A 226,659-nucleotide genomic window follows, 5' to 3' on the forward strand; every position below is an offset into this window, starting at 1 on the left:
GATCAGAATATCCAGCCAAAGAGAGAAGTGCTTTATGTAATAAAAATCGTGCTCGATCTTCACGCTGGTATCGTCCGCATCTGCCGCATAACCATGCACCACCTGGGCCCATCCGGTAATACCGGGCTTCACCACGTGGCGATACGAGTAGAACGGAATTTCCTCATCAAAGCGCTCCACAAAGGCCCGCTGCTCGGGTCGGGGTCCTATGAGGCTCATCTCGCCTTTGAGAACATTGATAAACTGGGGAATCTCATCCAGACGGGTCTTGCGGATAAAACGCCCTACCTTGGTGATGCGCATGTCATTGGCCTGAGCAAACTGCGCTCCATCCTTCTCTGAGTCTCTGGTCATGCTGCGCAGCTTATACACCTTGAAGCTCTTATTACCCTGCCCCACCCGCTCCTGAATAAAAAACATCGGCCCTTCGCTGTCCAGCTTAATGACCAGACCCGTAATCAGCATCACAGGCACCCATAAAGGGGCAAACAGCAGCACGGTAAAGACATCAATCAGACGTTTGAAAGCCAGATAAAACCCAGAGGGCAGCAAGGCACCAAAGATGTTCTCCGAGAGATGATCAACCCTAACCCTGCCGGTGACCGATTCGATAATCTGCTGAGTATGAAACACAGGAATACGGGCCAGGGTACATTTCGCAAGAAAACGCGCCCACTCATTCGGCAGAGCCTTGGAATGCAGATCCGCCACAATGCCGTCATACCGACGACCGCGCAGATCAGGCTTATCCAACATGGTAATGATTGCATGCGGGTTGCCAGCCAACTCCACACCTCGCCCAAAGGGCACCACCGCAAGCTTGGGCTGCTGAAAACGCCCGCCAAGGAAGAAACCCGCAAACGCCCATAGGTTAGCCAGCAAAAATGAGTAGGTTAGGACCTGCCTCGCATATGACTCTTCACGGAGGAACAGAATAATAGCGAAGACAATAAGCCAGGACATCAGCAGCGTTGGGATGATAAAAGATAGCGTGCTGGTGCCCGGAAACCGTTTGAATTTGTGCAAAATGAAAAAGGAAGCGGTGTAGGCCAAGCTGTTGGCAATCAGCGTATTCAGCTGGGTCTCGTTCATGGGCCAACGCATGAGCGCCTCGCCCCACCTGATCCAGTTTGGCACCAGAACAACAACCACATAACCAAGCAAAAACAGGAAAAACTGGTTGAATAGTAGCACTTCATACCAGCGCGAATGACGACGTTTGAAACTGTTGGGCACAACATACTCCCGCAGGCAGTCAGAAGGTCAGAAAATCACTGATAAATCATGGCCCCGAGCATAGGTGGCGCGCCATTCTAACCGACAAAAGAGAGCGCTGGTGCAAGAACGGCTGCAAGACACCTTGCGGAGTTATAGTCAAATCTGGTGGATGGCAGTCAGGCGGCAGTCCTGTCTGATTGATCGCTTACCTGCTACCCATCCTGAAACCGGACGTTGTTCACGACCTGCTCCAGCTTACTGAACCCCTTAATGCGCTTCCAGCGCTTCTCGGCGCTCTGGAGCAGCTTGAAGATCACCGTACCGTCCTCAGTGGCCCTCCCGTGGCTTTACCTCGCTGGATGGACCCGCTGCCCCTCAAGTGAAGGCTTCTGCAGGGCTTTCACACGCACATTCACCTGCTTCAACAGCACCTTGGCCCGGCCAAAAGGCACCAGCGCAAAGGTTGGCGACCGCAGTTTCTGCTTACCGTAGAAGCTGGAGATGATCCAACCTATATTCAGCACCAGCGAGGAAAACAAAACCGGCCATGAATAATCCTCACGGGAGAATGACAGAACCAACAGGCCGGATGCCCAAATAAGAACAGGCAAGGTAAGCAGATACCCCAGAGTCTGGGCTCCCGGGTAGCGCTGAATGCGTCTGGTTGCGACAAAAGCGATGGCAAAGGAGATAAAGGTAACGGCCAGGGTATTGAGCTGCGCCTCGGTAAACCTTGGCCAGCGTATCCCAAGCACACCCCATTCCCACAAAAAGCCCACTGAACCATACCCGCTCATACCAGCTCGAATGACGGCGGAAGGATGCGTAACCCATATAAACCCCAAAAGAAAAGCGAGCCGGCGCTGGAGCCAGCTACAAAGGACCTGCGAGCTTACCTAGAGAGCAGGACCACACTCAATCACTACCGAATAAGTCCCGCGTGTAGACCTTTTGCGCCACATCCTTGAGTTCATCAGATAGCCTGTTAGCCACGATCACGTCGCATTCGTTCTTGAAAGCGTCCAGGTCATGGGATACCCGAGAACCAAAAAAAGTTTCCTCATCCAGAACCGGCTCGTACACCACCACCTCAATACCCTTGGCCTTGATACGCTTCATCACACCCTGGATGGCCGAGGCGCGGAAGTTATCCGAGCCAGACTTCATCACCAAACGGTAAATGCCCACCACCCTGGGATTCTTCGCAATAATGGAATCTGCAATAAAATCCTTGCGCGTACGGTTGGCATCCACGATCGCTTTGATCAGATTGTTCGGCACTTGGTCATAGTTGGCCAGCAGCTGCTTGGTATCCTTGGGCAAGCAGTACCCGCCGTAACCGAATGAAGGGTTGTTGTAATGATGGCCAATACGCGGATCAAGCCCCACCCCTTCGATGATCTGCCGGGTATCCAACCCATGCACCTGGGCGTAGCTGTCCAGCTCATTGAAATACGCAACACGCATGGCCAGATAGGTATTGGAAAACAGCTTGATCGCCTCGGCCTCGGTCGAGCCGGTAAACAGCACAGGCACGTCCTTCTTGACGGCGCCCTGCCTCAGCAGCTCAGCGAACACCTCGGCTCGTTCACTGCGCTCACCAACGATAATGCGCGAGGGGTAAAGGTTGTCATACAACGCACGCCCTTCTCGCAAAAACTCCGGCGAAAAAATGATGTTGTCGGTGTTGAACCTTTCCCTGATCGCCCTGGTGTAACCCACCGGCACCGTTGACTTGATCACCATCACCGCAGCGGGGTTGATCGCAATAACGTCCGCAATCACCGCCTCAACGGTGCTGGTGTTGAAGTAATTGGACTGCGGGTCGTAATCCGTCGGGGTAGCAATCACCACAAACTCGGCACCGCCCAGAGCCTCATGCTTGTCCAGCGTTGCACGAAAGTTCAGGGGTTTGTTCTTCAGAAAGTCTGAAATCTCGGCATCCTCAATGGGCGAGACTCGGTCATTCAGCAGCGCAACCTTTTCCTTGTCGATGTCCAGCGCCACCACTTCATTGTGCTGGCTCAGCAGCACGCCATTGGACAGGCCAACGTATCCTGTTCCTACTACCGCAATTTTCATGATTGATAACATTCCTTACAAAGCGGCTTGCCAAGTGTACTGTAGCCAAGCCTCATAAAAATTACCTGCCAGTGGATACAAAGTCCTCGTACCAACTGACAAACCTGGCAATACCTTCTTCTATTTCCATTTTCGGCTTATAGCCCACCACAGACTCCAGACGGTCGGTATCGGCGTAGGTCCTGACAACGTCACCCGGCTGCATTTCCAGGTAAACCTTTTCTGCTTCACGACCGCACGCCGCCTCGATCGCCCGGATAAATCTGGACAACTCAATGGGCTGGTTGTTACCGATATTGAAAAGGCTATAGGGCACCTCGCCGGTAGGTATCACATCCTGAATGCGCAACACACCTTCGACAATATCGTCGATATAAGTGAAATCGCGCTGCATTCTCCCATGGTTGAACACCTTGATCGACTCGCCCTTCAGAATTGCCTCAGTAAATAACCAGGGCGCCATATCAGGCCGGCCCGCGGGACCGTACACGGTGAAAAAGCGCAACCCTGTAACCGGGATGCCATACAGTTTGGCATAGCTATGTGCCATCAGCTCATTAGACTTTTTGGTGGCAGCATATAGAGATACGGGGTTATCCACCATGTCGGACTCGCTGAACGGCACCTTCTCATTCATGCCATACACCGAGCTGGAACTGGCGTACACCAAGTGCTCCACCCCATTGTGGCGGCAGCCCTCCAGCACTGTCATCGTCCCAACCAGGTTGCTGTCCACATAGGCAAAAGGATTCTCCAGCGAATAGCGCACACCGGCCTGAGCGCCAAGGTGGATAACCCGCTGGAAATTCTCCGTAGCAAAGAGCGCAGCCATGCCGTCCCGATCGGCCAGATCCAGTTGAGCGAAGTGGAAGTTACGATGAAGTGTGAGACGTGATAGCCGGTAGCTTTTTAGGGCCGGCAGATAATAGTCGTTAAGGTTGTCCAACCCGACCACCTCATGGCCCTGCTCCAGCAAACGCTCAGCAACATACATACCGATAAAACCGGCAGCGCCGGTGACAAGATATTTCATAACGGTATTTAACCTTTAACGTGCGAACCTGTACGCCCAGCGCTTGACAAAATCAGGGGCCACGCGCAAGCCGCCCTTAAGTAGTACATTTACAATAAAACCTGAGTAAGATAGAAAACCGATCTCTCTCTGATACTTCAACAATCGGTATTCTTGTTTAAAGTAATCCCAGCCACGCCTGCCAAGCATCTCGTTTCCTGTACGCATTTTCAGCAACACATCCGGCAAGTTAGCCAACTTATGCCCCTTGCTTAACAGCAGAGACCATAAGGCATAATCCTGAGATTTTCTTAAGGGAGGATAACCGCCATAATCAAGAACGATTTTCTTTCGAAAAATAGCCACCGGGTGGCTTAGAGGGCTACGGCGCTTGGCAAATTTCAAGACAGCATCGGGCTCCAAAGGCAAGTGTCTTACCCCCTGCTTCTTTTGCAAGCCTGAATCCCATTCTTCCAGAATGGCGCTTGAGGCTACAATATCCGGGCTGGCCTGCATAAACTCAACTTGCTTTGCAAAGCGATCCGGCAAAGCAACATCATCTGTGTCCATACGAGCTACCAGCTCGTGTTTGCAGTACTTCAACCCCTCATTAAGAGCAACTCCCAAGCCCACATTTTGTCTTAAGGCCACAACAGCCAGCACATCACCGATTTTTTCTTGCCAGGCAGTTACTACCGACTCAAGCTCAGGAGTTAAAATCCCATCCTTAACCAAAACGATTTGGTCAGGTTTCAATTGTTGGTCGTCATAAATACTAGTCAGTGCATGGTCAAGGAACTCAGGGCGCTCGTTTTTATAAACCGACAAGAGAACGGAAAGCATCAGACAGGCAAATCCATTTTATAAAGTTGGCGCTGGCCAGAAAAAACAGAATCGAAATAAACTGATTTACCATCTGGCGATAAGCGTGGATGAAGATCACAACGCGACTCACCGTTAAACTCAAATCCATGAAAAAATTCACCAACATGCTTTACTTCTCCGGTTTTCCAATTACACCAGAGCAAATGTTGCATGCGTGCCTTATCAGGATAGGTGTCCGTAATAAACCAATCACCATGAACATGAGGGTGTCCATCACCATATTTTTCTAGTTCTGAACAAGGCAACTCTTTAAATTCACCACTGTTTACATTTAACAGCCAATATCCATCCTTGCCATTAGGGCCACGCAAATAACCCAAAACAGTTTCGTTATCTGCCCAAAAACAATGGCTAACCATGCCGTAATCAGCAAGCAAACGCATTTCTGCTGTTTCAGAGTTGGCTACTATCAATCGGTCAAAACGCTGACCATCGACTAAAAATCGATGCATAAAAATAAATTGAGAACCGTCTGGCGAAATAATAACGTGATTAAGTTTATGCACGGCGCTACCAAAAGCATCATCATGCTTTAACCGACAAGCATCTGCAATACTTATAAGCAGTCTTGCCTCACCAGTTGCAAAGTCGATCTTCCATAGGCCATCAATCTTTAAATCAGCTAACGTTGCAGCATCTAGATTTGGCAGGTTACGATATCCATAATCCGGTCTTAATGTCATCAGTCGCTGGTAATTAAGCGATATAAAGTAATCTCTCTTAAAACTATCCTGCACTGGATAACTGAACGTTCTCACCTCTCGCCTATCAGATACAGAGAAAACTCTACTGATATAAGCTTTCGCATCCTCATTGAAGTCATTATAAATAAAAAAATCGTCATCCAACCATTGTGCACGGCAGCCTTGTTGCCAGTTATGAGCATTTACAGGCACTTGGACAAGCACATCACCTTGCTGGTTAAAAACACACAATTTAATCTCTTGGTTCAAAGCTGGTAGTTTTGAAGTATTTGCATCCGTACTACAGGATAAAACCAAACCTTTAGAGTTTTCAGGAGACTTATCGTAATAACCAAAAAAACTAGAACCCGATGAACTAGCAATAATATTTGGCGAGCTGACAGCCTGGCTTTTGTACGGCTTTTTATTTCGAACATACATCAGCCGTGAATAAGCAGACTTAGCCAATTGTTTTATAAAAGGAAATCGACTAAGCGTGCGAGCAATGGCGCGCTCCAGGGGGTTATAGTTGCTCATCAGCCTAATTTTTCCCTTAATTTGATCAATAATGTGGGTGAGATCACACTCACAGACAAGCCAATTAAAGACTTAATGCTTGGCCTAACCGTTATTGATTTAAAATAATACTGAACAGCCTCTTTTCTCAATCCAATAGAAACTGCTTGAGCAGCTATAAAGTCGAACTGCTTTCTTTTACGCAACCTCTTTTGTTCGGCACTCAAACGTCTATCTACCAAGCCCTGATGCTTGCAGTTTAACATTTCAATGGCATTTATATAATTATCAACATTTAGCGAAATACGATTACGCTTAGTTAATGACCTGAAAGCAATAGCCAAAGGCTCTTCAACCACCCCAACCTTAGCATCCGCATGAATTAACCTTATCCATAGATCGTATTCCTCCCGGGCGCCAAACGACTCATCAAAGCCATCAACTGCTAGAAAAAGCTCTCTACGAATGATAGCTGAGATGGTTCCGCCAATATAATTCTCAACGAGTATTTCAGTTTTTGGGTTAGGCAGATTGTTTGAGCGGGTCACATAATTAATTTTTGTACCTTCATATTGAATTAGAATCTGAGAAAAACATACATCCAGGTCTTTTTTTTCTATCAACTCACATTGCTTCGCCAGCTTCTCAGGCAGCCATATATCATCATCATCAAGGAACGCTATAAACTCCGACATCGCACTAATTGCGCCCAAGTTCCTTGAAGAAGAGGCTCCTCTGCCTTCAAGATTAGGAACATAGCGAACAAGATTGCTATTCAAACTAAAACACATCTCTTTTGTTGCAGCATCATTCAAGTCATCAACAACTATTATCTCATCAGGCAACACTGTTTGATCAAGAACACTTTGAACAGCCCTTCTCAGCAACTCTGGACGATTATGCGTTGGAATGACAACGGCTATAGTGTTTTTTTTCATAGAGAAACCCTTCCCAAAAATAGCGCTCATAAAGCACAGCTATCAAAGACATACTTATTAAAACCAACTGCCATTGCCATTGGCCCACGCAAACAATCCAAAACAGTGGGAAACCAGATCTGCGATCAGCTCCCAAGCGGCATCCGGGAGCTCGTAACGCTTTGCCATGCGAGCCTCCAGCCTGTCATGGCGTCAACTCTACCCGTTCGGACTTTTCGTACAGAACCTAGCCTTCCTTATGGATCAGGCGTCCAAAAGTCAGCATAAAAAACAACACCAGCAAAGCCCCTGGAGCAAAAACAGGGTAAGTAAACAAACTAAAGTAGATTAATATAGAAACAAGAATAAAATATTTAATACGAAGATGCTTTGACCTCAAAAACATGCCAACATTAAAAATAAAAATCAAAAAAACAAAAACAAACAACGGGGCAGCAACCCCCGTTTCAGAATAAACAAAAGGGAAGAAAGTAACAAAAGCGTTATAGTACTTATCTCCATTATATGAATAAAGCGTAAACTCATTAAAAACATTGTCGTACATGCCGTATATTATGTCAGAAAAACCAATCCCAAAGAAAATCTTATAAAATGGAAAAAGAAAACTCTCTACCACCGTCTGCAAAGGATATGAGCTAAGGGAAAGTTCATTGCCATCTATCTTTTGAGAAAAAAGAAAGGGCTGTACTATATGGTACTCAAGAATACGGTACATATCTTCCAAAGAGGTGGAAAGACCATCCCTATCCAAACGCATGCTTACAATAGCCGCAGAAAATAAAAACAACACTGAAATAAGAAAAACATTCTTTCGTAGAAACGCAATTATAGAGTTATCTAATAATATCGTTCGATAGAACAATATCAGAATCATATAATATATGTAAAACCGGCCAGCCGACGCAACCCCAAAAACCACAAGGGAAAAAAGAAAATAATAAAAAGCAATCCTTTGAAATCGATCCTTTGCATCTATCAACATAACTATAAAAAAAATAACTATATATACTATATAAAACCTTGCCAACCCCCAAACAAACACACTACCGAACATTGCAGACTTAAAGTCATCATTCGAAAAATAATTCTGCCTGACCATATCAAACCCAAACGTCACGCCATATACCACCATATTAAACGATGGTATATTCATAGTAAAAAATACAACAAAAAAAATAAAAATCAAGAGACCTTTATTAACACTAAAGACGGATGACAACCTACTATCTTCGCCCACATTATATATTAATGAAATTGCAAATATAGCAAGAATGCTACAAACATAACATCCAACAACGATCAGCGAAGCGTAAAATGTCGGAGAAAGATGAAATCCTGAGTATAAAAAGTAACCCACCAGCTGAACACATAACAAAATCAGAATAGGAGAAACTATCCTCAACTTAAAGGCGAAGCCTTGCTTATTTAATTTAAGTAACATTAACTAGACCCTCTCTGCACCCTTACCCAACAACAGTGCCAGTCGCTCAACAGCCGAAACAATACGCAAAAGATATCTCACAGAAAACGCAACCACCTTCTCACTGACTCTCAACTCATTATTGAGCATCAGCCTACTTAAAGACCGAGCCGGAGGTAACACTCCGGCTAAAATCGTTACCAACGTTGCTATCACTCCTTTCCTCTTAGTGATATTAAAGTGCCCACCAGCTTCACGACGCGTTTTCTGTATCAACTCAGAAAGTCGGCTACGCGTTGGGTGCCACACAACGCAGTGATTAACATATTTTATTTTAAAACCTGCAGAATCAGCTCTTTTACCCCATTCCGCATCACCGCCAGACATCAAGCTGCAATCAAAATGGCCTATTTCGTCAAAACACTGTTTTTTTGCTATCATATTCGCGGTAGCGGCCATACCCTGATTCTCAACAAACTCTTTCTGAGAAAAAGCAAAGGCTTTCTCATAAACTTCGGATACCGTTGGCCTATCACCTTTGGTAATAAGACTTATACGCCCACCCACTCTTGCGTAGTTAGGGTCACTTCTAATAACCTCTACCGCAACCTCTAGCCAGTCTTCTTGAGGTTGGCAGTCTGAATCAGTAAACGCATACACTTCACCTTTCGCGACTTTCAACGCTGCATTCCTAGCCGCATACGAACCTGGCTTACGCTCCTCCAGGAGCTGGCAGTTTTCGGGTAATAGAAGTGACTCAGGAGGCTTATCTTCTGGATCGTTATTAACAACGATAATTTCAAAAAACTGTTTTGGGTAAGTCTGCTTACTCAACGCGTTCAAACATAGTTGCAGCCTGTCCCAGTCATGGTAAGTAGGGATTATCACACTCACAAAACATTTTTCTTCTTTACTCATCATACTGTGAACTCTTTCAGGTCATTCGCCCCATCCTACCTTTACAAGCAGTGCAAACTTACACGGTGCGGAAGGCGGATGAGACCAAAATGCGGGCTACTCGGCGATGAGCAAACGGCGCATTAATTACGTTTAGAAGGTCGATAGTGGCAAGGCGGCAACGCGATGCCGCTGATGCTTGAACAACACAGAATTCGCGCACTCAAGAAGCGAAGGCCATGTTCTTTGTCAGGTTCCTGGCCATCCGTACAAGATGAGCATACTGAAATGCCGACTCATTTAAATCGATATTTTTACGTCGAAGTGGGTCTTCGAGTTTAACGTGACGACCTAACGTTTTTTAACTGACAACCTCCGGGATAATGCCCGACGAAGCGACTCTCCAATGTTCGAAGAGCTAGCAGGTGCCAACTTATGGATATCACTCTGTTTTTTCAAGACATACGTCAACAACCTACTGTTTATATACAATCAGCTGCGTCCACCACCTTCCAGGACAAGCATCTCGCCTAATAAATTTAGACCATATTCGTTATAATAACTTGCCATATTTGCTGCCGGGGTAAATGTCATCTCGCCAAATATAGGAACACCATCCTTATCATAGAAATCTACGCGAACAAATTTGAATGGCTTGGCAAGAGCTTCTGCATGACGCACCATTTCATCGAAGCATTTTGGCCTATCAATTTCCTTGGAACTCTCATCTTTCTCATGGCCTATCGCCATTCGATTCCAATCCAGATCAAAGAAATTCAGCTTCAAACCATCCTCACGCTCCGAGCATACTAGAACCAGCTTAGCCACACCATTAAAACAATAAATTTTATAGTCAAGCGGGAGTAATCCAGCTTGATTTTCAATGTATTCCTCTACGATTATCTTTGGCTTTATTAAATCATAGTGGTACTCTAAATGCTTTCTCCCAAACTTCTCACCCATCCACTTATTTAACTTAATATAGACATCCTCGAAATTGAGCTCCCGCTTATTCTTGGTTACAATATTGTAGCCGCACCCATGGGTGCATTTAAGGGCAAACTTATCCGGCAAATCATCCCAAATTATCTCAGAAGGCTTATTATAAACAGCGATCAAATTATTCAATATTGAGCTGTCATGGTTTTTTTCGATATAGCTGTATACAGCATATTTGTCTGCACACACTGATTTTAATCCTGGGTCCTCGTTAAACTTCAGCCACTGCAGCTTTTCATTGAAGTCCCTTGGGCTAGCTAAATCAAGCCATCTTCCGGTAGTCTTCAAATGCAAAAGCTTTGTAGCCAAAGCAGGTGAGCACACGTTTATAGCAAGAACGAAAAAATGAAATACTTTATGCATTCCCTTTTTTAAAAAATCAGGAAGAGCTTTTTTACCATACTTTGCCATTAGCTTTTTCCACTTGAAGTTCGAATATCAAGCCACATTGAGATATGCTTCGTTACACATACAATGAGGCTCCATCGACGATTTATTTATATTCTTTCTGTGTCCCGGCCACGTTACCAACAATTCCTCCAACGCCGCCGTTAACATTTGTCTCGACCGGTCACCTTAATAATAAAGCCAGAGGCCGTCAGGATTCGTTATACAGAGGGTCGCGCGTCGATGTACATATCAATTACTATGTTGCCGAACCTGGCGGCTCTAATAATAAGCAAGGATTCGCTCATTTCTTTGCCTTTCCACGCGCTTCTAACTCGAGTGCATTCCTTGTGACATAGTAATAAGCTTCGTTTCGAATTAGATGCAAAGACAATATTTTTTTGTCTATGTGCTTACGCCGCCCTAGCAAGCTCGCAACAAGCTCTTTAATAGTAGACTTAAGTCCATGTCCTCGGGGTATAACTGAAAAGCCACGTAAAAAATTTGTTTTTACTTTCTCATAAGCGGACAAAACCATCATTTCATGTAGTTTTTCGTATCCATTTTTTAAACTTTCGGACAAAGCCTTGATATCAACCCTCTCATTGTAATTCGCGACATCTACGACTCTTTGCTCAATTCTGGTTATATGAAAGACAGGCGTAACCTTAATTCTAGAGGCTTTATCAAACTCCAGCATAACCGCATAGGACTTATCGTCATTCGCTGCATGCCCTCCCCAGTCGAAATAGAAATTTCCCAGGCTGTAGAAAATCAATGAAGCTTTGTATTCCTCGAAGCCTTGCGGTACATGGGGGTGCGCACCTACAACAACATCCGCACCCAGATCGCAAAAATGCTGATAACGCTCGCGCCATTCTCTTTGCGGAATGCTGTAATTCTCTAGCCCAGCGTGAGAAAGTACCAGCACAAAATCGCATTGCTTTTTCAGGTCTATAATATTTTTATCGATTTGGTTATGATTGATCCAAGCATAGCCCGCAGTATTCTTATCCTGAAAATAGTCTAAAACTCCAAACTGCGCCTCGCATGCATTGATGATCCCAAAAACAACACCATTTATCTCTTTAATTAACGGCTTATAAGCGCTGTTAAAATCAGCTCCAGCACCTATGACGTCAAGTTTTGCCAAGTGCGCCTGCTTGATTGTTTCCATCAAGCCTGACGAACCAAAATCCATTATATGATTATTGGCAAGCTGAATTAAATCGAAGCCTTGTTTTTTTAATCCGTAGAGAGTAGTCGCTTTTTGTTGAATATGAGGACCACTTTTAGCTATTGGAGAACCCGCACCTTCAACCGGCGCCTCAAAGTTGCAGATAGCGTAGTCCGCTCCAAGAACAATCTGCTCTAAGCTTGGCGACAGTATTTCCCCGGACTGCTTTTCTGTATTTACAACGTCGCCACAAATGAATATTTTAGCCATCCGAAGACCTCTTGCTATCAAACTTTTTAGCCATTAGCAAAACAATAGCAATTATTACAACATTTATGACTGCCCCAGAAACACCGAATATGGCAATAGCTACCAGGTCGCTGGAGAACACAAAGTAGCCCACCCCCAGGCCAACTAGCCTGATCAGAATTGTAAAAACGGTAAAAAACAGATAAAAACCCTGAATTTTTAACACAGGTATCGTTTTATTGCTGGGACTGTTCATAAACATGAAATACATCCACAGCGCGATCCAGCGGGCGTACTCCCCAGCGTCAACCCACTCGGCACCAAATACGAACGAAAACAGCCATGGGCCTGTAGCGATCACAACAAAAAACGGAACAAAGCCAACAGCAGCTAGTGCACCTGTTGCCTTCAGAACCAAGTTGAACAGTTTTTCTTTATTATTCGCTGCTTCCGCGATCCGTGGATAAAAAACGTCCCCAACTGCCCCACCGATCAGTGTGGATGGCACACCCATTACTGTTCTGCCGAGAGTGTAAAACCCCGCTGCAGCCGGACCGAAAAAGCTGGCCAGCATGAGAATAGGCAGACTCTGAGAAAGAGCATTCAGAGCAACCTGGGGGGCTCTGTATAGTGGGAAGTCTTTGTGGCGGTTTGCCAGCTCCCGAAGCGTGCCGGCGCTCTCGTCATTATCTGGCAGTGCCGCCTCTTTGCTACGGGTGCCAGCCCATAGGAGAAGCGCGTGGAGAGCCTGACCGCCCACCGCAATCACTATCAGTACTGCGCCTACCGGGTGAAACCAACCCGCTCCGGCTTTTGCGGAGTTCATTATGAAAGCTTGCAGAACGGCTACTTTGGCAGTGATCCTGAACTGTTTTTTTCTGATGAGCCATTGAGTAAATATCTGCTGAAAAGCCGCGAACAGCATGGCGAGCGGGATAAGTAGAAGAAACCCAGCAACGGCTCCCAAGCTTAATGCGTCAGCAATCCAGTCCCCTGCTGTCAACAGTACAGCTGCAGCAATAGACGTAACAATCAGCGCTACTAATGCACTGAGTTTTGCGAGTTTTTTTGCGTCTGTGTCTGATTTCGGCAGCACGATTGCAATCGGGTAGGTAAGTGCGGCAATGGGCGTTAGTACCCCCAGTATTGCCATGAAGGTACCCAGCAGGCCGAAGGCTTCCGGGCCATAGAGTCGCGTGATGACCGGTGCAAAGGCCATGGTAATGGCTTGGGCACCGGCAGTGCCGGTGGCAACTATGGCTACGTTGCGGACGAATTTGCTTTGACCAAGCTGTTTGATACGGGTTAGCAAGTGCATGCTTCCAAAGCTAGGGCGGATCAGTTAAAGGGAGTTGGTTGCTAATAAGTGCCTTCATCGAGCTGGTGCTCGACGTTCTCAGGAAACGCTCCCAGGCAAGATGCATTATTCTACGGTGACGGATTTGGCCAGGTTCCTAGGCTTATCCACATCAGTGCCTTTTACCAGCGCCACATGATAACTCAGCAATTGCAACGGAACCGTGTAAACGATGGGCGATACAGCTTCATATACCCAGGGCAACTTGAGATAGGTGATGCCCTCACCTTCATCCATATCTACTCGTTCACAGGCGAAGGTAATCAGTTGGCCACCACGGGCGCCGACTTCCTGCAGGTTGGATTTGAGTTTTTCCAGCAGGCTGTCGCTGGGTGCTACGCTTACCACCGGCATGTTTTCATCTACCAGCGCCAGCGGGCCGTGTTTCAGCTCGCCGGCGGCGTATGCTTCGGCGTGGATGTAGGAGATTTCTTTAAGCTTGAGTACCCCTTCCATCGCAATGGGGTAATGGGGGCCACGACCCAGAAACAGCGCATGGTGCTTGTTGGCAAAGGTGGTGGCCAGCTCTTCGATGTGCTGATCCAGGTGCAGTACTTTCTCGACCAGACGGGGCAGCCCCTTCAAAGCACGGACGTTAGCACTGATCATTTCCGGGGCGCGATCCTTTACCTGTGCCAGAGCGGTGGTCAACCATAACAACGCGACCAGTTGGGTAGTGAACGCTTTGGTAGATGCAACCCCTATTTCCGGACCAGCTTTGGTCAACAGCCGCCAGTCGGCTTCACGGACCAGGGAGCTGCCGGCGACGTTGCAGATGGCAAGGCTGGCCAGGTAGCCCTGCTGTTTGGCGTAGCGCAGGGCTGCAAGGGTATCTGCAGTCTCGCCGGACTGGGAGATAGCAATGAGAAGGGTATTGGCTGGTACCGCCACCTGGCGGTAGCGATACTCACTGGCAACTTCTACCTGACACGGCAGCCCTGCCTGATCCTCTATCCAGTACCGAGCCACAAGACCGGCGTGACAGCTGGTGCCACAGGCGACGATGTGGATGTTCTGGAGGTCTTTAAGACGAGTTTCCGCCTCCAGGCCGAGGATCGCGGTCAGCACGTGATCCTCGCCCTGGGTGCCTTCCAGCGTGTTGGCAATGGCTGCCGGCTGCTCGTGGATTTCCTTGAGCATGAAGTGGCGGTACTCGCCCTTCTCCTGACTGTGAGCGGCGTGCTCGTAGCGCAGTACCGGGTAGTCCACCATAGCCGCCGGTGCCGGCTACGGTGATGTTGAGATTTCTCATTGATTATGTTTTCTGTTTCGCACTGCAATTCGAATAAGAGCCAGCATGCCACCCAGCATGCCCCCAACAACCAACCCCAGCACAACAATCAACGCTTTCTTCGGTTTGATTGGGGTGTCCGGTACTTCTGCAGGGCTATCCAGCCTGTAAAGCTGTACGTTCTCCGGGCGGCTGTTTACCGTCGTCAGAAGCCCCCGGTCAATCTGCAAGTCACGTAGTGCACCAATGAACGGATCGTCGTTTTCACGCTCGCTGAGCAATTTGAGCTCAGAACGAATCGCCTTGGCGCCACGCATATACATCAGGCTGCCATCAATCATCTGGAGCAGTTCACTCTCGCCTGAGGTTCGCCCAGCCACGACCTGTGGACTCTCATATCCCACAGCTTCGGCGACGACCAGCGCTTCCTGAAGACGTGCTATGCGGTCCTCCCGCCGAATCCTGGCCGCTTCGCGCAGGTCGGCAATATTTCGGTCAATAGCAGCAATGCGGTTGGCGACTTCTTTCTCGGTATTCGCGGCGATATCTGACATAGTGCGCTCTGTCACCAGCTCCAGATATCGGGTCGCCCAGTCGGCCGCCAACTCTGGCTCCCCCGGCAAAGTGATAGAGACGGTATAAATACTGGGATTATTGCGCTGGTCTGGCTGGCTGACCTGCATCAGGTTATCCAGTGATTTCAACATGGCGTCCCTTGGAGCCAGGGTGCCTTGCTCCTCACGATAGGGGCGGTAGTAATCTCGGAAGAACCACAGATAGCTGCTACGGGATGTCAGGTTTCGCTTGAAAAGCGCATACACCTCGTCAACGGTGAGAGCAGGTAGCTTCGCCTGGATACGGCTTTCATTCAAAGGAGCAATATCTGCACTCAGTGGGGGGCTGACGGTCGCTGTGGCCTGATAGACCGGTGTGCTTAACAGCGCGTAGGCAACGGCAAGCAGGATGCAGAAAGCGGTAACCCCAGCGATCAGCCATTTCTGCTCCCAGAGTTTGCCAGCCAGTTCAATCAGATCGATTTCATCGCTGGCTGGGTATTGTTGAGGATTCTGTTCGAGAGTCACTGCACTCATATTCCTTTGTTGTATTCACTCATGTGACTAGATTGAGCACGCTACCGCCCCAGGATCTGAAGTCATTTTCCTGAGGACTCGTCGGCAATTGCGTACGGCACCTGCTCTGCAGGCATGGATGACTGGCCATTATTGCACGCCATGTCGGTTCTATCCCTGTCGTGCCGGGAGCATACATCGCTTTGACACAATCCGGTGCCAAAAATGGTCGGAATGTTACACATCCGTACCGGCTGCTACAACCTCCATTCCTCTGCTGAGCGGCAACACCTTACCCAGCGCTCGTGCTCAGCCATCAGGCCCGCTTTCAGATGGTGATGGGCCGTTTGTCGGAGCAGTGCAGCGACACCGGAATAGCCAACCAGCTCAAAGTCGCGATTACCCTAGCGTAGCTTGATCTGATCCAGCGCCTGCCCAAGGCTGCTGACCACATCTTCGGAGAGTCGATGACTGGTCCACAGGCGCGGATGGCACCCCGCTGTCTTTATATGCTGACAGGGTCGTGCGAGGTAGATGCCTGGCGTGGGGTCTTCGAAGGCCAGGCGTGCTATCAGTGGTTTTTTCGGGGAGGGGTCCAGACTCGGACGTGAACGGGTCGCCCAGGCATGACCGTCCGGATTTCCCGAGATAGTCATAACCCAGTCCAAAGGAGAGCTGGCCGACCTGGCAGGTACCACTGAGCAATCAAGGCGAACCTCGTCCGAAAGAGGGATGCTGTCAGTTCGCGGGAAGTAGGGAATCAGACGACTTCAGGGGGCCCCGGGCAAGCTCAGAGGGGTAGTACCATCTTCGCTTTCCAGCGCGGCCCTTCTTCAAGGTAAATGAATTGGTTTGTGATCTGCAGCAGGCCGCAGCGATTCAGTTAGATGCTTTGAGTGCCTTGAGAGGAACCTTAAGCTCCTGTTGCCGGTGCAGAAGACTCAGCAGGACTATCGCCCGTTCTTCACCGTCTGCCTTGCAGAAAACGGCGTCCAGCCCCCGGAATGGCTCTTCGGTAAAGGTCACCGGCTGCCCTTCACGAAACAGCGGCCTGCCTTCTGCAATCGCCAGTCTGGCGCGAAGCTCATTGATGATTTCATCAGGCACGGGCAGAGGCTGGCCTGCAAAGGTCACCATACGCAGCACACCCCGCGTGGAGCGGATGCTGTGCCAGTTGTCGTTGATTCTGCATAGGTTGATGAACAGATACCCGGGAAACAGCGGCTGCTGTATGACAGTCCGCTTGCCGTAGCGCATCTTTTCAACCAGATGCCGGGGGCAGTAGCAGGAGAAATGCTGGTTTCGGAGGTTCTCTTCAGCCCGATCTTCCTGACGTGACTTGCATTGAACCAGGTACCAGCGCGCTAACGCAGGGGCCTTTGTCAGAGTCTTCACCTTCACCCCTTATCATCGCTCAACGGAGCGCTGCAATATTACTTGACCATCATCCGGATCTACAAGCGCGAAAGGGCTTCGGCCCACGGGGCGAGTGCGAACCATACATTCAGTCACCCTGAGTGACAATTTACATTGGGTACAAAAAAAAGCCTCATGGAATAAGCACATCTATGTGGCGCCCCTTTTGTCGCGCTTTTTCACGCAACACGCTGGCCAGTCGTTGCTTGGCATTGGGTTCACCGTGCACCAGACGGACCTGCTGCGGCCAGTGCCTCATGCCGGTGACGAACTTGACCAGCCCTGCCTGGTCAGCATGCGCCGAGTAGCCGCCCAGGGTGGTGATACCGGCGCGAATATCAAACCGCTCGCCCTCCAGCTCCACATACCCGCCCTGCGGCCCGTATTTCTGGATGGCCCGGCCTGGCGTTCCCTGGGCCTGGAAGCCGGTAAAGATCACGTTATGCCGAGGATCACCCAGCATGGCCTTGAGATAGTTGACCACCCGCCCTGCACTGCACATGCCGTTGCCGGTGATGACTATGGCCGGTTGCCGGGTCTGGGCCAATCGGTTGACCATGGCCAGGTGCTGGCCGTGGGTATTGACCGTAAGCAACTGCTCGAACCCCAGAGGTTTGTGCCCTGCCGCCACCCGCCGCAGCGCTTCCTTATCCCAGTACGGCTTCAGTTGTCGGTACAACTGAGTAAAGCGTGTGGCCAGCGGGGCATCCAGGATGACCGGCATCTGCAGCCAATCACCTTTCTGGCCACTGATGATCGCTTCCAGTTCGTAGAGCAGCTCCTGGGTGCGACCGATGCTGAACGCCGGAATAAGCACAGTGCCACCGTCCGACAGGGCCTGCTCCAGCGCGCACTGAAAACGTTGCCGCCGGGTGCGCCTGTCCTCATGCAGCCGGTCGCCATAGGTACTCTCGAGGACGACGACGTCGGCGTTGTACGGGATATCCGGTGCGGGCAGGATAGGCGCGTGTGGCGCTCCCAGATCGCCCGAGAATATGATTCTTCGCCGGCGCTTCTCTCGCGGGTAGTTGACGTCACACTCAACCCAGGCTGATCCGAGGATATGCCCAGCCCGCTGAAAGCGTATGCGCAGCACCAGATCATCTCGATTGATGACGGTCATCCATTGGCGGTAGGCCGCCGGCTGCAACATGGGCTCGACCTGTTTTATGAAGCGCTCGGCCAGTTGGGCATCCCGTCGAATGCCGAGCAGAAAGGCATCTTCCAGCACTGTTGGCAGCAGCATGGCGGAGGGCTCGGTGCAGTACACCGGCCCCTTGAACCCGGCGGCGATAAGCCAGGGCAGCCGCCCGACATGGTCGATATGCACATGGGTCGCAATCAGCGCCTGGATGCCCGCAAGGGGAAACTCTATGGCCATATTCCCTGCCTGAGTGCCGCTCCGGGAGATCTCGGCGCCCTGGAAAAGCCCGCAGTCGATCAGGACGCTGGTATTGGGAGTCAGATGCAGCTGATGGCAGCTGCCCGTTACGCCGTTCACGGCACCGTGGTGTTCTATGCGGGGGTAGGTCATGGCGGCTCCTTGCCTGGCTTTTAGCCGATTGTTCTATGAAACAGTGGGGCTGAGAAGAGAGGAGTTGGCAGTCTGCCCCAACGGTCACAAATAGCCGCACTGACCAGCAGCCGGAATGGCAAAAAGCCGGAACTAATCAGCCCACCAAACGACAGAAATAGAGATACCCCGCCACGGACAGGCCGTTTTTCACCTGACTGGAGTCCGTAATGCCGTACTGGGATCTCTTTACCGACCGCGCACTCTGGATGCAGCTGAGTATTCTGGTGGTCGTCACCCTCGGAACCTATCTGCTGCTGAGCGTTGCCCTCCGGGTGCTCAGTCGCCAGCTGATGCAGCGCAACGAGAAGTCTCACTCCCGTGTGTTCTATTTCGGTTCCGCACTGCTGCTCAAGACCAGCAAGCTGCTGCTGTTCGCCTTTGCCCTGATGATCGGCCTCAAGACCGTGGAGCTGTCGCCCCGCTGGGAGGCAGCCCTGGCCCACGGCTGGTTTATAGCGCTGGCCTTCCAGATCGCGCTCTGGGCCGACCATGCGGTGCAGTTGTGGACCACCAGCCTGCATCGCGATGGCAAGGCACGCAACCCGGTGACCACCACCCTGATCGGAATCATGGTGCGACTGGTGATCTGGACCGTGATGCTGCTGTCGATCCTGTCCAATCTGGGTGTCGATATCACCGCGATGATTGCCAGTCTCGGGGTGGGCGGCATCGCCATTGCCCTGGCGGTACAGACCCTGCTGAGCGACATGTTCGCGTCCATGTCGATCGGTATCGACAAACCCTTCGAGATCGGTGATTTCGTGGTGTTCGGCGAGGTGGCGGGCACCATTGAGCATATCGGTCTCAAGACCACCCGCATCCGCGCCCTGAGTGGCGAGCAGATTGTGGTGGCCAACGCCGATCTGCTGTCGCAGATAGTGCATAACTACAAGCGCATGAACACCCGGCGGATCGTGTTCACCTTCGGTATCAGCCCGAATACGCCGGTGGAAAAGGTACGTCAGGTCAGCGGCGAGGTGCGCCGCATCATCGAGGGCATGGACGAGACCAACTTCGACCGGGCCCACTTCTTCGCCTTCAACGAGAGCCAGTTGACCTTCGAGGTTGTCCACATCGTGCAGACGGCGGATTACAACAGGTACATGGACATCCAGCAGGAGATCAATCTGCAGCTGCTGCAGGCACTGCGTGACATCGACGTGAAGCTGGCCTTCCCGATCCGCAAACTGGAATTCATTGGCGGCGATCTGCCGCAGGTACAGGTGGCCGGCGTGCCGCAGGACAAGGGTTCAGCCAATGACGCGCCCTACCGCGGACAACCCGATGGCGCTTGAATACTCGACGAAGCGACCCATTGTGCGGCAGCATAGGCGTTCGATTGACGGCTCGATTTTGGGAGAACCCATGAGCAACAGCTTTTTCCGCCGGCTGCTGCCGGCATCCCTGATGCTGGCCATGATGGCTGGCTGCAGCAGTACCCCCGATGTTTCCCCCAGCCTGCTTACTCAGCACGACTGGACACTGGTAGACGCTACCGATGCCGACGGCCACCTGGATGCCTCCCTGCAGGGTGGCGAGAAACCGCCGGTTCTGCTGACATTTCAGGAGCAGCGCCTGGGTGTGCGCAATGCCTGTAACAACATGGGAGGTGATTACAAGCTCTCCTCCGACAAGCTGGAAGTGGGCAATCTGATGCAGACCATGATGGCTTGCGAATCCGAACTGATGGCGCGGGAATCGGCCATCAAGACCCGGCTGCAGGAGCCCCTGCAGGTGCAGTACGACGCAGCCACCTCGCGGCTGACGCTGATCAATGACGCCGGCGTCATGGTGTTTGAGCCGGTGGATAAGTAGCCGCCTCCTGTAGGAGCACCGCCTCGGTGCGAACTGTAGCAGCACCGCCGGATCGCCCCGGTGCGAACCGATCCAGCACGCATTCGCTACAACCACGGCACGACCTCCCCTGTAGGAGCACCGCCCTCGGTGCGAACCGGTCCGGCACATATTCGCACCCGGGGCGGGTGCTCCTACAACCACGGCACGACCTCCCCGGTAGGAGCACCGCCGGATCGCCGGACCGCTCGGTGCGAACCGGTCTGGCGCGCATTCGCACCCGGCGCGGGTGCTCCTACAACTACGGCACGACCTCCCCTGTAGGAGCACCGCCTTCGGTGCGAACCGGTATCGCACGCATTCGCATGCGGAGCGGGTGCTCCTACAACCACGGCACGACCTCCCCCTGTAGGAGCACCGCCCTCGGTGCGAACTCCGCAGCGCCCGAATCCGCTGCTCAACCTCAAGCCCGACGGACCGTTGCCAGCAACCCCGCCGCGAGCACGAACATGGCAGCGAAGCTGCGATTGACCAGGCGCTGCTGGCGTGGCGAGTCGAGCAGCCGTATGACTCGGGAGGCCAATCCGGTGTACCCGGCCATGACGATAAGATCCACAATCACCATGGTCAGCGCCATCACCAGATACTGAGGGACGAGCGGCCGCGCCGGATCGAGAAACTGCGGCAATACGGCAAGGATGAATACGATGGCCTTAGGGTTGCTGGCGTTGACGATGAAGCCGCGCAGGACCAGACTCAGTGGCCGGCCAATGGGGCGGTGCTGCAGGCGCATCTCCTGCACCGGCGCGTGCCACTGGCGGTAACCGAGATACAGCAGGTAACCGACACCGAACCATTTGATCAGCGCAAAGCCGAGCGCCGAGGCGGCCAGCAAAGCCCCGACCCCTGCAGCGACGATGGCAATCTGCATCAGCAGGGCCAGCTGCAGCCCAATGGCGTTCCAGTAACCCCGGGCAAAACCGTAGTTCAGCCCACTGGCCATGGAGGCGACGGCGCCCGCACCGGGGCTCAGGCTGATGATCCAGCAGGCCAGCAGAAATGCCAGCCAGGTGTCGAGACTCATGGTGTCCTCCGGCGCGGTGCCGTAAAGCAGGAAACGCAATGATACCAGCCCGTCGGCCCGCGACTGACCCGTATTTCAGGGCTGGGTAAAGACAGGTAAAGTCGTCTTTACAAACGCCCCTTCCCCCACCGAGTGGCATATCCTGTGATCAGGGTCGACAGGGAATTTTGCCCCAGCGGGTCAGTCCAAACGGGAAAGTACGAGGGTACCACCATGAAACTCACACGCCCGGCCACAGCGCTCCTTGCAGCTCTGGCTCTATTCGCTACCGCCGCGTCGGCTGGCCCTGCCGCCCCCGGCAAGCCGCACGATCATCGCAAGTCTCACCCCCATCAGCAGCACCGGCCGATGCACCATGCACCGCCGCAACACCGCGCTCCGCCGCGCCAGCAGAGCCAGTGGTTGTGGGAACGTCAGCGCGATGATCGTATCTACAACAGCCAGCCCCGTCGGCCGCCGCAGCACAACCAGCATCACCGCCCGCCGCACCGTGACCAGCTGCGCCGGGAGATCCACCGTCACAGCCACTACCTGCGGCCGGCACCGCCGCTACCGCGGCATGTGCACCTGGTAGTAGGCCGCCCCCTGCCCCATGGCTGGAGCCACAAGGTCCCGCCTGGTCATGTACGCCACCTGCCACACTACCCCGGCTATGAGTGGCACAGCGCAGGCCGAGACCTGGTGCTGGTAGCCGTCGCCACCGGTGTGGTGTACACCATATTGGATAATGTGTTGAATTGAGGTCCGCGGCTCTTGTGCCGTCCTCACTTGTAGGAGCACCCGCGCCGGGTGCGAATGTGTGCTTGCCCGGTTCGCACCGGGGGCGGTGCTCCTACGACAAGCCTCCCACCACCCCGTATCGTAGGAGCACCCGCACCGGGTGCGAATATGTGCTTGACCGGTTCGCACCGGGGGCGGTGCTCCTACAACAAGCCTGCCACCACCTCGTATCGTAGGAGCACCCGCCTCGGGTGCGAATGTGTGCTTGACCGGTTCGCACCGGGGGCGGTGCTCCTACAAATGAACCTGCCAGCACCTCGTATCGTAGGAGCACCCGCCTCGGGTGCGAATGAACTGTTCCCCTGCGGCGGGCTGCGCTAGCATTCGGCTTTCCATGGCGTTTCTGGATGCCCCATGAGCAAACCGCGCACTCGCCCTGCTTTTACCCTGTTCTTTCCCCTGGCGGCGCTGCTGGCCGCTGTAGCGGTGCCGTTGTCTATGTTCGCCATGCTGTCCGGCACCGGCTGGCCTGCGGGTCTGGTGGGCGTTGGCCATGGTTTTGAACTGATCTTCGGCTTTGCCCTGGCGCTGATCGCCGGTTACACCCTGGGGCCGCAGCCGGCGCGGGTGCTCTATCCGCTGATTGCCCTGTGGCTGGCGGCACGGCTGCTGCGTATCCCCTTCCCTGATCACCCACTGGCCCTGCCGCTGGCGGCGGCTTTTGCTCTGTTGCTGGCCTGGCAGGTGGTGCCGCGCTTTCGCGCAGCCCGGCAGTGGCGCAACAAATCCACCGGTCCACTGATCCTGACCCTGTGCCTGCTGCCGCTCTGCTGGTTGCTGTTGATGCTGATCTGGCATCGCTGGCCGGAGCTGGCGGCATCCATTGATCTGAACCTCAGTCGTCTGATGCACGCTGGGGTGCTCTGTTTGCTGTTGCTGATGAGCTTTATCGGGGGGCGGCTGATCGCGCCTGCTGCGGCCATTACCCTGGAGCAACAAGGGATCGAGCCCCGGGCACGGCTGCAGCCGCGGCTGGAAGGGGCGCTGATCATTCTGCTGGGTCTGGCCATTCTCGCGCTGCTGGTGCCGATACTGCCCGACAGCTACAGCTATCCCCTGGCAGGCGGCGCGCTGCTGGCTGCCGGCATGGTCCTGCTGGTAAGGAATATTCGCTGGCAGCTGTGGCGTTGCGGCAGCCGGCCGGATCTGCTGGGCTTCGGAATGGGGTATCTGTGGCTGGCACTGGGCAGCCTGGCCACGGGGCTGGCCTTTGTCGGGCAACGGCCTGCGGTCTCGGCGCTGCACCTGATTACCGTGGGCGGTCTGGGGACGCTGTCCACCAGTGTGATGCTGCGATTGTATTTCCAGCGCGGCTTCAAGACACCGCCGGTAACCGGGTGGGTGCTCTGGACGGTTGGGTTGATTGCCGTGGCGGTGGTGTGCCGATTCATGGCGGGAGATACGCCGTTGGCCAGGCCGGTGTTGTTGAGTTTGTCGGCGGGGAGTTGGGCGGCGGCGTATTTGAGTTTGGCGGTGTTGATGGTGCGGTTGGGGTGGCGGTTGAAGTAGCGCCTGCCGTGGGAGAGGTTTGTGCTTGCCCGTTCGCACCGAGGCGGTGCTCCTACAGATAAACCTGATCCGCCTCGTATCGTAGGAGCACCCGCCCCGGGTGCGAATGTGTGACCGCCCGGTTCGCACCGGGGCGGTGCTCCTACAAACAAACCGTGCCGTAGGGGGTTATTTGGCGCGGGTCCAGGTGGAGGTGCGGCCGAACATGGGGGTGCCGACGAAGCCGCGGAGTTTGAGTACGTTGTCTCCTTCCAGCGTGATGCGGCCCTGGTAGGTCTTGCCGCTTTCCGGGTCGTAGACGCGACCGTCCTGCCAGGTTTTGCCATCGCCGCTGGGCTGCATGTCCCAGAGGATGCGCAGGCCTTCCAGCGGGCGGTCGCGCAGGGATTCGTCCGGATTTTTTTCGTCGCGCTTGGGCTGGCCTTCAGCATCCAGTGCGTCGGCGATCCACACCAGGTCGCCGCAGAGCTTGTCGCCGCAGGGGCTTATCTGAACACGGCCCTCCTTGTCTTCGGTGTCCCAAAGTCCTGTCGGATCGGCCAGTGCATTGCCGGCCTGCAGCAGGCCAAAGGTGAGTATCGACAGGCTGGTCAGGCGAAGGAGTCTGCTCATGTGTTGTTATTCCTCGTTGTGGCGGATTCTGTTGCGCATATTACGGCAGCCATGGCGCCGTTTCGGTATGGGTTGTGTATCACTCGGATGACCGGCCGGTCGGCGTGACTACCCATTCCGGGTCTTCGAATTCACCCAGCGGTCGGATCTCGCAGAAGGGCGCGGCGCTGCGGATGATGGCGGCGACATCCGGGTTGTGCTGGCCCTCCATGGCATCACGCTGCTCCTTGCTGTCCCAGCTGGCGATGGCAATCAGGGTGCGCGGGTCGCCGATCTTGCGGTGCAGCTCGGTACCGCGGGCGCCCGGTGCACGCTGGATGATCTCGCTGGCCCGGACCCAGGCGTCAGCGTATTCCTCGGCGGTGTGGCCGTCCTTGATGTGGACTTCGAATATGTACTTCATTGCACCTTTCGCTTTGTCTGCCCATGGAATTGACCAGTATAGGAAGTCCTTCACAGGCAGACTGGCGGATCTGCTGCTTTACTGGTCAGTACATTTCGTCACAACGAGAGGTAGGACCATGGGTTGGATAATGACTCTGATCATCGGCGGTATTGTCGGCTGGCTGGCCAGCATCATCATGAAGACCAATGAGCAGATGGGGCTGATTGCCAACATCATCGTCGGGATCATCGGCTCGGTACTCGGCTTCTGGATTGCCGGGCTGCTGGGCTTTGAGGAAGGTGGCGCCATCATCCGCTTCATCATCGCCATCGGCGGTGCCGTATTGCTGATCCTCATCCTGCGAGCGATCGGGGTGTTCAAGAAGGCCTGAGGCTCTGAGTAGAGGGGGGTGTTCCCCCCTCGACAGATGACCCGCACTCCCCAAAAGGGTACAATTGCCGGCTTTGATCCGTTTATCCAACTGAAGCCGAGTGCCCATGTCCAGCAACCAGCCCAAACGTCAGATTCTCGTTACCAGCGCCCTGCCCTATGCCAACGGTTCGATCCATCTGGGGCATATGCTGGAATACATCCAGACCGACATCTGGGTCCGCTTCCAGAAGCTGCGCGGCCATCAGTGCATCTACGTCTGCGCCGATGACGCCCATGGCTCGGCCATCATGCTGCGCGCGGAGAAGGAAGGCATCACGCCCGAGCAGCTGATCGACGCGGTCAAGGCCGAGCACACCGCCGACTTTGCCGACTTTCTGGTGGATTTCGACAACTACTACTCCACCCATTCCGAAGAGAACCGCCAGCTGTCCGAGCTGATCTACGAGAAGCTCAAGGCCAACGGTCACATCAGCACCCGTTCGGTGACGCAGTACTTCGACCCGGAAAAGGGCATGTTCCTGGCCGACCGCTTCATCAAGGGCACCTGCCCGCGGTGCGCCGCCGAAGACCAGTACGGTGACAACTGCGAGAAGTGCGGTGCCACCTACGAGCCGACCGAACTGAAAGACCCGCGCTCGGCCATCTCCGGCGCGACCCCGGTGCTGAAGGATTCCAAGCACTTCTTCTTCACCCTGCCCGACTTCCAGGACATGCTGAAGGAATGGACCCGCAGCGGCACCCTGCAGGATGCCGTGGCCAACAAGATCGCCGAATGGCTGGATTCCGGGCTGCAGGAGTGGGATATCAGTCGTGATGCGCCCTACTTCGGCTTCGAAATCCCCGGCGAGCCGGGCAAGTATTTCTACGTCTGGCTGGACGCGCCGGTCGGCTACATGGCCAGCTTCAAGAATCTCTGCGCCCGTCGCCCGGAGCTGGACTTCGATACCTTCTGGAGCAAGGACTCCACCGCCGAGCTGTACCACTTCATCGGCAAGGACATCATCAACTTCCACACCCTGTTCTGGCCGGCCATGCTGGAAGGCGCCGGCTTCCGCAAGCCCACCGGGGTGAACGTGCACGGCTACCTGACCGTCAACGGGCAGAAGATGTCCAAGTCCCGCGGCACCTTCATCAAGGCCCGCACCTATCTGGAACACCTGGCACCGGAATACCTGCGCTACTACTACGCCTGCAAGCTGGGCCGTGGCGTGGATGATCTGGACCTGAACCTGGAAGACTTCATCCAGAAGGTCAACTCCGACCTGGTGGGCAAGGTGGTGAACATCGCCAGCCGCTGCGCCGGATTCATCCACAAGGGCAACGGCGGCGTGCTGACTGACGCCAACCCGGCACCGGAGCTGAGCGACGCCTTTACCGCCGCCTTCCCGTCGATTGCCGACGCCTACGAAAAACGCGACTTCTCCCGCGCCATGCGCGAGATCATGGCCCTGGCCGACAAGGCCAACGCCTGGATCGCCGACAAGGCTCCCTGGGCGCTGAACAAGCAGGAAGGCAAGCAGGACGAAGTGCAGGCCATCTGTTCGCTGGGCATCAACCTGTTCCGTCAGCTGATCATCCTGCTCAAGCCGGTCCTGCCGACCCTGGCCGCCGACGCCGAGGCTTTCCTCAACCTGCCGTCGCAGCAGTGGAGCGATCTGGACAGCCACCTGGGCGCCCATCAGCTCAATGCCTTCAAACCGCTGCTGACCCGTATCGAGCCGGCCAGGGTTGAAGCCATGGTCGAGGCCTCCAAGGAAGACCTGGAAGCCACCAGTACCAATGCTCCGGCGGGCAACGGCGAGCTGGTCAAGGAGCCCCTGGCCCCGCAGATCGACTTCAATGCCTTCGCCGCGGTGGATCTGCGTATTGCCCTGATCGAGAAAGCCGAGTTCGTGGAGGGTGCGGACAAGCTGCTGCGCCTGACGCTGAACATCGGCGATGAGACGCGTAACGTGTTCTCCGGCATCAAGAGCGCCTATCCCGACCCGAGCAAGCTGGAAGGCCGGCTGACGCTCTATGTGGCCAACCTGGCGCCGCGCAAGATGAAGTTTGGGGTGTCCGAGGGGATGGTGTTGGCGGCCGGCCCTGGTGGTGAGGAGATTTATCTGCTGAGCCCGGATCAGGGGGCCAAGCCGGGGCAGCGAGTGATGTGATTCGGCTGTGTGTCCTCCCGGCCAAAGTAATGGACAACACAAATGACTGAATTCGTTCTCATACTGCTCAGCACCATCCTGGTGAACAACTTCGTGTTGGTTCAGTTCCTCGGGCTTTGCCCGTTCATGGGGGTGTCCGGGAAGCTGGAAACGGCGCTGGGCATGTCCATGGCGACAACCTTTGTGCTGACCCTGGCGTCCATCCTCAGCTATCTGACCTACCAGTACATCCTGCTGCCGCTGGACCTGGAGTTTCTGCGGACCATTTCCTTCATTCTGGTGATTGCCGTGGTGGTGCAGTTCACCGAGATGGTGGTGCACAAGACCAGTCCCCTGCTGTACCGGGTGCTGGGGATTTTTCTGCCGCTGATTACCACCAACTGCGCGGTGCTGGGGGTGGCTTTGCTGATCACCAACCGCGAGGGGCAGACCTTCATGACGGCGGCGACCTACGGTTTCGGCGCGGCGCTGGGCTTTTCCATGGTGCTGGTGCTCTTTGCCGGGTTGCGTGAGCGGATTGCCATTGCCGATGTACCCGTGCCCTTCCGGGGCGCGGCGATCGGCATGATCACCGCCGGGCTGATGTCGCTGGCGTTCATGGGCTTTACCGGACTGATCAGGATCTGAGCATGGGCATGGTACTCACCGCCGTTGCGGTCCTTCTGCTGCTGGCATTGGTATTCGGTGCGCTGCTCGGCTATGCCGCGGTGCGGTTCCGCGTTGAGGGTGATCCCATTGTCGATCAGATCAACGCGCTGCTGCCGCAGACCCAGTGCGGTCAGTGTGGCTTTCCCGGGTGCAAGCCCTATGCCGAGGCGATTGCCAATGGCGAGGCGATCAACAAGTGTCCGCCGGGTGGCGAAACGACCATTCAAGCGCTGGCTGATCTGCTGGATGTGGAGGCATTGCCGCTGGATGGGGAGCACGGCGAGGAGAAGCCGCCGATGGTGGCCTATATCCGTGAGGCCGAGTGCATCGGCTGCACCAAGTGCATCCAGGCCTGCCCGGTGGATGCCATTCTGGGGGCGGCCAAGCAGATGCATACGGTGATCGTGGATGAATGCACCGGATGCGACCTGTGTGTGGAGCCCTGCCCGGTCGATTGCATCGACATGGTGCCGCTGCCGGTGACCACCCGCAACTGGCGCTGGGATATGCCACCGGCACCACCGCTGGCCGCTGCCGAGCGGGGAGCCGCCTGATGACCGCGCAGATCCGTATTCATGATATTCCCGGTGGCATTCACCCACCGGAGAACAAGGCCCAGTCCACCACCCGTGGTGTGGAACAGCCGCCGCTGCCTGCGCGCTTGATCCTGCCCCTGCTGCAACATATCGGGGTGCCGGCGGAACCCGTGGTCAAGGTCGGTGATCATGTGCTCAAGGGGCAGCTGCTGGCCACGGCCCAGGGCCGCTTCAGCTGCGCGCTGCATGCACCGACCTCCGGCACCATAGCCGAGATCGGACCGGCACCCTACCCCCATGTGTCGGGGCTGCACGAGCCGGCCATTGTGCTGGATAGCGATGGTGAAGACCGCTGGGTCGAGCTGGAGCCGATTGCCGACTATCGCGCTCTGGATCATGTGACCCTGGTGGAGAAACTGGCTGCAGCAGGCATCAGCGGCATGGGCGGTGCGGGTTTTCCGACTGCAACCAAACTGCTGTCGCGTCCCGACCACCGCATCGAGACGCTGATCATCAACGGTGCCGAATGCGAGCCCTACATCACCGCCGATGACATGACCATGCGTCATTACCCGGCGCAGGTGGTGACGGGCATTGAAATCCTCATGCATGTGCTGACCCCGGAGCAGGTACTGATCGGCATCGAGGACAACAAGCCCGAGGCAATCGCCGCGATGCGCGAGGCGGCGCAGCACAATCCGACCATCCGCGTGGTGCCGATACCGACCAAATACCCCTCCGGCGGCGAGAAGCAGCTGATCCAGATTCTGACCGGCAGGGAAGTACCCAGTGGCGGGCTGCCGGCAGATATCGGTGTGCTCTGTCAGAACACAGGTACTGCACTGGCGGTACACGATGCGGTAATGCTGGGCCGCCCGCTGATCAGCCGCGTGGTGACCCTCACCGGAGGCGCACTGGAGCGGCCGACCAACGTGCAGGCGCTGATCGGCACCCCCATCAGCGAGCTGCTGGCCTTTGCCGGATTGCAGCGCGAGCGTCTGCATCGACTGGTGCTCGGCGGCCCCATGATGGGCTTCACCGTGGACCCGCAGGCACCCATCATCAAGACCAGCAACTGCCTGCTGGCGGCGACCGAGCAGGAACTGCCGACACCACCCCCGGCACTGCCCTGCATCCGCTGCGGCCTGTGCGCCGAGGCCTGCCCGGCCCAGCTGCTGCCCCAGCAGCTGCACTGGTTTGCCCTGGGCAAGGACTATCCGCAACTGCAACGCTACAACCTGTTCGATTGCATCGAGTGCGGTGCCTGCGCCTATGTGTGTCCGAGCAGCATTCCGCTGGTGCAGTACTTCCGTGCAGGCAAAGGCGAGATCCGCGCCATCGAGCAGCAGCACACCAAGGCCGAGCAGTCCCGCGTGCGTTACGAGCAGCGCCTGGAGCGCCTGCAGCGCGAGGCCGAACAGCGTGAGCGGGATCGTCAGGCGCGCGCCGAGAAGGCAGCTCGGGCCAAGGCTGCCCGGGAAGCGCGGGAGGCGCAGGAGCAGCAGACCGGCGCAGCGACGGAACCGGATCTGGCTCGGGTCAAGGCCAGGATTCCGACCCTGAGCCCGGAGCAGAAGCAGCTCAAGATCGCCGCCGCCACCGCCCGCATGGCGTTGCAGAAGGCACAGAAACAGTTGAACGCGAACCCGGACAACAGCGACCTGCAGGCGCAGGTGGTCCAGCTGGAACAGGCCCACGCCGAGGCCCAGCAGGCGTTCGAACAGGCAACCAGTCAGGAGGACACCTGATGGCCATGGCTCCCATCAGCCCGCCCCATGCCATGGGCAGCAACCGTACCCGCACCATCATGCTGCAGGTGCTGGGCGCGACCCTGCCGGGGGTGGCGTTGCTCACCTGGTTCTTCGGCTGGGGCACGCTGATCAACATCCTCCTGGCAAGCTGCTTTGCCCTGGTCATCGAGGCGCTGATCCTGCATCTGCGCAAGCGCCCGGTGATGTTCTTTCTCAACGATGGCAGCGCCCTGGTGACCGCCTGGCTGCTGGCTCTGGCCTTGCCGCCCTACTCGCCCTGGTGGCTGGTGCTGGTAGCTACGGGCTTTGCCATGGTCTTCGGCAAGCATCTGTACGGCGGCCTGGGGCAGAACCCCTTCAACCCGGCGATGCTCGGCTATGCGGTGGTGCTGGTGTCCTTCCCGGTGGAGATGACCAGCTGGCCGGTGTGGCGTGGCATTGAGGAACTGCAGCCGGCCCTGACGCCCACCCTGGGACTGCTGGAGGGTCTGCAGCGGGTGTTCATCCCGGGCAGCCTGCCCGCCGATGGCTGGGCTACGGCCACCGCACTGGACGTAGTGCGCAACAACAGCGCTTTGACAATGGCCGAGCTGCGTGCCACCGAGCCTGCGCTGGGCGGGATGGCCGGCCGTGCCTGGGAATGGGTCTCGCTCGCCTGGCTCGCCGGCGGGCTTTTCCTGCTCTACAAGCGTATCTACAGCTGGCATGCGCCTGTGGGCATGCTCGGGGCACTGGCACTGATGAGCCTGTTGTTCTGGAATGGCGATGGTTCGGCCAGCAACGGCTCGCCGCTGTTTCATTTGCTCGGTGGTGCGACCATGCTGGGCGCATTCTTCATCGTCACCGACCCCGTCAGCTCCGCTACCAGCCCCCGTGGGCGCCTGGTATTCGGCGCGGGCGTGGGCGTGCTGGTGTATGTGATCCGGGTCTGGGGCAACTATCCGGATGCGGTGGCCTTTGCCGTGCTGCTGATGAACCTGTGCGCACCGACCATCGATTACTACACCGCACCACGGACCTACGGTCATGCCCGGGCCACCCGTGGTATGGGCAAGGGCCAGAGCGAGAGACACTGATATGCAAGAGACTCTGACTCCCAGCCGCTCGGTGCTGCGCAACAGCCTGATTCTCGGCGTGTTCGCCATCTGTACCGTGGGTGTGATCGCCTTTATCCAGCAGGCCACCAGCGAGCGCATCGCCATGGAGCAGCAGCGCATGCAGATGCGCGCGCTGAACGAGATCCTGCCCGATGATCAGCACGACAACGACCTGCTGGAGGATGGCTTCAGCATTGCCGATCGCAGCCTGCTGCGTCTGCCGGAGCCGGCGACTGCCTGGCGTGCCCGCCAGCAGGGCCAGGTGGTCGCCGTCATACTGCCGGCAGTGACCATGGACGGCTACAGCGGGCGTATTGATCTGCTGGTCGGCATCCGTGCCAATGGCGAGCTGGCCGGCGTGCGCATCACCAACCACCGGGAAACCCCGGGCCTGGGCGACAAGTTCGAGGTCGGCAAGGGTCAGTGGATCTTCAGTTTCGAGGGCAAGAGCCTGAGCATGCCGGCCCCTGAAGGCTGGGCGGTGCGCAAGGACGGCGGCGAATTCGACCAGTTTGTCGGCGCCACTATTACCCCCCGGGCCGTGGTGCGGGCCGTGCGCAATGCCCTGCTGTACTTCCAGCAGAACCGTGACGAGCTGCTGCAACTGAGCGGACAGGAGGCCAACCATGGCTGACAAGCGCTATTCCGAGCTGGCGGCCGATGGTCTCTGGCACAACAACGCCGGCCTGGTGCAGCTGCTGGGACTCTGCCCGCTGCTGGGTGTCAGCAGCAGCACGGTGAACGCCCTGGGGCTCGGCATCGCTACCATTCTGGTGCTGGTATGCTCGAACGTCTCAGTATCGCTGATCCGCAGCGCGGTGACCGATGCGATACGCCTGCCCGCCTTCGTGATGATCATCGCCGCCGTGACCACCTGCATCGAGCTGCTGATGCAGGCCTACACCTATGAGCTGTTCCTGATCCTGGGCATCTTCATCCCGCTGATCGTGACCAACTGCATCATCCTCGGTCGGGCCGATGCCTTTGCCGCGAAGAACCCGGTCCTGCCCTCGGCGGTAGACGGCTTCATGATGGGCGCAGGCTTTGCCCTGGTGCTGCTGGTTCTGGGCATGCTGCGTGAGCTGGTCGGCCAGGGCACCCTGTTCGCCAACATGCACCTGCTGCTCGGCCCCATCGCGGCGAACTGGACCTGGGTGGTATTTCCCGATTACAAGGAAGTGCTCTTCGTCATTCTGCCGCCCGGCGCCTTCCTGTTCATGGGCCTGCTGATTGCGCTGAAAAATGTAATCGACAATCAGATCAAGGCCCGCCAGGCCCAGCGCCTGGAAGCCCCCGCTGCCGCTGGCAGCAAGCGAGTACGCGTGACCGGAACCATCAGCTGATAATGAACAAAGCCAAGCGTTATGAGATTTTCAGCCGGCTGCGGGATGACAACCCGCACCCGACCACCGAGCTGAACTACAGCACCCCCTTCGAACTGCTGATCGCGGTAATCCTTTCCGCCCAGGCTACCGACGTGGGGGTCAACAAGGCCACCGACAAGCTGTTCCCGGTGGCCAACACCCCCGAGGCCATCCATGCCCTGGGCGTTGAGGGGCTGTCCGAGTACATCAAGACCATCGGCCTGTTCAACAGCAAGGCGAAGAACGTCATCGAAACCTGCCGCATCCTCATCGAGAAGCACGGCAGCCAGGTGCCGGAAACCCGCGAAGAACTGGAAGCTCTGCCCGGCGTGGGCCGCAAGACCGCCAACGTGGTACTCAACACCGCTTTCGGCCATCCGGTGATGGCAGTGGACACCCATATCTTCCGGGTCAGCAACCGTACCGGGATAGCACCGGGCAAGACGGTGCTGGAGGTCGAGAAGAAACTCATGCGCCATGTGCCTCGGGAATTCCTGCAGGATGCGCATCACTGGCTGATCCTGCACGGGCGTTATGTATGCAAGGCGAGGACACCGCAGTGCGGCAGTTGCCGGATCGAGGATCTGTGCGAATACAAGCACAAGACTTCGGATTGAAACAGTATCGGTAAAATCTGGATTTTCGATACAAAAAATCTATTTCCGCTTCCATTCGACTCCCGTTATAAGGTGCGCAAACGCCAACCTTCAATAGTGGAGTGGAGATATGGCCAACGCAGAAACCGATATCGAACTGGATGATGAGGATTTCCTGGAAGAGGAAGAAGCGCCCGAAACCGAGGCGCTGACCACCAAATCCAGCCTGACTCGTCGGCGTCAGATCGACGATTATCTGGAGCAACGGCGCCTGGAGAAGGAACTCGCCGATTACGACTTCGACCTGGATTGAGGGCGCCGATAGCGCTCATTGAGAAATACTCTTTCCCGTTCCGGGAGCGGGCCCCCAGAATAGCTGAAACAGGAATTATTCCTATCTTCGCTTTCTGGGGGACCCGATGCTCAAGACCATTACCTTCGCAATAATGCATTTCACCATCGCCTTCGGTGTGGTCTATGCCATGACCGGAAGCGTTCTGCTGGGCGGCGCGGTAGCCCTGATCGAGCCATCGCTCAATACCGTGGCCTTCTATTTTCATGAGCGGGTCTGGCGCCGGCTGGAGCGTCGCCGTAGCGCGTCCCAGGGCCTCGGCCTGCCGGTATTTCGTGCCTGAAACCCGGTCATCACTGGCGTGGAACCGTTGCGCTTAACGGAACTAATCCCATAATTGCGGGTATAGTTCATGAAGCCAAACGGAAATCCCGATGAACCGATACCTACAGTACCTGGGCCTGTGCCTGGCAGGCCTGCTGTGCCTGCCCGCGCTCGCCGACGAGCCGGGCTACCCGGTCACCAATCCCTTCCTCGCAACCATAGTCGGCACGCCGCCGCAGCTGGTATGGCCGGTGCCGGAAGAGCCGCAAGTGCGTCAGGCCGACCTGTCGGTACGGGTGCTGCCGGAACGGTATCTGCCCCCGGTACTGTCACAGTACCGTGACCTGCATTACCGGCTGGCCTGGCACAACAAGCCGGCGCCCCTGGTGTTTCTCATTGCCGGTACCGGATCAGGCTATGACAGCCCGCGTCTGGATTACCTGAAGCGCGCCTTCTGGAATGCCGGCATGCATGTGATCATCATGTCGTCACCAACCAACCATGACTTCATCGCTGCGGCATCGCGCAGCGGCCTGCCGGGCCTGGGCAAGGATGACGCGCGGGACCTGCACAGTGCGATGTCTCTGGCGGTAGAGCACGCACGCAGTGAGAAGGAGCTGGAGATCACCGATTACCGCCTGGCTGGCTTCAGTCTAGGTGCGCTGAATGCGGCCTTTGTCGCCCACCTGGATCAGGACCTGCAACAGTTCAACTTTTCCCGCACCCTGCTGCTCAACCCGCCAGTGGATCTGTACGCCTCCATCCACCGCCTGGATGCCCTGGCGCGGACCCAGATCGATGGTGTCAGCAGCGCTGACAGTTTCTACGAGCATATCTTCCAGAAGCTGGCGAGGTACTTCGAGGCCAGCGGGGGAACCGATATCGAGTCCGGCCTGTTCTATGGCATCCAGAGTTCCGACGAAGCCCTGACTGATGCCGAAATGGCGACCCTGATCGGCGCGGTGTTCCGCTTTGCCGCAGCAGACCTGAACTTCATGGCCGACCTGATCACCGAGGGCGGCCGCTACGCCCCTGCAGGTGAAACGCTCAAGGTCAGCACCTCGCTCACCCCCTACCTGCGCCGGGCGCTGTTCTGCGACTTCAGCTGTTATCTGGAAACCCAGCTGTGGCCGAACTGGAGCAGCCGCAACGTCGGCAAGAGCATGGAGGACATGGCCTGGGAGACAAGCCTGCAGAGCATAGAGTCCTTCCTGCGTAACAATCCGGATATCGCAGCCCTGACCAACGCGGACGACTTCATTCTGACTGCCGACAACTACCGCTTCATCGCCGAGACCTTCGGTGAACGCGCCTTCCTCTACCCCCACGGCGGGCACGGCGGCAATCTCCAGTATCTGGACGTGATGAAGCAGATTCTGGCCTTCATGGAAGGAGAACAGCCATGATCAGCAGGATATTCAAGGGCATGGCGGTGGTTTGTGTGCTGCTGGCGAGTACCGCTGCCCTGGCGCTGGATCAGATCCCCGAATACCGGGACCCGCTGGCGGAGCTGACCATCGACTCCGAGGGCAACAACTACCAGTTCGAGCATTCCAGCCTCAGGGCGCTGAAGATCCATGATCCCATCGAAGGCTTCAACCGACGCATGTACCGGTTCAACGGGCAGTTCGATCGGTATGTATACCTGCCGGCGGTCAACGCCTATGTGAAGGTGACACCCAAGTTCGTGCGCTCGGGGGTATCCAACGTTTTTGCCAACCTGGCAGATGTGCCCAACCTGGCCAACAGCCTGGCCCAGGGCAAGATGCAGAAGAGCGGCCGGACCACGGCGCGTCTGCTGTTGAATACCACCATAGGGGTGCTGGGCATCTTCGACGTGGCCAAGGCCTTCGGGCTGCCTCAGGAGCCGGAAGACTTCGGCCAGACCCTCGGTTACTACGGCGTGCCCGAAGGCCCCTACCTGGTCCTGCCCCTGCTCGGCCCCTCTACCCTGCGCGACACCACCGGCCGCGCCGTGGACTGGTCGATTGAAGACGCCGCCGCCTTCCTCGACAACCGCAGCTACATGAACGACAACCCCTGGTCCTATGGGCTCTACGCACTCAACCTGCGCTACATCAACAACTTCCGCTACGGCTCCCTCGACAGCCCCTTCGAGTATGACCAGGTGCGGTATCTGTATATCAAGCTGAGGGAGCTGCAGATCAAACGGTGACCGGGGTGTAGCGCACCCGCGCTACGCCAACCCGAGCCAGTGCAATCCCGGGAAGGACGAGCACCAGCTCGTCCGCGGTGCAGCAGGAGAACTCACCCATCGAGCCAGCAGGCGCGCTACGCTGTTCGCACCCGGGGCGGGTGCTCCTACAAAGAATATAACGCCCGGGAGAGGCGAGCTTAAGCCGGTGCCGCCTGGGAAGGACGAGCACCAGCTCGTCCGCGATGCAGCAGGAGAACTTCGAGCCCCCCGCACTACGCTGTTCGCACCCGAGGCGGGTGCTCCTACAAAGACTATAACGCCCGGGAGAGGCGAGCTTAAGCCGGTGCCGCCTGGGAGGGACGAGCACCAGCTCGTCCGCGATGCAGCAGGAGAACTTCGAGCCCCCCCGCACTACGCTGTTCGCACCCGGGGCGGGTGCTCCTACAAGGCTACGATACCCAGAAGGAAGGCTACGATGCCCAGAAGGGGCGAGCTTATCGCCACCCTACACCCGAAAGATGATGTGATCTTCCCAATCCTCATCCGCCACGCTGCCTTCCGCCAGCATCCGCCCGGCCTGGGAGATGCCGGTCTTGTGCACGGCCTGAGGATCTCCGCAGACCAGGGGGTGCCACGGCGGCAGATCTTCCCCTTCGGCCACCAGGCGGTAGGCGCAGGTCGGGGGAAGCCAGGCGAACTCCGCGGCGCTGGCCGGGGTCAGCTGCACGCAGTCGGGCACATGCTTGCGCCGGTTGGGATAGTCACTGCAGCGGCAGGTCTTGAGGTCCAGCAGCTTGCAGGCGATGCGCGTGTAGTAGACAGTGTTGGGGTCGTCCTCGTCCTCGAGCTTCTGCAGGCAGCACAGACCGCAGCCGTCACACAGGGACTCCCACTCCTGGCGGTCCATCTGTTCCAGGGTCTTGCGCTTCCAGAAGGCGGTCACTACCTGTGCCATATCAAGCTTCCTCCCTCAGCCGGTCTGCAAGCCACTCAAGCAGCTCCCCCAGCCCGAAGGGCCAGTCCAGCTCGGCCCCGGTATCGTCCCGGCGCAGGACCGGAATGCGCAGTTCGTACTGCGCCATGAGCGCCGGGTCCTCGGTGATATCCACCTGTCTGACCACAACGCCGTTGCCTTCCAGCGGACGGGTGAGCTGCAGGCATTCCTCGCACAAATGGCAGGCGGTGGTTCCGAACAGGGTCAGTGATATGGTCATGCAATGTTCCAGTACAGGCAGAATCAGATCGATCGGCGGCCATTCTACCCTGTTGCCCCCGGGGCCACACCCTTGGCAGCCCGACGGCATTGCCACATACTCGATGGCTTCTGATCGGAGGACATAATGGATTGGGAAACACTGCTGTGCCGTGAGCGTCTCGGCAAACCCGTCGCCAGTTCCGAGGAGCTGGGCCGCACACCCTTCCACAAGGACCATGACCGCGTCATCTTCTCCGGCGCCTTCCGCCGCCTCGGCAAGAAGACCCAGGTTCACCCCGTTTCCAGCAACGACCATATCCACACCCGCCTGACCCACAGCCTGGAAGTGAGCTGCGTTGGCCGCTCGCTGGGCATGCGGGTGGGCGAGATGCTGCGCGGGGTACTGCCGAGCTGGTGCGAGCCGGCGGACCTGGGGGTGATCATCCAGGCGGCCTGTCTGGCCCACGACATCGGCAACCCGCCCTATGGCCATTCCGGCGAGGATGCCATCCGCCACTGGTTCCACAAGGCCGATGCCCAGGGCTGGCTGGAGGACATGACCGAGGCGCAGCGGCTTGATTTCCTGAACTTCGAGGGCAATGCCCAGGGTTTCCGTGTGCTGACCCAGCTGGAGTATCACCAGTTCGACGGCGGCATGCGCCTGACCTACGCAACCCTGGGCGCCTATCTGAAATACCCCTGGACCTCCGGGCACGCGGACATCGCAGGCTACAAGAAGCACAAGTTCGGCTGCTACCAGGCAGAGTATCCGGCGCTGTTGCAGATCACCGAGAAGCTAGGCCTGCCGCCGCTGGGGGACCAGTGCTGGGCGCGCAGTCCTCTGGTCTATCTGGTCGAGGCTGCCGATGACATCTGCTATGCGCTGATCGATCTGGAAGATGGTCTGGAAATGGAGCTGCTGCGCTACAGCGAAGTGGAGGACCTGCTGCTGGGCCTGGTGGGTGATGACCTGCCGGAAACCTATCGCCTGCTCGGCCCGCAGGACTCCACTCGGCGCAAGCTGGCGATTCTGCGTGGCAAGGCCATCGAACATCTGGTCAATGCGGCGGCGGAAACCTTCATCGCTCAGCAAAAGCCCCTGCTGGCCGGGACCTTGGAGGGTGATCTGGTCAGCCATATGCCCGAAGCCGCCCGCCGCTGCGTGCAGGACGCCAAGCGCATGGCCCGGGAGCGGATCTTTCAGGACAAGCGCAAGACGCTGCACGAGATCGGCGCCTACAGCACCCTGGAGACGCTGTTGGAAGCCTTCTGCGGCGCGGTGAATGAGCAGCAATCGGGGCACAGCCTGAGCTTCAAGCACCGCCGTATTCTCGACCTGCTGGGCAACAATGCCCCCAAACCGGATTGGGACAGGTACTCAAGCTATATGCGGGTGATTGATTTCATTGCCGGGATGACGGATCTGTATGCCGCTGACATGGCGGCGCAGATACGGGGCATACATCCGGCGAGGTGATTCGGTGGGTGGTTCAGGGTGGCGTAGCGCGGGTGTGTCGTGGCAATGTAGGAGCACCCGCCCCGGGTGCGAACAGCCTGGCACCCCTGCTGGCTCGATGAACGAGTGCTCCTGCTGCACCGCGGACGAGCTGGTGCTCGTCCCTTCCGGGGGGGCGCCGGGTCGGGTGGCGAGCACCGCTCGCCGACATATGCACGCAGACAATGCAGGCGTAAAGCGGCTGAACTACACCCGGGAATCAGTCTCCGCGGCTGGGGGACAGCAGTTCGATCTTGTAGCCGTCGGGGTCTTCGACGAAGGCGAGGATGCTGGAGCCGTGCATCATGGGACCGGCTTCGCGCACGACCTTGCCGCCGGCGGCCTTGATCTGTTCGCAGGCCTTGTAGACATCATTCACTTCGATGGCGATGTGACCGTAGCCGGTACCCAGGTCGTAGCTGGGAGTGTCCCAGTTGTGGGTCAGCTCCAGCACGGAGTTCTCGGCTTCGTTACCGTAGCCGACGAAGGCCAGGGTAAAACGCCCTTCGGGGTAATCCTTGCGGCGCAGCAGGGTCATGCCCAGTACTTCGGTATAGAAGGCGATGGATTTTTCCAGGTCGCCCACGCGGAGCATGGTGTGCAGAATGCGCATGGTGTTTCTCCTCAGGTTGGTTCTCGACAGCAGATCGCCCGGCACTCCTTCCAGAGTAGACCGGGCGATCTCAATGGTGCCGGTTCAGCTGATCAGATCAGCTTGCGGCCCTTGTTGGCGGCGATGCGCAGGCGCAGCGCGTTCAGCTTGATGAAGCCCGCTGCGTCGGCCTGATCGTAGGCACCGGCGTCGTCTTCGAAGGTGGCGATGTTCTGGTCGAACAGCGAGTCGTCGGACTTGCGGCCCACGACGATGACGTTGCCCTTGTACAGCTTCAGGCGTACCACGCCGTTCACGTTGACCTGGGAGGCGTCGATCATCTGCTGCAGCATGACGCGCTCGGGGCTCCACCAGAAGCCGTTGTAGATCAGCTCGGCATACTTGGGCATCAGGCTGTCCTTCAGGTGCGCCACTTCACGGTCCAGGGTGATGGACTCGATGGCACGGTGCGCCTTGAGCATGATGGTGCCGCCGGGGGTTTCGTAGCAGCCGCGGGACTTCATGCCGACGAAGCGGTTCTCGACGATGTCGGTACGGCCGATGCCGTTTTCGCCGCCGACCTTGTTCAGGTAGGTCAGCACTTCGGCGGGGGTCATTTCCTTGCCGTCGATGGCGACGATGTCACCGTTGCGGTAGCTCAGCTCGATGTAGGTGGGCTTGTCCGGTGCAGCTTCCGGGGACTTGGTCCAGCGCCACATGTCTTCTTCGTGCTCGGTCCAGGTGTCTTCCAGCACGCCGCCCTCGTAGGAGATGTGCAGCAGGTTGGCGTCCATGGAGTAAGGGGACTTCTTCTTGCCGTGGCGCTCGATCGGAATACCGTGCTTCTCGGCGTAGTCCATCAGCTTCTCGCGGGACAGCAGGTCCCACTCGCGCCAGGGAGCAATCACCTTCACGCCCGGCTTGAGTGCGTAGGCACCCAGCTCGAAGCGCACCTGGTCGTTGCCCTTGCCGGTGGCGCCGTGGGAGATGGCGTCAGCGCCGGTTTCGTTGGCGATCTCGATCAAGCGCTTGGCGATCAGCGGACGGGCGATGGAGGTGCCCAGCAGGTATTCGCCTTCGTAGACGGTGTTGGCGCGGAACATCGGGAACACGAAGTCGCGGACGAATTCTTCACGCAGGTCGTCGATGTAGATTTCCTTCACGCCCATGGCCTGCGCCTTGGCACGTGCGGGCTCAACCTCTTCGCCCTGCCCCAGATCCGCAGTGAAGGTGACCACCTCGCAACCGTAGGTGTCTTCCAGCCACTTGAGGATTACCGAGGTATCCAGGCCGCCGGAATAGGCCAGGACGACTTTCTTAACATCAGTCATTACGTGCTCCCTAGATGAGTGTTACCGGCGCAGCGAGAGGCACCAGCCAAAGGCGCCTATTCTACCGCTGCGGAGCGAGCATTTACAGGGGGCGCGGCAGGCTTGGGGCAGTTCGTTCGGTTTGCCGGACCGCTGGCCTTGGTGTGGGCCGGGCGGGCCTTTGTTCGCACCCGGGGCGGGTGCTCCTACGGGGTGGGGTGGCGCGTTCGATTGTAGGAGCACCGCCTCGGTGCGAAGCGAAGGCAAACCAATACACCGAGCCTGCCTTATTCGCACCCGGGGCGGGTGCTCCTACAGGGTGGAGGGGACGCGTTCGATTGTAGGAGCACCGCCTCGGTGCGAAGCGAAGGCAAACCAATACACCGAGCCTGCCTTATTCGCACCCGGGGCGGGTGCTCCTACAGGGTGGGGGTGACGCGTTCGATTGTAGGAGCACCGCCTCGGTGCGAAGCGAAGTCAGATCAATACACCGAGCCTGCCCCGTTCGCACCCGGGGCGGGTGCTCCTACCGGTGTTGCCCGGAAATGAAAAAGCCCCCGCATCTTTCGATGCGAGGGCTTTTGATATGGCGCAGCGGACGGGACTCGAACCCGCGACCCCCGGCGTGACAGGCCGGTATTCTAACCGACTGAACTACCGCTGCGCGTCGGTTTGACAAACGTGTTGTCGAAACAGGCGCGCATTGTAATCGTTCAGTGGCTTAAGTCAAGCAGCGGCGTTGAACCCCTGTCTTTTCCAGCGAATTGCCATACCGCCCGCTATCGCCCATGCTTGGACTCTGCCTATCAATCGGGAGTTGGATAATGCCCACAATCGGCTGGATATTTGTACTCATCATCATTGCTACCGTCATCGGCGGTCTGTACATGCTGCGCAAGACGGCGAACAAGATGCCGATCGGCGAGGAGCAGATGAAAAAGATCAAGGAACGTCAGGCGGAACTCGAGGCCCAGGAGCGCGGCGAGGATCGCTGATCGGGTCCAATGCCCCTGCGGCTTGTTCCTGTAACCTGGAAACACCTAGAATGCGCCTTCTGTTAACTGCTGTCACAGGTGCCACCCCGCATGCTCAATTCACTGCAAGCCCAGCTGCTGAAGGCTGGCCTGGTCGATGAGAAGAAAATCAAGCAGGCCCAGCGCGCCAAGAAGAAGGCCGCCAAGAATGCCCCTGAGAAGGTGCAGGATACCGCTGCGGCCGTAGAGCGTGCCCGTGCGGAGAAGGCCGAGCGCGACCGTCAGCTGAATCTGCAGCGTCAGGAGGAGGCCGCGCGCAAGGAGCGTGAGGCCCAGGCCAAACAGATCATCGAGCAGGCCGTGATCGACCGCAGCGCCGGCGATGTGCCCTATCAGTTCGTCGTGAAGAACAAGATCAAGAAGATCCATGTGACCCAGGAGCAGTTCGATCGGCTCAGTCGTGGCCGGCTCGCCATTGTCCGCCTGTCGGGCCAGTTCCAGATCATTCCGCTGGAGGCCGCCGAGAAAGTGGCCGAGCGCGCGCCGCACTGGCCGGTCATCATTGCCAAGGTGGAAGAGCAGCCGGCAGATGAGGACGACCCTTACGCCGCCTACAAGATTCCCGATGACCTGATGTGGTAACTCGGGCGTCTCCGTGAAACAGCCGCCTGCCCCCCTGCCCCGTGACGATCGCAGTCCCTGGGCAGTCTTTCTGGTTTTCCTGCGTCTGGGGCTGACCTCCTTCGGTGGCCCCATTGCCCATCTGGGCTACTTCCGTGATGAGTTTGTGCTGCGCCGGCAATGGCTGTCGGAGCGGGCCTATGCCGATCTGATCGGGCTTTGCCAGTTTCTGCCGGGTCCGGCGAGCAGCCAGATAGGTATCGCCCTGGGCCTTGGCCGGGCGGGTTATGGCGGTGCGCTGGCGGCCTGGCTGGGTTTTACCCTGCCCTCGGCCATTGCGCTGATCCTGTTCGCCAGCCTGCTGGCGAGTCATGGCAATCTGGCGGCTGGGGCCCTGATGGGGCTGAAGGTGGTGGCCGTGGCAGTGGTGGCCCAGGCGGTCTGGGGCATGGCACGCACCCTGTGCCCGGATCGCCTGCGGGTGACCATGATGGCGGTGGCGACCGCGGCGGTGCTGCTGATGTCCAGTTACTGGGGCCAGTTGCTGGTGCTGCTGGGCGCGGGCGTGGTCGGCATGCTGCTGATTCGCCCCGAACAGATCGCCGAGTCGGATTCCGCCACTGCCCCGGTAAGCCGCACGGCAGGCATGCTGGCACTGACGCTGTTCTTTTCCCTGCTGCTGTTGCTGCCCCTGCTGGCAGCACTGCAACAAGAACCGCTGCTGGTAGTGGCGGACACTTTCTACCGTGTCGGTTCGCTGGTGTTCGGTGGCGGCCATGTGGTCCTGCCGCTGCTGCAGGCCGAGACGGTGGATACCGGCTGGGTGGATGTGGAGGTGTTTCTGGCCGGTTACGGGGCAACCCAGGCAGTACCTGGCCCACTGTTCACCTTCAGCGCCTTTCTGGGTGCGGCTATGGATACCGGCCTGCCGGGCTGGCTGAACGGCCTGTTCTGCCTGGTCGTGGTGTTTCTGCCGTCGTTTCTGCTGGTGATCGGGGTGATGCCATTCTGGGATCAGTTGCGGCGGCGGCAGCGCATCAGGTCGGCGCTGGCAGGGGTGAACGCAGCTGTGGTGGGACTCTTGCTGGCGGCGCTGTATCAGCCGATGTGGACCACCGCCATTCGCGGGCCGGCGGATTTCGTTCTTGCGCTGGCGGCGCTGGTAGCACTGGTGTTCTGGAAGCGGCCGCCGTGGCTGGTGGTCCTGGCCACGGCGGCGGGTGGTTGGGCGTTATCCCTTTGAGCTTTCCTGCTCGCCACCTTCCTGCTCGTCATCCTCTTCCTCCGGATCGGAGGGCTGATCGATCTGGCTCTCGTCGATCAGGCTGGGATCTTCCTTGAGCTTCTGCTGACGCTGGCGCTCCTCCTCGCTGGCCTGCTCGGGGCATTCCAGGGGCAGCAGGAAGGTGCTGGACACGTCGATCAGTCCGATATGCTCGATGGTACGGCGGCCCAGCAGTACGGGGTAGGTCATGTCGCTGCGGTCACGCAGGGAGAACTGCTCTTCGTAGATGCGGTTGCCGATGCACATGCGCATCTTGACCACCGGGCGGTAGTCCTCCCCACCGGCACCGCGCACGGTGATCTGACGGTAGACCGGCCGCTCGAAATGCAGGGTGGTCATCTCGCCGGTATCGGCATCCTTGACCTCGACGTCGTAGCGCACCCAGCGCTTGCCGTCGCGACGGAACCGCTCGAGGTTGATGGCGTGCATGGAGGAGGTCAGTGCACCGGAGTCGACCTTGACCTTGACCGCGGTCTGCTCCGGCAGGATCAGGCCCTTCTCAACCCAGCCGACAATGACCTTGCCTTCCACATCCTCGCTCATGACCGCATCAGCCGGCGGTTCTACCGCAGCTGTTTCGGCAAGCAATGCAGTGGAGATGGCGGACAGCCCGAACAGGGTGGCGAAGGATAGGCTTTTGATAGATAGCTGCATATGAGATCCCATGAGAAACAAACGGGTAGACCCGGCCAGCAGCGGAAAGTGCCCGCCAGCACTCGGAGCGGCGGCAATGTATCACGCTCCCTGCGGCAGCGGAAGGCGCCCCCTGCGCGCTTTTCTACCGTCTATCAGCCGGTGCGCGCAATGGCGATTCAGCAGATCAATGATGCCCTATGCGTAATTGCCCCAAGGAATTAAAAATGCTCCAGTAACCGCCCCTCCGGCCGATAAGGTTCGGTAGATCGCCCCAGAGCTGATCGTGGAAATCAAACAATGTACAAGCACGGAGATCAAAATGGAGTTCTTACGCCGTGTCAGGATCAACCAACGGTTGTGGATCATCCTCGTGGTGGCCCTGATCAGCCTGCTGTTGCTGACCTACATATCCCTGGATCACCTACGCAAGGAAATCCACGCTGCGGAGATCACCAAGGCAACCCACCTGGTAGAAACCGCCCACAGTCTGCTGGCTGGATACCACAAGCGCGAGCTCAGCGGGGAGCTGACTGGCGAGGAGGCGCGCCGGCAAGCCCTGGAAACCCTGCGCCAGCTGCGCTACGACGGCAATGAGTATTTCTGGGTCAACGACATGAACTACGTCATGCTCATGCACCCCATGTCACCGGAAACCGAGGGCGTGGACCTGAGCACTCTGGGACGCCCGGGCTCGGTGAATGTGATCAAGGAGATGGTCGACCTGGCCCGCGCGCGGGGCACCGGCCACTATGAGTACAACTGGGTCAAACCCGGCGGACAGATCGACGTGGATGACCCGGTTCGTCGGCTGGCAGCCTTCACCCACTTCAAACCCTGGGACTACATGATCGGCAGCGGTATCTACCTCGACGAGATGGAGGCACGCTTCCACAGTCAGCTGGTGTGGGCCCTGTCAGTAGTGGCCTTGATCGTGCTGTTCATGGTCGCCACCATCTACGTGATCGGCCGCAGCATCACCCATCCGCTGAACCTGGTAGTCCAGGCCATGGGCAATATCGCCCAGGGCGAAGCGGACCTGACCCGCACCCTGGACAGCAACGGGCGGGACGAGCTGTCGCTGCTGGCTTATCACTTCAACACCTTTACCGGCAACCTGCGCAATCTGGTGACCCAGCTGGGCGATGGCGCCAATCAGATGATCAGCGCCAGTCAGCAGCTGGACCAGATCAGCAATGCGGCGCTGAACGGCATGAACCGGCAGTCCGAGCGCATGGAGCTGATGGCCACCGCGATCAACGAGATCACCTATGGCGTGCAGGACGTGGCACAGAACGCCAATGCGGCCGCCCGGGAAGTGGAGAACGCCAGCGAGGGCGCCGAATTCGGCCGTGCTCAGGTGGAGAAGACCATCGAGCATATCGATCGGCTTTCCGCCAGCGTGAATACTGCCGTGGGTCATATGGAGACGCTGTCCACCGACGCGGACGAAATCGCCACCGTACTGGATGTGATCCGCGCCATCGCCGAGCAGACCAACCTGCTGGCTCTGAATGCGGCAATCGAGGCCGCGCGGGCCGGGGAAATGGGTCGCGGCTTTGCCGTGGTGGCCGACGAGGTACGCAATCTGGCGCAGCGCACGCAGAAGTCCACCGAAGAGATCCACAACATGATCACCCGCCTGCAGAACAACACCCAGTCGGCGGTGCAGGTGATCAACGAGAGCAGCCAGTACTCGGAGCAGAGTGTCGAGCAGGTGAATGCGGCGGGCCGGGCGCTGGAGCAGATCAGCCAGGCCATGCAGCAACTGGTGGCACTCAATGCCTCCATTGCCAGCGCCACCACGCAGCAGTCAACCGTCGTGGAAGATGTGAACCGCAACGTGACCGAGGCCGCCGGTCTGGCGCAGGAAACCACCGAAGGCGCCCAGCAGACAGCCGAGGCAAGTCAGCATCTGGCACGTATCGGCGAGCAGATCAGCGCCCTGCTCGCTCGTTTCCGCATCTGATCTCACCGGGGTTGCCGGCACCGGGCCGGCGACCCTTCATTCCTCCGCAGCGTTCTGCAGCTTGCGCAACTGCTCGACATCGATATCCACCAGCAGCAGGTGGCGCCCCTCGTCAATGAACAATCCGGAAGTCATGCACTGGCGGTTGCTGCTGGCGTCCCGGTAGCGACCGGACAGCAATACCCGGCTGTCCTCCCCCGCGGCCGCCAGAATGCGGTAGAAATAGGGGCGCCAGGACCAGTTGTGGTCCAGATAGCGCGGGTCCTGCCGCCAGCGCTGGCCGGTCCATTCGTAGTTGGGTGAGATCTGGGTACCGTAGGCATCACAGAGGAAGAAACGCAGCAGCCAGGGGTACTCTGTCGGCGGGCGCAGGGCTTCGGGCTTGCCGCCCTGCTCCAGCCAGATGCGCAGTTCGGCAAACAGCTGAGCGAGGGATTTGCGCAGATCGAGAAAGCGACCGCGCTCGGCGAGCTTGGCCTGCACGTACTGATCGCGCAGGTGGGAGAACAGCGGCTGCAGGGCATCGGGCTGAAGGAAATTGTCCTCAGCCGCACCAAAAAGGAATCCCTGCACATAGCGCGCGCCACAATCCAGTGCAAAGTGCAGGTGCTCCTCGGTCTCGACGCCCTCGGCGATGATCCAGCAACCGCTCTTCTCTGCTACCAGCGCCAGCGACTTGACGAAGTCCGAGCTGTTGCTGTTTTCCCGCGTGGCCTGGTGCAGCAGCTGGATATCCAGCTTGAGGAAGTCCGGCTGCAGTGCAATCACCTGATCCAGCATGGAATAGCCGGTACCGAAGTCGTCCACGGCGACGCGGATGCCGGCACTCTTGTAGCGGGTAACGACCTGCCGCAGGCGATCCGGATCACCCTCCAGCCCCGAGATCTCGAAGACTACCCGCTCCGGTGGCAGGCCGAGTTCCTCAAGCAGCATGAGGCTCGGCAGCGGCGCTTCGAGACTGATCTGGGTCAGCCACTTGGGCGAGATGTTGAGGGCAATGAAGCCGGTGGGCGTGGCCTGAAAATGCTCCAGCGCCATGCGCCGCACGTCCCGATCAAGGTGCAACAGCTCGGTCTGATCAACCTCGGGGTCGCTGAACAGCGGCCCGGCACTGACTACCTCGCCGTCGTCCCGACGCAGGCGGGCCAGGGCTTCGTAGCCGGCGACCCGTCCGGTGGCGGTGTCGATCAGCGGTTGGTAGTACGGCAGCGGTTGTCCTTCGATCACAACAAAATCTCCAGGTCGGTGGGCTGTACATGATTATGCAAGATTGTCGCCAGAAAGATACCGATCTGCGTCAGCCTTCCATCATCCATGGCTAGGCCCTGCCCGCTTCGGGTATCCTTGGCTGTTTTTCGAGCCCCTGACAGGAAGCTACCCATGAATGCGGTTGTTCTAGCAGTAGGTGTGATGCTGGCGCTGAGTCTGTGTCGCGTACACGTTGTTGTTGCACTGATTGTAGGTGCTGTGGCCGGTGGTCTGGCCGGTGGTCTGAGCCTGGATGACACTTTGCAGGCCTTTCAGGCTGGTCTGGGCAAGGGTGCGACAGTCGCCCTGAGCTATGCCCTGCTCGGCGCCTTCGCGGTGGCAATTGCCAAATCCGGCACCGCCCATGCGCTGGCCGATCGCGCTCTGGGCATGATCAACGGCGGCAGCGAGGCCGGTTCCGGCAAGCTGCGCCTGGTACTGCTGGTCCTGCTGCTCGGCGCGGCGATCGCCTCACAGAACATTCTGCCGATCCACATTGCCTTCATTCCGCTGCTGATCCCGCCGCTGCTGTTCGTCATGAACAAGCTGCGTCTGGATCGTCGGCTGGTGGCCTGTGTGCTTACCTTCGGTCTGATCACCCCATACATGTTCCTGCCGGTGGGTTTCGGTGCCATCTTCCTCAACGACATTCTGCTGGCCAACGTACGTGACGGCGGCCTGGATACCACGGGCGTGAGCGTGATGCACGCGATGGCCCTGCCAGCGCTGGGCATGGTGTTCGGTCTGGTGGTGGCCTTCTTCAGCTACCGCCGTAAACGGGACTATGCCCCGGCAGCAACCAGCGGCGGCAGCGAGCCGGCCGACAAGGTGAGCTACACCCCCAAGACCCTGCTGGTGGCACTGGTAGCCGTGGTTACGGCATTCGGTGTACAGCTGTGGCTGGATTCGATGATCATGGGCGCGCTGGCCGGCTTCATCGTGTTTTCCCTGTCGGGCGTGGTGCGCTGGCGCGAGGCGGACGACCTCTTCACCGAGGGCATGAAGATGATGGCCATGATCGGCTTCATCATGATCGCCGCCAACGGTTTTGCCTCGGTGATGCAGGCCACCGGTCATATCGAGAGCATGGTAACAACCTCGGCCGATTATATCGGTGACAACAAGGCGCTGGCTGCCCTGCTGATGCTGGTGGTGGGTCTGCTGATCACCCTGGGCATCGGCTCGTCCTTCTCCACCGTGCCGATCATTGCTGCCATCTATGTACCCCTGGCCATGCACATGGGCTTCAGCCCGCTGGCGATCGTTTCCCTGGTGGGCACCGCCGCCGCACTGGGTGACGCCGGCTCCCCGGCTTCCGACTCCACCCTCGGGCCGACCGCAGGCCTGAACGTGGATGGGCAGCACAACCATATCTGGGACACTGTGGTACCCACCTTCCTGCACTACAACCTGCCGCTGATCGCCTTTGGCTGGGCCGCGGCGATGGTGCTCTGAGCCGGATCACCGCCCGGAGTTACCGATTGTAGGAGCATTCGCCCCGGGTGCGATTGGGGCGGGCTCGGGGTTCTGGCTGGGCTCCGCTTCGCACCGGGGGCGGTGCTCCTACAGGAAATGCCCGTAGCGGCGTGTCGGCGGCGACACGCTCTGAACCGTAGGAGCACCCGCCTCGGGTGCGATTGGGGTTGGCTCGGGGTTCTGGCTGGGGTCCGCTTTCGCACCGGGGGCGGTGCTCCTACACAGAGTCCCGTGGCGGCGTGTTAGCCAGGGCACGTTCTGAGCCGTAGGAGCACCCGCCCCGGGTGCGATTGGGGGTGGGTCGGGGTTCTGGCTGGGGTCCGCTTTCGCACCGGGGGCGGTGCTCCTACATGAAATACCCGCAGCGGCGTGTCGGCGGGGCGGTGCTCCTACAGGAAACCAGCGCACGGCGGGCGGCGGTGCTTGTCAGGGTTGGTGGGGGAATGGGAGGTGGACCTGGACGGCGAGGCCGCCAAGGGGGCTTTTCTGGAGCTGGAGGTCGCCGTTGTATACCTCGACCAGGTCGCCGACGATATCCAGCCCGAGGCCGTGCCCGGTGACTGCCTCATCCAGGCGGACCCCGCGCTGCAGTACCCGCTGCCGATCGGCTTCGCTGATTCCCGGGCCATCATCTTCGACACTCAGCAATAACCCCTGCTCGGTCACCTGCCACTCCAGCCGGACCCGGCTGCGGGCCCATTTGCAGGCGTTGTCCAGCAGGTTGCCGAGCAGCTCGAGCATGTCCTCGCGCTCGAATGGCCAGGGCGTCTCACCCTGCAGATCAGGGTGCTCGATACGCACCCGTTCGCCATGGGCCTGCTGCACCGAGGTACACAGCCAGGGCAGGTCCTCCGCTGCGCTGAAACGCCGGGTCAGCTGTCGCTCCGGCGCCAGCCGTGCGCGCTGCAGGGCGCGCTCGAGCTGACGGCGGATCTGCTCGATCTGCTGGTGCAGGACCTCCCGGTCGCCGGCGTCCAGCACCTCTTTGATGAGCAGCCTTTCCACCACCGCCAGCGGGGTCTTCAAACCGTGGCTGAGATCGCCGACACCCTTGCGCGCGCGCTGGATGATGCGCTCCAGCTGCGCTCCGAGATGGTTGACTTCCTGTACCAGCGGCAGCAGTTCCTGCGGAACCTGATCGGACAACTGCAGACGCTGCCCGGCCTGCCACTCGGCCAGTTCCTGCCGGGCTTGGCGCAGCGGCCGTAGTGCCTTGCGCAGCAGCAATTGCTGCACCGCGAGGCTGATCAGCACCGCCAGCCCGCCCAGCCCCCAGAGCCAGACACGGGCACGCGCAAAGGCCTCGAGCAGTGGCTGATAATCCAGCGCCACACTGATCTCCACTGACTGCCCCAGCTTGTTGAATTGCTCGGAGCGCACCAGCAGCTGCTGTCCGGAGGGGCCGGGTTGCAGGGTATGGTCAGCGCTGTCCAGCGGCATGGGCAGACGCTGGTCCCATAATGAACGCGAGCGCCAGCGATGCGGGCCCGCCTCGACAATGAAGTAGCGCCCGGAATACAGCCGCATGTAATCCGGACTGACGCGCCCGGTATCCAGGTAGAGCCCCTGCGGCCCGCTGGTGACCGCGGCCAACAGCGCATCAGCTTCGCGCTGCAGGTCGCTGCTCAGGTAATCGCGCAGCGCCCGGTCAAAGACCCACACCGCCCCCTGCCCGACCAGGGTAACCGTCAGCAGCAGTACCAGCAGCAGTCCGCCACCCAGGCGGCGGCTGATGGAATTCACGTCTGCCGCCCGACCAGCACGTAGCCCTGACCACGGCGGGTCTCGATGGCGTCGCGGCCGATCTTGCGGCGCAGATGATTGATCTGCACCTCGATGACGTTGGATTCCCGCTCGGCTTCGTTATCGTACAGGTGCTCCATGAGCCGGGACTTGGACACCAGCTTGCCCGCGTGCAGCATCAGGCAGCGCAGCAGGCGAAACTCACTGGCCGACAGATCCACCGCCTCCAGTCCGGGCCCGGAGACCTGCTGGGTGCTTTCATCCAGCGTCAGGCCGGCGGCCTGCAGGGTCGGTCTGGGCTCATGCCCATGGCTGCGACGCAGCAGACCCTGAACCCGCAACAGTAATTCCTCGGGATGAAAGGGTTTGGTGAGATAGTCATCGGCGCCGGCGCGCAGGCCATCGATCCGCTCGGCCCAGCTGTCGCGTGCGGTGAGGATCAGCACCGGAAGATTCATGCCCCGGGCACGCCAGGCCTGCAGGACCTCCAGTCCACTTCTGCCGGGCAGACCCAAGTCCAGAATGCACAGGTCATAGGGCTCGATCTCGGCCAGCTGCTGCACATCACGCCCGTCGGCACGCCAGTCGACGACATACCCCGCCTGCCGCAGATCCTGCATCAGCCCTTCCGCCAGGGCCACGTTATCCTCGGCAAGCAACAGCCGCATCAGTCATCCTCGTCGATATCCACATCCAGCAGTCTGCCAGTGACCGCATCATACTCCAGCTCGACAACCCGGCGATCCCGGGTGACCAGTTCCAGCTCATAGATGTACCGACCATCATCGCGTTCCAGCTCGGCGCCGAGAAAGCGCCCGGGATAGCGCTGCAGCGCATCTTCGATCAGCACGTGCAATGGCAGGATATGCCCCTGCTCGGTCAGACGCAGGGCTTCATCCTGATCAATGTCATGGGCGAACGCGGGGCCCGCCCATAGCCCAAAAAGCAACCAGCCGCACAGGGCGGCTGGTTTCAGGCGACGGTGAAGATCAGTCATCCTGCTCGGTCTTGATGACGTCGCCGGTGGCTGCATCCAGGGTGATATCCCAATCGGTACCATCCTCGCTGCGAATATCCAGCTTGTACTCGTAGCGACCGTCGTCCAGCTCCAGATCACGGTCGGTGATCTGGCCGGCCTTGATCGACAGGGCCTTTTGCTCCAGGCTTTCCAGCGACTGGATAGTGCCCTGCTCGACCAGACGGGCCGCTTCCTCGCGACTGATATCATCATCAGCCATGGCAGCAGCGGAACCCAGACCCAGCAGTACGGCGCAGGAAATTGCAATGCAGTTTTTCATATCAGGTAACTCCGTTGTTTGAACACAAGGATAGCCTAGAAGACCAAGCTGAATTCAGGCTTAAAACAACCTGAAGCCAAGCTTAAGACAATCGGCTTGTCCGCTTCGTTCTACCTGTCTGGCCTGCCGGCCGCGCCACCCCGCCCAGCCACAACCCCGAAAATGACCCGGTCAGGTGATGGGTTGCCGGGTGCGTCTGTGGTTAACTCGAAAAAAAACAACATCTGCCGAACGGGTGCGCTCATGTCCGCACGGGAACAGACCCTACCCCTGCCGCAGCAGACTGTCCATGTCATTGACTGTCGCTGGTTACTGGCCCTGTATCTGGTGATTCCACTGTCGCTGCTGGTGGTCTTCACGGATGCCTGGCTGTTCGAGGGCGGGATGGTCTATCAGCGAATTCCCACACAACCCGAGGATTGGCCATTCTGGACGGTCATCTTTGGGCTACCACATATCATCGCCAGCCTGATTACCATGGCCGATCGGGAGTACCTCAACCATTACCGGCGCAGCCTGCTGTGGCCGATGCTGTTGTTCGCCGGCATCGCCAGCGCGGGATATCTGGGCCCGCAACCTGTCAGCTACAACCTGCTGTTCGTCTTCCTCGGCTTCTACACCATCTATCACGTGCTGGCCCAGCAGCTGGGACTGACTCTGATGATGATGGGCGTACCGCCGTGCCGCAGTTACCGCCTGTGGAAATGGCTGTCGATCATTGCCGGCATGGCGATTTACATGAATGTGTATGGCGAGCGCTTTCTGGGCAACATCTGGCTGGGAGACATCAGTCTGTACACCCTGCTGACCTACAGCGCCGCGCTGGTCGGCGCTGCTCTGGTGGTGCTGGCGATCCGCCTGACACCCCGCTCCAGACACCGGATCGGCGTCTGGTATCTGTGGGGCAATGTGGCGTTGATTCTTTCCACCCTGCTGATTCAGGAAGTCGGTTACGCCCTGTTCGTGATCCTGATCCCCCGCATCATCCACGATGTCACCGCTTACATGGTGTATGTCACCCATGACCGCAACCGCAACGGCGAAGCACCGGTCAACGGCCTCTATCAGCTGGCCAGTTTCACCCGGCTGTCACCGGTGATACTGCTACCGCTCATGTCAGTGGGCATTGCCTACCTGCTGACCTCCTACCAGCATTACGTTCTGGTCAGTATCCTGGTACTGACGGTGAGTTTCCTGCATTACTACTTCGAGGGCTTCATCTGGCGCGGCGGGAATCCCCATCGTCGCTACGTCACCTTCAGACGTTGAGCGTCCTCGCTGACAAGCGCCATTGATCCTGAGACAATATGACGACTTGTTTCGCACTGATGGATGTTTCATGGTCGCCATTCATGTTCCCGAACCCGCTCTGACGCTCCGCGCCGGCGCCCGCGCCCTCGCCCGCATTCGTGAATCGGGCCTGCAACCAGCCGATATCCACGTCATACCCGGCGCTGCCGGAGGCCCCAAGGCACTGGGTATCCAGGGTCTGGACATGGCCATCTTCGGTCAGTGGCTCCCCCAGGCGCCGCAACCGCGCAGTCTGGTGGGCGCCTCGATCGGCAGTTGGCGCTTCGCCAGCGTGTGCAAGCCGGACCCGGTGGCCGGCCTGCAGCGTCTGGGTGAACTCTATACCACCCAGCGCTTCCCCAAGGGCATCACCGTGGCGGAGATCAGCCGGCGCTGCGCGACCATGCTGGATGAACTGCTGGAAGGTCAGGATGAAGCCATCCTGTCCAATCCGCTCTACCATCTCAACATCATGGTGGTGAAGTCCCTGCGTCTGCTGCAGCTGGACCACCCCAGAGCACTGGGGCTGGGGCTGGGCGGCGTGATTGGCAGCAACCTGCTGGGACGGCGCCACCTCAAGCGGTGGTTCGAACGGGTCATCATCCACGATACCCGGCTGGCTCCGCCCCTCGGTGATCTTGACGACTTCGTCACCAGCTACGTGAGCCTGAGCACGGACAACCTGCGACCGGCACTGCTGGCCTCGGGCTCCATTCCCATGGTGATGGAGGCGGTGCGGGATATTCCCGGCGCCAGCGAGGGCGTGTACCGTGATGGCGGCTTGCTCGACTACCACCTGGATCTGCCATGGAAGGCTCCCGGCGTGGTGCTCTACCCGCACTTCATCGACCGGGTGGTGCCGGGCTGGTTCGACAAGGCGATGCCCTGGCGCCGGGCCTGCGCTGATCGCGCGGGGGATGTGCTGCTGGTGGCGCCCTCGCCGGCCTATCTGGCGCGCCTGCCCTACGGCAAGCTGCCGGATCGCCGGGACTATCGCCGGTTCGGCGCCGACGATGCGGGTCGAGAGCAGTACTGGCGTCAGGCCATGGCGGAAAGTCAGCGACTGGGCGACGAGTTCATGGAGCTGGTGAGCGAAGGACGCCTGGAAGCGAGGCTGCAACCCCTGCGCTGAGCGCAGTTGCTGCTGCAGAACTGCAGAGAATCAGTGATCGAGCACCCGCCGGGCGCTGATGTAACTGCGCTGCCAGTAACTGGCCTGGAGATCGTCGAGGCGCACTCGTCCACCACTGCTGGGCGCATGCAGGAAGCGCCCATCCCCGACATAGATGCCGGCATGGTCCACCCGCTTGCCACGGGTCGAGAACAGCACCAGGTCACCGGGTTGCAGGGCATCCGTCGCGGCCTTGCGCGGCAGTTCGCTGAGGCCGGCGGTGGTTCTGGGCAGAGTGACCCCAGCCGTCTCTCGGAACACGTAGTTGATCAATCCGCTGCAGTCGAAGCCGGTTTCCGGAGAGCTGCCGCCCCAGCGGTAGGGTGTACCGACCAGGCTGAAGGCGTGGAACAGGATCTCGTCATGGAAAGCGGGCTTGGTGGGCGCTTCGACTGCAACAGGGGGCGGCGGTGGCAAAGGCTGTGGCGCATTGGCACAGCCAGCCAGAACGGCCAGCGCGGTCAGCAGCGGCAACAGGAACAGGCGCATACCTAACCCCTCGGATGGGAAATGCGATTACCTTGCCAAGACAATGGGTTGAGGTCAAGTTCTGAGATACCGCCTGAGCGCTGAAACGTAACTCAATGATTCACCGTGAAGGCCAGCATGACTGACAACTGACACAGTGGCCGACCGCTCTGCTCGACCAGCTGATTGAATGCCTGCTGCACCGTGGCCAGGTCCCGCTGACTGGTGGCCACCGCCCTGTCCAATACACCCATTGCCACCAGCGCTGCCAGCACATCCGCAGTGGTGACGAAGGTGTCCTTGCCGATCATGCGCAGAAAGCGCGGTACCGAGAGCCCGCCCAGCTGGTTGCCCCGGCGGGCCAGCAGACGCCAGAGGCCGACGATATCCTCGGTGGGCCAGTCGGCTATCAGCGCGCCCATGCTGCCGTACTCGCGACTCAGATCCAGCACCATCTGGGCATTGCGCGGCACACTGCGCATCTTGGCCAGGTGCCGGATGAGCCGCTTGTCGCCCATGAGCCGTTCGATGTGCTCGGCACTCATCAGCACCACCTTCTCGGGGTCGAAGCCGAAGAATACTTCCTCGAAGGCCGGCCAGCGGGCATCCACCACGCTGTGCTTGAGTCCCGCCCGGAACACTCTCAGGGCAATGTGCGACAGGTAGCGGTCATCGGGCATGGCCCTGAGCTGCTCCGGATCACGGGGAATCGGCAGACGGGACTCGAGCGCCTGACGGGAGCCGAAGCGGTTAAGGCAATACTCTTCCAGCCACTGGTAGTTGCGCATGACCGCTCCTTGCCGGGGTCAGAGATTCATGATGTTGACGAAGCGCGGCGTGGCGCTGTCATCCACCCTGAGGCTGGCGAAGTCGAACAGCGCGGTATCGGCCAGCTGAGACGGCTGGACGTTGCGCAGGGCGCGGAAAATGTTCTCCACCCGGCCGGGGGTTTCCCGCTCCCAGCTGCGCAGCATCTCCTTGACCACCTGGCGCTGCAGGTTCTCCTGGGAGCCGCAGAGGTTGCAGGGAATGATGGGAAACTCCTTGAGTACCGAATAGGCTTCGATGTCCTTCTCGTTGCAGTAGGCCAACGGGCGGATCACCACGTTGCGACCGTCATCGGAGCGCAGCTTGGGCGGCATGGCCTTGAGGTTGCCGCCATAGAACATGTTGAGGAAGAAGGTCTCGACGATGTCGTCCCGGTGGTGCCCCAGCGCCATCTTGGTGGCGCCGATCTCGTCGGCAAAGGTGTAGAGATTGCCACGACGCAGGCGCGAACACAGGGAACAGGTGGTCTTGCCCTCGGGCACCTTCTCCTTGACGATGGAATAGGTGTCGCGTTCGAGGATGTGGTACGGAATGCCCAGGCCATCAAGGTAGGCCGGAAGCACATGCTCGGGGAAGCCGGGCTGCTTCTGGTCCATGTTTACCGCTACGATCTCGAAGCGGATGGGCGCGACCTTCTGCAGGTACAGCAGCATGTCCAGCATGGTGTAGCTGTCCTTGCCACCGGACAGGCAGACCATGACCTTGTCGCCGTCCTCGATCATGTTGTAATCGGTAACCGCTTCTGCCGTCAGACGACGCAGACGTTTCTGCAATTTGTTCTGGTTCACGCTAAGGCTGGACATGGTGGGGAACCCGGGTGTACTCAAAACCGGGCATTCTACCGGGAATCGACCACCAGAAAAACAGCGGAGCACGCGGAGGGCGCCGGACGGCACCCTCCGCGTTCAGGGATGTCAGCGCAGGTAGACGGGACCGACACCCAGCCCCCAGAAGATGACCGCGGTGGCCATCATGCCGACAAGAACCACCAGTCCCACCGCCAGAATGGAGCTGGCAAACAGGAAGCCTTCCTCCTCCGGGATGCCCATGAAGATGGGGATACCCTGGTACAGGAGGTAGGTGGTGTAGCAGATGGCAACTGTGCCTGCGATCATGGCCAGCCAGAGGTCCGGATACAGGGCCGCCAATCCGGCGATGAACAGGGGCGTGGCGGTGTAGGCGGCGAAGATGACGCATTCGCTGATGGTCGGGTTGGCATCATAGGTCCGCGACATCCAGTGGATGAAAGCACCCATGACCGCTACACCTGCCAGCATCGCAAGCCAGGTGAGCGCCGTCATCTGCAGCGCACTGGCCTGGGTCAGCTTGACCGGTTCCAGGGTACCTATGGTCCAGCCTACCTGGGTTGTGCCTATATAGGCAGATACCGCAGGAATAGCCGCCAGAACCAGTACGTGCACCAGGTAAATCGGCCCGAGAGTCATTTCACCGGCCTTGATGCTTCTCCACGCCTTGTCCGGGTTGGTGAACAGCCCCACAACATTCTGGATCATGGTCTGACCTCCTGATTTATTCTTGTACCAACGCCTATGGCGGCGCCGGGGGGCGGCTGCGACATCGTGTCGCCCACCTGCCTTGACTATAGTCAAATTCGAATAAAGTGGGTCCGCCCCTTTTAGAGAGTTTTGCGGTTACCGCGCGCGCACTGATAGCGAAACCGCATTAGCCTCTCTGCTTCTTCCTGCCGTCTTCATTTCGCAGCAATTTCGTCACCACTCCGTAACCGGCCAGCGTTATCAAGTAGGCGCCCATTTCAATTAACGGAAGCCCTTGATGAAAAGATGGATGATGAGTGCAACTGCCCTGGCGGTTGCGGCCGGTTTGAGCGGTTGTCTTGGTGACAGCGGCGGGAGCAGCAGCGACGGCGTTGTAACGCCCCCCGCTGCTGCACCGCAGGATATCGAGCTGAGTCTGCTGGGCCGCTATTCCACCGGCGCCTATGAGGTCAGCGCGGCGGAGATTCCGGCCTTCGACCCGGTGAACCAGCGCATTTTCATGGTCAACGCCCGGTCCGGGGCGGTGGACGTACTGGATGCCAGCAACCCCGCCACCCCGACGCTGGTCGACTCCCTGGCCACCGATATCCCGGGAGCGACCATCAACAGCGTGGCCTGGCGTGACGGTCTGCTGGCGGTAGCCGTGGAAGCCTCGCCCAAGACCAGCCCTGGCAGTGTGGAGTTGTATGACGCCACTACCCTGACGCTGATCGACCGCGTGCAGGTAGGCGCCCTGCCGGACATGGTCACCTTCACTCCTGACGGCCGCTATGTCCTGGTCGCGAACGAAGGCGAGCCCAGCAATGACTATTCCGTCGACCCTGAAGGCTCAGTCAGCGTGGTGGAAGTACTGGCCGATGGCAGCGGCTTCGGTACAGCTCGGGTTGCGGGCTTCGGTCAATTCGAAGCGCAGAAGCAACAGCTCATCAAGCGCGGCGTACGGATTTATGGTCCGGGGGACAACCGCGTGGCCTACGGCCCCGACAACCTCGCCAGCGTGGCCCGGGACATGGAGCCGGAGTACATCACCGTCTCCCCCGACTCCGGCACTGCGTGGGTTTCCCTGCAGGAAAACAACGCACTGGCACGACTGGACGTCGCCAGCGCGACCATCACCGACATCCTGCCCCTGGGCTACAAGGATTACGGTCAGCCTGGCAACCAGCTCGACGCCAGCGACGAAGACGGCCCTGCTGGAGCTCCGGCACTCAACTTCCAGAGCTGGCCGGGGGTCGTAGGCATGTACCACCCCGATGCCATCGCCAGTTACAGCGTCGAGGATCGCACCTATATCGTCTCGGCCAACGAGGGCGATGCCCGGGCCTGGGGCGAGGATGATGATGCCTACTGGGGCTCGGACGACTCCCTGCCAGGCGATCGCAGCAAGGGCTTTGTCGAGGAGATACGCCTGAAGCATCTGGTTCACCATAATGGCTTCAGCCGCCGTTACGCTGACGACATGCCGCCGCAGCTGGCTGAGCTGGCCAGGGGTGCCCTGCTCGATCCGGCCGTGTTCTCCTATTGCGGTGCCGGTCTGGATCCGAGCAGGCCTTCGGGGTCCTGCCGCGAGGACGAGGCCGATCCGGTGAGCGGTGGCGGTCTGGGCCGGCTGAACGTCAGCTGGGTGCAGGGCTACAAGACCCAGGCCGATAGCAGCCCGGTCTACCACGATGCAGCAGGCAATCCCGACCCGACAGCGGATGCCAGCAACGGCTATCTGATGTACCACACCCTGCATTCCTATGGTGCCCGCTCCTTCTCTATCTGGGATGAGGACGGTGAGCTGGTGTGGGATTCCGGGGATTTCTTCGAGAAGTTTCTCGCCGGTCAGACCGATTACGAGTGCCTGTTGGGTGAGGATCGCAGCATTCCCTGCCTGGAGTACTTCAACTCGGGTCATGACGAAGCCAATGGCTTTGACAGCCGCAGCGACGCCAAGGGGCCCGAGCCGGAAGGCATCGCTCTGGGCCGTATCGGAGAGCAGACCTTTGCCTTCATCGGGCTGGAGCGCATGGGCGGCATCATGGTGTTCGACATCACTGACCCCAGCCAGCCGCTGTTCCAGGATTACCTGAACACCCGGAACAATTGGGTGGACGAGCCGGAGGAGTTGGCCGCTGCTGGGCGCCTGGACGAGGCCGGCGATCTGGGCCCCGAAGGCCTGGCCTTCGTCAGTGCCGAAGACTCCCCTTCCGGCGAGCCGCTGCTGATCGTCGGCAACGAGGTCAGCGGCACCACCGCCATTTTCCAGATCCACCCAAGCGAGCGTCAGTAACCGCTCAGCGGGCGACCTCCGGGTCGCCCGCTTCCTCATCCGGCTTCTGCTCGTCCACCACCATCTCCAGGGCTTCGGCCGACACCGTATGTGCCATGCTGACCTGACGCGCTGCAGCCGCGACGATGCGGTCACGGGTGTGGTACCAGCTCCACAGGCTGTACAGGCCACAGGCACTGAACATGGCCAGGAAATACAGGGGCAGCAGGGTTGCCGAGCCGGCCATCAGCCAACCGGCAATGGCCGGCCCGACTGCCGAACCCACGCCATGCAGCATCAGCATGCCGGCACTGCCGGATAGCACGTCTTCCTTGCGCAGGTGATCGATGAGGTGAGCCACCACCGTGGGATACACCGAAAAGGAGCCTGCACCGAAGAGAGCGGCGCCAATCAGCAACCCTGCCCTCACGCTGCCGAACATGGCCATCACCAGCCCACCCAGCGCCGCCAGACCAGCCACCACCATCAGCGCCATGCGCCGGTCGATGCGGTCGGAGACCATTGCCATCGGCCACTGGGACAGGGCCCCGGCTACCACTACCAGGGACATGAAGCTGGCGATCTCCCCGGTCTCCAATCCCATGCGCCCGGCAAAGAGCGCGCCCAGGCCCCAGAATCCACCCATGGCCAGGCCCGACAGAACCGCGCCGGCGCAGGCGACGGGGGCCGCCCGCCACAAGGCTGTGAGCCGCAGCCCGGGGACGTCGGCTATCTCCGGCTGGGGCAAGCGCGTGGCCACCACCGGCATGATGGCCACGATGACGAAGAAGGCCGAGACGCCGAACATCAGGTTGGCCAGCGGATTGTTTACCTGCAGCAGCTGCTGTGACAGCGCCAGTGCGCCAAGGTTGACCGCCATGTAGACCGAGAACACCCGGGCACGGCGCTCTTTGGGCGCTCCGGAGTTGAGCCAGCTCTCGATGGACGCGGATACCCCCACCAGCATGGTCCCGGCCACCAGCCGCAGGAGCAGCCAGAAGAGCATGTTGACGAACATCACATGGAGAATGATGCAGCCCGCCGCGGCTGAGGCGAAAAAGGCAAAGGCGCGGATATGCCCCATACGACGGATCAGCCGGGGGCACAGCCAGGTGCCGAGCATGAACCCGGCAAAGTAGGCGGATCCGAACAGACCCAGAACCTGATCGGAAAAGCCTTCAGCGTCACCGCGCAGTGGCACCAGTGTATTGAGCAGCCCTGTCCCCATGAGCATGAGGGCTACGCCGGTCAACAGGGCACTGATGGTGGTCACTATGCGTAGCATGCAAGGCCTCTGGCAGAATGATTCAGAAGGTATGGCACCCCATCCAAGCTAAGACAGGATCGGCGATCCCGCCACCGCGCCGAGTAAAACCGCTACACTGGCCGCAAGCCCCTGAACCCGCACCGGAGGGAATGTGCATGCCCGAACGGCATCTGTTGATCGTCGCCCACGCCCCGTCTGAAAACACCCGTCTGCTGCGCGATGCCGCCGTACGTGGGGCCAGCGCGGACACCATCGAGAACGTGCAGGTGCGCTGGGTGGCACCGCTGGAAGCCACCCCGGAGGATGTGCTGCAGGCCGACGGCATCCTTCTCGGCACCACGGAAAACCTGGGCTACATGAGCGGGGCGCTGAAGGATTTCTTTGATCGCTGCTACTACCCGGTGCTGGAGAAGAAGCAGGGCCTGCCCTGCGCCCTCTATATCCGGGCCGGGCATGACGGGACAGGCACCCGCCGGGCGGTGGAGACCATAGTCACCGGCCTGCGCTGGACCTGGGTGCAGGATCCACTGGTACTGCGCGGCGAATGGCAGCCGGGGTTTGTCGGCAGCGTGGAAGAACTCGCACTGTATATGGCTGCCGGGCTGGATGCCGGCATCTTCTGAGCGCTGGGCGCCTCAGACCAGCAGCAGCGCCGCACCACCGGCCAGCAGGGCCAGCAGCAATATGGAGCTGGCCCAGCGCGCCAGAGGCAGTCCGCCGACCACCAACACCATGACCGCCTTGACCGCTGTATTGGTCAGCGCCGCCAGCAGTATGCCGCGCACCGCCACGGTCTCGTCCAGACCATCGCGCGCCTGCTGCGCCAGGGCAATGGTGACCGCGTCCACATCGGCAACGCCTGCCAGCACCGACAGCACATAGACCCCCTGGCTGCCGAACCAGTGCTCGGCACCGCTGGAAAGCATGAAGATCAGGGTCAGCAGCCCGGCCATGACCAGCGCCTGCTGCAGATCCAGCGGGTTGTGCATCGGCGGGGCGTGCCGCACCGGCTGCTCGCCACGGTGGCGCCAGATGATCCAGCCCAGCGCCAGCAGGGGTATCAACGCCAGTGCCATCACGCCCGGCAGCAGAGGCATGACCAAAGCACGGTTGACCACTGCCACCTCGATCAGCAGACGTACCGCCATGGTGCCACAGGCCAGGGCAATCCCGGCGCCAAGCAATGCACTGCGGCTGCTATCTACACGGGCCATCCGCGAGAAGGCCAGGGTCAATGCGGTACTGGAAGCCAGGCCGCCGAGCAACGCGGTCAGCACCAGACCGACCCGATCCCCCAGCAGCCGGACCGCGAAATAGCCGGCGAAGCTGATGCCGGCAATGAGAATGACCAGCCAGCCGATGACCTGGGGATTGATGCTGTCCCAGGGGCCCATGGACTGATTGGGCAGCAATGGCAGCACCACCAGCACTATCACCAGCAGCTGCAGGGAAGCATTGAGCTCCAGCCGCGACAGATTGCGCAGCAGCGCGTGAAGACGCTCCTTGGAGCCGAGCAGCACGGCGGTGACCACGGCCGCCGTGGCCGCCTCCAGATACAGGCCGTGTACTGCCAGGGCCCCCAGCAGGAAGGCCAGCAGGGCTGCCACTTCGGTGGTCGCACCGAGATCGCCGGTTGCCCGGCTGGTGTGGATGTAGCCGGCGATAAGCAGAGCGGTAACGCCGGGCAAGGCCGCCGCCAGCACCCAGTGGCTGCTGAGGATACCCAACTGGGCCACTACCCCGCCGGCCAGTCCCAGCAGACCGAAGGTGCGGATACCGGTCACCGTCTGGTCATCTATCTCTTCGTGGCGGGCGCCGTCCAGATTCTGCGACTGCCAGCCCCTTTCGAAGCCGATGATCAGCCCGACCGCCATAGCGATCAGCAGGCCCGTCAGCTCGATGTCATAACCCAGTCCATTCATTCCTTGTCCGCTTCCTTTTCCCGTCCGGCCCACCGGCCCGTATAATGCGCGCCATGGAACTCATAATGCACCGACTCGAAGAGTGCTACCAGCTCGCCGAGCGCCATTTCAACCGCCCCTTTCCCCGCCCGCAGGTAACCCTGGACCTTCGCGGACAGAAGGCCGGCGTGGCCTATCTGTATCGCAATCTGCTGCGTTTCAATGGGCAATTGTATCGGGAGAACGCCGAGGATTTCCTGCGGCAGACCGTGCCCCATGAGGCAGCCCATCTGCTGGCCCATGCCCTCTATGGCGAGCGCATCCGGCCCCACGGGAAGGAATGGAAGGGGCTGATGACCGGCCTGTTCGGGCTGCCGGCGCTGCGCTGTCATGACTATCAGGTACCCCGGAGGCGCAGTACCCGCTATCTGTACCGCTGCGCCTGCCCCGAGCACATACCCTTCACTCCGCAGCGCCATGCTCTGGTGGCCCGGGGGCGACGCTATTCCTGCCTGCGCTGCGGGAGCATGCTGCGTTTTACCGGCCAGCAGCAGTCGGTCTAGTCGGCCGGGGCGACGACATCCGCCGCCCGGTGCAGATTGTTGATGTAGAGCTGCAGCGAGTAACCCAGCCGCTGTTGCAGACCGGCAGCCCAGTCATGCATCGCCGGGCGGTCCAGGTTCAGGGGTGGCTGACCGGCGGCGGGGATGAACAGCAGTATGTTGCCCTCCTCCACCTGTACCTGCAGATACTGGTCACCGAAGAGCTCGTTGAGCAGGCTGGCACCATAGGGCAGCCCACTTTCGCCCATCTGCCACTGGTTGATCACCAGCACGCCACCGGGGCGCAGGGCCTGCTGGCATTTGTGGAAGAAACCGGACTGCAGTTGCAGCCGCGACAGCCCGCCTTCCATGTACAGATCGACAAACAGCAGGTCGCAGCTGGCAGCAGCGGAGTCGATGTAACGCTCGGCACAACCGATCCTGACCTGAAGACGGGGATCCTCACTCAGGCCGAGCCATTCCCGCGCCAGGGTCACCACCTCGCGGCGCAACTCCACGGCGGTCACCTGCTGCGGATCGAAATGCCGCAGCAGACTGTTGGCCAGGGCGCCGCCGCCCAGCCCCAGCAGGGTCATCTGCGCCGGCGCCGGGACCCAGAAGTTGGCCAGCTGCATGGCGCGGGTGTAGTCGTACTCGAGCCATGCCGGGTCCGGCATGAACACGCAGCTCTGCTCGGTCAGCGAGCCGAAATAGAGAAACCGGTAACCCTCACTGTTCTCGGTGATGCGCAGTGCGCCGTAGTCATCCCGCCGCTGTACCACCAGCGCTTCGCGTCCCGTCATCAAGAATCTGCATACCCTTGTCCACCACAGCCAAAACCAGGTCATGGATCACCCGTACCTGAATCGATGCCTGCCATTGTGGAGCAATTCGGCGCCCACGTCATGGTCGGCACCTCCGGCATCCGGCCGCTTCACTTGAGCCGGACGCGGATCAGCGCGCATAATGCCCAGCCTTCGCTGTTGCCATAGGCCTGCCCATGTTCCGCTGGTTCGAACGACGTCTGGATCCCTTTCCCACCGAGGACCCTGCCCAGCCACCCCGCGGGTTGCTGGCGTTCTGCGTGCATTACACCCGGGGCGCCTGGCCATTCCTGGTCATCTCCGCCCTGCTGACCGCCTCGGTTGCCATCACCGAGGTCTGGCTGTTCAGTTTCCTCGGCAACATAGTCGACTGGCTGTCCCATCAGGACCGCAGCACCTTCGTGCAGAACGAGGGCTGGAAGCTGGCCGGGATGTTCCTGGTGGTCATGGCCCTGCTGCCGCTGCTGGTGCTGACCAGCTCGCTGTTCAACTTCCAGACACTGATGGGCAACTACCCGATGCGCATCCGCTGGCTGGTGCACCGTTATCTGCTGCGCCAGTCGATGAGCTTCTTCCAGGATGAGTTCGCCGGTCGCATCGCTACCAAGGTGATGCAGACGGCGCTGGCGGTGCGCGAATGCGTGATCAAGCTGATCGACGTGCTCAACTATGTTGCGGTGTACTTTCTGGGTACCGTGCTGGTGGTGGGGCTGGCCGACTGGCGCCTGATGATACCGCTGCTGGGCTGGGCGCTGGGTTATACGCTGATGATGCGCCATTTCATTCCCCGACTGGGCAAGGTGGCCGAGGAGCAGGCCGATGCCCGCTCGGTGATGACCGGCGGTATTGTCGATGCCTACACCAATATCCAGACGGTCAAGCTCTTTTCCCATGCCCAGCGCGAGGCGCGGCATGCCCGAGAGGGCATGACCGAATTCATGACCACAGTCTACCGGCAGATGCGTCTGGTGACCCTGGTCAACGTATCGCTCTACCTGCTCAACGGTATGCTGCTGGCCAGCGTGACCGGACTGGCCCTGTGGCTGTGGCTGCAGGCCAGCATAGGCGTGGGTGCGGTGGCGGTGGCCGTCGGTCTGGTGTTGCGCCTGTGGAGCATGTCCCAGTGGATCATGTGGGAGATCTCTGCGCTGTTCGAGAACATCGGCACAGTGCAGGACGGGGTGCAGACCATTGCCCGACCGCAGACGGTAACCGATCATGAGGATGCGAAGGAGCTGGTGGTCAGCCAGGGAGAAATTCGCTTCGATCAGGTCAGCTTCCACTACGGCAAGGGCAGCGGCGTGCTCGAGGATCTCAACCTGCATATCCGCCCGGGTGAGCGCATCGGTCTGGTCGGCCGTTCGGGAGCAGGCAAGTCCACCCTGGTCAATCTGCTGCTGCGTTTCCATGACGTGGAGCGGGGCCGGATCCTGATCGACGGGCAGGATATTGCCGAGGTCAGTCAGGACTCCCTGCGCCGACATATCGGCATGGTCACCCAGGACACCTCGCTGCTGCACCGCTCGGTACGGGACAACATCCTTTACGGGCGCCCTGATGCAACCGAGGAGATGATGCTGGAGGCGGCGCGCAGCGCCCACGCCGATGGTTTCATCCCGGGGCTGAGCGATGCCCGCGGGCGCCGTGGCTATGATGCCCATGTGGGCGAGCGCGGGGTCAAGCTGTCGGGCGGACAGCGCCAGCGCATCGCCATCGCCCGGGTAATGCTCAAGGATGCTCCCATCCTGATTCTGGATGAAGCCACCTCGGCGCTGGACTCGGAGGTCGAAGCGGCCATTCAGGAAAACCTCAATCTGCTGATGCGCGGCAAGACGGTGATCGCCATTGCCCACCGCCTGTCCACCATCGCCGAAATGGACAGGCTCATCGTCATGGACCAGGGCCGCATCGTCGAGGATGGCAGCCACGCCGAACTGATCAGCCGTGGCGGCCTCTATGCCCAACTGTGGGCCCGGCAGTCAGGCGGCTTCCTCGGCGAATAGCCCTCCGCCGCCCTGCCCTACCGAGGCTCCAGCATCTGCCGCAACACGTAGTGCAGGATGCCGCCGGCCTTGAAGTAGTCCACCTCGTTGCGCGTGTCGATACGGCAGAGCACCTTGAATTCGAGCGGCTCGCCGGTCTCGCGCCGCGCGACCACGCGCAGCTGCTGACCGGGCCTGATATTGTCGTCGATGCCGGGGATATCCAGCACCTCATGGCCGGTCAGCTGCAGGGTGGCGGCGTTCTGCCCGTCGACAAACTGCAGTGGCAGCACACCCATGCCCACCAGGTTGGATCTGTGGATACGCTCGAAGCTCTCGGCGATCACCGCCTTGACGCCCAGCAGGTTGGTCCCCTTGGCCGCCCAGTCACGACTCGATCCCGTGCCGTACTCCTTGCCTGCCAGCACGACCAGGGGCGTGCCCTCGGCCTGATAACGCATGGCCGCATCGTAGATGGACATGCGTTCTCCGCTGGGCACATGGATGGTCACCCCGCCCTCCTCACCGCCGAGCATGCGGTTGCGGATACGGATATTGGCGAAGGTGCCGCGCATCATCACCTCGTGGTTGCCGCGCCGTGAGCCGTAGGAGTTGAAGTCTTCTGGGCTGACGCCCAGGGACTGCAGATACTCACCGGCCGGCGAGCTGGCCTTGATGTTGCCCGCCGGTGAGATGTGGTCGGTGGTGATGGAGTCACCGAACACCGCCAGCACCCGGGCGTCCTCAATGGGCCGCAGCGGCTGCAGGGGCTTGTCGATACCGTTGAAATACGGCGGATTCTGCACGTAGGTCGACTGGCTGTCCCAGGCATAGGTGTCGCCACCGCTGGTGGCGATGGCCTGCCAGTGCTCGTCGCCGGTGAAAACATCGGCGTAGCGGTTGCGGAACATGCTGTCCTCGACCAGGGCAACGGCGGCGGCGATCTCCGCATTGCTCGGCCAGATATCCCGGAGAAATACCGGCTTGTTGTCCCGGTCCAGACCCAGCGGCTCGCTCATCATGTCGATACGGATGTCCCCCGCCAGGGCATAGGCCACCACCAGCGGCGGTGAGGCCAACCAGTTCGCCTTGACCTGCGGATGGATGCGGCCCTCGAAGTTGCGGTTGCCCGACAGCACTGCGGAGACCGCCAGATCATGTTCGGCAATGGCGCGACTGACCTCATCGGGCAACGGACCGGAGTTGCCGATACAGGTGGTACAACCATAGCCCACCAGGTTGAACCCCAGCTGATCCAGGTAGGTGGTCAGCCCGGCGCGCTCCAGATAGTCGGTGACCACCTTGGATCCGGGTGCCAGGGACGACTTGACCCAGGGGCGCCGCTGCAGACCCTTTTCGATGGCCTTGCGGGCCAGCAGTCCGGCAGCCATCATCACGCTGGGGTTGGAGGTATTGGTGCAGGAGGTGATGGCCGCAATGACCACCGAGCCATTGCGCAGCACATGGGACTGGCCACCCAGGGTGACTCTGGCCTCACTGACACTGCCTCCGACTGCGGTTCCACCGCCCCCTTCGCTTTCCAGCCGGGCCACCTCTCCGGCGGGGTTCAGCTGCATTGCCAGCAGCTCTTCGAAAGCGGCAGGAACGCCAGGCAGGGGCACCCGGTCCTGGGGCCGGCGCGGGCCGGCGAGACTGGGTTCCACATCGCCCAGGTCCAGATGCAGGGTATCGGAGAACAGCGGCTCATGGCCGGGTTCACGCCACAGCCCCTGGGCCTTGCTGTACGCCTCAACCCGGGCCACCACCTCGGCTGGCCGGCCGGTCAGGCGCAGATAGTCCAGTGTCACCTCATCCACCGGGAAGAAGCCGCAGGTGGCACCGTATTCCGGCGCCATGTTGGCGATGGTGGCCCGGTCAGCCAGAGGCAGATCGGCCAGGCCATCACCGTAGAACTCGACGAACTTGCCGACCACACCGCGCTGACGCAGCATCTGGGTCACCGTCAGCACCAGGTCGGTGGCAGTCATCCCTTCGCGCAGCTTGCCGGTCAGTTTGAATCCCACCACCTCGGGGATCAGCATGGACACCGGCTGACCGAGCATGGCCGCTTCCGCCTCGATACCGCCAACCCCCCAGCCCAGCACACCCAGTCCGTTGACCATGGTGGTATGGGAGTCGGTGCCGACCAGGGTGTCGGGGAATGCCCACTGCTCGCCGTCGCTCTCAGCCGCCCAGACACTCTGGGCCAGATACTCGAGGTTGACCTGGTGACAGATGCCGGTGCCCGGCGGCACTACCCGGAAGTTGTTGAAAGCGTGCTGCCCCCAGCGCAGGAAGGCATAGCGCTCGCCATTGCGGCGGATCTCCATCGCCACGTTGTCCTGGAAGGAAACCTCATCGCCGAAGCGATCCACCATCACCGAGTGGTCGATCACCAGGTCGACCGGTGACAGCGGGTTGATACGCTGGGGGTCGCCGCCGGCGCGGGCCACCGCATCCCGCATGGCGGCCAGGTCCACCACCGCCGGCACGCCAGTGAAGTCCTGCATCAGAACCCGGGCGGGCCGGAACTGGATCTCCCTGTCCGAGCGACGTTCGCGCAGCCAGTCCGCCATGGCCTGAATGTCGTCGCGGGTGACGGTTTCCCCATCCTCATGACGCAGCAAATTCTCCAGAAGGACCTTGAGAGATACCGGCAGTTGCTGTATATCACCGAGGCTCGCGGCCGCGCGGGGCAAGGAGTGGTAGCGGTAGGTGGTGTTACCTACCTGCAGCTGGCTGGCCGTCTGCAACGAATCGAGCGATGACATCAGTAACCTCCTGAGAAAACAGTCCAGAATGCGGGTAAAGCAAGATCACCCGCAGCCGATAGCTATCAGCATAGTTCAGGTACCACCCAAGTTCAGGTAAGCCATGCGCAAGAATCTGCCCGTTACACAAAAAGAAATACAACTTCGGGACGACCAGCGTCTCATCACCGCCACCGATCTGAAGGGGGTGATTACCTACTGCAACGACACCTTTGCCGAGGTATCCGGCTTCACCCGGGAGGAGCTGCTGGGCCAGGCGCATAACCTGATCCGCCATCCGGACGTCCCCCCGGCGGTATTTGCCCACCTCTGGAGCTATCTGAAGCAGGGCCGCAGCTGGATGGGCATAGTGAAGAACCGCGCCAGGAACGGGGACCACTACTGGGTGAATGCCTTCATCACGCCCATCCGCGAGGGGGATCAGGTGGTGGGCTTCGAGTCGGTGCGGGTCAGGGCCACCCCCGAAGAAATCGCGCGTACCACTGCCTTCTATGCGCGCCTGCACAGCGGCCGTGGCATGCCGATCAACTGGCATCGCCAGCTGCTTGCCATGGCGCCGGCCACACTGTGCAGTGTCATCGGTGGCGCAGGCGTCTATCTGGCCGGTCCGCTGGGCCTGATCCCGGCGCTCCTGCTGGCTGCGCCCATAGGACTGCTGTTGCAGCAGCACCGTGACCGCCGGTTGATCGGCCTGTTCGGCAGTGCCGAAAGCAACATTGCCGACCCCTTGCTGGCGCCGATGTATAGCGATCAGGAAGGTCCGCTGGGGCGCCTGGAAATGGCTCTGTACAGCCATGAGGCCCGGCTGCGCACCTGCATCAGCCGGGTCGATGACTTCACTGAGCAGCTGCGTCAGCAGGCGACCCGGAGCAGGGAACTGTCACACCAGTCCAGCGAGCAGCTGGAGCGTCAGCGGGCGGAAACCGACATGGTCGCCGCCGCCATCAACGAGATGGCCGCGGCCAGCCAGGAGGTAGCCGGCAACGTCGTCCGCACCGCCGAAGCGACCCAGATGGCCAACCAGCAGGCCGATCAGGGCAAGCAGGTCGCCTCGCTGGCCAGGGACGCCATTGAAAGCCTGTCCGAGGCGGTAAGCTCAGCTGCCACTGCGGCCTCGCGTCTGGCCAGTGATGCCCAGGAGATCGGCACCGTGGTCGATGTGATCCGGGGCATCGCCGAGCAGACCAACCTGCTGGCACTGAACGCGGCCATCGAGGCAGCCCGGGCCGGCGAACAGGGTCGCGGTTTTGCGGTAGTGGCCGATGAGGTGCGCGCCCTGGCCAAGCGGACTGCCGACTCCACCGAACAGATCCACCGCATGATCGACAACCTGCAGCAGGCCACCGGACGCACCATGGACACCATGCGCACCGGCAAGGACCAGGCCGATCGGGGTGTGGCCCATGTCATCGAGGCCGACGAGGCGCTGGACAGGATCCGCGAAGCCATCTCCCGCGTAAGTGCCATGGGCGAGCAGATCGCCAGCGCCGCCGAGGAGCAGAGCGCCGTTGCGGAGGAGATCAACCGCAGCATAAGCAACATCGCCCTGCTCTCCGACCAGACCGCCACCCAGGCCCGGCAGAACGCCCGTCTCAGCGACGAGCTGGCCGGCACCGCCAACAGCCAGAGCGAACTGGTGGCACGCTTCAGAATCTGAGCTGCGGCGCAGCCCCGGATCCTGAAGCGCAAGATAAATCCTGTGCTGCGCGACGGCCGGTGATAAAATGCCGACCTCGCATCCCACAACAGGACTCTACACATGTGCGGAATCGTCGGTGCCATCGCTCAGCGCAATATCACCCCCATCCTGCTTGAAGGTCTTCGCCGCCTGGAGTATCGCGGTTATGACTCCGCCGGCGTCGCAGTGATGAGTGCCACCGAACAGATCCAGCGGGTGCGGGCCGCCGGCAAGGTCGCAGAGCTGGAGGAAGCCCTGAAGAACGCGCCGGCCACCGGCACTCTGGGCATTGCCCATACCCGCTGGGCAACCCATGGCAAACCGGCGGAACACAATGCCCACCCCCATGTCTCGGACAAGCTGGCGATAGTGCACAACGGCATCATCGAGAACCATGCAGTCCTGCGCAGCCGGCTCAGTGACATGGGTTATGTGTTCACCTCGGAAACCGATACCGAGGTGGTGGCGCACCTGATCGCCGCACATTACCGCCAGAGCGGATCACTCCTGGCTGCCTTCCGCGCTGCGTTGAAGGAGCTGCACGGCGCTTATGCCCTGGCGCTGATCCACGAGGATGAACCCGAGACCCTGTACTGCGCGCGGATGGGCAGTCCGCTGGTTATCGGCGTGGGCAGCGAAGAACATTATCTGGCATCCGATCCGCTGGCCCTGCTACAGGTCACCGACCGTTTCCGCTATCTGGAGGAAGGCGATCACGCCCAGCTGACCAGCAACGGCTGCAGCATCTGGGACGCCGCTGAACAGCCGGTCGAGCGTCCTGTCCAGCAGTACGAACATGCGGCCCTGAGCATGGACAAGGGCGAGTACCGCCACTACATGCTCAAGGAAATCTTCGAGCAGCCGCAGGCCATTGCCGATACCCTGACCGGCACCTTGGGCGACAACCACGTGCTGACTGCCATCCTCGGTCCTGATGCCGAATCGCGTCTGGCCGACGTCCGTCACATTCACATTGTCGCCTGCGGCACCAGCTTCCACGCCGGGCTGGTGGCCCGTTACTGGATCGAGTCCCAGGTCGGGCTGCCCTGCCAGGTGGAGGTGGCCAGCGAGTACCGCTACCGCACCGTGGTAGTGCCGGACAACACCCTGCTGATCACCATCTCCCAGTCCGGAGAGACCGCGGACACCCTGGCCGCGCTGCGTTTTGCCAGGAACGAGGGTTACCTCGCCACTCTGGCCATCTGCAACGTCGCCGGCAGCTCTCTGGTGCGCGAGGCCGACTGGCGTCTGCTGACCCATGCAGGACCGGAGATAGGCGTAGCCTCCACCAAGGCCTTCACCACCCAGCTGGTGGCACTGCTGTGGCTTACCACAGCGCTGCTGCAGGTCAGGGGCAAGGCCCCGGAACAGGTTGCGCGAAACGTGTCGGCCCTGCGCAGCCTGCCGGGGGTGATCGGCGAGGCGCTGACACTGGAACCGGCCATTACCCGACTCGCCGAACGCTTCGCCAACAAGCATCACGCGCTGTTCCTGGGTCGCGGGCCGCACTACCCGATCGCCATGGAGGGCGCGCTGAAGCTGAAGGAGATTTCCTATATCCACGCCGAGGCCTATGCCGCCGGCGAACTCAAGCACGGCCCGCTGGCGCTGGTGGATGAGGATATGCCGGTGGTCAGTGTGGCGCCCAGCGACAGCCTGCTGGAGAAACTGAAATCCAATCTGGAGGAAGTGCGCGCGCGGGGCGGCCAACTGATCACCTTCGCCTGCGAGAGCATCCAACAGGACGGCGATCAGCAGGACACCATTGCCCTGCCCCAGGTGGACGAGGTGATCTCGCCCGTTCTCTACACCATTCCCCTGCAGCTGCTCAGTTACCATGTGGCGCTGGTCAAGGGTACCGACGTGGACAAGCCGCGCAATCTGGCCAAGTCGGTAACCGTGGAGTAGATCCCCTTGTCACTCCCGCGCCGGTACTCCGGGCGGGAGTGGAGCCGCATTAACGGGCGAGCTCGGCCAGCCCGCGGTCGAGGTAGGCCTGCATCTCGTTCTCCGGTACCATGCTGCCCCCGGTAGCCCAGACCAGATGGGTTGCCCTCGCCAGTTTCTCGGGCGTCAGTCGCAGGCGCTGGTGATATTCCTGCTGTCCCTCAAGCACCCGGGCAATGCCCGGCATGCCGGCCAGTGCCGAGGGTTCCAGACGCAGCTGTTCCTGCTGCTCCAGCAGGGCAAGCAGCGCATAGAGTTCCTCATCAGTGACTGTGTAGTAGCCGTCGATGAGCCGCTGCATGGCCTTGCCGACGAAGCCCGACGGACGCCCCACGGCCAGGCCGTCGGCGGCGGTGATGTTGTCGATGCCGAAATCCTGCACTGATATCCGGTCATGCAGGCCGGTGTAGACGCCCAGCAGCATACAGGGCGAATGCACGGGTTCGGCAAAGATGCACCGCACCGCGTCTCCGTATACCAGCTTCAGACCAAAGGCCACACCACCGGGGCCGCCACCCACACCGCAGGGCAGATAGACGAACAGCGGGTGCTCGGCATCGACGGTAACACCGGCAGCCGCCAACTGAGGCCGCAATCGCTCGGCGGCGACGGCGTAACCCAGAAACAGGCTGGTGGAATTCTCATCATCGATGAAGTGGCAATCCGGGTCCTGTTCGGCCTCCTGTCTGCCCTCCTCCACGGCGACACTGTAATCCGATGCATGCTCGACCACGGTCACACCATGGGAGCGCAATCTGTCTTTCTTCCACTGACGGGCGTCGGCGGACATGTGCACCGTCACCTGAAAACCGAGGGTGGCACTCATGATGCCGATCGACATGCCCAGATTGCCGGTGGAGCCCACCGCAATCCGGTAACGCCGGAAAAAGGCCCTGGCCTCATCGCTGTCCAGCCGGGAGTAGTCGTCCTCCAGGCTCAGCCACCCTGCCTCCAGCGCCAGCTTCTCCGCATGCTGGAGAACCTCGTGGATACCGCCGCGAGCCTTGATCGAACCGGATATGGGCAGATGGCTGTCGAGTTTCACCCAGAGATGACCCGGCAGGCCCAGGGCGTAACGCTCACCCAGCGCCTGCTGCATCCGCGGGATGGCGCGCACCGGCGACTCGATGATGCCGGCATTGTCGCTGGTCTGGGGAAATACACGGGCGATATAGGGTGCGAAGCGTGCCAGGCGATCGCTGGCCCCGCGCACATCCTCAAGGGTAAGACCAACGTCTTCCAGCGCCAGAGTGGCGGGAGCAATGGCCGGATTGAACCAGGCCACTTCCCGCAGAGCCACCAGCTCCTGAATCAGCGGATGATCCTGTATCCACTGCGCTGTTGATATCTCTGCGACCATGGGCGACTCCTGTTGCTCTGAGCAAAAGCTGAGCATAGTAGCTCGGAACGGCAACCAGGATCGACCCGACAAAAAAAGGGGCATCCGAAGATGCCCCTTAAACCCAAACGGAAGGTCTGCGACCTGTCAGCGCACCCCAGCAGCCCGCAGAGCGGCCGGCGTGAACTGGTTGTAGGTCGGAGGAGTAGTGACGAACTGCGGTGCAGAAGCCTCCTCGGTGTACATGCCCAGAGCGATGTAGCGGCCTGCCAGCAGGTCGTACAGGGTCTCCAGAGCGTAACCCGGGATCTTCTGCTTGTAGTTGAAGGACAGGTGACCCTCACCTACACGCCACAGGGTGCCACGGCCGTCATAGTGGTCGGCCAGGGTGATCATCCAGGAGTCCTCGTCCACGAAGAAGTTACGCTGGGCGTAGATGTGGCGCTGACCCTGCTTGACGTTGCCCTGTACTTCCCAGGCGCGGTGCAGCTCGAAGCGGGTGTGTTCCGGGTTGACGTGACCGGCTTTCAGCACGTCGGCGTACTTCAGGCCCGGCTCGGTCAGCTTGCCCGAGTTGTAGGGCAGGAAGACTTCCTTCTTGCCGACCAGTTTCCAGTCGTAACGGTCCGGAGCACCGTTGTACATGGAGAAGTTGTCGGAGGTACGCATACCGTCGGAGGCGGTACCCGGACCGTCATAGGCTACCTGCGGAGCACGGCGTACACGACGCTGACCGGCGTTGTATACCCAAGCCATGCGAGGCTCCTTCAGCTGGTCGAGGGAATCGTGTACCAGCAGAACGTTACCTGCCAGACGGGCCGGGGCGTTCACCCGCTGTTTGAAGAACAGCAGGGTGTTGGGCATGCTGGCCGGATCGATGTCAGGCATCAGGTTCGGATAACCGACTTCCTCTTCCATCTTGATCAGGGTGTAGGAACCGTTGGTCTGCGGCATGGCCTGCATGTACCAGCGATGCACGTTCAGACGATAGCGGGTCATGTGGTTCCAGATCACCTCGGCCCCGCTTTTCGGAATCGGGAAGATGAAGGAGGAACCCGGCTCGACGTTCTCCACACCGTCACCACCATTGACCAGTCGGGCCTGGCCAGCGGTGCGCTTGACCTGGTCATAGACTGATTGCGGGAAGCCAACTGTCCGACGGCTCTGGTATACCGGCATGCGGAAGGTTTCCGGATAGCGTTCGAACAGAGCGATCTGACCGGGGGTCAGGTTGTCGCGATACTGCTGGTAGTTCTGGGCAGTGATCACGAATTCCGGCTGATCATTCTTGAACGGGTTTTCCAGGAAGTTGTTGGCCAGGCTCTGACCGGCATCGGTCGGCAGACCGCCGGTCCACTCGGGGATGGTACCCGCGGCGTTACCGGCCTTCTCCGCGCCGATCGGCGTCAGGGTGGTGCCCAGCTGATTGATCTCGGACTGGGACAGGCTCTGCGCCGCAACGGCACTGGCCAGCAGGCTCAGCGCCAGACCGCAGGCACCTACAAAGACTTTCTGCATCTGCATATTGTTATTCTCCAAAACCTGATTAGAAGCTTACGCCGAAGCTGACAGCGGCGAAGTCGCGATCAACCAGAGTGTTGTACTTGCCATCAAAGAAGTTGGTGTAACTGATGCTGGCGTTGTACTTGTTGGCGTAATCGGCGTTCAGGCCGATGCTGATCGACTTGGCATTTTCCACAAAGTTGGGGCTGTAACCCTCAACGTCATGGGACCAGGCGATGTTCGGGCTCAGGTTGATACCGGCAATCACGTTGCTGTAATCCAGTGCCGCGCGCAGACGGTAACCCCAGGAGAAGTCGGTGAAGTAGCCATCGTTCTCACACCAGCTGTCCGCTTTGGGAGTAGTGCCCTGAGAGGAACAGGTGCCATCAGCAAAGGGGCTCTGACCGAACAGGGAGTCACGACCGAACTTGGTCTCGCCGTTACCGGAACCGATACCACTGATGTAGTTGAAACCTACCTCGCCGATCAGAGACAGACGGCTGGCACCCAGGATACGGTCGATGAAGTGCACGGCACTGACCGAGCCCTGCCAGAACTCCTTGCGCTCGTAACCCGGGATGTAGTCACCGGCCGCAATCTCACCGGGCCCAAAACGGTGGGTGTTGTCCGGCTGTCCCGCCGCCAGCAGCAGCGCGGCACGGCTCATGTCGCCGGTGTTGATCTGCAGCGGCATGTTCGGACGGTAGCTCAGCTCGCCCGCCACCGAGGTACCCCCGATGTCGGTACCGAAGCTGACGCCGTACAGACGGATGTCCTCAGGATGCTCGAAGAAGTAACCGGCACCACCAGCAGTAACGCCATCGTAGCCGGGGGTCAGCGGACCGCCCACAGCACCCAGGCCTGCCTCGTTAGAATATACAGGCCCCCGGCTGTGGTAATTCAGCGCATAGAAACCGAACTCGGTGTTGTTCAGCGCCGGCACGAACCAGCGGAAGGCCACACCGAACTGACCGCTGTCACTGGCATCCTTGTCCTTGTGGACCCGGGCGATATAGGTACCCGGGGGCTGCTCGCCATGGGGCAGATCCACGCCAGCAAAGACCAGACGATCATTACAGTTGCGGCCTACCACATCAGAAGTGGAGAAGAAGGTGCCGCAGTTATCAGCAATGGTGCCGCGCCATTTCAGCTGGTAAAAAGCTTCCACGGTGAGGTTTTCGGTGAGGCCCTGAGAGAGATACAGCATCTCGACAGGCAGCAGACCTTCCTTCAGCTCGGCGCCCGGGCGGCGGAAAGCGGAAGCATCGATCGGGTTGATGGAGTTGATGCCGTTCTGGATGAAGACACCCTCACCCCAGCTGACCACCTGGCGACCCAGACGGACGTTACCCGGGTTCTGACCGATGAAGTAGTTGTGATAGACGAAGGCGTCAAGCAGCTGGACACCGGCCCCTTTCTGGAGCGGATGACGTCCCGAGTCGTCGATATCATAGAAACGCTGACTTCCGTCCTTGGTCTCGAAGTCATACCAGTAGTTGCCACGCAGGAAGGCACCGGAGTTACCGTAGCGCAGTTCAAGGTCATGGGAACCCTTGAAGATCTTGGAGAAGAAATCGCCTTTCTCGTAGTTCAGACGACCATCATCCGATGTCCGGGCTGTTGCCTGCCCCCCCTGATTCACCCCGTCAATCGCTGTATCCACGTGGATGAAGCGCTTGTCCGGGTTCGCCATAGACATGCTGGCCCCGATGGACATCTGGGAATCGAGCTGCCCTTCGATTGCACCGATATTGAAGTTTACTGCGTGTGCCGTGCCACTGAAGCTGGCCAGCCCGACTGCGAGAGGCAGTGCGGCCAGCGCCCAAGCATGCTTTGTTTTTGTCATTGTGCTGCTCCATTAGGTTGGATCCAAACCCCCGGCTGTCTTGGGAGCCAGACGGTCGCAATTAGTGTGTCATGGAGCATTTGCCCGGTTTGTCTTCATCGGACCGATCACTTGGCCGGGCCGGACATTCAGGGATTGAATGTGATGGATTTATCGCCGCTATATTCCTGCAATTGTCTGTTGTGAATTTTTGCATAATGGCCGGCATTCATCTATCTTGGCCTGAACAGAAAACTGCCGTTACAAAAATAATAAATAAGGACGACTGGCATGCCCGCTACCCATCCTCCACTGCCGTGTCACCGCCTGAAGGAAAGAGCCCTCTGGGCCAAAGGCATCATCGAAGCCCTGCGTGGTTATGGCAGGAATCTGGTTGAGCAGCTGCCCGAAGATCTGCTCAGCTATGCAAGCCCGAGCGATTTCAGCCTGGGCCACATCAGCCAGACCGACATGAACCGGCTCTGGTATTGCGCGGTCACGCTCAGCGGGGATGAGTGCTTCGGTCTGCGCATGGGTGTCAACTTCTCCACTCCCACCATGCAATTGCTCAACCTGGCTGCCCATTCCAGCCCGACCGCCGGGGATGCCATCCAGCGCGTCATGCGCTTCATTCAGGTATTCAGCACCCAGATACAGCTGTACTCGGTGGAAGACGAGCATTACCTCACCGCCTACTTCGAGCCCAAGGGAGCCGCCCACCCGCTGCAGATCGAGGCGCTGGTGGCGCGTTGCGTCGCGTCCTGGCGGGAGCTGGGCAACGACACCCTGCCCCTGATTACCGAAGTCCGTCTGAACCGGGAAAACGACACCCGCCTGCAGTGCGAAGACATCCTGGGTACCCGGGTGCGCCTGGGCAGCAAGCGGGTATCCATACGCATGAGTCGCCTGGCCCTGCAGTCGCGCCTGCCGGACAGCGATGCCTTTCTGCTCAAGCGACTGGACGCCTCCCTCGAGGACATGCTTGAGGATCTGCCCAATGTGGACTTTGCCGAACAGGTCAAGCAACGCATTCGCGTGCTGCTGTCGGAGAAGGACATTTCCGAAGAACTGGTCGCCCAGCCGTTCAACGTCAGTCCGCGTCACCTGCGACGCAAGCTGAGCGAAGCCTGTACCACCTACGAGAAGCTGCTGGACGAGGTGCGCATGGAGCTGGCAATCAAGCTGATTCAGGAGAACCGCCTGAATCTCGGGCGCATCGCTTTCGAACTCGGCTTTCTCGATCCGAGCAGCTTCACCCGCGCCTTTCGCCGCTGGACCAACATGAGTCCGACGGCGTTTCGCGAGCATTCATTGCGGCTGCAGGACCCGGTTTCCGGTTGACACCGGGCGTGTCCCTCAGAGGAAACGTTGCACCGCGAACGGCGCCATGTCGATGGCCGGCGTCTCCCCATCCATCATCTGCGCCAGCAGCTCGCCGGTAGCCGGTCCCAGGGTAAAGCCCTGGTGCCCATGTCCGAATGCCAGCCACAGGCCCTTCTGGGGCGCCGGCCCGATCACGGGCTTCATGTCCGGCAGGCAGGGACGCGCGCCTTTCCATGGACTGGGGTCCAGTCGCTCGCCCAGTGCCGGGAAGAGTGCCCGCGCCGCCTTCTCCGCCGCGGCCAGCTGCCCGTATTTCGGCGGCGCATCCAGGTCCGCCAGCTCGGCGCCGGTGGTCAGGCGGATGCCGGCACGCATGGGCTCCATCATGAAACCCCGTTCCGCATCCATCAGCCAGTGATTCAGTTCGGCGCCTTCACCCGTGCTGTAGTGCATGTGGTAACCGCGCTTGACGAACAGGGGCACGCGGATGCCGACACGGGCCAGCAGCCGACTGGACCACGGCCCCATGGCCACGACCACCTGATCTGCCTGCAGCTCGCCTTCCGAGGTCAGGATTCGCCAGCGGCCGCCCTCCTCCAGGACATCCTCGACGCTGGCCTGCATCAACTCTCCCCCCTGCTCGACGAAGGTCCGGGCATAGGCCTGCACCAGCGCACCCGGATCGCTGACCATCCAGGGCTGGGTCCAGTGGATGGCACCGATCAGGTCCTTCGCCAACCATGGCTCGCGGGCACGCAACCGTGGTGCGTCGAGCACGTCGAACTCGATACCGAAACGGCCTCGGTCCTCATTGGCCTCGGCAACGCGCTCTTCCAGCGCCTTTCGCGTCCGGTACAGCTCCAGCCAGCCGCCCTTGCGTACCAGATCCCAGGCACCGGCGGCCTCGATCATGGGGCCATGGGCGTGCTGGCAGCGCTGGATCAGCGATGCCCATTCCCGCACGATACGCTGGTAGCGCTGGCCACCGGAATTGAGCCAGTACTGGAACAGCGGAACCGCGGCATTCAGCATGCCCGTCGGCCGGTAGCGGATATCCACCTGGCGATTGGGCAGAACCCGCAGCAGGGTGCCTATGTCCCGGGGAAACCCGTAAGGGCGAACAGCCTCGCGCTGGATGACCCCGGCATTGCCGAACGAGGTTTCCCGTCCCGGTTCGCGACGGTCCACCAGCGTGACCCCGTGCCCTCTGCGGATCAGGTGCCAGGCAACGGACACGCCGACCATACCAGCACCCAGAACGACTATATTGCGCGACATCGATTTTCCCCGTGCAGTCCAACGAAACAGATCTTCTTCCGTGTTTGAGGTGCGTCCCTGAGCCGGCCGGTTGACCAGAAAAAACACGCGCAGTATAGAGGGCGAGACATTCGCGTAACAGGCCGACCGGACTGATCCGGGCAAATTCGATGGACCGCCACGGCGTGTAAAGCGACGCGCTTTCCGGTAGCATGGCAGCATCGAAACATTCTGGAATCATCCCCCCATGACCGATCGCATCACCCTGCTCCGGCCGGACGACTGGCATATCCACCTGCGCGATGGAGCAGTCCTGCAGCACACCGTGCCCGATGCCGCCCGTCACTTCGGCCGTGCCATCATCATGCCCAATCTGGTCCCGCCGGTGCGCAATGGCGAACAGGCCGGGGAGTATCGGGAGCGGATCCTGGCGGCTCGCCCGGCGGGCAGGCCCTTCGAACCGCTGATGGTGCTCTATCTGACCGACCAGACCACCCCGGAGCTGATCCGTCAGGCCCACGGACAGGGGCAGGCCATTGCCGCCAAACTGTACCCGGCCGGCGCCACCACCAACTCCGATTCCGGGGTGACCGCGCTGGAGAAGATCTGGCCGGCGCTGGAGGCCATGGCCGAGGTGGGCATGCCCCTGCTGGTGCATGGTGAGGTGACCCACGCCGAGGTGGATATCTTCGATCGGGAGAAGGCGTTCATCGACCAGCAGCTGGTGGCTCTGACCGAACGCTTCCCCACGCTCAAGGTGGTGTTCGAGCACATCACTACCGCTGATGCCGTGGACTTCGTGCGCAGCGCGCCCGGCAATATCGCCGCGACCATTACTGCCCATCATCTGCTGTACAACCGCAACCACATGCTGGTGGGTGGCATTCGTCCGCATTTCTATTGCCTGCCCATTCTCAAGCGTCAGCGTCACCAGCAGGCGCTGGGCGATGCGGTGGTCTCCGGCTCGAACAAGTTCTTCCTCGGTACCGATTCCGCGCCCCACGCCCGCCATGCCAAGGAAGCCGCCTGCGGCTGTGCCGGCTGCTATAGTGCCCATGCAGCCATTGAGCTGTACGCCGAAGCCTTCGAACAGCTGGGCGTGCTCGACAAGCTGGAGGCCTTTGCCAGCATGCATGGTCCGGATTTCTACGGTCTGCCGCGCAACACCGACACCATCACTCTGGTGCGCGAGCCCTGGACGGTTCCGGAGACGCTGCAGTTCGGAGACCAGCAACTGGTACCCCTGCGGGCCGGTGAAAGCATTCAATGGCGGGTCCTGTGACCCTTTCGATTTAAGGACGCTGTGTGAGCGAGTTCGACTACGACAACGATGCAATTGAAGGGGCGGGTGCCGGTGGTGGCCACAGGTCGCCGATGGCCTATCGCTTCCGGGGCTTCTTGCCCGTGGTGGTGGATGTGGAAACCGGCGGGTTCAACGCCGCCACCGATGCCCTGCTGGAAATTGCCGCCACGCCGATCCTGATGGATGACGACGGGCAGGTCTACCCGGATCAGACCTCCTTCTTCCGCGTCGAGCCCTTCGAGGGAGCCAATATCGAGCCGGCGGCGCTGGAGTTCACCGGCATCAAGCTCGATCATCCCCTGCGCATGGCGGTGAGTGAATCCCATGCCCTGACCGAGATCTTCAAGCATGTACGCAAGGCGGTGAAGTCGGCCGGCTGCAAGCGTGCGGTACTGGTGGGACACAACGCCTTCTTCGACCTGGGTTTCCTGAACGCGGCGGTGGAGCGCAACGACATCAAGCGCAATCCCTTCCACCCGTTCTCCTGTTTCGACACGGCCACCCTGGGTGGCCTGGCCTACGGCCAGACGGTACTGGCCAAGGCCTGTGCCGCAGCAGATATCGAGTTCGACGGGCGCGAGGCCCATTCGGCACGTTATGACACCGAAAAGACCGCCGAACTCTTCTGCACCATAGTCAACCGCTGGCGGGAAATGGGCGGCTGGCCGCCGGTCTGAGCCGCTCCGGGCATTCAGGGGCGTGCTGGGCTACACTTGGGCTGGATGGACCGCAGCGGCGCTGCGGTCAGAACAAGAACAAGGAGCTACCGCATGCGCTTGAAAGCACTTACCTACCTTTTTTCCGCCGCTCTGTGTTACGCCGCTACCGCCTCGACACCCGCCGTTGCCCAGCAGAACTTCATCACCATAGGCACCGGTGGCCAGACCGGGGTCTACTACGTGGTGGGTCAGTCCATCTGTCGCCTGGTCAACCGGGGCACCGACAGCCATGGCCTGCGCTGCAATGCCCCCTCCAGCGGCGGCTCGGTGGCCAACGTGAACGCGATCCGCGGCGGCGAGATGGATATGGGCGTGGTGCAGTCGGATATCCAGTACAAGGCCTACGAGGGGCTGGAGAACTTTGCTGAGGCCGGTGCCTTCACCGACATGCGTGCCATGTTCGCCCTGCACGGCGAGCCCCTGACCATAGTCGCCCGCCGCGATGCCAATATCACCCACCTCAAGGACCTCAAGGGCAAGCGCTTCAACATCGGTAACCCCGGCTCGGGCCAGCGCGACACCATGGATGTGGTGATGAACGCACTGGGCTGGACCATCAAGGACTTTGCCCTGGCCTCGCAACTGTCAGCCGCCGAGCAGGCTGCCGCTCTGGGCGACAACAACGTTGACGCCATGGTTTACGTCGCCGGCCATCCGAACGGCTCGATTCAGGAAGCCACCACCACCGTTGATTCGGTGATAGTGGCGGTCAATGGCGAGGAAATCGACGGTATCATTGCCGAGCATCCCTATTATGCCAAGGCCATCATCCCCGGCGGCATGTACCGGGGTAACGACAGCGATGTGGAAACCTTCGGTGTACGCGCCACCATGGTGACCTCGGCCAAGGTATCCGAGGAAGCGGTGTACCAGACGGTCAAGGCAGTGTTCGACAACTTTGATCGCTTCAAGCGTCTGCACCCCGCCTTTGCCGAACTCAAGGAAGAGGAAATGATCAAGGAGGGCCTGTCCATTCCCCTGCACGACGGAGCCGTGCGCTACTACCGGGAACGTGGCTGGATGTAATACGGCCTGCGCCGGGCCGCGATTTGGGCGGCCCGGTACTCTCTGTGTAGATAACGGGACGACCTGATGAAAAGATCGGACACGGACGACAGTCTGGCTACCCAGCTTGATGAGCTGGCAAGCGCGGATATCGGCGGGCGTCGCCCTACCGGGGTGACCGGAAAGCTGCTGTTGGGCATAGCCGGCTTCTGGTCGCTGTTTCAGCTATGGATAGCGTCACCCCTGCCCTACATGGCGGGTTTCGGCGTATTCAACAGCACCGAGGCCCGATCCATCCACCTGGCTCTGGCGGTGTTTCTCGCCTTCATGGCGTTCCCGGCCTTCCGTCGCTCCCCGCGGGACAGGATCCCGCTGACGGATTGGCTGCTGGCACTCCTGGCTGCCTTCTGTGCCGGCTATATCTATCTGTTCTACGACCAGCTGGCCACACGTCCCGGCAGTCCGACCACCCTGGATGTGGCGGTCGCTCTGGCAGGTCTGGCCCTGCTGCTGGAGGCCACACGGCGCGCCCTGGGACCGCCGTTGATGATAGTGGCGCTGGTGTTCATGTTGTACTCCCTGGCAGGCCCCTATATGCCAGGCATGCTGGCACACCGGGGAGTGAGCTGGGTGTCCCTGGGCAATCACCAGTGGCTCAGCACCCAGGGAGTATTCGGCATCGCCCTCGGTGTATCCACCAGCTTCGTTTTCCTGTTCGTCCTGTTCGGCTCCCTGCTGGAGAAGGCAGGCGCTGGCAACTATTTCATCAAGCTGGCCTTCTCGGTGCTCGGGCATTACCGCGGTGGTCCGGCCAAGGCCGCCGTGGTCGGCTCGGGCATGACCGGGCTTATTTCCGGCTCCTCGATCGCCAATACGGTGACCACCGGTACCTTCACCATTCCCATGATGAAGCGCGTGGGCTTCAGCAAGGAGCAGGCCGGCGCAGTGGAAGTCGCCGCCTCAGTGGATGGCCAGCTGATGCCGCCGGTCATGGGTGCGGCTGCCTTTCTGATGGTTGAATATGTCGGCATTCCCTATACCGACGTGATACGCCACGCCTTCCTGCCGGCGATGATCTCCTACATCTCGCTGTTCTATATCGTCCACCTCACCGCAGTGAAGGCCGGCATGCAGGGACTGCAGAGTGCCAACCCTGAGCGGCCACTGCTCCGCAAGCTGCTCGGTTTTCTCACCGGCCTGCTGCTGATCATGGGCCTGTCGATGGCGGTCTACCACGGCCTGGGCTGGCTCAAGCCCCTGCTTGGCGCCTCGGCGGGCTGGGTCATTGCCGCGGGACTCGGAGTGATCTACGTTGCCCTGCTCGGCGTGGGGTCACGCTATCCGGACCTGGAGATGGACGACCCGGGCGCCCCGACCATGGTGATGCCCGAAACCCGCTCCACTCTGATGACGGGCCTGCATTACATACTGCCGGTGGTGGTACTGGTCTGGTGTCTTATGGTCGAGCGGCTGTCACCCGGCCTGTCCGCCTTCTGGGCCACGCTGTTCATGATGGTCATCATCGTCACTCAGAAGCCGCTGCTGGCCCTGTTCCGACATCAGGACGATATTCTGGCCAGCGCCCGTCGCGGCCTGACTGACCTGGGAGAGGGCCTGGTAACAGGTGCGCGCAACATGACCGGCATCGGGGTGGCGACAGCGGCTGCCGGCATCATCGTCGGCGCCGTGTCCCAGACCGGTGTCGGCCTGGTGTTCGCCGACCTTATCGAGATGTTGTCGCTGGGCAATCTGATGCTGATGCTGATCTGGACTGCGGTGCTGTGCGTGATCCTCGGCATGGGTCTGCCGACCACCGCCAACTACATAGTAGTGTCCACATTGCTCGCGCCCGTACTGGTGACCCTCGGCCAGCAGAACGGGCTGATAGTCCCGCTGATTGCCATCCACATGTTCGTGTTCTATTTCGGCCTCATGGCCGATGCCACCCCTCCGGTAGGTCTGGCGGCCTTTGCTGCGGCGGCCATTTCCCGTGGCGACCCGATACGCACCGGGGTTCAGGCGTTCTATTTCGGTATTCGCACCGCCGTCCTGCCATTCCTGTTCATCTTCAACACCGATCTGCTGCTGATCGATGTCTCCCTGTGGCACGGGGTGGTCATCTTTCTGATTGCCACGGTTGCCATGCTGATCTTCGCCTCGGCCACCCAGGGCTGGCTGATCGTACGCAGCCGTTGGTATGAGAATCTGATACTGGTGCTGGTCGCCTTCATCCTGTTCCGCCCCGGCTTCTGGATGGATCTGTTCTTCGATCCCTATCGCACCGTACCGCCGGCGGAGCTGGCCCAGGCGCTCGAGCAGTCGGCAGAGAGCGACAATCCACTGCGCCTGCAGATAGCCGGCGAAGACGGTGTCGGCAACCCCCGGACCTTCTATGTTCTGGTCGCAGTACCAAGCGGCGCCACCGGCGAGGAGCGGCTGGAGAACCTGGGGCTGAGCCTGATGCAGGAGGGGGAGCGTACCCTGATCGACATGGTGAGTTATGGCAGTCAGGCCGCCGAACTGGGCCTGGACTTTGATCAGGAGATCCTGACGGTAGAGGCGCCGGTGGACCGACGCCGCAAGGAATGGATGTGGTTGCCCGGCGGGCTGCTGCTGGCGCTGGTGGTCGGCCTGCAGTGGCGCCGCTACCGGCGTGGGGAACCGCTTACCGGGCACCGTACACCACCCGGCACGGCCAGCTCCCCGTAGGCCGCCGGGAACTCAGCTGCGCCGCTTCGGCGGCGCCAGCCCATCTCCACCGTCCAGCACTACCTGCCCTTTGGGAATCGCCGGCTTGCGCCTGGCCGCAGGTTTGGCAGTCTTGGGGCGCTTTACCTTCTTCTTGTCATCTTTCTTCTTCTTGGCACCGACCGGCTTGCCCGAGGCCTTCACTTTCTTCGGTCCCTTGAAGCTGCCCGCAAGCTCCTTGATCTCGCGGCGCTCGAACTGCCGACGTAGATAACGTTCGATACTGGACATCAGACTCCACTCGTGGGGAGCTACCAGGGACACCGCCAGCCCCTCTGCACCGGCCCGGCCGGTCCGGCCCACGCGGTGCAGATAGTCATCACCGCTGCGCGGCATGTCGAAGTTGATCACCAGATCCAGTTCGCTGATATCCAGGCCGCGGGCGGCCACATCGGTCGCAACCAGCACACCCTTGCCACCCTGCTTGAATCGCTCGATGGCCAGCTTGCGCTCCTTCTGATCCTTCTCCCCGTGCAGTACATACACCCGCAACCCCTCCACCGCGCGCAGCACGCCGTTGAGTCGGTCGGCCATGACCCGGGTGTTGGTGAACACGATGGCCTTGCCTTCGCACTCGTTGAGCAGCAGCCACCTGGTGAGTTTTTCACGGTGGGTGTTGTCATCCACCGGAATCACCTGCTGACGAATCGCCGGGGTATCGGACTTCACGCTGTCCAGCTCGAGCCAGCGCGGCTCATTCAGGATCTGCTCGACCATGCGGCGGATGCCCTGATTGCCAGTGGTGGCGGAGAACAGCATGGTCTGACGCTGCTCGGGGCAGGCGCTGGCGATACTCAGCACATCTTCGCTGAAGCCCATGTCCAGCATGCGGTCAGCTTCGTCGATAACCAGGGTCTGAACTTCGGACAGGTCCAGCCCGCCGGCTTCCAGTTGCTCCAGGGTACGACCAGGGGTGGCAATGACGATATCCGGATTCTTGCGCAGCTTGGCGGCCTGCACCTTGAAGTCTTCACCACCGATAACCAGCTCGGCCTTGAGGAAGGTGAAACGCGCCAGCGCCTGAACGTCCTTGAGGATCTGCTGTGCCAACTCCCGGGTGGGCGACAGCACCAGCGCCCGCGGGGCCAGGGCCTTGCTGTCATCCTCCAGCAGCCGCTGCAGGATCGGCAGCACATAGGCGGCGGTCTTGCCGCTGCCGGTCTGGGCAATGATGTACAGGTCTTCGCCGGCAATGGCCGGGGGAATGGCCGCTGCCTGGACGGGGGTCGGCTTTTCGAAGGACAGCTCGGCCAGGGCCTTGAGCAGACGCTCGTGCAGGGATAGTTCTGTGAACACGGGTTTTCCTTATGGAAACGGCTGGGACTGACGAATCATGTCGCTAGTGTATCACCGCTTGGAGAAACCCCGATGGTGTTTGCCTGTCCCCGGTGCAGGCACCGGGCGACAGGCAAACGTGGGACTACTGCTGGGCTACGGTAATGAAGCTGTTCGGATAGAGGCGGGTCAGCGAATCCTTCTCCATCTGCACCTTCTGCATTACCGGGCGCAGTTCCGGATAGATACCGTAGGTGGCGTTCAGTACCTGCGCATACTGTGGATGGCTGGAATTTTCGTAGGCCATGTACTTGGCCATTTCCTCAAGGCTGTTGAAGGACAGATCACTGTTGTCCTTGATGAAGTCCCAGCCGCCGATGGCGCGCAGCATCACTTCCCTGCCGGCAATGCTGCCGACCGCTCCCCCAAAGACAGACAGCATGATGTTGTCCGAGTTGGACATGGCGGCGAGGCTGCCGAGAGCGGTGCCGACGTTGCTGGCGACCTCGGCCTGCAACCCCTTTTCGACCCAGGCGGTCACCGTATTGTCCTCGGTGAAGGGACTCATGAACTGCCCTTCGTTGCCATAGATGGGCGTGGGCAGCGCCATGAGCTCACGCTGGGGAACCAACCCCGGCAACACGGTCAGGCTGTAGTCCGCCTGATCCTGGGGCCCGACCACGGCCACATAGGATCCATCGGGATCGGCCGGCAGGGTCACCAGCAGGTGCGCGTTGGGTCCATCCGGGTCCACGACTCCCGAGATGCCGCCGATGGATCCGACAAAGGCCATGGGCTCCATGTTGCGACGGTAGTCATTGGCGTCGCCGTAGAGGTACAGACTGGCATCCGTGCCCTTGGAACGCACCACCAGGGTCACCTGGTCCCCGGGTTTGCCCTTGAACTCGTAGAAGTGATTGGCCCGCCCTTCGACGGTCTGCCCCATGCCGACCTGCAGGATCTGCGGTGGCCCCATCATGTCGACCACTTCCTGGGGTATCAGTACCCGCTGCGGCACCTGGGGCGACAGGTAGCTGTTGGTCATACCCGACACGCAGCCACCCAGCAGGGTGCCGCAGATACCCACTACGACTAGCTTGTTCATGGACAACTCCTTTTATCCAACCGGCCTCAGGCGCCCCAATGACGACTGAGAGACTGCATCAGTTTCAACGTCAGCTCCTGGGACACCTGCTCCAGCGTCAGATAATTGTCCTGACGCAGGGCGTAGCCACTGGCGGCGGCGACGTCCACATTGTGCTGGCGCCCCTGGTTGCCGTTGACGAAGGCGGTGGCCAGGATGCGGCCACTCTGCACGTCCCTGGCGGATGCCCGGAAGTCATAACCGAGGGCTGTGTCCGAGCGGGTCACCTTCATCTCGATCAGCACGTCGGCATAGCTGTTCAGCGCCGAGGTCTCGTTACGCAGGCTGGACATGCTGCCGTCCATGCCGGCGGTCTGCGGCTGGGCGTGGGCCATCTGGCGGAAGATCACCGCCCTGTCCACTATGTTGGCGCCACCCTCGAGCAGAGTAGCGGTGATGGCATCCTCGAATTGCCAGTGCCAGGATTCCCGCATGTCCTGTCGCTTTCCGGTATCTCCGGTGTAGTGGCGGCTCTGGGTCTGCATGGTCGCGCTGGCGCTGCCCTGTGCGCTGACGGGGCCGGTCTGCAGGCTGTTGAAGGTGGCGCTCTGTTCGTGGGAGCTGCTGATGCTGTGATGGCTGCCGGGGACCCATTCACGCACTTCGTCACTGAGTTCGCGGTTGAAGTACACTGCCATGCGCGGCTCGCCGCCCTGCTGATAGGCCGCCCGGAAGCGCTTCAGGGTTTCCATCAGCAGGGTCTGATCAACACCAGAGCCGGGCTGTGCAAGATAATGCTGCTCATCCGGCAAGGCCGGTGCCAGCGGCGCGGCGGTGAGCGCCGGCACCGAACCCGCGGGGGTCTGTTGCTCCAGGCGACTGCCCAGCCAGGGCTCGTCAAAGGGCTTCTCGTCGGCGTGCAGGCCGATGGGCAATATCAATGCCAGGGACAGGGTCGCGGGCAAATGCAGGTTCTTCATGTCAGCGCCCCTCGCGGATCTCTATGTAGTAGTGGGCCACTTCGCCGGTGCCGGTGGACAGCTCGCGGTAGCCATTGATCGACTGCGGGTCCAGATACACTCGCTGCCACTGGGAAGGCGCCCCCAGCGGCAGACCGAGGGAGTCGAAGAACTGGGTACGACCCTCGATCTGCAGGGGGAAGTCGGTGCGGTTGCGGATGACCGCATAGGCCTCGACGGTACCGGCTGCGGTGCGCCGGGCCCCCGAGTTTTCGATGGCCAGCTTGCCGGATTTGCGATCCTGCAGGGATTTGTCCAGGATCACCACGGTATCCAGGTTCAACCGCTGATTCGGCGCGCGGTCGTCGCTTATGCGCACACCCGGGCGGGGCCCTTCATTCTTGTCGATGCCGCTGCAACCTGTCAGTACCAGCGATGCTGCAAGGGCCAGTGTCAGGGAGAGTCTGTTCATTCGTCGTTTTCCTCAGGGCCTGTCCACATCCGTGGCTCGTCGGGCTCGCGCCCACAGGACGCCCCTGCCGGCAGCATCGACCTCGATGCGGGCAGTCTGCGTCAATTCATTGATCACGGCGCCGCTGGCGTCGAGAAACTCAACCTGCACCTCCCGTGATGCGGGCATGGGCATGGTCAGCACATGGACCTTGTCGGGCAGGTTGTTCCAGAATCTGTGATCCGCCCGGGCCTTGACCCTGGAGGTCGCCAGGGTAGCAACACCGGCAACCGCCGCAACGCCGGCGAACACGCCGCCGGCCGCGCCGAACGCCGGGGACAGCATGGTGGCGTGGGCCGCCACGCCGGAGACGTCAGCCGAGACACTCTGGGTGGTCTGCTTGAATTGCACCTGCCCTTCCAGAATACTGTCGATCGGACGCCCGCCGCGGCTCGAGGCCTGCCAGAAGATGCTCTCGATGGGCGTCAGATCCAGTGCCTTGCCATCGACCCGGATACGTACTGCCTCCTCGCGGAAGCGCCGACCCGGCCGGTACACCAGTACGTTGCCGCCGATACCGTCCTGCAGCTTGCGGGGCGCCTTGCCGGTTTCCACCATCACCAGCAACCTGTGGTTTGCCTCGGGCAGCCTGAACCCCGGTCGAAAGGTCAGCAGCTCTTCAAAACGCTCGTCTGCCAGGCCCCGGGCGCCAAGCACATGGGAAGACCAGGCTTCGAGGAACATCAGCAGCGCGAAATCCGCCCTGTGCTGCTCTTCCTCGGCAAAGGCATCCTGGAGCAGCCCGCTCTTGAAGCTGGCACGGGCGTTCTCGTAATCCCCGGCATACATGTCCAGCAGCCCGCGGTAATAGAAGGCCATGGCCCGCTCGTAGGGTTCACCCTTGAAATCCTTGGCTCCCTCGTCGTACCAGAGGCTGCGGGCCCGGGCGGCCTGTTCGCTGTCGGCGTAGACCGAGGTAATGGTGGCCAGCGCAGCATCGAACAGCTCGCCGGCCAGCTCGCGATTGCCCAGGTCCAGCGCCAGGGTCGCGGCCTGCAACTGGTTGAGTACCCGGTTGTTGGCATCATCGGCACTGATGCGCTGCACGGCCTGATCCAGCGATGGCGGCAGACTGGCCATTACCGCAGCAGGCAGAGCCAGCAGCAGGGCGAAGAGATAACGACGCATGGCAAACTCCCTGTCGCGGAGCGTCTAGCGGTAGATGATGTCGTCCTGAGCCGTCTTCTTGAATTCGTACAGGCCGGACCAGACTATGGTGCCGTACTCCAGATCGATCATCTCGAAGGAAATCTGCTGATAGCGGGAAGCGGTGGCGGTACTACTGTCAACCGCATCGGCAGAGGTGATGCGACCGACCAGACGGAAGTCGGCACCGGCGGTCGCGCGGGTGCTACGAATGGTGCCGGCGTCGGTAACCCCGGTCCGCTTGAGCTCGCGCTCGGCCTCGACCATGCCGGAGTACTCACGGCCGATGAACACCATGCGGCCCTGGGCAGCGCGCTGCAGCTCGATGCGCAGGCGGTCGGTGATCATGTTCTTGTTGATACGCGATGAGCTTTCGTTGGTGAAGTACTGGGAATCCACTATCACCCGGGGAGCAGGGGTGCGCCCGGCGAGCAGCTGATTGGAGAGCATGTCCCGCATCATGCGGTCGGTCATGGCCACAATATCCTGGGACTCGATGCCGACGCCCTGCACTATCGGGCTGCTGGTGCGAACATCCTCGTATACCGTAGCCCGCCCTGCGGTGTTGTTTACGCCGGTGGAGGTGCAGGCCGAAAGCAGCACTGCCGAGCACACTGCCAGAGAGCGGATTCCTTTCATAAACTTCTCCATGAAGCGGTAACGTCCAATATCACATGACCATCGTTATAGCACCATAATGATTGTGCGACAATATTACGCAGTGTAAAAAAGGGCTGACCTGCGAGTTAGACGGTTCGCTCGGTTTCCTGGGAGGGACGAGTATTGGTTCGTCCGGCGTGCTGCCGGGGACTGCGCCCATCGAGCTGGTGCTCGACGTTCCCGGGGAGCGTGCCCCCCCGGGGTGTAGCGCACCGGCGCACGCCTGCGTTGTCTGTGTGCATACGTCGGCGAGCGGGTGCTCGCCAACCCGGGTATCCCCGGGAGGGACGAGCACTGGCTCGTCCGCGGTGCTGCCGGGGACTGCGTTCATCGAGCTGGTGCTCGACGTTCCCAGGGAGCGTGCTCCCCCGGGGTGCAGCGCACCGGCGCTACGCCTGCGTTGTCTGTGTGCATACGCCGGCGAGCGGGTGCTCGCCAACCCGGGGTATTCCCGGGAGGGACGAGCACCAGCCCGTCCGCCGTGCTGCCGGAGACTGCGGTCATCGAGCTGGTGCTCGACGTTCCCGGGGAGCGTGCTCCTTCGGGGTGTAGCGCACCGGCGCTACGCCTGCGTTGTCTGTGCGCATACGTCGGCGAGCGGGTGCAGCCCCGGGAGGGACGAGCACCAGCCCGTCCGCCGTGCTGCCGGATACTGCGTTCATCGAGCTGGTGCTCGACGTTCCCGGGGAGCGTGCTCCTTCGGGGTGTAGCGCACCGGCGCTACGCCTGCGTTGTCTGTGCGCATACGTCGGCGAGCGGGTGCTCGCCAACCCGTTGTATTCCCGGGAGGGACGAGCACCAGCTCGTCCGGTGGGGCTGGGCCGCGGGTAAACCCGCAGCCCTGGCCTGCATCAGGAGGTCGCCTCCACCTCGACCACCCGCGCTTCAGGTGCGTGGTTCTTGACCGATTCAATGCCCTTGTCCCGGGAGGCAGCGGTCTGATACTGCTGGCTGGTGCCTATCACCTGATGGTTGGCCGCCTTGAGATTGAACATGAACTTGCCTGAACCGCTCTCCTTCTTCTCGTAACGGGCATCATCCGGCGCGTTGGTCTTGACCGACTCCACGCCATTGAGACAACTGGCCTTGGTCTTGTAGCCCTCGCTGGCAAGAATGTTCTGCCCATTGGAAGCCTTGAGCCTGAAACGGTACTCACCCCCCTTGTCCTGATATATCTCGAATGTCCCAGCCATGCCGCGCTCCTTGGTGGCTCCTCGTGGCCCACCGGAAAGTTGATCGAAATGCCATACAGCACTCTGAGTAAAGCGCAACGTCTGCCGCTTCGCTAGTCGCCACCAGGAAAACTCATCCACTCCGTGTCCGGACACCCGGACATCCCTGTTACAATAGACGCCCCAGTCACCCCAGCCTCACCAGGATTCGCTCACCCGATGCTGCAGCCACCTGCCCTCACCCGCCCCGGCCCGTCCCGTCGCTTCTCCGTGGCGCCGATGATGGATTGGGCCCGCACATTAAAAAACCCGCAGAAAATCAACATCTTACATTTATAGAATCCACGCCTGTAGCAAATTTGTAGCAGCGCCGATTCCCGCATGCCGGGAATGACCGTTCGTCGCCTTTCAATTATATGCACATAAAACTATTGCGCCGATAATTATATGCGCATATAATTATAGCCATGGAACGGCAAGAAGCCTGACCACCGCTCCCCGGCGGCTTCCGGGATGAGGGTTACCATCATGACCAAGTCCGAACTGTTCAAAGCTGCACACGCCCTGGCCAAGCAGGTTATTCAGCCTGGTGATCACTACCCCACCACTTTCGGTGCAGCCCTGAAATCCCTGATGGCGAAACCGGTTGACATGGAAGGGGCTCTGACCAAGTTGGGCGGACGCCTCTGGGAAAAGGGCAGCATGCGCCGCATCTATTTCAACGATCTGGAGCGGTGGATGGGTCTGACCATTAGCCGCTACAACACCGGCAACATCAGCGGCGCTCGCATCAACGGTGAGCGGATCAGCAACAGCCAGGCGCGTCGCATGCTGAACAGCATCGACAAGCTGTGGTTTGACCTGGAAGACGGCCAGTTCCACTTCCGGGCCACCGATAGCGCACTGGCTAATGACGTGGTCAACGCCATCCGCGCCCAAATCTGAGGAGACTGCCATGAGCAACGTAGACACCTACACCAAGATCCAGGCCGCGATGTTCGCGGCCCTGGGCAGCATCACCAAGTTCAGCCGGAGCGGCAACTCGGTGGTATTCGCGGAGCCTGTCATGGGGCGCAACGATTTAAGTGGCGACGATGACCGGGCGCTGTGTCAAGCCCGGGCTGCCGGGCTGGGCCCGGACGCAGTCACCGATGAGCAGGTGCAGGCCTGGCTGGCATGGCATGGCGAGATGCATGAGGCGCGGCGTATCGGCCCCGAAGCGCGCTTCCTGATCACCCGAAAATTCAGCATGCAGGTGGGCGCTCATACTCTGGTGCCGGGCAACCGGGTCAGCCTGATCGACGGCTGGGGGCAGATCATCCACAGCGCGGAGATTGAGTGCCTCAGCAAATACGACCCCGAAGGCACTGACCAGCTGGGGCGTAAGGGCGCGATCTCGTTCAGCCCTGACTACCCTCGCATCAATCGCTGGATCGAGAAGATGCGAAAACAGTTTCCTGAATTCACCGCTACTCGGGTGCTGGACAACAACGTGGAGAAGAAGGATGGATGAGAAAGCATTTAAAACCTACGCCGAACTGGCCAAGGGCATGGGCGGCGACTACGGCGCGGGCTACCTGCGCGGATTGCGCCGCCACTATCACGGCGAGAAATTCGGCACCGCCGAGGAGCATGAGACGTGGCTGGCCATGACAGGCCATCGGCAGGAGATGGGCGACGGATATCGCGACGGATTCGCTGGCCATCCCCCGAGCCGGCGCCCGGGGCGCCCTACCCGGCTTGGCGCTCGGCCACGAAATGTTTCGCTGGACGACGAGCGCGCAGAATTTGCGCGGGAGCTGGGTGGCGGAAATTTGTCGGAGGGAATCCGGATTGCCCTGGACATGGCTCGGGGCGATCAGGAATAAAAAATACCGAGCCAGTCGCCTGGCTCGGTATTCATCCCTGCTGTGGTGGGGAACTCCATCAAAGGGCCCCATCACACGGGTCATCCCCACTGGGGCAGGGAACGGTTGCTTTATAACCATCAAGCAGGTTCATCCCTGCGCAGGCAGGGATAGGTTGAATTTAACCGCCCTTTCATTTTAAGGCAAGGCCCTTACCCACTCCTGCAAATACTCCAGCTTCGCCCGGTCCTCGATCATTCCTCGGCGGATATCCCAAATAGATCGTCCAGAATCTGCAGAGAGTTCGAGGGAGGCTGCATCGCCCATGCTGCCGGCGCCAGTGGTTTCGGACACGACGGCGTCGTTACGGGCAACGATGACGTCGATGCGCAGCCGACGGCGCTCATCATCAGCAGCAGAATACAGATCTTCGAGGCGGCGGTTTTCCTGCAGTGCATGGGATAGCTCCTGGGTGTGCTTGGTGTCGAGTTCGGCAAGGCGCTGGGCCTGGGCCTGCTGGTCGGCCTGCTGTTGCAGGATGATCTGGGCATTGGCCTCGGCCGTCCGGCGCAGCAGATCGATGTGCTCGGCGCGCTGCTCTGCCATTTGCTGGCCCATCCGCCAGCCTTGGGTCAGCCAGCCAGCGATAAACGCCGCCGAGAGGGCTGCGCCATATATCCACTGCCTACCCATGCAGCACCTCGCTGAGCGCCTGAACATACAGCGCATCCCACGTCTGCCGGTGCGGTTTGCCTGGCCTCCATGTTCGGATATACAGATCCCATGCAGCCTGGGCATCGCCAAGCGCCGGCAGCCGGTGCGGGTCAGTCCAGAGGAGGAGTCGAGCGAACCCTGCGGCCAGCACGTCATCATGTTGCAGTGCCACCCACACCTCGGCGGGCGCGGCGATCACGTCACGACTGCGGCAGAGTGCATGAGCATGATCCCGGCTGGCCCGGTGGCTCAGGACGCCGGTAACACCACCGCCGCGCTCGAACTGCCAGAATCCAGTCGCTGGGCCAGCAGGTCTCGGCGGTCTCCCCACCAGTTGCCTGCGGTGCTGGAACCGGCTCTCCTGCAGCCCGATTGCCAGCAGCATTACCACTGCCTCGGGACTGGTCATCTGGGCGGGCAGCAGTTCGAGCGCCGGGGCGATTGCCGAGGCGCGGATTTCAGCAAGGGTCATGGATTCTCTCCAGGCAATAAAAAACCGCCCGAGGGCGGTCAGTTTGAGACTCAGGACACAGCAATCGTGCCCGGGAGCTGGCATAGTTCACTCGTCATCCTGTCAGATGATGAACTTTCTCCTAGCCGGCTCCAGCAGTGCCGGCGCCTATAGCCCCAACAGCGCTTTCTGCGCCCTCCCCCATTCCCGACACGCCTCCGCATGCGCGTTGTACGCCTCAAACTCCGCGCTCGGTGCTGTCCTCAGCAGCTTGATCTCCTCGTGTAGTGGGTAGGCCTCAGCAATCTTGTCCCGTACACGCTCGTTGATCAGCCACACATGTGGGCTGGCTGATTTGATCTGTTCCCGCAACTCGTCGTCGAGGGTGACCGTGGTGATGGTGTGGGCGATTTCTTCGGGCTGATCGGCAGGCAGCTCTTCGCCGTCAGGCAGTGACACGTATGTCCAGCCGTCCAGCTCTGCCAGCTCCGTGGCGTCCTCTGGGGCGTTGAGGATCCGCGTGATGTCTCTGGTGATATGTTTTCGGTAGCGCACGATAGAGGGCATAGTTGTGCTCCATGGCGTAGTCCAGCAGGTGCTGGAGTGAATGTGTTTGGCTGGCGTGTGCCAGGTGTGAGATGACCGATTCCAGCCTGCCCTCGCGGACGGCTTTGCGAGCTTTGTACAGGCTGTGCTTGCGCACGAATCGGGCGCTGGCCCAGGTGCGGTAACCGACAAAATTCACGCCCCGGCTTGAGGGCGCGATGGTCGAGCGGGACAGCTGCAGCTGCAGGTGCTCTGCCAAGAAAACCGCGATCCGGTTCCGGTATTCCAGCGCCTCGGCGCGGGTCAGGCCGAACAGGATGAAGTCGTCGACGTACCTGCAGTACCCGCTGCGCGGCTTCAGTGTCCGCACAATGAAGTGATCCACCGGGTTCATGTAGATCAGCGCGTACAGCTGCGACAGCAGGTTGCCGATCGGGATGCCGACTGGCTCCGGGAATTCGGCGAACATCATCATCAGATCAACCAGGCGCTTATCCTTGATCTTGCGCTCGATCAGCGCGCGCAGGATCTGGCGGTTGATCCGGTAGAAGAATTTGCGGATATCCAGTTGCAGCGTGTAGCTGCCGGGCGGGCTGCGTTGCAGGGCTTGCTGTGCGTAATCCGCCGCCTTGTGCGTACCCTTGCCCTTGCGGCAGGCAAACGAGGTGTCGACAAAGGTGCGGTCGAAGATGGGCAGCACAGCGTTATATATGGCGTGCTGCACAACGCAGTCGCGGAATGCCGGGGCGTATATCACGCGCTCTTTCGGCTCATGCACCAGGAAGCGATAGTACGGTTTTGGTCGGTAGGTGCCGTCAACCAGCTCGCGGTGCAGCTGCTGCAGCTCGGCACCGAGTCGGCGGTCAAACAGATACCGTCCGGGGCTGTTGGGTTTGCTGCGGCTGGCGTTGATGTAGCTCTGGTACAGCGCGGCCATGCTGATCACGCTGGCGTATAGATTCCCGTAACGCTTCATGTCATCCCTTGAAAAGTCCAGCCTGACGCTCGCCGTAGCTACTGGAAAGGCTGGAGTACTCCGATTTCGCCCATGGCAGGAAAGCGCCTCCCTTGGCACCACGTCGCCAAACATCAGCGCTTGAGGTGGAGCCGAGTCCGCACGACAGCCCACGTTATTGTTCGTGTTCGTCCGCGTGTTGTTGCAGTTGAGCGCCCAGACCCCGGCGTTCACGCCGTTGTTCCAGTTGCCGCCCGCGATCGGGCACATTTCAAGACGCTTCCCCTCCTGCTCACTTGTCCTTGCTGGCAGCTATCCAGCCGCCGATCATCCTCCCTATCTCATCGATCAGCGCTGACAGCGTCAGGTAGCGCTTTACGTTCAGACCCTGCGCCGCTTCCGATGACCGCTGAGGCTGGCCGAAATACCCCAGCTCATGAGCAAGCCGCACCTGCATGCGCAGCTGCTCGTGCTTGATGTCGAGGTTGGTCAGGGTGGTTTTCTTCTGGTACCGCTTCTGCGCTTCGATCATCAGGTCATACATCTCGTATGCCGTGGTACGAATGCGCAGCGCCAATCCGTGGCGCTCACACTTCGGGAAGTGGTTGAGGTAGATATTCAGCAGCTTCACCAGCTGCAAGTACCGGCGGTCAAGCCGGGCTTCTGCGCGCGTGCTCACCCTCCCCCTCCTGCGCTGTCGCTACGTCGGACAAGGTACAAGGCCGCACGACAGCCCACGTCATGGCGCGTGCTCGTCCGCGCGCCGCTGCAGCTGAGCGCCCAGACCCCGGCGCTCACGCCGTAGCTCCAGCCGCCGCCCGCGATCGGGCACATGTGCGCGGGGTTGTTGTCGTAAAACCTGTCATTACCAAACGGATTGGTCCCGCCCACTCCGTTGACCAGTGGGATGCCAGCGCAGGTAGCCATCCAGTCCATGCCGGACAGGGCACTGCTGAATACCGCATTGGCCGAGCCTATCGCCCGGTTCGTACCGGGGCCGGTGCCGAGTGTGCCCCATGTAGGGCCGAGCACATGGTAATTGGCCGCCACGCCTAATGTACCCCATGCATCTGTAGCCAGCGTCACCCCCGGCGTCAGATCAGCCATGCGAGCATCGGTTTTCAGGATGTGGTAGTTGCCATCCAGATACGTCAGCCCCAGACAGATTTCCCACATACCGCCGTTGAGGTCGGCAATGCCGCACTCCTGCCCGTTGTGGGTGGTCTTGGCGAAGGGCGTGCCGCTGCCGGTCTTCGCTGCGTTGCTGTAACCGTCGCTGACGTACAGCACGCTGGTATCGTTGATGTCCCGCAGGGCATTGTTGTTGCAGCCCTTCGGGAAGTTCGTCACCCCGGTTGGATCGAACCATGCACAGGCAGCGGCACTGGTCGCCGCCTGAGCATGAGCCAGCGACAGCAGAGCCAAGGCTTTGAAGATGAACAGGCTGGACGAGAAGAAGTCCTCCCCCCGCGTCTTCGCTGAATCAATGGCTCCGCTGTAGTTGTTCGGTGGCGATCCGGCCAGGCCGCTGAATGGGTTGTGTGCGCTGTTGCTGCTCAGCGGGTCACCCAGCTTTATAGATGACGCCGTGCCGCCGTTGTTGCTGCACAGGTACTTGTCGACGAATGCGCCGGGCTGCTCTACGCCGTCGTCATAGAATGCCCGGTGCAGCGTGTAGCCATGGATGCCAGCGGCGACCAGGTTCGGAAACGCACTGCGCGGCAGTACATCAACCGAGTTCACCCCGTACTCGGCATAGGTGGGATTATCCGGATGTCCGTATCTGTAGAAGAAGGCTGGCACCCAGCACATCACCGAGCCGTCGCTGTATTGGTAGTTGCCGTACTCCGGAGACCCGGCCGCCAGCGTGCCGGGCAGCATGGTCATGCCGGGATAGGTCAGCGGGCAGATGCCGACGCCGAAGCCGACATGGCCAGGGGTGCCAATGTCGTTCACCCGGCCCAGATGATCGAGCAGTTGCAGGTGGGCGGGCGAGATGAACCCGGGTGCCTCGGCGGTGGCCAGAGCGTGGGCAGGGCCGCCGGAGCCGATGTGCTCCTGCAGTGCCAGCGCGGCATTCAGCCCGTAGGCGACCACCTCCCCCAGCCCGTTGGTGACATGGACATCAAACCCCTGCCCCACCCGTACGTAATAGATGGAGTCAGGCTCCAGTGGTGACGGCAGTGACGCCACCACTTTGTGCTGCAAAACGATAGCCATGCTGGTCACCAGTTCGCCGTTTCCCAGCTGGATTTGATGGGCTGGCCGTTGTACTGCGGCTGGCCCTCGGACTCTGTGAATTTGTCCAGCACCGCCTTGTTGCTGTGGGTGTGGGACTGGCTGACTGCCGTGTCGATCTGCGCCGGCGAGCTGGACGGCCCGTCCTGAATGCTGGCCCACTGGATGACCACATCCATGGACTCGTACTCGGCGACCTTCACCCAGGCGTCATCCGCCTCGACGTAGGCGTACAACGCAGAGCCAGCGTCGACAGTAGGATCGCCGCTGGCATCGATCACCAGCACCAGTGCGTTACGCTCCAGCGCCAGCGCATCCCGGGCGGCAATATCTGCCACCACCTCCAGCGCGTTGTAGTCCGTCAGTGCATCAGTGATCGCCGCGCTGATCAGCGCATTGATCATTGCTGAGTTGCCGACGGCCCGGGCAACGCCTGAGCTGTTGGTCAGGTACGACTCGGCGACGCTGCCGTTCTCGACGTAGTAAAAGGAATCCGGCTCAAGCGAGCCGGGCAGGGTTGCGACTTTGTAGAATTTAACCAGTGCCATGCTTACCACTCCGATCCGTGCCAAATTGCGCCGGAGCCAAGCTCCGACATGAAATCATCCCAGGTGCCGCCGGGGTTGCGTGCCTTCCAGCTCTCGAACGCACTGGCCCCGGGCGGGCCCTGCTCCCCCTCCGTCACGCACAGCACGTCCGGGGCAGGCTCTACGCTCACTACGTATTCCCGCTCCTCGTGCAGCACGTGGCATTTGTAGCAACGCATCAGGCATCTCCTATGGTGACGGGGCCCTCCCAGTACCGGTGCTCGGTGCCGTCCGGGTAGCGCACCTCCAGCCAGTACCAGCTGGCAGTGGGCGGGATGACCTGGTTAGCGCCGATCACCCGCTCGATGGTGCCGGGGCCGGTGATGGTCAGCCCGGTGCCGAGCCCCAGCGTCATCAGGGTCGCACCGCCGGGCCGGTCAAACAGGTGCATCTCCACATCGCACCCGGTCAGATCCACTGGCGGCTGATAGCGCAGCTCGCCACCCCGCGGCTGGCGGCCGGTAGCGCTGATGCTGTTGATCTCCAGCGTGTCCGCATCCACCACCCGCATCCGGTGCGGGCGCTCCCTGGGCGGGTCGCGGTTGAGCTCCGGCATGTGCTGCACACCGGTCAGCCAGCAGGGCCAGCTGTCGGTCTGGATGCCGTGGCCGAGCACCTGCAGCTGCACTGGTGCGCCTGCTGTGATGCTGGTGACCGGTTTGTAGACCCAGGTGGGCTGCATGATGCGGAGGGTGGATCGGTGAGTGGTGCCTGGGATCAGACACAGTGGTGCGTTGGCCGGGCGCATAATGCACTCCTGCAGTTGAAAGCCATGGCGGGTATGCCATCTGATATTTAATCGATAGGTTCATCGGGGAGATAGATTTCTTCAGGTCGCTCCCGAAGTGCGCAGCCTATGTGGTAGTTGGCGCCATAGCGATCCACACTCAAATCCATATTGAACAACGCCTGAATGCCTGGGCCGTCTTCAAAAAACATACGAAGCACATGCCCATTATCTTCCAGGGTGGTAGCGGCCACACCAGAGGTGATTTCCACCTCTAAAGGCCCAGGGGCTCTAATCAACAATGATGCCCCCCAGTAAATAGAGAGCTTCGCTGGCACCCGCATAGCCGCTCCTGGCGGCATGTCCTCGGGAATCGCTAACTCTACGTCATATCCCACGCCACTCGATCCGACATACACGTCAACATCGGTAGGTGATAGGGTGTAGGAGAGGACACCGACATCCTCATGATTGGTCGCGACGAGAATTTTTCCCCAGCCGCCACCGGGAGCGGCTCCCCCTGATTGCATGATCTCATTGAGGGCGCCAGCAGTAACGCCGCAGTAAATTACGCTTCCCTCTGGCCACGCCTGCGCCAGCGTTTCCTCCTGGCCTCTCTGCAGTGTCGCCACACCACCGTCCACCTCCGCGCGAACTATCTCCCACCTCGAGGCCGCAGCAGACGAGTCGGCAATGGTCAGGAGATACTCGCCGTCGGGGAGATCCAGCAGAGCCGTTTCAGAGCCTGACGCCAGCTCTATTGGCCGCGCCCAGTTATTTATGAAATTCAGCATGATTACTCCGTTATGTGAAGCACACGGGCTCGTCGGCGGGCCCCGCGATCTCGTTGGTGGCAGGATTCCAGCTGGCGTATCTATGGTCGGCGTCGGTGGAGGTATTCCCCCCCCCCCCACCGGCCCGGCCGGGGTGAGCGCACCACTCAGGTACCACTCGTGTTTCCCCTCCTATATCCACCCATTTAAATACCGGTCTGGGTAGTCCGCAGCTCTGGCTACCTGATCGGTCAGGGGGTTGTAGAGCGCGCGGGCTGGATAGGTGCCGCCACCCCCCGGAGGGATGACCGCCATTGTCCCGTGAATACCGGACGGACTGATGGTGGGCGGCACGCGAGCAGGCCTCTCTGGAACACCGTCTCCGCGCTCATATATCACCAGCCCTTTTGTTTTCGAGCATCTCGTATCGCTCTCAGTTGCGCGGGCGTAATCCCCTCTGTTGGCGCTGATGCGCCCAACCTCAATCCGCCGGGGGGCGATCCGCGCACCAGATGGAATGGCGCCTCCTATATCTCGGATCGCTACTGCGTCCTGCCCGAGCCTCAAGATCGCGCCGGCCTCATCTGGGCGCTCATCGATGACGGTGTCCTGGCTGTCCTGGTCTGCAGGAAGGCCTGTCATGGTGGCGCTGGAGTTGATTGAATACGATCCCACGTAGAAATTTTGAGGATATCCTGGCACTCGGTTGTTGTTAGTGGCGCTGAGCGTGCTCGTGATAGCTCTGTGAAAATGCACTGAAACCTCGCCCCCGCCAGAGTTTCTGAGGGTAATCTTCCCGTCGGTTATGCGGGTTTTTGATACCTCCCAGTGCATGAAATAGCTGTCGCCATCGGTATTTATAATATGGCTGCCCGACGTGTCTGAGCCTTGATCCTCGCGCACCTCAATATCAGCGTAGAAGTATCTGACACTATCTCCGTCAAGGTAGGCGCCTATAATAACGTCGGCCACGGCGTGTTCTTCCAGGAAGCTCCCCACCGCAATCTCCCCGGAGACATTAACGCCAATTGGCACCCCTGAATCTGGCTGGATGTCATCCCCTCTGCCTGCGGGGCTCCACCAGAAAAGATCCGATTCCCGATCGTAGCTAGTGACTCCCAGGCAGTCGTTTGCGGTGGCTGTAATGGTGATGTCAAGCGACAAATCGCCGGCCTCAGACTCGGTGATCTCAACCACAGCAACGCCGACATAAAAGGCCACTAAGTTTGCCCCTGTGCCATTGCTCCACCGAAAAGCAACCAGTCTGCGCCGCCCATCAGCCGAGCGATCTAGCTCGTCCATGGTCGCCAAGCGCACTTCAAATGAGTTGCCAGTGTATGGGTTAACGAGCTCTGTGATGCCGGACAGAATCGCTGAAGTAGGGACCTGAGCTGCGGCCACCGTTTTCTCAATCTGCCCCGGCGTAACATCTCTCAGATATATCTCTTCTCCGTCGAAACTGAGCGCCAAGGCCCTCAGCCCTGATTGAGGCAGCTTTGTCAGGCTGTCGGCAGTCGCCACCAGGCGGCGCCCAAGCGAGGTGCCGCCTAGCGCGTACAGGCGCGGCGACACAGGCGGGTCGGGGTGGCCCACATCCCAGACCGCTGATGATTCGAGCGGGGCATATCTTGGACCAGGCCTAGGGGTGGGGACATTGGATAGGCTGGGCAACTCAATGCGTGGCCTCCCTCCTCCTGGCTCCAGCCACTGCACGTCTCCCTCTGTGTAGACAAGCCCATGGTATGGGTACGGATCAATCGCCTCGATCTCGAATGGCACTGGCCACGCCCCTGCTTCGCTCATAACGATCCCGCTCGATCTGCAAAATCAAAAACAATCTCCCTGTTCTCCGCATCGGTCATCGTCATCTGCACGATAGGGCGAACGCGGAAATACCCGCTGCCGTCCATGGCCTCAACATATATCGGCTCGTCGGCGTAGACGCGCTCCTGCTCTGTCAGGGGGCTGGCAATCCCTCCCCCTCCGCTGCCGCCACTCCCTGGCTGATATGCCCGCTCCACATACCCCCGCCGCGAGGGTATGCCGCCCCGTGGCTCTTCCGGGCGCAGGGTTGGCATGGGGCGGTCTGGGCGCTGGCTGAGGCCGTCAACCAGCTCTCTGATCTGCCTGTTCTGCTGAGTGCTCATATCAAACCTCCAATACGTCAACTGGCGGCGCAACGCTGTAGGTCGCAGTCCGGGTTGCGGCTATCTCGTCGCGCCACTGATCCGGGATGGCCGGGGTGTCGATCGCGAAGCGGCGCGGGTAGCGGTTTTCCGGATTCCAGGTGCCGATGGAGTGGGCCCCAGCAAAGCCGGGCAGCTCCGGATCGTATGGCGGGTCGCTCCACTCCTTGCTCAACTGGGTCGGCAGGGTGCCGGAGATGGTCGGGCCTGGCGCATCGGTAAACGTCGGTGCCGGCGGTGTAGTCAGCGGGCTGCTGATCGCCTCGGCAGTACCGCGGCTGACAGCGATGGTCAGCGTCAGCAGTGCCGATCCGGTGGCCGTGTCCACCTCATCCACCGCGCTGATCACTGTGCCGGTCGCGGTCACGCCCTGGTCGAGCATCCGCACCCGGTGGCCGGCATCCACACCCAGCGCATGGGCCAGGGGTATCTGCCAGCTCACGGTATTGCCGCGCTGCGCAGCCAGCAGCTGGACGCGAGCGCGACTCAGGGCGCAGGTCACCGCCCGGTTGAGTCGGGCCTGATCGCGCCGGGGCAGCCCGGTAATAGGCTGCTGCTCCGGGACGCCCTCGCCGTCCAGCACCGTCTGCCCGTCTTCCCATATCCGATCCGCCTCGGTGTCGGTATCCAGCACCACCCGATCGCGACGGATCACCGGGCCGACCGCTGCCACGGCATCGGGGATCTCCAGCGTCAGGCGGTACTGCTCCACAGCCCGCTGCGTCCAGCGCACGGCGGCTTGGAAGTCTGCGCCCAGCAGCAGGTCAGTGTTCTTGTTGTACCAGGGTGAGCCCGGCCCCTCGGTAATGTCGCCCGGCAGGCGGTACCAGGTCGCGCTGGTCAGAAACCAGCCCGCAGAATCCACCGCGCCCACGATCATCTCGATGTCCGGCAGCTCGGAGGAGTCGGACTTCCAGTTGATGAAGCCGTCGATGGAGGTGTTGCCCCCAAGCGCAGGATGCATCCAGCTGTAGTTCTGGTTTCGCTGCCGGTATCGGCTGTAGCGATAGTCCAGCTCCAGCTCGACCACGTTGGTGGTTTCGCTCAGGGTGGCCAGGCTCACATCCACCGACTCATACAGCGTCGAGCCCGGCGCAAACTCCCAGTGCACACCGTTCTGGTGCCACGGGCTGATGCGCGGGTTGCCGTCGCGGTCGGCAGACAGGCTGGCCGGCCTGGTGCTCAGCCGCTCCTGGGCATAATCCCAGCGCGAGCGGCCGGCAACCGGCTCGAACACGTCATCCGACCACAGCCCGCCCACCAGCGCATCAATCGCTGGTATCTCCATGGCCTCCACGGTATCGACCAGCCGGGTGGTCGCCTCGCAGGTCAGCACCCGGGTCACCACGTCGAACTCAGGTTGCACCAGCGAGCCGGTGAAGCGGCGGCTGCTGATCGCTGGATCGCCCGACACGATGAAGTCAATGCTCACCGGCTGGCCTGTGTAGGCAAGCGCATCTACCGGCCCATCACCCAGCCACAGCGCGAACGTGGCTACGCTGTCGCCGTCCTCGCTGCACTCAATCCGCACCGCGCCGGTGATCTGGTCGGTTACATCCACACTGCCCAGCCGCACCTGAAGCGTCCAGGCAAAGCTCGGGCCGGGGGTGATGACAACCGTGTCGATATCCGGCTCGCCCCCGCCGCTGGGCGGCAACGAGTTGAGAGGCAGGCTGTTCAGCGGATAGCTGTTCAGCATGTCAGACCTCCCGGCAGATCAGCTGCCAGCTCACGTCGCCGGCGTTCTCCTCGGTGGGTGGCGTCACCAGCACCGTGAACTGTGGGTACCAGTACACGCTGTACTGGCTGGCACCCGGCACCGGGGTAATGGTCACCGCCCGCCCTGAGCGTGTGACCGGTGTCGGCACCCAGTTCTTGCCCACCAGAGCATGGGCGCCCACAGGCACATCCGGGCGCGGGTCGCTCGTCAGCGTGACGCTGGTACCGGTGGTGGCCATGCGCTTGGGCTTGGGGCAGCGCAGCGTGTGCTGCGCGTCCCAGTCCAGGGCATCCAGCCCGGTCGACATCCAACCGGTGCCGCTGATGGTGATCAGCTCCTTGCGCCAGTGACGCATGCGCACAGTCGCGCCACCGGCCAGCGTGACGTCCGTCGCTCCGCCCGCTTCGGCGTAGCTCACGTCCGGCGTGCCGGCATGCGGCGGCACGGTAATGCCGCCCAACATCAGGGGTGCTGCCATGGGTTACCTCGGTTGATCAGGGTCAGCGCTTGCGCAGCTTCTTCACGCGCACAGCGCGATGCAGAGCGTCCACCACGTCCTGGGTGGCGCGCATTTCGTAGCTTTGGCCGTCCATGTGCAGGTGCACAGGTGTGCCGCCCGCACCCGCGGCGTTCGGGGCTGGCACCGGGGGCAGGTACGGTATGTGCCGGGCGATGTTCGAGACCAAGCCGCCCTCGGCATAGCCGCGCAGTGCAGCCATGCCATAGCGGCGGAACCGTTCCATGAACTCCAGCGCACCGGGCTCACGCATGCGGTGCTTGGGCTGCACATACTCGTCAGCGTGAACGAAACCGGCAATCTGGTACTTGCTGCCGGGGCCCGTCCAGCCGCCTCGCGAGAACCCGGGGATGGGGCCATTCAGCCGGTTGCTGATATCCGTCACATCTACCGTGCCACCCGGGCTGGTGAGCGTTACCGGCAGGGTCAGTTCCTTTTTCATGGACTCGGCCAGCGCCACGATCTGCTGGCGGATGCGCTCGAGCTGCGCCTCGTCCAGATCGAAGCTGACCTGCATGTCCTTCAGATCCGCCGCCTTGCCCTTGGTGGCCTCGATCTCATCCCTGATCGCCTGCAGTTTCTGCTCGGCATCGGTGCGCTCGATATCATTGGCGGCCAGTTCGATACCGCGCAGCTGCTTAATGAACCCCTCAAATCCGTAGGTGTTCTCCCCTGCTTCGGCCAGCTCCTGCAGCATCTGCACTGCGGCGCGGGCGTTGGCCTGGGCCGCTTCGAAGTCACGGCGAGCCAGCGCCTGCTGGGCAGCAACCTTTAGCTGTTGCGCCCGGCCGTAGGAGGCTTCGTCCCTGCCGCCGGAGGCGAGGTTCGCCAGCGCATTGGTGTAGAACTTCTCGATATCGAGGCGCTTTTTCTTGACATCCTCAACGCCCTTGAGGGCATCACGCTCGGCCTTTTCCTGCTCCTTCAGGTGGTCCTTGAGGTTTTTCAGCTGCTCGGCCTGCTGGGTTTTCAGCAGGTCAATGTACTGGCGCTGAGACTCGGCTTCTTGCCGCCGCAGCTCATCGCGCTCAGCAGCGGCTCGCTCGGCCTCTTGGCGCAGCTCTGTCGTGGTGCCGGTCTGCACGTTCAGCAGCAGATCCCGATAGGCGCGCAGCGCGTTCGCTTCCGCCTCCAGTTCTTCCTTGCTGTAGATGAATGAATCCAGGGTGCGGGACATGCCGGTGTTGTTCAGGGCGCGGTCGATGTCCTGCAGGCGGGCCTCGACTTTATCCAGCTCGGTCACCGAGCCGGATGCTGCAGCCATCATGTAACCAATACGCTTGCCAAGGTCGACGAATTCAGACCCACCCTGCACTGCCGCGCCTGCGATGCTGACCAGTGCACTCGCCAGCGCCACCAGGTTCTCCATTACCACGGGGTCTGAGATGGTGTCCCGCAGGCCCTCAATTGCATTAATCAGCGGGCTCATGTCGGCCTCGCCGATGGACTTGGTCCAGGCGTTGTTCAGGCGTACCAGCGCATCCTCTGTGGTAACTGCCATGTCATCAACAGCTGTGCCGAGGCTATCCACCTGACTCAGCAGGGCGGGAACCCACCTGCTGGTGGTCAGCTCCCCCTCTTTGGCCATGGCCGCCAACTGCTCCCGGGTCACGCTCAACCCCTTGGCCAGCGCATCAGCAATGGCCGGGGTGTTGCGGATGACCGAGTTGAAGGCGTCACCACGCAGCACGCCGTCCTGCAGCGCATTACTCAGCTGGTTGATGGTGGCTGTGGCCTTCTCGCCCTTGGCGGCGCTCGCCACCAGGCCGAGGCCGATCGCCTCGACAAACTGCAGGGCCTCGCTGTCTGTGAACCCGCGCTCACGCAGCGGACCGAGGGCGTTGATGTACACCTCGGCATTGTTGGTCATGCTGGTGTAGGTGCGATCGCTGATCTCCTCCAGCCGTTGCATGCCGTTTTCGTAGTCCTGCTGGGTGCTGGCTGCCAGCCGCATGCGGTCGTTCAGCTCCACCCAGGCATCGGAGATGCTGGCCACACCGCGCAGCGCACGGATGGCCATATACCCGCCCCCCACGGCACCGATGCCGCCAAGCATCGGGAGGCTGCTCATGCTGCGCTGCTCGGCATTCAGCTCGCGGATGGCTCTCTGCGTTTCGCGCACACGCTGCGTCATAGTGCGCTGGGCCAGGGCCAGCTCACGGGTGGTCAGGTTGCCGGAGCGGCGCAGCAGCTCGTACTGCTGTCGGGTACGTCCCACTTCGGCCTGCAGCGCACGATACCGATTGACGCCCAGATCATTGCGGGCCTGCTCCAGTGCAGTCTGGCGGGCCGCGATAGCAGCCTGACGCTGCTCTGCGGTCAGCCGGGCAAGGCTCTGCCGGGTGGCCTCGTGACGCCGGGCGGCCGCAGCCGCCTCGGATTCGCCGGCGGCAGTCGCCTGGCGGATGGCCTCGCGCTGGGTGCGCAGGCGCTCCAGCGTCTCCGACACGGCGCGGCGGTAGGTCGCCTCCGCCTCCGCCCGCTCCTTGGCGGACAGGGTGCCATCACGGGTCACAAGCCGGTACTGCTCTCGCAGGGCCAGCAGTTCACGCTGGGCTGCCTCGATGCTACCCACGCCCAGGGCTGAGCGGGCGCTGCGCATGGCGGCGTCGGCCTGCCCTGCCTCCAGAGCGCTGCGCAGCTCGTTGGCCAGGCGCACCTGCTCGGCAGTCAGATTCCGAGTGTCGACCCCGGCAGCACGCAGCTCCTCGCGCCGGCGGCCGATCTGGCTGGTCAGGCTGGATTCGGCGCGCTCAAGCGTTCGCAACTCGTTGACCGCATCGCGGTACTCGGTTTGCATTGCCCGGGAGGGGCTGGCTGTACTGGCCAGCGCGGTGGCCAGCTCACGCACTCGATCGCGGGCGCTGCGCAGCTCTCGGCTGGTATTCTCCAGCGAGGTTTCCAGGTCCCGGAATGCATTGACCTGGCGCAGCGGCTTTTCTACCTGCTGCACCAGCTCACGGTATTCTTTGCGAAAGCGCCCAATGCCCCGCGTGGCTTCATCCACATTGGCCGTGAGCCGGAGTTCAACCTCAGACATGCTTGCCTCGCTTGGGCGGATTCAGTGCGCGCAGGAACAGCGACCACGGATACTCCAGCACCCGGTGGTGCCCCATCGTGGTCAGTTGACAGATAACCTCATCGAGGTTGGCTAGGCTGGCTGAGGCGCTTTGGTGGTGAGCCTCGCCAGCATGGCGAAAAAATGCGGATTGGCCTCTTTGCAGCCCTCGATGATCGACTCCAGCTCACTGGGCCGGGCGGCCCCTACCTCTTCGATGGTCAAGGTGGTGAGCACCGGCAGATCGTCCAGCGCTATCTCCTCGAACAGCGCAGCGGCGACCAGATCAGTGGGGGCGGCGCGAGCGAGCAGCTCTCGGACCTGCGCCACAGAAAGCTCCCGGCAAACCACTTCCTTCTCGCCGAGCTTGCGGACTACGGTTTTGCCCATTCCGGACATGGCATTTTCTCCAGGCATGAAAAAACCCGCCGGAGCGGGTTTCTATATGTCGAGTCTCGAGCAAACTGGCCGAGACGCTATGTGTGGTGGCTCACTGGTTGTGAGCGAACCGGATCAACTTCTTGATGGACCGATCAGTGCCTGTGGCGGTCAGGCGATTCCCATCGGTGAACTCAACCTCAACCACGTTATTGCTGGTGGTGTAGAACGATCCGACGACGGAGAGAATGAATCCGATCAGCGCACCGATTACCCCGAACACCAGCATCCCCAGGAACGTGAAAAGCAGCGCACCAATGATGAAGCCGAACACGCCGAAGCTGCGGGACTTCTCCACCCGAGCATCCACCGCCTTGATATCGGCCGCTCGATAGTCCTTCTTGGTGACGCCCTCAACCGCAAACACGCGGCCTGCGACGTAGGCTGAACCTTTGTGGCCGAATGAGCCTCCGGTGATTTTCATAACTACCTCCTGCGACCGGAATCGGACTCATACAGGGAGGTGGCGCAGCCATTCTCATCGAAGTCGACGCTACGATAAGGGCGGCGCGAGGTTTCGTACCACTTCCAGTCTTCTCTACCGTTGTATGTCACCACCCTGTCTGGGCGGCCGAAGCGACTTCGGATCGCGGAGGCGGATAGCCCGCCGACCGGAGACTCGCCGATGTATTTGGCGCAGGGGTCAATTTTCTCCCCAACCACTGTCACCCGGTCCCGCGGGTTGCCTCTGGGGGCAGGATGCGATCGAGGGAATCGCTCAGGGGACGCCAAGGGCACAACATCCCTGCCGCCGCTTGGCGGAGGGTTCGATGCATCATAAACCTGCTCTGGCCGCAACTCGGTGCCGCAGCCAGCCTGCGTAAACGTCACCTTCCCATCTGGTCCGACACAGCGCTGGACGGTCTGCGCATTTGCGGTGCCGGCCATGATAGCCAGGAGCGCAATAGTGAAAAACGTCTTCAAGAGCAATCCTCCCTGATGGTCCAGCGGGGATCATAGCCTACGAGTGAAGCCAGGTCAGCACCAGGTGGTCGAGGCTGGTTGCGACTTAGGCGGCGCAGTGCCATTATCCCAAAACCATTGACGGCACTCCTGGCATCAAGGATTGATAATGAAGTTCATACTCGGCGCACTTATCACGCTCAGCCTGTTCGCTATTGATGCGGAGGCGAGAAACTGTAAAAAGGGCAAGCCTTGCGGCAATAGCTGTATTGCTATGAATCGCACCTGCCACATTGGCAGTGGCACCTACTCCGCCCCCTCCAGGGCCGCGACATTGCCGCGTGCTACAGCGCCTTCAACTCCAGTCGCCACTGGTGCAGCTCCGAGGGTGGAGCGCAGGCCGGCGCAGACGCATAATTTTTATGCGCCCCCTCCTGTGGAGAGGGCAACCATGATGCCCATAACCGAGGACGGTTACGTCATGGAGCGGCCCACTCTCAATAGTAGGCGCATACGGCGGCTGAGTCTGACTGATATATTTACGATTTATCAGACTGCCGATGATTGGGTTCTGGTTACCCACCCGCACGAGCCGGCCGGGTGGGTGATGTTGAAGCACCTGGCTCCGTAACAAGCGAATCAGCCGACGATCTTTTCCTTGTCCAGCCGTGCATAGGCCGACTTCGGGTCACCCGCAGCACTGGCGCGACTGTCCTCGCGCAGCACTTCGCACACGGCAGGCAGAGCCATGAAGTCATCCACGCCGATCACATCGCGGGACTCGGTGGGCTGGAACTTCACCCGCCAGTAGTGGCCGTTGAAGCGCCCCTTCTGGCCCACGGCGTTGGAGCCCTCGAACAGCAGGTACCACTCCTTGCCGGAGTTGGTCAGCACCTCAACCGCGTCGAAGGTTGCGCTGGTGTAGTCCACGGTGGCGATGAAGGGCTCTGCCGACCCCTCAATGGCAGTGGCCAGGTCGCTGTCGGGCAGCACCTCGATACCAGCGCCGGTCATGCGCCAGTCTTCGTCTTCCTGGTACTCCACGTCACCGGGGCCAGTCACGGCGGTGATGGTCAGCGGCATCTTGTCCAGCGCGGTGGTCATGCCAACGGCCAGCTCCACCTCCTCACCGGTGATGGTGTCGCTCGGGACTTCGGTCACGTCCGCATACAGCAGGCTGGACAGCACCCGGCTGTTGATTTCGCGGAACTGAATATTGAGGATGAACCGGTCGATCTTCGCCAGCGAGTCCCAGGTGCCGCTGAGGGGGCTGGTGGTGTCCGGGATGCGGATCTCGGACTGTTCGATCTGTTCCTGGGCAGAACCAACCACGCCCACGAACTCAGTCGGCTTACGCCCGCCCGCCGGGCCCAGCTTGAAGCGCCCGCCGATCAGTGCTGTTTCCTTTACATAGGCCATGTGGTCAGCCCTCCGCTGTTTCAGTGTTGCCGCCGACCAGCTTGTGCGCGATGAACGCGGCCTGGCGGGCAGTCAGGTGGATCTTTGCGCCGGGCTGATGCTCCTTGCCGGCATGGGTGTGCTTCTTCGCGAGCGTGTATTCCTTGCGCCCGGCTGGGGTTGCTGCTTTGGTCATGGGTTGCCTCTCAGGGTTGCCTGCCCTGCACGTAGGTGTGCAGGTAGATTGGAAGTAACAGCGTTGCGGCGGCCAGGCCGTTCCCAGGAGGGAAGCGCTCCGTCTCGCCCAGGGTTATTTGAGTGATGCCGTTTGGTGTCCAGCCCAGCGGCACGCCCTCCGTCGGCATCAGGCACTCCAGCAGATCAAGTTCAGCGTCATCCAGGCTGTCTTCATCTGTAGCGGGGTCCAGGGCCACGATGATGCGGTACCCGCTCATCTTCTTCAGGTCCATGCCCCGCGATGCTGGGGGCAGATCCTTGCCCTTTTGGACGACCACCAGGGGCAGGCTTTGATCTGGCTCCTGCAGCAGATCGGTCAGCCAGCCGTACCGCACATTCGCCCCGATGCTGGTGCGGTAACCGGCGCTCGGCATGATGCCCCCGAGGCGGTCAACCAATGCCTTGCGGCCGGCGGTCAACAGGTTTGGCTTCATCTTCGCTCCTTACAGATCCAGCCGGTTGAGTTGCCGCTCTATCTCGCGCTGCAGCAGACTGTCAGCCTGGTCGCCTATGTCGTCCAGCTTGGTCTCCATCACCTGTGACGGTGACGGGCCATGCAGGACATCAATAGGAAGCCTTGGCTTGCCGATGCGCTCGACAATCAGCCCGCCGGCTGGGCCGATGGGTGCAATAAACGCGCCTTCGACCAGCTCGACGGAGGTCTTGCTGACCGAAACGCGGATCCCTGCCTTCACCCGCTTGCCGTTCTTGCCGCGGCGGTAGAGCTGCCGGTGAGGAAACTGGCTCAGGGTGACGCCTTTACGGCGGGCGTAGATAACTACCTGCAGCGCCGCTTCGGTGGCCGGGATGTAATTGACCTCGTTGCGGATGTAGCTCGGCTTGAGGTTGATCTCCTCCCGTATCTCTCGCCAGGCGATGGTTCGAGCGCGGCGCCCCACAGTGTTGAGCGCCAGGCGAACGGCTCGGGTCAATCGTGCGGGGGCCGCATCCAGCCTCTGGAGCTGTGCCTCAAGCCCTTTGGCATCTATACGGATGCTGTCGTATCGAGCCATGCTCACCGCTCCGGCAGGAGGGACCAGTACTCCACCAACCCATCAGTGCGGATACGCTCATCCAGGCGGTAGCGTTTACAGCCAACGGTCAAAAGAGCCTGTGCGGTTGGGTTCGGCACCTCGCTGAGACGGATCTCGGCAAGGTGCTGAATAACGCGAAACACACCGTCAGCACCTGCCGATTCAACGTTGTGACTGACGACAACAGTGATCCCGGTGATGGACGGAGTGCCGATACCGTACTGGTATCTGGCTCCCTCACCGAATGCGTCGAACAGCACCTCATCCGCTCGAGACATCAGGCGGTCAAAACGAGTGTTCACTCTGTGCCGCCATCGCCATCCCCGCCAGACAGAGGAGCGTCCTTCGCGGGATCGGACTCGCCAGTCGGCTTGCTTTCCGCTGCTCCATCAACTTGGCGAATCAGTTTTTTCTCCAGCGCTTCCTTGGCGATGGCAGCGGGCACCTCCTGCGGCTTATCGCTGCGCAGAATGGTTAGGGTCTTGCCGTCCTTGTTCTTGAACTGGAGGGTGTGGTCTACCAGGTATTGCTTGGCCATATTGGTCTCCGGTGGGCGCAGAGCGCCCTGTGTCAGGCTACTGTGATAACGACAAAGGCGTCAGCGTCGAAGATCACCGGCAGCGGCGCCGACTGGGTCTGCAGCCACTCCACGCTGGGGTTGTCGGTGAACCAGTTCGAGGGGTACCGAGTGGCCTCAACAATGCCATCGGCGTTAGCCTTCGCATCCTGGATGCCGCCGTAGGCCATCACGTTGTCGGTAACGCTCGGCGCAAGCAGGACGGTGTAGTCCGGCATGAAGTTCTGCTTGTTGCCCTGGCTGTCTTCGTACTGGCCGGTGTACACGATGATCTCGTACTCACCGAAGAAGCCCTTGCGCATCACTTGCCGTTCCAGCTGAGGGCCCAGCTCCAGTTGAGAGGTGCTGCCGCGGCGAGTGTCCAGCTTTTCCTTGACCATCTTGAAGCTGCTGAACAGGCGCCAGGCCAGCTTGTCCATGATGATGACGCCGGTGGAGCCGCTGGCATTGACAGCCCAGTCCTCCAGGTCGTCGCTGGGGTCGTAGGTGTCGGCGTCGACGGCGTTCCACTTTGCGGCGCCGACCAGGGCGATCTGGTTGGCCGGGCTGCGGCCGTAGTCCACCACCTGGCGCTCGTACTGTTCACCCTCCACGATGACCTCGCCAGTCAGCACGCCCTGGGCGCACATCCACTCCTCACGGTGCACGATTTCCTGCTCGTGCTCGTTGAGAATATCGGCGATCACCGCATCCCGGCGCTGGGCAGGGCTGAGTGAACCGTTCAGGGCCTCCCCGGGCAGCCGCTTGAGCAGGCGGTTCGGGCGCACCACATCGGTCGGCTTGACGTAGGCGGGCGTGAAGGTGGTAGTAGTGCCGCCCCGTTCCCGGCGCGCCTTGCCGGACACCATCGGCGCCACAAACGGGGCCAGGCGTACGCCGCGACGGATCTTGTCGAACGCCACCTCTTCTGTCGAGAAAGTGGCAACCTGAGGGAAGAACATCGCCATGAACAGGCCGGTGAACTTCGGCTGGATTTCTTTCACGCCCAGCAGCGTGGTAGTGCTGTAGCCAGCGGACATAGTCTCTCTCCTGGAATGCAAAGGGCCGCGAATGCGGCCCTGCGGGTTGTGCTCTGCGCGCTCAGTAGGGGGGCTGCAGGCTGATGGGAGTACCGGCAAAGGCTGCCAGCTTCTGTGCGGCGGTGGCGCCCTCCGGCCAGTTCACCTGTTCGGGGTTGAAGGTGCCGCACTTGATAACCTGCGCCTTGGTGGCGGCGCTGGTGGCGTCGACGGTGTAGGCGGTCATGGCCACGGCCACTTCGCTGCCATCCGCGGCTTCCGGATCCCATGCCGTCAGGTGGCCGCTGGCAGAAATCTGGCCCAGCGGGGTCTTCTCGGGAAGGTTCTGGCCGCTGGCGATGGTCGCCTCGGTTGTCTGGATGGGGTCGGAACCGGTTACCCAGTTGTCGACCGGCTGGTTGATGGTAGTCATGCCAGTTTTACTCCTGTTGCAGTCGCCCAGCTTTCCGCAATGCGGCGGGCGTCGTTGGTTTCAGGTTCACCGCTCGGGCCGGCGGCAGTGAGGTTGGGCTGCTGCTCAGACTCCATCATTCGGTCCAGCGCTGTGCTGGCATCGAGATTTCCGGCAACATCCTTCGGCGCAGCGGCGAGGATGGTGACAGCTTCGTCAATGCTCATGCTGGTCTCATAGGCCAGGTGCTCAGCCAGCTGAGTGCGGCCCTCCGCTTCAGCGTGCTGCAGGATGCCGCGTACGCGGGCGCGCTCTTCGCTGGCGGTAGGGGTGGAGGCCTGACTGGTCGCCTCGCTGGTCGCCTGGGCAGGCGGCGCAGTGTCGGCGGCAGGTGCCGGGTTTTGCTCGGACATGCTTATCGCTCCTACGGTTATCGTCCTGCCCTGGGTGGACAGATACTCGGAAAATTCGGCGATCGCCTCATGCCCATTGACCAGGGCGTCAGCGAAGCCGACATCAATGGCCGCCTGGCCGCGATAGATCGCAGCCTCGGTAGCCAGTACAGCTTCGGTCGTCATGCCCAGGTTGCGGGCAACCAGGGCGGCGAACTGGTGGCGGAGAGCGTCCGTGTCAGCTTGAAAGCGCTCCAACACCTCTCCCGGCAGATCCTCATAGGGGTTGCCATCAGTCTTGTGGGCTCCGGAGTGGATGAGGGTCACCTTGATCCCCTCCTGCTCCAGGTAGTCCTCATAGCTCGCGTGGGCCATGACAACGCCGACCGATCCCGCGTAGCCGGTCTGGGTTACCAGGCGGCGACTGGCGGCGCTGGCCAGGGCCATGCCGGCTGAGCAGTTCATGTCGTAGCACAGGGACCAGAGCGGCTTGCCTGCCTGCTCGGCCTGGGCACGTAGCGACGCAGCAGTATCGAAGCAGCCCGACACTTCGCCACCAGGGGTATGCATATCAAGCAGGACGCCCTTTACCTGCGGATCACCAAGCGCCTCCAGCGCCCGGTGCATGATCCCGTCATAGCCCGTCATGCCGCTGAATGGGCGCAGGTAGCCAAACTTGTGCACCAGCGAGCCGCTGACTGGCAGTACAGCCACCCCGTCGACGACCTGATATGGTCGGTCCCGCTCTCGACCTCCTGAGAAGCTTTCCGCGCTCATGCGGATTTTCTGGCCAGTCAGCACCTGCCCCTCTGCGTCCTGCAGTTGGGTTATGCCCAAGCGGCTGGCCAAGGCGCTGAAGAATACCCGGGCATAACCCGGCTCCAGCAACAGGGGCGTGTTCAGCACCCGGCTGGCAATCTGTGGGTAGTTGTTCATGCTCGGTCCTATGCGGCTTCCTGTTCTGAGTCAGGTGCCAGTTGTTGAGTGTTGAGCCAGCTGGGTGGCGGCAGGCCGGCTGCCTTGCGTTCGGCCATTTCGCGCACCTGCTGAGCGAAGGTCTCCTGGTAGTCCTCACCCATGAGCGCCATCTCCTTCTCGTAGGTGCTCAGCCCGGACTCGATGCGCAACACGGCCTCCTTCACTTCCTTGAGCCCGTCGATTGCCAGGCGACCGGCGCCGATCCATTCGCAGTTACACCAGGCAGCGCGGGCCTCATAGAACCCCCTCGTGGCACGGCGGGGCAGTGTGAGTTCGCGGCGCTGCAGCGCTTCCTCAAAGGCGAGCACAAACAGGTGCGTGGCAAAGCGGGAGGCGATTACCTTTCGCCGGCCCATGTAGTACCGCCACCCCTCCATCATCGATGCGCGGGCGCTGCTGTACGTGCTCTGCCGATAATCTCGGGCAAACGGCTCGTAGGGCACGTTGAGGCCCGCTGCCATCCAGCGCAGGATGCTGGACTCCAGGTCGGTGAACCCGTTGTCAACGTTGCCGCTGGTCTGCAGGTGCAGCTTCTCGCCCGGCCACAGGTGCGGCACGCGCACACCGTTCATCTTCAGCGCGTTGGCGCCCCGGTAGGAGTTGATTGTCAGCAGGTAGTGGGCCAGGTTGTTCGCGGCTTGAGCCCCGTCCACCTCGCCCGCGCCGATGATCTCCATCGCTGCGTCTGTGCCCATCTCGCTTTCGATAGTGGCGGCATACATCGCATTGACGATCGCATTCTGCAGCTTGGTGTGCTGCAGCTTCGGCAGCATGTGACTCTGCTCGAGCACGGTCAGAAACTGGTTCGCCCCCCGGGCTTGGCCATCTTCAGTTGGCTCGAACACGTGGATGAACTTCAACCGGCCGTTGGCCGCTTCCCGTTCTACCCGTTTCCACTCGTTGCCATACCCAGTCCCCAGGCCCAGCCCAGAGCTGCCGAACTGGCGTACCCAGTAGGCCCGGGCGGCGCCATGTTGATCAAACTCGACGCCGGCACGCAGGCGGCCGCTGTCCCGCTTGTTGTCCGGATTGCCGATGCGCTTCGGGCTGACCATGCGCACTGCGGTGCGCATTCGGGTGCCCGGGCGCTCGATCCATTCAGCGGCGGCGGCTATTTCTCCCAGCCGGGTGTGCGTCCCAATCGCTTCCCGGATCATCATGGTGGCCGTGCGTTTGCGCTCTGCGTCCAGCCAGCACCCGATGGGGTCTTCGGCATACTCCATCCACCAGGCTTCGACATCATCGGCGAAGGCGCGGGCGTCTTCGTCACTGATGCCGAGGCGGCGCCAGCGGGGCTTGTGGCTCAGCCGAAACAGGTGGCCGACTATGTTGTCGATATGCAGTTGCACACCGTTGGCCGCAAAGGCGTTGTTGCGGGTGACGTCCTCGGCTCGCGCATTGCCCAGATTGAGGTTTGGCAGCAGGGCGGCATCCAGCGACTTGAGTTGAGGTGCCCACTGCTCAAGCTGACCACCGAACCCTGATCCGGCTCCCTGCCATGTGCTGGCCTGTTCACGCATTGGGCGCCCATTTGCGCCCAGGATCTGGATATCCGTCATGCGATCACCCTGGCCGGCCCGCGGCGGCGGGCGCCTCCATGTCCGGACTGGGCTTCCAGATGCCCTATGTATCGCTCCAGGTCACTACGGTTTGCGGGGGAGAAGTCGATACGCTTCCCGTCCCGGGTAATGCTGACCATCGCCTGGCCGGTCAGCAGCTGATGCAGTGCGGTGCGTGCTTCATTGAGCTGTTCTTGCAGGGTCATGGGTCATCTCCGCTCATCATCCGTCGCAGTGCCGCCAGATCCGCCTGCTGCATCGGGGCGGCCGGTGCCGGTTGCGCCGGTTCAGGCGCGGCCTGCTCGGCTATGGCTGTTGTAGTCAGGACGGGTTGCATATCAGCCGGGGCCAGCAGATCGCTCTGCATCAACTCCGCCTCGATGGCGTCCCAATCCGCGTTGGTTTTCAGGTGCAGCCGCAAGAAGCGGGCAAGGTGAATCTGATACGCCTCGCAGTCGAGGACCTCGTGAGCAACACCGGCCCGAGGCTGGTACACCTTCTTCCCTCCGTGCTTGCGGCTGGGGGCCTTGATCTCCCCGAGAATCTGCTCGAAGTAGTCGCTGCGCACCCCTTTGTAAACATGCATCCGCCCCGGGCCGGTACCGGTCAGCTTCAAACGGCTGTGTACCAGGTCCTTGGCCTTGGTTACCCCCACCTGATACAGCCGCAACCCGTACTTCGCCGCCTTGGTGGCCGGCGAATTGAGGTCGAGCTTGCGAGGGGCCGTTAGAATTTCGGCGTCGATATTGCTGCTGCCTTTGATGGCCAGCAGCTTGCCGAAGCGCTTGGCCCTGGTGCGCACGTAGTGGTACGTCGCGTCCTGGGTGGAGCCGTCTGAAGTGTCGATGCTCGCCGCTGATAGGCGGAGGGTGTAACCCTTTGCATGGGCATAGGTACCGAACAGATAGCGATCGAGCTCCGCCCAAACGGGGTCCGACTTATCCGAGGTACCAGTGGCGGCTGCCACCTCAATCCAGAGCAGCAACCAGCTCTCCTCTCCCCTACCCCATGCGCGAATGATGATTGCCAGCCGGTCATGCTGGACGTCCACCGTCATCGTTAGGATCAAGCCGCCAGCCGGGCAGACGAGCTCTGGGTATTCTTCGCAGAGGTCGCGGAGGCGGTCCGCATCCGGCAAGTCGCTCTGGTACTCGTATGGGCGACCGCGCTTCTGGTTATAGAACTTGATCAGGCTACTGACATCGCCCTGCTCAGCTTTCTTTTCGGCTGCCAACTGCTCGCGAACGATCCCGGCCAACGTGGTACCAGGCAAGCAGGCATACAGTTCGTTCAGTTCGAGGAATCCGGCCTTGCCGGTAAACGGTTGAGTGCGCACCCAGCCCCGCAGCGGATCGCCAGCTGCGACGGCATCATAAACAGTGCGCCGGATGTTCTCCTTGCGCTGATAATCGTCCCATACCGCCCCGCAGTGAGGGCAGGCGTAGTAGGCGGTCTCCGGCAGCGCGAAGCCGTATACCTCATGCGGCTGAGTAGTGTCCGAGTCCGCGCTGTGCCAATGGATGTGGTCGAAGTCGAGGACGTGCTTCTCGTTGCATTCGTGACATGCAATCGGCAGCACCCGCATATCGGTTTGCTTCAGCCGCTGTTCGGTTTTCGACAACCCCTTGAGGGCAGGCGTGCCGCCTACCAGCATCTTCGCACCCGGATACCGTTTCAGCCGCTCCTCGAGCAAGCCGATCGAGTCGCCCTGCCCCTTTACATCGTCGCTCGTGTCGTCCGGTTCCTCGACGATCGCCAAGCCTACCGAGGAGGTGGACTTGACGTTACCCGGCGAGTTGGATGCCACCAGCTTGAGGAACCCGCCAGGGAAGGACTTGTGGTTCCAGCGGTTGCCCGCCTTCTTCGCGGTGGTCACGTCCATCAGGCGGCCAACGGCCGGGTTCGCCAGCGCAGTTGGCACCAGCTTCTCGTCGTGGAATGCCTTGCCGTCCGCCTCCTTGGCGAACAGTGCCATGATCGGCATCGGCTGCCCCGTGATCCGCTTGAAGATCACCCCGATCATGAAATAGGTCCACCCGACCTGGGCGGCTTTCATCAGGTCGACTTCAAATGTGTCGGGGTCGTCCAGCGCGGCAGCAACGCCGAGGAAATAAGGGGTGTAATAGAACTCGTACAGGCCATGCAGCACACCGGACTCTGCAGGCAGATAGAACTCTGATTCCAAATACTCAGCTGTCGGTACCAGCTTGGGCGGATTGAAGTGCTTGGCTGCCTCCAGCAATACGCTGGCCAAGCTTATCCGCATAGCCGCCAATTCGGCTGATTGTAGTCCCAGCAATGCGATCCACCATCCCCCGGTCAATGCTGACCTTCAGCTTGGTTTCGATCTCTTGTGTCAGCTTTTCCACTCCGGCTTGATATTCCCGGTTGGCAAAGCTGGCCCAATCGTTCAGCGCAAAAGCCGCATCAGCAGTCGGTACCAGAGTCCCTAGTTTTTCGTGATAGGCGAGGCGACCGTTAGCGGCCTTCACCGTCGATTCTTCGATCCGTGCAGCGGCCAGCAGCTCAGCCTGGCTCCCCCCGCGGCCAGCTGCCTTCTCCCGCAGATCCCGAATGTATGCCACCCGAATTTCATCGAGGGTGGCTTCGTTCCAATCAATGCCCAGCGTCTTCAGCACGTCGCGACAGTTGCGCTCGCTCATATCCAGGTGCTGGGCGATCTCTTTTTGAGTGGCCATGGTTTCCTCAAAGAGGTGAAACCCGTCTAGGGCGGGCAATACAGGAAGCGGAACCCCCTATAGGCCCGTCAATCTGCAAAGATTTCGCGGTCTACGCCCCCGCAGGAGGGAAAGTTGCCAGAAAGGACCCGTGTTTATTCCGCATCGGGCCGACTGGCATCCGGAGGGCATATGCCTGCCCGCTTGGCCAGCCACCGCGAGTACAGCCCACTCGCCACATCTGCGCCCAGGCAGGCAACAACACTACCCAGCGCCGCCGCTGAGTACAGGCTACTGCCCCAGCCCATCGACAGCATCACAGTGCAGAACCCGAAGACCGCCGACGCACCAGTGCGCAGCAGCACGCGGCGCACCAGCTCGCTCACCGCCAGCCCTGCTGCATCAGCACGCCACATCTCACCACTCAGGCCGGCCAGCGCTACCAGGATCAGCATCCACGTAGGGAGATCGGCGATGCTCTGCTGTACTTGCTCAGTCGGCATTGAGGGCTCCAGAAAAAGAAAAGCCCCGACCGAGGTCAGGGCTTGGGTGCCGGCTACCACACCAGCTGAGGGGACTTGCGGTGGCCTTGTTTCAGACGCACCAATAAGAAGTTACTGACTTTTTACCCCTCAACCCGCATGGCGTAAAGCCCCTGTTTTCGCCACTGGTGCCGGTCTGGTGTGCAACTGGTGTTGAACCCGCGTTGACACGAAAACAGACCCGACGAACGGTAGTCATGCTGCGCGCATGAACCGGGGCAGCGACGCTTCCAGCAGCGGTTCGAGCTGGGAGTGCAGCAGATGCACCCGCCGCTCATAGGTGTCACGGCTGCGGTAGCGCATGCGGCGCATCTGGTGTTCCACCAGGGGCATGGGATCGGTCAGGTACCGCACCCGGGCCAGCTTCACCAGCTCCTGGCCTTCAGGGCCGGTCTGGCCAATCCGCACCAGCCCTGCCTCAACTGCCTCGCCAACAGCACCCATGCCGCCATGGAACAGCATCACGCTACCCAGGGGCACGGTACCGCGCACCATCAAGCCGCCATTCTCCATGGCCGTACCCAGCACACAGGGCAGCGACGCGCCGGCGCCCTGCCTGCGGTACTCGTCTCCCCACACGATCAGGGCCTGCTCTACCCGCTCAATCATTGCGAACCCTCCCCAGAACACCGGAAAACACCAACCCTAGACAGAAAACCCACAACCCTAGACAGACCCTAGACACCTCAACCCCTTTAATATCAATTACTTCCCTGCTTCTGGATAGGGTGTCTAGGGTTACTAGGGTGTTTTTCTCACGCATGAAAAAAATTACGGCAACCGCCCTTTCATACACACGCGCACGCGCCCGCGCATATAACCCTAGACACCCCGGACAGATCGCGGAAACCCGCGCAGAATAAGGGCTGCGCCTGTCTAGGGTTGCAAAACCGAACCCCGGACAAACCCTAGACACCCCGGACAGATACTCAACCATTGTCGCCACCCCGCTCGCTCGCCAGCGGCGCATTGAAGCCCAGGCAGTTCTCCCACTTGTCTGGAGACCAGCCCGCTCGCCATGCCGCCAGCCGCCACTCACGGACGGCCTGGCCGACATCCGCCGCGGAGGACAGGTTCAGGTCCGATGGCGTATCGGAGGGCACGAAGAAGATGCTTCGTCGGCGATTCTTGAAGTCATCTGTCCAGAATATCTGGCCGCCCGACTTGAAGGTGTCAGGCTTGGTCGAGAGGAACAGGCTCAGCTTGGTCTCGCTCAGGCCATGCTCTTTGCCCCTGGCACACCACTCCAGGTACAGCCCATGAATATCCTGCGTGCGGCACAGCGAGAACGGCACACCCAGCTCCCCCTGCTTCCACTGGTAATAGAAGGTCTCCCAGCTGGCTCTGCTCAACTCGACCAGCCGCTGCCGGGCTGGGGTGTGGGGAGGGCGCGTCCTCTCGTCGAAGTCGCCCAGGTCATAGTCCAGCAGATACTGGTAGAACGCCTCGATGCCGCCATTGGCGATTTCCCAGCCGATGCGCTTCTGCGCCTTCACCGGCAGCGTCTGCTCCGGCCACAGCACCAGCATCCGCCGGTCATTCTCCCCGATCGGCCAGGGCAGGATCTCGTTCGACAGGAACACCGCATTCATGTAGTTGGCCTCTTCCCAGCCGTTCATGAACTTCGATTCGATCCGCACCGTCTTGCCGGTGATCATGTGCTTGATCTTGCCCGTCTGGTTGTAGCGCTGGTCGCGGCTGACAACCTCCTCGAACAGCCCATACAGCTTGGAGGACTGCCATTGCGACCATGAGCTTTCCAGCTGCACCTGCCCCACCGTCGCACCGTACTCGCCATAGATCGGGCGCATGATGTCCCCGAACAGCAGCGACTTACCAGAGCCCTCCATGGTTGAGTGCATCAGCACGGCGGTATCCAGCTTCGCCCCCACGTTCTGCAGTGGGTACGCCAGCCAGCGGGTGAGCCACTCGATGGCATCCTTCTGACCGTTGCACAGGAAGCTGATCAGCCAGACGATGCCCTGGCACTTGTCCATATCAGGATTCGGCGTGAGCGGCAGGCCCTCGAAGGTGTTGATCGTATCCTTCGGGCTCTCGGTCATGCGGGGGTCGAACACCAGATTGGCGGCAGGAATGGTCCAGCGCTTCTCGCTGTTCTGCCAAGTGCTAAACGCATCACCCAGCGCCAGTTTCACCGCTGCAGCCGGCAGACGCTGACGCAGCTTGCGATCATAGATATCCTGCGAGCCGTCCAGGTACACATAGCGCCAGTACGGATCGCTGGTGACACCCTTCTCACCGCCCTGCCGCATGCGCTTGCCCAGCTTGGCATCCGCTTCGAACTGGCGGGCATGGTCATGGTCAATGCCCTTCTTGTCGGGCAGGTCATACCACTCGTTGCCCAGCGCCTTGCCAACCATGGCCAGAAAGGCTGCTTTCTTGATGATGGCCTTGCGGTACAGGTCAAAGGCGCTCGTTGTGCCCTCCACCAGCGCGAACCGCACCCGGATCTTGTCCAAGGTCCAGCCGTTCTCCCCAGACCCCTCAGATGGTGGTGCGGCCTCGCCGGCGGCTGCCTCAGATGGGGCCGGGGGAAGATCCGGAGCCTCATCCACTGGCGTGCCCGGCAACCCGGCAGTACGCACTGGCGGCTCATTTGCCGCCGCAGCCAGCAACTGCTCCCGGACTACATCCAGCCCGAACTCGACATGCAGGTCATTCCAGTCGAGGCTGGAGCTTTCTTGTTTCGCCGTCATGCCGCAACCTCCGGCCGTTGCGGAAATACCGCCGTGATACCCAGCTCCAGGCTGAGCGCCTCAGCAGCCACTCGCCCGGGGTTGGTGCCATCGGCCTTGGGGTCATCATCTCCCACGATGATCAGCCGCGAATCCGGGAACAGCCGAGCCAGCGCACGGGCCACCTTGGCCATGTTGCCCACATCAATGCACATCACGGTCGGCCACTCCGTCGCCAGATACACAGAAACGCCGGTCGCGTACCCCTCAGCCAGCGCAATGATCGGCATGGGGTCGGCCCGCCCGATCCAGTGCCACAGGCCCGACTTGCGCCCGAACTTCGGGAACAGCTTCGTACCCTGAGCATTGATCATCTGGAAGGACCACACCACACCGGCCTCATCCACCAGCGGGATCACGATGTCACCCGGCCCCATCTTCATGAAGCCGATATGCTCGCGCTCGGCCTTGTCCTTCGGGAGTTCCCGCAGGAACCGGGCCATATCCGCGCCCAGCCAGATATCCGTACGCTCGTGGCGACTATCCACGCTGAACACCAGCGCCCTGGTGACGAATCGCACACCAAAGGCCCCCACCTGCTTACGGGTCAGGTACTCAGACTTACCGCGGGCCGCAGTGAACTCCGTCAGCAGCCGCTGAGTGCCGCCCTGGACAAGCTCCTGCATCACCGCCGTCAGCCGTTCCTCTTCGGCCCGCTCAGCCTCCCGCTTGGCACGGCGCGCTGCCTGCTCCGCCCGGCGTTGCTCCCTTTCCTTCGGGGTCAGGTCACGCTTGCGACGCTTCCACCCGCCTTGCTTGGCGTAGTGGATCACCGTTCCGATCCCGATCTTCCCGCCCTTGCAGCTCTTCCACACTGACCGGGCATCACCCGGCTTGTACTGATCGCTGCCCTGGCTCCAGCTGTCCCAATCCGAAAACGCCGCCTCACCAAATTCGGCCTTAACGCCGGCGGTCACCTCCCACCACACGTCCCTTTCATCGGGGCTGATATGGGCCAGCAGGTCCGGCAACTCATCGAGTTCGATATCAGGAAGGTCAGCCATGACGCGCCTCCCATATGCTCTCGCAATCGGTGCAGCGCTCAACGCCGGGGATCGCCTGGCGGCGCCCCTCCGGGATCGGGTCCTCACAGTCGATACAGATCTCCCTGCTCTCACCCGTGTAACGCACCCGGGCCTCGATAGCCGCCTGACGCTCAGTTTCTTCGCGCTCCTGCGCCAATTCAAATGCACGCTCATCCATTGCGACGGCCCTCCGCTGCTTCCCTGGCGCCGGCCAGGATGCCGAGGATGGTGCCAATCAGCACATGGGCGTGATGCTCCAGCGCGGCCACCTCATGGGCCTCCCACACTTCGTCCTCGAGGCCCTTCTGCAGGCTCTCCACAAACTCGCTTTCGGCGCGCATAACCCCCGCCAGCGCCGCGAGGGCCTGCCGGGTGGCCGGTACCGGGCGGGGCGTGAACAGCACCTTGCCGCGCAGGCGGGCATAGGCTTCGTCAATGCGAGCGTCGTCCGTGGCTTCGGCCACGGCCAGGAACTCATGCAGGCTTAGCCGGTGCGTGGTATTGGTCAGGCTGACTTTCTTCTGGAAGGTACCCGGGTCCACCGCGACGGTGTACGCCAGGGCGGTGATTCCGCCTCTGAACTCGCGGCTGGCCAGGTAAATGGCTTGATCTATATCCGGCACCATGACCGGCTCGGGCAGCAGACTGGCTCTACTCATGGCGAAAGTTACCCCTCATCGCCATAGTCAAACCGCGGGCATCCCCTTATAGTTTGACTAACGGCGCAACTAGACATGGCTGTGTCGTACGTCCGGGGCGGGAAACTGTGGTAGGTGAAACGCCCCGGACACCCTTTTACTGTCAGGCGGCTTCCCTTGGGCAATCCACCAGACCGTAATGCTCTAACACCTCATGCAAGGTGACGTTGCCTCGGCTTTCGCTGGCGAGGCGCTTCATCAGCCTTACACTCGGATCTTTGGTGGCGCGAAGGATGTGCGTAGTCAGATAGTTGACCGTGGTGCTGCAGCGAGCTGCATAGGCTGCAAGCTCCTCCTCATCCAGCGCTTTGATGTAATCGCGCAATCTCATGTTCGCGTCCTCCTTTTCGGTAAAGATACCTGTCAGGTTGTTTTTACGCAATACCCGTCAGCTTATTTACCTGTGAGGTATTTTTACCCACACTTGAGCCCATGACCATTTACGACACGCGCTACAAGCACGTACGCCATCTGCTCGAACAAAAGGACTTGAAACTCAAGGACCTTGCCGAGCGCATAGGAAAATCACCTGGGCAGGTCTCCTCCTTCGCGGGCACCAATCCGACCAAGAAGATTGGCGATCAGATCGCGCGGGAGATCGAGCAGGCCTTCACACTCCCACGGGGCTACCTGGACTCACCCTTCCAGCACAACGTCAGCCCGGCAGGGGAGCTCGGACGGAAGTTGCCAGTGATAGGGAGTGTTATGGCTGGTTCGTTTTGCGAGGCCTTTGATGAATTCAACCCCGGCGATGCCGAGGAATGGATTGAGGCACCCGGCCCAGTGGGCCCAAACGCCTTCGTACTTCGTATTGAGGGAGTGAGCATGGAGCCTCGCTTCATGGAAGGAGACAAGGTAGTCATCGACCCAGCACTGGACGCCACCCCGGGCTCCTTCGTCGTAGCCAAGCGCATCAGCGACCAAGCCGTGACATTCAAACAGCTCCGCAGGGAGGGCGACGACTTTTACCTGTACGCGCTGAATGAGGCCTGGCCCGAGCGCGTTATAAAGCTGACAGAGGAGTGGCACATCTGCGGCCGCGCCAGGTGGAAGATATCTGACCTGTAAAACCACCCCGTAACACCACCCACAAAAACACCTGCGAGGTATTGCAAATACCTGACAGGTGGTCTAGATTGGCGTTGAACTCACCTACCACACAGGTTCAACGCCATGTCTGCACAACAATGTCGCATCTATCTGCACCCAGCTGCAGCCAGTAACCCCGCAGTGATTCGCGCCGTCATGGCCCGCACCGGGCTGACCGTCGTGATCGGCGGCAACCACAAGGCTGCCACCCTCCAACAGTCGCGCAGGCCTGCACCGGCCGACTTCGACCCGTTCGGCGGAGGTGCGGCATGAGACTCCAGTTGACCCAGCACGGCGTGCTGCTGCTCGCCACCCAGCTGCGCCTGGACGGGACCTTCGTGCATCAGCTCGTCCGCACCGGCACCGCCCTGCCCTGCCGAACGCTGGAAACCGTCCAGCTGTCCGTCGCCCAGGAACCGAAAGCGGTCAACCTGACACTGCGCCACCGCAGCAGCATGCACAGCATCAGCATCCCCCGCACAAGCCTGCGCGAAGTGATGCAGACCGCCCAGCAATGGATAGAAGGCGCCCTGAACGGGGAGCTGGAGGCGGCGGCATGAGCATCCAGTCCAGCACACAGATCGGCGGGCAGCAGGACGAGTTTGTCCAGGTGCTGGTGTCCGTGCTCAAGCGCCTGCGGCGCGCCACCGATGGCGGGTTCCGCGCCATGTACTACGGCATGGCGTTGGGGTACGTCAGTCTGGCGTTTCGCCTCGGCCTGATCGGCTGGGCTCAGTACGAGCGCCTGGCTGACCTGGCCATGAATGCAGCCGACTACGCCCAACGGGAGGCCCGCCATGCATAACCAGACCCTGGCCCAGGTGGCGCGCCGGCTGGGCACCGGTCGCAATCGGCTGATCAGCCAGCTCAAGGCCATGGGCGTGATCGACCATCAACGCCTGCCTGCGCAGCGGTATATCGACGCCGGATACTTCACTGTCGAGCTACGCCAGCACACCCGCAATCCGAGCTGGAATAATGGCAGGGGCCAGCTGTACAGCATGGCACTGGTCACTCCCGCCGGGGTGCGCTGGCTGAGCCAGCGCCTGGGCATAAGCGTCCGCGACATGGATCAGCCAGCGGCCACCGCGAGCCAGCTGAGCATCGCCGAGGGTGCCATCCGGCTGCTGCGCATGCACATTCAGACCCCCACCGCCGTGGACAGCGCCACCGCCCTGGCCGTGGCCGAGGAAGCGCTGCAGCTTCTGGAAGAGGCAAGGAGCAAAGCGGCATGAGCAAAGCCACAGAGACGGCCACCCTGCAGCAACTGCAACGCCGCTACACCCGCCCCTACGTGACCCTGGCGGAACTGCGGGCAGACCACCTGCCCCACATCCAGACGGACAAGCACCTGCTGCGGGAGGTCGCGGAGGGGCGCATCAAGATCAAGATCTCCCGGCTGCACCGGTCCAACCGCGCACCCCGGGTAGTCACCCTGCCGGACCTGGCTGCATGGCTCGACCAGCAGCTGGTGCCCGGTAATACCAACGCCGCGGATGCGGCATAACCCCAGGAGCTACCACATGAAAGCTACCGACCCCGGCGAATTCATCGCCAATCTCAACGCTGGCGTGTTCGCCAACCAGCTCGGCAAGGCCCTGAGCGCCGTCGCCGGTGCCGTGGTCGACCACGGCAAGAAAGGCCAGGTGAAAGTGACCTTCGATATCAGCCAGATCGGCGAGAGCCATCAGGTGAAGATCGCCCACAAGCTGGAGTTCACCGAGCCAACAAAGCGTGGCAGCCGGCGCGAGGACACCGCACTGGAGACGCCCATGTTCGTCACCGAGGACGGCCTCCAGCTGTTCGCCAACAACCCCACGGGGCAGCTGTTCAAGAAGGAAGACGCGCCGGTCACGCCGCGTACCTGACCCCACCACCCACCTGATCGAAAGGAATGAATACATGCTTACTGTTGACGCTTTGAACCAGATCACCGCGACCCATGCCGCCGCCGCTGGCCGCGAACTGAATACCCACACACCGGCGATTCTGCTGCCGGAACACTACGCCGTGCAGCAGCTGGAGAAGCTGCAGGAGTTCCGCTCCCGCTTTCGCGGCAGCATGACCACGACCAGCCTGCCGGACTTCTGTTCGCACGTGGAGCGCCGAGTGAAGAACAAAGGGCCTGATGATGTTGCCGATGGCTTCATTGACGCGGACACCATGAGCTGCAAGGTGTTTTTCAACCTGGGCGACGAGGGTGCGCCAGGCCACGCCGACGACACTGCCAGCCTCAAGCTGAAGCCCACAGCCGCGTTCGCCGCCGTGCGAGGTCTCGCTGGCCAACGCTTGAGCCAGAGCCAACTGGCGGAATGGATCGAGGACTGGGCGTCCTTCCTGCAGGTTGTCGGTACCCAGGGCGAAGACATCCCCGTGGGCGTGGCCGTTCAGAAGATCCGGACCATCACCGTGAAAGCCACCGCCGAGCGGACCAGCACTGAAAGCAACTTCAGCGCCGGGCGCAGCACCATGGATCAGATCGAGGCCGCACACGCTGAACAACAGCCTGCCGACCTGCTGTTCACCTGCAGCCCCTATGAAGGCCTGTCACCGCGCACCATTGTCCTGCGCCTGAGCATTATCACCGGCGAGAAGCCCACGCTCGTTGCGCGGTGGGTACAGCAAGAGGCCCAGGAGGAAGAGATCGCGCAGGAGTTCAAGGAGGTGCTGCGCGCCGATATCGGCGAAATCACCAACCTGACCCTGGGCAGCTTCAACCCGGGCAACTGATTCCAACAACACAGCCATGAAAGCCCGCCGCCGTTTCACCTACCACCCTTTTTCCGGCGGCGGGCAATAGGAGACATGCCATGACCTTCTACCACATCGTTGTCGCCGCGCTTGGGTGCTTTATCCTGCTGGTCGCCGCCAGCCTGCTGGGGCGCGAAGCGTACCGGCGCGGCCGGGCCCACGCACAGCCGATGCTCGACCAACTGCGCACTGACTACGCCTACGCCCTGGAGCAACAGGACGAACGCCACCGCGAGCAACTGGACGAGCAACGCGTCGATTACCAGCGCCAGTTCCGCCAGCTCAACAACCTGCTGCAGGAAACCCGCAGCACTGCCACCGCCGCCCAGGCCGAGTATGGTCGCCTGCATGACGAGCTGGCTGCCAAGCTGCAGGCCACCCAGGCCGCTGCCCTGTCCGCCACCGAGATCCAGCTGCTCGAGGACATGACCGCCAAGCTGCGCCTGGCCAGCCCCGTCCTGCATGCCCACCAGCAGTTTGCCGACGCCCGCATGACCAAGGAGCTGGCCGGCCGGGGTGAGGTCCTGCTCAGCCGCCTGCGCCCCCTCATCGCCACAGAGGAGGACGCAGCATGAATGTGAATACCCCCACCGCCGCCGACCTGACAGCCGAGATCAACCGCAGCCGCGACAGCATCCAGCGCCTTATCCACGCCCACCCCCGGGCAGAGCGCATCGCGCAGATGGACAACGGCATCAGCCCGCTGGAGATGACCGATGACTGCCGCCGCGCCGTGGCCACCATCCGCTACCACCAGGCGCGCATCGCCGAGCTGGAGGAGCAACTGGAGCTGATCGACGCCGCTGCTGCAGCTGCCGCTCACCGAGCAGCCTGTTTGAGGGAGATTGCGTGATGCGTGCACCCGATTTCCTGAAAGCCGGCCTGGGCCACATGCAGGACCGGGCCGTGACTTACGACAAGCCACAGGGCGAACGCAGCATGGGCATGACCGTCGCCCTGGCCAACGTGCTGCTGGCCGAGAAGCTGCGCGAGCCCCTCAGTGAGGAGGACGGCTGGAATTTCATGGAGCTGCTGAAGCTGGTCCGCTCCAAGCAGGGCGAATTCAAAGCCGACAACTACGAAGACCGGGCGGCCTATGCCGGGCTGGCGGGCGAAGCTGCGTTCGACGAGCGCGGGCCCAAGGCTGCCGACCAGGACTGCATCTTCATCGAGGCAGCGCCGCCTGCAGGAGGCCGGTCATGAAAGCCAGAACCGACCAAGCCCGCACCGTGATCATCGGCGAGGCCCGCTCGCCGGTGGGCGTAAGCCTGGGCCTTCGCCTGATCGGTGACGAAGAAGTGGCCGCCATCACGCTCACCCAGCACGACCAAGCTGTCATCCTACACTGCGCCGACCAGGCGCATGCTGCGCGGATAGCGGCGGCGATTCAGGGGCGGCAGCCGCTTGCAGCAGAGGCCCCCAGGGTAGAGGCGAAGGCGACATCGATGGCGGATTGCCAGTTGGTGCCATTCCCGCCAACCCCGGAAATGGTCAGCGCCGCAGCAGAAGCATACATGCCCTTTGGCGACATGGAGCTGGCGTTGCGGATGGCGATACTGGCCGCGCCTGCTGTGCAGGGGGAGCCGGTAGGCGAGGTGCGCTTTGAGCTTGGCGCGCCATCTTCCATATTCGCAGAGCTGTACAGCAAGAGCCTTCCCGTTCTTGCTCCGGGTACCAAGCTGTACGCTGCCCCGCAGCCCGCAGAACAGCAGCCCTTCGAATGGCCGAGGCTGGACAGGCCTGCAAAGGTGGGGGCGGGACGTTTTGGCAAGGGCGTTTCCTCCCGTCTGGTGATCGAGGCGGCACAGCGGCAGTACGAATACGACGTGACGCCGGAGAAGGAAGCCGAGCGCATAGCGAAATTCGCTGACTTCCGGAAGGAGGTGCTGCAACCGGTGCTGGCCGCAGCCGGGCTGGTGGAGGCGCTGGAGGCAATCGTTTCCCACCACGACGAATATTTCGGGGACAGTTCCGCAGAATCCAAAATGCCTTGGATAGAGCAAGCCCGCTCCGCCTTGGCCACCTACCGCAAAGGGGGGGCAGAATGATCGACATTATCCATTCGACCACCCACGTAGCTGGCGGCCTGCTGCTAATTGCATTCGGTATGCTGGCAGCGGCGGGGGCCATAGTGCTGGCCGGCGCGCTGCTTTTTGAGGCCTGCAAATACTTCATTAAGCGCGGGATTATCGAAACCTACAACGTCGCGTCTGTCCGCTATTACATGGCCGTGATGGTCCAGCTGGGGCGGACCGGACTGCTCAAGCACGTTGAAGATGCGCGCAGGGAGCCCAGCCATGACAACCAATAAGCCCGAGGTGGTGGCATGGATCTGGGACTATCGTGGCCGACATATGGCCACCACAGATTACAGCCAAGCGCTTGAATTGGCGGAGCCGCCCTATCCCACTGAGGTCGAGCCCCTCATCCGCCTCGCCGACTACCAAAGGTTGCAAGCTGATCACGAAAGGTTGCAAGCCGAGTGCGAGAAGCTGCGCAAGGATGCGGCCACAGAGCGGCAAATCCAACGGGCAGCCCAGCACTTACCGGAGGGCTGGAGGATTACCGTCGAGGTCGAAAAAGATGCCGGCTGGATTGATGCTTTCAACCCGGATGGCAGCAGGATTGAGATTGATTGGATCGGGAGCCTGGCCGAACAGATTGAACAGGCCATCGACACCGCCATGCAGGAGGCCGCCCATGAAAGCCATTGATCTGTTCGCCGGCGCGGGCGGGTTTTCCACCGGCGCGGCGATGGCTGGGTGCGAGGTGGTATGGGCAGCAAACCACTGGCCCGAGGCGGTGCGCTGGCATGCAGCCAATCACCCGGACGCCGAGCATGTTTGCCAGGATCTGCACCAGGCCCGCTGGGAGGACGTCCCTGCCCATGACCTCATGCTGGCCAGCCCCTGCTGTCAGGGGCACAGCAAGGCCCGGGGCAAGGCGCACGGTAACCCGCAGCATGATGCCAGCCGCTCAACCGCCTGGGCGGTCGTGTCCGCTGCGGAGTACCACCGGCCGGAGCTGATTGTCGTGGAGAACGTGCCGGAGTTTCTGGACTGGCAGCTCTACCGCCCGTGGGAGCTGGCCATGAATGCGCTGGGCTATTCGGTGGCCCCGCACATCATTGATGCTGCCGACCACGGCGCACCGCAGAACCGGGTGCGCATGTTTCTGGTGCTGGCCAAATCCCGGGCGCCACTGCGGCTGAACCTGCAGGCGCTGCAGCACATCCCGGCCCGCTCCTTCATCGATCTGGACAGCGGCAACTGGACCCGCATCGACAAGCCCGGCAGAGCCAGGAACACACTGCGCCGCATCGAAGCGGGCCGGAAGGAGCATGGCGACACGTTCCTGATCAGCTACTACGGCAACACCATGACCGGCCGCAGTCTGGACAGGCCCATCGGCACCATCACCACCCGCGACCGGTGGGCAATCGTCCATGGCGACAGCATGCGCATGCTCACCCGGTTCGAGTGCCGGGATGCGATGAGCTTCCCCGCCGACTACCAGCTGCCGGACAACCACCGCCTGGCCGTTCACCTCATGGGCAACGCCGTATGCCCGGTGCCGGTGTCGCGGCTGATCCGGGAATTGAAGGAGGCCGCATGATCGACCGAAGCCACTACGCCGTCACATCCGTCCGCCGGCCGGAGCGCCTCGCCGAGATGCAGGCAGAGATTGATGCCGCCGTGGAGGCCTACCTGCAGGCAGGCGGCACCATCACCCAGCTGGACAACAAAGGCAAGCCGGTGGAGCACCTCAGCTGGAGAGAGGAAGCCAGGCGAACCAAGGCCGCTGGGCTGTCGCACACCGTAGTCCGGGGCTACCTGGTACTCCGCGAGAAGACGCCACCAAGGCCGGAGGCGGCAAGGGCCGCACGGCAACGGACTATCAAGACCGCCACCGAGGCACGCAGCCGGATCAACGCCGAGCGCCGAGCGAAGCTCGCCCCGCAGGTGCGCATCCTGGCCGAGTGCCGCTGGACCATCACCCAGATCGCGGACCACCTTGAGGTCGCACCGGGCACCGTCCGGCGCATCGCCCGGGAACACGGGATTGAACTGGCTGGCCAGCGACAGGCTGAGGCAGGTGCACGATGAGTAGAAAACGCAAACACAGCATCCATAAGCGGCGGCAGCGGATGACCAGCATCCTGCTGAAGCACGTTGCCATAGTGCATCACAGCGCCCTGGGCAGCGGAGAGGTGCGTTCAACCGATATCCGCTGGGAGCGCGTGGTACGACTCGATGAGTACTCCGCCACCGCGATCACCCGGCTGCGGCACTACTGGGCTGTACTGTGCTGCGTGATGACCGATGACAAGGCCATGCACATCAACCGGGTCACCGTAAGCGCCCCACTGCTGCAGGCAGAACTGGTCGACACCCTGAACGAGCAACACGAGCAGCTGCTGGCCGAGGTGAAGATCCTCATCGCGCTCGAGGGCAAGGGAGTCCAGGTGCACAGCTATGGCTGGATCGCCATGCCGGTGCAGCAGGATCTGGAAGACGAGAAAGCCGAGCGACTGTTTGCAGCAGCGCTCAAGACCTTGAGGAGGGAGGCAGCATGAATACGCTGTTTCTGTTGATGGCCCAGTACAACGGGCTGGCCATCGTGCCGGTGGAAAAGGTGTGCGAAGACTACTTCCAGCACCTAGCGCCCGAGGCGTTGCTGCGGAAGGCGGCGCTGGGAGAAATCGACATACCCATCACGCGCATGGAGGGCAGCCAGAAATCCGCACGGGGCGTTCACCTGCAGGACTTGGCTACCTACCTGGATGCACAAAGGAAAAAGGCCCTGGACGAGAACGACAAGCTCCATGGCCGGTTCAAGAAGGCGAGCTGAGCAACTGCTCAGCCGCCTTTCACTCTCCCGCCAAGCTCAACCGGCGCATCCACAATCACCTGCACCCAGTCCCATCCTTGATACCGGTCCACGTTCTGCTTCAGGTGCGTATAACGCCGCAGCGAGTTCCAATCCCGGTGGCCGGACACGCTGGCCACCCGCGGGATATCCCAGCCCATCTCAAACAATCGACTGACGCCCTCATGCCGAAGATCGTGAAAACGGAGATCCTCGATTCCCAGGAATTTGCAGGCCCTGGTCCAGGCCGCGCTGATGGATGACGAGTTGTAAGGGAAGATCTCATCGCATCCCCGCGGCATGGATTGCAGGATTGCCCACGCCTCATCCGGGAGGTGACACCAGACGTTGTTGCCGATTTTCTGGCCGGGGTTTTTCATATCCCGGACCATAACCCGTCGGTGTTCCTCATCCAGATCTGCCCAGCGAATACGGGTGATCTCATCCTGGCGCCGCGTAGAGAAAAGCGCAAAGCCAATAACCTTGAGCATGTTGATAGATGAAGGCCGACGCTGCTGCATCTCCTGAAAGTGCTCCAGCAGCTTTTCCAATTCATCCAGCTCCGGGCGTCGATCGCGCTCCCGGGACTTGCTGTGCAGGCCCATGCGGCGCAACACTCGGCGCGCATCGGCCATAGCATGCGGGTCCACATCATAGCCCCAAGCCGGCCGGGCGACAGCCATAACGGCGCCGAGGTGTGACAGGTCGTTGCCTATAGTCTGCGGCATCACCCCGCCGCCCTCCTCGCTCGCCCGCCAGCCAGCGTACTCAACCAGCTTTTGACTGGTCAGGTCAGCATCCATCACATCACCCAGCCAGGACTCAGCGATTGCACGAAGGGTCGCCCGCTTGGTTTTGCCCAGCGGGCGCACCTTCTCAAATTGCTCCAGGTACTGGTCAATCATCTGCCTGAGCGTTGCCCCTGCCCGCGCAGCGCGCTCCAGAGCACCCGGTTCTGCCAGCTCGGTCTCGCGCTTCTTCATCCAGGCCTTGGCGGCCGGTTTCCGATCAAAGGTCTGGCTTTCCTGATAAACTCTCACGCCATTACGCATGATCCGGATCTGGGCCGTGTGGCTTACAGACCCGTCCTTTTTTTTCCTGCTCGTGATCGTCCCCATGACTTTGCTACATTCCGTTTTCCGTTTGCTACATTGTAGCAACGACACGGCAAAAATGATTGCAAACGGGCAGAAACGGCAGCAAATGAGACACGCATGACAACGCCAGAAACAAGCGCAAAGCCAGTAACCACCCGCCTCGGCCCGTCCCGTCGCTTCTGCGTGGCGCCGATGATGGACTGGACCGACCGTCACTACCGCTACTTTGCCCGGCTGATCAGTCGGCACACACTGCTGTATACCGAGATGGTGACCACGGGTGCGGTATTGCACGGTGACCGTGCGCGCTTTCTGGGTTACCACTCCGCCGAGCAACCCCTGGCGCTGCAACTGGGTGGCAGCGATGCAAGCGAGCTTGCCCAGTGTGCCCGGCTGGCCGAACAGGCCGGCTACGCCGAGGTGAATCTCAATGTCGGCTGTCCCAGCGACCGGGTTCAGAACAACCTGATCGGCGCCTGCCTGATGGGGCACCCGGAGCTGGTGGTGGACGGGGTGAAGGCCATGCTCGATGCCTGCAGCATCCCGGTGACCGTGAAGCACCGCATCGGCATCAATGGCCGCGACAGTTATGAGCAGCTGGTGGATTTCGTCGGCCGGGTTCATGAGGCCGGATGCGAGACCTTCATAGTGCATGCACGGATCGCCATTCTGGAGGGCCTGTCACCCAAGGAGAACCGGGAGATTCCCCCGTTGCGCTACGAGGTGGTGCATCAGTTGAAGCGTGACTTCCCGCAGCTGGAGGTCATTCTCAACGGCGGGCTGACCGATCTCGACGCCATGCAGCAACACCTGCCCGAGCTCGATGGTGTGATGGTCGGCCGCGAGGCCTATCACAATCCCTACCTGCTGGCGGATGTGGACCGCCGTTTCTACGGCGACAAGACCCCGGTCCGCAGCCGAATCGAGGTACTGCAGGCCCTGCGCCCCTACATCGCCAGCCACATCGAGGCCGGGGGCAGCATGCATCATGTCACGCGGCATATCCTGGGGCTGTTCCAGGGGCTGCCCGGTGCACGACATTTCCGCCGCCAACTGAGCACCGAGGTGCACCGCACCGAGCAGCCGCTGGCGCTCTACGATCAGCTTCTCGAGGATATGGCCGCACGTCTGGCAGTGCGGGATTGCTCCCTGTAACAGGCTTGGGGTAAGGTCGGAAGCTCATTCCTTTCCTGCCTCGGACCACCATGACAAGTACACCAAGCAAGCTGGACAGTCTCCGGCAACACACGCTGATTGTTGCCGATACCGGCGATATCGACGCCATTCGCACCCTGCAACCGGTGGATGCCACCACCAACCCCTCCCTGCTGCTCAAGGCGGCGCAACAACCCGAGTATGTCCATCTGCTGGACCAGGCGCTGGAACAGGCGTCGGGCAGCTATCAGCAGATCGAGGAAGCCTGTGACCACTTCGCCGTCGCCGTGGGCCGGGAAATAGCCCAGCTGGTTCCCGGTCGCGTCTCCACCGAGGTGGATGCCCGCCTGTCCTTCGATCGCCAGGCCACCCTGGACAAGGCACAACGTCTGATCGAGCTCTACGAGGCCGCCGGTGTGACTCGGGACCGGGTGCTGATCAAGATCGCCGCCACCTGGGAGGGCATCCAGGCCGCAGCCGAGCTGGAGCGCCGAGGTATCCAGTGCAACCTGACTTTGCTGTTTTCCTTCGCCCAGGCCCAGGCCTGTGCCGATGCGGGGGTGTTCCTGATCTCGCCCTTTGTCGGTCGCATTTACGACTGGTACAAGGCGCAGGAGGGTCGTGACTACCAGGGCGCGGAGGACCCGGGCGTGCAATCGGTGTCACGCATCTTCCGCTATTACAAGCAGCACATGTACGCGACCGTGGTGATGGGCGCGAGCTTCCGCAATCTCGGTCAGATCGAGGCGCTGTGCGGTTGCGATCGTCTGACCATCAGCCCCGCCCTGCTCCAGCAACTGGCCGCCGAGCCGGGGCCTCTGGCGCCCGCTGCGCAGCTGAGCGCGCAATGCGATGACAGTCGTCAGGTACTGGATGAGGCCGCGTTCCGCTGGGCGCACAACGAGGACGCCATGGCTACCGAGAAACTGGCCGAGGGCATCCGGGCCTTCGCGGTGGATCAGCGCCGCCTCGAACAACTGCTCAAGGAGCGGGCTGGTTCAGCAGTCGTCTGATTCGGTATCGCCTTCGAGGCTGGTCACCAGATCGACAAAGGCGTTGCGGTTATGCTCGTTGAGGTCCATCAGCAGACGATGGGCCTCCAGCACGCGGGCGCGGACCTGCTCCTCGGACAGCGTCTGGGGTGGCAGATCCTGAAGCTCGGCATCGGTGGGGGTGGTTTCGGCCACTATGTTGAATATCTGCTCGAAACCCATGCTCTGCAGCAGGCGAAGCATGTCCTGCTGGGTGGACACCAGGGTGGGCAGCAGGCCGACCCTTTCCCGGGACAGGATCGACAGCTTGGCCAGTAACCCCAGGGAGGTACTGTCTATGTTATCGGTCTCGGTCAGATCGATGACAATCGACTTGAAATGCAGTGCACTGACGATCTTCTCGATGTAGGCATCCAGCGCGGCACACAGGGTCAGGCGCACGTCACCAAGAAACTTGAGTACGAAAGTACCATCGGATTCGGCAAACTGAATCCTGCCAGTGGTCATCATTCCGGGTTCCTGCTCAACAGCAAAACTGAGATATCGTCCGGCATCACCTTCGCCTCTGCCATGCCCAACAGTCCCATGAGTCTGGAGAGGTCACCGCCAGCCTGCTCCACCAGCAGCGGCAGATTGTCTTCCTTCTCCTTCAGGGTAGTCCCTGCCACACAATCCAGCACGCCATCGGAACAGAGCGTCAGGGAGAAGCGACTCGGCAGCGGTATCTCGTGGTTCTCGTATTCCGCGTCGTCGAACAGACCGACCGGACGTCCTTTTCCCTGGAGATAGCGGGCCTTGCCATCAGCCACCAGAATGGGCAGGGGCAGATGCCCGCCGATGCTGTAGGTCAGGGTCTGGCGCTGCTCGTCGATGACGCCACCGAGCATGGTGACGTGCTTGCCCAGCCGGCAACTGATCAGACTGCGGTTGATGTGATCCATCACGTCCGAGGGCCGGAAAGCGATGGGGCCCTGCTCCTGCACCTTGCGCTGCTCGTACAGCAGGCGGGTGGTCATGAACTTCAGCAGAACGGTCACGAAGGCGGAGGAGGCCCCATGCCCGGATACGTCCGCCAGATAGAAGCCCAGCTGGGTATCGGATATGCGGAAGTAGTCGACGAAGTCACCGGACAGGTAGAGAGAGGGGATGATGCGGTGCTCGAACAGAAACTCGCCGCTGGACCAGGGGGTCGCCGGGAGCATGTTCAGCTGGACCTGGCGCCCTGCGGCCTGGTCATCGCGAAGCTCTCGCAGGTGGTTCTCCAGCTCCAGGTTGGCCTGTTCCAGGCGTTCGCGGATGCGCTGGTTCTCGTTACGCAGGCGTGCGCGATCAAGCGAGCGGCGAACCGCGTGCTCGAGCACCTCGAGGTCATCCTGGGGGCGTATCAGATAGTCACTGGCGCCCTGACGCAGGGCCTGCACCACTTCGCTCATCACCCCGTTGGCGGATATCACTATGGCGGGCGTTTCCGGCCCCTGTTCGCCAATGCGGGTCAGCAGGTCGATGCCGCTCATGCAGGCATCCTCGATCTGCAGGTCGCAGAGCACCAGTGCCGGGCGCTGACGCGCCATCAGCGCGAGCCCATCCCGTGCGGTGCTGGCCTGCAACACCTCAAAGCCGCACTGTTCAAGATGAATCGCTATGCTGTGACGAACCTTGTCGTCGTCATCGATAACCAGCAAAGTAGTGCCGGGACGCTGCATATATTCCCTACGTCTCTACCGCAAGCCTGGCTGAGCTCGTCGGCCACAGGGGTTTATCAGAAGTCAGGACGGCCTGACTTTGCCAAGGGGCAGACATTACTCCCATCCGCCCCGGCAGGCAACCTGCCTAGAAGTCATCCTCGACCAGCCCGTCCCTGACCTTGAACTCGCGGTTCTGCAACCAGGCATTGCGGATGAAACGGTACTTGTCCCCACGAATCAGACGTTCCTGGGACAGCAATCCGGCCCGGGTATCCACCACATCCACGCCGGTTGCGGTGTTGCGGCTGGGCACATGATCCATCTGACTGCGGTAGCTGTAGCCAGCCAGGCCGTCCGCCGCCCGTCCGCCGGCATCGCGAACCGTACTGGGGCCGAAGAACGGCAGCATGACAAAGGGGCCGCTGTCCACGCCCCAGGCACCGAGCGTCTGACCGAAGTCCTCGTCGTTGCGCTGCAGCCCCATGCGGGTGGCGACATCGAAGACGCCGACCACGCCAATGGTGGTGTTGAGCAGGAAGCGCGCCGTATCGATACCCGCATCGCGCATCTTGCCCTGCAGAAGGTTGTTGACCAGGTTTTTCGGCTCGCCCAGGTTGTTGAAGACGTTGGTCACGCCATCATTCAGAAACTGCGGCATGACCTTGTCGTAGCCCCTGGCGACGGGCCTGAGCGCATAGGTGTCCAGGGTGTCATTGAAACGGAAGACCGCACGGTTGACCGGCTCCCAGGGGTCCGGGTTGTACAGCTCCTCTGCATCATAGTCGTCTTCGACTGCCGCCACCGAGGTGGCCATGGACAGTGCGAGCATCCCGGTCAGCAGACCGCTGGCGGTGGCGTGCAGTAATCTCATTGTTCAACACTCTCTGATTATGGGAGGCGGTCTGGACACCGCTGGCCGCCAGTATAAAGCAAATCCTGCCCCGCAGAAGGGGCCTGCCCATTGTCAGGGAAGCAATTGCCGCAGACAAGCCACCGGCACTGCAGGCCCCGGGGAAGGTCTATAGTGTATTCACAGGTATCAGAAGGAGCAGTACATGCCGGAACAACAGTTACGCGCCCAGTTGGAGGCTTTGCAGCAGACGCTGGACGACCCGGAGTTCGATCTGTCTGCCGAGGAACGTCGGTCTCTGGAGGAGCTGGCCAACAATCTGGAGGCCCGCCTGCTGGTCAGCGAGGCCAACGAGGAGAGTGTGGCCGATCCGAGTCTGGCCGACGGCATCAATCTGTTGGTGGAGGATTTCGCCGAACGCTACCCCACCCTCTCCGCCACCCTGCGCAACGTGGTGCAGACCCTGTCGAACATGGGTATCTGAGACGCGGCTATTGCCGCGCAAGCCGCAGATTGTCGGGCATGCCCGGCTGGGTGGAACGCCACGGGTTGATGTCCAGCCCGCCACGACGCAGGTAGCGTGCATGGACGCTCAGCTCGCAACCCTCACCGAGCAGCCGCTGCAGGTCCAGAAAGATCCGCTCCACGCACTGCTCGTGGAAGTCGCGGTGCTGACGGAAGGAAACCAGGTACCGCAGCAGGCTGGCCCGGTCGATCGCCGGGCCGCTGTAACTGATCATTACGCTGGCCCAGTCGGGCTGCCCGGTGACCGGGCAGTTGGATTTGAGCAGGTTGCTGTTGAGGGTCTCGCGCACCTGGCGCGCGCCCGGCAGCAGCCGCAGGAGGCCGGGATCATATTCGTAACTGCTGATCCGCACATCCATGTCATCCAGACATTCCCCCGGCAGTCGGGCAATGCCCAGCTGCTGGATCCGATGGGTGTCCTGCACCCGCACCAATACCGGCGCCTGGGCTGTCACACTGAGGTCGGACTCCAGAGTGCGCAGCACTTCGGCCCGATCGCTGAACACGGTCTGGTTGAAGGAATTCAGATACAGCTTGAAGGATTTGGACTCGACGATCCGCGAGCTCGGGGTCAATGGAAACACGAACTCCACCACCGCCACTTCCGGCTTGCCCGAGGGAGTCAGCCAGGACACCTCATAGCTGTTCCAGACATCGGCACCATGGAACGGCAGACGCTGCGGGTCCAGCCCCAGTCCTTCCCAGATCGGCTGACGCGGGATCGGGTATAGAAGAGAGGGGGTGTAGATTCCACTGTATTCGCTGGTCTTGCCGAGCGGCGACTGTTCTGCCGGATGCATCTGCGGGTCTCCTTCCTGTGAGCCCGCAAGCATACCCGTCCCCTGCCCCGAGGCCAACCGCGGGGGCGTCAGTTCCGCAGGCCGACGCCGCGTACCAGCAAGCGATAGCTGAACAGGTACAGGCCCACCACGAATACCGCCATCAGCCCCAGGGCGATCCCGATATTGATGTCCGATACCCCCAGAATCCCGAAGCGGAAGGCGTTGACCATATGCAGGATAGGGTTGATCAGTGACACGCCCTGCCAGAAGTCGGGCAGCAGATTGATCGAATAGAACACCCCACCCAGGTAGGTCAGCGGTGTCAGCACGAAGGTCGGGACGATGGAGATGTCATCGAAACTGCGGGCGTACACCGCATTGATGAAGCCGCCCAGGGAAAACACCAGCGACGTGAGGAAGACCACCCCTATGGTCAGGGCAATGTGCTGCACCTGCAGACGGGTGAAGAACAGCGACATCAGGGTCACTATCAGTCCCACCGCCAATCCGCGAGCGACGCCTCCGAGGGTATAACCCAGAAGAATCACGTGGGGTGAAACCGGCGCGACCATCAGCTCCTCGATGGAACGCTGGAACTTGGTGCTGAAGAAGCTCGATACCACGTTGGAGTAGCTGTTGGTGATCACCGCCATCATGATCAGACCAGGCACTATGTAATCGATGTAGGCGAAACCGCCCATGTCGCCGATGCGGTTGCCGATCAGATTGCCGAAGATCACGAAATACAGCGCCATGGTGATACCCGGCGGCAGCAGCGTCTGCGCCCAGATCCGGGTGAAGCGACGGATTTCCTTGATCAGTATGGTGCAGAATGCTACCCAGCTGTGCCGCCAGTAATTCATGCGCGTACCGCCTCCTTCTCCGAATTGCCTTCCACCAGTCGAAGGAACAGCTCCTCCAGGCGGTTGCTCTTGTTGCGCAGGCTGAGCACCTCGACGCCGCGGGCTGACAGCTCGGCAAACAGCCGGGTCATGCCCTGCTCCCGGTCGACCTGGACCTCCAGGGTATGCTCGTCTATCAGTTCGCAGGGGTAGCCCTCAAGCTGGGGAGCACCGGCCAGAGCCTCCTTGCAGTCGAGCAGGAAGGTCTCCACCTGCAGCATCTTCAGCAGCGAACGCATGCTGGTGTTATGGATGATCTGACCCTTGTCGATGATGGCGATATTGCGGCACAGCTGTTCCGCCTCCTCCAGATAGTGAGTGGTCAGAATGATGGTCACGCCCTGGGCGTTGATCTCTTCCAGAAACTGCCACATGGAACGGCGGATCTCGATATCCACACCGGCGGTGGGCTCGTCCAGGATCAGCAGGCGAGGTTCGTGGATCAGTGCCCGGGCAATCATCAGCCGGCGCTTCATGCCCCCCGACAGCATGCGCGAGGGCACATCGCGCTTGTCCCACAGGCTCAGACGGCGCAGATAGTGTTCGGCGCGCTCCCTGGCCTCGGAGGCAGGAATGCCATAGAACCCGGCCTGGGTGACGAGGATGTCCAGGCACTTCTCGAACTGGCTGAAGTTGAACTCCTGGGGCACCACCCCGATGCAGCGCTTTGCGGCCATCAGGTCGGTGTCCAGATCATGCCCGAAGATACTGACCTGACCTTCGCTCTTGGTGACCAGCGAGGACAGGATGCCGATGGTAGTGGACTTGCCGGCCCCGTTGGGGCCCAGCAGCGCGAAGAAGTCGCCCTGCTCCACGTCCAGATCCAGCCCCCTCAGGGCCTGCATGCCGTTGGGATAGGTTTTCCTCAGCCCGCGAATTGTGATTGCTGCCGTCATGCCATGCCTATACACGATTGATCAACCTTGGGATATGGGGGCGAACCCCCCGGTTTCAAGCCGCCGGAGCAATTACAAATCCACTACAAATGTGACCCGCCAGTCGATTGTGGTCGAGGTTGGCCATACGTATGCTTCGGGCTGACAAGAATAACCAGAGTATACGGAGACTCTCCATGTCGCATCTGCCTGATACATCGGCATCTGCCCGCGACGACTTTGCCAGTCGCATCACGCCACGCTACCGGCGTTGGGCCCTGTTCCTGCTGGTACTGGCCTACACATCCAGCCACGTTGACCGCAATATCGTGGGCATTCTGATAGAACCGCTGAAGGCGGATCTTCTGCTGTCCGACACCCAGCTGGGCTTCCTGTCGGGAATTGCCTTCGCCCTGTTCTACGCGACTCTGGGTATTCCGATTGCCGTCTGGGCCGACCGTTCCAACCGTCGCAACATCATCGCCTGGGCCATTGCCACCTGGAGTCTGATGACCGCCCTCTGCGGCATGGCGCAGAACTTCTGGCAGCTGGCGATCGCCCGGGTCGGCGTGGGTATCGGTGAAGCCGGTTCCAGCCCGCCTTCCCATTCGATGATTTCCGATCTCTATCCCAAGGAAGAACGCTCCAGCGCCATGGCGCTCTACGCCCTGGGCGTGTACTTCGGCATCATGATCGGCTTTCTGGTCGGCGGTTTCGTCGCCGATGCCTGGGGCTGGCGTGCCGCTTTCTTCATCGTAGGTATTCCCGGCCTGCTGATCGCCCTGCTGGTGCGCTTCACCATGATAGAGCCGCCGCGCGGATTCGCGGACGGCGTGGCTCCGCCACCCAAGGGCAAGATCAATATCCGCGCCGGCATGGCCGTACTCTGGCGAGTGCGCACTACCCGTCACGTGGTGATCGGCGTGACCCTGACCGCACTGGTCGGCTATGGCACCATCGTCTGGAACCCGGCATTCCTCATGCGCAGCCACGGCCTGAGCCCCACCCAGGTTGGCGTACTGCTGGGGCCGCTGCTGGGCGTTGTAGGCGGTCTGGGTGCCTGGATCGGCGGCATCCTCGCCGACCGACTGGCGGCGAAGAACCAGAGCTGGAATGCCTGGATTGTCGGCCTGGCCAAGATCCTGGCGATCCCCTTCATCATCGCCTTCTACACCATCGATAATACCTATCTGGCCCTGGCTGCCTATATCCCGGCGGTCTTCCTCGGTGCCTTCTATCTCGGGCCGAGCTTCGCCATGATCCAGAGCCTGACGCCCCTGCGCAGTCGTGCCCTGGCGTCGGCGGTGATGTTGCTGGTTCTGAACCTGTTCGGTCTGGGCTTCGGCCCACAGCTGATCGGCCTGACCAGTGACCTGATCGGCGGCCTGTATGGCATGGAAAGTCTGCGCTATGCGCTGATTGCCGCTGCCCTGGTGAATATCTGGGCCTGCTGGCACTATTATCTGGCCGGCCGCACCATCAAGCAGGATACGGCCAACATGGAACCCTGAGGTACCCGGCGGGGCAGCACCGTCTGCCCCGCCGACCGCTCCGCTCTCCCTTCCCTTCTGCCGTTTCTCCCTTCCGTCCTAGCCCAGCGCCGTATCCAGGAACATCATCACCGCAAACCCGAGCATCAGACCTATGGTGGCGGGTGTCTGATGGCCGTTGCGGTGGGTCTCGGGAATGACCTCATGGGATACCACGAAGATCATCGCCCCGGCGGCCAGCCCCATGCTGACCGGGTAGGCGATGGCAAAGGCACTGGACATGCCGACGCCAATCAGAGCGCCCAGGGGCTCCATGAACCCCGACAGCGCGGCAACCAGCACCGCCCTGCCGTGGGTCAGGCCTGTCGCCCGCAGTGCCAGGGCCACGGCCAGTCCCTCGGGAATATCCTGGATGGAAATGGCGGTCGCCAGGGGCACACCGACATGCATGTCGCCGGCGGAAAACCCCACGCCTATGGCCATGCCCTCGGGAATGTTGTGCAGAGTGATGGCCAGCACGAAGAGCCAGACCCGGTTGATACGCGCAAATACCGGCCCATGGGCGCCGCTGACTTCATGCTCATGGGGAATGAAACGGTCCAGCCCCAGCATCAGCACCACGCCCAGCCCCAGCCCGAGCACTACGGTGGCGGCACCCGCCATGCTGTTGCCGAAGATGGCCTCCCCTGCCTCCACGCCTGGCAGGATCAGGGAGAAGGCGCTGGCGGCGAGCATCATGCCGGCGGCAAAACCCAGCATGCTGTCCTGTCGGACACCCGAGATATCCCGGAAGACCAGCGCCAGGCAGGCCCCTGCGGTGGTGGCAAGAAACCCCGCCGAGCCGCCCAGCAGGGCGTAACGCATGTTCAGCACGTTTTCCTGACTGATCGCAGTCAGGGTACTCAGCACGACCGCGAGCAGGATCAGCAGCAGGGAGCCGGCAAGCCCGGCAAAGATGAAGGGACTGCGCTGAGCCTGAGTGATCCAGGCGGTGCGCAGCTCTACGGCGAGTGATGTTTGCTTGGTCATGACCACTTCCTGTCCGGACTCATGGAAAGTCTAACAGATGGACACAAAAAACCCCGGCCGAGGCCGGGGTTTTCATGGGCTTCGGAATGCTCATGCGAGCATCCCGGACGGTCGCCGATCAGCGCACGCCTGCCGCCCGCAGCGCTGCCGGTGTGAACTGATTGTAGGTCGGCGGAGTACCACCGTACTGCGGAGCAGAGGCTTCTTCGGTATACATGCCCAGAGCGATGTAGCGGCCTGCCAGCAGGTCGTACAGGGTCTCCAGGGTGTAGCCCGGGATCTTCTGCTTGTAGTTGAAGGCCAGGTGACCTTCGCCCACACGCCACAGGGTGCCACGGCCGTCGTAGTGATCAGCCAGGCCGATCATCCAGGAGTCCTCGTCCACGAAGAAGTTACGCTGAGCGTAGATGTGGCGCTGACCCTGCTTGACATCACCCTGTACTTCCCACACGCGATGCAGCTCGAAGCGGGTGTGTTCCGGGTTGACGTGACCGGCTTTCAGTACGTCGGCGTACTTCAGGCCCGGCTCGGACAGCTGACCGGCGTTGTAGGGCAGGAAGACTTCCTTCTTGCCGACCAGTTTCCAGTCGTAACGGTCCGGAGCACCGTTGTACATGGAGAAGTTGTCGGAGGTGCGCATGCCGTCGGAGGCAGTACCCGGACCGTCATAGGCCACCTGAGGAGCGCGGCGTACACGACGCTGACCGGCGTTGTATACCCACGCCATGCGCGGTTCCTTCAGCTGGTCGAGGGTATCGTGTACCAGCAGAACGTTACCCGCCAGACGGGCCGGGGCGTTCACCCGCTGTTTGAAGAACAGCAGGTTGTTGGGCATGGTGGACGGATCGATATCGGGCATCAGGTTCGGATAGCCGACTTCCTCTTCCATCTTGATCAGGGTGTAGGAACCGTTGGTCTGCGGCATGGCCTGCATGTACCAGCGATGCACGTTCAGACGGTAGCGGGTCATGTGGTTCCAGATCACCTCACCGCCGGTCTTCGGAATCGGGAAGATGAAGGAGGAACCCGGCTCGACGTTCTCCACGCCGTCGCCACCATTGACCAGCTTGGCCTGACCGGCGGTACGCTTGACCTGGTCATACACGCTCTGCGGGAAGCCCACGGTACGGTGGGACTTGTACACCGGCATGCGGAAGGTTTCCGGATAGCGTTCGAACAGGGCGATCTGACCGGGGGTCAGGTTCTCGCGATACTGCTGGTAGTTCTGCGCAGTGATCACGAATTCCGGCTGCTCGTTCTTGAACGGGTTTTCCAGGAAGTTGTTGGCCAGGCTCTGACCGGCATCTTCGCTCAGACCACCGGTCCACTCGGGAATGGTGCCGGCTGCGTTACCGGCCTTCTCAGCACCGATCGGAGTCAGGGTGGTGCCCAGCTGGTTGATTTCGGACTGGGACAGGCTCTGCGCCGCAACAGCGCTGGCCACCAGGCTCAGGGCCAGACCGCAGGCACCGATGAATGTTTTCTGCATTTGCATATTATTTTCTCCAAAAACCGGCTTAGAAGCTTACGCCGAAGCTGACAGCGGCGAAGTCGCGATCAACCAGGGTGTTGTACTTGCCATCAAAGAAGTTGGTGTAGCTGATGCTGGCGTTGTACTTGTTGGCGTAGTCGGCATTCAGACCAATGCTGACCGACTTGGCGTTTTCGTTGAAGTTGGGGCTGTAACCCTCAACGTCATGGGACCAGGCGATGTTCGGGCTCAGGTTGATACCGGCGATCACGTTGCTGTAATCCAGGGACGCACGCAGGCGATAGCCCCAGGAGAAGTCGGTGAAGTAGCCGTTGTCTTCGCACCAGCTGGCAGCGTGGGGCGAACGGTCAGCAGCAGTACCCTGGAAGTGCGAGCATTCGCCCACAGGCTGGCCGTCACCGGGCTGCCACGGGCTCTGACCGAACAGGGAGTCGCGACCGAACTTGGGTCCGCTGTTGCTCATGCCACCGATGTAGTTGGCGCCTACTTCACCGATCAGCGACAGACGGCTGGCGCCCATTACGCGATCGATGAAATGGACGGCACTCAGCGACGCCTGCCAGAATTCCTTACGCTCATAGCCCTGGATATAGTCACCCGGGTTGAGGTTGGTCAGACCGCGGTGAGTGTTGTCCTGCCCGGTACCGGGGACGCCGACACCGGCCCCCATCAGAGCGGTACGACTCATGTCACCGGTATTGATCTGCAGCGGCATGTTCGGACGGTAGCTGAGCTCACCAGCAACAGACATGCCACCGATGTCGGTGCCGAAGCTGATGCCATACAGACGAATATCCTCAGGGTGCTCGAAGAAGTAGCCCGCACCTCCCCAGCCTCCGTCATATCCTTGTATAGGACGCATCAGTGCATCGCGCTGCGCTTCAGTAATGCGGCCCTGCTGATGAGCACCAATAGGACCTGCGACTCGGCCAGCAACGTTGGAGTAAAGCGGATTACGACTATGGTAATTCATCGCATAGAAGCCGAACTCGGTGTTGTTCAGCTCCGGTACGAACCAGCGGAAGGCTACACCAAACTGGCCGCTGTCACTGGCTTCCTTGTCCTTGCGGGTACGGGCGATGTAAGTCAGCTGCTGCTGCTCGCCATGGGGCATGTCCGCGCCGTTGAATACCAGACGGTCGTTACAGCCACGGGCGGCAACGTCGGTGGTGGAGAAGAAGGTGCCGCAGTTGTCCGCCACGGTGCCATGCCACTTGAGCTGGTAGAAGGCTTCCATGCTCAGGTTTTCGGTCAGGCCCTGGGACAGGTAGAGCATCTCGACCGGCAGCAGACCTTCCTTCAGCTCTGCGCCCGGACGGCGGAAAGCGGAGGCGTCGATCGGGTTGATGGAGTTGATGCCGTTCTGGATGAATACACCTTCACCCCAGCTGACTACCTGACGACCCAGACGGACGTTACCGGGATTCTGGCCGATGAAATAGTTGTGATAGATGAAAGCGTCCAGCAGCTGAATACCGGCGCCCTTCTGCAGCGGGTTACGGCCGGAGTCGCTGATGTCATAGAAGCGCTGGCTGCCGTCCTTGGTCTCGAAGTCGTACCAGTAGTTGCCACGGATGAACGCGCCGGAGTTACCGTAGCGCATTTCCAGATCGTGGGAACCCTTGAAGATCTTGGAGAACACATCGCCTTTCTTGTAGTTCAGACGTCCGTCGTCCGAAGTACGCGCGGCGGCTTCACCGCCCATGTCGCGATGCCAGTACAACCGCTTGTCCCGCCCCGCGGTGGACATGCTCGCACCGATCGACAGCTGCGAGTCCAGTTGCGCTTCGATTTCCCCGATATTGAAGTTAACTGCGTTTGCAGAACCTGAGAAACTGGCCAGTCCGATAGCCAAGGGCAAGGCCGCGAGCGACCAAGCATGCATTTTTTTTGTCATTGTGTTGCTCCGTTTGGGTGACATGAACCTGTGTATCAATCGACACGTTCAGGACACTGCCGAGTCTGTCATGAGCGCCGGCAAAACAACCTGCCCCTAACGGCCAATTCACTTGTCCCGCACGGCCATTCACCGGAGAAATAAGGCTTATAAATACAATGAAGCCAATATGCCATCCCGCACGAAAATCCCCCTTCGCCCAGATTGCATGCCGTGGAGATGTCTGCTAAAACAGCCCTGCCTTGGGCCTTTGTAACAGCCGTGCGGCCTGGTGCCGATCTTTTCTGTCTTCCCCAGTTGACCATCCCCCAAAGGGGTCAGGCCGGTGATTCCGGGAAGACGGGAATAACGCCGAATTTTGCACAGCGAAACATCATTTTACAGTTCCTGGCGCAGCTCTGCGCCCACCCGAGATGACTCCAGAGACAGAACGAGCTTCTGTCACCACAGAGTAATGGGAGCTCTATGCTGGGAAGCAGTATGGACAACAAGAGAAGTCGGATTCGTGAGCACGCCCACTGGGTGTTGATCATGGAGCGAGCATTGGCCCAGTACGGCCTGAGCCTCAGTCATTCCAGCCTTGCACAGGAGCTGACCAGAAGCCCGCTGCCCGCCTCGCTCTTCATCGAGCAGGCCAATGCCAACCTGATCTGGAGCGAAGCGCTGCGGCTGGCCGGGGACGACCTGTTCGGCCTGCGCCTGAACCGGATTCATTCGCCCTCCGCCATGGGCCTGCTGGCCCTGGCCGCCAGCACGTCCGCCAGCATAGGCGCCGCGCTGGAACATCTGACTCGCTTCTTTCCCATCATGAGCACCCAGGTACGCGTGGAACTGCGCCGGGACATTGGCGAATCCCATCTGTTGCTGACACCGGTCGGCGAGCCCCACCCCCAGCATCTGGAGGCGGTGATCGGCTATCTGGGCCAGATCCTCCGACAGCTGGACGACTCGGGCAAGGGTCTGTTCCGCCGTGCCACCCTGCGCCGCCCTCCCGAGGAACTGGCGGAGTGTCACCGCCTGCTGGAATGTGATGAGGTGGTTTCCGGTCCGGTCTGTTCGCTGACCATGCCGCTGGGCCTGCTGGAGACGCCACTGGTGACCGCGGATGCCTTCATCTGCTCACGGCTGATCGATACCCTGCAGGACATCCTCGCCAGCCAGCCTTCCCATGACCTGGTGGAGCAGGTCAAACGCCGCATTCAGCTGCTGCTCGGCTCCGGCGATATCAGCGTGGAACGGGTGGCCAGTCCGATGAACATCAGCCCACGCCACCTGCGCCGCAAGCTGAGCCAGGAAGGGACCTCCTACGAACAGCTGGTGGACGAAGTGCGCCGGGAAACCGCCATTCGCATGATCGGTGAGGGGGAGCTGTCGCTGACCAGCATCGCCTATGAGCTGGGGTTTCTCGACCCGAGCAGCTTCACCCGGGCCTTCCGCCGCTGGACCGGCATGAGCCCCACCGCCTTCCGTCAGCAGGTGCTGGACGGCGCCGCGAGCAGCTGAGCTGCACTGCCCTGCTCCAGCAGCTCAGCCACCTGATCGGCACAGGTCTGCCGGCGGATCTGATCGAACAGTATCCGCGCCTGGGGATAGACGCCCGCCAGCATGGCCAGCCACTGCTTGAGCCGCCCGGGCACGTGGCGATCGACCACCCGTTCGCGTACCTGGGCATAGAAATCCACCAGCCAGGGATGCAGGGATTCCCAGCCCATCGCCGCTGCCGCTTCCCCTGAACAGCTGCGCTGGATGACCAGCGCCAGATCCGGACAGGCAACCAGGCCTCGGCCTATCATCACCTGCTCGCAACCGCTGACCCGTCGTATCTCCCGGTAGCTCTGCAGATCGACGACATCGCCGTTGGCCACCACGGGCACCGACACCGCCTCGCGTACCCGGGCCAGCCAGGTCCAGTCCGCCGGCGGGCGATAGCCCTGTTCACGGGTGCGAGCGTGAACGGCAATCTCTGCAGCCCCCCCCGTCAGCCAGGGCCTGGGCACATTCGAGGGTCTGACTGGTATCGCTGTAGCCCAGGCGCATCTTGGCCGTGACCGGGACACGGGCAGGGAGCGCCGCGCGCATTGCCGATACGATACGGTAGAGGGTTTCCGGCTCGCGCAGCAGGGTGGCGCCGCCACGGTGACGGTTGACTGTCTTGGCCGGGCAACCGAAGTTCAGATCCACCGCCGGCGCACCCAGATCGGCCAGCCAGGCGCCATTGTGCGCCAGCCAGTCCGGATCGGAGCCAAGCAGCTGCGGATGCACCGGCACTCCCGCTGCAGTACGCCAGCCTTGACGGCTTTCAGGGAGGATACGGTGCAGGGCCGCCGGGTGCAGCGGGCCATCGGTCACCCGGATGAACTCACTGACGCAGCGATCGATACCACCGATGCGGGTGAGAATATCGCGCATGGGCGCGTCCACCAGCCCCTCCATCGGGGCCAGGATGACGCTGTGCATCAGGGCGTGATTCCGTGGTCGGCCAGCAGCTGCAGCAGGCCGGCCTCGTCCAGCACCGGAATACCAAGCTGTTCGGCCCGCGCCAGCTTGCTGCCAGCGCCCGGCCCGGCGACCACGCAGTGGGTCTTGCTCGATACACTGCCGGCGACCTTGGCGCCCAGGCGCTCCAGATACTCCTTGGCCACGTCCCGGGAAAAGGCTTCCAGGGTGCCGGTCAGCACCCAGGTCTGGCCGCCCAGGGGCAACTCGCCGCTCTGACTGCGGGGACTTTCCCAGTGCATGCCGAAATCCCGCAGCTGTTGCTCGATATCCAGCACCCGCTGACGCGTGCTGGCATCGGCGAAATAATCGCGCAGACTCCGGATCGCCTTCTCGTTGAGCCGCTCCACCTGCTTCAGATCCAGCCAGTCGGCTTCGATAATCGCCAACAGGCTGCCGAAACGGTCGGCCAGGCGCTGGGCACTGGTGGCGGCGACCGAGGGGATTTCCAGCCGGGCGAGGAACTCACCCAGGCTGACACTGGCGGCGAACTCCGGCGCCAGATCGCCCTCCTCCTGCAGCTGCACGCCGCGTTCGAGCAACTGGCGGATCACCTTGCGGTTGTGTTCATCCTCGAAGAAGGCGGTGATCTCGTGTGCGACCTCGGCACCGATCTCGGGGAGGAACTGCAGCACCTCGGGGCGCGCCTGGCTGATGCGCTCCAGTGATCCCAGGGCGCGGGCCAGCAGCTTGGCAGTCTCCTCCCCAACATCGGGAATACCCAAGGCATAGATGAAGCGGGCCAGGGTTGCCTGTTTGCTCTCCTGGATGGCCAGCAGCAGATTGTTGGTCGACACCTCCGCGAAGCCATCCAGGGTAACGACCTGATCATAGGTCAGCGCATAGAGGTCGGCAGGTGAGGCAATCATCTCCCGCTCGATCAACTGCTCGACGATCTTCTCGCCGAGCCCGTCGATGTCCATTGCCCGACGGGAGACGAAATGGATGATCGCCTGCTTGAGCTGCGCCTTGCAGGCCAGTCGGCCGACACAGCGGTACACCGCGCCTTCGGTAACCGTCTGCCTGCCCCGCCCGCGCTTGACCAGCTGGGTACGTTCCACCGCCGAGCCACACACCGGGCAGTGTTCGGGAATCTGCACCGGGCGTGCATCGGCGGGTCGCAGGTCGGTCACCACCTGCATGACCTGGGGAATGACATCGCCGGCACGGCGGATGATCACGGTATCGCCGATCATCACACCGAGGCGCAGCACTTCGTCCATGTTATGCAGGGTGGCATTGGATACCGTCACTCCGGCCACCTGCACCGGGCGCAATCGCGCTACCGGGGTAACCGCGCCGGTGCGGCCGACCTGGAATTCCACATCCAGCAACTCGGTCATCTCCTCGCTGGCGGGAAACTTGTGGGCGATGGCCCAGCGCGGCTCACGGGCGCGGAAGCCGAGCTCGCGCTGCCAGCCCAGATCATTGACCTTGAACACCACACCATCTATCTCGTAGGGCAGACTGCTGCGTCGCTCGCCGATGTCCCGGTAGTAGTCCAGGCAGCCGTCGATACCCTCGACCAGCTTCAGCTCCCGGCTGATCGGCAATCCCCAGTCCCGCAGCCGATGCAGTATGCCGACCTGGGTATCCGGCAACTCCCCCTCGAAACGGCCAATGCCGTAACTGCAGAATTCCAGGGGACGACGGGCAGTGATGCCCGAGTCCAGCTGACGCAGGGAGCCGGCCGCCGCATTGCGCGGGTTGGCGAAGGTCTTGCCCCCGGTTTCCCGGGCCTCGGCGTTCAACCGCTCGAAGCCGGCCTTGGGCATGTAGACCTCACCCCGCACCTCCAGAACAGCCGGCCATCCTTCACCGCGCAGCCGCAGCGGAATGTTGCGCACGGTACGCACATTGGCGGTAATGTCCTCTCCGGTGGTGCCATCACCCCGGGTGGCTCCCCGAGTGAGCACGCCATCCTCATACAGCAGGCTGATGGCCAGACCGTCGAGCTTGGGTTCGCAGCAATAGGCCACACTGCTGCCTGCGGCAAACAGGTCGCCCTCAGGCAGGTCCAGGGTGCGGCGGACGCGACGGTCGAAATCCAGCATGTCCGATTCGGCAAAGGCATTGCCCAGGCTGAGCATGGGCACTTCATGGCGGACCTGGCCGAAGGCGCCGGAAGCCAGGCCTCCCACCCGCTGGGTCGGGGAGTCCGGCGTCACCAGATCCGGGTTGGCCTCTTCCAGCGCCCGCAGCTCCCTGAACAGGCGGTCGTACTCCGCATCGGGCACGGTGGGTTCATCGAGCACGTAGTAGCTGTAGTTGTGCTGGTCGATAAGATCGCGCAGTTCTTTGACGCGCAGGGCCGGATCGGGTTGTACGGTCATGATGTCTTGTGGCACCGGGGTGGAACAGAGCCAGTGATTGTAGCAGGGATGACGGGCGAAATTGCGCCCGGGCCTCAGCGCGCGGGAGGACACGGGCGGGTGGACCCGCCCGGATGGAACTCAGCGGCGATGGCTCATGCGCTTGCGCTCGAACTCGGCGATGCGCTGGCGGTAATGCTCTATGGTCTGGGCGGTGAGCACGCTGCGGTGCTCATCCTTGAGGTCACCTCCCAGTTCCTGCCCGACCTTGCGTGCGGCGGCAATCATCAGGTCCAGTGCCTGCTTGGGATGACGGGGACCCGGCAACCCCATGAAGAAGCTGACGGCACGAACATGGCTGTGTTCCAGGGCATCCGGATCGAAGGTGCCGGGCTTCAGGGCGTTGGCCATGGAGAACAGCACATCCCCATACCCGGTCATGCTTTCGTGGCGGTGAAAGATATCCATGTCGCCGAAGCGCAGGCCGCTCTCCATGATGCTCTGCAACAGAGCCGCACCCGGGAAACCCTCCTCGCTGCGCGAGACCACATGGATGACCAGCACCTCATCCACGGGTGCCGGCTCGCTGGCCGCTGCGGCTCCGGATGCTGCAGAGGAAGCGCGGGCGGACGCGGTCGCCGGCTCCTCATCCTCCACCCGGGATTTGCGCGCGCCACGCCGGGCCTGCGGTTGCGAAACCGGAGCCTCCTCGGGCTCGTCCAGATCCAGTCCGACCTGCTGGGGCTGGCGCGGCTGCTCGGCGACGTCGACGTCGACGTCGGTAGCCGGACCGAATTCCTCGCTGAGGGACGGCTCTGCCCTGTCGGCGCGGGAAACGATGCGGGCCGGACCGAGCAGCTCATCGTGATCAGGAGCATCAGGGAGGTCTCGCAGATTGCGCTCCAGCTTCAGGCGTATGCGCGAGCGTCCACCCATGCGCCGCCAGCCGTCGAAAAGGATCCCCGCGATAACCAGAAGGCCGATGATGATCAGCCATTCACGCAAACCAAAATCCATGAATAATGTGTTCCCGTCTGTTTTGCCGTAACCGTTGGGCAGTGCACTGGCGGGCACCGCACCACATCCCGGAGCCCGTCATTTCCACAACATACTTTCACCCATGCAAGACAGTAACATGCCCGCAGGGGAGTTTGCACCGGGCGATTCTATACTTCCGCCAGTGCCGCCGCCTCCTCGACATTCACTGAGACCAGGCGTGAACATCCGGGTTCATGCATGGTCACCCCCATCAGCTGATCGGCCATCTCCATGGCTATCTTGTTGTGGGTGATATAGATGAACTGAACCCGATCGGACATCTCCTTGACCATGCGCGCGTAACGCCCCACGTTCGCATCGTCCAGCGGGGCATCGACCTCATCCAGCATGCAGAAGGGTGCCGGGTTGAGCTGGAAGATGGAGAACACCAGGGCAATCGCGGTCAGTGCCTTTTCCCCACCGGACAGCAGGTGGATGGTGCTGTTCTTCTTGCCCGGCGGACGGGCCATGATGGTGACCCCGGTGTCCAGCAGATCATCCCCGGTCAGTTCCAGCCAGGCACTGCCGCCGTCGAACACCTTGGGAAACAGATGCTGCAACCCGCCGTTGACCTTGTCGAAGGTTTCCTTGAAGCGATTGCGGGTTTCCTTGTCGATCTTGCGGATCACCTGCTCCAGCGTCTGCAGAGCCTCTTCCAAATCCGCATTCTGGGCATCGAGATAACGCTTGCGCTCGGACTGCTGCTCGTATTCCTCGATGGCGGCCAGGTTGATCGCGCCCAGGCGCTGGATCTGGGCGTCCAGCCGCGCCAGCTGCTGTTCCCAGTCTGCCTCGGCAGCCCCTTCCGGCAGGGTTGTCAGTACCGTGCGCAGATCGTACCCGGCTTCCAGCAGCTGTTCCTGCAGTCCCTGGCGACGGGTCTGCATGTCCCGGGTCAGCAGTCGCCGGTCATCCAGCTGGGTCCGCAGCACCTGCGCCTGCTGCTCGGCCTGACTGCGCCTGCGCTCCTGCTCGCGCATCTGCTGGTCCACCTGTTCCAGCGCCTGGCGGGCAATACCCAGATCTTCTTCGGCCTGGATCCGTCGTTCCAGCAACGCCTCCAGTTCCATGCGCTGATCCTCTTCCGGATCCCGGGCCTCCTCCAGCTGCATCTGCAGCTGTTCCCGGCGCTCGGCCAGCCGCTCGGTCTGGGCATGCAGACGCTCCAGCCCCTGGCGGGTGGATTCCAGTTGCGCGCGCAGCGACTGCACGCGCAGCGCCAGTTGATGCGCCCTGTCCCGGTTCTGCCGTGACTGTTCCCGGGCGGCCTCGAGCTGACCGCGTACCTGCTCGCGCTGCTGCGTCAGCTGCTCACGCTGCTCGGCGTCGGCCGCCATGAGATCGAGCGCTTCCTGCAGTACCATTCGCGCTTCGGCCAGTTGCTCAAGCTCTTCGCTGCGCTGGGTGCGGATGTCTTCGAGGTCAGCGGCAATGCGCTGACGACGGGCGTGCATCTGCTCGAGCCTGACCTGCAGCGCCGAGTTGCGCGCCTTGAGCTCACCCTGCTCCCGGCCCAGCCTGGCCAGTCCCTGTTGCAGGGCATCACGTTGCTGCTCATGGTGCTGAATTCGCTCGCGGTGCAGAGCCAGCTGTTCCTCACCTTCGGCCAGCCGAGCCTCCTGCTCCTCCAGACTGGCCTGCAGCTGCTGCATCTCCTGCTGACGGGCCAGCACCCCCGCTTCCTGGTCATCGCCCGCGCGAAAGCGCAGCCAATTGGGGCCTATCCAGTGCCCGGCAGGCGTGACGATGGATTCGTGGCTGGCGAGGCTGTTGCGCAGGGCCAGTGCCTGCGGCAGATCCGCAGCGGTACGCACGTGACCGAGCCAGGGCTCCAGCGCCAGCGGCGAGGAAACCCGGGCCAGCAGACTGTCCCCGGCGGCGGGCGATCCGTCAGCGGGAAGGGCATCCACCAGACGCAGTTGTCCCTGGGTAAAGCTGCCCAGCATGTCCTGCACAGCGTCCAGGGAGTCAAGGCTGATCGCCTGCAGGTCGGCGGCGAGCACGGTTTCCACCGCTCGTTCCCAACCGGGCTCCACCTGCAGGCGCGTCGCCAGTACCTGTGCATCTTCCAGCCCCTGCTCGCGCAGCCACTTCTGCACCCCCGCCCCCTGGTCCAGGGCTGCCTGCTGCAGGGCTTCGAGCGAAGCCAGGCGTCCGCCGCTGCGCTGATATTCTCCGCGGCGGATATCCAGTTCCTGGGCGGCGGCCTCCAGCGCCTGGCGTTCACGCTGCAGGCTGCCTGCGACCTCGTCGAGCTGCTGCTGATCGGTTTCGGCACGCAGCTCGAGCTCAGCCAGCTGCTCTGCCAGTGCAGCCACATCCTCCTCCAGGCCGCCCGAGTCGAGGCCGCCACCTTCCTCTTCCAGGCGCCGCAGGCGGTCACCGAAGCGCTCCACGCTCTGCTCCAGATGGCGGATCCGTGACTGGGCCACTTCCGCCTGCTGGCGGGTGGCACTGGCCCGCTGGTTGAACTCGTCCCAGCGGGCCTGCCACTGTTGCATGGCCTCTTCGGCGGCAAGGCTCGCCTGTGCGGTGTCCTCATCCGCCATACCGGCCATTTCCAGCTCGGGTTCGATACGCGCCAGCTCCGCGGTCAGATCGGCAAGCAGCGCCTGGTCCTGGCTCAGGTGACTCTGCGCCTCTGCCCAGGCCTGGTCGGCCTGCTGCAGGTCTTCCTGCAGCTGCCGCTGGCGGTCCCGGTTGAACTGCAGCGCCTGCTCGATGCGGCTGATATCGGCACCGATGCTGTAATAGCGGGCCTGTACCTGATTGAAACTGTCGTTCAGCTCGGTGTGCTGATCGCGCCACTTCTCGATCTCGCTGTCGGCGTTGCGCTGCTCGGCGATCACGGCTTCCAGCGCGACTTCCAGGCTGCGTACTTCCTGCTCTCGCTCCCGGGTCTGGGTATCCAGACTCTGCCAGCGCAGGGCCTGGAGCTGCGCCTTGAGCTGACGTTCCTCGGCCTTCCAGGCCTTGTACTTCTCGGCAGCCTGCGCCTGGCGATGCAGGTGCGCCAACTGACGCTCCAGCTCCTCGCGCAGGTCGGTCAGACGCTCGAGGTTCTCATGGGTACGGCGGATGCGATTCTCGGTTTCGCGCCGGCGCTCCTTGTATTTGGAGATGCCGGCGGCCTCTTCGATGAACAGGCGGAGCTCATCGGGCTTGGCCTCGATGAGCTTGGAAATCATGCCCTGTTCGATGATCGAATAGCTGCGCGGCCCCAGCCCGGTGCCGAGAAAGATGTCGGTAATGTCCCGGCGGCGGCATTTGGTACCGTTGAGGAAGTACTGGTTCTGCCCTTCCCGGGTCACCTTGCGGCGGATGGAGATCTCGTTGTAGCCTGCGTATTCGCCCTGGAGGGTACCGTCGCTGTTGTCGAACACCAGCTCGATGGAGGCCTGACCGACCGGCTTGCGGGTGTTGGAGCCGTTGAAGATGACGTCGGTCATCGACTCGCCACGCAGGTTCTTGGCTGAACTCTCGCCCATGACCCAGCGCACCGCATCAATGATGTTGGACTTGCCACAGCCGTTGGGCCCGACCACTGCCGCCATGTTGCTCGGGAAGTGAACAGTGGTCGGATCCACGAAGGACTTGAAGCCTGCCAGTTTGATGCATTTCAATCGCATGGATTAAGCCTGTCCTTGCCAGGGCAGTAATAAAAGAGCCTTTTTACCCCCTACGCACCACAATGAGAAGCCCCGCATAAAAACGTCCCTGTGTCTACTAGACTAAAAGCGCGGCGCCAGAGTGGTTTTCCATCAAGCCAGTCCGGCACAATTTCCAGCTTGCCGAAAATTGCAGCTCGGGCCCCCGGCTCCCACTGCGATGGACGTCACCGGTTTTCAATCCCTGACACGGAAAAAAAAGATGCTTGAACTCGATAATACCCATCCCAGCGGCATTCCCGTTTCGCGGATCGTCGGCCTGCTGGTGGGCATAGCCCTCCTCGTGGCCACTCTGATACTACCTGCCCCCGGCGGCATGAGCGAGCCCGCCTGGAAGGCGGCAGGTCTGATGTTCCTGTTGGCAGCCTGGTGGTCAACCGAAGCGATTCCGATCCCGGCCACCTCCCTGCTGCCGATCGTACTGGTCCCCGCGCTTGGCCTGGGCACTGTTGCCCAGGCTACGACCCCCTATGCCAACCCCACCATTTTCCTGTTCATGGGCGGCTTTGTTCTGGGACTGGCCATGCAGCGCTGGAATCTGCACAAGCGCATCGCACTGAGCGTATTGCTGGCGGTGGGCAGCAAGCCCAGCCACCAGATCGGTGGTTTCATGATCGCCACTGCCTTCATCAGCATGTGGGTAAGCAACACGGCGACCGCGATCATGATGCTGCCCATTGGCCTGTCCGTGGTCAGCATGTATGACGGCGATCAGCCCGAAGCGGTGCGCAAGTATGCGGTCGCCCTGCTGCTGGGTATTGCCTATGCAGCCAGCATCGGCGGTATCGGCACCCTGATCGGCACGCCGCCCAACGCATTGCTCGCCGGCTTCCTGTCCAGCGAATACGACATCCAGATCGGCTTTGCCCAATGGATGCTGATCGGCGTGCCGATTGCCCTGACCATGCTGGTGGTGGTCTGGTTCATGCTGTCCCGGAAGGACTTCGGCCTGACCTCCAGCAACAGCCGGGATCTGCTGCGCCAGCAACTGGTCGACCTGGGGCCGATGAGCCGCGGTGAGAAGCTGGTCGGCATCATGTTCCTGCTGACCGCCGCCGCGTGGATCTTCCAGCCGGTGCTCGCCAAGAGCCTGCCCTGGCTGAACGACACTGTGATCGCCATAGCCTCAGCCATCATCATGTTCCTGATTCCGGTTGACCTGAAGAAACGTCAGTTCCTGATGGACTGGGAAACGACCACGACCATGCCCTGGGGCGTGCTGCTGCTGTTCGGTGGCGGCCTGTCCCTGGCCGCCGTCATCAGCTCATCCGGTCTGGCAGTCTGGATCGCGGAAAGCCTGGGCATCTTCGGCACGCTGCCGGTCCTGGCCATGGTCCTGCTGATCACTACGGTCATCCTGTTCCTGACCGAGGTCACCAGCAACACCGCCACTGCCGCTGCCTTCCTGCCGCTGGTAGGCGCTCTGGCCGTCGGCCAGGACGTATCGCCGATCCTCTACGCTGTGCCCGCTGCCGTTGCCGCCAGCTGCGCCTTCATGATGCCGGTGGCCACGCCGCCGAACGCCATCGTGTTCGGTACCGGCCACATGAAGATCAGCGACATGATCAATGCCGGCTTCAAGCTCAACCTCGCCGGCGTCGCCATTGTCGGCATCATGGCCTACTACCTGATGTTCTGGGTGTTCGGCCTCTGAGACTGTCAGTGTGACAAGGAACCGCCGCCTGGCAACGGGTCGGCGGTTTTTTGTTGCTCGGCCCACAGCCGGGCATAGGCGCCATTGGCAGCGAGCAGCTGCTGATGGCTGCCGCGTTCGACAATGCGGCCCTGATCCAGCACCAGAATCTGCTCGGCATGGACTATGGTCGACAGCCGATGGGCAATCGCCAGTGTCGTACGCCTTTGCGAGACCAGATTCAGGGCGTCCAGGATGCGCCGTTCGGAATGGGTGTCCAGCGACGCCGTGGCCTCGTCCAGAATCAGCACCGGCGGATTCTTCAGCAGCACCCGGGCGATGGCAATACGCTGCTTTTCGCCGCCGGACAGCTTGAGCCCACGTTCACCCACCTGGGTTTCCAGCCCCTGGGGAAGGCGCTTGATGAACTCCTCCAGCTGGGCCAGACGCAGCGCCTCCCAGATCTCCGCCTCGGTTGCTCCCGGGCGCCCGTAGGCGATATTGAAACCGATGGTATCGTTGAACAGCACGGTATCCTGGGGCACCACGCCGATGTGGGCGCGCAGGCTCTGCTGGGTCACCTCGCGGATATCCTGCCCATCGATACGGATGCAGCCCTGATCCACGTCATGGAACCGGAACAACAGGCGCGCCAGAGTCGATTTGCCGGCCCCGCTGGGGCCGACCACGGCCAGGGTATGGCCGGCGGGAATGGTGAAGCTGACATCGTGCAGTATGGGCCTGTCCGCCTGATAGGCAAAGCAGACGCCTTCGAAACGGACGTCGCCCCCCGTCACCTGCAGCGCCGGCGCCTGGGGCAGGTCCTGCACCTTCACCGGCGCCTCCAGCAGACCGAACAGGCGCTCGATGTTGATCAGCGCCTCGCGGATCTCCCGGTAGATGAAGCCGAGGAAGTTGAGCGGGATGAACAGCTGAATCATGTAGGCGTTGATCATCACCAGCTCCCCCAGGGTCATGGCGCCGCTGGCCACCTGGCTGGCGGCCATGACCATGAGCAGGGTCACCGAGCCGGCAATGATGAAGGCCTGACCGGAATTCAGGGCCGACAGCGACAGCCGCGTCTTCATTCTCGCGGTCTCCCACCCGGCCAGATGAGCATCATACTGGCGCGCCTCGAATGCCTCGTTGCCGAAGTACTTCACCGTCTCGTAGTTCAGCAGGCTGTCCACCGCCCGGGTATTGGAACTGTTGTCCAGCTTGTTGCTCTCGCGCACAAAGCGGTTTCGCCACTCGGTGAAACTGATGGTGAACAGCCCGTACACCAGCACCGACCCCAGCACCGCCAGGGCGTACATGGGACTGAAGTTGACCAGCAGGATGCCGGCGATCAGGGCGATCTCCAGTACCGTCGGGATGATGTTGAACACCATGAAGCGCAGCAGGAAGCTGATGCCGCTGGTGCCCCGCTCGATATCCCGGGCCAGTCCCCCGGTACGTCGGGACAGATGGAAGCTCAGGTCAAGCCGATGCAGGTGCTCGAACACCCTGAGGGAGATGCGACGCATCGCCCGCTCGGCCACCCGGGCGAATACCGCGTCGCGCAGCTCGGAGAAAAACACGGTGGCAAAGCGCAGCAGACCATAGCCGATCAGCAGGGCCACGGGCACCAGCATCAGCGACTCGGGGCTGCTCTCGAAGTGCTCGACGATCAGCTTGAGCACCCAGGGGACCGCCACACCGGCCAGTTTGGCCAGCACCAGGCAGGCCATGGCGAGCAATACCCGTCCCCGGAACTCGCTCAGATAGGGCAGCAGACTGCGGATGATCCGCCAGTTGACCGGACCAGCGGAATATTGACTATCGCTACGGGGGCGCACGCATTACCTCGGGAAGCCATTTTGCCGAGCCGGCAGTCTAGCATTCCCGAGGTAGCACGGGGGCAGTGCGGGATTCAGCCCTCCTGCTCAAGGCCTGCACGGCGCGGATCGACGACCTTGAGCTCGTCCGCTGTCGGTGCCGGCGCCGTGTCCCAGCCCACCAGCAGCAGCGTCGTGGCAACCCCGAACAGCAGCCCTACCCAGGGCTCGAAGAAGGCCAGGCCGGCACCTATCATCAGTACCGCGCCGCGGGAGGCGTTGTTGGTGGGAATGCCCATGGCGATATAGGCACAGGCAAAGCCGGTAAGCACCAGGGTCAGAGACAGAGCAATGCCCAGCAGCGGCTGCAGACCGGTCAGCAGCGGCAGCAGGAAGAACAGCACCGGAATGCCCATCCCGTAGTAGGAGATGAGTCCGCTGTGCAGACTGTCCATGGCCTCACGCCCCTGCTTCCAGCGCTGGACGATGATCACGTGAACGCCGGTCCACATGGCACCCTGGGTCGGGAACACCGGGGCGATGACCCCCATCAGTGCGTTGCGGATCGCCAGGGCCAGGTGAGAACGGGTCGGGTTGATATCGATGTGATCATCGGGGCGATTCTTCTGCCCTTCGAGAATGACCTCGTTGCCGGTGACCAGATCACCGAACAGGATGATGTAGGTGATCAGCGCCAGCGGCATGGCCTGGAGCATCAGACCGACACTCGGAAAACCGATGGAGAACGGCGACATCTTGGCCCACATGTCGCCAACCGGCGGAATCAGGATGCCCCACTGGACGTTGTAGTCCACCTCGCCGACCAGCGGGCCGACAACGGCTGCCACCAGAAAGCCCGGCAGCAGCCCCAGCGCGGCGATCAGCGCTACCCAGCGATATTTCTCGCGCCAGCGCTGCATGGGCAGCGAGAAGGCGAAGATCAGGCAGACCGCACAGGCCAGGGCCGTGGCAATCGGCTGCTGCAGCAAAAATCGCTCCGCATCATCGATGAATACCCGCTTGAGGGCCGCCAGCGCGGCGCCGAGAATGATGCCGGCCTTGAGGGTGTCCGGCAGCCAGACAATGAAGCGTCGGCCCAGCCCGGTGACACCCAGCACGAACAGCAGCAGAGCGAAGTCCAGCGACAGTGCGGCCATGGCCTGCAGGCGCAGACTCGGGTCCTCGCCTATGCCGATGGCGAAGGCCAGTACCAGCGGCAGCGCCGGAGTCAGCCAGCCCGGCGCGTAGGGTTCGCCGAACACGATCAGGGCACTGCTGATGAGTATCGAATGGATCATGGAGGCCGCCACCGCCTCCTCGAAGGTCAGACCGAAGAACATGGTCATGATGGGAATCAGCGACAGCCCGGTGGCAGCGGCGATGAAGATGCCCTGCAGCAGCTCCGGCCAATACAGCCGGGTGTGGTAGAAGGGCATGCGGAAGGTGAAAGGCCCCCAGCGCCAGCCTGGCAGCTCAGGTCTAGACATGTGTAACTCCCTGGTTGTTGTTGTTATTGGTCTGTTGCCAGTATCCGTCGGCGGCGCAGCGGACTCCAGCCACCGCCACCGTTATCCATGCGCTGAATATCACCCGTTATGGTCATCCCCGCCCTGCCCCGCCGAGCCTATCGGAAGACCTCTGGCCGGGGCCTCAGCGCGAGGTGTCCGGCACAGGCAACGCCATGGTTTCGGCGAAGAACAGCCGCATCTGGCGGAAGGCGCGGTCGGCCACCCGCGCATCATACATGGCCTGTCCGGGGAGATTGGCGGTGGGATCGGTGAAGGAGTGTACCGCGCCGCCGAAGCTGAGCAGCTGCCAGTCATCTGTCCCGGCATTGCGCATTTCCGCTTCGAAGTCGGCCACCTGCTGCGGCGGGACATAGGGATCGTCCGCGCCATGCAACACCAGCACCGGAGACTTCACTGCTCCCGGCTTGGCCGGCAGGCCGGTATCCAGGTTGCCGTGGAAGGACACCACGCCGCTGAGGGCTGTGCCGGACCGGGCCAGCTCCAGCACCGAAGTGCCACCGAAACAGAAGCCGATGGCGCCCATGCGGGAGGTATCCAGCAGCTCGGCCGCCTCCTGACGGAACACCTCCAGCGCGGCATTGACCCGGGTGCGCATCAGCTCGGTGTCCCCCTTCACCGCACCGGCGGCGGCACCGGCCTGGGCAGCATCCGCCGGGCGGATGTGCCTGCCGTACATGTCGGCGATGAACACCACATAGTCGCTGCCGGCAGCGCGCCAGGCCTTCTTCGCGGCATTCTCGGTGACCCCCATCCAGTTCGGCACCATCAGCAATCCCGGACGGGGCGCGGTGACGCTGTCATCGTAGACCAGCAGTCCCTGGAAGACTTCGCCGTCGATGTGGTAGTCCACCGTGCGGGTGGCCATGTCCGCCTGGGCCAGGGACGCGCTGCCGGCCAGTATCAGAGTGGTAAGTAACCTGTTCATGTGTGGTCGCCTGCATTGCAAGGGGAAATGCCAGACAGCATAGACGATGCAGGGGGGATATGGGGCGGGCCCGGATGGGGGAGCCGTCAGTCGCGCTGACCGTGCAGCTTGAGCATGAGTTCGGCTTCGCTGCGACTGAGTCCACAGGCCTGCATCAGGTCATCGGTACTGGCGCCCATCTGTACCAGTCGACTGGCCTGGTTGTAGGGCATGCCCTGGACATCCTGCTGCTCCACCCGCTGCTGGCGGTTTTCCAGCTGACCCAGCTTCTCGCGCAGGCTGAGCAGCTCCTCGCCCATGCGGATATTGCTCTGCTGGTACTCCGCGAGTTTCTGTCCCAGCTTGTCGATACGGGCATCCAGCCGGGCCTGCTGCTCGTGCTGGATGCGGGCCAGCCGTCGCTGGCCGAGGAGGCTGGCAATCAGCAACGACACCAGTGTCCCCAGCAGCAGCCCCGCGCCCAGAAGCAGCCAGCGTTCATCCATGGGCGTCAGATATCCTGCAACTCTGCCCACTCGTCATCGGTCATCATCTTTTCCAGATCGACCAGAATCAGCAGCTCGTCATTCTTGTTGCATACGCCCTGGATGAACCTGGCCGCCTCGTCAGTACCAACGTGCGGCGCGGTCTCGATCTCGGACTGTCGCAGGTAGACCACCTCGGCGACGCTGTCGACCAGAATGCCGACCACCTGGCGGTCCGCCTCGATGATCACAATACGGGTCTGCTCGGTCACCGGTGCCGGCGCCAGGCCAAAGCGCTGGCGAGTGTCGATCACAGTGACCACATTGCCACGCAGGTTGATGATGCCCAGCACATACTCGGGGGCGCCGGGAACAGGAGCAATTTCGGTGTGGCGCAGGACTTCCTGCACCTGCATCACATTGATCCCGTAGGTCTCGTTATCCAGACGAAAGGTCACCCATTGCAGAATCGGATCTTCGGCGGTCTGTGCAGTGTTGTTCTTCATCGTTCTCGTATCTCGACGTCAATGCCCCGTTCCCGGCCATGCTCGGCTTCGAAGGGTGGCGATAGTTGCATCCTAAACGGGCCCCGGTGTCTTTACCAGCGCGACTCAACTGCTGTGGCTGATGAGCGCAGCCAGGGCTCCCACATCCAGCAGGGCGCACATGTGGTCGATGACGGTTCCGGCCAGCCACGGCCGTTTACCCGCCCCCGAACGCCATTTCACCTGAGCCGGATCCAGACGGACGGACTCGCTGACGCTGTGTACCGCCAGCCCCCAGTCGAATCCCTGTATGGAGATCACGTAACGCAGCTCTTCACGCAGCTCGGGATGGTAACGCTCGGGCATCACCCAGCGGGCGGTATCCACTACCCTGAGACTGCCCTGCCCGGTCGGCAGCAGGCCGAGGAACCAGTCCGGCTGACCGAACAGCGGAGTGATGGGGCCATCCAGAGGGTGAATGCTGCCAAGGGACACCAGCGGGACCGCCAGGGTCAGACCGCCCACATTGAACAGCAAGGCATCGAAGGGCTGCTCGCGCCAGCTGCCGCCGGACACCGGAGCAGCCGCCTGCGGGGTGGGCTCGGGTTCTGCCGATACCGCCGGAGTCTCTACCGGGACGGTCACCGGGGACAGCGCCTGCGGCGTGCGTGCCTCGGCCGCCGGGGACACCGGCACATCGGGAATGCTCTGCTCGGCCAGCGCCAGATCGGCAGCTGCCTCCTGCAGCAGCGAGTCCAGATAGCATTGCAGCGTCTGGGCGGGCACATAATGCTGAACAGCCAGCGAATCGCTCATCAGGCAGTCTCCTCGGATCGGGCCACACTCTGCACCAGCAGATACCGCAGCAGCGCCCGGTATGCCAGTACCCCCCGGGCGTTGGGCTCCAGCTGTGACGGTACAACGCCCGCCAGGCTGGCATCTCGCAGCTTGGTGTCGATGGGTATGTAGGCCTGCCACATCTGCTCGGCATAGTCGTTGCGCAGTTTGCGCAGGGTGCTAAGGGAAGCCTGGGTCCGGCGGTCGAACAGGGTCGGCACTATGGTATAGGGCAGTGCCCGGCGCCGGGACCGGTTGACCATGGTCAGGGTGTGCACCATGCGTTCCAGCCCCTTCAGCGCCAGGAATTCCGTCTGGACAGGCACTATCAGTCGCTGGCAGGCGGCCAGGGCGTTGATCATCGAGACACCAAGCAGCGGTGGGCTGTCGATGATGACGAAGTCGAACTCCCCCTGCAGCTGCTCCAGGGCGCGCGACAGAACCAGGCCGAAGCCGCCCTGGGTGGCCGACTGACGTTCCAGTGTAGCCAGCGACGTGCTGGAGGGCAGCAGGCTGATGCTGTCGTGGGACGTCGTCAGCAGCAGGGCCGCCGCCAGCCCATCGGGCACGCTGCCCTGGTGCTGGAACAGGTTGAACACACTGCTGGTCAGCTGGTCGGGATCATGTCCGAAGTAACTGGTCATGGAGCCATGGGGGTCCAGATCGACCACCAGCACGCGCTGGCCCTGATCGGCCAGCAGACCGGCCAGGGCCACGGTCGAGGTGGTCTTGCCCACGCCGCCTTTCTGATTGGCCACCGCCCATACCTTCATCGCACTGCTCCCGTTGTCCTTCGCATCAGCCCGGTCCCACATCCTGCGCCGCCTCGCTGCGCGCCTGGCGCATGCTCGGCAGCTCACCTTCCGGGCCCTGGTGGCGCCGGTCGGTATAGCGTGATACCAGCAGCACTACGCGGCGGTTGGCGCGGCGACCGGCTTCGGTACTGTTATCGGCAATCGGTCGATGTTCTCCATAGCCGACCGCAGCCAGGCGCCCGGCTTCGATGCCGCCGGCGCTGAGCATGCGCACGACAGTGGCAGCTCGGGCGGCAGACAGCTCCCAGTTGGTGGGATAGAGCCGCGAGCGTATCGGCAGGTTGTCGGTAAACCCCTCCACGTGGATGGGATTGTCGTAGGGTGCCAGGATGCCGGCGATACGTTCGATCAGGTCGAAGGCGCTGTTCAGAGGCAGCGCATCACCGCTGGGAAACAGCAGGCTGGAGCTCAATTCGATCTCGATCCACAGCTCGTTGGCGTGCACCCGCAGGTCGCCGACGCTGATCAGCTCGCCGAAGGCGGCCTGCATGGCGTCGGCAATATCCTCGAGCGGATCCTGACTGCCGCTGCCGCTGGTGCCGCCTTCGCTGGCGACGGACTCCGCCACCTGGGTTGGCGTGGGTGAGCGCGGAATGACCTCCCCCAGCTGTATCGGATCCAGGGTTTTCGGGGCCTGGCTGAACACCCCCATCAGCGATTCGGTCAGGACCTTGTACTTGCCCTCGTTGACCGAGGAGATCGAGTACATGACCACGAAGAAGGCAAACAGCAGGGTGATGAAGTCCGCGTAGGACACCATCCAGCGTTCGTTGTTGGCGTGCTCTTCTTCCCGATGCCTGCGCATGGATCAGTCCAGGAAGCCTTCGAGCTTCATTTCGATGGAGCGGGGATTCTCGCCCTCGGCAATGGACAACAGACCCTCGAGGATCATTTCCTGGTATCGGGACTGCTCGAGCACCACGGCCTTGAGCTTGGCGGCCACCGGCAGCAGGAAAAGGTTGGCCAGGGCCACCCCGTAGATGGTGGCCACGAAGGCCACGGCAATGCCGCTGCCCAGCATGGACGGATCGGCCAGGTTGCCCATGACATGAATCAGGCCCATGACCGCCCCGATGATGCCAATGGTCGGAGAGTAGCCGCCCATGCTTTCATAGACCCTGGCCGCCCGCAGGTCGCGGTTCTCCCGGGTGATCAACTCGACTTCCAGGATACTGCGCAGGGTATCGGCCTCACAGCCGTCGGCAAGCAGCTGCAGCCCCTTGCGTGCGAACAGGTCCGGCTCCATATCCGCGGAGGCCTCCAGACCCAGCAGACCTTCCTTGCGAGCCATGTTGCTCCAGTTGACCACCTGGCCTATGCCCTCGCGAAATGGCGCACGGGGTGCACGGAACACCCAGCCGAGCATGGCCAGGGCCCGTTTGAAAACCGCCAGCGGGGTCTGGATGAAGGCTGCCCCCAGGGTACCACCGACCACGATGAGCGCCGCCGGGCCATTGACCAGCGCGCCGATATGCCCCCCCTCCAGGTGGTTGCCACCTATGATGGCGACCAGCGCCAGCAGCAGCCCGATGACACTGAGGATATCCATCAGCCCAGCTCCGTCAGATAACGGGCGATCTCGTCCAGATCGTACACGCCGTCTGCCAGGTTGGCCTTGACCACCGCCATGGGCATGCCGTAGATCACGCAGCTCGCCTCGTCCTGGGCCCATACGGTGCTGCCGGCCTGCTTGAGCATGCGTGCCCCTTCCCGGCCATCGGCACCCATTCCGGTAAGTACTATCGCCAGCACCTTGTCCTGCAGGGCGCGGGCGGCCGAGCCGAAGGTCACATCCACGCTGGGCTTGTAGTTGAGACGCTCGTCGCCGGGCAGAATGCGGACGGTACCGCGCGCGTCGATCATCATCTGCTTGCCGCCCGGTGCCAGCAGAGCCACACCCGGGCGCAGCATGTCACCATCCACCGCCTCCCGGACACTGATCTGGCAAAGCTTGTCGAGGCGTTCGGCAAAGGCCGTGGTGAAAGTCCCGGGCATGTGCTGGATCAGCAATATGGGGGCGGGAAAACTGGCAGGCAGCCGGGTCAGAATTTTCTGCAGGGCAACCGGCCCGCCGGTGGAGGTGCCTATGGCCACCAGCTTGTAGCTGCGCTTGCGTGGCGCCGCACTGCGCCGGACGGGCTCGGCCGGGGCCGGCGCCGGAACCGTTGCCGCAGCCCGTGGAGCCAGGGGCTGACGTGCCGCTGGTGCCGCAGCCGCGCCCAGCCCCAGGGAGCGCCGGTTGCTGCGCGCCAGCGCATGGACGCGCTCGCAGAGCAGCTGGCGAACCTTTTCCGGGTGGCGGGAGATATCCTCGAAATTCTTCGGCAGGTAGTCCGCGGCACCGGCGTCCAGGGCATCGAGACTGACCCGCGCGCCCTCATAGGTCAGCGACGAGAACATGAGCACGGGTGTGGGCTGACGCTGCATGATCTGGCGCACGGCAGTAATGCCGTCCATCACCGGCATCTCGTAGTCCATGGTGATCACGTCCGGATGCAGGGCCAGTGTCTGCTCCACCGCCTCCTGGCCGTTGGTGGCTGTCCCCACCACCTGAATCTGAGGATCGGCACCGAGGATCTCCGCTACCCGCCTGCGGAAGAAGCCCGAGTCATCCACCACCAGTACCTTGATCAATGCGCTCTCCTAGCCCTTTCGCGCATAGCGCTTGAGCAGTCCCGGGATGTCCAGGATCAATGCGATCCTGCCATCACCGGTGATGGTCGCCCCGGCCATGCCGGGCGTTCCCTGCAGCATTCCGCCCAGGGGCTTGATGACCACCTCTTCCTGTCCTACCAGCTGATCCACCACGAAGCCCACGCGCTGGGTCCCCACCGACACTATCACCACACTGGCCGCGGTCCGGTCGATCTCCTCGGAGGCCCCGGGCATCAGCCAGCGCTTGAGCCAGAACAGCGGCAGCGCCTTGTCCCGCACCAAAATCACCTCCTGCCCGTCAACCACATTGGTCCGCGACAGATCCAGATTGTAGATCTCGTTGACGTTCACCAGCGGCAGGGCAAAGGCCTGACGACCGAGCATGACCATGAGGGTCGGCATGATGGCCAGGGTCAACGGCACCTTGATCGAGATACGGGTGCCCTGCCCCTTGGTCGACTCGATGGCGATGGTGCCGTTGAGCTGGGAGATACGGGTGCGCACCACATCCATGCCGACACCCCGCCCGGAGACGTCGGATACCTCGGTCTTGGTCGAGAAACCCGGCGCCAGGATCAGGTTGAAACATTCGGACTCGCTCAGGCGTTCCGCAGCATCCCGATCCATCATGCCCTTCTCCACCGCCTTGGCACGCAGCACCTCGGCGTCCATGCCTTTGCCATCGTCGCTGATGGTCAGCAGAATGTGATCGCCTTCCTGGCGGGCGGCCAGCACCATCTGACCGACCCGCGGCTTGCCGGCTGCCTCGCGCTCCTCGGGGGATTCGATGCCGTGATCGACCGCGTTGCGCACCAGGTGCACCAGCGGATCGGCGAGGGCCTCCACCAGGTTCTTGTCCAGATCGGTTTCCTCACCGACCAGTTCGAGATTGATTTCCTTTTTCAGGCTGCGCGAGAGGTCCCGTACCACCCGGGGGAAACGACCGAAGACCTTCTTGATCGGCTGCATGCGGGTCTTCATCACCGAGGCCTGCAGGTCCGCAGTCACCATGTCCAGATTGGCCACCGCCTTGGTGAGTTCCTCATCCTCGCTGGTCAGCCCCAGACGGGTCAGTCGGTTGCGCACCAGTACCAGCTCGCCGACCATGTTCATGATCTCGTCGAGCCGGGCGGTATCCACCCGCACTGTGGTTTCGGCCGCAGCGCCATGGTCGGCGCCGGCTTCGCTGCGTCGGGGGGCGGGTTTGGGCGCCGGCTTTTCCTCCGCTGCCGGAGGGGCTGGCGGTTGCGGCTTCGCCGCTTCCGGCGCAGCGGGCGCGGGGGCGCTTACCGGCGTCGGCGTGGTCGCCGCCCCCGGCCCACGGCCGGGACCGTGCAGTTCATCCAGCAGGGATTCGAACTCGTCATCAGTGATGAGATCCTCATCTCCGGCCACCGGCGTGGCCGGGACGCTCGGGACGGCGGTCGGCTGACTGCCGGGTCCCTTGCCGGTGCCGTGCAGCTGGTCCAGCAGGGCTTCGAACTCGTCATCGGTGATCTCGTCGCCGTTGGCATGACCGTCAGCAGCGGCGGGCGCTTCACCGGCCTCCGGGCCGACATGCAGGGCCTCGAGCAGCAGCTCGAACTCGTCATCGGTAATATCGCCATCGGCTTCCAGCACCGGCTCGGCGACTGCGGCCACCACAGGCGCAGCCGGAGCGGCTGGAGCGGCCACGACCTGCTGGGCAGGCTGGGCGAGCGCGGACAGGGCTTCAAGCAGCGCCGGAGCGGCCGGCGTCGGCTCCTCACCATCGCGCACCTGGGCAAACATGCTGTTGATGCTGTCCAGCGCCTGGAGCACCACGTCCATCAGCTCGGCGTCGACCTCACGCTCGCCCTTGCGCAGGATGTCAAAGACGTTTTCCGCAATGTGACAGCAGGTTACCAGAGCCTCGAGCTGCAGGAAGCCGGCGCCGCCCTTGACGGTATGAAAACCACGGAAAATGGCGTTGAGCAGATCGCTGTCGTTGGGGCGATTCTCCAGTTCCACCAGCTGTTCAGATAACAGCTCCAGTATCTCTCCGGCCTCGACCAGAAAGTCCTGGAGAATCTCTTCATCCGCATCAAAGCTCATTCCACGCTCCCTCAGAACCCCAGACTGGACAGGAGGTCATCCACCTCATCCTGCCCCGACACCACATCATCCCTCTTATCGGCATGAATCTGCGGACCTTCAGCCTGCGAAGCAGATTTTCTCTCCTCGGGGTCGGGCAGCTCATGCTGGATACCGGCGATGCGGTCGACCTGCCCCGCCATGCGCACCAGGTTGAGCAGGCTCTCCTCGACGTCATGGACCAGTGTGATGACCCGCTTGATCACCTGCCCGGTGAGGTCCTGATAATCCTGGGCCATGAGAATGTCATTGAGGTTGCTGGATACCTCGGCGCTGTGCTTCTCGCTGCGCTCGAGAAAGTCCATGATGCTGCGGGACAGGTTGCGGAACTCCTCGGCGGTCATTTCCCTGCGCTGCAGGCGCTTCCATTCCTCGCGCAGGGCAGCCGCTTCCTTACCGAGCTGACTGACCACCGGCGCGCTGCTCTCCACCAGGTCCATGGTCCGGTTGGCGGCCTTGTCGGTGAGCCTGACGACGTAGTCAAGGCGATCGGAGGCGTCGGCTATCTTCGAGTGCTCGCCATGCTCGGAGCCGAAGGAGCGTGCGGTATCCAGCTGAAAGCTGATGATCGAGTTGTGCAGTGCCCGGGTCAGCTTGCCGACTTCGTAGTACAGCCCCCGGTCGCGGGCCTGATTGATCGCATGGATGACCATGACCGCTTCCTTGTAGTCACCCTCCTCCAGATGCTCTACAAGCTTCTGCGCGTTCGTCTTGAGCGATTGCTCGAATTCCTCGGCGGTCGTCTGACCGGCGTTCCCGCTCAATACCATGTCAGTCCCCTTGCTACTTGGCTTCGATGCGCTCGAAGACCTTTTCGATCTTCTCCTTGAGCGCCTGGGCGGTGAAGGGTTTGACCACGTAACCGTTGACCCCGGCCTGGGCCGCTTCGATGATCTGGTCGCGCTTGGCTTCGGCCGTGACCATCAGCACCGGCAGGGTCTTGAGGCGCTCGTCGGCACGCACCGCACGCAACAGATCGATGCCGCTCATGCCCGGCATGTTCCAGTCGGTGACCAGAAAATCGAAATTGCCATGCTGCAGCATCGGCAGCGCCGTGGTGCCATCATCCGCCTCGGCAGTATTGGTGAAGCCGAGGTCACGCAACAGGTTCTTGATGATGCGCCTCATCGTCGAAAAGTCGTCGACGATGAGAATTTTCATGTTCTTGTCCAATTACCGCCTCCATATAAACCGAGCAGGGGCATCCGGCGTGCACCCCACGAAAACTGCCACCTCAGCAAAGGGTGAGATATGAATTCAATCGTCCCGCCAGTCGGCCATGCGGGCCCGCAGGCGCGCTGCGCACTGGCTGTGCAGTTGACTGACCCGGGACTCGCTGACGCCCAGCACGGCGCCGATTTCCTTGAGATTCAACTCCTCGTCGTAATACAGCGACAGTATCAGTCGCTCCCGTTCAGGCAGCTTGTCGATTGCCTCGGCCAACGCCTCGCGAAATCGCACGTCCTCCAGCCCCTCGAAGGGCGAAGCCTCGGCTTCGGCTTCGCCGGGGGCCCCGGCTTCCAGCAGCTCGTCGAAGCTGAACAGCCTGCTGCCCGCCGTGTCGCCGAGAATCGCATGATATTCCTCGAGACTCATATCCAGTTCGGCCGCAACCTCATGATCTTTAGCGTCACGGCCAACACGGGCCTCGACGGCACGAATGGCGCTGCTGACCAGACGCGTGTTGCGATGGACCGAGCGGGGGGCCCAATCGCCCTTGCGTACATCATCCAGCATGGCGCCACGTATGCGGATGCCGGCATAGGTCTCGAAGCTGGCCCCCTTTCCATGGTCGAACTTGCGAGCGGCCTCGAGCAGGCCGAGCATGCCGGCCTGAATCAGATCCTCCACCTGCACGCTGGCCGGCAAGCGGGCCAGCATGTGGTAGGCAATGCGCTTGACCAGGGGTGCGTATTCCTCAACCAGCCGATCCTGGGTGCAGGCGGCCGCCGCAGCGCTGGCGTACATCCTGGCGCCACCACCGGAAATGTTACTCATCCTCTGGCCCTGTGGCAGGGTCATTGCGCTGCACCAGGCGCTCCAGGAAGAACTCCAGGTGCCCCCGGGGCGTCGATGGCAGCGGCCAGGCGTCGACCTTGCGGGCTATGGTGCGGATAGCCAGGGAGACCCGGCTGCGGGGGAACAGATCGAAGGTCGCCCGCTGCTTCTGCGCCGCCTTGCGCACCGACTCGTCATAGGGCACCGCACCGACGTACTGCAGGGCCACATCCAGGAAACGGTCGGTGACCTGCAGCAGCTTGTTGAAAACGTTGTGCCCTTCCTGCGGGCTGTGGACCATGTTCGCCAGCACCCGGAAGCGCGTCACCCCATGGTCCCGGCTGAGCAGCTTGATCAGGGCGTAGGCGTCGGTGATGGAGGTGGGCTCGTCGCAGACCACCACTATCACCTCCTGGGCGGCACGCACGAAACTGACCACGGAGTCGCCGATGCCGGCGGCGGTATCGATCAGCAGTATGTCCAGCTCGTCACCGATGTCACTGAAGGCCTGGATCAGCCCGGCATGCTCCCGCTGTCCCAGATTGACCATCTCGGCTGCGCCCGAGGCTGCCGGTACGATGCGGATGCCTCCTGGGCCGTTGACCATGACCTCGCGCAGCGAACAGGTGCCGGAGAGCACATCGGCCAGGGTCGCCTGGGGCCGCAGACCCAGCTGCACATCGACATTGGCCAGTCCGAGGTCTGCATCCATCAGCACAACGCGGCGTCCCAGCTCGGCCAGTGCCAGGGCAAGGTTGACCGACACGTTGGTCTTGCCAACGCCGCCCTTGCCTCCGGTGACTGCAACTACCTGAACCGATTGATTGCCCATCTGTACGCTGCCCTTATCCAATCGTTAACTTGCGCGCTGTGCGTGAAGTATACCGGCAAAAACATCCGCCATGGTCTGATCCTCGGCAACCTCATTACCGATCAGACCGACCGCCCGGCTCACCAGCTGATGACCGACGCCGCGGGCCAGATCATCGGGAATGCGCTGGCCATCAGCCATATAGGCTACCGGCAGTCGCTGCTCGATGGCCAGACCGAGGGCTTCACCCAGACTGCCGGCCTCGTCCACCTTGGTCAGAATGCAACCGGCCAGCGCACAGCTGCTGTAATTGTGCCATGCCGCCTTGAGCACCCGGTACTGACTGGTTGCGGCCAGCACCAGCAGCGTGCTGACCCGATCACCCAGCGCCGCCAGCTCCTTGAGCTGACCCCGCAGCTGCGGATCCTGGGCCTGCAGGCCGGCGGTATCCACCAGCACCAGGCGCTTGTTGGCAAATTCGTCCAGCACGTCCTGCAGACTGTGCTGCTCATCCACCACACGCACCGGCACATTGAGGATGCGCCCCAGGGTGCGCAGTTGCTCGTGGGCACCGATACGGAAGGTATCCATGGTCACCAGGGCGACATGCTCACTGCCGTGCTTGAGCACATAACGTGCAGCCAGCTTGCCCAGGGTGGTGGTCTTGCCGGCGCCGGTCGGGCCGACCAGGGCAATCACCCCGCCCTGGTCGATCGGCTCGCTGCGCATCACCGGAATACTCTGCGCCAGATGGGCCAGCAGCAGGCGCCAGGCCTGACGGATGTCCGTCATCTCCTCCACCTTGCTCAGCAGCGAACGGCAGAGGTCGGCCGGCAGGCCCAGATGAACCAGACGGCGCCAGAGACTGGCCTGGCGGGGTTGCTGCTGATTGACCTTGCCCCAGGCCAGACTGCCCAGCTGGGATTCCAGCAGTTCGCGCAGACCGGCGATCTCCGCCCGCATGACATCCAGGCTGTCGGCAGCGGGCGCTGCGGCAGCCGATGCTGCGGCGCCCGCCGGGGCTTCCGCAGCCGGCGCGGCACGCTCGCTGTTCAGGCGATCGAGCAACTCCCGGGCCACCGGCGAGCCTCGCTCGGCGGCCTGACGCATGCTGTCTCCAAATAATTGACGGTTGACACTGGGCCCGGCCGCCGGGGTTTCTCCCGCCTGCAGGCTGGCCCGGGCGCTGAGAATACGCTCCTGGGTCTTCTTCAACTCGGTGTCCAGGCCCGGCGTCGGCGGGGTCAGGCGCGGCGCTTCGTAATCCAGCGCCGCGGTCAGCTCGATACCGCCGGCAACACGTCGGTTGGCGATGATGGACGCGTCCGCCCCCATCTCGTCACGGACCAGTTTCATGGCCGAGCGCATATCAGCGGCAAAAAAACGTTTTACTCTCATGGCCTGACCTCACCCTGTAATCAATTCTGTCCGACGGTGGCAACGATGGTGACCTGTTTGCTGTCCGGGATTTCCTGGTACGACAGCACATGGGCGCCGGGGGCGGCATAGCGAACGAACTTCGCCATCATGTTGCGGATCGGTCCGGCCACCAGCAGGATTGCCGGCTTGCCCTGCATTTCCTGCCGCTGAACCATGTCCGCCAGGGAGCGCTGCAGCTTCTCCGCCATACCCGGTTCCAGAAGAATGCCGTCATCATTGCCCTGCCCGGCCTTCTGCACACTCTGAAGCAATATCTGTTCCAGCTTGGGATCCAGGGTAATCACAGGCAGCTCGGCCTCAAGTCCCACAAGGCCCTGGACGATGGAACGGGACAGCGCCACGCGCACGGCGCCGATCAGCGCGCCGGTATCTTGACTCTTGCCCGACTGGTTGGCGATGGCTTCGGCAATGGTCCGGATGTCGCGCACCGGCACCTGTTCCTGCAACAGTCCCTGCAACACCTTGAGCAGCCCGGACAGGGAAATGATGCCCGGCACCAGCTCCTCGGCCAGCTTGGGCGAGGCCTTGGCCAGCACCTTGAGCAGCTGCTGCACTTCCTCGTGGCCGATCAGCTCGTGGGAGTGCTTGTAGAGAATCTGATTCAGGTGGGTTGCCACCACGGTACTGACGTCAACCACCGTGTAGCCCAGGGACTGGGCTTGATCCTTCTGCGCCGGCTCGATCCACACCGCATCCAGACCGAAGGCCGGATCCTTGCCCGGGATGCCCTTGATCTCGCCGAATACCTGCCCGGGGTTGATGGCCAGCTCACGGTCGGCATGGACCTCGGCCTCTGCCACCCCGACGCCCATCAGGGTGATGCGATAAACGTTGGGCGCCAGGTCGAGGTTGTCGCGGATATGCACCGAGGGCATGAGAAAGCCCAGATCCTGGGACAGCTTCTTGCGGATGCCCTTGATGCGCGCCAGCAGCTGTCCACCCTGACTGCGGTCGACCAGCGGGATCAGGCGGTAACCGACCTCGAGACCGACCATGTCCACCGGAGTCACGTCGTCCCAGCCCAACTCCCGGGTCTCGGGACGCTGCAACGCCGGCAGCTGTGCCTTCTGCTCCTCGGCAGCCCGCTCCTCCTCGGCCTTGACCTGCTGCCGGTGATGGATGAACCAGGCTCCGCCGGCGGCAAGCGCACCGAGGCTGAGGAAGGAGAAATGCGGCATGCCGGGGATCAGCCCCATGATCACCAGAATCGCAGCAGCAATGCCCAGTGCCTTGGGCGAGGCGAACATCTGCCGCTTGACCTGGGAGCCCATGTCTTCGGAGGTGGACACCCGGGTAACCATGATGGCTGCGGCGGTGGACAGCAGCAGCGAGGGAATCTGCGCCACCAGGCCGTCGCCGATGGTGAGCAGCACGTAGATATGTCCAGCCTCGGTGAAGCTCAGGCCGTGTTGCCCCATGCCGATGACCAGCCCGCCGATGACGTTGATGAACAGGATCAGCAGGCCGGCCACCGCATCGCCGCGCACGAACTTGCTGGCACCGTCCATGGAACCGTAGAAGTCCGCTTCCTGGGCCACCTCCAGACGGCGACGCTTGGCCTCCTCCTGATCGATCAGGCCGGCATTGAGGTCGGCATCGATCGCCATCTGCTTGCCCGGCATGGCATCCAGCGTGAAGCGGGCACTGACCTCGGAGATCCGCCCCGCGCCCTTGGTGACCACCACGAAGTTGATCACCATGAGAATGATGAAGACCACCAGACCGACGATGAAACTGCCACCGACCACCACCTGGCCGAAGGCCTGGATGACCTTGCCCGCTGCCGCAGGGCCCTCATGGCCATAGAGCAGCACGACCCGGGTCGAGGCCACGTTCAGCGCCAGGCGCAGCAGGGTTGCCACCAGCAGGATGGTCGGAAAGGCAGCAAAATCCAGCGGTCGCAGGGCATAGGCGCAGACCAGCAGCACCACCAGGGACAGGGCTATGTTGAAGGTGAAAAACACGTCCAGCAGGAAGGGCGGCACCGGCAGCATCATCATGCCGAGCATCGCCAGCAGAAGAATCGGCACCCCCAGGCTGCCATGGAGCAATCCGGCGAGGTTGCTGCGCATGCTGGTTAAGACTTGACTCTGATTGACGGCCATTCCCGGTCGGTCCCCGAAAACAATAAATTGACGTGTTAGTTCCCTTGAAGATCGATAAAGCAAGAACTGTTCCACAATTTCCGCGTCACTTCCCCGACGACCTGTGGGTTTGCCGTAGTATCAATGCACTGCCAGACTGCAGTGATGCCAGCACTTTGAGATTGCCATGCGTGCCGTTTACGTATTCATCATGATGAGCCTCATGGCTGGCTGTTCAGTCCTGCCGCAGGCTGGCGACGCGCCCGATTCCAGGCCCGGACAACTGCACCTGGAAGCCGAGCAGCTGCTGGACCAGCCCCTGATCGATCCCCTGACCGCCTTTCTCGAGCGGTACGCCGACACCTATGCCCAGGCGCCGGAATTCCGACGCATCGCCCGCGAGCGTGACAGCCGCTGCCGGGCCATAGGTACCCGTTATGCCCGGCGTGCGCCGACGCCCGAGACCCTGGATGCGCTGCGGATCGGTTATCAGCGCTCCTGCCCGGCCCAGGTCGAGGCCTTCGCTCGCCGTGTTCCGCCAGCGCCAGCACCGTCACCAGCAGCCCCCGCCGCCCCCAGTCCTGCTCCGGAGGCGCCGGGAACCAGCGACTGCTATCTGCTGTATGCCATCCGCAATACCCAGCAAGCCCTGCCCGCCTGCACCCTGGCCGCCGAAGCCGGTGATGCCAAGGCCCGCCATCACCTGGCCAGCCTGCTGCGCACGGATCTGGCCGTCACCGAGGCACGCCACTGGGCTCGGCTGGCGGCGGAGGCGGGTTACCCTCCGGGTCAGCTGCTGTATGCCGAACTGCTCCAGCTCGATCGTACCGATCAGAGCGATGAACAGGCGCTGCAACTGATCGAGGCGGCTGCCGAGGCGGGTCTGGCCGCGGCGCAGTATCAGGCCGGCATGGCCTGGCTCAATGGCGTGGGCACGGGGCCGGATCGCACAAAGGCCATGCGCTGGCTGGAGCGTGCCGCCGGCCAGAACGAGATAGCGGCCCAATTGCAACTGGCACAGCTGCATGCCGAGAGCGCCGCCGAAGCACCCGAGGTCAGGCAGTGGCTGCGGCGGGCCGCCTCCCTCGGCTCCGGCACGGGCCAGTACCTCCTCGGAATGAGCTATCTCGAAGGTGACGGGGGCCCGGCGGACCCGCTGGAGGCCTACGTGTGGCTCAGTCTGGCACTGCTCAATGGCGAGGTGCAGGCACAGAGTGCGGTCAGCCAGCTGGCCGCCCGACTGTCTCCCAGCCAACTGGCCATTGCCCGCCAGCGCATCAACGACGGCCGCCCCGGCCGCCTGCCCTGAGGTATCGCCATGGGCAGGCGCAAGAATTCCATCATGCTGGTGCTGCTGCTGTTGATCAGCCTGTTCGTGGCCGGCATGTGGCTGATCTCCAGCCTGAATCTGAGCTTCGCCGAACGGACCATGAGCGAGCAGCGGGAACGCCAGATTGCCGACACTTTCCATGCCAGCCTGGCCCGCATCAATGCCCATCACTTCCTGCTCGAGCGCAATGTGGCGACGCTGGTCCGCACGGGGGAGTTTCTGCTGCGCAATCAGCAGACCGCCGCCCTGCGCGAAGCAGAACGCAATCTGCTCAGGGTGCTGGACGATCTGCCCGAGGCACGTGGCGGCAGCCTGCTGTTCCATCCCGGCAGCTATCGCGCCAGCGCCTTCGCCGTGCATGCCCAGCGGGGGCCGGCGGGATTGCGGTTGCTCACTGAGGCCGGGGACTTCGCCGACCCGTCACGCTACCTGCAGGCCCGTGAGCTGCTGGCCACGCCCCAGCCGCGCAGGGACTTTCACTGGAGCGAGGCCTATTACAAGCCCCAGCTGGACGAGGCGGTCATCAGCATCAGCGCCGCCATGCAGGATGAACGGGGGCGTTTTGCCGGGGTAGCGCTGCTGGACTGGCAGGCCAGCGAGATCATCCGGCTGGTCAGCTCCATCCGGGTCACCCCGGGCAGCTTCGCCTTTCTGCTGGATCGAGAGAACCGCAAACTCTCCAGTCTGGCGAGTGCAGAGAATGATGCCCGTGCCCAGCACCTGATCGACGAGGTCATTGCCCTGCAACTGCCGGGCGGAGAAGCCAGCCCACCTCCGGCCGAACTGGTCAGTCGCTATCCCGCCTCCCCCATGCAGCATCGGCACTTTCAGGTTGACGGTGTCGACTACGCCCTGCTCCACGCCCCTACCGAGGCGGGCATGGTGTTCGGGATCGGCATCCCCCAGACCGAGATCGACGCGGTGCTGGCGCCGATGCGCGAGAGCAACCTGCGCATCATGCTCGGTACCGTCAGCATCATGCTGCTGCTGTCCTGTGTGATCCTGTATCTGGTGGCCAATACCCTGCGCCAGCTCAGCAGCCTGTACACCGACGCGCTGACCGGGCTGCCCAACCGGGAGCGGCTGCTGCAGGACCTGGCCGGAGACGATCCCGCTACGCTGATACTGCTGAACATCGACGCCTTCCGGGAGATCAATGACTTCTTCGGCAGCAGCTGCGGCGATCACGTGATCCGTGAGGTAGCGGCCGGCCTGCTGGAACATCTCGCCCACTGGCGCCTGGGGCAGGCGCGCCTGTACCACATGCATGCCGACGAGATGGCCATACTGCTGCCCTCCGGCCACCCGCGGCAATTCGCCCCCTGGCTGGACAGCCTGCACGAGCGCATCGCCAGCCTGCCGGTGTACTGGCAGGGCCAGGCCATTACCCTGCAGGCCACCCTGGGGCTGGCCAGCGCCAGCGCCTGCGACACCGCGCCCCTGAGCCGGGCACAGCTGCTGCCCTCGGCCAACATTGCGGTGAAGATGGCCCGGCTGCAGAAGCTCAACTACCTGATCCATGATCCGGCCCACGACCTGCGCGACAGCTACGAACAGAACCTGCTGTGGGCCACCCGTCTGCGCCAGGCGCTCGAGGAGGGACGCATGGTGCCCTTCTTCCAGCCGATCCTGAATCTGGCCACCAATCGGATCGACAAGTACGAGTGCCTGGTGCGCATGCTCGACGAACAGGGCAACCCCATCAGTCCCATGGCCTTCCTGCCGGTTGCCCGGCGCATCCGCCTGTACCGCCTGATCACCCGCAGCATGATCGACCAGTGCCTGGCCCGCTTCGCCGACAGCGAGCTGCACTTCTCCCTCAATCTGGCCTGCGACGATCTGCTGGACGAAGAGCTGAGCGAGTACCTGCTGTCACGCCTGCAGGACCCCTCGCTGGCGCGGCGGGTGATCTTCGAGATCCTCGAGTCGGAAGGCATAGAGAACTACCAGCAGGTACGGCGCTTCATCGACCGGGCGAAGCACCTGGGCTGCCGCATCGCCATCGACGACTTCGGCACCGGCTACTCCAACTTCGAGCATCTGCTGCGCCTGGATGTGGACCTGATCAAGATCGACGGCTCCCTGATCAAGCGCCTGGACCGGGACCCCACCGCCCGCGCCCTGACCGAAGGGATAGTGCGCTTCGCCCGGGAGCTGGGCCTGCAGACGGTCGCCGAGTTCGTGCACAGTGAAGCCCTGCTGCAGCGGGTGCGGGAGCTGGGCATCGACTTCGCCCAGGGCTCCCACATCGGCATGCCGGCGCCGGCGCCGGTTGCCGCCGGGCTGTATTCAGCGCCGAACCCCGGTTAGCATGGACATCCATCCTGCTGTTCCGGAGCTGCCATGAAAACCTCTGCACTACCGCTTTCCATTCTGGATCTGTGCCCCGTGACCCTGGGCTCCACGCCCCGTGATGCCCTGCGCAACAGTCTGGATCTGGCCCGCGCCGCGGAGCGGATGGGCTATCACAGGTTCTGGGTAGCCGAGCATCACAACATGGTCGGTATCGCCAGTGCCGCCACCTCGGTGGTCATCGGCTATCTGGCGGCCGGAACCGAGCGCATTCGCATCGGCTCCGGGGGCATCATGTTGCCCAACCATTCTCCACTGCAGATCGCCGAGCAGTTCGGCACGCTGGAATCACTCTACCCCGGCCGTATCGATCTCGGACTGGGACGTGCACCAGGCACCGATATGCTCACCGCCCGGGCCCTGCGCCGGGGCCGCACCGACGGCGAAGACTTTCCGCAGATGCTCGAGGAGCTGAGGCACTATTTCGCCGAGCCCGAGCCTGGCCAACGCCTGGTGGCCGTGCCCGGCGCCGGACTGGACATTCCGATCTGGCTGCTCGGCTCCAGCACCTTCAGCGCCCAGCTGGCCGCCAGCCTCGGCCTGCCCTTCGCCTTTGCCGGCCAGTTCTCACCCGATTACATGCTCGCCGCAATGCAGGGTTACCGCGAAGCCTTCCAGCCCTCCGACAAGCTGCAGCAGCCGCTGGCAATGCTCGGCATCAATGCCTTTGTCGCCGAAACCCGGGATGAAGCCCACTACCTGGCGACCTCGCACCAGCAGTCCTTCCTCAACATGATCAGGGGTGAACGCGGGCTGCTGCGCCCGCCGGTGGAAAACATGGATGAACTCTGGCTGCCCCATGAGCGGCACCAGGTGCTGTCCACCCTGGCCGGCACGCTGATCGGTGACGAGCAGACCGTGGCCCAGCAGATTGCCGACCTCAGGGAGCGCTACGGGATGGACGAGCTGATCGTCAACAGTCCGATATTCGATCAGGAAAAGCGCCGGGACAGCTATCGCCGGCTGATGCGCGCCGCCGCCAGACTGTAGAGGTTCGACAAGGCCCCTGCTTCGGGGCCCCTGTCACCACACCTTGCGCAAAACAGCGATTGCCGAGTCACGATCAACCTGCGTAAAATGCGCAGCGCTGCGGGTGTAGCTCAATGGTAGAGCAGAAGCTTCCCAAGCTTACGACGAGGGTTCGATTCCCTTCACCCGCTCCAGTTTCGACAAGGCAGCCCGACTCTGCGGACCGCCTGACCCTCCCTGCTTCAGGCTTCCAGCAGCGCCCTGCCCACCCATGACCGGGCAAACTGCCAGGCGCAGCGACCATTGCGGTTGCCTCGGGCGGTGGCCCAGCGGATGGCCTCCTTCTGCAGCTCCTCGTTCCATTCCCACGCCAGACCGTGCTGCGCCGCCAGGCTGCCGAGCCAGTGCCTCACCACGTCCAGATAGTGTTCCTGACTGAAGGGGTAGAAGGACACCCACAGCCCGAAACGGTCGGACAGCGCGATCTTCTCCTCGATCGCCTCCCCGGGGTGCAGCTCGCCGTCGACCATGCTGCTGGCCAGGTTGTCACTGCGCTGCTCCGGCAGCAGATGCCGGCGGTTGGAGGTGGCGTACAGCAGCAGATTGTCCGGGGTTGCCTCCAGCGAGCCGTCCAGTACCGTCTTCAGCGTCTTGTAGGCACTGTCATCGGCCTCGAAGGCCAGATCATCGCAGAACACCAGAAAACGCCAGGGCTGGCCGCTGATCCGCGCGACTACCGCGGGCAGATGCATGAGGTCAGCCTTGTCGATCTCGATCAGCCGCAGACCCTGGTCCTTCCAGGCGTGCAGCAGAGCCCTGACCAGGGAGGACTTGCCGGTTCCCCGGGCACCCCACAGCAGGGCATTGTTGGCCGGCAGGCCACGGACGAACTGACTGGTGTTGGCCTCCAGCAGCTGCTTCTGCCGATCCACGCCGATCAGGTCATCCAGACTCTGTTCAGCGGTGATCTCCAGTGGCCGCAGCCAGCCGCCACTGCCCTCGCCCACCCAGCGGGCGGCAAAGGTGTTACTCCAGTCCAGCGGCGGTGTCGGTGGTGGCAGGGTCTGTTCATAGCGGTCGAGGAAGCGGACAACCCGCTGCATGAATTCGGTAGTGGTGATATCGCTCATGGACCTTCCGGATCAGATGACGTTCAGGCCCGGGATTCTAACCGCAGACACACCGAATTGATGCAATAGCGTAACCCGGTCGGCGGCGGACCATCGGGAAAGACATGCCCCAGGTGGGCATCGCAGCGGGCGCACAGCACCTCGATCCGGTGCATGCCGTGGCTGAAGTCCTCGGCGGTGGCGATCGCTGCTTCGCTCACCGGCGCCCAGTAGCTGGGCCAACCGCAGCCGGCGTCGAACTGGGTGTCGGTATCGAACAGGGGGGCATCGCAGCAGACGCAGTGGTAGACGCCCGGGGGCCCCTTGCGGTAATACTCGCCGGTAAAGGGCCGTTCGGTTCCCTTCAGTCGACAGACCTGAAACTGGGCCTCGGTCAGCTGTTCACGCCAGGCCTGCTCGCTTTTTTCCAGTTTGTCCACATTTTCCTCCGAGAAGTTTGGCGCCCGGGCTTTCTTCGCCGCAGGCGCAGTCGTATGATGCTCGCTTTGCTTTCGCAGTCCCAGCCCACTTTTCATCATCGATGATTTACAGGTAAGTATCATGCAGGTTAGCAAGTCCAACAAATTGGCCAATGTCTGTTACGACATTCGCGGGCCGGTCCTGCGCCACGCCAAGCGCCTCGAAGAGGAAGGTCACCGGATTCTCAAGCTGAACATCGGCAACCCGGCGCCCTTCGGTTTCGAAGCGCCCGAGGAAATCCTCCAGGACGTGATTCTCAACCTGCCCACTGCCCAGGGCTACAGTGATTCCAAGGGGCTGTTTTCGGCGCGCAAGGCGGTCATGCATTACTGCCAGACCAAGCAGTTCCAGGGCGTGGGTATCGAGGATATCTACCTGGGCAACGGCGTCTCCGAGCTGATCGTGATGGCCATGCAGGCACTGCTGAACAACGGCGACGAGGTGCTGATCCCTGCGCCGGACTATCCGCTGTGGACTGCGGCCGTCAGCCTGTCCGGCGGCAAGCCGGTGCACTACCTGTGTGATGAGCAGTCGGACTGGTACCCGGATATCCAGGACATCCGCAGCAAGATCACCCCCAACACCAAGGCCATGGTGCTGATCAACCCGAACAATCCCACCGGTGCCGTGTATCCGCGCGAGGTACTGGAGCAACTGGCCGAAGTGGCCCGCGAGCACAATCTGCTGGTGCTGGCTGACGAGATCTACGACAAGATCCTGTACGACGGCACCGAGCATGATTCCTTTGCCGCCGTCGCTCCCGATCTGCTGTGCCTGACCTTCAACGGCCTGTCCAAATCCTACCGGGTAGCGGGCTTCCGCTCCGGCTGGATGGTCATCAGCGGCCCCAAGCAGCGCGCCGCCAGCTACATCGAGGGTCTTGAGATCCTGTCGTCGATGCGTCTGTGCGCCAACGTGCCGGCGCAACATGCCATCCAGACCGCACTGGGCGGCTATCAGAGCATCAACGACCTGATCCTGCCCGGCGGCCGTCTGCTGGAACAGCGCGATACCGCCTGGGAATTGCTCAACGAAATCCCCGGGGTCAGCTGCGTCAAGCCCAAGGGCGCCCTGTACCTGTTCCCCAAGCTGGACCCCAAGGTCTACCCGATCCACAACGACGAGAAAATGGTGCTGGACCTGCTGCTGCAGGAGAAGATCCTCATCGTCCAGGGCACTGCGTTCAACTGGCCCTGGCCAGACCACTTCCGCATCGTCTCCCTGCCGCGCAAGGATGATCTGGAAATGGCCATCGGGCGGATTGCCAACTTCCTGCGGACCTACAAGCAGTAGGCGCAGGCTGCCCACCCGTTCGCACCGGGGGCGGTGCTCCTACAGAAGGGGCGTGCCCCGCGGTTGTCGGATCCCGCGAAGAGAGCGGGTGCGCAGGGATCGGGCCCTGTGTCGTTGTGGGAGCCCTCGCACCGGGGGCGGTGCTCCTACAGACGAGGCGTGCTCCCCCGGTTGTCGGATCCCGCGAAGAGCGGGTGCGTAGGGACCCAGGCTCTGTGTCGTTGTGGGAGCCCCCGCTCCGGGGGCGAAGGGGCGCGTGGTAGACACGCTTTGATACAGAGTGGGCATTGAATCCGGCCCGCGCAACCCCAACTATAAGCGCAGCTTTCCAGTTCTTTAGGAGTTTCATCTACATGATGCGCATTCTGCTTTTCCTGGCGACCAACCTGGCCGTGGTGCTGGTCGCCAGTATCACCCTGAGCTTGCTGGGCGTGGGCAGCATCCACGACGGCCAGGGCGGGATGAACCTGCAGGCCCTGCTGATCTTCTGTGCAGTGATCGGCTTTGCCGGTTCCTTCATCTCCCTGTTCATGTCCAAGTGGATGGCCAAGCGCAGCACCGGTACCCGGGTAATCACCCAGCCGCAGACCCGTCAGGAGCAGTGGCTGTTGGAAACCGTGGCCGAACTGGCCCGTGATGCCGGTATCGGCATGCCCGAGGTAGGCATCTTCCCCTCCCGGGCGTCCAACGCCTTTGCCACCGGCTGGAACAGGAACGCTGCGCTGGTAGCGGTATCCGAAGGCATGCTGCAACGCTTCAGCCCCAACGAGATCCGCGCGGTCATGGCCCACGAGATCGGCCACGTGGCCAATGGCGACATGGTGACTCTGACCCTGATTCAGGGTGTGGTGAACACCTTCGTCATGTTCTTTGCCCGTATCATCGGCAACTTCGTTGACCGTGCGGTGTTCAAGAACGAGAGCGACGGCCCCGGCATCGGCTACTTTATCGCCACCATCTTTGCCGAGCTGGTGCTGGGTATTCTGGCCAGCATCATCGTCATGTGGTTCTCCCGCCAGCGGGAGTTCCGCGCCGATGCCGCTGCAGCGCAGCTCGCCGGCACCGGCAACATGATCGCCGCCCTCGAGCGCCTGCGTGCCGAACAGGGCATCCCGGTGGAGATGCCCGGGGAGATGACGGCCTTCGGCATCAACGGCAACCTGAAGAACGGTCTGGCCGGCCTGCTGATGACTCACCCTCCCCTGGAGCAGCGTATCGCAGCACTGCGTGCCGGCAACTATCGCTGAGTCAGATCACCGCTGTCTCAAACCCCCGCTCCGCGGGGGTTTTTCATTTCAGGACGCATCCGTCTGCTACCGCTGCGGGATATTTTCTGTAATCCCGCAGTCACAACCCTTGTCTATGCTTTCCATGGGCCAGGCATCGCAGAGTTGCCAACGCCTTACCGATGAGAACTGATTTGGAGAGAATCCATGCGTCAACAGGTACAGCAGAAGCCACGTTTACTGAGTGACAACCTGCCCCGCCCTTCTCTGCAGGCACGGGGCTATCTGGTGGATGAGCAGGGTCGGGAAATCGCCATCACCGAACGCATGATCCAGCAGGCCTGTCAGGAGCTGGAACAGCAGTGGGTCGCACCGCAATCGCTGAAGGCGGTCTAGCCCCCGAGATCGAACCCTGCCGCCAGCAGTCTCCGGGCCAGTTGCGGCTCGGAAGCGGCGGTCACCACCCGTAACAGGTTGCACTCGCGCCGCAGCGGATATTCCTTGCGCAATCTGTCGAACCCCTCCCGACTCTCCTGCTCATCCTGCACCCTGTTCAACATGGCGCGCAGGCGGGCATCATCATCGCGCACGTCATAGACCAGCCGTAACGCGCGCGTCAGCGCCCAATCCGGCGGTGTTCCCGGCTCCAGCTGCCATTGTCCGGCGCCGCTGCGGGGCGCCAGCTGCTCCAGAGCCAGGCTGGCTGGCCGGTCGAGGAAGCGGCACAGGGCCTGGTAGATCTGAGCGGTGCCACGCAGCTTGCCGTCCAGGCTGTAGCCGGCAATATGCGGGGTAGCCAGGCGGCAGCGGGCGGCGAGCGCCGGATCCACCAGAGGTTCGGTTTCCCATACGTCGAGCGCCACCAGCAAGTCGGGACGCTGCCCGAGCACGGCACTCAGCGCCTGATTGTCGATCACCGGACCGCGGCTGCTGTTGATCAGCCAGGTCCCCGGTCGCAGCCTCTCCAGACGCCGGCCATCAAGCAGGTGCCAGGTCGGATGCGGACCCTCGCGGGTAAGCGGAACGTGGCAACTGATGACATCACTGTGCGCTATCAGCTCATCCAGCTCGATCAACCCCTCTCGACCCTGCTCGGCCAGGGGTGGATCACACAGCAGGGTCTTGACCCCGAGCGCCTGCAGCACCGCGGCCAGCCTGCCGCCGACCTCGCCTACGCCGATGATGCCGACCGTCCTGTCCTGCCAGGGCGTGGCCGACTGCTCGGCGAAAGTCAGCAGGCAGCTCAGCACGTATTCCACCACGCCCCGCGCGTTGCAGCCGGGCGCACTGGCCACCTCGATCCCCGCCGCCGCAAGACCGGGCAGATCCAGATGATCGGTGCCTATGGTGCAGGTACCGACGAAACGTACCGGCGTACCCGCCAGCATCGCCGCGCTGACCCGGGTCACCGAGCGTACCAGCAGCACATCGGCATCCCCCAGGGCGGTCTGGTCGATCAATCGCCCGGGCAGGCGGGTGAGGCGACCGAACTCACCGAAGAACTCGTCGAGCAGCGGTATGTTTTCATCGGCAACGATGTGCATGGCAATTCCCGTGACAGTGTTGGGTTCATTGTTGAGGGCGCTGGCGATTCTGTCCACCTGCGCCGGGCCGCAGCTCAGAGCCGATCCAGAGTGAAGGCAGCCGGGTCCAGGCCACCGTCCGGTCGGTAATGGTTGAGCAGCGCATCAATGAAGCAGGCGGGGCGCTCGGGAATGCCCACGTGCAGATAGCTCTGCACCTGCTCCACCACCCTGCGCTTGAAGGGAGCGGGGTCGGTGGTCTCGCCACTGAGATTGTCCAGACTGACGCAGAAGGCATGGTCGGCCGCCGCGCAGAACAGCCATTCCAGCGCCTGCGGCTTGACCTCCACCTGCTCGAAGGCGGCCTGCTGCTCGGCCGTTCGACCATCCGGCGCATACCAGTAACCGAAATCCACCATTTTCCGACGCTCGGCTCCTGCCACACACCAGTGGGCAATCTCGTGCAACGCGCTGCGGAAGTAATCGCGGGTGAAAACGATACGGTGCATCGGATTTTCCCCGTCGGCCGGCAGGTAGATGGGCTCGGCGCCCCCGCCCACCAGCCGGGTGTTGTAGCGGTCGGCAAAGCAATGTTCGAACAGCTGAACCAGATCCTGGCTATCGTGCTTCATTGGGCAGGTAGACAATTAACGGCAAATTGATAGGATGGGTCGCTTTTCCCTCAGAAGTACTCTTCATGACAAGCAGCGAAACCCCCACCCGGTGGCGGCGCAGTGTAACAGAATTGCGGGCGCTGATCTGGCTCGCGCTGCCGATTCTCGCCGCCCAGCTGTCCCACACCCTGCTCGGGTTCGTGGATACGGCCATGGCCGGCCGTGTCAGTGCCGTCGACCTGGCCGCGGTGGCCCTGGGCAATTCCTTCTGGGTGCCGACCTTCCTGTTCATTACCGGGGTGCTGCTGATCATCACCTCCAAGGTAGCGGCCCTCAACGGGGCGGGACGTCTCGAACAGACCGGCGCACTGATGCGCCAGGCGGCCTGGCTAGGTCTCGCACTGGGCAGCCTCGCCGGCCTGTTGCTGTGCGCGGTGGAGCCCGTGTTGCATTGGGCCGGCGTCGATCCGGCGCTGATCCCCAAGAGTGTGGGTTATATCCGTGCAGTAGCCCTGGGCTTCCCCGCCATCGGCCTCTATCAGGCCCTCCGCGGCATGACCGACGGGCTATCCCGCACCAAACCGGCGATGGTCATAGGTTTTCTCGGTCTGATTCTCAATGTGCCGGCCAACTACGTGCTGGTCTACGGCAAGCTGGGTCTGCCCGCCATGGGTGGTGTCGGCTGTGGTGTGGCCACTACCCTGGTCATGTGGTTCATGCTGGCCTGCATGGTCCTCCACCTGAAACGCGCCAGCCTGTACCGGGCCTGTGGTCTGTTCGACCGATTCGAGTGGCCGAACTGGCCGGTGCAGCGGAGCCTGCTCGGTCTGGGTCTGCCGATCGGCATCTCCCTGTTCGCCGAGACCAGCATGTTCGCCCTCATCGCTGTGCTCATCGGCAGCCTGGGCGCTGTGGTGGTGGCCAGCCATCAGGTCACCCTGAGCCTGAGCTCCCTGGTATTCATGGTGCCCTTCAGCCTGGGCTTGGCGATCACCGTCCGGGTCGGCCACAATCTCGGCATGCATGGTGCCAGGACGGCCCTGTTCTCCGCCAAGGTGGGCATTGCCGTGGCCCTGTTCTGCGCCACGGTGTCAGCCACCGCCCTGCTCCTGCTGGCCGAGCAACTGCCGCATATCTACACCCGCGACCCGGCTGTTCTGGCGCTGTCTGCCAGCCTGCTGGCCTACGCGGCGCTCTATCAGTTTTCAGACTCGATCCAGGTGGCCTGCGCCGGTGCCCTGCGGGGCTATCAGGACACCCGGGTGCCCATGTTGCTGACCATGATTGCCTACTGGCTGATCGGGCTGCCCAGCGGGTATGTGCTGGGGCTGACCGACCTGCTGGGCGCGCCCCGGGGCCCGGCGGGGTTCTGGCAGGGTCTGATCCTCGGCCTGACTGCTGCGGCGTTGTTTCTCTCGCTGCGCCTGGCAGTGATCGGCGGGCGCCGCAAGCGGGTGCTCGGCGCTCCCATGGGATTGCCGGCGGGTACGCAGCACCCTCTCCCCGGCCCCCTCCCGCAAAGCAAGCAGGACTGAGTCGCCGATATCACGTCTATCGCCGGGCGCCTCCCCCGGCGAACGAGTGGCTGTCCGGTTCGCGCCGAGGGCGACGCTCCCACAAAATCCATCCGACCCATTGAGCAGCCGCCGTCCCGGGCCCGCGTCGGCGGTATCGTCACCGCAAAAAAGCTTTCTGACTCAGCGGATCACCCGGCCTTGCGGATCAGGTAATGGAACTCGCCATCCAGTTCCTGCTGGCGCAGCAGCTGGTGACCGAGGAAACTGCAGAAGCGCGGAATATCCCGCTGGGTGGAGGGATCGGTGGCCAGCACCTCGAGACACTGGCCGACTTCCAGATCCCGCACGGCGTTGTGCAGCATCATGACCGGCTCCGGGCAGAACAGGCCGCGGGCGTCGAGCTGGGCATCGGGGGTAGGCAGGGTGTCGGACATGTACTGGGGATTTCCTGTATTGCGGAGCCGGGATTATCGGTAAATCCCGAAAGGGATGCCAGCGGGATGGACGAGCTGTTGCCCGTCCACCCGGAGACGCGTCGCTACTGCACCTTGTAGCTCCCCGCATGCAGCACGCGGACGTGGCAGGTCACTTCCTCCCGGTCGGTATACAGCTGCTTGCAGGCGATGCTGGCGCGGATATTGGCGGCGTCCAGCGCATCCTGAACGTGCGCCAGACACTGCATGACCTCGCGGTAACGCTGCTTCATCGGCAACTTGAAGTTGATGATGGCCTCCCGGCACCAGCCCCGGGTCAGCCATCGAGCCAGCAGCGCGCTGCTGCGGGCCGGCTTGTCGACAATGTCGCAGACCATCCACTGCACCGGCCGCGCCGGCTTGAACAGGTAACCATCCGCCTGCACATGCTCGACCTGCCCGCTGTCCATCAGGCTGCGGGCCATGGGACCGTTGTCCACCGCAGTGACCTTCATGTGCCGATTGACCAGCTGCCAGGTCCAGCCGCCCGGCGCCGCGCCGAGGTCGACGGCGGTCATGCCGGGTGCCAGGCGGCTGTCCCACTCCTCCCGGGGGATGAAGTGGTGCCAGGCCTCCTCCAGTTTCAGTGTCGAGCGGCTGGGTGCTTCCCGGGGAAACTTGAGCCGAGGGATACCCATGGGCCAGGCGGCGGCGTTGTCCGCCCAGGACCAGCCGACGAAGATCCGCTGGCCGCTTTCCAGGAACACGTGCAGACGCGGCGCATCGACCTGCTTGGGTCGCACGAAGCGGGTCTTGAGCAGGGCACTCTCCAGTGGCCGCTCGAGTTTGCGGATCAGCGCGGCCAGGGCCTTGCCATCATTGGTGTCGGCAGTTTCCAGCCAGAGTCTGGAAGCAATGGGACCGCTGGCGCAGGCGGTGATGATCGGCGAGATACGATCTTCGGTGGATACGTCCAGCCAGCTGCCCAGCGCCCACTGACGGGCAAAGATCAGCTCGCGGAAATCTATCGCCCCCATCAGCCGTTCGGCGTCACCGGCGGCGGGGCAGACGAAGCGCACCACGGCGGCACCATCGCGGGTGACGACGTAGCCATTGATGCCCCGCTCCGCGGCCAGCGTCTGTATTTCCGTGGCGGCTTCACCTTCGAAACCCGGACGGCAGTGCAATAGCAATTCCTGCATGTTCAACCCCTGCGTGACAAGGGCGCTACTCTACCGCCGCCATGCGGCTGACACCAGCACCCTTGGTAACTGAACCAGACTCACCGACCAACGTGTTAAACTTCAATCCCACTCATACCCAAGGACAACCGTCATGCTCGAGCTCCGTCATCTGCGCACCCTGGTTACCCTGCGTGAGGCGGACAGCCTGGTGGAAGCCTCCGAGCGCCTGCACCTGACCCAGTCTGCGCTGTCCCACCAGCTCAAGGATCTGGAGCAGCGCCTGGGTACTCCGCTGTTCCTGCGCAAGACCCGACCGGTGCAGTTCACCAGCGCCGGCCTGAGGCTGCTGCGGCTGGCCGACAATGTGCTGCCGCAGATCCGCCAGGCGGAACGGGATCTGCAACGACTCGCTGGGGGCCAGGCTGGACGACTGCACATGGCCATCGAGTGCCACAGCTGTTTCCAGTGGCTGATGCCGACCATAGACCAATTCCGCAATGTCTGGCCGGAGGTGGAGGTGGATTTTGCCTCCGGGCACTTCTTCGCCCCCCTGCCCGCGCTGGCCCGCGGTGAGCTGGACCTGGTCATTACCTCCGACCCACAGGACATCAGCGGCCTGACCTATGTCCCGCTGTTCACCTACGAGGCCGTCCTGGCCATCAGCAACCAGCATCCGCTGGGCAGCCGCAGCTTTGTCGAGCCCGGGGACCTGGCCGGGGAAACCCTCATCTGCTATCCGGTCGAGCGTGACCGGCTGGACATCTTCAGCCGCTTTCTCGATCCCGCCGGCATAGAGCCGGCCGCCGTGCGCAATGCCGAGCTCACCATCATGATGATGCAGCTGGTGGCCTCGGGTCGTGGCGTCTGCTGCCTGCCGAACTGGGCCATCACCGAATATCTGCAACGCGGCTATGTCAGCGCCCGACGCCTGGGACGTGATGGCCTGTTCGGTACCCTGTATGCCGCAGTCCGGGAGGACATGCTGGAAATGCCCTACATGCAGGACTTCCTGCTCACGGCCAAGGATATCTCCTTCGCCACCCTCGAAGGGGTGAGTGCCCGTTCGCCGGCACAAGGCTGAGCCGAGGCTGATGCCAGAGGGGTTTCTCGCCTCATATATGGCACTATGACATCAAACGATACGATTTTATGTGATGCCCTTCACATACAGATATGTCTCGAAAACCACCCTTATAGGCGAGTGTCTCGCATAAAAAATCTGTTCAGGATCTGTCTCACCCCGGCGCTGTAGCGGTGGGTCTGCTGCCGGGGGCTATCCCTACAAGACAAACAAGAAGAGAGATCCCACAGATGAAAGCACCTGCAATCAAGCTGACCGGCATCGCCATGGGCATGCTGCTGTCTGCCAGCGCCCTTGCCGTCAACCCCGGCAACCCGGACCCGGGCACACCGCCAGGCACCGGCTTCCCGGCAGTATCCGATTTCGCCGCCAGCGGCCCGTTCTCGGTCACCAACAGCAACGTCAACACCACCTGCGCGGTCTATCGGCCCCGCACCCTGGGTGAGAATGGCCTCAAGCATCCGATCATTCTCTGGGGCAACGGCACCGGTGGCTCGCCGAGCACCTACGGCCGGTTGCTGGAACACTGGGCCAGCCACGGTTTCGTGGTCGCCGCCGCACGAACCTCCAACGCCGGCACCGGCGAGGAAATGATCTCCTGCCTGAATTACCTGATCACCGAGAACGGTCGCAGCACCGGCACCTTCGCCGGCAAGCTGGACGTCAACCGCGTAGCCACTGCCGGACACTCGCAGGGTGGCGGCGGCAGCATCATGGCCGGCCAGGACAGTCGGGTGACCGTCTCCGCTCCCTTCCAGCCCTATACCCTGGGCCTGGGGCATGACCGCTCCTCGCAGCGTAACCAGAGCGGCCCCATGTTCCTGATGACCGGCGGCAGCGACACCATCGCCTCACCGACGCTCAACGCCCTGCCGGTCTACAACAACGCCAACGTTCCCGTGTTCTGGGGCGAGCTGCGCGGTGCCGGGCATTTCGAGCCCGTGGGTAATGCCGGTGGCTACCGCGGTCCTTCGACTGCCTGGCTGCGTTACCACCTCATGGAAGACCAGAACGCCGAAAGCACCTTCTATGGCAGCAACTGCGGTCTGTGCTCCGACAGGAACTGGGACGTTCGCCGCAAAGGCATCAACTAGACACCTGCGCGTGCCTGAAAAGGGCCGATTGCTCCCGGGCAGTCGGCCCTTTTGCGTTCGGCTGAAGGCATTGCTTCACCGTTTCGCTGTTTACAATTCTGACTCACTGATTAAACTGCCGCAGTGACCGTACAGTCGTTGTCGCCCTTGCCAATGCACGGGACACTTTCCACCTCGGTATCATTTCGCTACTATGCCATGAGAATACAATATTGAAGGCCTAATCAGATGAGCACTCAACAAACCCCCCTGTCCATGGCCCTGTCCAAAAGCAAGGCCGAGGAGCGCGCTACTCCGCTCACCGCCTTTCGCATGGCACGCCGTTGGTGGCTCGAAGGTCGCCGACTGAATCTGTCGCTGCTGGCAGAGGAGCTGGGCATCGGCCGTGCCACGCTGATGCGATGGGTAGGCAACAAGGATCTGTTGATGGGGGAGATTCTCTGGTCGCTGTACAAGGGAATCTACGATCAGGCGATAGAGAAGGCCCGGCAGGATCACCCTGAGCGCGGCATCGACTTTCTCGGGCAGATCTACAACGACGTCAACGTCGCTCTGATCAATGCCAGGCCCATGCACGACTTCCTCGCCGCCGAACCCCAGTGGGGGCTGCAACTGCTGACCTCCAACGTGTCGGGTCTGCAGCAGCGGCTGATCGATGAATGGGAAGCCCTGTTCAACGAGGAGATCAAGGCCGGTCGCATCAATCCGGAGATGGATGCCAACAGTCTGGCCTACTACATCATCCGTATCGGTGAGGGCGCCATCTACTGCGACCTGATCTGTGGTCGCACGCCGGAACCGGAGCGGGCTGCTCAGGCCTTCCGCCTGCTGGTCAACGGCCACAGCCGCTGACGATCAGCGCCGTCGCAAAGGCCACTCGAGGACGAAGCAGGCCCCGCCCAGGGCCTGCGAGTCCTCGATCCGGGCCCGGCCACTGTGCCAGAACATGATCCGCCGTACGATCGACAACCCCAGTCCGTACCCCCCCGAGGCCCGGGTCCGGCTCACATCCATGCGCATGAAGGGTGTGAACACCTTTTCCCGGTAGGCTTCGGGGATCCCCGGTCCGTCGTCCTCCACCGATATCCGACACATGCCGTGCTGCACCCGGGTGGTCACCCGCACCTGGCTTTCGGCATGTCGCATGGCATTGCTGATGAGGTTGGTGAGTGCACGCTGCAGGTAGCGCGGCTCAGCATCCACGTGCCGGCCCAGGCCCCATGAATGATCCACATGCTCCAGCTTGAGGCGCGCATTGAGCGGAGCCAGTTCGCTGATCACCTGCTCCACCATGCGCGGAACATTGGTGCCCTTCATGATGATGGCCGGCGCACCCTGCTCCAGTCGTGCATAGGTGAGAATCTCGTCCACCAGTCGATCCAGTTCGGTGAGATCGCCATCCATGCCTTCGATGAAGCGTTTCCTGTCCTCCGGCGACCCGGCCGTCTCGACCATCTCCAGTCCGAACCGCAGGCGCGCCACCGGCGTACGCAGCTCGTGTGATACCGCGCCCAGGGTTTCACGCTGGATGCGCATCAGACGCTGCAGGTGCCCGGCCATCTCGTTGAATGCCCGCGCCAGACGGCCCACCGAGTCCTGGCTGTCGATTCCCACCCGGTAATCCAGATTACCGTTACTGATATTCACTGCGGCGGCCTCGAGGGTTCGCAAACGCTGCTCCAGCTGATGAACCAGCAGATAGATCAGCATGCCGATCAGTGTCAGTGCCAGCAGGCCTACCGCCAGCAGCAACTGGGGTGGATACAGGCTCATCTGGTAAAGGGGGCCGAGCTGCAGTATCCACTCGGTGCCCGGAATCTTCAGATACAGCAGAATGGAATCGCCATCCGGTCCCAACGCCATGACCGTATCGCTCTCATCCAGCCGGCGCAGCTGGTCCTGATCCAGCCCCGACTCGCGGACCTGCATCAGCTGCAGCGGGTAGCCGAACCCCTTCTCGCGACGCAGCTGCTGCAATCTGGCTGGCATGTCGGCGGCCGGATAGCGCACCAGCTCGTCGGAGATCAGGAACAGGGTGGCCCGCCCGAGCTGTTCGGAGACGCGCTGGATGTCGGCCACCAGCACTGCCTCGCTGCGCGGGTCCACCAGGGCCATGACCCGCACTTCATCCGGCTCGGTAGGTCTGACCAGAACGGCCCCCTGCAGCAGACGCGACCAGCTGGAGGAGTCCAGCTGCAGCGCTCCCAGTTCATGGATTTCCAGGGGTACACCGAGCAGGCGCTGCCAGACATTCATCACCTGGCGCCGTTCGGAGACCTCCATCGGCCGCAGATTGTCGGCCATCAGCCGGAAGGTGCCGCTGGCGATGCGCTCCCGGTAATCCTCGGCACGTATGCCGTTGACCTGCTGGATGACCAGCAGCGCCCCAACCAGGACTGCCACCAGAACCAGCAACATACCGCCATAAATACGTAGAAAAATCGAGTTCACGCGTCGTCCTGCTCGGGCGCGACGAACAGATAGCCCTTGCTGCGTACGGTCTTGATCAGCCGCGGCATGTCCGGGTCATCGCCGATCTTGGGCCGGATTCGGGAAATGCGTACGTCGATGGAACGGTCCTGGCCGTCGTATTCGATACCGCGCAGGGCAACGAAGGTTTCCTCGCGACTGAGAATCCGTCCGGCATTGCTGGCCAGCAGCCAGAGCAGATCGAATTCGGCCCCGGTCAGGTCGATGAGCTGACCGCTGAGCCAGGCCTCGCGGCGGCTGTTGTCGATCACCAGGTCGCCGAAGGTGAGGCGCGTCGCCGGTCGTTCGCTGCTGTCGCTCTCCACGCGCCGCAACAGGGCGCGTATCCGCGCCAGCAGCACCTGGGGGCGTACCGGCTTGTTGACGAAATCGTCCGCCCCCAGCTCCAGTCCGCGAATGTGATCCTGATCGTCGCTGCGGGCGGTGAGCATCAGGATCGGCCGGCTGAAACCCGCCTCGCGCAACTTGCGGCAGACCGACAATCCGTCCACGCCGGGGAGCATGAGGTCCAGCACCACCAGTGCCGGGGGGTTGGCCAGAATGGTGCCGACCGCACGGCTGCCATCTTCGATGAGTTCGACATCCAGGTCCTGAGACCGCAGGAACTCACCGATCAGTGCCGCCAGTTTGGCATCATCTTCGACAATGACTATACGTTCTTTCTCTGCGTGCATTCCGTTACCCATGGGTTACAGCCGGAGGTGAACGCGGATTGTATCACTGCCATAAAAAAAGGCCGGCTGAACGCCGGCCTTTTGTCACCCCTGGATCAGGCTTTGTCTATCCGATCCTTGAGGCTGTCCTTTACCTTGCCCTTCACCTGCTGGGCTTCACCCTTGCGCTCCTGCATACGCCCTTCGGCGCGGGTGCTGGGTTTGCTGCTGGCCTGCTTGACTCGACCGGCAACTTCGTTGGCCTTGCCTTTCACCTTGTCTTTGGTGCTGCTCATGATTCTGCCTCCTCTTTGTCGGTTGCAGAAAATCTGACCAGGCGAGGCGCGAAATGTTGCATTTATTCAGCGGGTCACTTCACCAGCAGCACCGGTACCGGCACATCGTGCACCACACGGGTAGCCACCGAGCCCATCACCAGATTGCCCAGGCTGCCCATGCCGCGGGTACCCATGACCACGGTGTTGCAGCCGAGCCGCTTGACCGCTGCCACCACCTCTGTCACCACGTCGCCCACCGCCACATGGCTCTGGTGACTGATGCCGGCCTGCTCGAGCAGCAGCGCCGCTTCCCGGTTGACCTTCTCCGCGTGTTGTATGGCCCCCTTGCGCAGATCATCCAGCATGCTGGCGGGCACATAGTTGCCATACAGATTCGGTTCCCGCTGAACGTTCAGCAGATGCACCTGAATGTCCGGATAGACCTTGGAAAAGTCGACCAGATACTGCACTGCCCGCTTGGCCGACGCCGACCCATCGAATGGAACCAGTACGTTGTGCATAGCCACTCCCTTATGTTCGTTGAGGTTCGTATTGAGCATAGCCCCTAACCGCCCCGGCTGCATTTGACCTGCATCAATACAGTGCACGGCCCGAGCGAAGCGCGAACCGAGCGCACCGAGAACAGGCATGGGTTTTCGCTCCCGCCCGCAATTACATCCTCAACCCATTGAATATAAAGGGATTTAAGACTTGGCAAGCTGTATGCATAGGGTGTTGTGCCAACCAACAGAATGGAGTCACCCCATGAAGAAATCGTTTCTGATCCCCGCTGCCTGCGGCCTCGCTCTGTGCGCTCAGACTCAGGCCGAGTCCTTCGATACAGCCATCGGCACGATAGAAACCAGCATGAACGTGACCCTCGCCACCGATTACATCTGGCGGGGTCAATCGCAGACCGATGGTGCCGGCGCCATCCAGGGCGGTCTGGATATCGCCCACGAGAGCGGCCTGTACATCGGCACCTGGGCCTCGAACGTGGATTCGGAGGACTTCGGCGGGTCGAGCGTCGAGGTCGACTACTACGTCGGTTTCGGCAATGCCATCACCGATGATCTGAGCTACGACCTGCAATGGGCAACCTATACCTACCCGAAAAACAGCGACGCGACTGTCGAGGAACTGCTGGCCAGCCTCAGCTACAAGGCTCTGACCGTGGGCGCCAAGTACGCCTATGATCCGGGTGTGGGCCTGTACACCTACATCGACTACGGCTTCGACCTGCCGCTGGAGATGGTTCTGGGCCTGCACTACGGCCTGACCGATACCAAGGATCCGCTGGACGGCGTGAGCGGGGATGAAAAGTACGCTGACTGGGCGGTGACCCTGAGCAAGACCGTGCTGGGTCTCGACCTGGCCCTGATGTACAGCGATACCGATCTGGGCAGCGACTGCCCCTACCAGAGCCGCAGCTCCTGCGACTCCAATGTGACCTTCTCGGTATCCCGCTCGTTCTGATCAGCCGGCCGTACCCGCCCGGGTACGGCCTGATCATCAGGCCCGCGGCAGGGTGACGCCGCGCTGGCCCTGATACTTGCCACCCCGATCCTTGTACGACACCTCGCACTGCTCGTCGGATTCGAAGAACAGCATCTGTGCCACACCCTCGTTGGCGTAGATCTTGGCCGGCAGCGTGGTGGTGTTGGAGAACTCCAGGGTCACATGGCCTTCCCACTCGGGTTCCAGCGGGGTGACGTTGACAATGATACCGCAGCGAGCGTAGGTGCTCTTGCCCAGGCAGATGGTCAGCACATTGCGCGGGATGCGGAAGTATTCCACCGTGCGCGCCAGGGCGAAGGAGTTCGGCGGAATGATGCAGACGTCGCTCTTGACGTCGACGAAGCTCTTCTCGTCGAAGTGCTTGGGATCCACGGTGGCCGAGTGAATGTTGGTGAACACCTTGAACTCGTCAGCACAGCGCACATCGTAGCCGTAGCTGGATACCCCGTAGGAAATTACCCGCTGGTTCTCGCTGCCACGTATCTGGCGCTCGACAAAGGGTTCGATCATGCCGTGATCCTGCGACATCTGACGTATCCAGCGGTCCGATTTGATAGCCATGGGTGAATCCTGATCCAGGGGGTTGAAAAAGACCCAGCATATTACCGGTTATTGGCGCCACACTGAAGCCTCGGCGCAGCCGGAGCACGCCGAGACCGGCCTCAGGCTCTCAGTCGTCACTGATGCTGATGACAGGTGCAGCCCCATCAGCGGCGAGCGCACTGACCCTGGCAGCCACATGCCGGGCCATGTCCTGATACAGCAGACTGAGCTGGGATTCAGGCTCGGCGACCACCGTCGGCCTGCCACCGTCGGCCTGCTCCCGGATGGTCATGGACAGCGGCATGGAACCCAGCAGTTCGACACCGTACTCGTCGGCCAGACGTACACCGCCACCTTCGCCGAACAGGTGCTCGGCATGCCCGCAGTTGGAGCAGATATGCACGGCCATGTTCTCCACCACGCCGAGCACGGGGATGTTGACCTTGCGGAACATCTCGATACCCTTGCGGGCGTCGAGCAGGGCAATGTCCTGGGGTGTGGTCACTATCACCGAGCCGGTCACCGGCGCCTTCTGCGCCAGGGTCAGCTGCAGGTCACCGGTGCCGGGGGGCATGTCGACAATCAGGTAGTCCAGATCATCCCAGGCGGTCTGGGTCAGCAGCTGCAGCAAGGCGCCGGAGGCCATGGGACCACGCCAGGCCATGGGCGTCTTGTCATCGGCGAGAAAGGCCATGGTCATGACCTGGACCCCGTGGGCACGGGGTGGCACAAACCACTTCTCTTCCTTGACACCGGGCCGGGTGCCCGCCGGCACGCCCAGCATCAGTCCCATGCTGGGACCATAGATGTCCGCATCCAGCACCCCGACCCGGGCGCCCTCCCCGGCCAGCGCCAGTGCCAGATTGACCGAGGTGGTGGATTTGCCCACACCACCCTTGCCCGAGGCAACGGCGATGATGTTCTTCACATTGGCCAGCCCTGGAATATTGCCCTGGGTCGGTGCCGGGCGGACTTCCCAGTCCACCTGCACCCTGGCCGACTCCACACCCGGTACGTTTTCCAGGGCCACCGTCAGCATCTGGCCGATACCACCGACGATCCGGCCCGCAGCGTAGTTCAGCTGCAGGGAGGCGCTAACCCGGTCGCCATCGATATCCAGCGACCGCAGGCAACCTGCGGTCAGCAGATCGGTCTTCAGATAAGGGTCCTGATAACTGCTAAGTGCCTGCTCGATGGCAGTGCGGTCGATCGGATTCATATAAAGGCACATCCAAGATTGGTAGGAACCCCACCATGCTACTGCCTCGCCCATCCAATGGCCACGCCCGACCCGCGACGGGTAAGCACACAGCCGGTGCAGCGGCACCCTGATGTCCCACCCATGAGCCACCATGACTCGATTGATACAGCAGCATTCGTAATGGCAATCTGATGCAAAAGTGTATTTTACTGCGACATCATGCCCTTCAGTCTGCAAAGGTGTTGCCGATAAGAATTCGGACATCCCCAGAAATGGATAACAACAGGGATTCACACCCTTATCCGAGGAAGCCATGCAGAACATAACAATCCCCCAGAACCAAATGGCCGCAGCTCCGCAGCGTCACTGGGGCCAGCATCGTCTGCTGCTTGCGCTTGTCATCATTGCCCTGAGCGCCCTGCTCGCCTGGCATGCCGAACTCGGGCTGCGCCTGGTGGCGCTGGCCCTGGGCGCAGGAGCGCTTGTGCTTCTGCACCACCAACCCGGTCAGCTCGAACCACGCGGGCGGGCGGGCTTCACCCAGATAGATTCCGTGCAGCTGGACCTGTCGCCGGCGGCAGCCGAGGAGACCCGGGATACCGCCTTTGCCGCCTTCAGCGAGCGCCTGCGGGATATGCTGCTCGGCCTGCAGCAGCACAACCTGCGCATTGCCCTGGACTCGGCCAAGAACCGCGTGCTGGCCGAGCGCACCGCCAGCGCCGCTCGCACCCAGGAGGACCTGTCGGAACTGATATTTCAGGCCAGCGACCAGACCAGCAGCGCCCTGCAGGATATCAGTGCGCGCACCAGCAATATCTCTGCCATGACCTCACGCAATCTGGACGCCGCCCGCGCCTCGCAGATTCAGCTGACCCAGGCCTGCCGGCACATGGAACAGATCAGCGGCGTCATGAATGGTTTCCAGGGCAGCATGGAGGCGCTGGAGGCTACCTCGGGGGAGATCCGCAAGATTCTCGGCACGGTGCAGAACTTTTCCGCACAGACCAACATGCTGGCCCTGAATGCCGCGATCGAGGCGGCCCGTGCCGGTGAGCAGGGCCGCGGCTTCGCCGTGGTGGCCGATATATAGTGCCGGTGGATGACCACGGTTACATGGCGGTCAGTCGCAGTGCCGCCTCCCAGCCGGAAACCGGTGATCCCCGCGTGGATGCGGTAAAGAGCAACTTCAAGCGCTTCGTGGTGCCCAGCAAGATAGAGCTGGAGAACCTCAACAAGTGCAAGTACGTCAGCCTCGGCACCTTCGTGCTGCCCGGTACCGATACCGTCATCTTCGTGCAGTTCGTGCCGCTGGTGGTCAACGGCCGTCACTGGGGCAGCCTGAGCGCAGGCCTTCTGCCTCAGGCGCTGATGCAGTCGAGCTGATCCCGGATGAAGTCGGCGACCCGCAGGGCAGCCTGATCGATCAGCTGCTCCTGGGTCAGCCCGCTGCTTCTGAGCGGCTTGAAGTCATGGTCGCCGCTCTCCAGCCAGTGCACCCGGATCCGGGCAGACAGCGCATAGCTGTCGACCTCCTCGGGACGACCGAAGGGGTCACGGGTGCCCTGAAGAATCAGCGCCGGCGTCGCCAGTTGTTCAAGGTGCGCGGTGCGGGTCCGCTCCGGTTTGCCCGGTGGGTGGAAGGGATAACCGAAGCAGACCAGCCCGGCGGGTTGCACCTCGTCAGCCAGCAGACTGGCGACCCGCCCTCCCATCGACTTGCCGCCGATGAACAGCGGCGCGCAGACGTCGGGCCGTTCAGTCAGGTACGCCCGATAACTGTCCAGCAGTACCGGCATGCGGTCCGGCGGCCGGCGGGTCCCCGAGGCACGGCGCTCGGCCATGTACGGGAACTCGAAACGCAGTACCGCCAGCCCCTGTCTCGCCAGCGCCTGGCTGAGCAGATTCATGAAGTCGCTGTCCATGGGTGCGCCGGCGCCATGGGCCAGCATCAGCTGCGCCAGCGGCTCGCCTGGTGGTCGCGTTTCCAGTAGCCTCAGCCCGTCTGCCGTCATTGCTTCCTCTGTAATCAATCGGTTAGCGCCTGTTGCGCGGAAGTGGATCAGCACCAGTGTCGCACCGCCTTGATCCAGAGCAACTGCGACATCATGCCACAGCCACCTCGGGAACCTACCCTTCACAGCGCTGCCGCGGAGGCTTATCCTTGCGTGCACCGGTAATCCGGCCTGCGGAGGCCATACGGAACCAGCCGCGGAGCTGTTGTTGCCAGCGCATTCATACCGGCGCAACCTTTCCCAGTACCTGCCTTTCGGGCAGGCTCCGTCTGAACTCCCCCCCCCGGGCCGGCCATTACATTGACATGTGTCATTGCAATCAGTGGGGGCTTTTCCCATACTGCGGCCGCTTTGACCCCCTTTAACCTTTGCTATCCGTGGGAATCTCTCGCATGAGCACAGCTACCACTCCGACAGCCTATAACTACAAGGTGGTACGTCAGTTCGCCGTCATGACGGTGGTCTGGGGTATCATCGGTATGGCTCTGGGCGTCTTTCTGGCTGCACAGCTGGTTTGGCCCGCCCTCAACTTCGACCTGCCCTGGACCAGCTTCGGACGCCTGCGTCCGCTGCACACCAACGCAGTGATCTTCGCCTTCGGCGGTTGTGCCCTGATGGGTACATCCTTCTATGTCGTGCAGCGCACGAGCCAGACCCGCCTGTTCTCCGACAGTCTTGCCTCCTTCGTGTTCTGGGGCTGGCAGGCCGTCATCGTGGCTGCCGTCATCACCCTGCCCCTGGGTCTGACCAGCACCAAGGAGTACGCCGAGCTGGAATGGCCGATCGACCTGCTGATCACCGCTGTCTGGGTGGCCTATGCCGTGGTCTTCTTCGGCACCATCATGAAGCGCAAGATGAAGCACATCTACGTGGCCAACTGGTTCTACGGCGCCTTCATCATCACCATTGCGGTGCTGCACATCGTCAACAACATGGCGATGCCGGTCAGCCTGTTCAAGTCCTACTCCATGTACGCCGGTGCCACCGACGCCATGATCCAGTGGTGGTACGGTCACAACGCTGTGGGCTTCTTCCTGACCGCGGGCTTCCTCGGCATGATGTACTACTTCGTGCCCAAGCAGACCGAGCGTCCGGTTTACTCCTACCGCCTGTCCATCGTGCACTTCTGGGCACTGATCGGTCTGTACATCTGGGCCGGCCCGCACCACCTGCACTACACCGCGCTGCCTGACTGGGCTCAGACCCTGGGCATGGTGATGTCGCTGATTCTGCTGGCTCCGAGCTGGGGTGGCATGATCAACGGGATGATGACCCTGTCCGGCGCCTGGCACAAACTGCGCACCGACCCCATCCTGCGCTTCCTGGTGGTAGCCCTGGCCTTCTACGGCATGTCCACCTTCGAAGGCCCGATGATGGCCATCAAGACCGTGAACGCCCTGTCGCACTACACCGACTGGACCATTGGCCACGTACACGCCGGCGCTCTGGGCTGGGTAGCCATGATCTCCATCGGTGCGGTCTACCACATGCTGCCCAAGGCCTTCGGTCGCGAACAGATGCACAGCATCGGCCTGATCAACGCCCACTTCTGGCTGGCTACCATCGGTACCGTGCTGTACATCGTATCCATGTGGGTCAACGGCATCACCCAGGGCCTGATGTGGCGCGCAGTCAACGTGGACGGCACCCTCACCTACTCCTTCGTCGAGGCACTGGAAGCCAGCCACCCGGGTTATATCGTCCGCATGATCGGTGGCCTGTTCTTCGTGATCGGCATGCTGCTGATGGGCTACAACTCCTGGCGCACCATCCGTGCCTCCAAGCCGGCTGAAGCCCAAGCTGCCGCCCAGATCGCCTGAGGATTATGATCGATGAAACGACACGAGCTAGTTGAAAAGAACATAGGCCTGATGATCGTGCTGATCGTGGTTGCGATCAGCTTCGGCGGCCTGACCCAGATCGTTCCGCTGTTCTTCCAGGATGAGACCACCCAGCCGGTCGAGGGCCTGCGCCCCTACACCGCGGTGGAGCTGGAAGGCCGTGACATCTATATCCGCGAAGGCTGCGTCAGCTGCCACTCGCAGATGATCCGTCCGTTCCGTTCGGAAACCGAGCGTTACGGTCACTACTCCGTTGCCGGTGAAAGCGTCTGGGAACACCCCTTCCTGTGGGGCTCCAAGCGTACCGGTCCGGATCTGGCCCGCGTTGGCGAGCGTTACTCCGACGACTGGCACCGCGCTCACCTGATCAACCCCCGTGACGTGGTGCCCGAGTCCAAGATGCCTGCCTACCCCTGGTTGCAGGAGAACGTGCTGGACGGCAAGTACACTGCCCGCAAGATGGAAGTGATGCGCAAGCTGGGTGTTCCCTATACCGATGAAGATATTGCAGGTGCCCGTGAGGCTGTTCGCGGCGTAAGCGAGATGGATGCCCTGATTGCCTACCTGCAGCACCTCGGTACCGTCATCTCAGACCGCCGGTAAGTAAACATGGACATCAACACTCTCCGCGGCATAGCCACCATCTTCGCGATGGTGGCCTTTATCGGCATCGTGATATGGGCTTACAGCGCCTACAAGAAGAAGGACTTCGATGAGGCAGCCCAGCTTCCCTTCGCCGACGACGATAAAGACCAGCTAACGCGCGAGCAGAAAGATACCCGGAGTAAAGAAAATGAGTAATTTCTGGAGCTGGTACATCATTGTACTTACCGTTGTCTTCCTGGTGCTGATCACCTGGCTGCTGTTTGCCACGCGCAAGGGCCAGAAGCCGGACCAGACCACCCAGACCATGGGCCATGCCTATGACGGCATCGAAGAGTATGACAACCCCCTGCCCCGCTGGTGGTTCATGCTGTTCGTCGCCACCCTGGTGTTCACCGTCATCTACCTGATCCTGTATCCGGGCATGGGCAAGTTCCCCGGCGTCCTCGGCTGGACCCAGGTGAATCAGTACGAGCGCGAAGTGGAGCGCGCCGAAGCCCGCTTCGAGCCGATCTACGCCAAGTACCGCGACATGTCGATTGCCGACGTGGCTCGTGACGAAGAGGCTCGCCGCATCGGTCAGCGCCTGTTCGCTACCAACTGCTCGGTTTGCCACGGTTCGGACGCTCGGGGCGCCTTCGGCTTCCCCGACCTGACCGACAATGACTGGCTGTGGGGCGGTGAGCCCGAGCAGATCCTGACCACCCTGCGTCAGGGCCGTCAGGCGACCATGGCCGCCTGGCTGCCGGTGATCGGTGAAGACGGCGTACGCGCCACTGCCGCCTATGTCCGCAGCCTGTCCGGGCTGGAGACTGAAGGTGCCGATCTGGAGCGCGGCAAGCAGATCTTCGCCACCAACTGCGTGGCCTGTCACGGTCCCGAGGGCAAGGGCAACCACCTGCTGGGTGCTCCCAATCTGACCGATGATGTCTGGCTGTACGGCTCCAGCACCATGCAGGTCGAGCACACCATCCGTGCCGGTCGTAACGGCAACATGCCCTCCCAGGCCCACCTGGGTGACGACAAGCTGCACATGCTGGCGGCCTACGTCTACAGCCTCTCGCTGGAAGACAAGTAACAGCCACGCGACCCCCTGTCGCATGGTCTACTCCGCCCGGTCGGGATATCCTGACCGGGCGGAGCCCGTTTTGGGCCCCTCGATCCTGACCTGCCATGGCCAGACTCACCCTCCTTCATAATCAAATGGCAGCCTGATATGAGCGATAAGATTCCCGTCAAAGATGTCACCACCGACAAGAATGAAGGCATAGACCTGTATTCCAAGCGTGAGGCTATTCACACGCGGTCATACAAGGGCTTCTTCAAGAACATCCGTCTGGCTGGTGTGGCGTTCCTGTTTCTGTTGTTCTTCGGCACCGCCTGGCTGAATGTGGGTGATCGTCAGGCGGTCCTGTGGGATCTGCCGGCCCGCCAGTTCCACATCTTCGGCGCAACCTTCCAGCCCCAGGACTTCTTCCTGCTGTCCTTCCTGCTGATCATCTGCGCTTTCGGCCTGTTCTTCATCACCACCTTCGCCGGCCGTATCTGGTGCGGTTACACCTGCCCGCAGACCGTCTGGACCTGGATCTTCATGTGGGCCGAGCGGGTGACCGAGGGCGAGCGCAACGCCCGCATCAAGCTGGACGCCGCGCCCATGAGCGCCAACAAGCTGCTGCGCCGCAGCGCCAAGCACGCCCTGTGGCTGGCCGTCTCGCTGGCCACGGCACTGACCTTCGTCGGCTATTTCACCCCGATCCGCGGCCTGGTGGTGGACCTGTTCACCTTGAACCTGAACCCCTGGGCGGCCTTCTGGCTGTTCTTCTTCACCGCGGCGACCTACATCAACGCGGGCTGGCTGCGCGAACAGGTGTGCTTCTACATGTGCCCCTACGCGCGCTTCCAGAGCGTGATGTTCGACAAGGACACCATGGTGGTGACCTACGATTACAACCGCGGCGAAGCCCGGGGTCCGCGCAAGAAAGGGGTGGATCCGGCCGAGCTGGGTCTGGGTGACTGCATCGACTGCACCATGTGCGTGCAGGTCTGCCCCACCGGCATCGACATCCGTGACGGTCTGCAGTTCGAATGCATCCAGTGCGCCGCCTGTATCGATGCCTGTGACGAGGTCATGGACAAGATGGGTTACGAACGGGGGCTGATCCGCTACACCACCGAACACAACATGGCCGGGCAGAAGACCCGCGTCCTGCGTCCGCGCCTGATCGGCTACGGGGCGGCGCTGGCCATCATGATCGGCATGTTCATCGTCACCCTGAGCAACATGGCCCAGGTCGCCCTGGACGTGCAGCGGGACCGAAATGTCCTGTATCGGGAAGCTCGTGGCGGCAACATCGAAAACGTGTACATAATCAAGGTCATGAACAAGGGCCAGGAGCCCCGCACCTTCAACCTGTCGGTGGAGGGCCATCCGCAGCTCAGCCTGGAAATGCAGGCCAGTCGCCTGACCGTCGAGCCCAGCAGCCTGCTGCAGGTGCCGGTCAATGTCCAGCTGGCCCCCGAATACATGCAGGGCACCAACATGCCCATCACCTTCGTTGTAACCGCGGTTGATGATGAGGGCATATCGGCCCGTTCCGAAAGCCGCTTCATGGGCCCGACCCTGAGGTAAAGCAATGCAGCAACAAAACGGTATTCCACCCTGGTACAAGCAGTTCTGGCCCTGGTTCCTGATCGGCATTCTGGTGTTTGCCGTGGTGATCGGGCTGGGGCTGGTCTACGTATCGCTGCTCAACCCCGACAGCATGGTACGTGACAACTACTACAAGGAAGGCCGTGCCATCAACATGCACATGGGACGGGACCACCGGGCCCGGGATCTGAACCTGTCCGCCAGCTTCAGCATCGATGACGTCACCGGCGGGATCAGTCTGGAGCTGGACGGCGATCTCGATCCGCTGCCGCCCCGACTGCTGCTGGATATCATGTCGCCGACCCATGCCGAACGCGACCGCAGCGTCGAGCTGCGCCAGCTCTCCGGCAACCAGTATGCCGGCGAGCTGGAGTTCACCATCCAGGGTCGCCACTACATCGACCTGAGCGACCCCGCCCTGCCGGGGGAGGACGGCTGGAGGCTGACCGGCGAAGTGATTCTGGAAATGGGTCAGCAACACCAGCTTGATTCCCGCTGAGTCCATGAACCAACCTCTGCCCTGCTACCACTGTGGCGAGCCGGTTCCTGCCGGCTCGACCTGGCAGGTAAGCATTCTCGGCGCACCCCGCGCCATGTGCTGCCCCGGTTGCGAAGCGGTCGCCCAGGCCATCGTCAGCGGTGGACTGGAGTCCTACTACAGCCACCGGACCGAGCATTCGGTCAATCCCGAAGCCCTGCCCCGGGCTTTGCAGGACGAACTCGAACTGCTTGACCGCAGCGAGGTGCAGCAGCGCTATGTGCGCAGTGATGGCGATCAGCAGCAGATCCAGCTGCTGATCGAGGGCATCAGCTGTGCGGCCTGCGGCTGGCTCATCGAACGGCGCCTCAAGCAGATGCCCGGTGTCCGGGAAGCCAGCCTCAATCTGGGCAACAACCGGCTCAACCTGAGCTGGGATACCAACCGCAGCAAGCTGTCGAGCCTGCTCGCCGAGATCCGCCGCATCGGCTATATCGGTCATCCCTACGAACCGGACCGGGCCAGCGCCCAGATCGCCGCTGAAAACCGCCGCCACCTGCGCCGACTCGGTCTCGCCGGGCTGATGTTCATGCAGGTGATGATGGCCACCATGGCCCTGTGGGACGGCTTCAACCAGGACATGACCCCGGAAATGGCGGCCACCCTGCGCTGGGCGGCGCTGCTGATGACCACCCCGGTGGTGCTCTACAGCTGCACACCCTTCTTCCGCGGCGCCTGGCGCGACCTGAAGAACCGCCAGCTGACCATGGATGTGTCGGTGTCCCTGGCCATTGGCGCCACCTATGTCGCCGGCATCTGGACCACCCTGACCGGGCGCGGCGAGATCTATTTCGACTCGGTGGTGATGTTCGCCTTCTTCCTGCTGGCCGGGCGCTACCTGGAACGCCGGGCGCGTCAGCGCACCGTGGAAAGCACTGCTCGCCTGGTCAACCTGCTGCCCCCCAGCACCCTGAGGGTGACCGTCGACGGCGGCACCGAGCGCATCCTGCTCGAAGAGGTACGTGAAGGCGATCTGCTGGAGGTCAAGCCGGGCGAGAGCATCCCCGCCGACGGCACCATAGTCCAGGGCGTCAGCAGCATCGACGAATCCGCCCTGTCCGGCGAGTATCTGCCGCTGGCCAAGCGGGCCGGGGACCGGGTCACTGCCGGCACCCTCAACGTGGAAGGCCCCCTGCAGATCCGCGTCAGCGCCATCGGCGAGCAGACCCGACTGTCGGCCATAGTACGGCTGCTGGAACGCGCCCAGTCGGAGAAGCCCCATCTGGCGCGCCTGGCCGACCGCGTGGCCCAGTATTTCCTGCTGATAGTGCTGCTGGCCGTGGTCATGGTCGGCGCCGCCTGGTGGTGGCTGGAGGGCGGTGAGCGGGCGTTCTGGATCATCATCGCCATGCTGGTTGCCGCCTGCCCCTGCGCCCTGTCCCTGGCCACCCCGACGGCCCTGACCACCGCCACCGGCAGTCTGCACAAGCTGGGCCTGCTGGTCACCCGTGGCCACGTGCTGGAAGTGCTGAACCACATCGACACCGTGATCCTGGACAAGACCGGCACCCTGACCGAGGGGCGCATGACGCTGGAGCGCGTCGAGCCCTTCCCCGGGCAGGATGCGGATCAGGCGTTGCAGCACGCACGCATGATCGAGTCCTGCTCCGAACACCCCATAGCGCGGGCCTTCGGCCGCAGTGCCCAGCAGGCCGAGGAAGTCACCAACCACCCGGGCCTGGGCCTGCAGGGCCGCTGCGACGGGCGTCTGCTGCGCATCGGCAAACCCGGCTTCGTCGCCGAACTGGGTAACTGGGCAGCGCCGGCGGTACCGAACGACGCCGGACAGTGGCTGCTGCTGGGCGACCAGACCGGTCCCATCGCCTGGTTCGTGCTCAACGACCGCCTGCGCAGCGATGCCGGTGCCCTGATCGATGCCCTGAAACGCCGGGGCATGCGCCTGGTGCTGCTGTCCGGCGACCATGCCCCGGTGGTGGAGCGCATGGCCTCCGAGCTGGGCATCAGCGAGGCCATCGGCAACGCCACGCCGTCGGACAAGCTGGCCTTCGTGCAGCAACAGCAGAACCGCGGAGCCCGGGTGCTGATGCTGGGCGACGGAGTCAACGACGTGCCGGTACTGGCCAGCGCCGATATCTCGGTGGCCATGGGTGATGCCTCGGATCTGGCCAAGACCAGCGCCGATGCGGTGCTGCTCAGCAGCCACCTGCAGGTGCTCGACGAAACCTTCGATGTGGCCCGGCGTACCCGGCGGGTCATGGTGCAGAACCTGTTCTGGGCCAGCGCCTATAATTTCGGGATACTGCCTCTGGCCGCCCTCGGCCTGATCGGCCCCGCCCTGGCCGCCGCCGGCATGTCCGCCAGCTCGCTGCTGGTGGTCCTGAACGCCCTGCGACTGGCCCGCCTGCGCCGCCGTCGGCACCAGGCCACCGGCGCCACGTTACAGGAGCAGACCGCATGACCGTACTCTACATTCTGGTGCCCGTTGCCATAGTGCTGGTGGCCATCGCCATCCTGGTGTTCAACTGGGCGGTCAACAGCGGCCAGTACGACGATCTCGACGGCCCGGCCCACAGCATCCTGTTCGATGACGAGGAGCCGCTGCCGCCGCCGGACGAGCCCGTCGATCCCGAGTCGACCAGCCCCTCCCGCAACCCGCCGGACGAACCGCGCTGACAATGGAACTGATTCCGCTCTTCTTCACCGCCCTGGCCCTGGGTCTGCTCGGCGGCGGTCACTGTATCGGCATGTGCGGTGGCCTGATGGGCGCGCTGACCATGGCCATTCCGGCGCAGCAGCGCCGCGGCTGGCCCCTGTGGCGGGTCCTGCTGGGCTATAACCTGGGCCGCATCACCAGCTACGGCATCGCCGGTGCCCTGCTCGGCAGTATCGGTTGGCTGATTCAGGATCTGGGGCTGGGTCCCCTGCTGCGCACCCTGGCCGGTCTGCTGATGATTGCCATGGGGCTGTATCTGGCCAACTGGTGGTCCGGTCTGACCCGTCTGGAGCGTCTGGGGCGTGGGCTGTGGAAGCATATCGAGCCCATGGCGCGCCGACTGCTGCCGGTCACCCGCATGCCCCAGGCCATGCTGCTGGGCGCACTCTGGGGCTGGCTGCCCTGTGGGCTGGTCTACAGCACCCTGGTCTGGGCCAGCAGCCAGGGCCAGGCGGGACTGTCCGCTGCGCTGATGGCGACCTTCGGCCTGGGCACCCTGCCGACGCTGATGGCGACCGGCCTGCTGGCCAACCGGCTGACCACCCTGCTGCGGCGCCGCGCAGTTCGGATAACCGCTGCCCTGCTGATCATCCTGTTCGGTATCTGGACCATTCCCGGTCCCCACACCGCCTGGCTGGCCGGCGGCCATCATGCCTCCACCGGCTCGCATCTGGCGCACTGACCCTGCAGGAGTGTTAGAATCACTTTTCAGTCAGCCCTCGCGCGTGGGCCAGGGAGCCGGTCACGCCGTCGCCATGAGGATCCAAGTCACCATGTCCAATGCCACTAACCTGCTTCAGCGTGAAACCCATTGCAAGGACTGCAGTCTGGCGTGCATGTGTCTGCCGATCTCCCTGCATGCCGATGAGATGGACGCGCTGGACCGCATCGTCAAGCGTGGCCGCCCGCTGCGCAAGGGCGATGTCCTGTTCCGCCAGGGCGACGAGTTCAATTCCATCTTTGCCCTGCGCAGCGGGGCCATCAAGACCTATGGTCTGTCCGATGAGGGCGATGAGCAGATCACCGGCTTCCATCTGGCCGGTGAGCTGATCGGCATGTCCGGCATGGACACCGAGCGTTACACCGTTACCGCGGTGGCGCTGGAAACCACATCGGTGTGCGAGATTCCCTTCGACAATCTGGATGAGCTGACGGCCGTGCTGCCGCAGCTGCGCAAACAGCTGATGCGCCTGATGAGCCGCGAGCTGCGCGAGGATCAGGAAATGATGCTGCTGCTGTCGCGCAAGAATGCCGATCAGCGCATAGCCACGCTGCTGATCAACCTGTCCGCCCGCTTCCGTGCGCGGGGCTATTCGGCCCGCGCCTTCCGCCTGGCCATGTCGCGTAACGAGATCGGCAACTACCTGGGCCTGGCGGTGGAAACCGTGTCCCGCGTATTCACCCGTTTTCAGCAGCAGGGCCTGATCACCGCCGAGGGCAAGCAGATCGAGATCCTCGACTATATTCAGCTCTGTGCGCTGGCCGGCGGCCAGACCGAGTAAACAGACCAGGAACACAGCCCATGATTTTTGACGAGTTCACGATCAAGTCCCTGATTCGCCCGGTGCCGGGCTTCCCCCGGGACGGCGTGACCTTTCGCGACATCACCCCCCTGTACCAGTCCCCGCGGGCCGTACGCATGGTCACCGACAGCATGATCCAGCGCTACGTCGAATCCCCGGTCACCCATATCGGCGCCATCGACGCGCGCGGCTTCCTGCTCGGAGCAGTACTGGCCTACGAGCTGAACAAGCCGCTGGTGCTGTTCCGCAAGGCCGGCAAGCTCCCGGCCGACTGTGTCAGCGCCGCCTACAGCACCGAGTATGGCGAGGCGCGCATCGAAGTGCATCGCGATGCCCTCACCGAAGGCGCCCAGGTGCTGCTGGTGGATGATCTGATCGCCACCGGCGGCACCTTCCTCGCCGCCGCGCAGCTGGTCGATCAGCTGGGCGCGCAGGTCTACGAGGCCGCCGCCATCATCGACCTGCCGGATCTGGGCGGGAGCCGTCTGATCCAGGACGCCGGCATTGCCACCTTCACCCTGTGCGCCTTCGAAGAGAACGAATGAACTGATGTCCGGCGAGCCACCCGCCCCGGAGCTGATCGCCCGGGGCACGCCTGCTTTCCGGCGTGCCAGCCTGGGCCTGGTGCTGGCCTCACTGGTGATCTTCGGCAATCTCTACGCGATACACCCGCTGCTGCCTCTGATTGCCGAGCAGTATCAGGTCAGCACCCTGCGGGCCAGTAATGCCTTCACCCTCACCAGCCTCACGCTGGGGCTTTCTCTGCTGATACTGGGCCCGCTGTCGGATGCCTTCGGCCGCCGGGCACCGCTCATCATCGGCATGGCCTGCACCAGCGTGCTGACCCTGTGCATCGCCTTCAGCGACAGTTTCACCACCCTGCTGTGGCTGCGGGCACTGCTGGGCATTGCGCTGGGTGTATTGCCCGCCACCGCCATCGCCTATCTCGGCGACAGCATGCAGCGCGGTGCACTGATCAGTGCCGTGGGGCTGTACATCGGGGGCAACACCGTGGGCGGCGCCGGCGGGCGCCTGCTGGGCGGCTTCATCGCCGATCATGTCAGCCTCGACGCCGTGTTCCTGATCATCGGCGCCTCCAGTCTGCTGTGCACCCTGGTTGTGCTCCTGCTGCTGCCACCGGCCCGGGGCTTCAGGGCCCAGCCCCTGTCCCTCAGTGGCACGCTGCGCAACTTCGCCAGCCACCTCGGCAACCGGGCGCTGCTGCCGGCCTATCTGGTCGGCGGGCTCAACTTCATGGTGTTCATCAACCTGTACACCTTCGTCACCTTCCGCCTCAGCGGGGAGCCCTGGCAGCTGGGCGCCAGCAGCCTGGGCATGCTGTTTCTCACCTACCTGGCCGGCACCTTCTCCTCCAGTCTGTCCGGCCGCGTGGGCGCCGAGCGTGCGACCCTCGGCATGGCCACAGGCATACTGATCTTTGCACTCGGCTGCCTGGTAACCCTGACCAGCCCGCTGTGGCTGATCATCGGTGGCCTGCTGCTCAACTCCTTCGGCTTCTTCCTGACCCACTCCCTGGCCAACAGCTGGATCAACCAGAACGCCACCCACGCCAAGGCCAGCGCCTCATCGCTGTATTCGGTGTTCTACTATCTGGGCGCCGCGGTGGGGATCTACTATCTCGCCCCCTTCTGGAGGCTGGCCGGATGGCCTGCCGTGGTCGCTGGCAGCCTGCTGGTCCTGGTGGTCAATCTGGCGCTGACCGGCTACCTGCGGCGCCGATAGCTGGACGTCACCGGCTGCCTTACTTAATATCGACTGTCATAACAAACAGGGAACCCTGCGCAATGACGTACAGGGCTCACAGAGACATCCTGTCAGAGGATGCAACAGTAAGGAAACCGGCATGCCCATAGCTACCCTGCCCCCCGATACCCGCCTGTTGCTGATCGATGATCACCAGATCTACCTGGACGGCCTGACACTGACTCTCAACAGTCTCTGCCAGGGCATCACCCTCGATCACGCGCGTACCGCCGGCGAAGCCATGGAACAGGTCTCTCGTCACACCTATGACCTGATACTGCTGGATCTGCATCTGCCAGACGGCAACGGGCTGCATCTGCTGGAAAAACTGCATGCGGTGGACCCGCTGACACCGGTAGCCATCCTTACCGGCAGCAACAACCCCAGTGATATGGACGCAGCTCTCAAGCGCGGAGCCGCCGGGTTCATCAGCAAGACCGCTGACGGACCCACCCTGATCAACGCTGCCCTGCGGCTGCTGTTCGGCGAGCAGGTGCTGATCGCCGACGAGACCCAGATGCAGGATCGACGAGCGCTGGCCCGGGACATGGGCATCACGCCGCGCCAGCTGGAAATACTCGACCTGCTGGCCGAAGGACTGCCCAACAAGGTCATCTGCCAGCGCCTGTCGCTGTCCGAGGACACGGTCAAGACCCATCTGAAGGCGGTCTTCGCGGCCCTGGGCTGCCACAACCGCACCGAATGTGTGAACACCGCGCGCCGGCACGGGCTGATCAGCAGCTGACCGGGCTCAGCAGCCCCTGAACCGCCCGGCGCAGGCGCGCCGGCAGCACCGGCTTGTAGATCACCGTCACGTCCGCCTGACGCGCGGCGTCCTCCAGGTCATTGCTGGTGTCGGCGGTAATCAGCGCCGTAGCGCCATCGTACATCCCCTGTTCACGCAGACTGATGATCAGCTCGAGTCCACTGGTCGGCCCCTCCAGGTGGTAGTCGGACAGCAGCAGGTCGGTTCCCGCGATACCTTCGACACCCAGCGCCAGCACGCTCTGCGCATCGGCATGACTGGTCACCGTAAGGCCCCAGTGACGCAGCAGCGTTTCCATCGCCTCGCGGTTGACCAGATCGTTCTCCACCAGCAGAACGCGCCCATGCAGCGGCGTGCCGTTTGTGGCCGGTACGACCGCAGGTTCGGGATGCCACTCGCCGAGGGGTACCCGGACCCAGAAGGTGGCACCCTGTCCCGGCTCGGACTCGACGCCGGAGGGATACTCCAGCAAATGCTGCAGCTGACGGCAGATGGACAGCCCCAGGCCTACCCCCTTCTCCAGGGTGCGGGCCGGATTGCGCAGCTGGGTGAATTCTTCGAATATGCGCTGCTGATCCTCGCGGCTGAGGCCGCAACCGTCATCCACCACCTCGATACGGGCCTGCTCCTCGCCTTCACTGACGCGCACCAGTACCTTGCGGGCTCCGGAGTGCACCAGGGCATTGGTCAGGTAGTTGCGCACCAGCCGCTCCAGCAGCACAGGGTCGGTGAATACGGCGCTGCGGGGCGGGCATTGGAGGCTGATCTCGATGCCGCGCTCAGCGGCCGCGCTGTCCAGACTGCCGATAAGGCGCCGCAACCAGTCGTGCAGGTTCAGGTGCCGCAGCTGCGGCCGCACCATGCCCACCGACAGCCGGGAGATGTCCAGCAGCGAGCTGAGCATGGCCTGCAGCAGTTGTGATGATTCGGCCAGGCGCCCCAGGGTCCGGCGCGCCTCCGCCTCCTGGACCTTCTCCTGCAGATGCTCGATGAACAGGGACATGGCATGCAGCGGCTGGCGCAGGTCATGGCTGGCCGTGGCCAGAAAGCGTGTCTTGCCCTGGCTTTCCCGCTCGGCCCGCAGGCGCGCCGCCTGCAGCAGCTGCTCATTCAGATAGCCGCGGCGCAGCATGTACTCGGAGGCGTAGGCGACAATGCTGCCCATCAGGGTGAAACTGCCCAGATACAGGCTGCTGGTGAGGATGAGCTCCCGGGGCGTGCCGATCAGCACCTCTCCGGTCAGATAGCAGCCCAGAATGAGCCAGGAGCAGAGCACCGAATGGCGCGCCGGCAGGCCCAGCAGAAAGGTGCCCGACAGCAGCACCAGATACAGACCGTCATGGGTGACGGGCACCACCAGCGGCTGCGTACGGCACAGCAGGATGATCATCGCCACCATGGCCCCTACGCAGAAGTAGGCCAGGGTCGCCATCTTGAACGCCAGAGGCACCGCTACCCGTCCGGGCCGGTTGACGAACCACAGGGAGAAGCAGACCAGCACCAGCACCAGACTGCGCAGCGGTATGCTGATCTGGTGTATTTCCGGCGGCAGGTAGCGGTAGTCCACCCAGAAGAACAGCAGCATGAAGCCAAGGCTGGACAGGGTCACCGGCCACCGGCGTCCGCACATCTTGCGGTGCATGTAGTCCTGGAATCCGGTTTCGAGCGAAGAGCTGAAGCGCAGGCGTCCGAGACGGTGACGCTGGGCCAGCAGTGCCGGCTCGTCAAGCATCGCCTGGTTCAGGGCAGGAGTATCGATCATCTTGTTATTGTTCCTGTGTTCATCCGCTGCCTGAGAGCCTACGCCGATTCACCCGGGACGACCACCGGCAGGATAGCCCACGGTTGACCTCGCCCGGCGGGCTCTGCATGCTAGGGTTCATTCACAGCCAGTCAAATAACAACGGAGTTTTCCATGCCCCAGAGCCCAGACCGGAACCGTCAGATCCTGCTTGCCTCCCGCCCCGTCGGTGCACCGGTGCCCGAGAACTTCAGCCTGGTCGAAACGCCGGTGCCCACCCCCGGTCCGGGGCAGATGCTGCTGCGCAACCTGTGGATGTCACTGGACCCCTACATGCGCGGCCGCATGAGCGATGCCAAGTCCTATGCCGATCCCGTGCCGGTGGGCGGCGTCATGCCCTGCGGTGCGGTGAGCCGGGTAATGCAATCCAATCTGGACGGTTATCAGCCCGGCGATCTGGTGATGTGCTATACCGCCGGCTGGCAGGATTACAGTCTGTCGGACGGCACCATGGTGTTCAAGCTCGACCCCGACATGCCGGAGCCTTCCCAGGCCCTCGGTGTGCTGGGCATGCCCGGGTTCACCGGTTACATGGGATTGCTGGATATAGGTCAGCCCAAGCCCGGCGAGACGGTGGTGGTGGCAGCGGCCACGGGACCGGTGGGCAGCGTGGTGGGTCAGGTGGCCAAGCTCAAGGGCTGTCGGGTGGTCGGCATCGCCGGCGGAGCGGACAAGTGTGCCTACGCGGTAGATGAGCTGGGCTTCGACGTCTGCCTCGACCACCGCCTCGACAGTCTGGCCGACGACCTGGCCAACGCCTGTCCGGACGGCATCGATATCTATTTCGAGAACGTCGGTGGCAAGGTCTTCGATGCGGTCATGCCCCTGCTCAACCCCCACGCACGCATCCCGGTGTGCGGCCTGATCGCCCAGTACAACGCCACCGAACTGCCACCGGGTCCGGACCGCCTGCCGGCACTGATGCGCCTGCTGTTGAGCCAGCGCATCCGCATGCAGGCATTCATCATCTTCGACAACTATGGTCCGCATTACCCTGAATTCCTGGCGCAGATGACGCCCTGGGTGGCCGAGGGCAAGGTCAAGGTCAAGGAGCACCGTATCGAGGGTCTGGAGAACGCCCCCCAGGGCCTGATCGGCCTGCTCGAGGGCCGGAACTTCGGCAAGGTGGTCGTCCGGATCGCCGACTGAACAGCAGATGACACCGGCAACCAAAGTACTGGACAAGGCGCGGGTCAACTACAGCCTGCACCGCTATGAACACGATCCGCAGGCCGAATCCTACGGCGGCGAAGCGGCGGAGAAGCTCGGCCTGGACCCGGCCAGGGTGTTCAAGACCCTGCTGGCCAGCACCGAAACCGGCGAGCTGCTGGTGGCGGTGGTGCCGGTCAGCGGGCAACTCGACCTGAAACTTCTGGCCCGCGCGGCCGGCAGCAAGCGAATCGGCATGGCCGACCCGGCAGCCGCCCAGCGCAGTACCGGCTACCTGCTGGGCGGCATCAGCCCGCTGGGCCAGAAGAAGCGCCTGCGCACCTTCATTGATGACAGCGCCACGCAGTGGCCGGAGATCTACGTGAGCGCAGGCCGACGCGGGCTGGAGATCGCCCTGGCACCGTCGGATCTGGCCAGCCAGACCCATGCCACCTTCGCCCCCATCGGGCGCAACGACTGACGGATATTCCCATGCCAGACTACCTGCTTGCGATAGACCAGGGCACCACCAGCAGCCGGGCAATGATCTTCGATCAGCACTGTCGCCCGCTGCAGACGGCACAGCAGGAGTTCGCCCAGCATTTTCCGCAGGATGGCTGGGTCGAACATGATCCGGAAGACATCTGGCAGTCGGTGGTCAGCGTGGTGCGCAACGCACTGCAGCAGGCCGGACTGGCGGCAACCGATATCCGCGGCATCGGCATCACCAATCAGCGGGAGACCACCCTGGTCTGGAATGCCGAGACCGGGCAGGCGATCTACCCGGCCATCGTCTGGCAGGACAGGCGCACCGCCGCCTACTGCGACCAGTTGCGCGAGCAGGGTCACGAGGCGCTGATCAGCGAGCGCACCGGCCTGCTGATCGATCCCTACTTTTCCGCCACCAAGCTGCGCTGGATCCTGGACCAGGTGCCCGGTGCCCGCCAGCAGGCCGAACAGGGGCAGCTGCGCTTCGGCACCGTGGACAGCTTCCTGCTGTGGCGCCTGACCGGGGGCCGGGTGCATCGCACCGACGCCACCAACGCCTCGCGCACCCTGCTCTTCAATATCCATACCCAGCAGTGGGATCAACAGCTGCTTGAACTCATGAACATCCCGGCCAGCCTGCTGCCCGAGGTGCTGGACAACACCGCCGAGTTCGGCCACACCGACCCGAGCCTGTTCGGCGCCCCCATCCCGGTGGCGGCCATGGCCGGTGACCAGCAGGCGGCGCTGGTCGGGCAGGCCTGTTTCAGCCCGGGCAGCGTCAAGAGTACCTATGGCACCGGCTGCTTCATGGTGATGAACACCGGCGACACACCGGTGCGCTCGGCCCACCGCCTGCTGACCACCGTCGCCTACCGGCTCGATGGCAAGCCCACCTACGCCCTGGAGGGCAGCATCTTTGTCGCCGGTGCCGCCATCCAGTGGTTGCGCGACGGACTCAGGCTGATCAGCCATGCCGACGAAACCGAAGCCCTGGCCGAGCAGGTCGGGGATCAGAGTGGCGTCTATCTGGTACCGGCGTTCACCGGACTGGGTGCCCCCTACTGGGATCCCAAGGCTCGCGGGGCCATCCTCGGCCTGACCCGGGACACCGGTATTGCCGAGATCGTCACCGCCGGGCTGCAGTCGGTGTGCTTCCAGACCCGTGACCTGCTGGAAGCCATGCAGGCCGATGGCAACATGGCCATAACCTCGCTCCGGGTGGATGGTGGCATGGTGGTCAACAACTGGATGGTGCAGGCCCTGGCCAATACCCTGGGCGTGGCGGTGGAGCGTCCCCGCATAACCGAGACCACCGCCCTGGGTGCGGCCTGCCTGGCGGGACTGCAACAGGGCCTGTTCGGCAGTCTGCAGGAGCTTGCCGGCCACTGGGGCCGGGAGCGCAGCTTCGCCCCTCTGATGCCCGAGCAGCGCCGCCTGCAGCTCTATCAGGGCTGGCTGGATGCGGTGCGGCGGGTACGGGGAACCTGACCGCGCCGCGCCCCCTCTCAGGGCCGGGCTGAATCCGGCAGTTCGCTGGCCGGCATCTCTTCGGCAGGCACAGCCGCCGCTGCTACCTCGGCCGATTCGTCAGGCAGCTCCTCGTCCTCGGCGGGTACGGCGGGCACGGCAACGACCTCCTGCTCCTCCCGCGCCTCGGCGTACAGACTCCAGGCCGCCATGAACAGCGCTGCAATCAGCGGGCCTATGACGAACCCGTTGAGGCCGAAGAGCGCAATGCCGCCCAGGGTGGAAATCAGCACCACATAGTCCGGCAGCTTGGTGTCCTTGCCCACCAGGATCGGACGCAGCACGTTGTCCGCCAGACCGATCACGACTGCGCCGAAGGCAGTCAGTACCGCCGCCTGCCAGATGGCACCGGTGGCCAGGAAGTAGATCGCCACCGGTCCCCAGATCAGACTGGCACCCACCGCCGGCAACAGCGACAGCACCGCCATGAGGACGCCCCAGAGCACCGCCCCCTGCAATCCGAGCACCCAGAAGATGAAGCCGCCCAGCGCGCCCTGGATCGCCGCCACGGCGATGTTGCCCTTGACCGTGGCCTTGACCACAGTGGTGAACTTGCTCAGCAGGTGCTGCTTGTACATCTGACCCAGCGGAATGGCGCGGCGGATCTGCGCTGCCACCAGCCGACCATCACGCAGCAGGAAGAACAGCAGGTAGAGCATGATGGCGAAGCTGATCAGGAACTGGAAGGTGTTCTGACCTATGCTGAAGGCCTTGGTCGCCAGGAACTGACTGCCACTCATGGCAAATTCGGAGAGTCGCGCCTGCACGCCGGCCAGGTCGGCCAGGCCGAAACGCTCCAGCAGATCCCGGGCAAACTCCGGCAGGGCATTGACCACCTGCTGCAGATACCCGCCGACATCGAGGGTGCCGCTGCTGATGCGCTCGTAGAAGTTGGCACCCTCCTGCACCAGCGCACCGGCCAGAAGACTGAGGGGAAGTATGACTATCAGCAGGATGATCAGCAGGGTCAGCGCCGCCGCCCATCCCCGCCGCTGCCCCAGACGCGCTTCGAGGCGGCGCTGCACCGGCTGGAAGATGATCGCCAGTATGGTGCCCCAGAACACGGCACCGTAGAACGGCAGCAGTATCGTCGCGAAAGCGACCGAGACCAGTGCCAGCAGCAACAGAAAGCTCTTGTTTTCCATCTTGGTGTTGTTCATGGCTGTGCAGATTCGTCCATGCAGGGATGACGGTTGAAGAATACCAGCGAGCCCGGCCCGCAGATAGCGCAGGCTTGGACCCGCTCGAAGGCCGAACATTCAACCGGGGGAGTTCAAGACCCGAACAAGGGATGGACAGTGCAGAAACGACAAAGCCCTGACCGGGGTCAGGGCTTTGTGCTGGTCATCCGAAGATGACCGTATTGGTCGGAGCGACTGGAATCGAACCAGCGACCTTCTCGTCCCGAACGAGACGCGCTACCAGGCTGCGCTACGCTCCGTGTTGGTGAGGCGGCATTTTACATAAACGTTTTATTTTCACAAGGCCTTGATGAAAAAAAATCCATTGCCGCCCGATGCTTAGATCCGCTGGCAGCCTCGCTCAGTCCTGCGCGGCCGCTTCCAGCATGGTCTGCAGCTCGCCGGATTCGGCCAGCTCGAGAATGATGTCGCTGCCACCGACCAGCTCACCCTTGACCCACAGCTGCGGGAAGGTGGGCCAGTTGGCGTACTTGGGCAGCTCGGCGCGGATATCCGGATTCTGCAGGATGTCCACGTAGGCGAATTTCTGGCCACAGCTCATCAACGCCTGTACCGCACGGGCGGAGAAGCCGCACTGCGGAGCATTCGGAGCACCCTTCATGTAGATCAGGATGGGGTGGCTGGCAATCTGGTCTTTGATGGTGTCGATAGTACTGCTCATGGCAATCCTCTGAGGCGTTTGGGGCCGGAATGATGATCGCCATTGTATCGCAAACCACCCCGCCCTGCCCAACTGCACGGCGACCATTGGCGTCATTTGCCTTGCAACGGATTTTCCCTATAAGATGCCCGCTTCTCACCTTTCAAGATATGGCTTGTACCGAGCCACCGAGCTGCGGTAAGGGGTCCTGTTTCCCGCCAGCAGCCAATCCCGATCAGGTAACACAAGATGACAGTACGGCATTTTCTCTCGTTGATGGATTGTTCCCAGGCAGAGCTGACCAGCCTGCTCAAGCGCGGCATCGAGCTGAAGGATCTGCACCGCCAGGGGGTAGTCTACGAGCCGCTGAAGAATCGGGTGCTCGGAATGATCTTCGAGAAAGCCTCCACCCGGACCCGGGTGTCCTTCGAAGCCGGCATGATCCAGCTGGGAGGCCAGGCCATCTTCCTGTCCCCACGGGACACCCAGCTCGGTCGTGGCGAGCCGGTGGAAGACAGCGCCCGCGTACTGTCACGCATGTGCGACGCCATCATGATCCGCACCTTCGCCCACAGCACCCTGGAAACCTTCGCCACCCACTCCCAGGTTCCGGTGATCAACGGGTTGAGTGATGATCTGCACCCCTGCCAGCTGCTGGCCGACATGCAGACCTTCCTTGAGCATCGCGGCAGCATCAAGGGCAAGACGGTCGCCTGGATCGGTGACGGCAACAACATGTGCAATACCTATATCCAGGCCGCCATGCAGTTCGACTTCCAGCTGCGCGTGGCCTGCCCGGAGGGCTACGAACCGGATCAGGCGTGGCTGGATCGCGCGGGCGATCGTGTCACGCTGCTGCGCGATCCCCGCGAAGCGGTCGCCGGCGCCCACCTGGTATGCACCGACGTCTTCGCCTCCATGGGCCAGGAAGACGAGGCCCAGGAACGGCTGCGGGTATTCACTCCCTATCAGGTCACCCGGGCCATGCTCGATCAGGCCGACCCCGAAGTCCTGTTCATGCACTGCCTGCCCGCCCACCGCGGAGAGGAAGTGTCCCATGACCTGCTGGATGATCCGCGCAGCGTGGTCTGGGATCAGGCCGAAAACCGCCTGCACGCGCAGAAAGCCCTGGTCGAGTTCCTGCTGGTCGAGTGAGCACCATGTCCCAGATCGTTCTGGAGTTGAACCACCTCAGCTGCGGCTATGACAACCATCCGATAGTCCAGGACCTGAGTCTGCATCTGCGGGCCGGCGACATCGGCTGCCTGCTGGGCCCCTCCGGCTGCGGCAAGACCACCACCCTGCGCAGCATTGCCGGTTTCGAGCCGGTTACCGCCGGCGAGATCCGTCTGCAGGGCCAGGTGATGTCCAGTCCGGGGCAGCGCGTTCCGCCGGAGCAGCGCCGCATCGGCATGGTATTTCAGGATTACGCCCTGTTTCCCCACCTGACTGTGGCGGAGAACATCGCCTTCGGCATCAGCAAGCACCCCGAACGCCGCCGGATAGTCAGCGAACTGCTGGAACTGGTCAAGCTGGACCGTCTCGGCAAGCGCTATCCCCATGAGCTGTCCGGCGGACAGCAGCAACGGGTAGCACTGGCCCGGGCACTGGCTCCCGAGCCTGCCCTGCTGTTGCTGGACGAGCCCTTCTCCAATCTGGACGGTGACCTGCGTCGCCGCCTGTCCGCCGAAGTGCGCGACATCCTGAAGACCCGGGGCATCAGCGCACTGCTGGTCACCCACGACCAGAACGAGGCCTTCGCCGTCTGCGATCAGGTCGGCGTGCTGCGCGACGGTCGCCTGCAGCAGTGGGATACTCCATTCAACCTCTATCACGAGCCGGCCACTCCCTTTGTCGCCAGCTTCATCGGCCAGGGTTACTTCATCCGTGGTCAGTTGCTGACCCCCGACACGGTACAGACCGAGCTGGGTGTGCTGCGCGGCGATCGCGCCTATCAGCTGCCTCCGGGCAGTGCAGTGGACGTGCTGCTGCGTCCTGACGACATTGTCGGCCAGGCCAGCAGCCCGCTGACTGCCACCATCACCGGCAAGGTCTTCCTCGGCGCCACCACCCTCTACCGCCTGCAGCTGCCCACCGGCAGCACCGTCGAGACCCTGTTCCCCAGCCATGATGACCACCCCCTCGGCGAGGTTCTGGGAATCAGCGTAGCCGCCGATCATCTGGTGATATTCCCGGCCCAGGGCAGCGTCAACGTCAGCGCGCAGCTGCCCCTGGAACAGATGCTCGAAGAGGGTGATTCGGACTGAATCACCCCACGGCTTGGCAAGCGGGCCGACGCTCCGGATAATGGCGGCTTTTCCATCCAGGACGAGTCGCAGCCATGCAGATTGCCAAAGATACCGTAGTCCAGTTCCACTACACCCTGTTCGACGCCGATGGTCAGGTCGAAACCTCCCGTGACCATGAGCCGGTGCTCTACCTGCATGGCCAGCCCGGCCTGCTCGAAGGTCTGGTAGAAGCCATGGAAGGCCACAAGGCCGGCGACAGCTTCACGGTCGAGCTGCCGGTGGACAAGGCCTACGGCCCTGTCCGGCCCGATGCCACCCAGAAGGTCCAGGTAAAGCACCTGCAGGGCGCCAGGAAATGGAAACCGGGCATGCTGGCGATTGTCCAGACCGAGCAGGGTCCGCGCCAGGTTACCGTGGTCAAGGTCGGCCTGTCCCAGGCGGTGGTAGACACCAACCATCCGCTGGCCGGTCGTGATCTGAAGTTCGACGTGGAGATTCTCTCGGTACGCGCCGCTACCGAAGAGGAACTGGCCCACGGCCATGCCCATGGCGAAGGTGGTCACCAGCACTGATCTGCCGGGATTTGCGGAAATCTTGCGGCGATTGGACGGGGATAAATGCCAGGGAAGGCACCAGATAAAAACAGCACAAGCTTTGTTGACAGATAAAGTGTATTATGGTTGTTTTTATCGCAAGGGAGCAGATTCCATGTCAGCCAAACCCGCCGTCAAACCCGCCGCCAAGCCGACCCGCGCCGCCGCGCGAAGCAAGCCGGAACCCGCGGTTACCACCAGCGCCTCCATCGATGCTCAGGTTGCAGCCTTCCTCGCGTCCGGCGGCGAGATCCAGACCATCCCCACCGGCACCAGCGGTCAGACCTATGGCGGTCCGCGCGCCCGTGCGGCGGCAAAGAAAGCCTGATCCACGGCAGCAGCAGTATCGGCGACGACATTCAGCGCCGGTTGCTGCCCAGCAGCTGTAGCTGCCCATCATAGAGCCCGGCCAGCAAGGCCGTGCCATCATCGGCAACGCGAAAGCCTCCCCAGCGAGCCTGCTCATAGACATGTGCGGTGCCCTCCTGGAAGAAGAAGGCATTCGGCCCCACCGTCAGATGTCCACCCTCCCTGCGGATACGCATGGACACCACACCCGGCTCGGAGCTGAGCTGGTCCCCCGTGCCAGCCAGCACCGCCCGGCCTTCCGCGCCGCGGTGCAGATAGGCATAGCCCGGTATCTGCTCACCGGAATCAGGCAGCTGGGCATCCACGGCAAAGCGCAGGGCCATGTAATCCCCCTGCATCAGTGAGCGCGGATCCACCGGGGCCAGCTCCAGCAGCACCAGCTGACCATCACGCAGAGTGCGCTCGAAGCCGTACACCAGATAGCAGGCCACCGCCAGCACCAGACACAGGGCAGCCACTATCGCAGCACGTTCAGCTCTCATTGTCAGCCTCCCAGAAGCGCAGCACCAGCCAGCGCAGCAGCAGAAGCACCACGCCGCTGAGCATCAGCACCATCGACTTGTGCAACAGACTGAGATGCAGGCTGTAATACAGGTCGCCGAGATACAGGGTCACCACCAGTCCGACCAGGGCGCACCAGAGGCGCTCGCATGCCCGGAACAAAGCCAGCCACAGGGCACCTGTCACCAGCAGCCCCGGAGCCGCCCAGCCAAGTGCACCGACAACCAGGCAGGCAATACCCACCGATGCCACCCTCGCCAGCGACTGGCCCCGCACCAGCCAGAGCGCAACGCCCAGCAGCAGGGTGGCTGCGCCCAGGGGGTACAGCCACAGAACCCATGCGGCTTCGTCGGCCAGCCTGCCCAGCGGTAGCGTCCAGTCCCTGCGGGCTATCAGCGGCAGTGCCATGGCAGCAAGGGTCGCTGCCGCCGCCACCGCCCGCCAGACCAGCGCCTGCGGCGCCCCGGCCCATGCGCCCCGACGGAGCCAGAGCAGCAGTGCCAGGCCCGCCAGCAGCAGACCGTAAAGCGACAGCCAGCCATTGAAACCGATCAGCACCGCCACGCCGGCAAATACACCCAGGGCACAGAGCACCCTGTGCAGCGCGGGCGCCGGCACCCACAGCATGCCCAAGGCGACCAGTGCACCGCTCAGGGCGCA

General features: G+C 62.0%; 228 protein-coding genes, 3 tRNA genes and 3 pseudogenes (2 of these 234 only partly in view). 97 read left to right on the top strand and 137 right to left on the bottom strand.

The window, feature by feature from the left end:
* From BM046_RS16380 to BM046_RS03895, 17 genes and pseudogenes are all read right to left on the bottom strand, one after another.
* A protein-coding gene (locus tag BM046_RS16380) for a sugar transferase (RefSeq protein ID WP_235818563.1) crosses the window boundary here: on the bottom strand, positions 1–1,236 show its 5' portion. It extends 48 nt beyond the left edge of the window; the window shows 1,236 of its 1,284 coding nt (coding positions 1–1,236); it begins with the start codon at positions 1,234–1,236; its stop codon lies beyond the left edge, outside the window.
* A gap of 329 nt (positions 1,237–1,565) precedes the next feature.
* The gene (locus tag BM046_RS03825; RefSeq protein ID WP_090537160.1) at positions 1,566–2,015 is read right to left on the bottom strand and encodes a hypothetical protein; all 450 of its coding nucleotides are present in this window, start codon (positions 2,013–2,015) and stop codon (positions 1,566–1,568) included.
* Positions 2,016–2,133: 118 nt separating this feature from the next.
* The gene (locus BM046_RS03830; RefSeq protein ID WP_090537161.1) at positions 2,134–3,300 is read right to left on the bottom strand and encodes a nucleotide sugar dehydrogenase; all 1,167 of its coding nucleotides are present in this window, start codon (positions 3,298–3,300) and stop codon (positions 2,134–2,136) included.
* Between the two features lie 61 nt (positions 3,301–3,361).
* Complete coding sequence (locus BM046_RS03835; RefSeq protein ID WP_090537163.1) at positions 3,362–4,333, bottom strand: NAD-dependent epimerase; 972 nt, start codon at positions 4,331–4,333, stop codon at positions 3,362–3,364.
* Between the two features lie 15 nt (positions 4,334–4,348).
* Positions 4,349–5,155 (bottom strand): glycosyltransferase, encoded by an 807-nt coding sequence (locus BM046_RS03840; protein WP_218149994.1) that lies wholly within the window; start codon positions 5,153–5,155, stop codon positions 4,349–4,351.
* A complete protein-coding gene (locus BM046_RS03845) occupies positions 5,155–6,417 on the bottom strand; it encodes a glycosyl transferase (protein WP_177197780.1) in 1,263 nt (420 codons plus the stop codon). Before BM046_RS03845 ends, BM046_RS03840 begins: the two co-directional genes overlap by 1 nt.
* Complete coding sequence (locus tag BM046_RS03850; protein WP_177197781.1) at positions 6,417–7,334, bottom strand: glycosyltransferase family 2 protein; 918 nt, start codon at positions 7,332–7,334, stop codon at positions 6,417–6,419. Before BM046_RS03850 ends, BM046_RS03845 begins: the two co-directional genes overlap by 1 nt.
* Before the next feature lie 226 nt (positions 7,335–7,560).
* Positions 7,561–8,775, bottom strand: a complete 1,215-nt coding sequence (locus BM046_RS03855) for a hypothetical protein (protein WP_143084145.1) — start codon at positions 8,773–8,775, stop codon at positions 7,561–7,563.
* Between the two features lie 3 nt (positions 8,776–8,778).
* Complete coding sequence (locus BM046_RS03860; RefSeq protein ID WP_090537172.1) at positions 8,779–9,675, bottom strand: glycosyltransferase family 2 protein; 897 nt, start codon at positions 9,673–9,675, stop codon at positions 8,779–8,781.
* Between the two features lie 468 nt (positions 9,676–10,143).
* Positions 10,144–11,061, bottom strand: coding sequence for an ATP-grasp fold amidoligase family protein (locus tag BM046_RS03865; protein WP_090537175.1), 918 nt, complete (start codon positions 11,059–11,061; stop codon positions 10,144–10,146).
* Positions 11,062–11,341: 280 nt separating this feature from the next.
* Positions 11,342–12,484 carry a CapA family protein gene (locus BM046_RS03870; protein WP_090537176.1) on the bottom strand — a complete coding sequence of 381 codons (1,143 nt, stop codon included), beginning with the start codon at positions 12,482–12,484 and terminating at the stop codon, positions 11,342–11,344.
* A complete protein-coding gene (locus BM046_RS03875) occupies positions 12,477–13,775 on the bottom strand; it encodes a lipopolysaccharide biosynthesis protein (protein WP_218149995.1) in 1,299 nt (432 codons plus the stop codon). The genes BM046_RS03870 and BM046_RS03875 overlap by 8 nt, the downstream gene beginning before the upstream one ends.
* 111 nt (positions 13,776–13,886) lie before the next feature.
* Positions 13,887–15,029, bottom strand: a pseudogene (gene glmS, locus BM046_RS03880) (glutamine--fructose-6-phosphate transaminase (isomerizing)); the annotation flags it as partial.
* A 39-nt stretch (positions 15,030–15,068) separates the two neighbouring features.
* Complete coding sequence (locus tag BM046_RS03885) at positions 15,069–16,133, bottom strand: LPS O-antigen chain length determinant protein WzzB (protein WP_235818564.1); 1,065 nt, start codon at positions 16,131–16,133, stop codon at positions 15,069–15,071.
* A gap of 395 nt (positions 16,134–16,528) precedes the next feature.
* Positions 16,529–16,756: pseudogene (locus BM046_RS16100) on the bottom strand (alpha/beta hydrolase); the annotation flags it as partial.
* A 244-nt stretch (positions 16,757–17,000) separates the two neighbouring features.
* Positions 17,001–17,516 (bottom strand): transcription/translation regulatory transformer protein RfaH, encoded by a 516-nt coding sequence (rfaH, locus tag BM046_RS03890; RefSeq protein WP_235818565.1) that lies wholly within the window; start codon positions 17,514–17,516, stop codon positions 17,001–17,003.
* Between the two features lie 154 nt (positions 17,517–17,670).
* On the bottom strand, positions 17,671–19,071 hold the full coding sequence (locus BM046_RS03895; RefSeq protein WP_090537183.1) for an MBL fold metallo-hydrolase RNA specificity domain-containing protein: 1,401 nt from the start codon (positions 19,069–19,071) through the stop codon (positions 17,671–17,673).
* Positions 19,072–19,280: 209 nt separating this feature from the next.
* On the opposite strand from BM046_RS03895, the gene BM046_RS03900 reads away from it, so the two are divergent.
* Positions 19,281–20,408 carry a mechanosensitive ion channel family protein gene (locus BM046_RS03900; protein WP_090537185.1) on the top strand — a complete coding sequence of 376 codons (1,128 nt, stop codon included), beginning with the start codon at positions 19,281–19,283 and terminating at the stop codon, positions 20,406–20,408.
* A 70-nt stretch (positions 20,409–20,478) separates the two neighbouring features.
* A complete protein-coding gene (locus BM046_RS03905; protein ID WP_177197782.1) occupies positions 20,479–20,928 on the top strand; it encodes an META domain-containing protein in 450 nt (149 codons plus the stop codon).
* Between the two features lie 442 nt (positions 20,929–21,370).
* Here BM046_RS03905 and BM046_RS03910 read toward each other — a convergent pair whose 3' ends face one another.
* A complete protein-coding gene (locus BM046_RS03910) occupies positions 21,371–21,991 on the bottom strand; it encodes a LysE family transporter (protein ID WP_090537189.1) in 621 nt (206 codons plus the stop codon).
* A 213-nt stretch (positions 21,992–22,204) separates the two neighbouring features.
* Here BM046_RS03910 and BM046_RS03915 point away from each other — a divergent pair, with 213 nt between their 5' ends.
* Both BM046_RS03915 and BM046_RS03920 read left to right on the top strand, forming a co-directional pair.
* On the top strand, positions 22,205–22,732 hold the full coding sequence (locus BM046_RS03915; protein ID WP_090537191.1) for an anti-virulence regulator CigR family protein: 528 nt from the start codon (positions 22,205–22,207) through the stop codon (positions 22,730–22,732).
* 393 nt (positions 22,733–23,125) lie between these two features.
* Complete coding sequence (locus BM046_RS03920) at positions 23,126–24,280, top strand: NnrS family protein (protein WP_090537193.1); 1,155 nt, start codon at positions 23,126–23,128, stop codon at positions 24,278–24,280.
* A 168-nt stretch (positions 24,281–24,448) separates the two neighbouring features.
* Here BM046_RS03920 and BM046_RS03925 read toward each other — a convergent pair whose 3' ends face one another.
* Together BM046_RS03925 and BM046_RS03930 are read right to left on the bottom strand one after the other, a co-directional pair.
* Complete coding sequence (locus BM046_RS03925) at positions 24,449–24,892, bottom strand: DUF2147 domain-containing protein (RefSeq protein WP_090537195.1); 444 nt, start codon at positions 24,890–24,892, stop codon at positions 24,449–24,451.
* 79 nt (positions 24,893–24,971) lie between these two features.
* Positions 24,972–25,295: an antibiotic biosynthesis monooxygenase family protein gene (locus tag BM046_RS03930; protein WP_090537197.1), complete on the bottom strand. Its 324-nt coding sequence runs from the start codon at positions 25,293–25,295 to the stop codon at positions 24,972–24,974.
* A gap of 130 nt (positions 25,296–25,425) precedes the next feature.
* On the opposite strand from BM046_RS03930, the gene BM046_RS03935 reads away from it, so the two are divergent.
* The 13 genes from BM046_RS03935 (at position 25,426) to BM046_RS03995 (ending at position 36,607) form a co-directional block, all read left to right on the top strand.
* On the top strand, positions 25,426–25,668 hold the full coding sequence (locus BM046_RS03935; RefSeq protein ID WP_218149996.1) for a GlsB/YeaQ/YmgE family stress response membrane protein: 243 nt from the start codon (positions 25,426–25,428) through the stop codon (positions 25,666–25,668).
* A gap of 106 nt (positions 25,669–25,774) precedes the next feature.
* Positions 25,775–27,823: a methionine--tRNA ligase gene (metG, locus tag BM046_RS03940; protein WP_090537201.1), complete on the top strand. Its 2,049-nt coding sequence runs from the start codon at positions 25,775–25,777 to the stop codon at positions 27,821–27,823.
* Positions 27,824–27,865: 42 nt separating this feature from the next.
* A complete protein-coding gene (gene rsxA / locus BM046_RS03945; RefSeq protein ID WP_090537203.1) occupies positions 27,866–28,450 on the top strand; it encodes an electron transport complex subunit RsxA in 585 nt (194 codons plus the stop codon).
* Between the two features lie 2 nt (positions 28,451–28,452).
* Positions 28,453–29,025 (top strand): electron transport complex subunit RsxB, encoded by a 573-nt coding sequence (gene rsxB / locus BM046_RS03950; RefSeq protein ID WP_090537204.1) that lies wholly within the window; start codon positions 28,453–28,455, stop codon positions 29,023–29,025.
* Positions 29,025–30,755, top strand: a complete 1,731-nt coding sequence (rsxC, locus tag BM046_RS03955; RefSeq protein ID WP_090537206.1) for an electron transport complex subunit RsxC — start codon at positions 29,025–29,027, stop codon at positions 30,753–30,755. The genes rsxB and rsxC overlap by 1 nt, the downstream gene beginning before the upstream one ends.
* The gene (gene rsxD, locus BM046_RS03960; protein WP_090537208.1) at positions 30,755–31,834 is read left to right on the top strand and encodes an electron transport complex subunit RsxD; all 1,080 of its coding nucleotides are present in this window, start codon (positions 30,755–30,757) and stop codon (positions 31,832–31,834) included. The genes rsxC and rsxD overlap by 1 nt, the downstream gene beginning before the upstream one ends.
* 1 nt (position 31,835) lies before the next feature.
* Positions 31,836–32,489, top strand: coding sequence for an electron transport complex subunit RsxG (rsxG, locus tag BM046_RS03965; protein WP_090537210.1), 654 nt, complete (start codon positions 31,836–31,838; stop codon positions 32,487–32,489).
* Positions 32,482–33,198 (top strand): electron transport complex subunit E, encoded by a 717-nt coding sequence (locus BM046_RS03970; RefSeq protein ID WP_090537212.1) that lies wholly within the window; start codon positions 32,482–32,484, stop codon positions 33,196–33,198. The genes rsxG and BM046_RS03970 overlap by 8 nt, the downstream gene beginning before the upstream one ends.
* Before the next feature lie 2 nt (positions 33,199–33,200).
* The gene (gene nth / locus BM046_RS03975) at positions 33,201–33,836 is read left to right on the top strand and encodes an endonuclease III (protein WP_090537214.1); all 636 of its coding nucleotides are present in this window, start codon (positions 33,201–33,203) and stop codon (positions 33,834–33,836) included.
* 109 nt (positions 33,837–33,945) lie between these two features.
* Positions 33,946–34,128: a PA3496 family putative envelope integrity protein gene (locus BM046_RS03980; RefSeq protein ID WP_090537216.1), complete on the top strand. Its 183-nt coding sequence runs from the start codon at positions 33,946–33,948 to the stop codon at positions 34,126–34,128.
* A 106-nt stretch (positions 34,129–34,234) separates the two neighbouring features.
* Positions 34,235–34,450: a DUF2061 domain-containing protein gene (locus BM046_RS03985; protein ID WP_090537218.1), complete on the top strand. Its 216-nt coding sequence runs from the start codon at positions 34,235–34,237 to the stop codon at positions 34,448–34,450.
* Between the two features lie 91 nt (positions 34,451–34,541).
* Positions 34,542–35,837, top strand: coding sequence for a hypothetical protein (locus BM046_RS03990; RefSeq protein WP_090537220.1), 1,296 nt, complete (start codon positions 34,542–34,544; stop codon positions 35,835–35,837).
* Complete coding sequence (locus BM046_RS03995) at positions 35,834–36,607, top strand: MlaA family lipoprotein (protein WP_090537223.1); 774 nt, start codon at positions 35,834–35,836, stop codon at positions 36,605–36,607. The genes BM046_RS03990 and BM046_RS03995 overlap by 4 nt, the downstream gene beginning before the upstream one ends.
* A 487-nt stretch (positions 36,608–37,094) precedes the next feature.
* On the opposite strand, the gene BM046_RS04000 is transcribed toward BM046_RS03995, so the two are convergent.
* Both BM046_RS04000 and BM046_RS04005 read right to left on the bottom strand, forming a co-directional pair.
* Entirely contained in the window at positions 37,095–37,544 is a 450-nt protein-coding gene (locus BM046_RS04000) for a YcgN family cysteine cluster protein (protein WP_090537225.1), read from the bottom strand.
* A gap of 1 nt (position 37,545) precedes the next feature.
* Positions 37,546–37,803 (bottom strand): glutaredoxin family protein, encoded by a 258-nt coding sequence (locus BM046_RS04005; RefSeq protein WP_090537226.1) that lies wholly within the window; start codon positions 37,801–37,803, stop codon positions 37,546–37,548.
* 126 nt (positions 37,804–37,929) lie between these two features.
* Here BM046_RS04005 and BM046_RS04010 point away from each other — a divergent pair, with 126 nt between their 5' ends.
* Positions 37,930–39,261: a deoxyguanosinetriphosphate triphosphohydrolase gene (locus BM046_RS04010; RefSeq protein WP_090537228.1), complete on the top strand. Its 1,332-nt coding sequence runs from the start codon at positions 37,930–37,932 to the stop codon at positions 39,259–39,261.
* Positions 39,262–39,499: 238 nt separating this feature from the next.
* On the opposite strand, the gene gloA is transcribed toward BM046_RS04010, so the two are convergent.
* From gloA to BM046_RS04025, 3 genes are all read right to left on the bottom strand, one after another.
* Positions 39,500–39,892 carry a lactoylglutathione lyase gene (gloA, locus tag BM046_RS04015; protein ID WP_090537230.1) on the bottom strand — a complete coding sequence of 131 codons (393 nt, stop codon included), beginning with the start codon at positions 39,890–39,892 and terminating at the stop codon, positions 39,500–39,502.
* A gap of 92 nt (positions 39,893–39,984) precedes the next feature.
* A complete protein-coding gene (locus BM046_RS04020; protein WP_090537232.1) occupies positions 39,985–41,202 on the bottom strand; it encodes an argininosuccinate synthase in 1,218 nt (405 codons plus the stop codon).
* 566 nt (positions 41,203–41,768) lie between these two features.
* Positions 41,769–41,845 (bottom strand) — tRNA-Asp (locus BM046_RS04025).
* A 160-nt stretch (positions 41,846–42,005) separates the two neighbouring features.
* Between BM046_RS04025 and BM046_RS04030 the strand changes: the two genes are divergently transcribed.
* From BM046_RS04030 to chrA, 3 genes are all read left to right on the top strand, one after another.
* Positions 42,006–42,176: a DUF2897 family protein gene (locus BM046_RS04030; RefSeq protein ID WP_090537234.1), complete on the top strand. Its 171-nt coding sequence runs from the start codon at positions 42,006–42,008 to the stop codon at positions 42,174–42,176.
* A 90-nt stretch (positions 42,177–42,266) separates the two neighbouring features.
* Positions 42,267–42,797 (top strand): DUF2058 domain-containing protein, encoded by a 531-nt coding sequence (locus BM046_RS04035; RefSeq protein ID WP_090537236.1) that lies wholly within the window; start codon positions 42,267–42,269, stop codon positions 42,795–42,797.
* A 13-nt stretch (positions 42,798–42,810) separates the two neighbouring features.
* The gene (gene chrA, locus BM046_RS04040; protein ID WP_235818566.1) at positions 42,811–44,019 is read left to right on the top strand and encodes a chromate efflux transporter; all 1,209 of its coding nucleotides are present in this window, start codon (positions 42,811–42,813) and stop codon (positions 44,017–44,019) included.
* Here the strand turns inward: chrA and rloA3 are convergent.
* Positions 44,008–44,715 carry a retropepsin-like aspartic peptidase RloA3 gene (gene rloA3, locus BM046_RS04045; protein WP_235818567.1) on the bottom strand — a complete coding sequence of 236 codons (708 nt, stop codon included), beginning with the start codon at positions 44,713–44,715 and terminating at the stop codon, positions 44,008–44,010. The two genes, chrA and rloA3, sit on opposite strands and share 12 nt — an antisense overlap.
* A 301-nt stretch (positions 44,716–45,016) precedes the next feature.
* On the opposite strand from rloA3, the gene BM046_RS04050 reads away from it, so the two are divergent.
* A complete protein-coding gene (locus tag BM046_RS04050) occupies positions 45,017–46,663 on the top strand; it encodes a methyl-accepting chemotaxis protein (protein ID WP_090537238.1) in 1,647 nt (548 codons plus the stop codon).
* A gap of 36 nt (positions 46,664–46,699) precedes the next feature.
* Here BM046_RS04050 and BM046_RS04055 read toward each other — a convergent pair whose 3' ends face one another.
* Positions 46,700–47,890, bottom strand: a complete 1,191-nt coding sequence (locus BM046_RS04055; RefSeq protein WP_090537240.1) for an EAL domain-containing protein — start codon at positions 47,888–47,890, stop codon at positions 46,700–46,702.
* Positions 47,891–48,043: 153 nt separating this feature from the next.
* Here BM046_RS04055 and BM046_RS04060 point away from each other — a divergent pair, with 153 nt between their 5' ends.
* Positions 48,044–49,366: a Na+/H+ antiporter family protein gene (locus tag BM046_RS04060; RefSeq protein ID WP_090537242.1), complete on the top strand. Its 1,323-nt coding sequence runs from the start codon at positions 48,044–48,046 to the stop codon at positions 49,364–49,366.
* A 447-nt stretch (positions 49,367–49,813) separates the two neighbouring features.
* Here the strand turns inward: BM046_RS04060 and BM046_RS04065 are convergent, their stop codons facing one another.
* The 4 genes from BM046_RS04065 to BM046_RS04080 are packed head-to-tail and all read right to left on the bottom strand — an operon-like array spanning position 49,814 to position 52,428.
* On the bottom strand, positions 49,814–51,130 hold the full coding sequence (locus BM046_RS04065; protein WP_090537244.1) for an ATP-binding protein: 1,317 nt from the start codon (positions 51,128–51,130) through the stop codon (positions 49,814–49,816).
* Positions 51,127–51,798, bottom strand: coding sequence for a response regulator transcription factor (locus tag BM046_RS04070; protein ID WP_090537246.1), 672 nt, complete (start codon positions 51,796–51,798; stop codon positions 51,127–51,129). Before BM046_RS04070 ends, BM046_RS04065 begins: the two co-directional genes overlap by 4 nt.
* Positions 51,798–52,127: a PepSY domain-containing protein gene (locus BM046_RS04075; protein WP_090537247.1), complete on the bottom strand. Its 330-nt coding sequence runs from the start codon at positions 52,125–52,127 to the stop codon at positions 51,798–51,800. The genes BM046_RS04070 and BM046_RS04075 overlap by 1 nt, the downstream gene beginning before the upstream one ends.
* Entirely contained in the window at positions 52,120–52,428 is a 309-nt protein-coding gene (locus BM046_RS04080) for a PepSY domain-containing protein (RefSeq protein WP_090537248.1), read from the bottom strand. The genes BM046_RS04075 and BM046_RS04080 overlap by 8 nt, the downstream gene beginning before the upstream one ends.
* Before the next feature lie 243 nt (positions 52,429–52,671).
* On the opposite strand from BM046_RS04080, the gene BM046_RS04085 reads away from it, so the two are divergent.
* A complete protein-coding gene (locus BM046_RS04085; RefSeq protein ID WP_090537250.1) occupies positions 52,672–53,697 on the top strand; it encodes a hypothetical protein in 1,026 nt (341 codons plus the stop codon).
* 70 nt (positions 53,698–53,767) lie between these two features.
* Positions 53,768–54,850 (top strand): patatin-like phospholipase family protein, encoded by a 1,083-nt coding sequence (locus tag BM046_RS04090; RefSeq protein ID WP_090537252.1) that lies wholly within the window; start codon positions 53,768–53,770, stop codon positions 54,848–54,850.
* Positions 54,851–54,880: 30 nt separating this feature from the next.
* On the opposite strand, the gene BM046_RS04095 is transcribed toward BM046_RS04090, so the two are convergent.
* The 4 genes from BM046_RS04095 to BM046_RS04110 form a co-directional block, all read right to left on the bottom strand.
* Positions 54,881–55,378 (bottom strand): C40 family peptidase, encoded by a 498-nt coding sequence (locus tag BM046_RS04095; protein WP_090537254.1) that lies wholly within the window; start codon positions 55,376–55,378, stop codon positions 54,881–54,883.
* 92 nt (positions 55,379–55,470) lie between these two features.
* The gene (locus BM046_RS04100) at positions 55,471–56,145 is read right to left on the bottom strand and encodes a DNA-3-methyladenine glycosylase I (protein ID WP_090537255.1); all 675 of its coding nucleotides are present in this window, start codon (positions 56,143–56,145) and stop codon (positions 55,471–55,473) included.
* Positions 56,146–56,163: 18 nt separating this feature from the next.
* The gene (gene ttcA / locus BM046_RS04105) at positions 56,164–56,988 is read right to left on the bottom strand and encodes a tRNA 2-thiocytidine(32) synthetase TtcA (RefSeq protein ID WP_090537257.1); all 825 of its coding nucleotides are present in this window, start codon (positions 56,986–56,988) and stop codon (positions 56,164–56,166) included.
* 111 nt (positions 56,989–57,099) lie between these two features.
* Positions 57,100–57,699: a Yip1 family protein gene (locus BM046_RS04110; protein ID WP_090537259.1), complete on the bottom strand. Its 600-nt coding sequence runs from the start codon at positions 57,697–57,699 to the stop codon at positions 57,100–57,102.
* Positions 57,700–57,979: 280 nt separating this feature from the next.
* On the opposite strand from BM046_RS04110, the gene BM046_RS04115 reads away from it, so the two are divergent.
* Complete coding sequence (locus BM046_RS04115; RefSeq protein WP_090537261.1) at positions 57,980–59,977, top strand: choice-of-anchor I family protein; 1,998 nt, start codon at positions 57,980–57,982, stop codon at positions 59,975–59,977.
* 4 nt (positions 59,978–59,981) lie between these two features.
* On the opposite strand, the gene BM046_RS04120 is transcribed toward BM046_RS04115, so the two are convergent.
* Complete coding sequence (locus BM046_RS04120) at positions 59,982–61,241, bottom strand: MFS transporter (RefSeq protein WP_090537263.1); 1,260 nt, start codon at positions 61,239–61,241, stop codon at positions 59,982–59,984.
* 137 nt (positions 61,242–61,378) lie between these two features.
* Here BM046_RS04120 and BM046_RS04125 point away from each other — a divergent pair, with 137 nt between their 5' ends.
* The gene (locus BM046_RS04125) at positions 61,379–61,846 is read left to right on the top strand and encodes a flavodoxin family protein (RefSeq protein WP_218149997.1); all 468 of its coding nucleotides are present in this window, start codon (positions 61,379–61,381) and stop codon (positions 61,844–61,846) included.
* Positions 61,847–61,858: 12 nt separating this feature from the next.
* Here the strand turns inward: BM046_RS04125 and BM046_RS04130 are convergent, their stop codons facing one another.
* On the bottom strand, positions 61,859–63,145 hold the full coding sequence (locus tag BM046_RS04130; RefSeq protein WP_090537268.1) for an MgtC/SapB family protein: 1,287 nt from the start codon (positions 63,143–63,145) through the stop codon (positions 61,859–61,861).
* Positions 63,146–63,198: 53 nt separating this feature from the next.
* On the opposite strand from BM046_RS04130, the gene BM046_RS04135 reads away from it, so the two are divergent.
* Complete coding sequence (locus BM046_RS04135) at positions 63,199–63,687, top strand: SprT family zinc-dependent metalloprotease (RefSeq protein ID WP_090537270.1); 489 nt, start codon at positions 63,199–63,201, stop codon at positions 63,685–63,687.
* Here the strand turns inward: BM046_RS04135 and BM046_RS04140 are convergent.
* Positions 63,684–64,469, bottom strand: a complete 786-nt coding sequence (locus BM046_RS04140; protein WP_177197783.1) for a spermidine synthase — start codon at positions 64,467–64,469, stop codon at positions 63,684–63,686. The two genes, BM046_RS04135 and BM046_RS04140, sit on opposite strands and share 4 nt — an antisense overlap.
* Before the next feature lie 197 nt (positions 64,470–64,666).
* On the opposite strand from BM046_RS04140, the gene BM046_RS04145 reads away from it, so the two are divergent.
* On the top strand, positions 64,667–66,493 hold the full coding sequence (locus BM046_RS04145; protein ID WP_090537274.1) for an ABC transporter ATP-binding protein: 1,827 nt from the start codon (positions 64,667–64,669) through the stop codon (positions 66,491–66,493).
* Positions 66,494–66,510: 17 nt separating this feature from the next.
* Here the strand turns inward: BM046_RS04145 and acnA are convergent, their stop codons facing one another.
* On the bottom strand, positions 66,511–69,243 hold the full coding sequence (acnA, locus tag BM046_RS04150) for an aconitate hydratase AcnA (protein ID WP_090537276.1): 2,733 nt from the start codon (positions 69,241–69,243) through the stop codon (positions 66,511–66,513).
* Between the two features lie 103 nt (positions 69,244–69,346).
* On the opposite strand from acnA, the gene BM046_RS04155 reads away from it, so the two are divergent.
* Together BM046_RS04155 and glmS (BM046_RS04160) are read left to right on the top strand one after the other, a co-directional pair.
* Positions 69,347–70,900, top strand: a complete 1,554-nt coding sequence (locus BM046_RS04155) for a methyl-accepting chemotaxis protein (RefSeq protein WP_090537278.1) — start codon at positions 69,347–69,349, stop codon at positions 70,898–70,900.
* Positions 70,901–71,002: 102 nt separating this feature from the next.
* Positions 71,003–72,829: a glutamine--fructose-6-phosphate transaminase (isomerizing) gene (gene glmS / locus BM046_RS04160; RefSeq protein ID WP_090537280.1), complete on the top strand. Its 1,827-nt coding sequence runs from the start codon at positions 71,003–71,005 to the stop codon at positions 72,827–72,829.
* A gap of 49 nt (positions 72,830–72,878) precedes the next feature.
* Here glmS (BM046_RS04160) and dsdA read toward each other — a convergent pair whose 3' ends face one another.
* The 3 genes from dsdA to BM046_RS04175 all read right to left on the bottom strand — a co-directional run bounded on the left by dsdA (position 72,879) and on the right by BM046_RS04175 (position 77,556).
* Positions 72,879–74,228 carry a D-serine ammonia-lyase gene (gene dsdA, locus BM046_RS04165; RefSeq protein ID WP_090537282.1) on the bottom strand — a complete coding sequence of 450 codons (1,350 nt, stop codon included), beginning with the start codon at positions 74,226–74,228 and terminating at the stop codon, positions 72,879–72,881.
* A 126-nt stretch (positions 74,229–74,354) separates the two neighbouring features.
* Positions 74,355–75,731 (bottom strand): DUF1329 domain-containing protein, encoded by a 1,377-nt coding sequence (locus BM046_RS04170; protein WP_090537284.1) that lies wholly within the window; start codon positions 75,729–75,731, stop codon positions 74,355–74,357.
* Positions 75,732–75,753: 22 nt separating this feature from the next.
* A complete protein-coding gene (locus BM046_RS04175; RefSeq protein WP_090537286.1) occupies positions 75,754–77,556 on the bottom strand; it encodes a DUF1302 domain-containing protein in 1,803 nt (600 codons plus the stop codon).
* 270 nt (positions 77,557–77,826) lie between these two features.
* Here BM046_RS04175 and BM046_RS04180 point away from each other — a divergent pair, with 270 nt between their 5' ends.
* Positions 77,827–78,876, top strand: coding sequence for a helix-turn-helix transcriptional regulator (locus tag BM046_RS04180; RefSeq protein WP_090537288.1), 1,050 nt, complete (start codon positions 77,827–77,829; stop codon positions 78,874–78,876).
* A 15-nt stretch (positions 78,877–78,891) separates the two neighbouring features.
* Here the strand turns inward: BM046_RS04180 and BM046_RS04185 are convergent, their stop codons facing one another.
* Positions 78,892–80,136: an NAD(P)/FAD-dependent oxidoreductase gene (locus BM046_RS04185; protein ID WP_090537290.1), complete on the bottom strand. Its 1,245-nt coding sequence runs from the start codon at positions 80,134–80,136 to the stop codon at positions 78,892–78,894.
* A gap of 226 nt (positions 80,137–80,362) precedes the next feature.
* On the opposite strand from BM046_RS04185, the gene pyrC reads away from it, so the two are divergent.
* The 4 genes from pyrC to BM046_RS04205 all read left to right on the top strand — a co-directional run bounded on the left by pyrC (position 80,363) and on the right by BM046_RS04205 (position 85,851).
* Positions 80,363–81,397, top strand: coding sequence for a dihydroorotase (pyrC, locus tag BM046_RS04190; RefSeq protein WP_090537292.1), 1,035 nt, complete (start codon positions 80,363–80,365; stop codon positions 81,395–81,397).
* Between the two features lie 92 nt (positions 81,398–81,489).
* Positions 81,490–82,095, top strand: a complete 606-nt coding sequence (rnt, locus tag BM046_RS04195; protein WP_407046224.1) for a ribonuclease T — start codon at positions 81,490–81,492, stop codon at positions 82,093–82,095.
* Between the two features lie 93 nt (positions 82,096–82,188).
* Positions 82,189–83,163, top strand: a complete 975-nt coding sequence (locus tag BM046_RS04200) for a TAXI family TRAP transporter solute-binding subunit (protein WP_090537297.1) — start codon at positions 82,189–82,191, stop codon at positions 83,161–83,163.
* 66 nt (positions 83,164–83,229) lie between these two features.
* Positions 83,230–85,851 (top strand): TRAP transporter permease, encoded by a 2,622-nt coding sequence (locus BM046_RS04205; protein WP_090537298.1) that lies wholly within the window; start codon positions 83,230–83,232, stop codon positions 85,849–85,851.
* Between the two features lie 12 nt (positions 85,852–85,863).
* On the opposite strand, the gene BM046_RS04210 is transcribed toward BM046_RS04205, so the two are convergent.
* The 7 genes from BM046_RS04210 to BM046_RS04240 form a co-directional block, all read right to left on the bottom strand.
* Positions 85,864–87,186 (bottom strand): DEAD/DEAH box helicase, encoded by a 1,323-nt coding sequence (locus BM046_RS04210; RefSeq protein ID WP_090537300.1) that lies wholly within the window; start codon positions 87,184–87,186, stop codon positions 85,864–85,866.
* A 124-nt stretch (positions 87,187–87,310) separates the two neighbouring features.
* Positions 87,311–88,270, bottom strand: coding sequence for a hypothetical protein (locus BM046_RS04215; protein WP_090537302.1), 960 nt, complete (start codon positions 88,268–88,270; stop codon positions 87,311–87,313).
* Between the two features lie 26 nt (positions 88,271–88,296).
* Positions 88,297–89,229 carry a hypothetical protein gene (locus BM046_RS04220; RefSeq protein WP_090537304.1) on the bottom strand — a complete coding sequence of 311 codons (933 nt, stop codon included), beginning with the start codon at positions 89,227–89,229 and terminating at the stop codon, positions 88,297–88,299.
* Between the two features lies 1 nt (position 89,230).
* Entirely contained in the window at positions 89,231–89,680 is a 450-nt protein-coding gene (locus tag BM046_RS04225; RefSeq protein ID WP_090537306.1) for a putative periplasmic lipoprotein, read from the bottom strand.
* A 12-nt stretch (positions 89,681–89,692) separates the two neighbouring features.
* Positions 89,693–90,847 (bottom strand): hypothetical protein, encoded by a 1,155-nt coding sequence (locus BM046_RS04230; RefSeq protein WP_090537308.1) that lies wholly within the window; start codon positions 90,845–90,847, stop codon positions 89,693–89,695.
* 24 nt (positions 90,848–90,871) lie between these two features.
* The gene (locus tag BM046_RS04235; RefSeq protein ID WP_090537311.1) at positions 90,872–91,504 is read right to left on the bottom strand and encodes a penicillin-binding protein activator LpoB; all 633 of its coding nucleotides are present in this window, start codon (positions 91,502–91,504) and stop codon (positions 90,872–90,874) included.
* A gap of 872 nt (positions 91,505–92,376) precedes the next feature.
* Complete coding sequence (locus BM046_RS04240; protein ID WP_090537313.1) at positions 92,377–92,718, bottom strand: YegP family protein; 342 nt, start codon at positions 92,716–92,718, stop codon at positions 92,377–92,379.
* Positions 92,719–93,225: 507 nt separating this feature from the next.
* On the opposite strand from BM046_RS04240, the gene BM046_RS04245 reads away from it, so the two are divergent.
* Genes BM046_RS04245 through BM046_RS04255 form a run of 3 tightly spaced genes read left to right on the top strand, consistent with a single transcriptional unit; the run spans position 93,226 to position 94,565 of the window.
* Positions 93,226–93,642 (top strand): hypothetical protein, encoded by a 417-nt coding sequence (locus tag BM046_RS04245; protein ID WP_143084147.1) that lies wholly within the window; start codon positions 93,226–93,228, stop codon positions 93,640–93,642.
* A 10-nt stretch (positions 93,643–93,652) separates the two neighbouring features.
* On the top strand, positions 93,653–94,210 hold the full coding sequence (locus BM046_RS04250) for a hypothetical protein (protein WP_090537317.1): 558 nt from the start codon (positions 93,653–93,655) through the stop codon (positions 94,208–94,210).
* Entirely contained in the window at positions 94,203–94,565 is a 363-nt protein-coding gene (locus BM046_RS04255) for a hypothetical protein (protein ID WP_090537319.1), read from the top strand. The genes BM046_RS04250 and BM046_RS04255 overlap by 8 nt, the downstream gene beginning before the upstream one ends.
* Positions 94,566–94,742: 177 nt before the next feature.
* On the opposite strand, the gene BM046_RS16300 is transcribed toward BM046_RS04255, so the two are convergent.
* From BM046_RS16300 to BM046_RS04450, 37 genes are all read right to left on the bottom strand, one after another.
* Positions 94,743–95,162, bottom strand: coding sequence for a lysis system i-spanin subunit Rz (locus tag BM046_RS16300; protein ID WP_218149998.1), 420 nt, complete (start codon positions 95,160–95,162; stop codon positions 94,743–94,745).
* Between the two features lie 67 nt (positions 95,163–95,229).
* Positions 95,230–95,730, bottom strand: a complete 501-nt coding sequence (locus BM046_RS04270) for a hypothetical protein (protein WP_090537324.1) — start codon at positions 95,728–95,730, stop codon at positions 95,230–95,232.
* A 147-nt stretch (positions 95,731–95,877) separates the two neighbouring features.
* A complete protein-coding gene (locus BM046_RS16205) occupies positions 95,878–96,168 on the bottom strand; it encodes a hypothetical protein (protein ID WP_090537326.1) in 291 nt (96 codons plus the stop codon).
* Entirely contained in the window at positions 96,155–97,480 is a 1,326-nt protein-coding gene (locus BM046_RS04280) for an RNA-directed DNA polymerase (RefSeq protein ID WP_235818569.1), read from the bottom strand. The genes BM046_RS16205 and BM046_RS04280 overlap by 14 nt, the downstream gene beginning before the upstream one ends.
* A 22-nt stretch (positions 97,481–97,502) precedes the next feature.
* Positions 97,503–97,889, bottom strand: a complete 387-nt coding sequence (locus tag BM046_RS04285) for a four helix bundle protein (RefSeq protein ID WP_090537330.1) — start codon at positions 97,887–97,889, stop codon at positions 97,503–97,505.
* Entirely contained in the window at positions 97,886–99,430 is a 1,545-nt protein-coding gene (locus BM046_RS04290) for a hypothetical protein (RefSeq protein ID WP_090537331.1), read from the bottom strand. The genes BM046_RS04285 and BM046_RS04290 overlap by 4 nt, the downstream gene beginning before the upstream one ends.
* Before the next feature lie 5 nt (positions 99,431–99,435).
* Positions 99,436–99,996, bottom strand: coding sequence for a hypothetical protein (locus BM046_RS04295; RefSeq protein WP_090537333.1), 561 nt, complete (start codon positions 99,994–99,996; stop codon positions 99,436–99,438).
* 2 nt (positions 99,997–99,998) lie between these two features.
* Positions 99,999–100,214 carry a hypothetical protein gene (locus BM046_RS04300; protein ID WP_090537336.1) on the bottom strand — a complete coding sequence of 72 codons (216 nt, stop codon included), beginning with the start codon at positions 100,212–100,214 and terminating at the stop codon, positions 99,999–100,001.
* The gene (locus tag BM046_RS04305; RefSeq protein ID WP_090537338.1) at positions 100,214–100,783 is read right to left on the bottom strand and encodes a hypothetical protein; all 570 of its coding nucleotides are present in this window, start codon (positions 100,781–100,783) and stop codon (positions 100,214–100,216) included. Before BM046_RS04305 ends, BM046_RS04300 begins: the two co-directional genes overlap by 1 nt.
* Before the next feature lie 47 nt (positions 100,784–100,830).
* Complete coding sequence (locus BM046_RS04310) at positions 100,831–101,556, bottom strand: hypothetical protein (RefSeq protein WP_090537342.1); 726 nt, start codon at positions 101,554–101,556, stop codon at positions 100,831–100,833.
* Positions 101,557–101,727: 171 nt separating this feature from the next.
* On the bottom strand, positions 101,728–103,314 hold the full coding sequence (locus tag BM046_RS04315) for a hypothetical protein (protein WP_143084148.1): 1,587 nt from the start codon (positions 103,312–103,314) through the stop codon (positions 101,728–101,730).
* A gap of 20 nt (positions 103,315–103,334) precedes the next feature.
* Positions 103,335–103,682 (bottom strand): hypothetical protein, encoded by a 348-nt coding sequence (locus tag BM046_RS04320; protein WP_090537345.1) that lies wholly within the window; start codon positions 103,680–103,682, stop codon positions 103,335–103,337.
* Position 103,683: 1 nt separating this feature from the next.
* Positions 103,684–105,420: a hypothetical protein gene (locus tag BM046_RS04325; RefSeq protein ID WP_090537347.1), complete on the bottom strand. Its 1,737-nt coding sequence runs from the start codon at positions 105,418–105,420 to the stop codon at positions 103,684–103,686.
* A gap of 1 nt (position 105,421) precedes the next feature.
* The gene (locus BM046_RS04330; RefSeq protein ID WP_090537349.1) at positions 105,422–105,919 is read right to left on the bottom strand and encodes a hypothetical protein; all 498 of its coding nucleotides are present in this window, start codon (positions 105,917–105,919) and stop codon (positions 105,422–105,424) included.
* Positions 105,920–105,941: 22 nt separating this feature from the next.
* The gene (locus BM046_RS04335) at positions 105,942–108,998 is read right to left on the bottom strand and encodes a tape measure protein (protein WP_090537351.1); all 3,057 of its coding nucleotides are present in this window, start codon (positions 108,996–108,998) and stop codon (positions 105,942–105,944) included.
* Between the two features lie 111 nt (positions 108,999–109,109).
* The gene (locus BM046_RS04340; RefSeq protein WP_143084149.1) at positions 109,110–109,415 is read right to left on the bottom strand and encodes a hypothetical protein; all 306 of its coding nucleotides are present in this window, start codon (positions 109,413–109,415) and stop codon (positions 109,110–109,112) included.
* Positions 109,416–109,506: 91 nt separating this feature from the next.
* Positions 109,507–109,878 (bottom strand): hypothetical protein, encoded by a 372-nt coding sequence (locus tag BM046_RS04345; protein WP_090537354.1) that lies wholly within the window; start codon positions 109,876–109,878, stop codon positions 109,507–109,509.
* A 1,118-nt stretch (positions 109,879–110,996) separates the two neighbouring features.
* On the bottom strand, positions 110,997–111,776 hold the full coding sequence (locus BM046_RS04360; protein WP_090537360.1) for a phage tail tube protein: 780 nt from the start codon (positions 111,774–111,776) through the stop codon (positions 110,997–110,999).
* Positions 111,777–111,780: 4 nt separating this feature from the next.
* Positions 111,781–111,951 carry a DUF7210 family protein gene (locus BM046_RS16210; RefSeq protein WP_177197784.1) on the bottom strand — a complete coding sequence of 57 codons (171 nt, stop codon included), beginning with the start codon at positions 111,949–111,951 and terminating at the stop codon, positions 111,781–111,783.
* 10 nt (positions 111,952–111,961) lie between these two features.
* Positions 111,962–112,426, bottom strand: a complete 465-nt coding sequence (locus tag BM046_RS04365) for a hypothetical protein (RefSeq protein WP_090537362.1) — start codon at positions 112,424–112,426, stop codon at positions 111,962–111,964.
* A gap of 9 nt (positions 112,427–112,435) precedes the next feature.
* Positions 112,436–113,005 (bottom strand): phage tail protein, encoded by a 570-nt coding sequence (locus BM046_RS04370; RefSeq protein WP_090537364.1) that lies wholly within the window; start codon positions 113,003–113,005, stop codon positions 112,436–112,438.
* 2 nt (positions 113,006–113,007) lie between these two features.
* Positions 113,008–113,328: a head-tail joining protein gene (locus tag BM046_RS04375; RefSeq protein WP_090537366.1), complete on the bottom strand. Its 321-nt coding sequence runs from the start codon at positions 113,326–113,328 to the stop codon at positions 113,008–113,010.
* Entirely contained in the window at positions 113,325–113,564 is a 240-nt protein-coding gene (locus BM046_RS04380) for a hypothetical protein (RefSeq protein ID WP_090537367.1), read from the bottom strand. The genes BM046_RS04375 and BM046_RS04380 overlap by 4 nt, the downstream gene beginning before the upstream one ends.
* A gap of 32 nt (positions 113,565–113,596) precedes the next feature.
* Positions 113,597–114,622, bottom strand: coding sequence for a major capsid protein (locus BM046_RS04385; protein ID WP_090537369.1), 1,026 nt, complete (start codon positions 114,620–114,622; stop codon positions 113,597–113,599).
* A gap of 61 nt (positions 114,623–114,683) precedes the next feature.
* Positions 114,684–115,034 carry a head decoration protein gene (locus BM046_RS04390; protein WP_090537371.1) on the bottom strand — a complete coding sequence of 117 codons (351 nt, stop codon included), beginning with the start codon at positions 115,032–115,034 and terminating at the stop codon, positions 114,684–114,686.
* Positions 115,031–116,341, bottom strand: a complete 1,311-nt coding sequence (locus tag BM046_RS04395; protein WP_090537373.1) for a S49 family peptidase — start codon at positions 116,339–116,341, stop codon at positions 115,031–115,033. Before BM046_RS04395 ends, BM046_RS04390 begins: the two co-directional genes overlap by 4 nt.
* An 8-nt stretch (positions 116,342–116,349) precedes the next feature.
* A complete protein-coding gene (locus tag BM046_RS04400; protein WP_090537374.1) occupies positions 116,350–117,942 on the bottom strand; it encodes a phage portal protein in 1,593 nt (530 codons plus the stop codon).
* A complete protein-coding gene (gene gpW, locus BM046_RS04405; protein WP_090537376.1) occupies positions 117,939–118,148 on the bottom strand; it encodes a gpW family head-tail joining protein in 210 nt (69 codons plus the stop codon). The genes BM046_RS04400 and gpW overlap by 4 nt, the downstream gene beginning before the upstream one ends.
* Positions 118,145–120,196 carry a phage terminase large subunit family protein gene (locus tag BM046_RS04410; RefSeq protein WP_218149999.1) on the bottom strand — a complete coding sequence of 684 codons (2,052 nt, stop codon included), beginning with the start codon at positions 120,194–120,196 and terminating at the stop codon, positions 118,145–118,147. Before BM046_RS04410 ends, gpW begins: the two co-directional genes overlap by 4 nt.
* Entirely contained in the window at positions 120,132–120,641 is a 510-nt protein-coding gene (locus BM046_RS04415) for a hypothetical protein (RefSeq protein WP_090537380.1), read from the bottom strand. Before BM046_RS04415 ends, BM046_RS04410 begins: the two co-directional genes overlap by 65 nt.
* A 134-nt stretch (positions 120,642–120,775) precedes the next feature.
* The gene (locus tag BM046_RS04420; RefSeq protein ID WP_090537382.1) at positions 120,776–121,123 is read right to left on the bottom strand and encodes a phage holin family protein; all 348 of its coding nucleotides are present in this window, start codon (positions 121,121–121,123) and stop codon (positions 120,776–120,778) included.
* A 234-nt stretch (positions 121,124–121,357) separates the two neighbouring features.
* Positions 121,358–121,771, bottom strand: coding sequence for a hypothetical protein (locus BM046_RS04425; RefSeq protein ID WP_090537384.1), 414 nt, complete (start codon positions 121,769–121,771; stop codon positions 121,358–121,360).
* 320 nt (positions 121,772–122,091) lie between these two features.
* On the bottom strand, positions 122,092–123,879 hold the full coding sequence (locus BM046_RS04430) for a primase-helicase family protein (protein ID WP_090537386.1): 1,788 nt from the start codon (positions 123,877–123,879) through the stop codon (positions 122,092–122,094).
* Positions 123,876–124,922, bottom strand: coding sequence for a PriCT-2 domain-containing protein (locus BM046_RS04435; protein ID WP_090537388.1), 1,047 nt, complete (start codon positions 124,920–124,922; stop codon positions 123,876–123,878). The genes BM046_RS04430 and BM046_RS04435 overlap by 4 nt, the downstream gene beginning before the upstream one ends.
* Positions 124,915–125,121 (bottom strand): TraR/DksA C4-type zinc finger protein, encoded by a 207-nt coding sequence (locus BM046_RS04440; RefSeq protein WP_090537390.1) that lies wholly within the window; start codon positions 125,119–125,121, stop codon positions 124,915–124,917. The genes BM046_RS04435 and BM046_RS04440 overlap by 8 nt, the downstream gene beginning before the upstream one ends.
* Positions 125,114–125,602, bottom strand: coding sequence for a phage regulatory CII family protein (locus tag BM046_RS04445; protein ID WP_090537392.1), 489 nt, complete (start codon positions 125,600–125,602; stop codon positions 125,114–125,116). Before BM046_RS04445 ends, BM046_RS04440 begins: the two co-directional genes overlap by 8 nt.
* A gap of 142 nt (positions 125,603–125,744) precedes the next feature.
* On the bottom strand, positions 125,745–125,972 hold the full coding sequence (locus tag BM046_RS04450; RefSeq protein WP_090537394.1) for a hypothetical protein: 228 nt from the start codon (positions 125,970–125,972) through the stop codon (positions 125,745–125,747).
* Between the two features lie 101 nt (positions 125,973–126,073).
* Between BM046_RS04450 and BM046_RS04455 the strand changes: the two genes are divergently transcribed.
* The 18 genes from BM046_RS04455 (at position 126,074) to BM046_RS04535 (ending at position 134,332) form a co-directional block, all read left to right on the top strand.
* Positions 126,074–126,709: a LexA family protein gene (locus tag BM046_RS04455; protein WP_090537397.1), complete on the top strand. Its 636-nt coding sequence runs from the start codon at positions 126,074–126,076 to the stop codon at positions 126,707–126,709.
* Between the two features lie 105 nt (positions 126,710–126,814).
* Positions 126,815–127,003, top strand: a complete 189-nt coding sequence (locus BM046_RS16105) for a hypothetical protein (protein WP_143084150.1) — start codon at positions 126,815–126,817, stop codon at positions 127,001–127,003.
* On the top strand, positions 127,000–127,290 hold the full coding sequence (locus tag BM046_RS04460; protein WP_143084151.1) for a hypothetical protein: 291 nt from the start codon (positions 127,000–127,002) through the stop codon (positions 127,288–127,290). The genes BM046_RS16105 and BM046_RS04460 overlap by 4 nt, the downstream gene beginning before the upstream one ends.
* Complete coding sequence (locus BM046_RS04465) at positions 127,287–127,535, top strand: hypothetical protein (protein WP_090537401.1); 249 nt, start codon at positions 127,287–127,289, stop codon at positions 127,533–127,535. Before BM046_RS04460 ends, BM046_RS04465 begins: the two co-directional genes overlap by 4 nt.
* Positions 127,528–127,965 (top strand): phage antirepressor KilAC domain-containing protein, encoded by a 438-nt coding sequence (locus tag BM046_RS04470; RefSeq protein WP_177197785.1) that lies wholly within the window; start codon positions 127,528–127,530, stop codon positions 127,963–127,965. Before BM046_RS04465 ends, BM046_RS04470 begins: the two co-directional genes overlap by 8 nt.
* Positions 127,962–128,237, top strand: a complete 276-nt coding sequence (locus tag BM046_RS04475; protein ID WP_090537405.1) for a pyocin activator PrtN family protein — start codon at positions 127,962–127,964, stop codon at positions 128,235–128,237. The genes BM046_RS04470 and BM046_RS04475 overlap by 4 nt, the downstream gene beginning before the upstream one ends.
* 16 nt (positions 128,238–128,253) lie before the next feature.
* The gene (locus BM046_RS04480) at positions 128,254–128,598 is read left to right on the top strand and encodes a hypothetical protein (protein WP_090537407.1); all 345 of its coding nucleotides are present in this window, start codon (positions 128,254–128,256) and stop codon (positions 128,596–128,598) included.
* Between the two features lie 34 nt (positions 128,599–128,632).
* On the top strand, positions 128,633–129,460 hold the full coding sequence (locus tag BM046_RS04485; protein WP_090537408.1) for a DUF2303 family protein: 828 nt from the start codon (positions 128,633–128,635) through the stop codon (positions 129,458–129,460).
* An 80-nt stretch (positions 129,461–129,540) separates the two neighbouring features.
* Positions 129,541–130,056, top strand: a complete 516-nt coding sequence (locus BM046_RS04490) for a hypothetical protein (protein ID WP_090537412.1) — start codon at positions 129,541–129,543, stop codon at positions 130,054–130,056.
* Positions 130,053–130,334: a hypothetical protein gene (locus tag BM046_RS04495; RefSeq protein WP_090537414.1), complete on the top strand. Its 282-nt coding sequence runs from the start codon at positions 130,053–130,055 to the stop codon at positions 130,332–130,334. Before BM046_RS04490 ends, BM046_RS04495 begins: the two co-directional genes overlap by 4 nt.
* A complete protein-coding gene (locus tag BM046_RS04500) occupies positions 130,334–130,684 on the top strand; it encodes a DUF6378 domain-containing protein (protein ID WP_090537416.1) in 351 nt (116 codons plus the stop codon). Before BM046_RS04495 ends, BM046_RS04500 begins: the two co-directional genes overlap by 1 nt.
* Positions 130,681–131,529 carry a hypothetical protein gene (locus tag BM046_RS04505; RefSeq protein WP_090537417.1) on the top strand — a complete coding sequence of 283 codons (849 nt, stop codon included), beginning with the start codon at positions 130,681–130,683 and terminating at the stop codon, positions 131,527–131,529. The genes BM046_RS04500 and BM046_RS04505 overlap by 4 nt, the downstream gene beginning before the upstream one ends.
* Positions 131,526–131,792: a hypothetical protein gene (locus BM046_RS04510; protein ID WP_090537420.1), complete on the top strand. Its 267-nt coding sequence runs from the start codon at positions 131,526–131,528 to the stop codon at positions 131,790–131,792. The genes BM046_RS04505 and BM046_RS04510 overlap by 4 nt, the downstream gene beginning before the upstream one ends.
* Entirely contained in the window at positions 131,779–132,195 is a 417-nt protein-coding gene (locus BM046_RS04515; RefSeq protein WP_143084152.1) for a hypothetical protein, read from the top strand. Before BM046_RS04510 ends, BM046_RS04515 begins: the two co-directional genes overlap by 14 nt.
* On the top strand, positions 132,182–133,096 hold the full coding sequence (locus BM046_RS04520; RefSeq protein WP_090537425.1) for a DNA cytosine methyltransferase: 915 nt from the start codon (positions 132,182–132,184) through the stop codon (positions 133,094–133,096). Before BM046_RS04515 ends, BM046_RS04520 begins: the two co-directional genes overlap by 14 nt.
* A 56-nt stretch (positions 133,097–133,152) precedes the next feature.
* Entirely contained in the window at positions 133,153–133,587 is a 435-nt protein-coding gene (locus tag BM046_RS04525) for a hypothetical protein (RefSeq protein WP_143084153.1), read from the top strand.
* Positions 133,584–134,057, top strand: a complete 474-nt coding sequence (locus tag BM046_RS04530) for a hypothetical protein (protein WP_143084154.1) — start codon at positions 133,584–133,586, stop codon at positions 134,055–134,057. Before BM046_RS04525 ends, BM046_RS04530 begins: the two co-directional genes overlap by 4 nt.
* Complete coding sequence (locus BM046_RS04535; RefSeq protein ID WP_090537430.1) at positions 134,054–134,332, top strand: pyocin activator PrtN family protein; 279 nt, start codon at positions 134,054–134,056, stop codon at positions 134,330–134,332. The genes BM046_RS04530 and BM046_RS04535 overlap by 4 nt, the downstream gene beginning before the upstream one ends.
* 8 nt (positions 134,333–134,340) lie before the next feature.
* Here BM046_RS04535 and BM046_RS04540 read toward each other — a convergent pair whose 3' ends face one another.
* Entirely contained in the window at positions 134,341–135,468 is a 1,128-nt protein-coding gene (locus tag BM046_RS04540) for a site-specific integrase (protein WP_090537431.1), read from the bottom strand.
* Positions 135,469–135,564: 96 nt separating this feature from the next.
* Here BM046_RS04540 and dusA point away from each other — a divergent pair, with 96 nt between their 5' ends.
* Both dusA and tal read left to right on the top strand, forming a co-directional pair.
* Positions 135,565–136,602, top strand: coding sequence for a tRNA dihydrouridine(20/20a) synthase DusA (gene dusA, locus BM046_RS04545; protein WP_090537433.1), 1,038 nt, complete (start codon positions 135,565–135,567; stop codon positions 136,600–136,602).
* Positions 136,603–136,652: 50 nt separating this feature from the next.
* Entirely contained in the window at positions 136,653–137,615 is a 963-nt protein-coding gene (tal, locus tag BM046_RS04550) for a transaldolase (RefSeq protein WP_090537434.1), read from the top strand.
* On the opposite strand, the gene rssC is transcribed toward tal, so the two are convergent.
* The 3 genes from rssC to BM046_RS04565 form a co-directional block, all read right to left on the bottom strand.
* On the bottom strand, positions 137,601–138,101 hold the full coding sequence (rssC, locus tag BM046_RS04555; RefSeq protein ID WP_090537736.1) for an anti-sigma factor antagonist RssC: 501 nt from the start codon (positions 138,099–138,101) through the stop codon (positions 137,601–137,603). The genes tal and rssC overlap by 15 nt on opposite strands.
* On the bottom strand, positions 138,101–139,297 hold the full coding sequence (locus BM046_RS04560) for a PP2C family protein-serine/threonine phosphatase (protein ID WP_090537436.1): 1,197 nt from the start codon (positions 139,295–139,297) through the stop codon (positions 138,101–138,103). The genes rssC and BM046_RS04560 overlap by 1 nt, the downstream gene beginning before the upstream one ends.
* Before the next feature lie 127 nt (positions 139,298–139,424).
* Entirely contained in the window at positions 139,425–140,141 is a 717-nt protein-coding gene (locus BM046_RS04565; protein WP_235818575.1) for an MlaA family lipoprotein, read from the bottom strand.
* A gap of 193 nt (positions 140,142–140,334) precedes the next feature.
* Between BM046_RS04565 and BM046_RS04570 the strand changes: the two genes are divergently transcribed.
* Positions 140,335–140,613, top strand: coding sequence for a DUF4404 family protein (locus BM046_RS04570; RefSeq protein WP_090537438.1), 279 nt, complete (start codon positions 140,335–140,337; stop codon positions 140,611–140,613).
* Positions 140,614–140,620: 7 nt separating this feature from the next.
* Here BM046_RS04570 and queF read toward each other — a convergent pair whose 3' ends face one another.
* From queF to BM046_RS04585, 3 genes are all read right to left on the bottom strand, one after another.
* Positions 140,621–141,454, bottom strand: coding sequence for an NADPH-dependent 7-cyano-7-deazaguanine reductase QueF (gene queF / locus BM046_RS04575; RefSeq protein ID WP_090537440.1), 834 nt, complete (start codon positions 141,452–141,454; stop codon positions 140,621–140,623).
* A gap of 68 nt (positions 141,455–141,522) precedes the next feature.
* Positions 141,523–142,299, bottom strand: a complete 777-nt coding sequence (locus tag BM046_RS04580; RefSeq protein ID WP_090537442.1) for an ABC transporter permease — start codon at positions 142,297–142,299, stop codon at positions 141,523–141,525.
* Positions 142,296–143,234, bottom strand: a complete 939-nt coding sequence (locus BM046_RS04585) for an ABC transporter ATP-binding protein (RefSeq protein ID WP_090537444.1) — start codon at positions 143,232–143,234, stop codon at positions 142,296–142,298. Before BM046_RS04585 ends, BM046_RS04580 begins: the two co-directional genes overlap by 4 nt.
* Before the next feature lie 176 nt (positions 143,235–143,410).
* Between BM046_RS04585 and BM046_RS04590 the strand changes: the two genes are divergently transcribed.
* Positions 143,411–144,724, top strand: coding sequence for a spinster family MFS transporter (locus BM046_RS04590; protein ID WP_090537446.1), 1,314 nt, complete (start codon positions 143,411–143,413; stop codon positions 144,722–144,724).
* Between the two features lie 78 nt (positions 144,725–144,802).
* Here the strand turns inward: BM046_RS04590 and BM046_RS04595 are convergent, their stop codons facing one another.
* From BM046_RS04595 to BM046_RS04605, 3 genes are all read right to left on the bottom strand, one after another.
* Positions 144,803–145,732, bottom strand: a complete 930-nt coding sequence (locus BM046_RS04595) for a ZIP family metal transporter (RefSeq protein ID WP_090537449.1) — start codon at positions 145,730–145,732, stop codon at positions 144,803–144,805.
* Between the two features lie 118 nt (positions 145,733–145,850).
* Positions 145,851–147,227 carry a DUF1329 domain-containing protein gene (locus BM046_RS04600; RefSeq protein ID WP_407920430.1) on the bottom strand — a complete coding sequence of 459 codons (1,377 nt, stop codon included), beginning with the start codon at positions 147,225–147,227 and terminating at the stop codon, positions 145,851–145,853.
* A 22-nt stretch (positions 147,228–147,249) separates the two neighbouring features.
* On the bottom strand, positions 147,250–149,121 hold the full coding sequence (locus tag BM046_RS04605; RefSeq protein ID WP_090537452.1) for a DUF1302 domain-containing protein: 1,872 nt from the start codon (positions 149,119–149,121) through the stop codon (positions 147,250–147,252).
* A gap of 480 nt (positions 149,122–149,601) precedes the next feature.
* Between BM046_RS04605 and BM046_RS04610 the strand changes: the two genes are divergently transcribed.
* Positions 149,602–150,624, top strand: coding sequence for a helix-turn-helix domain-containing protein (locus BM046_RS04610; protein ID WP_177197787.1), 1,023 nt, complete (start codon positions 149,602–149,604; stop codon positions 150,622–150,624).
* On the opposite strand, the pseudogene BM046_RS04615 reads toward BM046_RS04610, so the two are convergent.
* From BM046_RS04615 to smc, 4 genes and pseudogenes are all read right to left on the bottom strand, one after another.
* Positions 150,591–151,578: pseudogene (locus tag BM046_RS04615) on the bottom strand (tRNA dihydrouridine synthase). The gene BM046_RS04610 and the pseudogene BM046_RS04615 sit on opposite strands and share 34 nt — an antisense overlap.
* Positions 151,578–153,950: an NAD-dependent DNA ligase LigA gene (ligA, locus tag BM046_RS04620; protein WP_090537456.1), complete on the bottom strand. Its 2,373-nt coding sequence runs from the start codon at positions 153,948–153,950 to the stop codon at positions 151,578–151,580. The pseudogene BM046_RS04615 and the gene ligA overlap by 1 nt, the downstream one beginning before the upstream one ends.
* 120 nt (positions 153,951–154,070) lie before the next feature.
* The gene (zipA, locus tag BM046_RS04625) at positions 154,071–154,946 is read right to left on the bottom strand and encodes a cell division protein ZipA (RefSeq protein ID WP_090537459.1); all 876 of its coding nucleotides are present in this window, start codon (positions 154,944–154,946) and stop codon (positions 154,071–154,073) included.
* Between the two features lie 149 nt (positions 154,947–155,095).
* Complete coding sequence (smc, locus tag BM046_RS04630) at positions 155,096–158,596, bottom strand: chromosome segregation protein SMC (RefSeq protein ID WP_090537461.1); 3,501 nt, start codon at positions 158,594–158,596, stop codon at positions 155,096–155,098.
* Positions 158,597–158,837: 241 nt separating this feature from the next.
* Here smc and BM046_RS04635 point away from each other — a divergent pair, with 241 nt between their 5' ends.
* Positions 158,838–160,289 carry an SLC13 family permease gene (locus tag BM046_RS04635; RefSeq protein ID WP_090537463.1) on the top strand — a complete coding sequence of 484 codons (1,452 nt, stop codon included), beginning with the start codon at positions 158,838–158,840 and terminating at the stop codon, positions 160,287–160,289.
* Between the two features lie 5 nt (positions 160,290–160,294).
* Here BM046_RS04635 and BM046_RS04640 read toward each other — a convergent pair whose 3' ends face one another.
* From BM046_RS04640 to flhA, 17 genes are all read right to left on the bottom strand, one after another.
* Positions 160,295–162,106 carry an ABCB family ABC transporter ATP-binding protein/permease gene (locus BM046_RS04640; RefSeq protein ID WP_218150000.1) on the bottom strand — a complete coding sequence of 604 codons (1,812 nt, stop codon included), beginning with the start codon at positions 162,104–162,106 and terminating at the stop codon, positions 160,295–160,297.
* Positions 162,107–162,180: 74 nt separating this feature from the next.
* Positions 162,181–163,572 (bottom strand): hypothetical protein, encoded by a 1,392-nt coding sequence (locus BM046_RS04645; RefSeq protein WP_090537465.1) that lies wholly within the window; start codon positions 163,570–163,572, stop codon positions 162,181–162,183.
* Positions 163,573–163,735: 163 nt separating this feature from the next.
* Positions 163,736–164,539 (bottom strand): dienelactone hydrolase family protein, encoded by an 804-nt coding sequence (locus BM046_RS04650; RefSeq protein WP_090537468.1) that lies wholly within the window; start codon positions 164,537–164,539, stop codon positions 163,736–163,738.
* Between the two features lie 86 nt (positions 164,540–164,625).
* Positions 164,626–165,024: a DUF2802 domain-containing protein gene (locus tag BM046_RS04655; RefSeq protein WP_090537470.1), complete on the bottom strand. Its 399-nt coding sequence runs from the start codon at positions 165,022–165,024 to the stop codon at positions 164,626–164,628.
* A 5-nt stretch (positions 165,025–165,029) separates the two neighbouring features.
* On the bottom strand, positions 165,030–165,509 hold the full coding sequence (locus BM046_RS04660) for a chemotaxis protein CheW (RefSeq protein ID WP_090537472.1): 480 nt from the start codon (positions 165,507–165,509) through the stop codon (positions 165,030–165,032).
* A 105-nt stretch (positions 165,510–165,614) separates the two neighbouring features.
* Positions 165,615–166,304, bottom strand: coding sequence for a CheW domain-containing protein (locus tag BM046_RS04665; RefSeq protein ID WP_090537474.1), 690 nt, complete (start codon positions 166,302–166,304; stop codon positions 165,615–165,617).
* The gene (locus BM046_RS04670) at positions 166,304–167,098 is read right to left on the bottom strand and encodes a ParA family protein (protein ID WP_090537742.1); all 795 of its coding nucleotides are present in this window, start codon (positions 167,096–167,098) and stop codon (positions 166,304–166,306) included. The genes BM046_RS04665 and BM046_RS04670 overlap by 1 nt, the downstream gene beginning before the upstream one ends.
* A 25-nt stretch (positions 167,099–167,123) precedes the next feature.
* Complete coding sequence (gene motD / locus BM046_RS04675; RefSeq protein WP_090537476.1) at positions 167,124–167,945, bottom strand: flagellar motor protein MotD; 822 nt, start codon at positions 167,943–167,945, stop codon at positions 167,124–167,126.
* Between the two features lie 3 nt (positions 167,946–167,948).
* Complete coding sequence (locus BM046_RS04680; protein ID WP_090537479.1) at positions 167,949–168,689, bottom strand: flagellar motor protein; 741 nt, start codon at positions 168,687–168,689, stop codon at positions 167,949–167,951.
* On the bottom strand, positions 168,689–169,774 hold the full coding sequence (locus BM046_RS04685; RefSeq protein ID WP_090537482.1) for a protein-glutamate methylesterase/protein-glutamine glutaminase: 1,086 nt from the start codon (positions 169,772–169,774) through the stop codon (positions 168,689–168,691). Before BM046_RS04685 ends, BM046_RS04680 begins: the two co-directional genes overlap by 1 nt.
* A 9-nt stretch (positions 169,775–169,783) precedes the next feature.
* Complete coding sequence (locus BM046_RS04690) at positions 169,784–171,868, bottom strand: chemotaxis protein CheA (RefSeq protein ID WP_090537484.1); 2,085 nt, start codon at positions 171,866–171,868, stop codon at positions 169,784–169,786.
* Positions 171,869–171,879: 11 nt separating this feature from the next.
* Positions 171,880–172,677: a protein phosphatase CheZ gene (locus BM046_RS04695; RefSeq protein WP_090537487.1), complete on the bottom strand. Its 798-nt coding sequence runs from the start codon at positions 172,675–172,677 to the stop codon at positions 171,880–171,882.
* Between the two features lie 13 nt (positions 172,678–172,690).
* On the bottom strand, positions 172,691–173,068 hold the full coding sequence (locus BM046_RS04700; protein WP_177197788.1) for a chemotaxis response regulator CheY: 378 nt from the start codon (positions 173,066–173,068) through the stop codon (positions 172,691–172,693).
* Between the two features lie 96 nt (positions 173,069–173,164).
* Positions 173,165–173,905: an RNA polymerase sigma factor FliA gene (locus BM046_RS04705; protein ID WP_407920431.1), complete on the bottom strand. Its 741-nt coding sequence runs from the start codon at positions 173,903–173,905 to the stop codon at positions 173,165–173,167.
* Positions 173,898–174,737, bottom strand: coding sequence for a MinD/ParA family protein (locus tag BM046_RS04710; protein ID WP_090537492.1), 840 nt, complete (start codon positions 174,735–174,737; stop codon positions 173,898–173,900). Before BM046_RS04710 ends, BM046_RS04705 begins: the two co-directional genes overlap by 8 nt.
* A 24-nt stretch (positions 174,738–174,761) precedes the next feature.
* Entirely contained in the window at positions 174,762–176,114 is a 1,353-nt protein-coding gene (gene flhF, locus BM046_RS04715) for a flagellar biosynthesis protein FlhF (protein WP_090537494.1), read from the bottom strand.
* Positions 176,115–176,134: 20 nt separating this feature from the next.
* The gene (gene flhA / locus BM046_RS04720) at positions 176,135–178,261 is read right to left on the bottom strand and encodes a flagellar biosynthesis protein FlhA (protein WP_090537496.1); all 2,127 of its coding nucleotides are present in this window, start codon (positions 178,259–178,261) and stop codon (positions 176,135–176,137) included.
* Positions 178,262–178,427: 166 nt separating this feature from the next.
* Here flhA and BM046_RS04725 point away from each other — a divergent pair, with 166 nt between their 5' ends.
* The 4 genes from BM046_RS04725 to BM046_RS04740 all read left to right on the top strand — a co-directional run bounded on the left by BM046_RS04725 (position 178,428) and on the right by BM046_RS04740 (position 183,085).
* The gene (locus tag BM046_RS04725) at positions 178,428–179,549 is read left to right on the top strand and encodes a tetratricopeptide repeat protein (protein ID WP_090537498.1); all 1,122 of its coding nucleotides are present in this window, start codon (positions 178,428–178,430) and stop codon (positions 179,547–179,549) included.
* A 9-nt stretch (positions 179,550–179,558) separates the two neighbouring features.
* Complete coding sequence (locus BM046_RS04730; protein WP_090537500.1) at positions 179,559–181,880, top strand: EAL domain-containing protein; 2,322 nt, start codon at positions 179,559–179,561, stop codon at positions 181,878–181,880.
* Between the two features lie 33 nt (positions 181,881–181,913).
* Positions 181,914–182,912, top strand: a complete 999-nt coding sequence (locus tag BM046_RS04735) for an LLM class flavin-dependent oxidoreductase (protein ID WP_090537501.1) — start codon at positions 181,914–181,916, stop codon at positions 182,910–182,912.
* A 99-nt stretch (positions 182,913–183,011) separates the two neighbouring features.
* Positions 183,012–183,085, top strand: a tRNA-Gly gene (locus BM046_RS04740).
* A gap of 48 nt (positions 183,086–183,133) precedes the next feature.
* Here BM046_RS04740 and BM046_RS04745 read toward each other — a convergent pair.
* Together BM046_RS04745 and msrB are read right to left on the bottom strand one after the other, a co-directional pair.
* A complete protein-coding gene (locus tag BM046_RS04745; RefSeq protein WP_407920432.1) occupies positions 183,134–184,021 on the bottom strand; it encodes an ATP-binding protein in 888 nt (295 codons plus the stop codon).
* Positions 184,022–184,044: 23 nt separating this feature from the next.
* Positions 184,045–184,440, bottom strand: a complete 396-nt coding sequence (gene msrB / locus BM046_RS04750) for a peptide-methionine (R)-S-oxide reductase MsrB (protein ID WP_090537502.1) — start codon at positions 184,438–184,440, stop codon at positions 184,045–184,047.
* A gap of 121 nt (positions 184,441–184,561) precedes the next feature.
* On the opposite strand from msrB, the gene BM046_RS04755 reads away from it, so the two are divergent.
* The 3 genes from BM046_RS04755 (at position 184,562) to BM046_RS04765 (ending at position 187,395) form a co-directional block, all read left to right on the top strand.
* Positions 184,562–185,773, top strand: coding sequence for a pyridoxal phosphate-dependent aminotransferase (locus BM046_RS04755; protein WP_090537504.1), 1,212 nt, complete (start codon positions 184,562–184,564; stop codon positions 185,771–185,773).
* A gap of 353 nt (positions 185,774–186,126) precedes the next feature.
* Entirely contained in the window at positions 186,127–187,020 is an 894-nt protein-coding gene (gene htpX / locus BM046_RS04760) for a protease HtpX (protein WP_090537506.1), read from the top strand.
* 186 nt (positions 187,021–187,206) lie between these two features.
* Complete coding sequence (locus BM046_RS04765) at positions 187,207–187,395, top strand: PA1571 family protein (protein WP_090537508.1); 189 nt, start codon at positions 187,207–187,209, stop codon at positions 187,393–187,395.
* Here the strand turns inward: BM046_RS04765 and pdxB are convergent.
* Both pdxB and BM046_RS04775 read right to left on the bottom strand, forming a co-directional pair.
* Complete coding sequence (pdxB, locus tag BM046_RS04770) at positions 187,392–188,543, bottom strand: 4-phosphoerythronate dehydrogenase PdxB (protein ID WP_090537510.1); 1,152 nt, start codon at positions 188,541–188,543, stop codon at positions 187,392–187,394. The two genes, BM046_RS04765 and pdxB, sit on opposite strands and share 4 nt — an antisense overlap.
* Positions 188,544–188,617: 74 nt before the next feature.
* Positions 188,618–189,154 (bottom strand): elongation factor P hydroxylase, encoded by a 537-nt coding sequence (locus BM046_RS04775; protein WP_090537512.1) that lies wholly within the window; start codon positions 189,152–189,154, stop codon positions 188,618–188,620.
* Positions 189,155–189,219: 65 nt separating this feature from the next.
* Between BM046_RS04775 and BM046_RS04780 the strand changes: the two genes are divergently transcribed.
* Positions 189,220–190,671, top strand: a complete 1,452-nt coding sequence (locus tag BM046_RS04780) for an MATE family efflux transporter (RefSeq protein ID WP_090537514.1) — start codon at positions 189,220–189,222, stop codon at positions 190,669–190,671.
* Between the two features lie 170 nt (positions 190,672–190,841).
* Here the strand turns inward: BM046_RS04780 and tusA are convergent, their stop codons facing one another.
* Entirely contained in the window at positions 190,842–191,087 is a 246-nt protein-coding gene (gene tusA, locus BM046_RS04785; RefSeq protein WP_090537516.1) for a sulfurtransferase TusA, read from the bottom strand.
* 104 nt (positions 191,088–191,191) lie between these two features.
* Positions 191,192–192,268 (bottom strand): 23S rRNA (cytidine(2498)-2'-O)-methyltransferase RlmM, encoded by a 1,077-nt coding sequence (rlmM, locus tag BM046_RS04790; RefSeq protein WP_090537518.1) that lies wholly within the window; start codon positions 192,266–192,268, stop codon positions 191,192–191,194.
* 133 nt (positions 192,269–192,401) lie between these two features.
* On the opposite strand from rlmM, the gene BM046_RS04795 reads away from it, so the two are divergent.
* The 3 genes from BM046_RS04795 to BM046_RS04805 all read left to right on the top strand — a co-directional run bounded on the left by BM046_RS04795 (position 192,402) and on the right by BM046_RS04805 (position 195,277).
* Positions 192,402–193,331, top strand: coding sequence for a LysR family transcriptional regulator (locus tag BM046_RS04795; protein WP_090537520.1), 930 nt, complete (start codon positions 192,402–192,404; stop codon positions 193,329–193,331).
* Between the two features lie 230 nt (positions 193,332–193,561).
* The gene (locus tag BM046_RS04800) at positions 193,562–194,425 is read left to right on the top strand and encodes an alpha/beta hydrolase family protein (protein WP_090537522.1); all 864 of its coding nucleotides are present in this window, start codon (positions 193,562–193,564) and stop codon (positions 194,423–194,425) included.
* 228 nt (positions 194,426–194,653) lie between these two features.
* On the top strand, positions 194,654–195,277 hold the full coding sequence (locus BM046_RS04805; RefSeq protein WP_090537524.1) for a QsdR family transcriptional regulator: 624 nt from the start codon (positions 194,654–194,656) through the stop codon (positions 195,275–195,277).
* Positions 195,278–195,280: 3 nt separating this feature from the next.
* On the opposite strand, the gene BM046_RS04810 is transcribed toward BM046_RS04805, so the two are convergent.
* From BM046_RS04810 to BM046_RS04825, 4 genes are all read right to left on the bottom strand, one after another.
* Positions 195,281–196,876, bottom strand: a complete 1,596-nt coding sequence (locus BM046_RS04810) for an ATP-binding protein (RefSeq protein WP_090537526.1) — start codon at positions 196,874–196,876, stop codon at positions 195,281–195,283.
* The gene (locus BM046_RS04815; protein WP_090537528.1) at positions 196,873–197,589 is read right to left on the bottom strand and encodes a response regulator; all 717 of its coding nucleotides are present in this window, start codon (positions 197,587–197,589) and stop codon (positions 196,873–196,875) included. Before BM046_RS04815 ends, BM046_RS04810 begins: the two co-directional genes overlap by 4 nt.
* Before the next feature lie 95 nt (positions 197,590–197,684).
* Positions 197,685–197,864, bottom strand: a complete 180-nt coding sequence (locus BM046_RS04820; protein WP_090537530.1) for a CsbD family protein — start codon at positions 197,862–197,864, stop codon at positions 197,685–197,687.
* Between the two features lie 74 nt (positions 197,865–197,938).
* The gene (locus BM046_RS04825; protein ID WP_090537532.1) at positions 197,939–198,367 is read right to left on the bottom strand and encodes a universal stress protein; all 429 of its coding nucleotides are present in this window, start codon (positions 198,365–198,367) and stop codon (positions 197,939–197,941) included.
* 244 nt (positions 198,368–198,611) lie between these two features.
* On the opposite strand from BM046_RS04825, the gene BM046_RS04830 reads away from it, so the two are divergent.
* Positions 198,612–199,322, top strand: a complete 711-nt coding sequence (locus BM046_RS04830; protein WP_177197789.1) for a TorF family putative porin — start codon at positions 198,612–198,614, stop codon at positions 199,320–199,322.
* Positions 199,323–199,358: 36 nt separating this feature from the next.
* Here the strand turns inward: BM046_RS04830 and dcd are convergent, their stop codons facing one another.
* A complete protein-coding gene (gene dcd / locus BM046_RS04835; protein WP_090537535.1) occupies positions 199,359–199,925 on the bottom strand; it encodes a dCTP deaminase in 567 nt (188 codons plus the stop codon).
* 109 nt (positions 199,926–200,034) lie between these two features.
* Positions 200,035–201,126, bottom strand: a complete 1,092-nt coding sequence (gene apbC, locus BM046_RS04840; RefSeq protein ID WP_090537537.1) for an iron-sulfur cluster carrier protein ApbC — start codon at positions 201,124–201,126, stop codon at positions 200,035–200,037.
* Between the two features lie 295 nt (positions 201,127–201,421).
* On the opposite strand from apbC, the gene BM046_RS16585 reads away from it, so the two are divergent.
* Entirely contained in the window at positions 201,422–202,198 is a 777-nt protein-coding gene (locus tag BM046_RS16585; RefSeq protein WP_143084155.1) for a methyl-accepting chemotaxis protein, read from the top strand.
* Positions 202,198–202,491: a hypothetical protein gene (locus tag BM046_RS04850; protein ID WP_090537539.1), complete on the top strand. Its 294-nt coding sequence runs from the start codon at positions 202,198–202,200 to the stop codon at positions 202,489–202,491. The genes BM046_RS16585 and BM046_RS04850 overlap by 1 nt, the downstream gene beginning before the upstream one ends.
* Here the strand turns inward: BM046_RS04850 and BM046_RS04855 are convergent.
* On the bottom strand, positions 202,467–203,120 hold the full coding sequence (locus BM046_RS04855) for an alpha/beta family hydrolase (protein ID WP_090537541.1): 654 nt from the start codon (positions 203,118–203,120) through the stop codon (positions 202,467–202,469). The two genes, BM046_RS04850 and BM046_RS04855, sit on opposite strands and share 25 nt — an antisense overlap.
* 392 nt (positions 203,121–203,512) lie before the next feature.
* Here BM046_RS04855 and ccoN point away from each other — a divergent pair, with 392 nt between their 5' ends.
* The 13 genes from ccoN (at position 203,513) to BM046_RS04920 (ending at position 215,458) form a co-directional block, all read left to right on the top strand.
* Positions 203,513–204,940, top strand: a complete 1,428-nt coding sequence (gene ccoN / locus BM046_RS04860) for a cytochrome-c oxidase, cbb3-type subunit I (RefSeq protein ID WP_090537543.1) — start codon at positions 203,513–203,515, stop codon at positions 204,938–204,940.
* Positions 204,941–204,952: 12 nt separating this feature from the next.
* A complete protein-coding gene (gene ccoO / locus BM046_RS04865) occupies positions 204,953–205,564 on the top strand; it encodes a cytochrome-c oxidase, cbb3-type subunit II (protein ID WP_090537545.1) in 612 nt (203 codons plus the stop codon).
* Between the two features lie 6 nt (positions 205,565–205,570).
* Entirely contained in the window at positions 205,571–205,762 is a 192-nt protein-coding gene (locus BM046_RS04870) for a cbb3-type cytochrome oxidase subunit 3 (protein WP_090537547.1), read from the top strand.
* Complete coding sequence (gene ccoP / locus BM046_RS04875) at positions 205,755–206,642, top strand: cytochrome-c oxidase, cbb3-type subunit III (protein ID WP_090537549.1); 888 nt, start codon at positions 205,755–205,757, stop codon at positions 206,640–206,642. Before BM046_RS04870 ends, ccoP begins: the two co-directional genes overlap by 8 nt.
* Before the next feature lie 138 nt (positions 206,643–206,780).
* On the top strand, positions 206,781–208,193 hold the full coding sequence (ccoG, locus tag BM046_RS04880; RefSeq protein ID WP_090537551.1) for a cytochrome c oxidase accessory protein CcoG: 1,413 nt from the start codon (positions 206,781–206,783) through the stop codon (positions 208,191–208,193).
* 4 nt (positions 208,194–208,197) lie between these two features.
* Complete coding sequence (locus tag BM046_RS04885) at positions 208,198–208,713, top strand: FixH family protein (protein WP_090537553.1); 516 nt, start codon at positions 208,198–208,200, stop codon at positions 208,711–208,713.
* A 4-nt stretch (positions 208,714–208,717) separates the two neighbouring features.
* Entirely contained in the window at positions 208,718–211,171 is a 2,454-nt protein-coding gene (locus BM046_RS04890; protein WP_090537555.1) for a heavy metal translocating P-type ATPase, read from the top strand.
* The gene (ccoS, locus tag BM046_RS04895) at positions 211,168–211,386 is read left to right on the top strand and encodes a cbb3-type cytochrome oxidase assembly protein CcoS (protein WP_090537557.1); all 219 of its coding nucleotides are present in this window, start codon (positions 211,168–211,170) and stop codon (positions 211,384–211,386) included. The genes BM046_RS04890 and ccoS overlap by 4 nt, the downstream gene beginning before the upstream one ends.
* A gap of 2 nt (positions 211,387–211,388) precedes the next feature.
* Complete coding sequence (locus BM046_RS04900) at positions 211,389–212,108, top strand: sulfite exporter TauE/SafE family protein (RefSeq protein ID WP_090537559.1); 720 nt, start codon at positions 211,389–211,391, stop codon at positions 212,106–212,108.
* 91 nt (positions 212,109–212,199) lie between these two features.
* Complete coding sequence (fnr, locus tag BM046_RS04905; protein WP_090537561.1) at positions 212,200–212,928, top strand: fumarate/nitrate reduction transcriptional regulator Fnr; 729 nt, start codon at positions 212,200–212,202, stop codon at positions 212,926–212,928.
* Between the two features lie 20 nt (positions 212,929–212,948).
* A complete protein-coding gene (locus BM046_RS04910; RefSeq protein WP_090537563.1) occupies positions 212,949–213,494 on the top strand; it encodes an adenine phosphoribosyltransferase in 546 nt (181 codons plus the stop codon).
* Positions 213,495–213,498: 4 nt separating this feature from the next.
* Positions 213,499–214,692 carry an MFS transporter gene (locus tag BM046_RS04915; protein ID WP_218150001.1) on the top strand — a complete coding sequence of 398 codons (1,194 nt, stop codon included), beginning with the start codon at positions 213,499–213,501 and terminating at the stop codon, positions 214,690–214,692.
* A gap of 121 nt (positions 214,693–214,813) precedes the next feature.
* A complete protein-coding gene (locus tag BM046_RS04920) occupies positions 214,814–215,458 on the top strand; it encodes a response regulator (RefSeq protein WP_090537565.1) in 645 nt (214 codons plus the stop codon).
* Here the strand turns inward: BM046_RS04920 and BM046_RS04925 are convergent.
* Positions 215,448–217,241 (bottom strand): hybrid sensor histidine kinase/response regulator, encoded by a 1,794-nt coding sequence (locus BM046_RS04925; protein WP_090537567.1) that lies wholly within the window; start codon positions 217,239–217,241, stop codon positions 215,448–215,450. The two genes, BM046_RS04920 and BM046_RS04925, sit on opposite strands and share 11 nt — an antisense overlap.
* 153 nt (positions 217,242–217,394) lie before the next feature.
* Here BM046_RS04925 and BM046_RS04930 point away from each other — a divergent pair, with 153 nt between their 5' ends.
* Genes BM046_RS04930 through glpK form a run of 3 tightly spaced genes read left to right on the top strand, consistent with a single transcriptional unit; the run spans position 217,395 to position 220,406 of the window.
* Positions 217,395–218,429: an NADP-dependent oxidoreductase gene (locus tag BM046_RS04930; RefSeq protein WP_090537570.1), complete on the top strand. Its 1,035-nt coding sequence runs from the start codon at positions 217,395–217,397 to the stop codon at positions 218,427–218,429.
* Positions 218,430–218,436: 7 nt separating this feature from the next.
* Complete coding sequence (gene ybaK, locus BM046_RS04935; protein ID WP_090537572.1) at positions 218,437–218,910, top strand: Cys-tRNA(Pro) deacylase; 474 nt, start codon at positions 218,437–218,439, stop codon at positions 218,908–218,910.
* An 11-nt stretch (positions 218,911–218,921) separates the two neighbouring features.
* Positions 218,922–220,406: a glycerol kinase GlpK gene (gene glpK, locus BM046_RS04940; RefSeq protein ID WP_090537574.1), complete on the top strand. Its 1,485-nt coding sequence runs from the start codon at positions 218,922–218,924 to the stop codon at positions 220,404–220,406.
* A gap of 17 nt (positions 220,407–220,423) precedes the next feature.
* Here glpK and BM046_RS04945 read toward each other — a convergent pair whose 3' ends face one another.
* From BM046_RS04945 to grxD, 3 genes are all read right to left on the bottom strand, one after another.
* Complete coding sequence (locus BM046_RS04945; protein ID WP_090537576.1) at positions 220,424–221,605, bottom strand: AI-2E family transporter; 1,182 nt, start codon at positions 221,603–221,605, stop codon at positions 220,424–220,426.
* 204 nt (positions 221,606–221,809) lie between these two features.
* Positions 221,810–221,886: transfer RNA gene (locus tag BM046_RS04950), tRNA-Pro, on the bottom strand.
* A 101-nt stretch (positions 221,887–221,987) separates the two neighbouring features.
* On the bottom strand, positions 221,988–222,308 hold the full coding sequence (gene grxD / locus BM046_RS04955; protein WP_090537578.1) for a Grx4 family monothiol glutaredoxin: 321 nt from the start codon (positions 222,306–222,308) through the stop codon (positions 221,988–221,990).
* 228 nt (positions 222,309–222,536) lie between these two features.
* Between grxD and argF the strand changes: the two genes are divergently transcribed.
* The 4 genes from argF (at position 222,537) to BM046_RS04975 (ending at position 225,457) form a co-directional block, all read left to right on the top strand.
* The gene (gene argF, locus BM046_RS04960) at positions 222,537–223,442 is read left to right on the top strand and encodes an ornithine carbamoyltransferase (RefSeq protein ID WP_090537580.1); all 906 of its coding nucleotides are present in this window, start codon (positions 222,537–222,539) and stop codon (positions 223,440–223,442) included.
* A 5-nt stretch (positions 223,443–223,447) separates the two neighbouring features.
* A complete protein-coding gene (locus BM046_RS04965) occupies positions 223,448–224,554 on the top strand; it encodes an ABC transporter ATP-binding protein (RefSeq protein ID WP_090537747.1) in 1,107 nt (368 codons plus the stop codon).
* A 74-nt stretch (positions 224,555–224,628) separates the two neighbouring features.
* Positions 224,629–225,108: an FKBP-type peptidyl-prolyl cis-trans isomerase gene (locus BM046_RS04970; RefSeq protein WP_090537581.1), complete on the top strand. Its 480-nt coding sequence runs from the start codon at positions 224,629–224,631 to the stop codon at positions 225,106–225,108.
* 136 nt (positions 225,109–225,244) lie between these two features.
* Positions 225,245–225,457 (top strand): hypothetical protein, encoded by a 213-nt coding sequence (locus tag BM046_RS04975; protein ID WP_090537583.1) that lies wholly within the window; start codon positions 225,245–225,247, stop codon positions 225,455–225,457.
* A 31-nt stretch (positions 225,458–225,488) separates the two neighbouring features.
* Here BM046_RS04975 and BM046_RS04980 read toward each other — a convergent pair whose 3' ends face one another.
* Together BM046_RS04980 and BM046_RS04985 are read right to left on the bottom strand one after the other, a co-directional pair.
* Positions 225,489–225,980: a GDYXXLXY domain-containing protein gene (locus tag BM046_RS04980; RefSeq protein WP_090537585.1), complete on the bottom strand. Its 492-nt coding sequence runs from the start codon at positions 225,978–225,980 to the stop codon at positions 225,489–225,491.
* Positions 225,970–226,659, bottom strand: the 3' portion of a protein-coding gene (locus BM046_RS04985; RefSeq protein ID WP_090537587.1) for a DUF4401 domain-containing protein. 360 nt of this gene lie beyond the right edge of the window; the window shows 690 of its 1,050 coding nt (coding positions 361–1,050); its start codon lies beyond the right edge, outside the window; the stop codon is at positions 225,970–225,972. Before BM046_RS04985 ends, BM046_RS04980 begins: the two co-directional genes overlap by 11 nt.

Origin of the sequence: Halopseudomonas formosensis (assembly GCF_900115905.1) — a bacterium.
Lineage (GTDB): Bacteria > Pseudomonadota > Gammaproteobacteria > Pseudomonadales > Pseudomonadaceae > Halopseudomonas > Halopseudomonas formosensis.

Bases quoted from the DNA above. Each gene is read 5' to 3' on its own strand.
- BM046_RS03825 (WP_090537160.1), bottom strand. From the start codon at position 2,015: ATGAGCGGGTATGGTTCAGTGGGCTTTTTGTGGGAATGGGGTGTGCTT.
- BM046_RS03830 (WP_090537161.1), bottom strand. From the start codon at position 3,300: ATGAAAATTGCGGTAGTAGGAACAGGATACGTTGGCCTGTCCAATGGC.
- BM046_RS03835 (WP_090537163.1), bottom strand. From the start codon at position 4,333: ATGAAATATCTTGTCACCGGCGCTGCCGGTTTTATCGGTATGTATGTT.
- BM046_RS03840 (WP_218149994.1), bottom strand. From the start codon at position 5,155: ATGCTTTCCGTTCTCTTGTCGGTTTATAAAAACGAGCGCCCTGAGTTC.
- BM046_RS03845 (WP_177197780.1), bottom strand. From the start codon at position 6,417: ATGAGCAACTATAACCCCCTGGAGCGCGCCATTGCTCGCACGCTTAGT.
- BM046_RS03850 (WP_177197781.1), bottom strand. From the start codon at position 7,334: ATGAAAAAAAACACTATAGCCGTTGTCATTCCAACGCATAATCGTCCA.
- BM046_RS03855 (WP_143084145.1), bottom strand. From the start codon at position 8,775: ATGTTACTTAAATTAAATAAGCAAGGCTTCGCCTTTAAGTTGAGGATA.
- BM046_RS03860 (WP_090537172.1), bottom strand. From the start codon at position 9,675: ATGATGAGTAAAGAAGAAAAATGTTTTGTGAGTGTGATAATCCCTACT.
- BM046_RS03865 (WP_090537175.1), bottom strand. From the start codon at position 11,061: ATGGCAAAGTATGGTAAAAAAGCTCTTCCTGATTTTTTAAAAAAGGGA.
- BM046_RS03870 (WP_090537176.1), bottom strand. From the start codon at position 12,484: ATGGCTAAAATATTCATTTGTGGCGACGTTGTAAATACAGAAAAGCAG.
- BM046_RS03895 (WP_090537183.1), bottom strand. From the start codon at position 19,071: ATGACCTACCCCCGCATAGAACACCACGGTGCCGTGAACGGCGTAACG.
- BM046_RS03900 (WP_090537185.1), top strand. From the start codon at position 19,281: ATGCCGTACTGGGATCTCTTTACCGACCGCGCACTCTGGATGCAGCTG.
- BM046_RS03905 (WP_177197782.1), top strand. From the start codon at position 20,479: ATGAGCAACAGCTTTTTCCGCCGGCTGCTGCCGGCATCCCTGATGCTG.
- BM046_RS03910 (WP_090537189.1), bottom strand. From the start codon at position 21,991: ATGAGTCTCGACACCTGGCTGGCATTTCTGCTGGCCTGCTGGATCATC.
- BM046_RS03915 (WP_090537191.1), top strand. From the start codon at position 22,205: ATGAAACTCACACGCCCGGCCACAGCGCTCCTTGCAGCTCTGGCTCTA.
- BM046_RS03920 (WP_090537193.1), top strand. From the start codon at position 23,126: ATGAGCAAACCGCGCACTCGCCCTGCTTTTACCCTGTTCTTTCCCCTG.
- BM046_RS03925 (WP_090537195.1), bottom strand. From the start codon at position 24,892: ATGAGCAGACTCCTTCGCCTGACCAGCCTGTCGATACTCACCTTTGGC.
- BM046_RS03930 (WP_090537197.1), bottom strand. From the start codon at position 25,295: ATGAAGTACATATTCGAAGTCCACATCAAGGACGGCCACACCGCCGAG.
- BM046_RS03935 (WP_218149996.1), top strand. From the start codon at position 25,426: ATGACTCTGATCATCGGCGGTATTGTCGGCTGGCTGGCCAGCATCATC.
- metG (WP_090537201.1), top strand. From the start codon at position 25,775: ATGTCCAGCAACCAGCCCAAACGTCAGATTCTCGTTACCAGCGCCCTG.
- rsxA (WP_090537203.1), top strand. From the start codon at position 27,866: ATGACTGAATTCGTTCTCATACTGCTCAGCACCATCCTGGTGAACAAC.
- rsxB (WP_090537204.1), top strand. From the start codon at position 28,453: ATGGGCATGGTACTCACCGCCGTTGCGGTCCTTCTGCTGCTGGCATTG.
- rsxC (WP_090537206.1), top strand. From the start codon at position 29,025: ATGACCGCGCAGATCCGTATTCATGATATTCCCGGTGGCATTCACCCA.
- rsxD (WP_090537208.1), top strand. From the start codon at position 30,755: ATGGCCATGGCTCCCATCAGCCCGCCCCATGCCATGGGCAGCAACCGT.
- rsxG (WP_090537210.1), top strand. From the start codon at position 31,836: ATGCAAGAGACTCTGACTCCCAGCCGCTCGGTGCTGCGCAACAGCCTG.
- BM046_RS03970 (WP_090537212.1), top strand. From the start codon at position 32,482: ATGGCTGACAAGCGCTATTCCGAGCTGGCGGCCGATGGTCTCTGGCAC.
- nth (WP_090537214.1), top strand. From the start codon at position 33,201: ATGAACAAAGCCAAGCGTTATGAGATTTTCAGCCGGCTGCGGGATGAC.
- BM046_RS03980 (WP_090537216.1), top strand. From the start codon at position 33,946: ATGGCCAACGCAGAAACCGATATCGAACTGGATGATGAGGATTTCCTG.
- BM046_RS03985 (WP_090537218.1), top strand. From the start codon at position 34,235: ATGCTCAAGACCATTACCTTCGCAATAATGCATTTCACCATCGCCTTC.
- BM046_RS03990 (WP_090537220.1), top strand. From the start codon at position 34,542: ATGAACCGATACCTACAGTACCTGGGCCTGTGCCTGGCAGGCCTGCTG.
- BM046_RS03995 (WP_090537223.1), top strand. From the start codon at position 35,834: ATGATCAGCAGGATATTCAAGGGCATGGCGGTGGTTTGTGTGCTGCTG.
- BM046_RS04000 (WP_090537225.1), bottom strand. From the start codon at position 37,544: ATGGCACAGGTAGTGACCGCCTTCTGGAAGCGCAAGACCCTGGAACAG.
- BM046_RS04005 (WP_090537226.1), bottom strand. From the start codon at position 37,803: ATGACCATATCACTGACCCTGTTCGGAACCACCGCCTGCCATTTGTGC.
- BM046_RS04010 (WP_090537228.1), top strand. From the start codon at position 37,930: ATGGATTGGGAAACACTGCTGTGCCGTGAGCGTCTCGGCAAACCCGTC.
- gloA (WP_090537230.1), bottom strand. From the start codon at position 39,892: ATGCGCATTCTGCACACCATGCTCCGCGTGGGCGACCTGGAAAAATCC.
- BM046_RS04020 (WP_090537232.1), bottom strand. From the start codon at position 41,202: ATGACTGATGTTAAGAAAGTCGTCCTGGCCTATTCCGGCGGCCTGGAT.
- BM046_RS04030 (WP_090537234.1), top strand. From the start codon at position 42,006: ATGCCCACAATCGGCTGGATATTTGTACTCATCATCATTGCTACCGTC.
- BM046_RS04035 (WP_090537236.1), top strand. From the start codon at position 42,267: ATGCTCAATTCACTGCAAGCCCAGCTGCTGAAGGCTGGCCTGGTCGAT.
- rloA3 (WP_235818567.1), bottom strand. From the start codon at position 44,715: ATGCAGCTATCTATCAAAAGCCTATCCTTCGCCACCCTGTTCGGGCTG.
- BM046_RS04050 (WP_090537238.1), top strand. From the start codon at position 45,017: ATGGAGTTCTTACGCCGTGTCAGGATCAACCAACGGTTGTGGATCATC.
- BM046_RS04060 (WP_090537242.1), top strand. From the start codon at position 48,044: ATGAATGCGGTTGTTCTAGCAGTAGGTGTGATGCTGGCGCTGAGTCTG.
- BM046_RS04070 (WP_090537246.1), bottom strand. From the start codon at position 51,798: ATGCGGCTGTTGCTTGCCGAGGATAACGTGGCCCTGGCGGAAGGGCTG.
- BM046_RS04075 (WP_090537247.1), bottom strand. From the start codon at position 52,127: ATGACTGATCTTCACCGTCGCCTGAAACCAGCCGCCCTGTGCGGCTGG.
- BM046_RS04080 (WP_090537248.1), bottom strand. From the start codon at position 52,428: ATGAAAAACTGCATTGCAATTTCCTGCGCCGTACTGCTGGGTCTGGGT.
- BM046_RS04085 (WP_090537250.1), top strand. From the start codon at position 52,672: ATGTCCGCACGGGAACAGACCCTACCCCTGCCGCAGCAGACTGTCCAT.
- BM046_RS04090 (WP_090537252.1), top strand. From the start codon at position 53,768: ATGGTCGCCATTCATGTTCCCGAACCCGCTCTGACGCTCCGCGCCGGC.
- BM046_RS04095 (WP_090537254.1), bottom strand. From the start codon at position 55,378: ATGCGCCTGTTCCTGTTGCCGCTGCTGACCGCGCTGGCCGTTCTGGCT.
- BM046_RS04100 (WP_090537255.1), bottom strand. From the start codon at position 56,145: ATGCGCAACTACCAGTGGCTGGAAGAGTATTGCCTTAACCGCTTCGGC.
- ttcA (WP_090537257.1), bottom strand. From the start codon at position 56,988: ATGTCCAGCCTTAGCGTGAACCAGAACAAATTGCAGAAACGTCTGCGT.
- BM046_RS04110 (WP_090537259.1), bottom strand. From the start codon at position 57,699: ATGATCCAGAATGTTGTGGGGCTGTTCACCAACCCGGACAAGGCGTGG.
- BM046_RS04115 (WP_090537261.1), top strand. From the start codon at position 57,980: ATGAAAAGATGGATGATGAGTGCAACTGCCCTGGCGGTTGCGGCCGGT.
- BM046_RS04120 (WP_090537263.1), bottom strand. From the start codon at position 61,241: ATGCTACGCATAGTGACCACCATCAGTGCCCTGTTGACCGGCGTAGCC.
- BM046_RS04125 (WP_218149997.1), top strand. From the start codon at position 61,379: ATGCCCGAACGGCATCTGTTGATCGTCGCCCACGCCCCGTCTGAAAAC.
- BM046_RS04130 (WP_090537268.1), bottom strand. From the start codon at position 63,145: ATGAATGGACTGGGTTATGACATCGAGCTGACGGGCCTGCTGATCGCT.
- BM046_RS04135 (WP_090537270.1), top strand. From the start codon at position 63,199: ATGGAACTCATAATGCACCGACTCGAAGAGTGCTACCAGCTCGCCGAG.
- BM046_RS04140 (WP_177197783.1), bottom strand. From the start codon at position 64,469: ATGACGGGACGCGAAGCGCTGGTGGTACAGCGGCGGGATGACTACGGC.
- BM046_RS04145 (WP_090537274.1), top strand. From the start codon at position 64,667: ATGTTCCGCTGGTTCGAACGACGTCTGGATCCCTTTCCCACCGAGGAC.
- acnA (WP_090537276.1), bottom strand. From the start codon at position 69,243: ATGTCATCGCTCGATTCGTTGCAGACGGCCAGCCAGCTGCAGGTAGGT.
- BM046_RS04155 (WP_090537278.1), top strand. From the start codon at position 69,347: ATGCGCAAGAATCTGCCCGTTACACAAAAAGAAATACAACTTCGGGAC.
- glmS (WP_090537280.1), top strand. From the start codon at position 71,003: ATGTGCGGAATCGTCGGTGCCATCGCTCAGCGCAATATCACCCCCATC.
- dsdA (WP_090537282.1), bottom strand. From the start codon at position 74,228: ATGGTCGCAGAGATATCAACAGCGCAGTGGATACAGGATCATCCGCTG.
- BM046_RS04170 (WP_090537284.1), bottom strand. From the start codon at position 75,731: ATGCAGATGCAGAAAGTCTTTGTAGGTGCCTGCGGTCTGGCGCTGAGC.
- BM046_RS04175 (WP_090537286.1), bottom strand. From the start codon at position 77,556: ATGACAAAAACAAAGCATGCTTGGGCGCTGGCCGCACTGCCTCTCGCA.
- BM046_RS04180 (WP_090537288.1), top strand. From the start codon at position 77,827: ATGCCCGCTACCCATCCTCCACTGCCGTGTCACCGCCTGAAGGAAAGA.
- BM046_RS04185 (WP_090537290.1), bottom strand. From the start codon at position 80,136: ATGTCGCGCAATATAGTCGTTCTGGGTGCTGGTATGGTCGGCGTGTCC.
- pyrC (WP_090537292.1), top strand. From the start codon at position 80,363: ATGACCGATCGCATCACCCTGCTCCGGCCGGACGACTGGCATATCCAC.
- rnt (WP_407046224.1), top strand. From the start codon at position 81,490: ATGGCCTATCGCTTCCGGGGCTTCTTGCCCGTGGTGGTGGATGTGGAA.
- BM046_RS04200 (WP_090537297.1), top strand. From the start codon at position 82,189: ATGCGCTTGAAAGCACTTACCTACCTTTTTTCCGCCGCTCTGTGTTAC.
- BM046_RS04205 (WP_090537298.1), top strand. From the start codon at position 83,230: ATGAAAAGATCGGACACGGACGACAGTCTGGCTACCCAGCTTGATGAG.
- BM046_RS04215 (WP_090537302.1), bottom strand. From the start codon at position 88,270: ATGAACAAGCTAGTCGTAGTGGGTATCTGCGGCACCCTGCTGGGTGGC.
- BM046_RS04220 (WP_090537304.1), bottom strand. From the start codon at position 89,229: ATGAAGAACCTGCATTTGCCCGCGACCCTGTCCCTGGCATTGATATTG.
- BM046_RS04225 (WP_090537306.1), bottom strand. From the start codon at position 89,680: ATGAACAGACTCTCCCTGACACTGGCCCTTGCAGCATCGCTGGTACTG.
- BM046_RS04230 (WP_090537308.1), bottom strand. From the start codon at position 90,847: ATGCGTCGTTATCTCTTCGCCCTGCTGCTGGCTCTGCCTGCTGCGGTA.
- BM046_RS04235 (WP_090537311.1), bottom strand. From the start codon at position 91,504: ATGAAAGGAATCCGCTCTCTGGCAGTGTGCTCGGCAGTGCTGCTTTCG.
- BM046_RS04240 (WP_090537313.1), bottom strand. From the start codon at position 92,718: ATGGCTGGGACATTCGAGATATATCAGGACAAGGGGGGTGAGTACCGT.
- BM046_RS04245 (WP_143084147.1), top strand. From the start codon at position 93,226: ATGACCAAGTCCGAACTGTTCAAAGCTGCACACGCCCTGGCCAAGCAG.
- BM046_RS04250 (WP_090537317.1), top strand. From the start codon at position 93,653: ATGAGCAACGTAGACACCTACACCAAGATCCAGGCCGCGATGTTCGCG.
- BM046_RS04255 (WP_090537319.1), top strand. From the start codon at position 94,203: ATGGATGAGAAAGCATTTAAAACCTACGCCGAACTGGCCAAGGGCATG.
- BM046_RS16300 (WP_218149998.1), bottom strand. From the start codon at position 95,162: ATGGGCCAGCAAATGGCAGAGCAGCGCGCCGAGCACATCGATCTGCTG.
- BM046_RS04270 (WP_090537324.1), bottom strand. From the start codon at position 95,730: ATGACCCTTGCTGAAATCCGCGCCTCGGCAATCGCCCCGGCGCTCGAA.
- BM046_RS04280 (WP_235818569.1), bottom strand. From the start codon at position 97,480: ATGTGCCCGATCGCGGGCGGCAACTGGAACAACGGCGTGAACGCCGGG.
- BM046_RS04290 (WP_090537331.1), bottom strand. From the start codon at position 99,430: ATGGCTATCGTTTTGCAGCACAAAGTGGTGGCGTCACTGCCGTCACCA.
- BM046_RS04295 (WP_090537333.1), bottom strand. From the start codon at position 99,996: ATGGCACTGGTTAAATTCTACAAAGTCGCAACCCTGCCCGGCTCGCTT.
- BM046_RS04300 (WP_090537336.1), bottom strand. From the start codon at position 100,214: ATGCGTTGCTACAAATGCCACGTGCTGCACGAGGAGCGGGAATACGTA.
- BM046_RS04305 (WP_090537338.1), bottom strand. From the start codon at position 100,783: ATGCGCCCGGCCAACGCACCACTGTGTCTGATCCCAGGCACCACTCAC.
- BM046_RS04310 (WP_090537342.1), bottom strand. From the start codon at position 101,556: ATGCTGAATTTCATAAATAACTGGGCGCGGCCAATAGAGCTGGCGTCA.
- BM046_RS04320 (WP_090537345.1), bottom strand. From the start codon at position 103,682: ATGAGCACTCAGCAGAACAGGCAGATCAGAGAGCTGGTTGACGGCCTC.
- BM046_RS04325 (WP_090537347.1), bottom strand. From the start codon at position 105,420: ATGCTGAACAGCTATCCGCTGAACAGCCTGCCTCTCAACTCGTTGCCG.
- BM046_RS04330 (WP_090537349.1), bottom strand. From the start codon at position 105,919: ATGGCAGCACCCCTGATGTTGGGCGGCATTACCGTGCCGCCGCATGCC.
- BM046_RS04335 (WP_090537351.1), bottom strand. From the start codon at position 108,998: ATGTCTGAGGTTGAACTCCGGCTCACGGCCAATGTGGATGAAGCCACG.
- BM046_RS04340 (WP_143084149.1), bottom strand. From the start codon at position 109,415: ATGTCCGGAATGGGCAAAACCGTAGTCCGCAAGCTCGGCGAGAAGGAA.
- BM046_RS04345 (WP_090537354.1), bottom strand. From the start codon at position 109,878: ATGAAAATCACCGGAGGCTCATTCGGCCACAAAGGTTCAGCCTACGTC.
- BM046_RS04360 (WP_090537360.1), bottom strand. From the start codon at position 111,776: ATGGCCTATGTAAAGGAAACAGCACTGATCGGCGGGCGCTTCAAGCTG.
- BM046_RS16210 (WP_177197784.1), bottom strand. From the start codon at position 111,951: ATGACCAAAGCAGCAACCCCAGCCGGGCGCAAGGAATACACGCTCGCG.
- BM046_RS04365 (WP_090537362.1), bottom strand. From the start codon at position 112,426: ATGAAGCCAAACCTGTTGACCGCCGGCCGCAAGGCATTGGTTGACCGC.
- BM046_RS04370 (WP_090537364.1), bottom strand. From the start codon at position 113,005: ATGGCTCGATACGACAGCATCCGTATAGATGCCAAAGGGCTTGAGGCA.
- BM046_RS04380 (WP_090537367.1), bottom strand. From the start codon at position 113,564: ATGGCCAAGCAATACCTGGTAGACCACACCCTCCAGTTCAAGAACAAG.
- BM046_RS04385 (WP_090537369.1), bottom strand. From the start codon at position 114,622: ATGTCCGCTGGCTACAGCACTACCACGCTGCTGGGCGTGAAAGAAATC.
- BM046_RS04390 (WP_090537371.1), bottom strand. From the start codon at position 115,034: ATGACTACCATCAACCAGCCGGTCGACAACTGGGTAACCGGTTCCGAC.
- BM046_RS04395 (WP_090537373.1), bottom strand. From the start codon at position 116,341: ATGAACAACTACCCACAGATTGCCAGCCGGGTGCTGAACACGCCCCTG.
- BM046_RS04400 (WP_090537374.1), bottom strand. From the start codon at position 117,942: ATGACGGATATCCAGATCCTGGGCGCAAATGGGCGCCCAATGCGTGAA.
- gpW (WP_090537376.1), bottom strand. From the start codon at position 118,148: ATGACCCTGCAAGAACAGCTCAATGAAGCACGCACCGCACTGCATCAG.
- BM046_RS04415 (WP_090537380.1), bottom strand. From the start codon at position 120,641: ATGGCCACTCAAAAAGAGATCGCCCAGCACCTGGATATGAGCGAGCGC.
- BM046_RS04420 (WP_090537382.1), bottom strand. From the start codon at position 121,123: ATGCCGACTGAGCAAGTACAGCAGAGCATCGCCGATCTCCCTACGTGG.
- BM046_RS04425 (WP_090537384.1), bottom strand. From the start codon at position 121,771: ATGATTGAGCGGGTAGAGCAGGCCCTGATCGTGTGGGGAGACGAGTAC.
- BM046_RS04430 (WP_090537386.1), bottom strand. From the start codon at position 123,879: ATGACGGCGAAACAAGAAAGCTCCAGCCTCGACTGGAATGACCTGCAT.
- BM046_RS04435 (WP_090537388.1), bottom strand. From the start codon at position 124,922: ATGGCTGACCTTCCTGATATCGAACTCGATGAGTTGCCGGACCTGCTG.
- BM046_RS04440 (WP_090537390.1), bottom strand. From the start codon at position 125,121: ATGGATGAGCGTGCATTTGAATTGGCGCAGGAGCGCGAAGAAACTGAG.
- BM046_RS04445 (WP_090537392.1), bottom strand. From the start codon at position 125,602: ATGAGTAGAGCCAGTCTGCTGCCCGAGCCGGTCATGGTGCCGGATATA.
- BM046_RS04450 (WP_090537394.1), bottom strand. From the start codon at position 125,972: ATGAGATTGCGCGATTACATCAAAGCGCTGGATGAGGAGGAGCTTGCA.
- BM046_RS04455 (WP_090537397.1), top strand. From the start codon at position 126,074: ATGACCATTTACGACACGCGCTACAAGCACGTACGCCATCTGCTCGAA.
- BM046_RS16105 (WP_143084150.1), top strand. From the start codon at position 126,815: ATGTCTGCACAACAATGTCGCATCTATCTGCACCCAGCTGCAGCCAGT.
- BM046_RS04460 (WP_143084151.1), top strand. From the start codon at position 127,000: ATGAGACTCCAGTTGACCCAGCACGGCGTGCTGCTGCTCGCCACCCAG.
- BM046_RS04465 (WP_090537401.1), top strand. From the start codon at position 127,287: ATGAGCATCCAGTCCAGCACACAGATCGGCGGGCAGCAGGACGAGTTT.
- BM046_RS04470 (WP_177197785.1), top strand. From the start codon at position 127,528: ATGCATAACCAGACCCTGGCCCAGGTGGCGCGCCGGCTGGGCACCGGT.
- BM046_RS04475 (WP_090537405.1), top strand. From the start codon at position 127,962: ATGAGCAAAGCCACAGAGACGGCCACCCTGCAGCAACTGCAACGCCGC.
- BM046_RS04480 (WP_090537407.1), top strand. From the start codon at position 128,254: ATGAAAGCTACCGACCCCGGCGAATTCATCGCCAATCTCAACGCTGGC.
- BM046_RS04485 (WP_090537408.1), top strand. From the start codon at position 128,633: ATGCTTACTGTTGACGCTTTGAACCAGATCACCGCGACCCATGCCGCC.
- BM046_RS04490 (WP_090537412.1), top strand. From the start codon at position 129,541: ATGACCTTCTACCACATCGTTGTCGCCGCGCTTGGGTGCTTTATCCTG.
- BM046_RS04495 (WP_090537414.1), top strand. From the start codon at position 130,053: ATGAATGTGAATACCCCCACCGCCGCCGACCTGACAGCCGAGATCAAC.
- BM046_RS04500 (WP_090537416.1), top strand. From the start codon at position 130,334: ATGCGTGCACCCGATTTCCTGAAAGCCGGCCTGGGCCACATGCAGGAC.
- BM046_RS04505 (WP_090537417.1), top strand. From the start codon at position 130,681: ATGAAAGCCAGAACCGACCAAGCCCGCACCGTGATCATCGGCGAGGCC.
- BM046_RS04510 (WP_090537420.1), top strand. From the start codon at position 131,526: ATGATCGACATTATCCATTCGACCACCCACGTAGCTGGCGGCCTGCTG.
- BM046_RS04515 (WP_143084152.1), top strand. From the start codon at position 131,779: ATGACAACCAATAAGCCCGAGGTGGTGGCATGGATCTGGGACTATCGT.
- BM046_RS04520 (WP_090537425.1), top strand. From the start codon at position 132,182: ATGAAAGCCATTGATCTGTTCGCCGGCGCGGGCGGGTTTTCCACCGGC.
- BM046_RS04525 (WP_143084153.1), top strand. From the start codon at position 133,153: ATGCAGGCAGAGATTGATGCCGCCGTGGAGGCCTACCTGCAGGCAGGC.
- BM046_RS04530 (WP_143084154.1), top strand. From the start codon at position 133,584: ATGAGTAGAAAACGCAAACACAGCATCCATAAGCGGCGGCAGCGGATG.
- BM046_RS04535 (WP_090537430.1), top strand. From the start codon at position 134,054: ATGAATACGCTGTTTCTGTTGATGGCCCAGTACAACGGGCTGGCCATC.
- BM046_RS04540 (WP_090537431.1), bottom strand. From the start codon at position 135,468: ATGGGGACGATCACGAGCAGGAAAAAAAAGGACGGGTCTGTAAGCCAC.
- dusA (WP_090537433.1), top strand. From the start codon at position 135,565: ATGACAACGCCAGAAACAAGCGCAAAGCCAGTAACCACCCGCCTCGGC.
- tal (WP_090537434.1), top strand. From the start codon at position 136,653: ATGACAAGTACACCAAGCAAGCTGGACAGTCTCCGGCAACACACGCTG.
- rssC (WP_090537736.1), bottom strand. From the start codon at position 138,101: ATGACCACTGGCAGGATTCAGTTTGCCGAATCCGATGGTACTTTCGTA.
- BM046_RS04560 (WP_090537436.1), bottom strand. From the start codon at position 139,297: ATGCAGCGTCCCGGCACTACTTTGCTGGTTATCGATGACGACGACAAG.
- BM046_RS04570 (WP_090537438.1), top strand. From the start codon at position 140,335: ATGCCGGAACAACAGTTACGCGCCCAGTTGGAGGCTTTGCAGCAGACG.
- queF (WP_090537440.1), bottom strand. From the start codon at position 141,454: ATGCATCCGGCAGAACAGTCGCCGCTCGGCAAGACCAGCGAATACAGT.
- BM046_RS04580 (WP_090537442.1), bottom strand. From the start codon at position 142,299: ATGAATTACTGGCGGCACAGCTGGGTAGCATTCTGCACCATACTGATC.
- BM046_RS04585 (WP_090537444.1), bottom strand. From the start codon at position 143,234: ATGACGGCAGCAATCACAATTCGCGGGCTGAGGAAAACCTATCCCAAC.
- BM046_RS04590 (WP_090537446.1), top strand. From the start codon at position 143,411: ATGTCGCATCTGCCTGATACATCGGCATCTGCCCGCGACGACTTTGCC.
- BM046_RS04595 (WP_090537449.1), bottom strand. From the start codon at position 145,732: ATGACCAAGCAAACATCACTCGCCGTAGAGCTGCGCACCGCCTGGATC.
- BM046_RS04600 (WP_407920430.1), bottom strand. From the start codon at position 147,227: ATGCAAATGCAGAAAACATTCATCGGTGCCTGCGGTCTGGCCCTGAGC.
- BM046_RS04605 (WP_090537452.1), bottom strand. From the start codon at position 149,121: ATGACAAAAAAAATGCATGCTTGGTCGCTCGCGGCCTTGCCCTTGGCT.
- BM046_RS04610 (WP_177197787.1), top strand. From the start codon at position 149,602: ATGGACAACAAGAGAAGTCGGATTCGTGAGCACGCCCACTGGGTGTTG.
- ligA (WP_090537456.1), bottom strand. From the start codon at position 153,950: ATGACCGTACAACCCGATCCGGCCCTGCGCGTCAAAGAACTGCGCGAT.
- zipA (WP_090537459.1), bottom strand. From the start codon at position 154,946: ATGGATTTTGGTTTGCGTGAATGGCTGATCATCATCGGCCTTCTGGTT.
- smc (WP_090537461.1), bottom strand. From the start codon at position 158,596: ATGCGATTGAAATGCATCAAACTGGCAGGCTTCAAGTCCTTCGTGGAT.
- BM046_RS04635 (WP_090537463.1), top strand. From the start codon at position 158,838: ATGCTTGAACTCGATAATACCCATCCCAGCGGCATTCCCGTTTCGCGG.
- BM046_RS04645 (WP_090537465.1), bottom strand. From the start codon at position 163,572: ATGTCTAGACCTGAGCTGCCAGGCTGGCGCTGGGGGCCTTTCACCTTC.
- BM046_RS04650 (WP_090537468.1), bottom strand. From the start codon at position 164,539: ATGAACAGGTTACTTACCACTCTGATACTGGCCGGCAGCGCGTCCCTG.
- BM046_RS04655 (WP_090537470.1), bottom strand. From the start codon at position 165,024: ATGGATGAACGCTGGCTGCTTCTGGGCGCGGGGCTGCTGCTGGGGACA.
- BM046_RS04660 (WP_090537472.1), bottom strand. From the start codon at position 165,509: ATGAAGAACAACACTGCACAGACCGCCGAAGATCCGATTCTGCAATGG.
- BM046_RS04665 (WP_090537474.1), bottom strand. From the start codon at position 166,304: ATGAGCGATTCGCTGGCTGTTCAGCATTATGTGCCCGCCCAGACGCTG.
- BM046_RS04670 (WP_090537742.1), bottom strand. From the start codon at position 167,098: ATGAAGGTATGGGCGGTGGCCAATCAGAAAGGCGGCGTGGGCAAGACC.
- motD (WP_090537476.1), bottom strand. From the start codon at position 167,945: ATGCGCAGGCATCGGGAAGAAGAGCACGCCAACAACGAACGCTGGATG.
- BM046_RS04680 (WP_090537479.1), bottom strand. From the start codon at position 168,689: ATGGATATCCTCAGTGTCATCGGGCTGCTGCTGGCGCTGGTCGCCATC.
- BM046_RS04690 (WP_090537484.1), bottom strand. From the start codon at position 171,868: ATGAGCTTTGATGCGGATGAAGAGATTCTCCAGGACTTTCTGGTCGAG.
- BM046_RS04695 (WP_090537487.1), bottom strand. From the start codon at position 172,677: ATGGTATTGAGCGGGAACGCCGGTCAGACGACCGCCGAGGAATTCGAG.
- BM046_RS04700 (WP_177197788.1), bottom strand. From the start codon at position 173,068: ATGAAAATTCTCATCGTCGACGACTTTTCGACGATGAGGCGCATCATC.
- BM046_RS04705 (WP_407920431.1), bottom strand. From the start codon at position 173,905: ATGAGTAACATTTCCGGTGGTGGCGCCAGGATGTACGCCAGCGCTGCG.
- BM046_RS04710 (WP_090537492.1), bottom strand. From the start codon at position 174,737: ATGGGCAATCAATCGGTTCAGGTAGTTGCAGTCACCGGAGGCAAGGGC.
- flhF (WP_090537494.1), bottom strand. From the start codon at position 176,114: ATGAGAGTAAAACGTTTTTTTGCCGCTGATATGCGCTCGGCCATGAAA.
- flhA (WP_090537496.1), bottom strand. From the start codon at position 178,261: ATGGCCGTCAATCAGAGTCAAGTCTTAACCAGCATGCGCAGCAACCTC.
- BM046_RS04725 (WP_090537498.1), top strand. From the start codon at position 178,428: ATGCGTGCCGTTTACGTATTCATCATGATGAGCCTCATGGCTGGCTGT.
- BM046_RS04730 (WP_090537500.1), top strand. From the start codon at position 179,559: ATGGGCAGGCGCAAGAATTCCATCATGCTGGTGCTGCTGCTGTTGATC.
- BM046_RS04735 (WP_090537501.1), top strand. From the start codon at position 181,914: ATGAAAACCTCTGCACTACCGCTTTCCATTCTGGATCTGTGCCCCGTG.
- BM046_RS04745 (WP_407920432.1), bottom strand. From the start codon at position 184,021: ATGAGCGATATCACCACTACCGAATTCATGCAGCGGGTTGTCCGCTTC.
- BM046_RS04755 (WP_090537504.1), top strand. From the start codon at position 184,562: ATGCAGGTTAGCAAGTCCAACAAATTGGCCAATGTCTGTTACGACATT.
- htpX (WP_090537506.1), top strand. From the start codon at position 186,127: ATGATGCGCATTCTGCTTTTCCTGGCGACCAACCTGGCCGTGGTGCTG.
- BM046_RS04765 (WP_090537508.1), top strand. From the start codon at position 187,207: ATGCGTCAACAGGTACAGCAGAAGCCACGTTTACTGAGTGACAACCTG.
- pdxB (WP_090537510.1), bottom strand. From the start codon at position 188,543: ATGCACATCGTTGCCGATGAAAACATACCGCTGCTCGACGAGTTCTTC.
- BM046_RS04775 (WP_090537512.1), bottom strand. From the start codon at position 189,154: ATGAAGCACGATAGCCAGGATCTGGTTCAGCTGTTCGAACATTGCTTT.
- BM046_RS04780 (WP_090537514.1), top strand. From the start codon at position 189,220: ATGACAAGCAGCGAAACCCCCACCCGGTGGCGGCGCAGTGTAACAGAA.
- tusA (WP_090537516.1), bottom strand. From the start codon at position 191,087: ATGTCCGACACCCTGCCTACCCCCGATGCCCAGCTCGACGCCCGCGGC.
- rlmM (WP_090537518.1), bottom strand. From the start codon at position 192,268: ATGCAGGAATTGCTATTGCACTGCCGTCCGGGTTTCGAAGGTGAAGCC.
- BM046_RS04795 (WP_090537520.1), top strand. From the start codon at position 192,402: ATGCTCGAGCTCCGTCATCTGCGCACCCTGGTTACCCTGCGTGAGGCG.
- BM046_RS04800 (WP_090537522.1), top strand. From the start codon at position 193,562: ATGAAAGCACCTGCAATCAAGCTGACCGGCATCGCCATGGGCATGCTG.
- BM046_RS04805 (WP_090537524.1), top strand. From the start codon at position 194,654: ATGAGCACTCAACAAACCCCCCTGTCCATGGCCCTGTCCAAAAGCAAG.
- BM046_RS04815 (WP_090537528.1), bottom strand. From the start codon at position 197,589: ATGCACGCAGAGAAAGAACGTATAGTCATTGTCGAAGATGATGCCAAA.
- BM046_RS04820 (WP_090537530.1), bottom strand. From the start codon at position 197,864: ATGAGCAGCACCAAAGACAAGGTGAAAGGCAAGGCCAACGAAGTTGCC.
- BM046_RS04825 (WP_090537532.1), bottom strand. From the start codon at position 198,367: ATGCACAACGTACTGGTTCCATTCGATGGGTCGGCGTCGGCCAAGCGG.
- BM046_RS04830 (WP_177197789.1), top strand. From the start codon at position 198,612: ATGAAGAAATCGTTTCTGATCCCCGCTGCCTGCGGCCTCGCTCTGTGC.
- dcd (WP_090537535.1), bottom strand. From the start codon at position 199,925: ATGGCTATCAAATCGGACCGCTGGATACGTCAGATGTCGCAGGATCAC.
- apbC (WP_090537537.1), bottom strand. From the start codon at position 201,126: ATGAATCCGATCGACCGCACTGCCATCGAGCAGGCACTTAGCAGTTAT.
- BM046_RS16585 (WP_143084155.1), top strand. From the start codon at position 201,422: ATGCAGAACATAACAATCCCCCAGAACCAAATGGCCGCAGCTCCGCAG.
- BM046_RS04855 (WP_090537541.1), bottom strand. From the start codon at position 203,120: ATGACGGCAGACGGGCTGAGGCTACTGGAAACGCGACCACCAGGCGAG.
- ccoN (WP_090537543.1), top strand. From the start codon at position 203,513: ATGAGCACAGCTACCACTCCGACAGCCTATAACTACAAGGTGGTACGT.
- ccoO (WP_090537545.1), top strand. From the start codon at position 204,953: ATGAAACGACACGAGCTAGTTGAAAAGAACATAGGCCTGATGATCGTG.
- BM046_RS04870 (WP_090537547.1), top strand. From the start codon at position 205,571: ATGGACATCAACACTCTCCGCGGCATAGCCACCATCTTCGCGATGGTG.
- ccoP (WP_090537549.1), top strand. From the start codon at position 205,755: ATGAGTAATTTCTGGAGCTGGTACATCATTGTACTTACCGTTGTCTTC.
- ccoG (WP_090537551.1), top strand. From the start codon at position 206,781: ATGAGCGATAAGATTCCCGTCAAAGATGTCACCACCGACAAGAATGAA.
- BM046_RS04885 (WP_090537553.1), top strand. From the start codon at position 208,198: ATGCAGCAACAAAACGGTATTCCACCCTGGTACAAGCAGTTCTGGCCC.
- BM046_RS04890 (WP_090537555.1), top strand. From the start codon at position 208,718: ATGAACCAACCTCTGCCCTGCTACCACTGTGGCGAGCCGGTTCCTGCC.
- ccoS (WP_090537557.1), top strand. From the start codon at position 211,168: ATGACCGTACTCTACATTCTGGTGCCCGTTGCCATAGTGCTGGTGGCC.
- BM046_RS04900 (WP_090537559.1), top strand. From the start codon at position 211,389: ATGGAACTGATTCCGCTCTTCTTCACCGCCCTGGCCCTGGGTCTGCTC.
- fnr (WP_090537561.1), top strand. From the start codon at position 212,200: ATGTCCAATGCCACTAACCTGCTTCAGCGTGAAACCCATTGCAAGGAC.
- BM046_RS04910 (WP_090537563.1), top strand. From the start codon at position 212,949: ATGATTTTTGACGAGTTCACGATCAAGTCCCTGATTCGCCCGGTGCCG.
- BM046_RS04915 (WP_218150001.1), top strand. From the start codon at position 213,499: ATGTCCGGCGAGCCACCCGCCCCGGAGCTGATCGCCCGGGGCACGCCT.
- BM046_RS04920 (WP_090537565.1), top strand. From the start codon at position 214,814: ATGCCCATAGCTACCCTGCCCCCCGATACCCGCCTGTTGCTGATCGAT.
- BM046_RS04925 (WP_090537567.1), bottom strand. From the start codon at position 217,241: ATGATCGATACTCCTGCCCTGAACCAGGCGATGCTTGACGAGCCGGCA.
- BM046_RS04930 (WP_090537570.1), top strand. From the start codon at position 217,395: ATGCCCCAGAGCCCAGACCGGAACCGTCAGATCCTGCTTGCCTCCCGC.
- ybaK (WP_090537572.1), top strand. From the start codon at position 218,437: ATGACACCGGCAACCAAAGTACTGGACAAGGCGCGGGTCAACTACAGC.
- glpK (WP_090537574.1), top strand. From the start codon at position 218,922: ATGCCAGACTACCTGCTTGCGATAGACCAGGGCACCACCAGCAGCCGG.
- BM046_RS04945 (WP_090537576.1), bottom strand. From the start codon at position 221,605: ATGAACAACACCAAGATGGAAAACAAGAGCTTTCTGTTGCTGCTGGCA.
- grxD (WP_090537578.1), bottom strand. From the start codon at position 222,308: ATGAGCAGTACTATCGACACCATCAAAGACCAGATTGCCAGCCACCCC.
- argF (WP_090537580.1), top strand. From the start codon at position 222,537: ATGACAGTACGGCATTTTCTCTCGTTGATGGATTGTTCCCAGGCAGAG.
- BM046_RS04965 (WP_090537747.1), top strand. From the start codon at position 223,448: ATGTCCCAGATCGTTCTGGAGTTGAACCACCTCAGCTGCGGCTATGAC.
- BM046_RS04970 (WP_090537581.1), top strand. From the start codon at position 224,629: ATGCAGATTGCCAAAGATACCGTAGTCCAGTTCCACTACACCCTGTTC.
- BM046_RS04975 (WP_090537583.1), top strand. From the start codon at position 225,245: ATGTCAGCCAAACCCGCCGTCAAACCCGCCGCCAAGCCGACCCGCGCC.
- BM046_RS04980 (WP_090537585.1), bottom strand. From the start codon at position 225,980: ATGAGAGCTGAACGTGCTGCGATAGTGGCTGCCCTGTGTCTGGTGCTG.